General features: G+C 65.8%; 191 protein-coding genes (1 of these 191 running past the window's edge). 106 read left to right on the top strand and 85 right to left on the bottom strand.

The annotated features are described in order from the left end of the window. Positions 1-5,425: beta strand repeat-containing protein (locus DFR29_RS28910; RefSeq protein WP_166653802.1), on the top strand; the 5,425-nt coding region annotated here is incomplete at its 5' end. A 260-nt stretch (positions 5,426-5,685) separates the two neighbouring features. On the opposite strand, the gene DFR29_RS01350 is transcribed toward DFR29_RS28910, so the two are convergent. Genes DFR29_RS01350 through DFR29_RS01340 form a run of 3 tightly spaced genes read right to left on the bottom strand, consistent with a single transcriptional unit; the run spans position 5,686 to position 10,113 of the window. Next, positions 5,686-8,574 carry a TonB-dependent receptor gene (locus DFR29_RS01350; RefSeq protein ID WP_133816757.1) on the bottom strand — a complete coding sequence of 963 codons (2,889 nt, stop codon included), beginning with the start codon at positions 8,572-8,574 and terminating at the stop codon, positions 5,686-5,688. A 4-nt stretch (positions 8,575-8,578) separates the two neighbouring features. Next, on the bottom strand, positions 8,579-9,505 hold the full coding sequence (locus DFR29_RS01345) for a FecR family protein (RefSeq protein ID WP_166653801.1): 927 nt from the start codon (positions 9,503-9,505) through the stop codon (positions 8,579-8,581). A gap of 32 nt (positions 9,506-9,537) precedes the next feature. After that, positions 9,538-10,113 (bottom strand): RNA polymerase sigma factor, encoded by a 576-nt coding sequence (locus DFR29_RS01340; protein WP_243745921.1) that lies wholly within the window; start codon positions 10,111-10,113, stop codon positions 9,538-9,540. Positions 10,114-10,337: 224 nt separating this feature from the next. Between DFR29_RS01340 and DFR29_RS01335 the strand changes: the two genes are divergently transcribed. After that, complete coding sequence (locus DFR29_RS01335; protein WP_166653800.1) at positions 10,338-11,006, top strand: TetR/AcrR family transcriptional regulator; 669 nt, start codon at positions 10,338-10,340, stop codon at positions 11,004-11,006. Positions 11,007-11,180: 174 nt separating this feature from the next. Here the strand turns inward: DFR29_RS01335 and DFR29_RS01330 are convergent, their stop codons facing one another. Next, entirely contained in the window at positions 11,181-11,471 is a 291-nt protein-coding gene (locus tag DFR29_RS01330) for a hypothetical protein (RefSeq protein ID WP_133816754.1), read from the bottom strand. 5 nt (positions 11,472-11,476) lie between these two features. Next, positions 11,477-11,674: a hypothetical protein gene (locus tag DFR29_RS01325; protein WP_133816753.1), complete on the bottom strand. Its 198-nt coding sequence runs from the start codon at positions 11,672-11,674 to the stop codon at positions 11,477-11,479. A 489-nt stretch (positions 11,675-12,163) separates the two neighbouring features. On the opposite strand from DFR29_RS01325, the gene DFR29_RS01320 reads away from it, so the two are divergent. Further along, on the top strand, positions 12,164-12,364 hold the full coding sequence (locus DFR29_RS01320; protein ID WP_133816752.1) for a hypothetical protein: 201 nt from the start codon (positions 12,164-12,166) through the stop codon (positions 12,362-12,364). Here DFR29_RS01320 and rlmM read toward each other — a convergent pair. From rlmM to DFR29_RS01295, 5 genes are all read right to left on the bottom strand, one after another. Then, on the bottom strand, positions 12,339-13,421 hold the full coding sequence (gene rlmM / locus DFR29_RS01315) for a 23S rRNA (cytidine(2498)-2'-O)-methyltransferase RlmM (protein ID WP_133816751.1): 1,083 nt from the start codon (positions 13,419-13,421) through the stop codon (positions 12,339-12,341). The genes DFR29_RS01320 and rlmM overlap by 26 nt on opposite strands. Then, on the bottom strand, positions 13,421-13,981 hold the full coding sequence (locus DFR29_RS01310; RefSeq protein ID WP_133816750.1) for a nucleoside deaminase: 561 nt from the start codon (positions 13,979-13,981) through the stop codon (positions 13,421-13,423). Before DFR29_RS01310 ends, rlmM begins: the two co-directional genes overlap by 1 nt. An 81-nt stretch (positions 13,982-14,062) precedes the next feature. After that, a complete protein-coding gene (locus DFR29_RS01305; RefSeq protein ID WP_133816749.1) occupies positions 14,063-15,796 on the bottom strand; it encodes a glutamine--tRNA ligase/YqeY domain fusion protein in 1,734 nt (577 codons plus the stop codon). A gap of 75 nt (positions 15,797-15,871) precedes the next feature. Beyond that, positions 15,872-16,183, bottom strand: a complete 312-nt coding sequence (locus tag DFR29_RS01300) for a DUF3253 domain-containing protein (RefSeq protein WP_133816748.1) — start codon at positions 16,181-16,183, stop codon at positions 15,872-15,874. Between the two features lie 48 nt (positions 16,184-16,231). Further along, positions 16,232-16,753, bottom strand: coding sequence for a DinB family protein (locus DFR29_RS01295; RefSeq protein ID WP_133816747.1), 522 nt, complete (start codon positions 16,751-16,753; stop codon positions 16,232-16,234). Positions 16,754-16,978: 225 nt separating this feature from the next. Between DFR29_RS01295 and DFR29_RS01290 the strand changes: the two genes are divergently transcribed. From DFR29_RS01290 to pbpC, 10 genes are all read left to right on the top strand, one after another. After that, complete coding sequence (locus DFR29_RS01290; RefSeq protein ID WP_133816746.1) at positions 16,979-17,245, top strand: putative signal transducing protein; 267 nt, start codon at positions 16,979-16,981, stop codon at positions 17,243-17,245. Positions 17,246-17,469: 224 nt separating this feature from the next. Then, complete coding sequence (gene nadA, locus DFR29_RS01285) at positions 17,470-18,504, top strand: quinolinate synthase NadA (protein WP_133816745.1); 1,035 nt, start codon at positions 17,470-17,472, stop codon at positions 18,502-18,504. Continuing rightward, positions 18,504-18,866, top strand: a complete 363-nt coding sequence (locus tag DFR29_RS01280; RefSeq protein ID WP_133816744.1) for an ADP-ribosylation/crystallin J1 — start codon at positions 18,504-18,506, stop codon at positions 18,864-18,866. The genes nadA and DFR29_RS01280 overlap by 1 nt, the downstream gene beginning before the upstream one ends. Positions 18,867-18,868: 2 nt before the next feature. Then, the gene (locus DFR29_RS01275; RefSeq protein WP_243745920.1) at positions 18,869-20,365 is read left to right on the top strand and encodes an L-aspartate oxidase; all 1,497 of its coding nucleotides are present in this window, start codon (positions 18,869-18,871) and stop codon (positions 20,363-20,365) included. 96 nt (positions 20,366-20,461) lie between these two features. Then, a complete protein-coding gene (locus tag DFR29_RS01270) occupies positions 20,462-20,776 on the top strand; it encodes a hypothetical protein (RefSeq protein WP_133816743.1) in 315 nt (104 codons plus the stop codon). 121 nt (positions 20,777-20,897) lie between these two features. Continuing rightward, a complete protein-coding gene (locus DFR29_RS01265) occupies positions 20,898-21,554 on the top strand; it encodes a glutathione S-transferase family protein (protein WP_133816742.1) in 657 nt (218 codons plus the stop codon). After that, a complete protein-coding gene (locus DFR29_RS01260; RefSeq protein WP_133816741.1) occupies positions 21,551-22,456 on the top strand; it encodes a DMT family transporter in 906 nt (301 codons plus the stop codon). The genes DFR29_RS01265 and DFR29_RS01260 overlap by 4 nt, the downstream gene beginning before the upstream one ends. 97 nt (positions 22,457-22,553) lie before the next feature. Beyond that, the gene (gene msrA, locus DFR29_RS01255) at positions 22,554-23,213 is read left to right on the top strand and encodes a peptide-methionine (S)-S-oxide reductase MsrA (protein WP_133816740.1); all 660 of its coding nucleotides are present in this window, start codon (positions 22,554-22,556) and stop codon (positions 23,211-23,213) included. Between the two features lie 160 nt (positions 23,214-23,373). Continuing rightward, positions 23,374-29,385: an alpha-2-macroglobulin gene (locus tag DFR29_RS01250; protein ID WP_133816739.1), complete on the top strand. Its 6,012-nt coding sequence runs from the start codon at positions 23,374-23,376 to the stop codon at positions 29,383-29,385. Positions 29,386-29,599: 214 nt separating this feature from the next. Continuing rightward, complete coding sequence (gene pbpC, locus DFR29_RS01245; RefSeq protein WP_133816738.1) at positions 29,600-31,990, top strand: penicillin-binding protein 1C; 2,391 nt, start codon at positions 29,600-29,602, stop codon at positions 31,988-31,990. Between the two features lie 45 nt (positions 31,991-32,035). Here the strand turns inward: pbpC and oxyR are convergent, their stop codons facing one another. After that, positions 32,036-32,935 (bottom strand): DNA-binding transcriptional regulator OxyR, encoded by a 900-nt coding sequence (oxyR, locus tag DFR29_RS01240; RefSeq protein ID WP_133816737.1) that lies wholly within the window; start codon positions 32,933-32,935, stop codon positions 32,036-32,038. A 177-nt stretch (positions 32,936-33,112) separates the two neighbouring features. On the opposite strand from oxyR, the gene DFR29_RS01235 reads away from it, so the two are divergent. Together DFR29_RS01235 and ahpD are read left to right on the top strand one after the other, a co-directional pair. Then, on the top strand, positions 33,113-33,652 hold the full coding sequence (locus tag DFR29_RS01235) for a peroxiredoxin (protein ID WP_133816736.1): 540 nt from the start codon (positions 33,113-33,115) through the stop codon (positions 33,650-33,652). Positions 33,653-33,830: 178 nt separating this feature from the next. Further along, on the top strand, positions 33,831-34,361 hold the full coding sequence (gene ahpD, locus DFR29_RS01230) for an alkylhydroperoxidase, AhpD family (protein ID WP_133816735.1): 531 nt from the start codon (positions 33,831-33,833) through the stop codon (positions 34,359-34,361). A 131-nt stretch (positions 34,362-34,492) separates the two neighbouring features. Here the strand turns inward: ahpD and DFR29_RS01225 are convergent, their stop codons facing one another. From DFR29_RS01225 to DFR29_RS01205, 5 genes are all read right to left on the bottom strand, one after another. Beyond that, positions 34,493-34,852, bottom strand: a complete 360-nt coding sequence (locus DFR29_RS01225) for a roadblock/LC7 domain-containing protein (protein WP_133816734.1) — start codon at positions 34,850-34,852, stop codon at positions 34,493-34,495. Positions 34,853-34,910: 58 nt separating this feature from the next. Continuing rightward, on the bottom strand, positions 34,911-35,363 hold the full coding sequence (locus tag DFR29_RS01220; RefSeq protein WP_133816733.1) for a roadblock/LC7 domain-containing protein: 453 nt from the start codon (positions 35,361-35,363) through the stop codon (positions 34,911-34,913). Next, entirely contained in the window at positions 35,360-35,959 is a 600-nt protein-coding gene (locus DFR29_RS01215) for a GTP-binding protein (RefSeq protein ID WP_133816732.1), read from the bottom strand. The genes DFR29_RS01220 and DFR29_RS01215 overlap by 4 nt, the downstream gene beginning before the upstream one ends. Then, the gene (locus DFR29_RS01210) at positions 35,956-36,921 is read right to left on the bottom strand and encodes a hypothetical protein (protein ID WP_133816731.1); all 966 of its coding nucleotides are present in this window, start codon (positions 36,919-36,921) and stop codon (positions 35,956-35,958) included. Before DFR29_RS01210 ends, DFR29_RS01215 begins: the two co-directional genes overlap by 4 nt. Before the next feature lie 582 nt (positions 36,922-37,503). Next, positions 37,504-38,181, bottom strand: a complete 678-nt coding sequence (locus tag DFR29_RS01205) for a spermidine synthase (protein ID WP_133816730.1) — start codon at positions 38,179-38,181, stop codon at positions 37,504-37,506. 129 nt (positions 38,182-38,310) lie between these two features. On the opposite strand from DFR29_RS01205, the gene DFR29_RS01200 reads away from it, so the two are divergent. The 3 genes from DFR29_RS01200 to DFR29_RS01190 all read left to right on the top strand — a co-directional run bounded on the left by DFR29_RS01200 (position 38,311) and on the right by DFR29_RS01190 (position 42,533). Then, entirely contained in the window at positions 38,311-39,147 is an 837-nt protein-coding gene (locus DFR29_RS01200) for a DUF4097 family beta strand repeat-containing protein (protein ID WP_133816729.1), read from the top strand. Positions 39,148-39,241: 94 nt separating this feature from the next. Further along, on the top strand, positions 39,242-41,926 hold the full coding sequence (locus DFR29_RS01195) for a M1 family metallopeptidase (RefSeq protein ID WP_133816728.1): 2,685 nt from the start codon (positions 39,242-39,244) through the stop codon (positions 41,924-41,926). A 52-nt stretch (positions 41,927-41,978) separates the two neighbouring features. Continuing rightward, the gene (locus DFR29_RS01190) at positions 41,979-42,533 is read left to right on the top strand and encodes a Pycsar system effector family protein (RefSeq protein WP_133816727.1); all 555 of its coding nucleotides are present in this window, start codon (positions 41,979-41,981) and stop codon (positions 42,531-42,533) included. Positions 42,534-42,599: 66 nt separating this feature from the next. Here the strand turns inward: DFR29_RS01190 and DFR29_RS01185 are convergent, their stop codons facing one another. The 3 genes from DFR29_RS01185 to DFR29_RS01175 form a co-directional block, all read right to left on the bottom strand. Then, on the bottom strand, positions 42,600-43,064 hold the full coding sequence (locus DFR29_RS01185) for a hotdog fold domain-containing protein (protein WP_133816726.1): 465 nt from the start codon (positions 43,062-43,064) through the stop codon (positions 42,600-42,602). A 147-nt stretch (positions 43,065-43,211) separates the two neighbouring features. Beyond that, positions 43,212-45,680 (bottom strand): acyl-CoA dehydrogenase, encoded by a 2,469-nt coding sequence (locus DFR29_RS01180; RefSeq protein ID WP_133816725.1) that lies wholly within the window; start codon positions 45,678-45,680, stop codon positions 43,212-43,214. 17 nt (positions 45,681-45,697) lie between these two features. Beyond that, entirely contained in the window at positions 45,698-46,585 is an 888-nt protein-coding gene (locus tag DFR29_RS01175) for an alpha/beta fold hydrolase (protein WP_243745919.1), read from the bottom strand. A 148-nt stretch (positions 46,586-46,733) separates the two neighbouring features. Here DFR29_RS01175 and DFR29_RS01170 point away from each other — a divergent pair, with 148 nt between their 5' ends. The 6 genes from DFR29_RS01170 (at position 46,734) to DFR29_RS01145 (ending at position 52,259) form a co-directional block, all read left to right on the top strand. After that, the gene (locus tag DFR29_RS01170) at positions 46,734-47,336 is read left to right on the top strand and encodes a TetR/AcrR family transcriptional regulator (RefSeq protein ID WP_133816724.1); all 603 of its coding nucleotides are present in this window, start codon (positions 46,734-46,736) and stop codon (positions 47,334-47,336) included. A gap of 132 nt (positions 47,337-47,468) precedes the next feature. Next, the gene (locus tag DFR29_RS01165; protein ID WP_133816723.1) at positions 47,469-49,247 is read left to right on the top strand and encodes a phosphoenolpyruvate carboxykinase (GTP); all 1,779 of its coding nucleotides are present in this window, start codon (positions 47,469-47,471) and stop codon (positions 49,245-49,247) included. Between the two features lie 88 nt (positions 49,248-49,335). Next, positions 49,336-50,247 carry a histone deacetylase family protein gene (locus DFR29_RS01160; protein ID WP_133816722.1) on the top strand — a complete coding sequence of 304 codons (912 nt, stop codon included), beginning with the start codon at positions 49,336-49,338 and terminating at the stop codon, positions 50,245-50,247. A gap of 35 nt (positions 50,248-50,282) precedes the next feature. Beyond that, positions 50,283-50,864, top strand: a complete 582-nt coding sequence (locus tag DFR29_RS01155) for an RNA polymerase sigma factor (RefSeq protein WP_133816721.1) — start codon at positions 50,283-50,285, stop codon at positions 50,862-50,864. Then, entirely contained in the window at positions 50,861-51,334 is a 474-nt protein-coding gene (locus DFR29_RS01150; protein WP_133816720.1) for a hypothetical protein, read from the top strand. Before DFR29_RS01155 ends, DFR29_RS01150 begins: the two co-directional genes overlap by 4 nt. 19 nt (positions 51,335-51,353) lie before the next feature. Further along, positions 51,354-52,259: a DUF4097 family beta strand repeat-containing protein gene (locus DFR29_RS01145; RefSeq protein ID WP_133816719.1), complete on the top strand. Its 906-nt coding sequence runs from the start codon at positions 51,354-51,356 to the stop codon at positions 52,257-52,259. Between the two features lie 78 nt (positions 52,260-52,337). Here the strand turns inward: DFR29_RS01145 and DFR29_RS01140 are convergent, their stop codons facing one another. The 4 genes from DFR29_RS01140 to DFR29_RS01125 form a co-directional block, all read right to left on the bottom strand. Next, positions 52,338-54,149, bottom strand: a complete 1,812-nt coding sequence (locus DFR29_RS01140) for a sulfotransferase family protein (protein WP_133816718.1) — start codon at positions 54,147-54,149, stop codon at positions 52,338-52,340. Between the two features lie 87 nt (positions 54,150-54,236). Beyond that, the gene (locus DFR29_RS01135; protein WP_133816717.1) at positions 54,237-54,692 is read right to left on the bottom strand and encodes a hypothetical protein; all 456 of its coding nucleotides are present in this window, start codon (positions 54,690-54,692) and stop codon (positions 54,237-54,239) included. Between the two features lie 86 nt (positions 54,693-54,778). Continuing rightward, positions 54,779-55,186 carry a GNAT family N-acetyltransferase gene (locus DFR29_RS01130; protein WP_133816716.1) on the bottom strand — a complete coding sequence of 136 codons (408 nt, stop codon included), beginning with the start codon at positions 55,184-55,186 and terminating at the stop codon, positions 54,779-54,781. Continuing rightward, positions 55,183-55,836, bottom strand: coding sequence for a pyridoxamine 5'-phosphate oxidase family protein (locus DFR29_RS01125; RefSeq protein ID WP_133816715.1), 654 nt, complete (start codon positions 55,834-55,836; stop codon positions 55,183-55,185). Before DFR29_RS01125 ends, DFR29_RS01130 begins: the two co-directional genes overlap by 4 nt. Before the next feature lie 91 nt (positions 55,837-55,927). Between DFR29_RS01125 and pdxR the strand changes: the two genes are divergently transcribed. Continuing rightward, positions 55,928-57,382 (top strand): MocR-like pyridoxine biosynthesis transcription factor PdxR, encoded by a 1,455-nt coding sequence (gene pdxR / locus DFR29_RS01120; protein WP_133816714.1) that lies wholly within the window; start codon positions 55,928-55,930, stop codon positions 57,380-57,382. A 52-nt stretch (positions 57,383-57,434) separates the two neighbouring features. Next, positions 57,435-57,992 (top strand): putative Fe-S cluster assembly protein SufT, encoded by a 558-nt coding sequence (gene sufT / locus DFR29_RS01115; RefSeq protein ID WP_133816713.1) that lies wholly within the window; start codon positions 57,435-57,437, stop codon positions 57,990-57,992. A gap of 45 nt (positions 57,993-58,037) precedes the next feature. Here the strand turns inward: sufT and DFR29_RS01110 are convergent, their stop codons facing one another. The 3 genes from DFR29_RS01110 to DFR29_RS01100 all read right to left on the bottom strand — a co-directional run bounded on the left by DFR29_RS01110 (position 58,038) and on the right by DFR29_RS01100 (position 62,744). Next, a complete protein-coding gene (locus DFR29_RS01110; RefSeq protein ID WP_166653799.1) occupies positions 58,038-58,706 on the bottom strand; it encodes a hypothetical protein in 669 nt (222 codons plus the stop codon). A 128-nt stretch (positions 58,707-58,834) separates the two neighbouring features. Beyond that, positions 58,835-59,464 carry a hypothetical protein gene (locus DFR29_RS01105; RefSeq protein WP_133816711.1) on the bottom strand — a complete coding sequence of 210 codons (630 nt, stop codon included), beginning with the start codon at positions 59,462-59,464 and terminating at the stop codon, positions 58,835-58,837. A 574-nt stretch (positions 59,465-60,038) separates the two neighbouring features. Next, positions 60,039-62,744: an EAL domain-containing protein gene (locus DFR29_RS01100; protein WP_133816710.1), complete on the bottom strand. Its 2,706-nt coding sequence runs from the start codon at positions 62,742-62,744 to the stop codon at positions 60,039-60,041. 351 nt (positions 62,745-63,095) lie between these two features. Here DFR29_RS01100 and DFR29_RS01095 point away from each other — a divergent pair, with 351 nt between their 5' ends. The 3 genes from DFR29_RS01095 (at position 63,096) to DFR29_RS01085 (ending at position 67,646) form a co-directional block, all read left to right on the top strand. Further along, on the top strand, positions 63,096-63,515 hold the full coding sequence (locus DFR29_RS01095; protein WP_133816709.1) for a hypothetical protein: 420 nt from the start codon (positions 63,096-63,098) through the stop codon (positions 63,513-63,515). A 914-nt stretch (positions 63,516-64,429) separates the two neighbouring features. Then, complete coding sequence (locus DFR29_RS01090) at positions 64,430-66,589, top strand: S8 family serine peptidase (RefSeq protein ID WP_425598815.1); 2,160 nt, start codon at positions 64,430-64,432, stop codon at positions 66,587-66,589. A 571-nt stretch (positions 66,590-67,160) separates the two neighbouring features. Beyond that, positions 67,161-67,646, top strand: coding sequence for an asparaginase domain-containing protein (locus DFR29_RS01085; protein ID WP_133816707.1), 486 nt, complete (start codon positions 67,161-67,163; stop codon positions 67,644-67,646). Between the two features lie 123 nt (positions 67,647-67,769). On the opposite strand, the gene DFR29_RS01080 is transcribed toward DFR29_RS01085, so the two are convergent. From DFR29_RS01080 to wrbA, 4 genes are read right to left on the bottom strand one after another with little or no spacing between them, the layout of a single operon-like run. Beyond that, complete coding sequence (locus DFR29_RS01080) at positions 67,770-68,333, bottom strand: RNA 2'-phosphotransferase (protein WP_133816706.1); 564 nt, start codon at positions 68,331-68,333, stop codon at positions 67,770-67,772. 49 nt (positions 68,334-68,382) lie between these two features. After that, a complete protein-coding gene (locus tag DFR29_RS01075; RefSeq protein ID WP_133816705.1) occupies positions 68,383-70,047 on the bottom strand; it encodes an acyl-CoA dehydrogenase family protein in 1,665 nt (554 codons plus the stop codon). Positions 70,048-70,077: 30 nt separating this feature from the next. Beyond that, entirely contained in the window at positions 70,078-70,422 is a 345-nt protein-coding gene (locus DFR29_RS01070) for a DUF2069 domain-containing protein (protein WP_133816704.1), read from the bottom strand. Then, the gene (wrbA, locus tag DFR29_RS01065) at positions 70,419-71,018 is read right to left on the bottom strand and encodes an NAD(P)H:quinone oxidoreductase (RefSeq protein WP_133816703.1); all 600 of its coding nucleotides are present in this window, start codon (positions 71,016-71,018) and stop codon (positions 70,419-70,421) included. Before wrbA ends, DFR29_RS01070 begins: the two co-directional genes overlap by 4 nt. Positions 71,019-71,114: 96 nt before the next feature. On the opposite strand from wrbA, the gene DFR29_RS01060 reads away from it, so the two are divergent. From DFR29_RS01060 to DFR29_RS01050, 3 genes are read left to right on the top strand one after another with little or no spacing between them, the layout of a single operon-like run. Then, on the top strand, positions 71,115-72,386 hold the full coding sequence (locus DFR29_RS01060) for a YihY family inner membrane protein (RefSeq protein ID WP_133816702.1): 1,272 nt from the start codon (positions 71,115-71,117) through the stop codon (positions 72,384-72,386). Continuing rightward, positions 72,383-72,853, top strand: a complete 471-nt coding sequence (locus DFR29_RS01055) for a TlpA family protein disulfide reductase (protein WP_133816701.1) — start codon at positions 72,383-72,385, stop codon at positions 72,851-72,853. Before DFR29_RS01060 ends, DFR29_RS01055 begins: the two co-directional genes overlap by 4 nt. 1 nt (position 72,854) lies before the next feature. Then, positions 72,855-73,121 (top strand): acylphosphatase, encoded by a 267-nt coding sequence (locus DFR29_RS01050; RefSeq protein WP_133816700.1) that lies wholly within the window; start codon positions 72,855-72,857, stop codon positions 73,119-73,121. Positions 73,122-73,305: 184 nt separating this feature from the next. Here DFR29_RS01050 and ppk2 read toward each other — a convergent pair whose 3' ends face one another. The 8 genes from ppk2 to DFR29_RS01010 form a co-directional block, all read right to left on the bottom strand. Further along, positions 73,306-74,073, bottom strand: coding sequence for a polyphosphate kinase 2 (ppk2, locus tag DFR29_RS01045; protein ID WP_133816699.1), 768 nt, complete (start codon positions 74,071-74,073; stop codon positions 73,306-73,308). Between the two features lie 67 nt (positions 74,074-74,140). After that, positions 74,141-74,659 carry a molybdenum cofactor biosynthesis protein B gene (gene moaB / locus DFR29_RS01040; RefSeq protein ID WP_133816698.1) on the bottom strand — a complete coding sequence of 173 codons (519 nt, stop codon included), beginning with the start codon at positions 74,657-74,659 and terminating at the stop codon, positions 74,141-74,143. 38 nt (positions 74,660-74,697) lie between these two features. Continuing rightward, a complete protein-coding gene (locus DFR29_RS01035) occupies positions 74,698-77,829 on the bottom strand; it encodes an efflux RND transporter permease subunit (protein ID WP_133816697.1) in 3,132 nt (1,043 codons plus the stop codon). Then, complete coding sequence (locus DFR29_RS01030) at positions 77,826-80,960, bottom strand: efflux RND transporter permease subunit (RefSeq protein ID WP_133816696.1); 3,135 nt, start codon at positions 80,958-80,960, stop codon at positions 77,826-77,828. Before DFR29_RS01030 ends, DFR29_RS01035 begins: the two co-directional genes overlap by 4 nt. 159 nt (positions 80,961-81,119) lie before the next feature. Further along, on the bottom strand, positions 81,120-82,325 hold the full coding sequence (locus DFR29_RS01025) for an efflux RND transporter periplasmic adaptor subunit (RefSeq protein WP_133816695.1): 1,206 nt from the start codon (positions 82,323-82,325) through the stop codon (positions 81,120-81,122). 176 nt (positions 82,326-82,501) lie between these two features. Further along, the gene (locus tag DFR29_RS01020) at positions 82,502-83,056 is read right to left on the bottom strand and encodes a response regulator transcription factor (RefSeq protein WP_133816694.1); all 555 of its coding nucleotides are present in this window, start codon (positions 83,054-83,056) and stop codon (positions 82,502-82,504) included. Beyond that, positions 83,022-84,362: an ATP-binding protein gene (locus tag DFR29_RS01015; RefSeq protein WP_133816693.1), complete on the bottom strand. Its 1,341-nt coding sequence runs from the start codon at positions 84,360-84,362 to the stop codon at positions 83,022-83,024. The genes DFR29_RS01020 and DFR29_RS01015 overlap by 35 nt, the downstream gene beginning before the upstream one ends. 46 nt (positions 84,363-84,408) lie before the next feature. Continuing rightward, entirely contained in the window at positions 84,409-85,401 is a 993-nt protein-coding gene (locus DFR29_RS01010) for a TIGR00266 family protein (RefSeq protein ID WP_133816692.1), read from the bottom strand. Between the two features lie 148 nt (positions 85,402-85,549). Here DFR29_RS01010 and DFR29_RS01005 point away from each other — a divergent pair, with 148 nt between their 5' ends. Both DFR29_RS01005 and DFR29_RS01000 read left to right on the top strand, forming a co-directional pair. After that, positions 85,550-86,344: a thymidylate synthase gene (locus DFR29_RS01005; protein ID WP_133816691.1), complete on the top strand. Its 795-nt coding sequence runs from the start codon at positions 85,550-85,552 to the stop codon at positions 86,342-86,344. Beyond that, positions 86,341-86,847: a dihydrofolate reductase gene (locus tag DFR29_RS01000; protein WP_208113483.1), complete on the top strand. Its 507-nt coding sequence runs from the start codon at positions 86,341-86,343 to the stop codon at positions 86,845-86,847. Before DFR29_RS01005 ends, DFR29_RS01000 begins: the two co-directional genes overlap by 4 nt. 108 nt (positions 86,848-86,955) lie before the next feature. On the opposite strand, the gene DFR29_RS00995 is transcribed toward DFR29_RS01000, so the two are convergent. Further along, positions 86,956-87,804 carry a symmetrical bis(5'-nucleosyl)-tetraphosphatase gene (locus DFR29_RS00995; RefSeq protein ID WP_133816690.1) on the bottom strand — a complete coding sequence of 283 codons (849 nt, stop codon included), beginning with the start codon at positions 87,802-87,804 and terminating at the stop codon, positions 86,956-86,958. Beyond that, entirely contained in the window at positions 87,804-88,187 is a 384-nt protein-coding gene (apaG, locus tag DFR29_RS00990; RefSeq protein WP_133816689.1) for a Co2+/Mg2+ efflux protein ApaG, read from the bottom strand. Before apaG ends, DFR29_RS00995 begins: the two co-directional genes overlap by 1 nt. Positions 88,188-89,103: 916 nt before the next feature. Here apaG and DFR29_RS30270 point away from each other — a divergent pair. From DFR29_RS30270 to DFR29_RS00960, 6 genes are all read left to right on the top strand, one after another. Continuing rightward, positions 89,104-89,685 carry a type IV pilin protein gene (locus DFR29_RS30270; RefSeq protein ID WP_279571510.1) on the top strand — a complete coding sequence of 194 codons (582 nt, stop codon included), beginning with the start codon at positions 89,104-89,106 and terminating at the stop codon, positions 89,683-89,685. Next, the gene (locus DFR29_RS00980; protein WP_166653798.1) at positions 89,682-90,266 is read left to right on the top strand and encodes a GspH/FimT family pseudopilin; all 585 of its coding nucleotides are present in this window, start codon (positions 89,682-89,684) and stop codon (positions 90,264-90,266) included. The genes DFR29_RS30270 and DFR29_RS00980 overlap by 4 nt, the downstream gene beginning before the upstream one ends. Then, complete coding sequence (locus DFR29_RS00975) at positions 90,263-90,682, top strand: type IV pilus modification PilV family protein (protein ID WP_133816686.1); 420 nt, start codon at positions 90,263-90,265, stop codon at positions 90,680-90,682. The genes DFR29_RS00980 and DFR29_RS00975 overlap by 4 nt, the downstream gene beginning before the upstream one ends. A gap of 173 nt (positions 90,683-90,855) precedes the next feature. Continuing rightward, complete coding sequence (locus DFR29_RS00970; protein WP_166653797.1) at positions 90,856-92,052, top strand: PilW family protein; 1,197 nt, start codon at positions 90,856-90,858, stop codon at positions 92,050-92,052. An 80-nt stretch (positions 92,053-92,132) separates the two neighbouring features. Then, on the top strand, positions 92,133-92,654 hold the full coding sequence (locus tag DFR29_RS00965; RefSeq protein WP_133816684.1) for a hypothetical protein: 522 nt from the start codon (positions 92,133-92,135) through the stop codon (positions 92,652-92,654). 24 nt (positions 92,655-92,678) lie between these two features. Beyond that, entirely contained in the window at positions 92,679-96,575 is a 3,897-nt protein-coding gene (locus DFR29_RS00960; protein WP_133816683.1) for a pilus assembly protein, read from the top strand. Positions 96,576-96,781: 206 nt separating this feature from the next. Here DFR29_RS00960 and DFR29_RS00955 read toward each other — a convergent pair whose 3' ends face one another. Then, positions 96,782-97,105: a hypothetical protein gene (locus tag DFR29_RS00955; RefSeq protein WP_133816682.1), complete on the bottom strand. Its 324-nt coding sequence runs from the start codon at positions 97,103-97,105 to the stop codon at positions 96,782-96,784. A gap of 338 nt (positions 97,106-97,443) precedes the next feature. Here DFR29_RS00955 and DFR29_RS00950 point away from each other — a divergent pair, with 338 nt between their 5' ends. The 8 genes from DFR29_RS00950 to mazG all read left to right on the top strand — a co-directional run bounded on the left by DFR29_RS00950 (position 97,444) and on the right by mazG (position 106,649). Continuing rightward, entirely contained in the window at positions 97,444-97,998 is a 555-nt protein-coding gene (locus tag DFR29_RS00950; RefSeq protein WP_133816681.1) for a GspH/FimT family pseudopilin, read from the top strand. An 8-nt stretch (positions 97,999-98,006) separates the two neighbouring features. Then, positions 98,007-98,555, top strand: coding sequence for a type IV pilus modification protein PilV (pilV, locus tag DFR29_RS00945; protein WP_133816680.1), 549 nt, complete (start codon positions 98,007-98,009; stop codon positions 98,553-98,555). Then, positions 98,552-99,916: a PilW family protein gene (locus DFR29_RS00940; RefSeq protein WP_133816679.1), complete on the top strand. Its 1,365-nt coding sequence runs from the start codon at positions 98,552-98,554 to the stop codon at positions 99,914-99,916. Before pilV ends, DFR29_RS00940 begins: the two co-directional genes overlap by 4 nt. Positions 99,917-99,928: 12 nt before the next feature. Further along, on the top strand, positions 99,929-100,600 hold the full coding sequence (locus tag DFR29_RS00935) for a pilus assembly PilX family protein (protein WP_133816678.1): 672 nt from the start codon (positions 99,929-99,931) through the stop codon (positions 100,598-100,600). 16 nt (positions 100,601-100,616) lie between these two features. Beyond that, on the top strand, positions 100,617-104,255 hold the full coding sequence (locus tag DFR29_RS00930; protein ID WP_166653795.1) for a pilus assembly protein: 3,639 nt from the start codon (positions 100,617-100,619) through the stop codon (positions 104,253-104,255). A 242-nt stretch (positions 104,256-104,497) separates the two neighbouring features. Then, positions 104,498-105,058, top strand: a complete 561-nt coding sequence (gene nudE / locus DFR29_RS00925) for an ADP compounds hydrolase NudE (RefSeq protein WP_133816676.1) — start codon at positions 104,498-104,500, stop codon at positions 105,056-105,058. Continuing rightward, positions 105,055-105,858, top strand: a complete 804-nt coding sequence (gene cysQ, locus DFR29_RS00920) for a 3'(2'),5'-bisphosphate nucleotidase CysQ (protein WP_133816675.1) — start codon at positions 105,055-105,057, stop codon at positions 105,856-105,858. Before nudE ends, cysQ begins: the two co-directional genes overlap by 4 nt. Then, positions 105,858-106,649: a nucleoside triphosphate pyrophosphohydrolase gene (gene mazG, locus DFR29_RS00915; RefSeq protein ID WP_133816674.1), complete on the top strand. Its 792-nt coding sequence runs from the start codon at positions 105,858-105,860 to the stop codon at positions 106,647-106,649. Before cysQ ends, mazG begins: the two co-directional genes overlap by 1 nt. A 346-nt stretch (positions 106,650-106,995) precedes the next feature. Here mazG and DFR29_RS00910 read toward each other — a convergent pair whose 3' ends face one another. Next, a complete protein-coding gene (locus DFR29_RS00910) occupies positions 106,996-107,436 on the bottom strand; it encodes a hypothetical protein (protein ID WP_133816673.1) in 441 nt (146 codons plus the stop codon). 159 nt (positions 107,437-107,595) lie between these two features. Here DFR29_RS00910 and DFR29_RS00905 point away from each other — a divergent pair, with 159 nt between their 5' ends. Then, positions 107,596-107,925, top strand: a complete 330-nt coding sequence (locus DFR29_RS00905; protein ID WP_133816672.1) for an Mpo1-like protein — start codon at positions 107,596-107,598, stop codon at positions 107,923-107,925. Positions 107,926-108,092: 167 nt separating this feature from the next. Here the strand turns inward: DFR29_RS00905 and DFR29_RS00900 are convergent, their stop codons facing one another. Both DFR29_RS00900 and DFR29_RS00895 read right to left on the bottom strand, forming a co-directional pair. Next, on the bottom strand, positions 108,093-108,431 hold the full coding sequence (locus DFR29_RS00900; protein ID WP_133816671.1) for a DMT family protein: 339 nt from the start codon (positions 108,429-108,431) through the stop codon (positions 108,093-108,095). 9 nt (positions 108,432-108,440) lie between these two features. After that, positions 108,441-108,761 carry a PilZ domain-containing protein gene (locus DFR29_RS00895; protein ID WP_133816670.1) on the bottom strand — a complete coding sequence of 107 codons (321 nt, stop codon included), beginning with the start codon at positions 108,759-108,761 and terminating at the stop codon, positions 108,441-108,443. A 284-nt stretch (positions 108,762-109,045) separates the two neighbouring features. Between DFR29_RS00895 and DFR29_RS00890 the strand changes: the two genes are divergently transcribed. Then, entirely contained in the window at positions 109,046-109,675 is a 630-nt protein-coding gene (locus DFR29_RS00890) for a hypothetical protein (RefSeq protein WP_133816669.1), read from the top strand. Positions 109,676-109,734: 59 nt separating this feature from the next. Here DFR29_RS00890 and DFR29_RS00885 read toward each other — a convergent pair whose 3' ends face one another. Further along, on the bottom strand, positions 109,735-110,955 hold the full coding sequence (locus tag DFR29_RS00885) for a DUF418 domain-containing protein (protein ID WP_166653794.1): 1,221 nt from the start codon (positions 110,953-110,955) through the stop codon (positions 109,735-109,737). Between the two features lie 105 nt (positions 110,956-111,060). Then, on the bottom strand, positions 111,061-111,303 hold the full coding sequence (locus DFR29_RS00880) for a hypothetical protein (protein WP_133816667.1): 243 nt from the start codon (positions 111,301-111,303) through the stop codon (positions 111,061-111,063). A 594-nt stretch (positions 111,304-111,897) separates the two neighbouring features. Here DFR29_RS00880 and DFR29_RS00875 point away from each other — a divergent pair. From DFR29_RS00875 to DFR29_RS00855, 5 genes are all read left to right on the top strand, one after another. After that, the gene (locus DFR29_RS00875) at positions 111,898-112,854 is read left to right on the top strand and encodes a hypothetical protein (protein WP_133816666.1); all 957 of its coding nucleotides are present in this window, start codon (positions 111,898-111,900) and stop codon (positions 112,852-112,854) included. Positions 112,855-113,021: 167 nt separating this feature from the next. Then, positions 113,022-113,573 carry a GTP-binding protein gene (locus DFR29_RS00870; protein ID WP_133816665.1) on the top strand — a complete coding sequence of 184 codons (552 nt, stop codon included), beginning with the start codon at positions 113,022-113,024 and terminating at the stop codon, positions 113,571-113,573. Next, on the top strand, positions 113,570-113,974 hold the full coding sequence (locus DFR29_RS00865; protein WP_133816664.1) for a roadblock/LC7 domain-containing protein: 405 nt from the start codon (positions 113,570-113,572) through the stop codon (positions 113,972-113,974). The genes DFR29_RS00870 and DFR29_RS00865 overlap by 4 nt, the downstream gene beginning before the upstream one ends. Positions 113,975-114,085: 111 nt before the next feature. After that, positions 114,086-114,412, top strand: coding sequence for a hypothetical protein (locus DFR29_RS00860; protein ID WP_208113492.1), 327 nt, complete (start codon positions 114,086-114,088; stop codon positions 114,410-114,412). 114 nt (positions 114,413-114,526) lie between these two features. After that, a complete protein-coding gene (locus DFR29_RS00855; protein WP_133816662.1) occupies positions 114,527-115,174 on the top strand; it encodes a peroxiredoxin-like family protein in 648 nt (215 codons plus the stop codon). Positions 115,175-115,425: 251 nt separating this feature from the next. Here DFR29_RS00855 and DFR29_RS00850 read toward each other — a convergent pair whose 3' ends face one another. Continuing rightward, positions 115,426-115,680 carry a GlsB/YeaQ/YmgE family stress response membrane protein gene (locus DFR29_RS00850; RefSeq protein ID WP_133817056.1) on the bottom strand — a complete coding sequence of 85 codons (255 nt, stop codon included), beginning with the start codon at positions 115,678-115,680 and terminating at the stop codon, positions 115,426-115,428. A gap of 169 nt (positions 115,681-115,849) precedes the next feature. On the opposite strand from DFR29_RS00850, the gene DFR29_RS00845 reads away from it, so the two are divergent. Further along, positions 115,850-116,095 carry a hypothetical protein gene (locus DFR29_RS00845; RefSeq protein WP_133816661.1) on the top strand — a complete coding sequence of 82 codons (246 nt, stop codon included), beginning with the start codon at positions 115,850-115,852 and terminating at the stop codon, positions 116,093-116,095. Then, complete coding sequence (locus DFR29_RS00840) at positions 116,089-116,607, top strand: hypothetical protein (protein ID WP_133816660.1); 519 nt, start codon at positions 116,089-116,091, stop codon at positions 116,605-116,607. Before DFR29_RS00845 ends, DFR29_RS00840 begins: the two co-directional genes overlap by 7 nt. 92 nt (positions 116,608-116,699) lie before the next feature. Here the strand turns inward: DFR29_RS00840 and DFR29_RS00835 are convergent, their stop codons facing one another. Next, positions 116,700-117,860: an AAA family ATPase gene (locus tag DFR29_RS00835; protein ID WP_133816659.1), complete on the bottom strand. Its 1,161-nt coding sequence runs from the start codon at positions 117,858-117,860 to the stop codon at positions 116,700-116,702. A gap of 118 nt (positions 117,861-117,978) precedes the next feature. On the opposite strand from DFR29_RS00835, the gene DFR29_RS00830 reads away from it, so the two are divergent. After that, on the top strand, positions 117,979-118,326 hold the full coding sequence (locus DFR29_RS00830) for an ADP-ribosylglycohydrolase family protein (protein ID WP_166653793.1): 348 nt from the start codon (positions 117,979-117,981) through the stop codon (positions 118,324-118,326). Here DFR29_RS00830 and DFR29_RS00825 read toward each other — a convergent pair. Then, the gene (locus tag DFR29_RS00825; RefSeq protein ID WP_166653833.1) at positions 118,305-118,973 is read right to left on the bottom strand and encodes a response regulator transcription factor; all 669 of its coding nucleotides are present in this window, start codon (positions 118,971-118,973) and stop codon (positions 118,305-118,307) included. The two genes, DFR29_RS00830 and DFR29_RS00825, sit on opposite strands and share 22 nt — an antisense overlap. A gap of 628 nt (positions 118,974-119,601) precedes the next feature. On the opposite strand from DFR29_RS00825, the gene DFR29_RS00820 reads away from it, so the two are divergent. The 3 genes from DFR29_RS00820 (at position 119,602) to DFR29_RS00810 (ending at position 124,140) form a co-directional block, all read left to right on the top strand. Continuing rightward, positions 119,602-120,747 (top strand): Ig-like domain-containing protein, encoded by a 1,146-nt coding sequence (locus DFR29_RS00820; protein ID WP_133816656.1) that lies wholly within the window; start codon positions 119,602-119,604, stop codon positions 120,745-120,747. 150 nt (positions 120,748-120,897) lie between these two features. Then, the gene (locus DFR29_RS00815; RefSeq protein ID WP_133816655.1) at positions 120,898-122,553 is read left to right on the top strand and encodes an amidohydrolase; all 1,656 of its coding nucleotides are present in this window, start codon (positions 120,898-120,900) and stop codon (positions 122,551-122,553) included. Between the two features lie 453 nt (positions 122,554-123,006). After that, the gene (locus DFR29_RS00810) at positions 123,007-124,140 is read left to right on the top strand and encodes an Ig-like domain-containing protein (RefSeq protein WP_133816654.1); all 1,134 of its coding nucleotides are present in this window, start codon (positions 123,007-123,009) and stop codon (positions 124,138-124,140) included. 358 nt (positions 124,141-124,498) lie between these two features. On the opposite strand, the gene DFR29_RS00805 is transcribed toward DFR29_RS00810, so the two are convergent. Beyond that, positions 124,499-125,719 (bottom strand): M12 family metallo-peptidase, encoded by a 1,221-nt coding sequence (locus tag DFR29_RS00805; RefSeq protein WP_133816653.1) that lies wholly within the window; start codon positions 125,717-125,719, stop codon positions 124,499-124,501. 241 nt (positions 125,720-125,960) lie between these two features. On the opposite strand from DFR29_RS00805, the gene DFR29_RS00800 reads away from it, so the two are divergent. The 4 genes from DFR29_RS00800 (at position 125,961) to DFR29_RS00785 (ending at position 132,818) form a co-directional block, all read left to right on the top strand. Then, entirely contained in the window at positions 125,961-128,561 is a 2,601-nt protein-coding gene (locus DFR29_RS00800) for a bifunctional aspartate kinase/diaminopimelate decarboxylase (protein WP_243745918.1), read from the top strand. A 213-nt stretch (positions 128,562-128,774) separates the two neighbouring features. Next, positions 128,775-130,112 (top strand): UDP-N-acetyl-alpha-D-muramoyl-L-alanyl-L-glutamate epimerase, encoded by a 1,338-nt coding sequence (gene murL / locus DFR29_RS00795; RefSeq protein WP_425598812.1) that lies wholly within the window; start codon positions 128,775-128,777, stop codon positions 130,110-130,112. Further along, positions 130,099-131,466, top strand: coding sequence for a UDP-N-acetylmuramoyl-L-alanine--D-glutamate ligase (gene murD / locus DFR29_RS00790; RefSeq protein WP_133816651.1), 1,368 nt, complete (start codon positions 130,099-130,101; stop codon positions 131,464-131,466). Before murL ends, murD begins: the two co-directional genes overlap by 14 nt. 86 nt (positions 131,467-131,552) lie before the next feature. Then, positions 131,553-132,818: a hypothetical protein gene (locus DFR29_RS00785; RefSeq protein ID WP_133816650.1), complete on the top strand. Its 1,266-nt coding sequence runs from the start codon at positions 131,553-131,555 to the stop codon at positions 132,816-132,818. Here the strand turns inward: DFR29_RS00785 and DFR29_RS00780 are convergent. The 3 genes from DFR29_RS00780 to DFR29_RS00770 are packed head-to-tail and all read right to left on the bottom strand — an operon-like array spanning position 132,795 to position 134,349. Further along, the gene (locus DFR29_RS00780) at positions 132,795-133,352 is read right to left on the bottom strand and encodes a hypothetical protein (protein ID WP_133816649.1); all 558 of its coding nucleotides are present in this window, start codon (positions 133,350-133,352) and stop codon (positions 132,795-132,797) included. The genes DFR29_RS00785 and DFR29_RS00780 overlap by 24 nt on opposite strands. Then, complete coding sequence (locus DFR29_RS00775) at positions 133,349-133,930, bottom strand: hypothetical protein (protein ID WP_133816648.1); 582 nt, start codon at positions 133,928-133,930, stop codon at positions 133,349-133,351. The genes DFR29_RS00780 and DFR29_RS00775 overlap by 4 nt, the downstream gene beginning before the upstream one ends. Next, the gene (locus tag DFR29_RS00770) at positions 133,927-134,349 is read right to left on the bottom strand and encodes a hypothetical protein (protein WP_133816647.1); all 423 of its coding nucleotides are present in this window, start codon (positions 134,347-134,349) and stop codon (positions 133,927-133,929) included. The genes DFR29_RS00775 and DFR29_RS00770 overlap by 4 nt, the downstream gene beginning before the upstream one ends. Between DFR29_RS00770 and DFR29_RS00765 the strand changes: the two genes are divergently transcribed. After that, entirely contained in the window at positions 134,344-134,655 is a 312-nt protein-coding gene (locus DFR29_RS00765; RefSeq protein WP_133816646.1) for a hypothetical protein, read from the top strand. The two genes, DFR29_RS00770 and DFR29_RS00765, sit on opposite strands and share 6 nt — an antisense overlap. A gap of 17 nt (positions 134,656-134,672) precedes the next feature. Here the strand turns inward: DFR29_RS00765 and DFR29_RS00760 are convergent, their stop codons facing one another. From DFR29_RS00760 to rsxC, 12 genes are all read right to left on the bottom strand, one after another. Next, the gene (locus tag DFR29_RS00760) at positions 134,673-134,954 is read right to left on the bottom strand and encodes an FmdB family zinc ribbon protein (RefSeq protein ID WP_133816645.1); all 282 of its coding nucleotides are present in this window, start codon (positions 134,952-134,954) and stop codon (positions 134,673-134,675) included. 8 nt (positions 134,955-134,962) lie between these two features. After that, positions 134,963-135,661 carry a ribonuclease T gene (gene rnt / locus DFR29_RS00755; RefSeq protein ID WP_133816644.1) on the bottom strand — a complete coding sequence of 233 codons (699 nt, stop codon included), beginning with the start codon at positions 135,659-135,661 and terminating at the stop codon, positions 134,963-134,965. A gap of 54 nt (positions 135,662-135,715) precedes the next feature. Beyond that, positions 135,716-136,378 (bottom strand): HvfX family Cu-binding RiPP maturation protein, encoded by a 663-nt coding sequence (locus tag DFR29_RS00750; RefSeq protein ID WP_133816643.1) that lies wholly within the window; start codon positions 136,376-136,378, stop codon positions 135,716-135,718. Between the two features lie 195 nt (positions 136,379-136,573). Beyond that, entirely contained in the window at positions 136,574-137,335 is a 762-nt protein-coding gene (locus tag DFR29_RS00745) for an HvfC family RiPP maturation protein (protein WP_133816642.1), read from the bottom strand. Continuing rightward, positions 137,319-138,194, bottom strand: coding sequence for an HvfB family MNIO-type RiPP peptide maturase (locus tag DFR29_RS00740; protein WP_208113482.1), 876 nt, complete (start codon positions 138,192-138,194; stop codon positions 137,319-137,321). Before DFR29_RS00740 ends, DFR29_RS00745 begins: the two co-directional genes overlap by 17 nt. A gap of 22 nt (positions 138,195-138,216) precedes the next feature. Beyond that, positions 138,217-138,684 carry an HvfA family oxazolone/thioamide-modified RiPP metallophore gene (locus DFR29_RS00735; RefSeq protein WP_133816640.1) on the bottom strand — a complete coding sequence of 156 codons (468 nt, stop codon included), beginning with the start codon at positions 138,682-138,684 and terminating at the stop codon, positions 138,217-138,219. 1,148 nt (positions 138,685-139,832) lie between these two features. Next, on the bottom strand, positions 139,833-141,014 hold the full coding sequence (locus tag DFR29_RS00730; protein ID WP_133816639.1) for an OprO/OprP family phosphate-selective porin: 1,182 nt from the start codon (positions 141,012-141,014) through the stop codon (positions 139,833-139,835). 78 nt (positions 141,015-141,092) lie between these two features. Beyond that, positions 141,093-141,740 carry an endonuclease III gene (nth, locus tag DFR29_RS00725; protein ID WP_133816638.1) on the bottom strand — a complete coding sequence of 216 codons (648 nt, stop codon included), beginning with the start codon at positions 141,738-141,740 and terminating at the stop codon, positions 141,093-141,095. After that, complete coding sequence (locus tag DFR29_RS00720) at positions 141,737-142,336, bottom strand: hypothetical protein (RefSeq protein WP_133816637.1); 600 nt, start codon at positions 142,334-142,336, stop codon at positions 141,737-141,739. The genes nth and DFR29_RS00720 overlap by 4 nt, the downstream gene beginning before the upstream one ends. Further along, entirely contained in the window at positions 142,333-142,956 is a 624-nt protein-coding gene (locus tag DFR29_RS00715) for an RnfABCDGE type electron transport complex subunit G (protein WP_133816636.1), read from the bottom strand. Before DFR29_RS00715 ends, DFR29_RS00720 begins: the two co-directional genes overlap by 4 nt. Then, complete coding sequence (locus tag DFR29_RS00710; protein WP_133816635.1) at positions 142,940-143,956, bottom strand: RnfABCDGE type electron transport complex subunit D; 1,017 nt, start codon at positions 143,954-143,956, stop codon at positions 142,940-142,942. Before DFR29_RS00710 ends, DFR29_RS00715 begins: the two co-directional genes overlap by 17 nt. After that, on the bottom strand, positions 143,953-145,551 hold the full coding sequence (rsxC, locus tag DFR29_RS00705) for an electron transport complex subunit RsxC (RefSeq protein WP_166653791.1): 1,599 nt from the start codon (positions 145,549-145,551) through the stop codon (positions 143,953-143,955). The genes DFR29_RS00710 and rsxC overlap by 4 nt, the downstream gene beginning before the upstream one ends. 156 nt (positions 145,552-145,707) lie before the next feature. Between rsxC and yajC the strand changes: the two genes are divergently transcribed. The 6 genes from yajC to DFR29_RS00675 all read left to right on the top strand — a co-directional run bounded on the left by yajC (position 145,708) and on the right by DFR29_RS00675 (position 152,825). Further along, a complete protein-coding gene (gene yajC, locus DFR29_RS00700) occupies positions 145,708-146,040 on the top strand; it encodes a preprotein translocase subunit YajC (RefSeq protein ID WP_133816633.1) in 333 nt (110 codons plus the stop codon). A 90-nt stretch (positions 146,041-146,130) separates the two neighbouring features. After that, positions 146,131-147,990 carry a protein translocase subunit SecD gene (secD, locus tag DFR29_RS00695; RefSeq protein WP_133816632.1) on the top strand — a complete coding sequence of 620 codons (1,860 nt, stop codon included), beginning with the start codon at positions 146,131-146,133 and terminating at the stop codon, positions 147,988-147,990. A gap of 18 nt (positions 147,991-148,008) precedes the next feature. Further along, a complete protein-coding gene (gene secF, locus DFR29_RS00690) occupies positions 148,009-149,055 on the top strand; it encodes a protein translocase subunit SecF (protein ID WP_133816631.1) in 1,047 nt (348 codons plus the stop codon). 220 nt (positions 149,056-149,275) lie between these two features. Further along, complete coding sequence (locus tag DFR29_RS00685) at positions 149,276-149,878, top strand: flagellar hook-length control protein (protein WP_133816630.1); 603 nt, start codon at positions 149,276-149,278, stop codon at positions 149,876-149,878. Positions 149,879-150,148: 270 nt separating this feature from the next. Next, complete coding sequence (locus DFR29_RS00680) at positions 150,149-151,777, top strand: tetratricopeptide repeat-containing sulfotransferase family protein (protein WP_166653790.1); 1,629 nt, start codon at positions 150,149-150,151, stop codon at positions 151,775-151,777. 316 nt (positions 151,778-152,093) lie between these two features. After that, positions 152,094-152,825, top strand: coding sequence for a hypothetical protein (locus tag DFR29_RS00675; RefSeq protein ID WP_133816628.1), 732 nt, complete (start codon positions 152,094-152,096; stop codon positions 152,823-152,825). A 281-nt stretch (positions 152,826-153,106) separates the two neighbouring features. Here DFR29_RS00675 and DFR29_RS00670 read toward each other — a convergent pair whose 3' ends face one another. After that, on the bottom strand, positions 153,107-153,910 hold the full coding sequence (locus tag DFR29_RS00670; RefSeq protein ID WP_133816627.1) for an inositol monophosphatase family protein: 804 nt from the start codon (positions 153,908-153,910) through the stop codon (positions 153,107-153,109). Between the two features lie 354 nt (positions 153,911-154,264). Here DFR29_RS00670 and DFR29_RS00665 point away from each other — a divergent pair, with 354 nt between their 5' ends. Then, positions 154,265-155,023 (top strand): RNA methyltransferase, encoded by a 759-nt coding sequence (locus DFR29_RS00665; RefSeq protein ID WP_133816626.1) that lies wholly within the window; start codon positions 154,265-154,267, stop codon positions 155,021-155,023. Positions 155,024-155,865: 842 nt separating this feature from the next. Here the strand turns inward: DFR29_RS00665 and DFR29_RS00660 are convergent. Together DFR29_RS00660 and DFR29_RS00655 are read right to left on the bottom strand one after the other, a co-directional pair. Next, positions 155,866-156,471 (bottom strand): exopolysaccharide biosynthesis protein, encoded by a 606-nt coding sequence (locus DFR29_RS00660; RefSeq protein ID WP_133816625.1) that lies wholly within the window; start codon positions 156,469-156,471, stop codon positions 155,866-155,868. A gap of 23 nt (positions 156,472-156,494) precedes the next feature. Next, positions 156,495-157,799 carry a hemolysin family protein gene (locus tag DFR29_RS00655; protein ID WP_133816624.1) on the bottom strand — a complete coding sequence of 435 codons (1,305 nt, stop codon included), beginning with the start codon at positions 157,797-157,799 and terminating at the stop codon, positions 156,495-156,497. Between the two features lie 220 nt (positions 157,800-158,019). Here DFR29_RS00655 and DFR29_RS00650 point away from each other — a divergent pair, with 220 nt between their 5' ends. Both DFR29_RS00650 and DFR29_RS00645 read left to right on the top strand, forming a co-directional pair. Beyond that, complete coding sequence (locus DFR29_RS00650) at positions 158,020-158,649, top strand: DUF47 domain-containing protein (protein ID WP_133816623.1); 630 nt, start codon at positions 158,020-158,022, stop codon at positions 158,647-158,649. Between the two features lie 10 nt (positions 158,650-158,659). Further along, on the top strand, positions 158,660-159,793 hold the full coding sequence (locus tag DFR29_RS00645) for an inorganic phosphate transporter (RefSeq protein ID WP_425598811.1): 1,134 nt from the start codon (positions 158,660-158,662) through the stop codon (positions 159,791-159,793). A gap of 702 nt (positions 159,794-160,495) precedes the next feature. Here the strand turns inward: DFR29_RS00645 and DFR29_RS00635 are convergent. The 4 genes from DFR29_RS00635 to DFR29_RS00620 form a co-directional block, all read right to left on the bottom strand. Next, a complete protein-coding gene (locus tag DFR29_RS00635; protein WP_133816621.1) occupies positions 160,496-161,158 on the bottom strand; it encodes an ATP-binding cassette domain-containing protein in 663 nt (220 codons plus the stop codon). Next, the gene (gene modB / locus DFR29_RS00630) at positions 161,151-161,840 is read right to left on the bottom strand and encodes a molybdate ABC transporter permease subunit (RefSeq protein ID WP_133816620.1); all 690 of its coding nucleotides are present in this window, start codon (positions 161,838-161,840) and stop codon (positions 161,151-161,153) included. The genes DFR29_RS00635 and modB overlap by 8 nt, the downstream gene beginning before the upstream one ends. A 6-nt stretch (positions 161,841-161,846) precedes the next feature. Beyond that, entirely contained in the window at positions 161,847-162,614 is a 768-nt protein-coding gene (gene modA / locus DFR29_RS00625; protein WP_133816619.1) for a molybdate ABC transporter substrate-binding protein, read from the bottom strand. 65 nt (positions 162,615-162,679) lie between these two features. Continuing rightward, positions 162,680-163,441, bottom strand: a complete 762-nt coding sequence (locus DFR29_RS00620; protein ID WP_208113481.1) for an AraC family transcriptional regulator — start codon at positions 163,439-163,441, stop codon at positions 162,680-162,682. A gap of 237 nt (positions 163,442-163,678) precedes the next feature. On the opposite strand from DFR29_RS00620, the gene DFR29_RS00615 reads away from it, so the two are divergent. From DFR29_RS00615 to DFR29_RS00575, 9 genes are all read left to right on the top strand, one after another. Beyond that, positions 163,679-166,012, top strand: coding sequence for a M9 family metallopeptidase (locus DFR29_RS00615; RefSeq protein ID WP_166653789.1), 2,334 nt, complete (start codon positions 163,679-163,681; stop codon positions 166,010-166,012). 1,107 nt (positions 166,013-167,119) lie between these two features. Continuing rightward, positions 167,120-168,052, top strand: coding sequence for a proline racemase family protein (locus tag DFR29_RS00610; RefSeq protein ID WP_133816617.1), 933 nt, complete (start codon positions 167,120-167,122; stop codon positions 168,050-168,052). Beyond that, entirely contained in the window at positions 168,049-169,185 is a 1,137-nt protein-coding gene (locus DFR29_RS00605) for an NAD(P)/FAD-dependent oxidoreductase (protein ID WP_133816616.1), read from the top strand. Before DFR29_RS00610 ends, DFR29_RS00605 begins: the two co-directional genes overlap by 4 nt. Further along, entirely contained in the window at positions 169,175-169,420 is a 246-nt protein-coding gene (locus DFR29_RS00600) for a (2Fe-2S)-binding protein (RefSeq protein WP_133816615.1), read from the top strand. The genes DFR29_RS00605 and DFR29_RS00600 overlap by 11 nt, the downstream gene beginning before the upstream one ends. Beyond that, positions 169,413-170,693, top strand: coding sequence for an NAD(P)/FAD-dependent oxidoreductase (locus DFR29_RS00595; RefSeq protein WP_133816614.1), 1,281 nt, complete (start codon positions 169,413-169,415; stop codon positions 170,691-170,693). The genes DFR29_RS00600 and DFR29_RS00595 overlap by 8 nt, the downstream gene beginning before the upstream one ends. Continuing rightward, positions 170,690-171,589, top strand: coding sequence for a dihydrodipicolinate synthase family protein (locus tag DFR29_RS00590; RefSeq protein WP_133816613.1), 900 nt, complete (start codon positions 170,690-170,692; stop codon positions 171,587-171,589). The genes DFR29_RS00595 and DFR29_RS00590 overlap by 4 nt, the downstream gene beginning before the upstream one ends. A gap of 377 nt (positions 171,590-171,966) precedes the next feature. Continuing rightward, a complete protein-coding gene (locus DFR29_RS00585; protein ID WP_133816612.1) occupies positions 171,967-173,541 on the top strand; it encodes an aldehyde dehydrogenase (NADP(+)) in 1,575 nt (524 codons plus the stop codon). A gap of 211 nt (positions 173,542-173,752) precedes the next feature. After that, complete coding sequence (locus DFR29_RS00580; RefSeq protein WP_133816611.1) at positions 173,753-174,259, top strand: SMI1/KNR4 family protein; 507 nt, start codon at positions 173,753-173,755, stop codon at positions 174,257-174,259. Between the two features lie 48 nt (positions 174,260-174,307). After that, entirely contained in the window at positions 174,308-175,237 is a 930-nt protein-coding gene (locus DFR29_RS00575; RefSeq protein WP_133816610.1) for a hypothetical protein, read from the top strand. A gap of 407 nt (positions 175,238-175,644) precedes the next feature. Here the strand turns inward: DFR29_RS00575 and DFR29_RS00570 are convergent, their stop codons facing one another. After that, positions 175,645-176,976: an amidohydrolase family protein gene (locus DFR29_RS00570; RefSeq protein WP_133816609.1), complete on the bottom strand. Its 1,332-nt coding sequence runs from the start codon at positions 176,974-176,976 to the stop codon at positions 175,645-175,647. Positions 176,977-177,072: 96 nt separating this feature from the next. Further along, positions 177,073-177,480, bottom strand: a complete 408-nt coding sequence (locus DFR29_RS00565; protein WP_133816608.1) for a hypothetical protein — start codon at positions 177,478-177,480, stop codon at positions 177,073-177,075. 95 nt (positions 177,481-177,575) lie between these two features. Here DFR29_RS00565 and DFR29_RS00560 point away from each other — a divergent pair, with 95 nt between their 5' ends. From DFR29_RS00560 to DFR29_RS00525, 9 genes are all read left to right on the top strand, one after another. After that, positions 177,576-178,064 (top strand): MGMT family protein, encoded by a 489-nt coding sequence (locus DFR29_RS00560; protein ID WP_341829843.1) that lies wholly within the window; start codon positions 177,576-177,578, stop codon positions 178,062-178,064. Positions 178,065-178,298: 234 nt separating this feature from the next. After that, on the top strand, positions 178,299-180,074 hold the full coding sequence (locus tag DFR29_RS00555; protein WP_166653788.1) for a DUF1800 domain-containing protein: 1,776 nt from the start codon (positions 178,299-178,301) through the stop codon (positions 180,072-180,074). 10 nt (positions 180,075-180,084) lie between these two features. Beyond that, positions 180,085-181,473: a DUF1501 domain-containing protein gene (locus DFR29_RS00550; RefSeq protein ID WP_133816606.1), complete on the top strand. Its 1,389-nt coding sequence runs from the start codon at positions 180,085-180,087 to the stop codon at positions 181,471-181,473. A gap of 399 nt (positions 181,474-181,872) precedes the next feature. Then, positions 181,873-182,760 carry a methylisocitrate lyase gene (gene prpB / locus DFR29_RS00545; protein ID WP_133816605.1) on the top strand — a complete coding sequence of 296 codons (888 nt, stop codon included), beginning with the start codon at positions 181,873-181,875 and terminating at the stop codon, positions 182,758-182,760. Position 182,761: 1 nt separating this feature from the next. Beyond that, positions 182,762-183,328 (top strand): hypothetical protein, encoded by a 567-nt coding sequence (locus tag DFR29_RS00540; protein ID WP_133816604.1) that lies wholly within the window; start codon positions 182,762-182,764, stop codon positions 183,326-183,328. Further along, positions 183,325-183,891: a hypothetical protein gene (locus tag DFR29_RS00535; RefSeq protein WP_133816603.1), complete on the top strand. Its 567-nt coding sequence runs from the start codon at positions 183,325-183,327 to the stop codon at positions 183,889-183,891. The genes DFR29_RS00540 and DFR29_RS00535 overlap by 4 nt, the downstream gene beginning before the upstream one ends. A gap of 46 nt (positions 183,892-183,937) precedes the next feature. Then, positions 183,938-185,092: a bifunctional 2-methylcitrate synthase/citrate synthase gene (gene prpC, locus DFR29_RS00530; protein ID WP_133816602.1), complete on the top strand. Its 1,155-nt coding sequence runs from the start codon at positions 183,938-183,940 to the stop codon at positions 185,090-185,092. Between the two features lie 22 nt (positions 185,093-185,114). Continuing rightward, positions 185,115-185,279 carry a hypothetical protein gene (locus DFR29_RS28905; protein WP_166653787.1) on the top strand — a complete coding sequence of 55 codons (165 nt, stop codon included), beginning with the start codon at positions 185,115-185,117 and terminating at the stop codon, positions 185,277-185,279. Positions 185,280-185,699: 420 nt separating this feature from the next. Continuing rightward, positions 185,700-187,256 (top strand): hypothetical protein, encoded by a 1,557-nt coding sequence (locus DFR29_RS00525; protein ID WP_133816601.1) that lies wholly within the window; start codon positions 185,700-185,702, stop codon positions 187,254-187,256. A 249-nt stretch (positions 187,257-187,505) separates the two neighbouring features. Here DFR29_RS00525 and DFR29_RS00520 read toward each other — a convergent pair whose 3' ends face one another. From DFR29_RS00520 to DFR29_RS00510, 3 genes are all read right to left on the bottom strand, one after another. After that, positions 187,506-190,193 carry a M4 family metallopeptidase gene (locus tag DFR29_RS00520; protein WP_166653786.1) on the bottom strand — a complete coding sequence of 896 codons (2,688 nt, stop codon included), beginning with the start codon at positions 190,191-190,193 and terminating at the stop codon, positions 187,506-187,508. A gap of 769 nt (positions 190,194-190,962) precedes the next feature. After that, positions 190,963-191,550 (bottom strand): uracil-DNA glycosylase family protein, encoded by a 588-nt coding sequence (locus DFR29_RS00515; protein WP_133816599.1) that lies wholly within the window; start codon positions 191,548-191,550, stop codon positions 190,963-190,965. A 13-nt stretch (positions 191,551-191,563) separates the two neighbouring features. Continuing rightward, positions 191,564-191,983 carry a VOC family protein gene (locus tag DFR29_RS00510; RefSeq protein ID WP_208113480.1) on the bottom strand — a complete coding sequence of 140 codons (420 nt, stop codon included), beginning with the start codon at positions 191,981-191,983 and terminating at the stop codon, positions 191,564-191,566. 258 nt (positions 191,984-192,241) lie between these two features. On the opposite strand from DFR29_RS00510, the gene DFR29_RS00505 reads away from it, so the two are divergent. Continuing rightward, positions 192,242-192,679: a tetratricopeptide repeat protein gene (locus DFR29_RS00505; RefSeq protein WP_133816597.1), complete on the top strand. Its 438-nt coding sequence runs from the start codon at positions 192,242-192,244 to the stop codon at positions 192,677-192,679. 186 nt (positions 192,680-192,865) lie between these two features. Here the strand turns inward: DFR29_RS00505 and DFR29_RS00500 are convergent, their stop codons facing one another. Next, positions 192,866-194,053 carry a hypothetical protein gene (locus tag DFR29_RS00500; protein ID WP_133816596.1) on the bottom strand — a complete coding sequence of 396 codons (1,188 nt, stop codon included), beginning with the start codon at positions 194,051-194,053 and terminating at the stop codon, positions 192,866-192,868. Positions 194,054-194,248: 195 nt separating this feature from the next. After that, positions 194,249-194,764 (bottom strand): YqhG/Tai3 family protein, encoded by a 516-nt coding sequence (locus DFR29_RS00495; RefSeq protein WP_166653785.1) that lies wholly within the window; start codon positions 194,762-194,764, stop codon positions 194,249-194,251. Between the two features lie 398 nt (positions 194,765-195,162). On the opposite strand from DFR29_RS00495, the gene DFR29_RS00490 reads away from it, so the two are divergent. Further along, on the top strand, positions 195,163-195,849 hold the full coding sequence (locus DFR29_RS00490) for a hypothetical protein (RefSeq protein ID WP_133816594.1): 687 nt from the start codon (positions 195,163-195,165) through the stop codon (positions 195,847-195,849). A 10-nt stretch (positions 195,850-195,859) separates the two neighbouring features. Continuing rightward, positions 195,860-201,316, top strand: a complete 5,457-nt coding sequence (locus DFR29_RS00485) for a beta strand repeat-containing protein (RefSeq protein ID WP_133816593.1) — start codon at positions 195,860-195,862, stop codon at positions 201,314-201,316. A 102-nt stretch (positions 201,317-201,418) separates the two neighbouring features. Here the strand turns inward: DFR29_RS00485 and DFR29_RS30265 are convergent, their stop codons facing one another. The 4 genes from DFR29_RS30265 to DFR29_RS00470 all read right to left on the bottom strand — a co-directional run bounded on the left by DFR29_RS30265 (position 201,419) and on the right by DFR29_RS00470 (position 207,663). Further along, complete coding sequence (locus tag DFR29_RS30265) at positions 201,419-201,553, bottom strand: hypothetical protein (RefSeq protein ID WP_279571509.1); 135 nt, start codon at positions 201,551-201,553, stop codon at positions 201,419-201,421. A gap of 54 nt (positions 201,554-201,607) precedes the next feature. Further along, complete coding sequence (locus tag DFR29_RS00480) at positions 201,608-204,502, bottom strand: WD40/YVTN/BNR-like repeat-containing protein (protein WP_133816592.1); 2,895 nt, start codon at positions 204,500-204,502, stop codon at positions 201,608-201,610. A gap of 143 nt (positions 204,503-204,645) precedes the next feature. Continuing rightward, the gene (locus tag DFR29_RS00475) at positions 204,646-206,667 is read right to left on the bottom strand and encodes an NADPH-dependent 2,4-dienoyl-CoA reductase (protein WP_133816591.1); all 2,022 of its coding nucleotides are present in this window, start codon (positions 206,665-206,667) and stop codon (positions 204,646-204,648) included. Between the two features lie 279 nt (positions 206,668-206,946). Further along, positions 206,947-207,663, bottom strand: a complete 717-nt coding sequence (locus tag DFR29_RS00470) for a TerC family protein (RefSeq protein ID WP_133816590.1) — start codon at positions 207,661-207,663, stop codon at positions 206,947-206,949. A gap of 341 nt (positions 207,664-208,004) precedes the next feature. Here DFR29_RS00470 and DFR29_RS00465 point away from each other — a divergent pair, with 341 nt between their 5' ends. The 9 genes from DFR29_RS00465 (at position 208,005) to DFR29_RS00425 (ending at position 216,314) form a co-directional block, all read left to right on the top strand. Next, positions 208,005-209,453: a bifunctional 2-methylcitrate dehydratase/aconitate hydratase gene (locus DFR29_RS00465; protein ID WP_133816589.1), complete on the top strand. Its 1,449-nt coding sequence runs from the start codon at positions 208,005-208,007 to the stop codon at positions 209,451-209,453. A 214-nt stretch (positions 209,454-209,667) separates the two neighbouring features. Next, entirely contained in the window at positions 209,668-210,810 is a 1,143-nt protein-coding gene (locus tag DFR29_RS00460) for an OmpA family protein (protein ID WP_133816588.1), read from the top strand. 322 nt (positions 210,811-211,132) lie between these two features. Then, a complete protein-coding gene (locus tag DFR29_RS00455) occupies positions 211,133-211,558 on the top strand; it encodes a YjfI family protein (protein WP_243745917.1) in 426 nt (141 codons plus the stop codon). Positions 211,559-211,565: 7 nt separating this feature from the next. Next, a complete protein-coding gene (locus tag DFR29_RS00450; RefSeq protein WP_133816587.1) occupies positions 211,566-212,324 on the top strand; it encodes a PspA/IM30 family protein in 759 nt (252 codons plus the stop codon). A 138-nt stretch (positions 212,325-212,462) separates the two neighbouring features. Beyond that, positions 212,463-213,515, top strand: a complete 1,053-nt coding sequence (locus DFR29_RS00445) for a potassium channel family protein (protein ID WP_166653784.1) — start codon at positions 212,463-212,465, stop codon at positions 213,513-213,515. Continuing rightward, positions 213,512-214,165: a DUF2491 family protein gene (locus tag DFR29_RS00440; RefSeq protein ID WP_166653783.1), complete on the top strand. Its 654-nt coding sequence runs from the start codon at positions 213,512-213,514 to the stop codon at positions 214,163-214,165. The genes DFR29_RS00445 and DFR29_RS00440 overlap by 4 nt, the downstream gene beginning before the upstream one ends. A gap of 15 nt (positions 214,166-214,180) precedes the next feature. Then, complete coding sequence (locus tag DFR29_RS00435; protein WP_133816584.1) at positions 214,181-214,591, top strand: DUF350 domain-containing protein; 411 nt, start codon at positions 214,181-214,183, stop codon at positions 214,589-214,591. Between the two features lie 10 nt (positions 214,592-214,601). Then, the gene (locus DFR29_RS00430; RefSeq protein ID WP_133816583.1) at positions 214,602-215,147 is read left to right on the top strand and encodes a DUF1190 domain-containing protein; all 546 of its coding nucleotides are present in this window, start codon (positions 214,602-214,604) and stop codon (positions 215,145-215,147) included. 3 nt (positions 215,148-215,150) lie between these two features. After that, entirely contained in the window at positions 215,151-216,314 is a 1,164-nt protein-coding gene (locus DFR29_RS00425; protein WP_133816582.1) for a glutathionylspermidine synthase family protein, read from the top strand. A gap of 358 nt (positions 216,315-216,672) precedes the next feature. Here DFR29_RS00425 and DFR29_RS00420 read toward each other — a convergent pair whose 3' ends face one another. Further along, on the bottom strand, positions 216,673-218,727 hold the full coding sequence (locus DFR29_RS00420; protein ID WP_133816581.1) for a M13 family metallopeptidase: 2,055 nt from the start codon (positions 218,725-218,727) through the stop codon (positions 216,673-216,675). 88 nt (positions 218,728-218,815) lie between these two features. Continuing rightward, the gene (locus tag DFR29_RS00415) at positions 218,816-220,849 is read right to left on the bottom strand and encodes a M13 family metallopeptidase (RefSeq protein WP_133816580.1); all 2,034 of its coding nucleotides are present in this window, start codon (positions 220,847-220,849) and stop codon (positions 218,816-218,818) included. A gap of 134 nt (positions 220,850-220,983) precedes the next feature. Here DFR29_RS00415 and DFR29_RS00410 point away from each other — a divergent pair, with 134 nt between their 5' ends. Continuing rightward, positions 220,984-221,870, top strand: partial view of an MBL fold metallo-hydrolase RNA specificity domain-containing protein gene (locus tag DFR29_RS00410; protein ID WP_133816579.1) — the 5' portion only. It continues 493 nt past the right edge of the window; only the first 887 of its 1,380 coding nucleotides appear in the window; its start codon is at positions 220,984-220,986; its stop codon lies off the right edge, out of view.

Below are 221,870 nucleotides of genomic sequence, written 5' to 3'. Positions count from 1 at the left end.
CAGCTATTCGTTGCTGGTCAGCAACACCGGTCCGGATGCCGCGAACAACGCGAGCTATGCGGACAACGTACCCGCCGGCATCACCGGCGTTGCTGCGACGTGCACGCTGCCCACGGGCGGTGCGCTCTGCGCAGCGCCGACCGTTGCCGGCAATGCGGTCAGCGGCACGGTACCGACCCTGCCCAATGGCGGCAGCGTCACGATCACGATTACCGGCACTGCGCCTGCGAGTGCGACGACGCTGAACAACACGGCGACCGTAACGGCACCGCCAGGTACGACCGATCCGACGCCGGGCAACAACTCCAGTTCGACCACGACACCGGTCGTGCTGATCGTGGCCGACGACGACAGCTATGGTCCCATCAACGGCAACAGCGGCAACGCGAATGTCGGCAATGTGCTCGGCAATGACTCGCTCAATGGCGCTGCGGCAACCATCGGCAACGTGACAATTGGCATCGTCACGCCGGCCTCGAATGCAGGCGTGACGCTCGACCCGGCCACGGGCATCGTTGCGGTTGCGCCGGGCACGCCGGCCAACAGCTACACCATCGTCTACCGCATCTGCTCGCAGGCGAATCCGACCATCTGCGATAACGCGACGGTGACCGTCGTCGTCACGGCACCGAGTGCCGATGTGCGCATCGCGAAGACTGGTCCGGCCGTGATCGCGGCGAATGGCGCGATCAGCTATTCGTTGCTGGTCAGCAATGCCGGTGCGGATGCCGCGAACAATGCGAGCTATGCGGACAACGTACCGGCGGGCATCACCGGCGTTGCTGCGACGTGCACGCTGCCCACGGGCGGTGCGGTCTGCGCAGCGCCGACCGTTGCCGGCAATGCGGTCAGCGGCACGGTACCGACCCTGCCCAATGGCGGCAGCGTCACGATCACGATCACGGGCACTGCGCCTGCGGCCGCGACGACGCTGAACAACACCGCGACCGTGACGGCACCGCCAGGTACGACCGATCCGACGCCGGGCAACAACTCCAGCTCGACCACGACCCAGGTGAATGCGCTGAGCAGCCTGTCCATCAGCAAAACGGACAATGCAACAACGTATACGCCGGGCAGCACCGCAACCTACGTGCTGCTGGTGACCAATGCCGGGCCGTCGGCCGCGACGGCGGTAGCGCTGAGCGACACCCTGCCCAGCGGCGTCACCTTGTCCGGCACGCCGACCTGTACCAGCAGCGGCACGGCCAGCTGCGGCAGCCTGACCGGTGTGGTCGGCACGGGCAGCTTCAGCGTCAGCGGCGCCAGTGTCGGTGCGGCAGGGGGCGACAGCCTGAGCTACAGCCTGCCGGTGAGTTTCGATTCCGCCCTGGCCGCGGCCAGCCTCACCAACACCGCAACGGTACAGGCGCCCAGCGATCCGGCCGGCCCGCACAGCGCGTCGGATACCGACACCCTGGCAGCCGTGTCCGATCTCGCCGTGGTCAAGACCGACAACAGCGCGACCTATACGCCGGGCACCACGGCCAGCTACGTCATCACGGTGAGCAATGCCGGTCCTTCGGATGCGCACAATGTGGGCGTCAGCGACAGCCTGCCGGCCGGTGTCACGCTGACCGGTACGCCGACCTGCGTAGCCAACGGCATTGCCGCCTGCGGTAGCGTCAGCAGCACCGCCAGCAGTTTCAGCAGCAGCGGCGGCGCCATCGGTGCCGGCGCAGGCAACGCGCTGGTGTTCACCCTGCCGGTCGCGTTCGCGTCGAACCTCAGCACGAATCCGCTGCAGAACGTGGCCACGGCCACCGACCCGGCCGATCCGGACGGTGCCAGCGGCGTCGATATCGACACCCTGGTGGCGACCTCGGGCCTGTCCATCGCCAAGACCGACAGCAGCGCCACGTACGTACCGGGCGGCAGCGCGACCTATGTGGTCACGCTGCAGAACAGCGGCCCGTCGGATGCGAATGCAATCAGTGTCAGCGACACGCTGCCGGCCGGCGTCACGCTGAGCGGCACGCCGACCTGCGCCGTCAGCGGCACGGCCCTCTGCGGCAGCATTACCGGTGCCGCCGGCGGCAGCAGCTTCAGCGTGAGCGGTGCCCGCATCAGCGCGGGTGCCGGCAACAGCCTGGCCTATAGCCTGCCGGTCACGTTTGCCGCCAGCCTGGTCACCGATCCGCTCGTCAATACGGCGACCGCCAGCGACCCGCAGGATCCGACCGGCCCGCACAACGCAAGCGACAGCAACAACATCGCTGCGACCGTGGCGCTCAACGTCGCCAAGACCGACGGCATGCTCAGCTATACGCCGGGCACCAACGGCACTTATTCGGTGACGGTGACCAATGCCGGACCGTCCGATGCGCATGCGGTCGCGGTCAGCGACGGCCTGCCCGCGGGCGTCAGCCTGACTGCCCCGGCCAGTTGCTCGGCCACGGGCCTGGCCAGCTGCGGCACGCTCAGCAACACGGCAAGCTCGTTCAGCAGCAGCAACGGCAGCATCGCCGCCGGTGCCGGCAATGCGCTGGTGTTCACCTTGCCGGTCACGTTCGCGGCGAGTCTGTCCACCAATCCCCTGGTGAATGTTGCGACGGCGACCGACCCCAGCGACCCCGACGGCGCCAGTGGCAGCGATACCGACAGCCTTACCGCGCTGACCGGACTCAATGTCACCAAGACCGACGGTTCGGCCACGTATACGCCGGGCGGCAGCGCGACCTATACCGTCGTCGTGACCAATGCCGGCCCGAGCAACGCCAGCGGAGTCAGCCTCAGCGATCCGCTGCCGGCCGGGGTTACCTTGTCTGCTGCGGCGACCTGCGTTGCCAGCGGTGCCGCCAGCTGCGGCAGCCTGACCGGTGCGGCCGGTGCGGCCAGCGTGAGCCTCAGCGGCGCTGCCATCGCCGCCGGTGCGGGCAATGCGCTGACCTTGAGCCTGCCGGTGAACTTCGCCGCCGACCTTACCGCCAACCCGCTGGCGAATACGGTCAGCGTCAGCGACAGCGCCGATCCGACGCCGCGTACCGCCACCGACAACAACGCCGTGAATTTCGTCACCGCGCTGAGCATCGGCAAGGACGACGGCGCCAGCAGCTACACCCCGGGCGGCACGGCCACCTATGTGATCACGGTGCGCAATGCCGGTCCGTCGGATGCGACCGGTGTGAGCGTGGCCGACAGCCTGCCGGCCGGTGTCACCCTGGCCGCGCTGCCGACGTGCCAGCCCAGCGGTGCGGCGGTCTGCGGCACGGTCAACGGCACGGTCGGTGGCAGCAATGCCGGCCTCAGTGCAGCCACGCTTCCGGCCGGTGCGGCCAATGTGCTGCGCCTGAGCGTGCCGGTGCAGTTTGCTTCCAGCCTGACCGTGAATCCGCTCGTGAATACGGCCACTGCCAGCGACTCCAGCGGCGCGCCGCCGGTCAGCGGCAGCGACAGCAATACGCGCGTCGGTGCGGGCAGCCTCCAGGTGAGCAAGACCGACGGCAGCGCGACCTATGTGCCGGGCGGTACCGCGGTCTACACCATCGTGGTGAGCAATACCGGCCTGACCGATGCCAACGCCGTCAGCGTCAGCGATCCGCTGCCGCCCGGCGTGACGCTGGAAGCCACGCCCAGCTGCGTCGCCGCCGGCAGCGCCAGCTGCGGCACGATCAGCGGTGCGCTCGGCGGCACCAGCTTCAGCGTGGCCAATGCCAGCGTCGCCGCCGGCGCGGGCAACCAGCTCAGTTACTCGGTGCCGGTGCGTTTCGCGGCGAGTCTGGCCGCCAATCCGCTGGTCAACACGGTGACCGTGTCCGATCCCGCCAGCCCCAGCGCCAGTGCCAGCGACAGCAATACGCCGGCCGGCCAGGTCGGCCTGGTGCTGACCAAGACGGACAACAGCGCCACGTATACGCCGGGCGGCAGCGCGGTGTATGTGATCACGCTGGGCAACAGCGGTCCTTCGAATGCGAACGGCATTGCGCTGAGCGATCCGCTGCCGGCCGGTGTCACGCTGACGGCAGTACCCAGCTGCGTGGCCAGCGGTACGGCCAGCTGCGGCAGCATCGCCGGTGCTACGGGCGGCAGCAGCTTCAGCGTGGCCAACGCCAGCGTCGCCGCGGGTGCGGGCAATCTGCTGAGCTACTCCCTGCCGGTGGCGATTGCGGCCAATGTCACGGCAAATCCGCTGCTGAATACGGTCACCGCCACGGCACCGGGTTCCAACGGTGCGACGGCGAGCGACAGCAATACCTTGCTCGCCGCCACCGGCCTGACCGTGACCAAGGATGATGGCGCGACCACCTACGTGCCCGGTGGCAATGCCGTCTACGTGATCGAAGTGGCCAACGGCGGCCCGTCGAATGCCAATGCGATCGCGCTGAGCGATCCGCTGCCGGCCGGCGTGACCCTGACCGGCACGCCGACCTGCGTGGTCAGCGGCAGCGGCAGCTGCGGCAGCATCAGCGGCACGGCCGGCGGCAGCAGCTTCGGCGTGACGGCGGCCAGCCTCGCAGCCGGTGCGGCCAATCGCCTGAGCTACAGCGTGCCGGTGGCGTTTGCGGCGAACATGACGGCGAATCCGCTGGTCAACTCGGTTACCGCGACCGATCCGTCCGACCCGCTGCCGCATACGGCCATCGACAGCAATGTGCGCGATCCGCAGGCCGACATCGGCGTGGTTAAGGTCGGCCCGGCCACGGCCGAACGCGGCCAGCCTGTCGTCTACGACTTCACGGTGACCAATGCCGGTCCTTCGGATGCGGCCGATGTGCAGCTGATCGATCCGACACCGCCGGGGCTGAGCTATGTGTCCTCGACGGCGCCCTGTGCGGCAGGCTTCCCCTGCAGCCTGGGCACGCTGGCCAATGGCGCAACGGTGACATTTAGCGTCGTATACGCGGTCGATCCGGGCTTTGCCGGCAGCAGCATCGTCAACACTGTGACGGTGAGCAGCAGCACGCCGGATCCGAACGGTTCCAACTCCAGCAGCTCGGTGGCCACGCCCCTGGGCGATACCGCCGATGTGGCGGTAGGCAAGACCGGCCCGGCCACGGCAACGTCGCTGCAGTCGGTGGCCTACGTCGTCACGGTGCGCAACAACGGCCCGTCGGTCGCCCAGGCTGTGATGCTGGACGACCCGACGCCGGCTGGCCTGCAGTACGTGTCCGCCAGCGCGCCCTGCGCCGCTGGCTTCCCCTGCAGCCTGGGCAATCTGGCGGTGGGGCAGAGTGTTGCAGTGACGGTGAACTACACGGTGCGGGCAACCGCGACGGCGTTGCAGATCGTCAATACCGCCACGGCGACCAGCACCACGCCGGACCCGAACCCAGGCAACAACAGCGGCAGCCAGACCACCCAGGTTGCGGTGGTGCTGACGCCGCCGGTGCCGGTGCCGGCGAGCAACTGGTTCACCCTGTTGCTCATCCTGCTCGGCCTGGGCACGATCGGCCTGCAGCAGCGGCGCGTCGTGGCACGACGCTGACCGGCGCGTTCTGCGCATGAGGAAAAGGCCCGCTTTTGCGGGCCTTTTTCTTGCGGCGGCAGCCGCATTCCGGCAACGGCCGCTGGCGTGCCGTAGCAGTCATCGTGCTGCGTTGGTACGCGCTGCAGAACGTGACCGGTAGCCTGCACGGGCCAGGGAGCCTGTACCTATCCGCTTTTCCAATTAATGGAATAATGCTATCCAGCAAAAACAGCAGGCGCGCGTCCGGCCTGGCCGGGCGGTGTACTGCATGGCTGTTTTCAGAAGCGGTAGCTGAGGTCGACGCTGAAATAGCGTCCGACCGGATCGTCGAACGCGTCGTTATAATTTGCAGCATTTGCGCCGTAGTAAACGGGCTTGTGGTCCAGCGCGTTGATGATGCTCAGGCGCGCGTTCCAGCGCCGCGGGCTGGCATAGCCCAGCACCAGGTCGACCGTGGCGAACTGCGGCGTCGTGCAGTAGCGCGGGCGCGATTGCAGGTCTACGCACGACTCGGTATCGCCGGCAAAGGTCGCATTGCGATAAGACCCGACATAGTTCGCGTTTGCGCTGGCCGTCCAGGCTGCGCGCGTCCAGTCCAGTCCTGCGCGGCCGCGCAGGCGCGGGCTGGAGTCGTAGCCGGCGAATGCCGTCGTCGATGCTCCCGGGGCGACACGCACGTCGCGCCGCTCCAGGTAGGTCACGTCGACATGCGCCGACAGGCTGCCGGCCGCGCCGTCCCATACCGACCATTGCAGCGAGCCGTCGAGACTGCGCGTATGCGTGCGGCCGAGATTGACCAAGCCTACATTGAGTCCGCTGAGCTGGCCTTTGTCGTCGTACCGCAGCAGGTTGGGGAACTGCTCCGGGTTCTGCAGGGCGTAGGTGATCGGCAGTGGCGTGATTTCGTTGTCGCGGGCGATCTGTATCCAGTCCAGGCTCAGGCGCCAGCGCTCGCCGCCGGCGATGGTCGTGCCCAGGGCGAAGCTGCGCGAATTTTCCGCCCGCAGGGAAAGGTTGTTGCGGCTGATGATTTCCAGCGTGCAATTGCTGTCGTTGGTCGGCGAGGGCTGGCTGCAGGGCAGCAGGGCCTGCGGCACGTTCAGCGGGCGCAGTTCGCTCAGTTGCATGGGCTGCTGCAGTTCCAGTTCGCTCGGTGGACGGTGGCCGCGGGCGGCCGTGGCATGCAGCAGCCAGACGTCGCTGGCGCGCCAGCGCAGGCCGAGCTTGGGCGAGAAGGCCGAACCCGTTGCTGCACTGTGGTCCAGCCGCATGCCCAGTTCGGCGCTGAAGCGCTGGCTCAGCGGCAACTGCAGTTCGGCATAGCTGGCCAGTACATTGTTGCTGGTGCGCTGCACGTAGCTGCGTTCGCCGAACGGGCGGTCATCCGAACGCAGCAGCGGGTCGGGTACATCCAGTACGGCGAGGTGGCGCAGTTCCAGCCCCAGCGAGAGTTGCAGCGGACCGGACGGCCATTGCGCCAGCTGGCCGCTGCCGTCGGCGGCCAGGGCAAACTGCCGGGTGCGGCCCTGGCGGTGCAGTGGCGGCGAGATCGCGGCGATGGTCGCGGCCGGGTTCGGCCCGCCCAGGCGATAGCTGCCGTCGTTGATCCGGCGCAGCAGGTCGCTGGTATTGAGGAAGCCGTCGATGCGGTCGTCGACGGAATTGCCCTGTACGGAAAAGGCCAGGTTCCATTCGTAGCGGTCGTCACGCCCGCGCATGCCGAGGTTCAGCGCATGCGTGCGCGAGCGAGTGTTTTCCCGCACCGGGCCGACGTCGTTGAAGGAATAGAACAGCATCGCCGGCCCCGGTGCGGGATTGCCGGGAAAGCCCGCTGGCAGATTGAAGCCGAAGCCGATCGGTGCCGCCTGCTGCGCCTGGTCCAGGCGCGACAGGCGCAGGTCGGCATACAGCTCGGCCGTGTCGCCGGCCGGGCGGGTCAGGCGGGCGAGCAGGGAATTTCCCTTCTGCCGGGTCTGCAGCGTTGTATATTTTGCTTCATCGAGCAGGCACAGCCCGTCGTCGGCCAGTTCGGTGCAGCCCGGCATGGGGCGTATCTGCACCTGGCCTTTTTCGTCCAGATAGGCGTAGTTGCCGGGAAAGGAATACAGCGTACGCAGGTCGTACAGGCCCTTGTGGCTGAGGTCGCGGGTATACCAGTCGCGCTGGTTGCCCAGCAGCGGATCGCGCTGGAACGATTGCGCATGCAGGAAAACGCTGGCCGCGCCGACCTGGCCGCCCAGGGTTGCGGCAGTACCGACGCGGCGCGTGTCGCCGCGGCCGGAGACGCCATAGTTCAGCGCCAGCTGGCGTCCGTCGAAGGACTGGCGCAGCACGATGTTGATCACGCCGCCGATGGCGTCGGCGCCGTACATCGCCGAGGCGCCGTCGCGCAGGATTTCGATGCGCTCGACCAGGTCCAGCGGAATGTCGTTGACGTCGACCACCAGGCCGGAGCCCGACTGGGTCAGGCCGTAGCCGGCGATGCGGCGGCCGTCGAGCAGGATCAGGGTGGCGCGCGCACCGAGGCCGCGCATCCCCAGGGTGGCCGCGCCGGCAGCGCCGCCGTACAGATAGTTCACGATCGGCTGCGAGGCCATCAGTTCGGCGCGCGAGGTGACGTCGATGCTCGGCTGCACGCGCAGCAGGTCGAACAGGCTGCGCATGCCGCTGCGGTCGATCTGCTCGCGGGTGATCACGCTGATCGGCGCGGCGGTCTGCCAGTTGCCGCGGCGCATCAGCGAACCCAGCACCTGTACCGGCGGCAGATGCGAGGCGTCCGTGTCTTCCTCGGGCAATGCCTTGGTCGTTGCCGTCGCCGTCTTCGGCGGGGCGGCTTCGCGCTTGAGTACGTAGGTGGACGGGGCGACGGCCTCGGCATAGAAGCCGCTGCCGGCCAGCAGCCGGCGCAGAGCCTCTTCCGGTTCCAGCTGGGCAGAGATGGCCGTGCTGTGGCGGTTGGCCAGGACGTTGCTGTCGAACAGGATCTGCAGGCCGCTCTGGCGTGCGAACGCGGTCAGCGCCTGGTCCAGCGGTCCGGCCTCGATGCGCACGGTGAGCGTCGTTGCCGTCGTGGCGTCGGCCTTGGTGGTTGCCGCAGGCAGCAGCGCCCATAGCGCGCTCAGCGCTATTCCCATGCCGTAGCCGCGGCCGGGGCGTGGGCGCTTCATCAGCCTAGTGAAGTTGCGCGGCGTGCAGTACGACGTCGGTAGGGGTAACTCGCTCGGCCTTTAGCGACCAGCCGCTTTCCAGGGCCTTGATCAACGCTTCCTGGTCGCCGGCATGGAACAGCCCGCTGACGGCAATGGCCTCCAGGCGGCCTTCGCCCAGGCGCAGCTGGGTCGGCGAATAGCGGTTCATTTCGGCGATCAGCTCGCCCAGCGGTCGGTGCTTGAACACCAGCTCGCCGCGGGTCCAGCCCTGGGCCGCCTCGATGTCGGCGACGCCGCTGCGGATTTCACCGCTGGCGTCGTAGCGCGCGAGCATGCCGGGCTTGAGCACGGCGGGGGCAGTCGAGGCGGCAGTCTGTACCGATACCTCGCCTTCCAGCAGCAGCACCTCGACGCGATCGCCGTGGCGGGCCAGCTGGAAGCGCGTACCGATGTCGTGGATGGTGCCGTTGCCGGCGAAGGCGACGAAGGGTTGTTCGGCCTTGGCAATGTCCAGCTCGACCCGGCCGCGCTGCAGGCGCAGCTCGCGCTGCGCCCCCAGGCTGACGCTGATCTCGCTGTCGGTATCGAGCATCGCCCGGGTGCCGTCGCCGAGAACGATCTCGCGCTGCTCACCGACACGGGTGCCGAAGCGCTGTTCGCCGCGGGCATTCCACTGCCACAGGCCGACCAGGGCGACGGCGGCCAGGCTGGCGGCCATGGCCATCCAGCGCAGCTGGGCATGTACCGGATTGCGCCGCGCCGCGCGTGCCGCCGCGGCAATCAGCGGATCGGTGGCCAGCTCGCGCACGCGCTCGTGCAGCCGGTCGGCTTGCACGTAGGCCTGCAGGTGTTCATTGCTGCCGGCGCACCAGGCTTCGAATTCGACCCGGTCGCGCTGGTTGAAATCGGGCGAGGCCAGGCGCGCGACCCAGGCTTCGGCAGTGTCCATGGCCATCTCCTCGGCGTGCATCGATGACGACCTCATGTCGCCTCTCCTGTAGACATGTCGGCCCGGGCGACACGTTCGCGCAGGGTCACCAGTGCTTTAGCTATATGTTTTTCCACCGCTTTTACCGAGATACCGCAATGCCGGGCAATTTCGCTGTAGCTCATCCCTTCGATGCGATTGAGCAGGTAGACCTGCCGGCAGCGCTGGGGCAATTGCAAAATGGTATCGCGGATCAAGGCCAGCTCCTGCTGATCGGAAATACGCTTGTCATGCGGTACATCGGACGAAGGTACCTGTTCCGTACCAACTTCCTGCAGGCTCAGCCAGGTCAGATCCGACCGCGTATGCTGGCGCCGGCGACGGTCGTTCCAGGCATTCAGGGCGATACGGAACAGCAGCGGCCGCCAGGACTCTACCGGTTCCTGATCGCGGTAGCGCACCAGGCTCAGGAAGCTTTCCTGGGCAATGTCCTCGGCGTCGGCCTGGTTGGCATTGAGGCGGCCGAGAAAACCCAGCAAGGCCTGGCGCTGCTCCATCACGAAGCGATCGAACAACGCCGTTCTCGGCGTTGCTGAAAACAGCGCTAGGGTCGGCTCGTCGCGGGTCATGGGGCTAGTCTGGCGTCAACGGCGGAGGGTACGCGGGTTAGGCCGGTACGGTCCAATGCCAAGGCCGGAATCTACCGCCTGGCCGCAACCGGGCAAAGCATTCTTCCATACGCATACGTTTGTTTCTTTTATTGAAAACGAGGTAGGGGGGAAGGTGCCCGGCTGCGTTGAACCTGACATGGGCGCCGGCGGTGTAGCCGGTGCAAGTTCGGGGGATTCACGTCGTGAGTGCAAGCGAAAAGATTTCCGATCTGACCGGCAAGGCACGTATTCGCAATGCGGCCCTGCACCTGTTCGCCGTGCGCGGCTATGCCAACACCTCGCTGCGCCAGATTGCGGCGCGGGCACAGGTGTCGCTGTCGCTGGTTACCCATCATTTCAACAGCAAGGATCTGCTCAAGCGCGCGGTAGACCAGGCCGTACTGGCCAGCTTCGAGCAGGCCATCGATTCGGTACTGGCCACCACCATGCGCTCGGTCGACGAAGTGGCCGCGCGCATGGCCGCCGCGCTGGGCGAAGTCATCGCGACGCGGCCGGAAGTGCGCTCGTATATCCGCCGCGCGGTGTTCGACCAGGTCGCGATTACCGACCGCAGCCTGATGGAAAGGCTGCTGGAACTGATGGATGCCACGCTCGCACGCATGTACCGCGCCGGCATCCTGCGCCGCGATGCCGAACATCACTGGCGCCCGGCGCAGATGTTGCTGCTGACTTTCGGCCCGGTCGTATTCGACTGGCTGATCAAGCCGCATACGCCGGAAGTCGCCAATGGCGATGCGCTGCGCACGCGCTGCCATTCCGGCCTGCGCCTGCTCATGCAGGATCTCTCCACGCCGGCTGGCTCGCCGCATTACGGCAGCGACAGCAGCGGCGCGCGGGTCAATCCGTCCTGACAAAACAGCGACGGCGGCCTTGCCGGCCGCCGTCGCTGTTTTCCTCGTCTGGCCAGCAGCTCGTCGTGCCGCGCCTCGTGCATAACCCCCGCATCGGGCGCGACATCCCCAACGACCTCCTGTTCGCCGACCACGGGCCTTTCCGGCCCGTGTCTGCGTTTGCGGTTTTCCGCTTCAGAAATCTTCGTCGTATTCGATGGCTACGCCGCGGTCGCGGGTGAGCGCCTCGGCCACGCTGCGCACGCGTTCCTGCGCCAGCGGATTGGGCACGCGCACCTCGATATGGTGAAAGCCCGGCGCCGCATCGTCGGGCAGGCCGGCCGAGCTGGAATCGTCGTCGTCCATATGCGGCATCAGGTCGCCGATCTCTTCCACGTGTTCGACGCCTTCGATGGCCGACAGCAGGTTGATCAGTTCGTTGGCGACCTCGTCATTGCCGGTCAACTGCAGACGCAGCATGGTCATGGCGGTCAGCTCCAGCGCGGTTGGCGGTCATAGCCTTCGACGATCTGGCGGCTGCAGCCCCAGGCCGAAGCGCGTACCGGCGGTGGCTCGGTGACCGGCGGCGGTGCCTGTTCGGGTATCGGCGCGGGCTGGCCCGGCGGTTGCGGGGTGGGATCGCCCGGCGTGATGGGGCGGTGCAGCTCGATCGCGTAGTGGCTGAGCATGGATGGCTCCTTGGTAGCTGGACAATGCAGCGCAAGCGCTGTGCCAGCTGCCGAGGCGAGTCCTGGCGCGGATTGCGGTGGGCCGGGCCGGGCAAGTTGCTTGGCGGGCACGGCTGGGCAGGCGATCTGCACGGATCGGCCGGGCCTGGTCCGGGCCTGGTCCGGGGCGAAGGCATTCGTGGTGGCATGTCCTCTGCCTGCGGCGAATCGCGTGTCCCCCTCGTAGGCCAGTGACGGCCACCGACAGGAGTTGCCGATGAATGCCCTGACAGGATGGCTTTCGATCGTTGCGCTACGGGCAATCTCTGCGGCAGCGCCGGCGCAAGACTATCTGCCGGACTGGCGCTTCAACGCCGGGCAGTACTACGCAGTACTACGTGGACGCCTTTTCCGGCTCGTCGGCGAACTACTACCGCGGCGAAAGGCTGGTACGTCTGCCGGGCGGCGACGTGGTCGTGGCGGAACGGTCTGGTCCGCCTGCGCGGCGGTATGGCCGTTACTGACGGCAAGGTGGTGCTGGCGCAGCGACGCGAGCGCGGTCCGGCCGTCAGCGGTGGCGAAATCGTTTTCGACGCCCAGCTGACCGTGGTCGATGCGGCTGGCGGCGGGGTCGAGAGCAATGTCCTGCTGCCGTACCGGGACGGCGGCATACGCGTGCAGCCGTTCAGCGCTCCTGCGCGAAAACGGTGATCTCTTCGCGGTCGTGGTAGAGCTGCTTGGCGCGGATCTCGATCTCGCGGCCCTGCGCCGCGGCGCTGTCCTGCATCTGGGCGAAGGCCTGCTGTACTTCCGCATAGCGCTTCTTCATCGGCAGCTTGAGATTGAACACGCAGCGTTTGCACCAGCCCATGGCCAGCCATTCGGCCATGCGCTCGGCCACCCGGCGCGGCTGTTCCACCATGTCGCAGACCATCCATTCCACGCGTTGGCGCGGCTGGTAGCGGAAGCCGTCTTCGCGCTTGTGCACGACCAGGCCCGAGGCCATCAGGTGTTCTTCCATCGGGCCGTTGTCCACCGCGGTCACGTGCAGGCCGCGGCGCACCAGCTGCCAGGTCCAGCCGCCCGGCGCGGCGCCCAGGTCGACGGCGCTCATGCCGGGCTTGAACCAGCGTTCGCGTTCGCTCTTGCTCAGCAGCACCTGGAAGGCCTCGTCCAGCTTCAGGGTGGAGCGGCTGGGCGCTTCGCGGGGAAATTTCAGCCGAGGTATGCCCTGGTGCCAGGGCGCGGCGTGGTCGATCAGGGCCAGGCCGAGCAGGCAGCGTTCGCCCGAGGGAAACAGCGCATGCAGGCGCCAGGGGCTGCCTGGGTCCATGGCGCCGTCGCGCTTGAGCGCCTGTACGAAGGCATTGTTGAAACTGCGGCAAAATGCAGAAAGTGGCTTCGACGCGTCGCTGTCGGGCGTTTCCACCCAGACGTCGCCGACGCGGAAGCCGGCCGGCAGGGTTGCCAGCAGCGGGGTCAGGCGGTCTTCCCGCGGCAGGCCCTTGAACTGGCCGATCACCGCCAGCGACTGGCGCGCGAAGCTCAGGCGCGACCAGCCGAGCAGGCGCTGCAGCGCATCGGGCGCGCCCTGCTGTGCCAGCACGAATTCGGCGAAACCGGAATTGCGCTCGGTGCGGGCGAAGCCGATCACGCCGGCCTGGGCGGCGACGGCATCGAGTTCCTGTGCCGCTTCGGATTCGAAACCGGCCCGGCAATACACCACCACGCCACTGGCGAAAGGGGCGCTGGTGATGGGAGTGTTCATCAGTACATCAGTCCGCCGCGCGCGCTGTAGGCGGCCAGCACGGCGCGCGCTTCCTCGCGCAGGATGTCGCGGCGCACCTGCACGCCGCGGCGCTGCAGTTCGCCGACCCAGTCCGCCGGCAGCGGGCCTTCGTCGAATTCGGTCAGTTCTTCCACGTCTTCGCTGCGCGCACCGATCAGCAGTTCGTCGATGCCGGCCCAGACGCTCGCGCCGTAGCACTGGCAGCAGGGCTGCGCGCTGGTGGCCAGCGCATAGCGCTGACCGTCTTCGTTGAGGCGATAGCGCTGGGTGCGGGCCTGGGCAGTCATGAACGCCATCATCTCTGCATGTGCCACCGAGCAGTTGTGCTGCACCACACGGTTGACGCCCGCGGCGATCAGGCGGCCGTTGCCGTCGAACACCGCGGCGCCGAACGGGCCGCCGGTATCCAGCTCGACATTGCGCCGGGCCAGCTGGATGGCCAGGGCGACCCGCTGCTCGTCGGTTTCATAGCGCGCTTCCTGGTCGATTTCGCTGTGGATCCAGGCGGGCAGGGTCAGGTGGACTTGGGCGTACAGCATGCGGTGTCTCCGGCACGAACGGGTTGCAAAGGGCGCCTGCGTGTCACCGGCAGCGGTCGTTGCCGCTGCCGGTGGTGTCATTCAGGCCTTGCCGGCCTTGGCCCAGGAGTCGCGCAAGGTGACGGCGCGGTTGAAGACCGGCCTGTCGGCGGCGTGGTCGTGGCGGTCGGCGACGAAAAAGCCCAGGCGTTCGAACTGCAGCGCCGTTTCCGCCGGCACCGCGGCCGCGGCCGGCTCCAGCCAGCCCTGTACGACGCGTCGCGAAGCCCGGTTGAGGTGGTCCCGGTAGGTCTTGCCATCGCTGTCGTCGTCCGGGTCGGCCACGCTGAACAGGCGGTCGTACAGGCGGATTTCCGCCGCCACCGCATGCGTCGCGCTGACCCAGTGGATGGTGCCCTTGATCTTGCGCTCGGCGCCGGGCAGGCCCGGACGGGTGTCCAGGTCCAGCGTGCACTGCAGCGCGAGCACGTGGCCGTCGGCGTCTTTCTGCAGCGATTCGCACTTGACGATGCCAACGCCGCGCAGACGCACTTCGCCGCCGGGCACCAGGCGATGGAAGCCCTTGGGCGGCACTTCCATGAAATCTTCCCGCTCTATCCACAGCTCGCGCCCGAACGGCACCTGGCGCGTGCCGAAGGCTTCGTTCTTCGGGTGATTGGAAAACACCAGGGTTTCCGCATGCCCCTCGGGCAGGTTGGTCAGCACCAGCTTGAGCGGATCGATCACGGCGAGGCGGCGCGCGGCCGACGCATCCAGCTCTTCGCGTACGCAGCCTTCCAGCACGGAAAACTCGATCACGCTGTTCTGCTTGGTCACGCCGACGCGCTCGCACAGCTGGCGTATCGCTGCCGGCGGAAAGCCGCGGCGGCGCACGCCGGACAGGGTCGGCATGCGCGGATCGTCCCAGCCTTCGACCAGGTTTTCCTCGACCAGGGTCATCAGCTTGCGCTTGCTCATCACGGTGTAATCGAGGTTCAGGCGCGAGAACTCGATCTGCTGGGGCGTGCCCAGCGGCGCAGCCAGACCGCGTTCGGCCAGCGTCGCGGCCAGCTGCGGGTGGTTGGGCAGGTCGATCTCACGCAGGAACCACTCGTACAGCGGCCGGTGGTCTTCGAATTCCAGCGTGCACAGCGAATGAGTGATGCCCTCCACCGCGTCGGAAATGCAGTGGGCGTAGTCGTACATCGGATAGATACACCAGGCGCTGCCGGTGTTCTGGTGCTCGACGTGGCGGATGCGGTAGATGGCCGGGTCGCGCAGGTTGATATTTCCCGAGGCCATGTCGATCTTGACGCGCACGGTGCGTGCACCGTCGGCGAACTCGCCGGCACGCATGCGCCGCAGCAGGTCGAGGTTTTCTTCCACGCTGCGCTCGCGGAACGGCGAGTTGCGCCCGGCTTCGGTCAGGGTGCCGCGATAGGCGCGCACTTCCTCGGCCGAGAGATCGCAGACAAAGGCCTTGCCATCGCCGACCAGTTTTTCCGCGCACTGGTAGAACACCTCGAAATAGTCGGAGGCGTGGCGCAGCTCGTTCCATTCGAAGCCGAGCCAGCGCACGTCCTGCTGGATCGACTCGACGTATTCGACGTCTTCCTTGGTCGGGTTGGTGTCGTCGAAGCGCAGGTTGCAGCGCCCGCCGAACTCCTGGGCCATGCCGAAATTCAGGCAGATCGACTTGGCATGGCCAATATGCAGATAGCCGTTGGGCTCTGGCGGGAAGCGCGTCGCCACGCGACCGCCGTGTTTGCCGTTGGCGCGGTCGTCGATGACGATCTGGCGGATGAAGTGATTGTGCAGCGGGGTTTCGTTGGTCATGGAATCGGGGCCGCAGGGAGCCGGGTGCCAGGTTGGACCCTCAAGTCTACCCTGCCGCAGGCACGGTCGCGGTGCTCAGCGCTGGCGGAAGCGCAGGCGTACCGGGCCGCGCACGTCGAGAATATCGACACGTTTGCCGTCCTGCAGTATGTCCAGGTGGCCTTCGCGGGCGAGTTCCGCCGCCACCAGGCGCACCGGCCGCATCAGGTCGCGCCATTCCGTGTTCAGGCGGCTGGCCAGCGCGCGCGCCGCATCGCGCGGGCAGACGCCTTCGGCGCCCGGCTCGTTTTGCAGTAGTTGCAACAGGCATTCGCGCGTGCGCCGGGCCAGCGAATCGTCGAAGCGATAGCGCGAGGGAAACGGCGACCAGGCGCTGTCGATCACCATCAGCGCGGCGCCGGCTGCCGCGGCGGCGCGCCAGTGGCGGCGGCCGGCTCAGCCGCCATGCAATTGCTCCGGCGGCAAGTCGTTGAGGAAATACGGCAGGTCCATCACCGGCGCCGTGCGGCCCATCTGCACCAGGCCGATCGAGGCTTGGCCGCGATGGTGCGTGGCATGGTTGAACACATGCAGTACCAGCGAAGCGAACGGCAGCTTGAAGGCATCGCCCTGCATGCTGCGGTAGGCCAGATCGCCGGCCAGCTGCGCCGCGCTCATGCCGTCGACGAAGGGGCGCCAGCCCAGGGCAAATTCGCGCAGGCGCTGCTTGAGCCGGTCGCGATCGGGTTCCAGTTGCTGGTCCAGGCCGGCTGCGGGAAAAACCTCGTGCCTGAGCCGCGCCTGCCACAGGTGTTCCACCAGCAGCAGATGGTTGAGCGTGCCGTGGATGCTGCCGAAGAATTGACCGCAGTCGCGGAAATAGTCGCTGTCGTCGAGCGTATCGATCGGCTGATACAGGCGATCCAGTGCCCAGACGTGGTAATCGGCCATCAAACGCAGGTGCTGGTGCAGGTCCATGACAGGTTCCGGCAGGCAAGTCGTCGAGGATACGCGTTTTGACGCCTACGCGGCCGCAGGCTAGCGTCGATCACGCAGGCGAGATTGAACAACTATCGCAAAGCCGCGACGAAACGTGACAGCGCCCGGCGCAGGGCACTATGGTGCTGTCGCCATGCCCGAGCGGGCGCGCGCGACCAGGTAAACAATTCATTTATTGCACTGCAACACATTGGCGGAGCCGGCATGCGCATCATCTACCGGGCGGAAAACATCATCGACGCGCACCTGGTGCGCCATGTGCTGGAAGCGGCCGGTATCCACGCCCATGTCGGCGGCGAATACCTGACCGGCGCGATGGGCGACCTGCCGGCGCTGGGCCTGGTCAATGTGATGGTGGCCGAGCACGACATCACCCAGGCCGCACCGCTGGTGGCCGAGGTCGATGCAGAACTGGCCCAGCGCCGCCTGCATGCCGAATACGATCTGGACGGCCTGGCCGATCCGGCCTGAGCAAGCGCCGCGCGGCTTGTGCTGCGATTGCACCGCAGTGCCGGGCCAGAAACAGCGCCGTTTTTTACGGCTGAGCCTGTTATGCCGCCGGGGCCGCATTCTGTTGCCGCATATACCGATTGCGCCGTCAGCGCGGATTTCTACGCCATAGCTGTTGACGCTGCTTATGCTCATCCCTAGCATAAGGCCCTCAAATATGCTCATTCTGAGCATAAGGGACGAAGATGGCCACCCTCTCGCTGCTGCCCGGCGTCGTGCCGGAACTCACGCCAGCCCTGCTGGATCGCTACGCGCCACTGTATGCACGCGTACGCGAAGTCATCCCGGAGCTGGAATGGCAGGCCCACCTGCCCTGGATCGACGCGATCAACAGCCTGAAGAAGCAGCGCAACGCCGTCATCCTCGCCCACAACTACCAGCCGCCGGAAATTTTCCACACCGTCGCCGACATGACCGGCGACTCCCTCGCCCTGGCGCAGCAGGCGGCCCGTGCCGAGGCCAAGGTCATACTCCAGTGCGGCGTGCACTTCATGGCCGAGACCTCGAAGATCCTCTGCCCGGAAAAAACCGTGCTGATGCCCGACCTCGCCGCCGGATGCTCCCTGGCCGAATCGATCACCGCGCAGGATGTACGCCTGCTCAAGGCCAAATATCCCGGCGTGCCAGTGGTCACCTATGTCAACACCTCGGCCGACGTAAAAGCCGAATCCGACGTCTGCTGCACCTCGGCCAATGCGGTGCACATTGTCGAATCGCTAGGTGTGGACAAAGTTATTTTTCTGCCAGACAAGTACCTGGGCCAGTACGTCGCTTCCAAGACCGAGGTCAAGGTGATCCTGTGGGAAGGCGCCTGCGAAGTGCACGAGCGTTTCACCGGCGAGGAATTGCGCTCTTACCGCCGCGCCCATGGCAACGTGCGCATCCTGGCGCATCCGGAATGCCCGCCCGACGTGCTGCAGGAAGCCGATTTCGTCGGCTCCACCGCGGCCATGATCAGCCACCTGAGCGAGCGCCGGCCGCGCCGCGTGGTGATGATCACCGAGTGCTCCATGAGCGACAACGTGTCGGTGGAATTCCCCGACATCGAATTCACACGTCCCTGCAATCTCTGTCCGCATATGCGCCGCATCACCCTGCCGCGCATCCACGATGCCTTGCTGCATATGCGCCACGAGGTCCACGTCGACCCGGCGATAGCCCAGCGCGCCCGCCAGGCGGTCGAGCGCATGCTGGCGTTCGGGCGCAAGGAAGCGGCGTGATGAGCGAGGTCGACACCGTCATCTTGTATCGTCCTGCCGGTCCGCGGGAGTTGCAGCTGGTACGCGACAGCGGCTTTCGCCGCTGGCCGCCGCGCTTGCCGGACCAGCCCATCTTCTACCCGGTCACCAACGAGGACTACGCGATCCAGATCGCGCGCGACTGGAACGTGGCGGCCAGTGGCAGCGGCTATGTCACGCGCTTCCTCGTGCGTGCAGATTTCATGCGGCGCTATCCGCTGCAGACCGTCGGCGGCCGCCAGCACACCGAGTGGTGGATACCGGCCGAAGAACTGGAGCAGCTCAACGACAATATCGTCGGGTTGATCGAGGTCATCCACGAATTCGGCCCCGCGCAGGCATAGCCGTGTCGATTTTCACCGACAAGTCCGCTGCGCATTTCGACGTGATCGTGATCGGTTCGGGCATTGCCGGCCTGTCGGTCGCGCTGGCCGCGGCACCGCGGCGTGTCGCGCTGCTGACGCGTGGCGAAGCCGGCGCCGACGGCGCCAGCTGCTGGGCCCAGGGCGGTATCGCCGCCGCACTGGGAGCCGGCGACAGTGCCGCCGCGCATGCGCGCGATACGCTGGTCGCCGGCAGCCATATGAACGACGCGCGCGCGGTACAGGTGCTGACCGCCGCCGCTGCCGATGCCGTGCACTGGCTGCAGGCAAACGGTGTTGCCTTCGATCGGCACGGCGATGCGTTTGCCCTGGGCCGCGAAGCCGCGCATGGGCATGCGCGCATCGTACATGCCCAGGGCGATGCCACCGGCGCGGCGGTCATGCGTGCCCTGACGCAGCGGGCGCGCGAAGCAGCGCACATCCAGTGCCTGGAACAGTCCGTGGTCACAGAGTTGCTCTGCCACGGTGACACGGTCTACGGCGTCTGCGTCAGTGGCGCCGCCGGGACGCACTTCCTGCGTGCCGACAGCGTGGTACTCGCCACGGGCGGCATCGGTGCGCTGTACCGGCATAGCACCAACCCGGATACCGCCGATGCATCGGGGCTGGCGCTGGCTATCTGTGCCGGCGCTGAATTTTCCGATATGGAATTTGTTCAATTTCATCCAACTGCGCTGCGCACAGGCGGCAGCGGCCAGCTGCCCCTGCTGACCGAAGCGCTGCGTGGTGCCGGTGCAGTGCTGCTCAATGGCAGCGGACACCGCTTCATGCCGGCCATCGCGCGCGAAGCCGAACTGGCGCCGCGCGACGTGGTGGCGCGTGCGGTCTGGCAGGAACTGGAGCGCGGAGAAACCGTATGGCTGGATGCGACCCGCGCCGTCGGCGCGGATTTTCCGCAGCGCTTTCCCACGGTGTTCGCCAGTTGCCAGGCCGAAGGCATCGATCCGCGCGTGGCGCCGATGCCGGTCGTGCCGGCGCAGCATTACCACATGGGCGGCGTGCGCGTGGATGCCTATGCGCGCAGTAGTCTCGACGGCCTGTACGCCGTCGGCGAAGTGGCCTGCAGCGGCGTCCATGGCGCCAATCGCCTGGCCAGCAATTCGCTGCTCGAAGGCGTGGTGTTCGGCCGCGAGCTGGGCCGACGCCTGGCACTGCAGCCGTCGCCGAAGCTACCGGCGCCGCCGCTGTCTGCGTCGCGCCTGTGTAGCGACGCGCAGGTCAGCGAAGCGATAGCGACGCGCATTCGCGATCTGCTCTGGCGCCATGCCGGCCTGGTGCGTGAGCGCACCGGCCTGCAGCGCGCGCTGGAGGAGTTGAAAACCTTGGAGGCGCGGGCTCAAAGCACGGCCGAGTTCGGTCGCATTGCTGTAGCGCGCGCCATCGCGTTTGCAGCGATCCGCCGCCGCAACAGCATCGGTGCGCACTATCGCAGCGACGCGCCGCAGTCGCGGGTCGGCTGAACTGGCTGCAACCGCAGCGGCCGTCGGCGTCAACTCCTGCGTCGGCCCCCCGTTGTGTGTGGCCAGCCAGCAGACGCTGGCCTACGGAGCAACGACATGCAACGCACCCTGATCATTTCCGCCCTGCTGTGTGGCCTGCTGCTGGCCGGCGCCGCCTCCGCCGCCACGCCGACTATCGATGCGCGCCAGGCCAACCAGCGCGCCCGCATCCACCAGGGTGTCGCCAGCGGCGAACTCACGCAGCGCGAAGCCGCGCGCCTGCGCGCCCAGCAGGCGCATATCCGCCACGACGAACGCGTGGCCAAGTCCGACGGCGTCGTCACCCGGCGCGAACGCGCCCGCCTGCAAAACGAACTGAATCAGGCCGACCGCACCATCGCGCGGCAGAAGCACGATTGGCAGCAGCGCTAACCGTTACCGTTAGCGCGAGTCTGAGGCTCGCCGCGGCGGCCCGATGCTAGGCTAGACAGTCTCCGCGCCGCGGCAGTGACCTGCCGCGGCGTTTCCGTCTGCAGCCTGCGCGAGCCATTCCATGACGACTGTCCTGCCTCCGACCCTGGTCATCGGCAACAAGAACTACTCTTCCTGGTCGCTGCGCCCGTGGCTGCTGCTGCGCCACCACGGCGTGGCCTTCGACGAAGTGCGCCTGCCGCTGGACACGCCGGAGTTCTACGCCACCATCGGCAACTACTCGCCGACCGGCCGCGTGCCGGTGCTGCGCGAAGGCGAGCTGGTGGTCTGGGATTCGCTGGCCATCCTCGAATACAGCAACGAGCGCTGGCTGGACGGCAAAGGCTGGCCGGCCGACCTGGCCGCGCGCGCGCTGGCCCGCGCCGTCAGTGCCGAAATGCATTCGGGTTTCGCCGAGCTGCGCAAGCAGTGCCCGATGGACTGCGTCAAGCGCAGCACCGCGCCGGTCAGCGCCGAAGTGATGCGCGACATCGCGCGCATCGGCGTGCTCTGGCGCGATTGCCGTGCGCGCCAGGGCACCGGCGGGCCGTTCCTGTTCGGCGCATTCAGCATTGCCGACTGCATGTTCGCGCCGGTGGCGCTGCGCATCGTCAGCTATGGCATCGAGGTCGGCCCGGTCGAGCGCGACTACATCGATGCCTTGCTGGCCTTGCCGGCCCTGCAGGCGTGGCTGGGCGATGCCGAGGCCGAGCAGCGCGCCCGGCGCGAATCGCGATGACGGCACCGCCGCGCAGTGCCGTGCTGGCCATGGTCGCCGGCGCGGCGCTGATCTCCACCACCGGCATCTTCGTCAAATGGGCACAGGTGGCGCCCAGCGTATCGGCCTTCTACCGCATGGCCTTCGGCGGCGGCATGCTGCTGCTGATGCTGCTGGCGCAGCGGCGCTGGCAGGGGGTGAACCGGCGCGACGTGCTGTGGATGCTGTTTCCGGCGGTTGCCTTCGCCGTTGACCTGGTGCTGTGGCACCGCTGCATCCGCGACGTAGGCCCCGGACTGGCGACCTTGCTCGGCAATTTCCAGGTCTTCGTCATGGCCCTGGCCGGCGTCTGGTTCTACCGCGAGAAACTGGGCTGGCGTTTTGCCGCCGGCCTGGCACTGGCCTTTGCCGGCCTGTGGCTGCTGGTCGGGCGCAACTGGGGCGCGTTCGATGCGCAGTACCGGCTTGGGGTCTGGTTCGGCATTCTTACCGGCGTGGCGTATGCGATCTACATGCTGAGCTTCCGCCATGCGCAGAAGGAGAAGCTCCGGCGCGAACCGGCCGTGCTGCTGTGCCTGAACTCGCTGCTGTGTGCCGGCGTGCTGGCCCTGATCGTCGGCATCGAAGGCGGCAGCTTCGCCATTCCCGATTCGCAATCCCTGCTGGCCTTGCTCGGCCTGGCCTTTTTCGGCCAGGTACTGGGCTGGCTGCTGATCGTACGCGCGATGCCGCAATTGCCCGCTTCGCTGGTCGGTTTGCTGCTGTTGCTGCAACCCGGGCTTTCCTTCGTGCTCGACGTGATCCTGTTCGGCCGGCCGACAGTGGGCATGGACTGGCTGGGGCTGGTCGCGTCGCTGGCCGGCATCTTCCTGGCCGGCGCCTTCAGCAGCGTGCGCAAAAGCGACGAGGCGGTGGCGAAATAGTCTGGCCGTGGCGCCGGTCCACTGCCGTGGCGCGCGCTTGCAGGCTGGCGCGCCGCCCCCATCTGCCTGCGCACCACGAATCGACCGGGAGAAGACAATGCTGGGCATAGGCGCTTTCAAACAACGCATGGTCGATCCCGCTGCAGCACTGCCGGGACGCGATACGTCCATGCCCGTGCATAACCGCCACTACGTCAATGGCCAGCCGCTGCGCGGCGACTGGAGCGGGCTTGAGACCATCCAGTTCGGCATGGGCTGCTTCTGGGGTGCAGAAAGGAAATTCTGGACAATTCCCGGCGTCGTCGTGACCGCGGTCGGCTATGCCGGCGGCTATACGCCGAACCCGACCTACGACGAAACCTGTTCGGGCCAGACCGGCCACAGCGAAGTGGTGCTGGTTGTCTACGACCCGGCCGTCGTCGCGCTGGAAAGCCTGCTCAAGGTGTTCTGGGAAAGCCACGATCCCACCCAGGGCATGCGCCAGGGCAACGACCAGGGCTCGCAATACCGTTCTGCCATCTACGCCAGCACGCCGCGGCAGCTGGAGATTGCGCAGCAGTCGCGCGAGGCGTTCCAGCAGGCGCTGGCCGCGGCCGGCCATCGCGGCACGATCACCACCGAGATCGCCGCCGACCGGCCATTCTTCTATGCCGAGGACTACCACCAGCAGTACCTGGCCAAGAATCCGAACGGCTACTGCGGCCTGGGCGGCACCGGCGTGAGTTGCCCCATCGGCCTCGGGGCCGGCACGGATTGAACACAGGCTCGGCGTTTTGGCCGAGTCGCGCCCGAATTCCGTCATATCCGGGCGCCTAAATACGTACCCCAAGCCAGCAAGGCTTGCCTGCGGCAGGTGAAGCAGGAACCATTGCGGCCGGCGAAAGGTTTCGCCGCGGTTTCTACCATTGGGGAATCACATGGATTTGCTCCGCGCCTTGGCGCGTCTGCCGCTGCTGCTCGTACTGGGCCTGTGGCGCGCGCTGGCATTTGTGTTGCGCATGCTGGGTTTGCTGCTGGCCGTCCTGGTCGGCAAGGTGTCCTGGCAGGCGCCGGGCTGGATGCTCGCCGGCGAGCGTGCCGGCCTGGCTGGCTGGGGCGCCGTGCGGCGCAACCCGGGGCGTAGCGCGGGTATCGTCGGCACCTTGCTGGTGCTCGGTATCGGCGGCTGGTTCGGCTATACCGCCTGGCGCGACCGGCCGCGGCCGCCGGAGCCGGTGGCAGCAACCCTGCAGGTGAGTCCGCCCGCGCTGACCGACTACGAAGCCGAGCCGGTCACTGTCCACACGCTGGACCTCACCTTCAGCCAGTCGGTCGCACCGATCGACAAGGTCGGCAAGGAGATCAGCAGCGGCATCGCGCTGAAGCCCGCCGTGGCCGGCAGCTGGACCTGGGTCAGCGACCGCGTACTGCGCTTCACGCCCAAGGACGACTGGGCAGTGGGACAGAAATACGCCGGCAGCTTCGACAAGGCGCAGCTGTTCGCGCCGCAGATCGTGGTCAAGGAAGCCGGCTTCGATTTTGCCACGGCGGAATTCAAGGTCAGCCTGGTCAGCAGCGAGTTCTACCAGGATCCGCAGGATGCCGCGCTGAAAAAAGGCATCGCCAATTTCCGCTTCAGCCACCCGGTGGACACGGCGCAATTCGAGAAGCGCATCGCGCTGGCCCTGCTCGATCCGCGCGGCAAGAAGGAAGCGCAGAAGTTCGTCGTCAACTACGACAAGCTCAAGCTCAACGCCTGGGTGCATTCGGCACCGCTGGCCAGCCTGCCCAAGGACAGCACTTCGCTCGACTACCAGATCGACAAGGGCGTGGTCGCGGCGCGCGGCGGCAACGGCAGCGACGAGCCGGTGACGGCCAGCGTGTCGATACCCGGCATGTACAGCCTTAGCCTGGCCAGCCTGGAGCCGACCCTGGTCGACAACAGCCAGTTCGAGCCCGAGCAGGTCTTGCTGCTCAACCTGTCGCATGCAGTCGGCGAAAAGGAAATCGCCGGTGCGGCCAAGGCCTGGCTGATGCCCGTGACCAATCGCAATGCGCCCGAGGGCCAGCGCGAACAGGTGTGGAACTGGGCTGCCGACGGCATCGACGAGCGTGCGCTGAAAGACGCCCAGCCGCTGGCATTGGAGCCGGTCGCGGCCGAGCAGGACTACTCCGAGCTGCAGAGCTTCAAGTTCCGCGCCGATCCGGGCCGCTATCTGTACGTGCGGGTGAACAAGGGTCTGCGTTCGTTCGGCGGCTACCAGCTGCGCGAGAACAGCAACAACGTGGTGCAGGTGCCGGAATATCCGCGCATCCTGCGCTTCATGGCCGACGGCGCGCTGCTGTCGCTGTCGGGCGAGAAGCGCGTCGCCGTGGTCTCGCGCAATGTGCCGGGCATGAAGCTGGAAATCGCCCGCGTGCTGCCCGACCAACTGCAGCACCTGGTCAGCTTCAACCAGGGCAGCTTCGCCGCGCCGGAACTCGGCGCGCTGTCGCGCGACAAGATCACCGAGCGCTTCGAGCAGAAAGTCACCTTCCCCAGCGACGATCCGACCAAAGCGCATTATGAAGGTGTGGATCTTTCCCAATACCTGGCCAGCGGCAAGCGCGGCGTATTCCTGCTCAAGCTGCGCGACTACGATCCGGCCACGGAGGCCGAGGCCAAGAGCGAAGGCGAGGGCGACGATGCGGCGGTCAGCGCACCGGACGACTCGGTCGGCGAATACGCCGAGGAAGGCGGCGAGTACGAAGGCGAGTACGGCGACGGCGAGGAATATTCCGAACTGAGCGACTCGCGCTTCATCGTCGTCACCGACCTGGGCCTGGTGACGAAGAAATCGCTGGACGGCAGCCTCGACGTATTCGTGCAGTCCATCGCCAGCGGCGCGCCGGTGGAAGGCGCGACGGTGGAAATCCTGGGCCAGAACGGCCAGGAACTGGTACGCCAGAGCAGCGACGCGGGGGGCCACGTGCGCTTCGCCTCGGTCGATGCGTTCACGCGGGAAAAGAGCCCGGCCCTGTTCGTGGTGAAGAAAGGCGACGATCTTTCCTTCCTGCCCGTGGGCAAGTACGACCGCCGCCTGGATTTCTCGCGCTTCGATATCGGCGGCATCAAGAACGCGCGCAGTGCCGGCCAGCTCAGCGCTTACCTGTATTCCGACCGCGGTCTGTACCGGCCCGGCGATACCTTCCACATCGGCATGATCGTGCGCGCGGCCGACTGGTCGCGCGACCTCAGCGGCGTGCCGCTGGAAGCGGAAATCCTCGACGCGCGCGGCCTCAGCGTGGAGCGGCGCAAGATCCGCCTGGGCGAAGTCGGTTTCGAGGAGCTGGCCTTCACCACCCAGGAAACCTCGCCGACCGGCAGCTGGACGGTGAACCTGTCCCTGGTCAAGGACGACGAGCAGACCCAGCTGATCGGTTCCACAAGCGTACAGATCAAGGAATTCCTGCCCGACCGCATGAAGGCGACGGCGCACCTGTCGCAGGAAGTGATCGAAGGCTGGATCAAGCCGGACAACCTGTCGGCGCGGGTGAACCTGCAGAACCTGTTCGGCACGCCGGCGCAGAACCGCCGCGTCGAAGCCACGCTGACCCTGTCGCCGGTACTGCCGATGTTCCGCAGCTGGCCCGAGCATGTCTTCCACGATCCGCAGAAAGCCAAGGAAGGCTATAGCGAGCCGCTGGGCGAGCAGACCACCGACACCGAAGGCAATGCGGAATTTCCCCTCGACCTGGCCAAGTACGGCACGGCGACCTATCGCCTGCATTTCCTCGCCAAGGGCTACGAGGCCGAAGGCGGCCGCAGCGTCGCGGCCGAAACAGTCAGCCTGGTGTCGTCGCTGGACTACCTGGTTGGCGTGAAGACCGTCGACAACCTCGACTACGTCACGCGCAATGCCGAGCGCAAGATCAACCTCATCGCCATCGACAACCAGGCCAAGCGCCGTGCCGTCGACGGACTGAAGGCCGTGCTGGTCGAGCGCCGCTACGTGTCGGTGCTGACCAAGCAGGATTCCGGCGTCTACAAATACCAGTCGCGCATGAAGGAAATCGCGGTCAAAGAAGAACCGCTGCAGATTGCCGCCGGTGGCATCGACTATCGCCTGGCCACCGATGCGCCCGGCGACTACGCCCTGCTGATCAAAAACGCCGCGGGCGAAACCCTCAACCAGGTCAGCTATTCCGTGGCCGGCGAAGCCAACCTGGCGCGCTCGCTGGAGCGCAACGCGGAACTGCAATTGAACCTTTCCAAGCGCGACTACGCGCCGGGCGAAGAGATCGAGATTGCCGTGCGGGCGCCGTATGCGGGCTCGGGCCTGATCACCATCGAGCGCGACAAGGTGTATGCGCATGCCTGGTTCAAGGCCGCCACGACCGGCTCGGTGCAGAAGATCCGCGTACCGGCCGATTTCGAAGGCAACGGCTACGTCAACGTGCAGTACGTGCGCGATCCGTCTTCGGCGGAAATCTTCATGAGCCCCCTGAGCTACGGCATCGCGCCGTTCTCGGTCAACCGCGACGCACGGCGCAATGTGCTGGCAGTCAACACGCCGGCGCTGGTCAAGCCGGGCGAGACCCTGAAGATGAAGGTCAGCAGCGGCGGCCATTCTCGCGTGACCGTATTCGCGGTCGACGAAGGCATACTGCAGGTGGCGCGCTACAAGCTCGGCGATCCGCTCGATCACTTTTTCCAGAAGCGCATGCTGGAAGTGTCGACCAGTCAGATCCTCGACCTGATCCTGCCGGAATTCGCCAAGCTGGTCGGCATGGCCGCACCGGGCGGCGACGCCGACGGACTGCTCGGCAAGCATCTCAATCCGTTCAAGAAGAAGCGCAAGCCGCCGGTGGCCTGGTGGTCGGGCATCGTCGACGTCGATGGCGAGAAGGAATTGAGCTGGACCCTGCCGGACGATTTCAACGGCAAGCTGCGCGTGATGGCGGTATCGGTGTCCAGCGACCGCATTGGCCGCTTCGAGGGCTCGACCACGGTGCGCGGCGACTTTGTGCTGTCGCCGAACGTGCCGGCCATGGTCGCGCCGGGTGACGAATTCGAAGTCAGCGTCGGTGTGGCCAACAACCTCACCGGTCTCGGCGGCAAGGAATCGGAGATTGCGGTGAAGCTCAAGCCCTCGGCCCAGGTCGAGGCAGTGGAAGCCGGCACGCAGACGCTGAAGCTCGGCGAGATGCGCGAAGGCGTGGCGCTGTTCCGCCTGCGCGCCAAGGGCGAGCCCGGCGCGGCGACGCTGGAGTTCAGCGCCAGCAGCGGCGATAAGGCGGCGCGGCAGTCGGTCGATCTGTCGGTGCGTCCGGCGGTGCCCTACCGCACCGAGGTGGCGATCGGCAATCTCGGCCGCGGCGATGCCCAGGTCAAACCGCTGCGCAGCATGTACAACGCCTATGCCGAGCGCGAGGCCACTGCCTCGTATGTGCCGCTGGTACTGGGCAAGGGCCTGTCGGCCTACCTGGGCAGCTTTGCGCACAAGTGCACAGAGCAGCTTCTCAGCCAGGCCATACCGGCGCTGGTATTCGACGGCCGGCCGGAGTTCGGCAAGCTGCAGCGCGAGAAGGACGTGCGCAACAGTGCCGATGCTTTCCGCCAATTGCTTGCTGTACTGCGCTCGCGCCAGAACGACAGCGGCGGCTTCGGCCTGTGGACGGCGACGCCGGAATCGGTGCGCTATGTCTCGGTCTACGCCAGCCTGTACCTGCTCGAAGCCAAGGAGCGCCGTCTCGACGTTCCCGCCGACATGCTGAACAAGGCCAACAGCTATCTGCAAAGCCTGGCCAGCGACGAGAGCGACGGCAGCCTGCCGGGCCTGCGCGAGCGTGCGTTCGCCATCTACGTGCTGACGCGCCAGGGTGTGGTCACGACCAATGCACTGGCCTCGGTACGCCAGCGCCTGAAAGACCGCTACGCCGATGTCTGGGAAAAAGACATCGCGGCGGCTTACCTGGCGGCCAGCCTGCAACTGCTGAAGGAAGAGCGCGAAGCCCTGAAGCTGATCGTCGGGCCGGAAAAAGTGTTGGTCCGCACGGCTGAGGAAACCGGCTGGAAATACGAGCGCTACCACGATCCGCTGGTGCGCGACGGCACCACGCTGTATCTGCTCGCGCGGCATTTCCCCGAACGCGCCAAGGCATTGCCGGCGCAGGGCTTGCAGAACATCGTCAAGAGCCTGCAGCTGGGCCGCTTCAATACCTTGTCCGCGGCCACCATCATCCTGGCGCTGGACGCCTATGCCAGCCAGGTCGGCGACATCGCCAAGGGCAAGCTGAGCATCGCCGAGCTGGCCAAGGACGGCGCGGCCAAATCCATCGCGACCAACGACGGCCTGCTCGCCCGGGCCGAGTTCAGCGCCCAGGCGGCAGGCCTGCGCATCGGCAACGAGGCCGACCTGAATGCCTGGTACAGCGTCAACCAGACCGGTTTCGACGCGCAGTTGCCGACAGTGGAGCGCAAGGAAGGCCTGGAAGTCGTGCGCGAATTCACCAACGAAGCGGGCAAGGTGGTGAGCGAAGTCGAGCTGGGCGAGGAAATCCTCGTGCACCTGAAGATCCGCTCCACCCGCGCCGACGGCATCGGCGATACCGCCATCGTCGATCTGCTGCCCGGCGGCTTCGAAGTGGTGCAGGAAATTCCTGCAGCGCCGGCACCGCCCGAGGGCACTGAAGGCGAGGGCGAAAGCGCACCGGCGGCGACCGGCGGCTGGCAGGGCACGGTCGGATTGGCCAGCTCCAGCTGGATGCCCGACTACGCTGACGTACGCGACGACCGCGTCGTGATCTACGGCACGGCGACCACCGATGTGCGCGAGTTCGTCTATCGCATCAAGGCGACCAATGTCGGCAGCTTCGTGGTGCCACCGGCGTACGGCGAATCCATGTACGACCGCACGGTGCAGGCGCAGTCGCTGGGCGGAAAGATCGCGGTGGTGAAACCGAAGTAGATTCTGTTGTTGCGTAGAAAAAGGGTTGGCTCGGCAAACACCATCGCCTCCCAGCCCTTCCCGTGAGGGGAGGGTTTAAAGACCTCGCGAAAACCGCACATGGAACCGGAAAATTCATGGGATCTGGCGAGAACATGCCCTCCCCTTCACGGGGAGGGCTGGGTGGGGATGGTGTCGTCCTGTCCCCCGGCATGAGCTTGTCCAGCGACATGCAATGACCTTCGTTTCCTCGTTGCGCAATTTGTCTGGTTGCCTCTGGCGTTTGCTGGTGCGCTGGCAGAACGTGATCGCCGGGCTGCTGTTGCTCGCCCTGCTGTTGCTCGGCATCCGTCTTTATCCACACCCGCCGCTGTCGGCCCAGGCCAGCTCGTCCACTGCCGTCTACGGACGCAACGGCGAGTTGCTGCGCCTGACCCTGAGCGCGGACGACAAGTACCGCCAGTGGGTGCCGCTGGCGCAGATGCCGCCCACGCTGGTCGATGCGGTACTGCTGCACGAGGACGCCTGGTTCCGCTGGCATCCGGGCTTCAATCCGCTCAGCCTCGTGCGCGGTGCCTGGGTCAGTTACGTACAGGGCGGCAATCGCCAGGGCGGCTCCACCCTGACCATGCAGCTGGCGCGGCTGATGTACCGGCTGAATACGCGCAGCCCGGCTGGCAAGGCCGAACAGGTGCTGCGCGCGGTCTGGCTGGAATTGCGCTATTCCAAAAATGACATTCTGGAAGCGTATCTGAACTTCGCGCCCTACGGCCGCAATGTCGAAGGCGTAGGCGCGGCCAGCCTGGTGTATTTCGGCAAGCAGCCGCAGCAGCTGGCCCTGCCCGAGGCGCTGGCGCTGGCGGTATTACCGCAAGACCCGACCCGGCGTGCCCGTGATGCGGCGGCGGATACGCCCGACGGCCTCAATGCCGGCCTGCGCCAGGCACGCGAACGCCTGTACGCGCGCTGGCGCGAGCGGCATGCGCAGGACGCCGGCAGCGACGCGCTGATGCGCATGCCGCTGAACCTTCGCACGCCGGCGCAGCTGCCGTTCCTGGCGCCGCACGCGGTGGAGCAGGTACTGCGCGAGGCGCATATGGCTGGCGAACACAGGCCGCGGCTGGAGACGACCATAGACCCGGTGCTGCAGCGCACGCTGGAGCGGCAAGTGCGCGAAACCCTGCAGCGCGAACACGCCCGCGGTCTGGACAATGCCGCGGCACTGCTGGTCGATACGCGTGACATGAGCGTGCGCGCCCTGGTGGGTTCGGCCGACTATGCCGATGCGGCGATTGCCGGCCAGGTCAACGGCACGGCCGCCAAGCGTTCGCCCGGTTCGACGCTGAAGCCGTTCATCTACGCGCTGGGCCTGGACCAGGGCGTGCTGCATCCGCGCACGGTGCTGCGCGACGTGCCGTCCTCGTTCGGGCCGTTCACGCCGGAAAACTACGACGGCCGTTTTCTCGGCCCGGTCACCGCCACCGAGGCGCTGATCCGCAGCCGCAATATTCCCGCTGTATGGGTTGCCGCGCAGCTGGCCGAGCCGAACTTGTATACTTTTCTCAAGCGCGCCGGCATCGCGCGCATGGCCAGCGAGCGCCACTATGGCCTGGCCCTGGTGCTCGGCGGTGGCGAGGTGAGCCTGCAGGAACTCGCCACGCTTTACGCCATGCTGAGCAACCGCGGCGAACTCAAGCCCCTGCGCCTGCGCGCGGATGCGCCGCCGGCCGCCGGCGTGCGCCTGCTCAGCGAAGAAGCCAGTTTCATGACTCTCGACATGCTGCGGCAGAACCCGCGCCCGGACGAGGCCACCACGGCGACGCCGGCACGCCTGCCTATCTATTGGAAAACCGGCACTTCCTGGGGGTTTCGCGATGCCTGGACCGCGGGCAGCTTCGGCCCCTACGTGCTCGTGGTGTGGATGGGCAACTTCGACGGCGCCGGCAATCCGGCACTCATCGGCGTGGAAACGGCGGCGCCGCTGTTCTTCCGCATTGCCGATGCAATTTTGGCACAGGACCGGCAGCTGGCCGAGCCGGCCTGGACCATTCCTGCACATCTGCGCAAAGTGGAAGTGTGCCTGGCCAGCGGCGACCTGCCGAATGCCTGGTGTCCGCAGCGCGGCCTGACCTGGTTCATCCCGGGCAAATCGCCGATCCGTGTCAGCAGCGTGCATAGGCCGGTGAACATCGACATCGCCAGCGGCAAGGTAGCCTGCGCGCCGTTCGATGCGGCGGCCACGCGCACGGAGATCTACGAATACTGGCCATCGGACCTGGCCCGGGTGTTCGCCCAGGCCGGCATTCCCCGGCGCAAGCCGCCGGCCGGTGCCGATTGCGGCGGCAGTGGCAGCGGCGATGCGCCACGTATCGGCTCGCCGCTGCGCGGCGCGTCGTATACGCTGCGGGCGCGCGGCGGCCAGGCCGAACGCGTGGCCTTCAGCGCCACGGTCGACGCCAGCGTGCGCGAGCTGTACTGGTTCGTCGACGACGAATACATCGGCGCGGCGGCCAGCGGCGAAACCCTGTTCTGGCAGGCTGCGGTGGCGGGCCAGCATCGTGTGCGCGCGGTCGACGACCATGGCCGCAGCGACACGCGCGAGCTGCGCGTGATCGCGGTCGACTGAGTGCAGCGACCGGCGTTGCCGCGTCCGCCGCGGCAGTTGCGCTGCCTAGGGCAGCAGGTGGCGCGTCAGCAGTTTCAGTTCTTCCGCCAGCGTGGCCAGGAACGCCTTCATGGCCGAGGATTTGCGCCAGATCAGCGCAATGCGCCGGCTCGGCGCCTGGCCGCGGAACGGCAGCAGCTGGATGGCCTCGGACTGCACCACCGGCGGCAGCACGGCCAGCTGCGGTAGCAAGGTGATGCCGACATTGGCCGCGACCATCTGGCGCAGCGTTTCCAGGCTGGTGGCGCGGAAGCCGTCGCGTTCGTTCGCACCCGCCAGCTGGCAGACGTCCAGCGCCTGGTCGCGCAGGCAGTGACCGTCTTCCAGCAGCAGCAGGCTTTCGCTTTCGAGGTCGTCCATGCTCAGCGACTTGCGCTTGGCCAGGCGGTGCTGCTGCGGCACGGCCAGCAGGAAAGGCTCGTCGAACAGCACTTCCGCATGCAGCTGGTCGTCGTGCAGCGGCAAGGCCAGCACGGCGGTGTCCAGGCGGCCTTCGCGCAGGCGCTGCAGCAGGGTCTCGGTCTTTTCCTCGATCAGCAGCAGTTCCAGCCGCGGAAACCGCCGGCGCAGGCCGGCAATCACGTGCGGCAGCAGGTACGGGCCCAGGGTGGGGAAGATGCCCAGGCGCAGCGTGCCCGACTCTGGGTCTTTGGTGCGCCGTGCGATCGCCTTGATCTGGTCGACCTCGTCAAGCACATGCCGGGCGCGCGCCGCAATCTCGCGTCCGACCTCGGTCAGCAGTATCTTGCGCGGCGTGCGTTCGACCAGAGATACATCCAGCTCGTCTTCCAGTTTTTTGATCTGGGTGGACAAGGTGGGCTGGCTGACGAAGCTGGCATCGGCAGCACGGCCGAAATGCTTGTGCTCGGCAAGAGCGACGAGGTAACGCAGGTCTCGCAGGTTCATGGCGATGTCATAGCCCAGGTCTATCGTCGTGATGCTATCAATTGATTGGACCCATGGATACGCGGACCGTAATCTGCGCTCCGTTGCTTCACCGGACTGGCCCGGCAAGACCGGCCCCAGCCCCGCAATTTCCCCTTCTGCACGAAGGGATTCATTTTCAACCCCAAGGAGTGAACCATGCTCAGCGTTGGTGACAAGTTCCCGCAGTTCAACGTCAAGGCCACCGTTTCCACCGATCTCAAGAATGCCTTCGTCGACATCAACAACGACACCTACAAGGGCAAGTGGCTGGTCGTGTTCTTCTATCCGAAGGATTTCACCTTCGTCTGCCCGACCGAGATCACCGGCTTTGCCAAGCACAACCAGGCATTTCTCGACCGCGACGCGCAGCTGCTGACCGGCTCGACCGATTCGGAATTCGTGCATCACGCCTGGCGCACCCATCACAAGGACCTGAACGGCCTGCCGTTCCCGATGCTGGCTGACATCAAGCGCGAGCTGACCTCGGCCCTGGGCATCCTCGACAAGGAAGCGGGCGTTGCCCAGCGTGCGACCTTCATCGTCGATCCGACCGGCATCATCCGCTTCGTCTACGTGACCGACCTGTCGGTCGGCCGCAACCCGGAGGAAGTGCTGCGCGTGCTCGACGCGCTGCAGACCGACGAACTCTGCCCGTGCAACTGGCACCAGGGCGAAGAAGTCATCAAGGTTGCCTGATCGCTGTACTGGTCCCGCGGCGCAGGGCCGCGGGACCACCCGGCCGCCTTTCTGGCCGCGCATTGCGAATAGCCAGCAGGACCGCGCAGATCGCGCCGCCGTCCCGCGCTGTAATCCATTTTTAAAAATTGATACCTGTCCGGCACAAGCGTGGCCGGGCGGAACAAGGAGCGCCTCCATGAGTGTTGCCGAACTGAAATCGCAGATTCCCGACTACGCCAAGGACCTGCGCCTGAACCTCGATTCCGTGCTGAGCGAAGGCGGTGCGCCCGGCCTCAGCCGCAAGCAGATCGCGCTGGTCGCGCTGGCTTCGGCCATCGCCTCGCGGCATGAACCGCTGGTCGCTGCGCTGGCCGCCGAAGGCGCCGAGCATGCCAGCGAGGCCGAACTCAACGGCGCGCGTACCGCCGCCGCGATCATGGCCATGAACAACGTCTACTACCGCTTCACCCACCTGGTCAGCGATACCGAGTACGCCAGCCTGCGTGCCGGCCTGCGCATGAATGCCATGGCCAACCCGGGCTGCGACAAAGTGGATTTCGAGCTGTGCTCGCTCGCCGTATCGGCCATCAATGGCTGCGGCATGTGCATGGACTCGCACGAGAAGACCCTGCGCAAGCACGAACTGACCAGCCAGGCTGTGCAAAGCTCGGTGCGTATCGCCGCAGTGATCCACGCCGTAGCAGTGACGCTGGAACAGCGCGGCTGATCCGATCGTTCATTCCGAGAGACAAAAAACGCGCCCAGGGGCGCGTTTTTTGTGACTGCGGCAAATTGCTGCGGCAACCGTCGGCGCCGCCAGGCATTGCGCGGCCGCTACGGAGGCGCAATGCCGCTGGCTCAGTTGAAATCGAGGCTCTGCTCGAAGCTCTTCAGTTCGTGCCGCGACAACGCCAGGTTGGACTTGACGCGATCGAGCACGACATACAGGAACAGCTTTTCGTTGCGCTCCAGCGGGCGCAGCAGGTGGTATTGCTTGCCCAGTGTGATCAGGATGTCTTCGATGCCGTCGTTGAGCTTCAGCGAACCGGCGACGCGGCGCTTGGCCTTGACCACTTCGGCATTGCCGCTGGCGGCGAGGTCCAGGTCTACGCCGCCGCCGCCGAGCTTGGCCAGGGCCATGCCGGAGTCGGAGTCGACCAGGGCCGCGCCGACAAAGCCGTCGATTTGCGAAAGGGGGGTGAGATCGAGCTTAGCCATGAGGTTTCCTTGTGGATTTCCTGCTGCCCGCAACCGGCGGACGACGGTAGTGTGAGGTTCAGGCGCTGGCGGCTTCGGCACTGCGCGCCTGGTGCTGGTCCAGCCAGTCGTCGACGGCGCGGGCGATGACGTCGGCAGTGCTGCGCGTCTCGTGCAGCAGCATGCCGAGGTTGGTGGTCGGTCGTGCCAATGTGGAAACGACGAACAATTCCTTTCTGCTGGGCACGCGTTGCGTCAGCAGGGTGCCGTTGAGCGCATTGACGACCACGTACTGGGAGCGGTCTATGCGCACTTCGCGGCCTATGGTTTCGCCCAGGGCGACCATGGAACCGATCATCGCGGCGATGCGCTGCGGATCGGCCTCGTTGTCGACCACGTGCGATACCAGGCGTCCGTCTACGGTGGCGATGACGCAGCCGATGGCTGCGGGCACACGCTGGTGCAGGTCGCGCACGGCGGCGTCGATGGCGCCTTTCAGCGCCAGGGGAAGATTGCGGGAAATCTGCGTCATTGCACTCTCGCCTGATCTACGAAGCGCATCCATTCATCGCCTTCGTTGGCGCCCGGGCTGTCGCCCAGATCCAGCGCATTGAGTTGTTCGAACAGCACTTCCAGCACGCCGATGACGTCGTCGCGCTGGCGCACGTCGGCATCGACGACGGGCAGGAACTGGCCGCGCCGCGATACCGCGGCGACGTAGTCGTCGAGGCTGGGATGCGGATGGCTGTCAAGGCGGCCCACGGCGATGACCACGCGGCCGGCGCCGATCTGCGTATCGAACGCGGCGAGAAAGTCGTGCAGGTCGGCGAGCGGGTCGGTGCGCGAGTTGTCCAGCAGCACGACGACGCCGAGCGCACCCTCGGCCAGCAGCGGCCACATGAACTCGAAGCGCTTCTGGCCGGGCGAACCGTACAGGCGCAGCTTGTCGCCGGTGTCCAGCGTCAGTTCGCCGTAGTCCATTGCAACCGTGGTCTCGGCCTTGTTCGACTCGATCAGATCGGTATTGGCGACTTCGGTGCTGATCGGCTCGATTTCGCTGATGGCGCGGATGGCTGTGGTCTTGCCGGCGCCCATGGGGCCGGCAAACAGCAGCTTGATTTCGCTCATGGCCGGTCGACCTGCAGCGAACGGCGGATCGCCGAAATCACCGAGCGCTGCTGGCTGGCCGGAGCGACGCTAAGCGGCACCGCGCTGCCAGACTGCGGCGGCGAGTGCAGCAGCGCCGGGTTGTCGTGGAAAAACTCGCAGACGTAGCAGGCATTGAGAAAACCGTCGACCACGGCGCGCGGCGCCAGCGCCAGGCTCTGCAGGCTGCTGCGGTTGTTGGCGCCGCTGCGCAGTTGGGCGATGAGGTCGGCGAAGCTGCGCGCGCCGCCGGCGGCGAAGTAGGGCCAGCCCTTGAGCTTGAGCGCCGGCATGTGCAGCAGCGGCGGTAGCGCGCCCTGGCGGCCGGCGTGCAGGCCGAATTTCCACAGCATGGGTTTCAGCGGCGCGGCTGCCGGGGCGGACAGGACGGCAACCTGCGCCGTATTCAACGACCAGCCTTCGCGCGCCATGGCGTCGAGCAGCGCGTCGAATTCGGCCGGAGCCTGGCGATCCAGCGCATGCCAGGTGTAACGGATCGGATCGAGCAGGGCGACGACCCGCCCGCCGATGCGCAGCTCCAGCATGCGCGGCTGCGCATCGGCGACGTTGTCGCACCAGCGCCGCAGAAACAGCCAGGCTGCATCGGCGGCGTCGCTGCCCGCTTCGGCGCGCAGCATCTGGCCGATCCGCGTCAGCGCCAGCGCCATTGCGCCGGTACGCCAGGGCCCTTCGATATGCACGACGTCGATACCGCCGTCGCGGCGGCGTACTTCGGCGAGCAGGTTCGGCGAAATGGCCTGGCTGCCGTCGCCCATCAGGCGAACGGTGACGTCGGCGTTGGCGGCGTCGTTGAGATACCAGCGCAGGCCGTGCTCGTGCTGGTCGCGCAGAACGCCTTGCAGCATGCGTTCCACCAGCGATTTGAGATAAGTCGGTAAAGCCACCGCAATCGAGTACGGTGCGAATTCCTGAGTGTTCATCATTGTGAAAGCCACTGTTTGCGACAGCCCCTGTTTGTCGTCCGGGCGCGCACCTACAGCGGATCACCCAGCGGTGCCCGTGCCCGGTCTAGTGGTACAAAACCTGCCTTGCGGAAAAACGCAGAATCGCAGCGGTTTCCGCGGATATACAGCAATCGGCCAAGCCATCGGCTGGCCGATAGGACAGCAATCGACCAAACACTGTGCGGGCCGACCAGAGGGATTGTGTACTGCCCAGTACCGTAACGGCTCACGAAAACATGTAAACAAATGAGAATGTTGTATATCGCCTGTCCATCGGGACAAAGGCGAACGCAGTCGCGCGGCAGATCCCCCCTTGTACTTTGGTCTTATTGCGTAAAACGCGGGCTGCTGAACGCGGTGATCGCTGTATTGAGGGTTTTTCCGGGTGTCGGAAAAATTAAGGGAATTAAAATAAAATAGAAAAATGTAATATTTACATGTAGCGGCGGGCGAGCGTGCCGGGCATCAAGCGTGCTCAGCGTTGGAGCATTGCAGTAATGTTGCAGTATTTGCGGGCATATTTGTCGCATATGGCCGAAGCTACGTGGCTAAACGCCAAATTCAGCGCCGCGTCGCCAGCCAGACCAGGTGCCGCGCGCCCTTGTTGCCATGCGCACGCACGCCGACCTCTTCGACCGCGAAACCGCTGCCACGCAGGCGTTCGCTGAAACGCCGGTCGGGGCCGGCCGACCACACGGCGAGCACACCGCCCGGCCGCAGCGCCGCATGAATATGGCCGAGACCGCTTGAGCTGTAGATCCAGCCGTTGCTCGCATGGGTGAGTCCGTCCGGACCGTTGTCCACGTCGAGCAGGATGGCGTCGTAATGGTTGCGTTCGCTGCGCAACAGCCTGGCCACGTCGGCCTCGCGCACCAGTACGCGCGCGTCGCTGAGCGGGTATCCGGCATGCGCGCCGAGCGGTCCGCGATTCCAGGCCACCACGCCGGGCACCAGTTCGGCCACCACGACTTGTGCGGAAGCGCCAACCTGGCGCAGCGCCGCGGCCAGGGTAAAGCCCAGGCCCAGGCCGCCGACAAGGACGCGGGCATTTGCCTTGGCAGTGGCGTGGCGGCAGCCCAGTTCGGCAAGCTTGTCTTCCGAGCCATGCATGCGCGTTGACATGAGGTCGCCGCTGCCGGCGATCTTGATCGAATAGTGCTCGCCTTCCTGGAACAGACGCAGCTCGCCGCCGCCGGGAATGGCAGCGGTATCGATCAATTGCAGGCGCTTGGTGCTCATGGGCAGGAGTGCAGCGGCGGGCGGGCGGCGATGATACGCGCGGCCGGCTTAAACCTTGTACCGCGGTACTGCATCCGAATGCCCAGTGCGCGTATCTGCATCTCCATCCAGCCCAACCCCGAGGCCGTCATGAAACGAATTATCTTCGCCGCTGCAGTACTGCTCGTGGCCACTGGCGCATCCGCCGACTGCGAATTCACTGCAGCGCGCAACCTGGACATATCCGCCGAAAGCCTGGCCCAGTTCAAGTTGCAGACCCGTGCCGGCGACCTGCGTATCACCGGCGTACCCGGTGCCAAGCAGATCGAATTGCGCGGCAAGGCTTGCGCCAGCAGTGCCGACGCGCTGGCCCAGCTCACCCTGCAGCAGAATCGCGACGGCAGCATGCTGCATGTGGTTACCACTGCGCCGGAGGACAACGGCGGCTTCAAGCTGTTCGGCTCCAACTACGCCTATATCGATCTGGAAGTGCGCATGCCGCAGGCACTGGCGCTGGACCTGGAAGATTCTTCCGGCGATGTAGAAATCGAGAATGCCGGCGCGATGGAAGTGCGCGACAGCTCCGGCGACATCGAGATTCGCGGTGCCCGCGGCGACGTGTTCATCAGCGATTCCTCCGGCGATATCGAAGTCGACCAGTCCGAAGGCAATGTCACCGTGCGTAGCGACAGTTCCGGCGATATCCGCATCGAGGGGGCTCGCCGCGACGTACTGGTGGACGAGGACAGCTCCGGCGACATCCGCATCGACGACGTCAGCGGCAACGCCCGCGTCAACCACGACAGTTCCGGCGATATTCGCTTCCGTCGCATCGGCGGCAATGCGGAAGTCGGTTCGGATTCCAGCGGCAGCATCGTCGCCGACAAGGTCAAGGGCGATTTCAGCGTGCGCGACAAGTCCGGCGGCCGCAGCGGCATCGACTATTCCGACGTCGGCGGCAAGGTCAGCCTGCCCGAGCGCGACTGAGCCCAGCCAGCCCACAGCCCGGCGCGATTGCCACGGGCTGTGGGCGTCACGCAGCGCAGATGCTAGCCTCGCCCGGTTTTCCGGGAGACGGACTATGGGCAGGCTGCGTTATTTGCTTACTGCACTTTTCCTCGTGGCGGGGCTGGCCCAGGCCGAGCCCGCACCGTTGGGGCAATTACCCGACACGGCCCAGCCGCTGCACTACCACCTGCAGCTGCGCGTCGATCCCGCGGCCAAAGGGTTCAGCGGCACGGTCGAGATACGCCTGCGGCTCAACCAGGCGGCCGATCATCTGTGGCTGCACGCGCAATCGCTGCAGGTCGACAAGGTCGGCTTGCGCGATGCGCAGAAACGCAGCCATCCGGTACGTTTTGCGCCCCACGGCGACAGTGGCCTTGCCCGCATCGACTTCGGCAGCACGCTGCCGGCCCAGGAAGTGCTGCTGAGCCTGGAGTACAGGGCCGAGTACAACAGCCAGCTCGAAGGTCTGTACAAGACCGTGCGTGCGGGCAAGCCGTATATCGTCACGCAGATGGAGCCGATCAGCGCGCGGCGCGCGTTTCCGGGCTTCGACGAGCCGCGCTTCAAGACCAGCTTCGATCTGCAGCTGGATGTGCCGGCCGGTGCGCAGGCAGTGACCAATACGGCGCAGACCGAGGAAAAAACGCTGCCCGACGGCTGGCGCCGCCTGCGCTTCCGCACCACGCCGAAACTGCCGACCTATCTGATCGCGCTGGCGGTCGGCCCCTGGGACATCGTCGAGGGCAAGCCGATAGCGCCGACGCGCTGGCGCGAGCAGGCGATACCCTTGCGCGGCATAGCACCGGCTGGCGAAGGCGCCCGGCTCAAGGAGGCGCTGGAGGCAACGCCAGCCATCGTCACGGCACTGGAAGACTACTTCGGCTATCCGTATTCCTTCGGCAAGCTGGACCTGCTCGCCGCGCCGGATTTCAGTGCCGGCGCGATGGAAAACCCCGGCCTGGTGATATTCCGCGAAGCCCTGCTGCTGCTCGATGCGAACACGCCGGCCTACCTGCGCCAGGCCTCGTTCGAGGTGAATGCGCACGAGCTTGCCCACCAGTGGTTCGGCGACACCGTCACCATGCCCTGGTGGAACGACCTGTGGCTCAACGAAGCCTTTGCCAGCTGGATGGAAGGGCGTATCACGGAAAACCTGCGGCCGGCCCAGCGCGCCGACCTGCGGCGCATACAGGGTGCGCAGAAGGCGATGGCCGCCGATAGCCTGGCCAGTGCGCGCCGCGTGCGCCAGCCCATCGGCGACAACGGCGACATCGAAGGCGCTTTCGACAGCCTGACCTATGGCAAGGGCGCGGCGGTACTGGGCATGTTCGAGGCCTGGCTGGGCGAGAACGTGTTTCGCAATGGCATGCGCCAGTACATGAAAAAGCACGCCTTCGCCAGCGCGACCTCGGACGATCTGATCGACGCGCTGGCCGAGGCCGCCGACAAGGACCAGCGTCTGGGCAAGGCCATGCGCAGCTTCCTCGACCAGCCTGGCGTGCCGCTGGTCAGCAGCGAACTGCAGTGCAGCGACGGCAAGGCCACCTTGAAACTGAGCCAGCAGCGCTATTTTCCGGCCGGCTCGCAGGGTGATGCGCAGCAGCGCTGGGGCATTCCGTTCTGTGTGCGCACAAGCAAGGCCGGCGTGGCAGCGACGCAATGCCAACTGGTCGATGCGGCGACGAGCACGCTCGCACTCGATGGCGGCTGTCCCGACTGGTATCTGCCCAATGCGCAGGCCCGCGGCTACTACCGCGTCACGCTGGCGGCGCGAGACATGGCTGCCCTGACCCAGGCCGCCGCGACGCTGGACGATCGCGAACAGCTTGCCTTCGCCGACGCCGTCAAGTCCGGCTTCGAACGCGGCGACGTCGATGCTGCCACCCTGCTGGCGGCGCTGGGCCAGCTGGCGCGCTCGCCGACGCGCGAAGTCGCGCTGGCCCTGCAGGAAGAACTGGTCTGGATACGCCGCAACCTGGCCGGCGCTGCTGCGCGGCGGGCGATCGATGACTATGTAGCCCAGCTGTATCTGCCGCGGCTGGAACAGCTGGGCTATCTGCGCCGTACCGGCGAAAGCGAGGACGATGCGCTGACGCGCGCCGCCCTGGCCGAACTGCTGGGGCGCAAAGTGGACAATGTCAAAGTGCGCGCCGCCTTGCTGGAGCAGGGCAAGGCGGTGCTGGCGGTCGACGGCAACGGCCGCCTGCGCTTCGGCGCGGCCAACTACGACATGCTGGGTACGGTGCTGGCCGTCACGGTGCAGGAGCGCGGCGCCGCGGCGATCGATGCGCTGATCGCCGAGCTGGCCAGGAATAACGACGCCAGCCTGCGTACGACCATGATCATGGCCATGGGCGCGACGACCGATGCGCAGCAGGGCGAGCGCGTACGCGAATTCGCCATCAGCGATGCGGCCAAGATCAGCGAGACAGGGCGCCTGCTCGGCATCCAGCAGTACGAGCCGCGCAATCGTGCGGCGCTGTGGACCTGGTTCCAGCGGCGCTATGCGCAGGTTGTCGCGCACACGCCGGTTTTTCTCCACGGCAATCTGCCCGAGCTGGTCAGCGAGGGCTGGTGCGACGAAGGCCAGGCGAAAAAAGTGGCCGAGTTCTTCGGCCGCGATGCCGCCAAGGTCAGCGGCACAGCGCAGGGCTTGCAGCGTGCGGACGAAGCGATACGGCTGTGCGCGGCGCGCAAGCAGACGCAAGGCACGCAAAGTCTGCAGCGTTGGCTGCAGGCGCGGCCTGCGGCACCATGAAACGCGGCGGATTTGACGGATGATAGAGGCGGCGCAAGCAGGGGAGGGTGCGATGAACGATGCCAGCAGCCGGCGCAGCGCATTTGCGCAGGTGCCCGAGCGCAATACGTCGGACAATATCCTGCGCACGGCGCAGCAGCATCACGTGCAGTTGTCGGCCATGGCCGATACCAAGGCCAATATCATCATCACGGTGTCGTCGATCGTGCTGACCCTGTCGCTGGGCAAGCTCACCGATCCGAGCCTGCGCGTGGCGGTGCTGATCCTGACCGGCTTTACCTTGCTGGCCCTGCTGCTGGCGATCCTGGCCGTGCTGCCGAAGTACCGGCCGCTGCGCCTGCACAGCGAGGAGTTGCCGGCGCATTTCAATCTGCTGTTCTTCGGCCATTTCTCCGAGCTGTCGCGGGAGCGCTTCCTCGACGAGGTGGCGCGCGTGCTCAAGCCCGACGGTGCGATCTACGAAGCCCAGGCCAAGGATCTGTATTCGCTGGGCCTGTACCTGGCGCGGCACAAATACCGCTATCTGCGCCTGAGCTATCTGTTCTTCCTGGCGGGTTTCGTACTTGCCTGCAGCGAGCAGGCCCTGCGCCTGCTGCTGGGCTGGTAGGGCCGCTCGCGCCAGCGAACGGCGCAGCAGCGCAGTGGAAAACAGGAAGCTGCGTACGGTTCGGCGCTATTTGCGCGGCGATACCCACATCACGATGTCGGCGTCGAATACCACGTCGCCGGCGTCGTCACGCACTTCCACGCGGGCGTGCAGGTCTTGCGCCTGGCCAGGGTCGGCGATCAGCGGCACCAGTGCCGTCGCGGTCATGCGGCCGCTGGCTTTTTTCAGATAGCGCACACTCATGCCTTTGGGAATCCAGCGTGTGCTGGCCGGAATCGTCGCATCGGTGGCGAGGCCGCCGGCCATCTCGGCCATGTTGCACAGGGCGATGGCGTGCACCGTGCCAATATGATTCTGCACGCGGCGGCGCTGGCGGATGCGCACGATGCAGCGGCCCGTTTCCAGCAATTCCACGGTCGGTCCGATGCTGCCGAAATACGGTGCGCGCCAGCAGATCAGGCGCGAATAGAACCAGCGTCCTGCCGCTGATGTGCCGAACTTGCGAAACAGGCGCAGCGCTTCGGATGCCACAGCGATCTCCGTAGGCAGAAAGGTTCAAGTAGGGCGCGATGAGCGCAGCGAATTGCGCCGCGTCGTCGTCGTGGCCGAGGCGAAAAACCGCGCCGGCCCCGCGGCAAAGCGCGCCAATCACGGCGCGCTTCGGTTTTTCAGTACCGCTCAGGCCACCGAACGCAGCACGGTCTTGCCATGCTTGACCGCAGCTTCGAGATCGCGCGGATCGAAATCATCCACGCTGATGAATTCGAAGGTAGCCGCGCGCACGCGTTCGAGCAGCTTGCGTTCCTCGGCGGTGATGCCGCCGCCCGCTTCGACTTCGGCCAGCTGGCCGTTGTAGTCGTAGGCCTTGGCACCCAGCGTTTTCACCGCCTTGAGGAACTTGCGCTCCACCGGTTCGGCTGCAATCACATCGCCGAGCAGTGCATTCATGCGGCCGATGGGATTATTCGCATTCGGCGTAAGGTATACATCACCGGCGAGACGATCGCGGGTCTCGTTCGGCGTGCACAGGATGGCGGCGACACGGCGGCCGAGGCGGTCCGACGGCGGCACTTCGCGCCGTCCCAACGGAAACACCAGCGTGCGCAGCAGCCAGGCCACCGGACGTAGCGGGAAATTGCGCAGCACGCCATCCAGCGCCATCTGCATGCGCCAGACGCAGTCGTGGAAAGCCCAGGCCAGCATCGGCTGGTCGGCCACCGGGCGGCCCTGGTCTTCGTAGCGCTTGAGCATGGCCGAGGCGATATACAGGTTGGACAGCACGTCGCCGAGACGCGCCGACAGTTTTTCCTTGAACTTGAGCTTGCCGCCGAGGATCAGCATCGAAGTGTCTGCCAGCAGCGCCAGCGCGGCGGCATAGCGGTTGAGCTTGCGGTAGAAGCGGCGCGTGTATTTGTCGCCCGGCGCAGAGCCGATTCTGGCGTGGGTGAGGCCCAGCACGAAGCTGCGCACGGCGTTGGAGATGGCGAAGCCGATATGGCCGAACAGCGCGCTGTCGAACGCCTTCAGGCGCTCGGAGTAGTCGCTCATCTGCACTGCCTGCATTTCCTTGAGCACGAACGGATGGCAGCGGATGGCACCCTGGCCGAAGATCATCATGCTGCGCGTCAGGATGTTCGCGCCTTCCACCGTGATCGCGATTGGTGCGCCCTGCCAGGCGCGGCCGGCATAGTTGCGCGGGCCGAGGATGACGCCCTTGCCGCCGTGGATGTCCATCACGTCCTGGGCAATCTGCCGGCCCAGTTCGGTCGCATGGTATTTGCCGATGGCGGAAGGTACCGACGGCTTCTCGCCGCGGTCCACCGCTGCGGCGGTGGCGCGCGACAGCGCGCTGATCGCGTAGGTATAGCCGCCGATGCGGGCGAGCGCTTCCTCCACGCCTTCGAAGCGGCCGATGGCCATGCCGAACTGCTTGCGGATGCGGGCGTAGGCGCCGGTGGCAATGGAGCCGATGCGCGCCGCGCCGGTGGCGTTGGACGGCAGCGAAATGGCGCGGCCTACCGACAGGCATTCGACCAGCATGCGCCAGCCCTCGCCTGCCATCTCGGGACCGCCGATCAACTGCGCCAAGGGTACGAATACATCTTTTCCGCGCACCGGACCGTTCTGGAACGGGATGTTCAGCGGCATGTGGCGGCGGCCGATCTCCAGGCCCTTGGTGTCGCGCGGCAGCAGTGCCAGGGTTATGCCCAGGTCGTCGTTGTCGCCGAGCAGCTTGTCCGGGTCGTACATGCGGAAGGCCAGGCCGATCACCGTCGCGATCGGGGCCAGGGTGATGTAGCGCTTGTCGAAGGTCAGCCGCACGCCAAGCACGTTGGCGCCGTTCCACTCGCCCTTGCAGACCACGCCGTAGTCGGGAATCGAGGTCGCATCCGAGCCGGCGTAAGGGCCGGTCAGGGCGAAGCAGGGAATTTCGCGGCCATCGGCCAGGCGCGGCAGGTAGTAGTCCTTCTGTTCCTTGGTGCCGTAGTGCAGCAGCAGTTCGGCCGGGCCAAGCGAGTTGGGCACTGCGACGGTGGAGCCTACCGTGGTCGAAATGCTGGCCAGTTTCTGCAGCACCACCGAATGGGCCAGGGCAGAAAACTGCAGGCCGCCGTACTCGCGCGGGATGATCATGCCGAAGAACTTGTTCTTCTTGAGGAATTCCCACACGGGCGGCGGCAGGTCGGCCAGCTCGTGGGTGATTTCCCAGTCGTTGATCATGCGGCACAGCTCTTCCACCGGGCCGTCGAGGAAGGCGCGCTCATCGGCGGAAAGGGTCGGCACCGGTTCGCGCAGCAGCCGGTTCCAGTTCGGCTTGCCGCTGAACAGCTCGCCCTCGAAACCGACCGTGCCCGCTTCCAGGGCGATCTTCTCCGTTGGCGACAGCTGCGGCGCGATCTTCTGATAGATCTTGAGCAGCGGTGCGGTCAGTTTCCTGCGGCGGAAATCCTTGAGATTCAGCGGCAGGGCCAGCAGGGCGAAGACCAGCAAGGTCAGGCTGGTGGCGAGCCAGTGGGATTCGGCAACCAGGCCACCGGCGACGATGGCGACGGCGGTGACAATGCTCCAGGTTTGCAGGCCAGCCCGGCGGTACGAGCAGATCAGCGAAACCAGGAGCGCGGCCAGCAAGGGAATGGCGTGTTGCATGGAGAACTCCTCGAACATCATTCCCTGCCCGAGGGCAGGGTTCGGACAAAGGAAAGCACAGCGTTGGTGAAAAGGTCATTGCGGTCGCCGGCGACCATATGCGTGGCGCGGGGCACCACGACATGGCGCGCCTGCGGCACCAGGTGGAGGAATTCGGCGATGGTGGATTGCGATACGACGTCGCTGTCCGAGCCGGACAGCAGCAGCACCGGCACGCGGATCTGCCGCGCCGGGTCGATCAGATCGGCTTGGTAGCGCTCGCTGTTGTCGGCGATGCGCTCAAGCAGTGCCGGATCCCAGTGCCAGCGATAGCGGCCGTCTTCGCGTCGCACCAGCAAGCTCTGCAGACGCTCCGGCGAACGCTTCTCGCGCCGGTGCGGCAGATAGGCCGCAATGCTGGCGGCCGCTTGTTCCAGTGAGGCAAAACCGTTCGGATGAGCCCGCATGAAAGTGAGAATGCGCTCGACGCCGGCCGACTCCCAGCGCGGCGTGATGTCGACCAGTACCAGGGCACGAAACAGCTGAGGCTGTCTGGCCTGGGCGAGCAGCCCGACCAAGCCGCCGAAAGACGCGCCGACCAGGATGGCGGGACGCCCGGCGAAGTCGGCCAGGCGGGTCAGGTCGTTGACGAACTGATCAATTTGGTATTGACCGCCAGGCAACCAATCACTTCCACCGTGTCCGCGTGCGTCACAACAAAGGCTGAAAAATCCCAATTCGGCCAGGCGCGCAGCACTACTTTGCCAGGCCTGCAGGGTCTGGCCGAAGCCATGTGCGAATAGCAGAGCCGGGTTGCCGGCATTGCCGTGCATTTCGCACGAAATGATTAATCCGTTGTCGTCGACGAGACGGATCTCTGCCTTGGGCTTCAAGGGTTTAGTCGCGGTGGCCGGGCTTTCAAACATCTGTTTGAGTATTGCTACAGAACTAGAGTATTCAATCCGGGTTACCTCAGCTTTCGATCAAATCTTTCTGAATAGAGGTCACCATACGCGACTGCCAAGTAGGTTCTGGGCCAACCGCCGCGGCGGCGGTGCTGCAGGAAGATTAGCCATGACTCAAGCAACTGCTACTACTCAAGCAACAGTGACCCAACTCGAAACCCGCGGCCGTCTGTCGGCGGCTGACTGGGAGCAGGCTGCGCTCGATGCGATCGCCGAACAAGGCATCAACGGCGCAGCCGTCGAACCGTTGGCCCGCCGGCTCGGCGTGACCAAAGGGAGCTTCTACTGGCATTTCCCCACGCGTGAAGCACTGCTCAAGGCAGCGCTGGAACGCTGGGAGCGGGTCGACGAGGAAGAGTTCCTTGGCGTCGAACCGATCCGTGACCCGCGCGAACGCCTGCGCGCCCTGTTCCGGCGCACCAGCCGGGAAATGCAGTCGCACGTCATCTATTCCGCGTTGCTGCGGGCGCTGGATCACCCGGTGGTACAGCCGGTGATGTCGCGCGTATCGCAAAAGCGCATCGATTTTCTCACCATCGCCTACCGCCAGCTTGGACTCGACCGTCTGGCCGCAAGCTACCGCGCCCGCCTGGCCTACGCGGCCTATGCCGGATTCCTGCAGCTGTCCCTGCAACTGGGCCTGCCGCGGTTGTCGCACGCGGAATTCGACGAGTACATCGATCACACGATTTCCACGCTGATTCCGAACTGATTGCGGCGCTACTGCGCAAGTTGTTGATCCGTAGAAGGGCCGCCAGCTGCTTTGTTGCAATGCTGGCGGCCCGCCGCTAACGTGGCTCGCCTCACTTTCAGGCGGGGCCCTGGCGGGCCCAGGATCAAAGGTATGGCCAGCAAGCTCGACGCGTTGAACCGATGGGTGGATGAAGTCGCTCGTCTCACCCAGCCCGACCGCATTCACTGGTGCGACGGATCGGAAGCGGAATACCAGGCCCTGGTCGAACTGATGCTCGACACCGGCGACCTGAGCGAGCTGAATCCTGCCACCCATCCGAACTGCTATCTGCATCGCTCCAACCCCAGCGATGTTGCCCGCGTAGAGCACCTGACCTTCGTCTGCTCGCGCAACGCCGACGATGCCGGCCCGAACAACCACTGGATGGCGCCCGAGGAGGCCCACCAGAAGATCGATGCCCTGTTTGCCGGCTGCATGAAGGGCCGCACGCTGTACGTGATTCCCTATTGCATGGGGCCGATCGATTCGCCGCTGGCACGCTGCGGCGTGGAAATCAGTGACAGTCCTTACGTCGTCGCCAACATGCGCATCATGACGCGGATGGGCGAGGCGGCCCTGGCCCGCATCGAGCGCGAAGGCAGCTTCGTCAGGGGCCTGCATTCCACCGGCGACCTCGACCCGGCAAAGCGCTTCATCATGCATTTCCCCGAAGAACTGACCATCAAGTCGATCGGCTCGGGTTATGGCGGCAACGCCTTGCTCGGCAAGAAATGCCATGCCTTGCGCATTGCCTCGTGGCAGGCGCGCCAGGAAGGCTGGCTGGCCGAGCACATGCTCATCCTCGGCCTGGAAAGCCCGCAGGGCGAAACGCACTACGTCGCTGCGGCCTTTCCCTCGGCCTGCGGCAAGACCAATCTCGCCATGCTGATTCCGCCGGCGGCTTATCCCGGCTGGAAGGTCTGGACCATCGGCGACGACATCTGCTGGATGCAGCCCGGACCGGACGGTCGCCTCTGGGCGATCAATCCCGAGGCCGGTTTCTTCGGCGTGGCACCGGGCACCAGCCGCAGCACCAATCCGAACGCGCTGGCCATGCTCGACCGCGATGCCATCTTCACCAACGTGGCGGAAACCGCCGACCAGCAGCCCTGGTGGGAAGGCCTGCCCGAGGGCAAGCCGGCGACCGACTGGCAAGGCCGCGACTACGATCCGGCCAACGGCCCGGCGGCGCATCCGAATTCACGTTTCACGGTCAGCGCCAAGCAATGTCCGAGCTGGTCGCCGCGGGCGGAAGATCCGCAGGGCGTACCGATCTCGGCCATCATCTTCGGCGGCCGGCGCGAGTCGCTGGTGCCGCTGGTGTTCGAGGCGCGCGACTGGAAGCACGGCGTACTGGTGGGTGCGGCCATGGGGTCGGAAACCACGGCGGCGGCCACCGGCGCGGTCGGCGTGCTGCGGCGCGATTCGATGGCGATGAAGCCGTTCTGCGGCTACAACTTCGCCGACTATTTCAGCCACTGGCTGAGCCTGGACAAGGCCAATGCCAAGCTGCCCCGCATCTTCCACGTGAACTGGTTCCGCAAGGGCGCCAACGGCAAGTTCGTCTGGCCGGGCTTCGGCGACAACATGCGCGTGCTGGAGTGGATCGTGAACCGCTGCAAAGGCGGCGTCGGCGCGGTGGAAACGCCGATCGGACTGCTGCCGCGCAAGGAAGACCTAAAGCTTGCCGGCCTGGGCCTGGGCGAGGCCGAGCTGGAACTGCTGCTCGAGGTCGACCATGCCGGCTGGGCGCGCGAATACGCTGGCATCGGCGAATACCTGGAATCGTTCGGTGCACGCACGCCGGCATTGCTGCAGCAGGAACACGCGCGGGTCAGCGGCGAACTGGCCGCTTCGCTGGCGCCCAGCGCCAAGGTGGCGGTCGGCTGAAAGCCGCCGGCGCGGAAATGCCGGGCATAGGCAACGTGCAGCGGCCGCGCCGCGCGCGTTGCCTGCCAGCTGCCCTCGTCACACGCGCGTGAACGCCTACTACTGCCATCACTTCGTACTGCCGCTGCCGACGGAACACCGTTTTCCGATGGCGAAGTATGCGTTGCTGTACCAGCGCGTCGCGGCGGCGGCCGACAGCCTGGGTATCGCGCTGATCGAACCGCAGCCGGCCAGCGACGCGGCCTTGCAGCGCGCCCACGACTCCGCCTACGTGATGCGCGCCAGCCGCGGCGAACTCAGCGCGGCCGAGCTGCGCAAGATCGGTTTTCCCTGGTCGGCGTCGATGATCGAGCGTTCGCGCCGTTCTGCCGGCGGCACCATGGCTGCGCTGGAAACGGCGCTGCGCGGTGACGGCGTGGCGGTAAACCTGGCCGGTGGCACGCATCACGCGTTTGCCGACCAGGGCGCCGGCTATTGCGTCTTCAACGACTCTGTCATTGCCGCGCGCCATGTACAGGCACTGGGCCTGGCCCGGCGCCTGCTGGTGATCGACCTGGACGTACACCAGGGCAACGGCACCGCGGCGATCGTGCGTGACGACCCGAGCATCTTCACTTTCTCCCTGCACGGCGAGCGCAACTACCCGGCCGTGAAGGAATGCAGCGATCTGGACGTCGAGCTGGCAGACGGCTGCGACGACGCGCAGTACCTGGATGCGTTGGCCACCCACCTGCCGCGGGCGCTGAGCCGGGCCGGTGCCGACGCCGTCATCTACCTCGCCGGTGCCGATCCCTATGCGCAGGACCGGCTTGGCCGCCTGGCCCTGAGCAAGTCCGGCCTGGCCGCCCGCGACGACATGGTGCTGGATGCCTGCCTGCGGCATAGTCTGCCACTGGCGATCAGCATGGCAGGCGGTTATGCCCCGGACGTGGCGGACATCGTCGACATTCACTTCGCCACGGTATGTGCTGCGGCAGCGCATGCGCGCAGGCTGGCTTAAACCCTGCGCCGGAATGGCGCATCCAAGCTGGCACCATGAATACTGCCTGCCTGCCCATGAGTTATGCGATGCCTGAGTCGGCTCCGGTTCCCGCCGACGACAGTGCCCTGGTCCAGCGCTCCATCGGTGGCGATATACGCGCCTTCGAGCTGCTGTATCGCAAGCACGTGGGCCGCGTCCACGGCGCCATCCTGCGAATCGTCGGCATGAACCACGCCCGTGCCGAGGAGCTGACCCAGGACGCCTTCGTCCGCGCCTGGCAGAAGCTGGCCGGATTCCGCTTCGAAAGTGCATTCTCCACCTGGTTGTACCGGCTCGGCGTCAATGTCGCCCTGATGGACCTGCGTGGCGCCGGCAACGAACAGAACGTCGACGACGAAGTGCTGGAACTGGCGGCCGGCGGCGACGTGCCGTTCTGCGCCGGCGAACGCGCCGATCTGGAACAGGCTGTGGCGAAATTGCCGCCGCGCGCCCGCGCCGTACTGGTATTGCACGATGTGGAAGGGTGGAAACATGAAGAAATCGCAAGAGAGCTGGGCATGGCGGTAGGTTCGTCCAAGGCGCAGTTGCACCGCGCCCGCGGCCTGGTGCGCAAACTACTCGGAGCAGCGGCATGAGCGACAACGAATTCCAGTGGCGCCGGCAGATGCGCGACCTGGGCGGTGCGGTGCAGCCGCAGCGCGATCTCTGGCTCGACATTGCCACACGCATTGCCGCCGAACAGGCCGTCGCCGCACCGCCGGCCGCACCGCGCCGACGCTGGGCTTTGCCCTTCGCCGCCGCTGCCAGCGTGCTGCTGGGACTGCTGGTCACTGCGCTGTGGCAAGGGCAAAACCGCAATCCCGCCGACGAAGTCGCCGCGCAGAACACGCCGGCAGCGGCAATGGACCAGGTCAACAAGCAGTTCAGGCAGGTGCGTACGCAGGATCCGCGCCTGGTCGCCGCCGCGGTGGAACTCGACGCGGCGGCGGAACAGATCGAACAGATGCTGCAACAACAACCCGACGCGGTTTTCCTCGTCGGTCTGCTCAATCGCACCAACGAACGACGGCTGAAACTTGCGCGCATGGGGCTAGCGTCGAGCTGAATCCTGTTCCGGAGACGACATGAAGACGAAATTGCTAGTACTGGGCGTGCTGTTTGCCCCCGGCCTCGCGCTGGCCGGCACGCCAATCGACGAGACGCGCAAGGTCGATGCCGACGCCCGCATCGAAGTGAACAACGTAAAGGGCGCGGTGAACGTGGTGGCCTGGGACAAGAACGAGGTTTCCATCAGCGGCACCCTCGGCGACGGCGCCCGGCGCCTGGCGGTTGAGGGCGGCGAAAGCAGCCTGAACATCCGCGTCGAAGGGCCTGACAAGTCCAAGGGCTGGTTCAACTGGGGCTCGGATTCCTCGATGCAGGAAACCATCCTCAACATCAAGGTACCGCGCACGGTATCGCTGGAAGTGGGCGTCGTCAGCGCCACCGTCGCGATCAGCGAGCTTTCCGGCGGCGAGGTTGCAGTGGATTCCGTGTCCGGGCGCATACGCGTATCGGCCGTGACCACGCCGCGCCTGCGTCTGGAAAGCGTCAGCGGCGACGTCGAATTCGACGGCAAGTCCGCCGACACCTCGATCGAGTCGGTCAGCGGCGACATCGTGGCACGCGGCGTCGGCGGCAACAACCGCTACGAAACGGTTTCCGGCAATGTGCGCATCAGCGCCGCCACGCCGTTGAAGCAGGCCAATGCCAGTACTGTGTCGGGCGACATCGAAATCAGCGGCGCCCTGGACAAGGGCGCGCGCATCGAACTCGAAACCATGAGCGGCGATGTACGCCTCAACCTTCCCGCGAACCTGTCGGCACGCATCGAGGCAGAGAGCTTCAGCGGCACCTTGCGTTCCGACTTCGGCACGGTGGAAAAACCCGAGCACGGCCCCGGTTCCAGCCTCAAGGCCAAGGCCGGCGACGGCGACGGCGACATATCCATCGACAGCTTCAGCGGCAATGTGACCGTGCGGCGCGAATGACGCGGTACAGCCCGGGGCGTCAGTGCGCTGCCGGGCTGCTTTTTAGCTTTCTATTTTTTGTACCTTTTTTCTTGCCGCTTACCAGGCGTAGGCCCAGCGGTCCAGATAAGGCTGCAGCAGCGGCCTGGTCGGTTCCAGCCACTGCTGGTAAGGCCGCCAGCGCTCCACCGCGCGCGTATTCACCGGTTCGGTCACCTGGGTATAGCTGGGCGTGGAGATGTAGCCCCGCGAAGCGGCATGCGCATGCGGTGTCAGCAGCGCATCGTTCCAGGGCAGGCCGAGGAAATCGACCAGGCGGCGCGCCTGGCCCGGCAGGTCGCCGACCAGGGTTTCGTAGCGCGATTCGAACACATTCCCGCCGAGCACGTCGAACTGGTCGCACCAGAAATCCATCGCCGTGGCATAGCCGCGCGCCGTGCTTTCCGGTGTCTCGCACATGGCGACGAATACCGGCGAACGGAAGTTCTGCATGTAGTTGCTCAGCAGTACGTCGGCCGGATGGCGCAGCGCCAGGATGATGCGCGCGTTCGGATAGACGCGGCGGATCAGCGGCAGCTTGAGCAGGTTCAGCGGATTCTTGTCCACCAGCTGCACGCCGTCGCCCCAGCGCGTATGCCGCGCCACGCGTTCGCGATAGATCGCCCGCATCGCTGCGCACTGGCCGGGCGTGAGCTTGCCCAGGTCTTCCGGGTAGCGCAGGCCGCTGGTCTGCATGAAGGCGATCTGGTCCTGCAGGTACGCCCTTTCGTCCATGCAGACCAGCTGTGGATGCGCGTCGAGCATGGTTTCCAGCAAGGTCGTGCCCGAGCGCGGGAAGCCGACCACGAAAATCGGGCTGGCTTCGGCGTCCGGTGCATCGGGTTGGGTGGACCAGCCGGCGAACTGGGCCGGGCTGACGCGGTGCCTGGCGATGGTCAGCGGGCTGGCGCTGCTGTCGAACATATGTGGCGCGCGGCGGCGTAACTGTTCGGTCTTGGCCGCATGTGCCTTTTCCAGCGCGGCGATCGCTGCGGCGGCGTCGCCGTCGCGGTCGCAGACTCGTGCGTAGGAAAAATATATGTGCGGATTCTTTTCCAGCTGCTGGCGGTTCTGCATCAGGTCTTCGTGCAGGCGCCGGCTGGTGGCAACGTCGCTGCTGCGGGAGGCCAGGCCGGCCTGCAGCAGGGCCAGGTCTTCCCGCATGCCCGCATCGAGGTCGTCACGCAGCGACAGCGTTTCGGCAATGCGCATCGCCTGGTCCACGCGGTTGCAGCGTTCATGCAGACCGGCGCAGCGCAGCAGCACGCGCGCGTTCTCCGGATCGCTGCGCAGGGCCGCAACCAGCATCTGTTCGGCGGTGTCGATCTGGTCCAGGCGCATTACCAGCCAGGCGGCCTCGGCCAGCGACGCGGGCGAGATCTGCCACTGGCGCCAGTTCTGCAGCAACTGGTGGGTTTTTTCCGGCTCGCCGTTCTCGAACGCTGCCATCGCCGTATAGACGCGGATCTCGCCGTCCTGCGGTGCCAGCAGCAAGGCGCGCTCCAGCCAGCGGCCGGCACCGACGGCGTCACCCAGATCCAGCGAATTGAGGCCGAGGTTCATCAGCACACCCGGCTCGTTGGGGTTGCGGCGCAGCGCTTCGCGCAGGGCCCGCTCGGCTTCGGTATTGCGGCCGGCCTCGCGCAGGCAGTTGCCGAGGTTGTTCCAGTGCTCGTAGCTCGCACCCGGTGCTTCCGCCAGGCGCTGGAACAGTAAAGCGGCTTCGTCGCCGCGGCGTTGCGCCTGCAGGCTCAGCGCCAGCAGCATGCAGGCAGCCTCGTTGTTGCCGTCGTGGGCCAGAACGCTGCGCAGGATGGGTTCGGCTTCGCGGTAGCGGCCGGCTTCGAAATGATCGTAGGCAGTCTGCAGCATGGGCACTCGGCAATCGACAAGACAGTTCGCAAGTATCTGCGGACGGGAGCGGCGATGACAACGCGGCGGCGTTGCCGCACTGGTGGTTCAGCCGGCAGGAAATGCGGGCGGGCTGCGGCGCGGCGGCAGCGCGGCACAGGCGGTGCCCAGCAGCAATGCGGCGGCCAGGCAGGCCAGATCAAACATGTCCAACCTGGCCCAGGCAACGGAAAGAGCCATGTCGGTGCCGATGCGGTGCAAGGTGTCGGTCAGGCGCTGGCCCAGCAGCAGCGACACCTGGGCGGTCGCGATCAGGCCCAGTGCATAGGCACAGGCCAGCGTACTGAACAGCAGCGCCAGCAAGCCGCCGATGGCATTCACGCCGGGACCGGGCCGCCGCAGCAGCACGCCGATGAAGGCTGACAAGGGCAGGGCCAGAAAACACAGCTCGCTCTCATGCCACAGCGCGATCAGCGCCCACACCGCCCCGCCGGCAAGGGCGACCATCAGCGCGGTCGCCAGGCCCAGCCAATTCAGGCGCGGACGCCGGGGTTCAGGCGTCATGGCGCGGCAAGACAGGATTGGACGGTACGGGCATGGGCGCTGCGTGACGTGGAGGCCGCGCATGATACCCCGTGCTTTCCGCGTTGCTAGCGCAGCGGCGCGTCGCCGTCGAGCAGCCAGGCCTGGGGATGGTGGCTGAAACCGATGCGCGGGTAGTAGTCGACCGCGGCCGGCGCTGCCAGCAGCACGATCTTGGCCTGCGGCGCGGCGCGCTGGGTCTGGCGTACCAGTTCGCGTCCTATACCCAGGCGCTGATGGCTGTCGCGCACGGCCAGGTCGGCCAGATACGTGGTGAAGCCGAAATCGCTGAGGCTGCGCGCCAGGCCGACCAGGCGTTCGCCGTCCCAGGCCGTCACGATCAGGTTGGCATGCGACAGCATTGCGCCAAAACGCGTGTCGTCGCCGATCGGCCGGCGCACGCCGAGACTGCAGTCGCCATACAGATCGCGTGCGGCGGCCAGATCCGGCACTTCGCCCAGGCGGTAGTCGATCATGTGCCGTCCCCAACCGCCAACAGCCGTCGTACCGAGGCCGGCGGCGGCAGGGGGCAATCGCTGGCGGCGATGGGCGCGGCATAGCCCTGCTGCAGCGGCACGACGCCGGCCCACAACGGCAGGCCGCGGTCGGCCGGATCGTCCTTGGGTTCGCCCTGGCGCACCTTGGCGCTGGCATCTTCGATGGAAAAGCGCAGCAGCAGAGTGGCCGCCAGCTCGTTGCGGTCGGCTTCGCGCGACTCGGCCGCACGGCCGGGCAGGATGGCGTCGACGAAACGGGCCAGTGCAGCCACTTTCTGTGCGGCATCGTCCACCACGACGGCGCGGCCGAAGCAGACTACCGAGCGGTAATTGGCCGAGTGATGGAAATGCGAGCGCGCCAGTACCAGGCCGTCGACATGAGTCACGCTGACGCAGGCGGCGATGCCCTCGGCCAGGCTTTTCATCAGCCGGCTGGCGATGGAGCCGTGCAGCAGGATGTCTTCGCCGTCGCGAGCGTACATCATGGGAATCACGAACGGCTGGCCGTCGGAGCCGGCGAAGCCGACATGGGCGAGGAAACCTGCGTCGAGGATGGCATGCACCTGTTCGCGCTGATAACTCGCGCGTTCCTTGACGCGGCGGACCTGGTGGCGGGCGGTTTCGACCATGGTTGGCTCCCCTGGCTATTGACGCGGCCAGTATCTGGTCCAGAATTGGCACCACCAAGAACCGCAATCGCTGTGTGCGAAAGGGCCAATCGTGTATCTCGAACTCGACGGCAACGGCGCGCTGTACGCGCAACTCACGCGGGCATTGAAGTCCGCCATCCTGGCCGGCCGCGTCGCCGCCGGCGCACGCCTGCCGGCAACGCGTGTACTTTCAAGAGAAATGGATCTTTCCCGAAATACCGTGCTGGCCGCGTACGAGCAGCTGCATGCGGAAGGATTTCTCGTCGGCAAGGTCGGTTCCGGCTCGTACGTGGCCGAAATCGAGGCCGCACGCAAGCCGCGCAGCGCCCCGCGGGTGGTGCCGACCAGCCCGGTCGCACGCTACGCCCGGCGCGCGCGCGAAGTGTTCGATGAAGTCATTCCCGGGCGCCAGTACAAGGGCCTGCGCTACAACCTGCAATACGGCTCGCCGCTGACCAATCCGGCGCTGACCTCGGCCTGGCGCCGCGCCCTGGCCCAGGCCTCGGCGCATGCGGAGCTGGACTATCCCGATCCGCAAGGCCTGCGCGCCCTGCGCGAGCAGATCGTCGACTACCTCGCGCGCCGGCGCGGCATCGTTGCCGCTGCCGACGACATCCTGGTCGTGTCGGGCACGCAGCAGGCGTTTTTCCTCGCCGCAACGGTGCTGGTCGAACCTGCCGACGGCGTGATCCTGGAAGACCCCCACTACCGCGGCGCGCGCCAGGTGTTCCAGGCGCACGGTGCGCGCGTCGAAGCGGTGGCGGTGGATGCGGACGGTCTGCGCACCGACGAACTGCCCGAGCGCGGCGCGCGCCTGGTCGTGGTCACGCCGTCGCACCAGTTCCCCGCCGGGGCGGTGATGTCGCTGGCACGGCGTCTGGAGCTGATCGAATACGCTGCGCGCCAGCGCGCCTGGGTGATCGAGGACGACTACGACGGCGAGTTCCGCTACGACGCCCATCCGCTGGCGGCCATGCAGTCGCTGGACCGGCACGGCCGTGTGATCTACATCGGCAGCTTTTCCAAGACCTTGTTTCCTTCCTTGCGCCTGGGCTACATGGTGTTGCCGCCGGGGCTGAAGAAGGCGTTCGTTGCCGCCAAGTGGTTCTGCGACCGCGGCTGTCCGGCCATCGAGCAGGGTGCACTGGCCCGTTTCATGGCCGACGGCAGCTTCGAGCGCCACCTGCGCGATGCGGCCAAGACCCTGAAACAGCGGCGCAATGCCATGCTGGGTGGATTGCGCCGGCATGCGCCGGCGGTAGAGGTGGCCGATACTCATGCGGGCATGCATCTGGTCGCTTGGCTGCCCGGCATCAGCCGCAGCCAGTGCGAGCGCCTGATTGCGCTGGCTGCCGACCGCGGGCTTGGACTTTATGCGATCGAACCCTATTTCCTCGGACAGCCCAGCCGCAACGGCCTGCTGCTGGGCTATGCCAGTCTGCCGCCGGCAGACATCGAGGCGGCGATGAAAATCTTCGGCGCCTGCCTGGCAGAGCTGGGCCTGGGCCGGCGTCAGGCCGCATAATCAGCGTTTTTGCCGTATTGCCGGCCTGCGCCGGAAGGATTCGAACCCGCTCATGGCCGGATATAGCAACAGCTCCGAACCGATCAAGCTCGAACGCGACTGCGCCGCCGTGATGGTGCCGCAGGGCGAGAGCGTCACCTTGCCGGCCGGCCAGATCGGCTATATCACCCAGGCTCTGGGCGGCAGCTTCACCGTCTACATCGAAGGCAACCTGTTCCGCATCCGGGGCGAGGATGCCGACGCCATCGGCAAGGAGCCGCCCGCCACTATCGAGGTGGACGAAGGCGCCAGTGATGAAGAAGTGGAAAAATTGGTTTGGCAGCAATTGCGAACCTGCTTCGATCCGGAGATCCCGGTCAACATCGTCGACCTGGGCCTGGTCTACGAATGCGACCTGGTGCGTGGCGAATCGGGCGAACGCGAAGTGCGCGTGCGCATGACCCTGACCGCGCCCGGCTGCGGCATGGGCGACATCCTCGTCGACGACGTGCGCGCCAAGGTCGAGGCGATTCCGACCATTGCCGCCGCCGACGTGGAACTCACCTTCGATCCGCCCTGGACCCACGCCATGATGTCGGATGTGGCGAAGCTCGAAACGGGCATGATGTAGAGGCGATGCCGTGCTGGAAAAATTCTACATTTTATACCTGTTTAATTATGTTTCCGCCGGCCGTCGCCAGATCGACGGCGACAGGAAGGCGTAACTGAGCAACCCCCATAGCAACGGCAAAGCCGGCAGCGATAGAGCCAGCGCCAGGGACAAGACCAGGGTCATGCCTTTATCCGCGTCGGTGAAAGCCATGCCGAACAGGATCCGCGCCAGCAGTACTGCTTGCGTCAGCGTCAGCGCGAAGCAGGCGACCCAGACCCAGGAACTCAGCAGCGGTCTGCGCAGGCGCCAGCCGGCCAGGCCGGCGACTGCCCAAGCGTTCAGTGCCAGGCCTAGGCCTTCGGCCGCCGGCGCACCGCGTAGTACCCACTGCGCCATCACCACGAGTACGAGCAGGCCCAAGCCGCCGGTATAGAACCACCACAAGATCCTCGGCAGCGGCGACCGTGGCCGTGATGTGGCGCGCTCGACAGGGCCGGCGCGCGGCGACTGATACGGGTTTTGCGTGAACTGGTCTGCTGTGAATTCGAAATCGGGCGGTGGGGAGGCAGCTTCGTTCTCCACTGGCGACAGCACCAGACCGCGCTGCGTCATTTCCTGCAGCGCGATTTCGCGGGCGAGGTCGGTCAGATCGGTGGAGCGAAGGCGTTTCAGCAGCGCTGCGTCGGTCAGGTCGGCGTAGCGTTGCTGCAGGGATTCGCGGGTGATTTCCACGGGTGCGGCTTCTGGTCGGGGTGCGATGGGGACGATAACGCGGCGGCCGAAGACGGGCGAACATGCGATCAGGCACGGGACCTGCTGCCGGCGCGACGCCAAACGCGGCCAGAAGCGTAGCGGCGGTATTACCAGATCGATTTGTCGCAAGCGTAGCGGGAAAGCGCCCAGGCCAGTGGCAGCACCGCGGCGGTCATTGCCAGCGACAGCCACTCGGGCTGGTATCCCGCGATCGGCGCTGCTGTCCCATCGAGCATCACGATTGCCGATGCCAACCCCAATAACCCGGCCCACAGCCATGCCGTTACCGCTACACCGATCCAGACGACGCGCCAGAGGAAGCGCCTGCGCGTGCACCAACCGATCAGCCCCAGGCAGGTCAGGGCCATTATCGCGAGCATCACGACCACGCCAAAATTCAACAGTCTGCCCTGGCGCAGCGGCATGGAAACGGTGCGCAAGGCATACAAAGTATACAGTGCGGTATAGGTCCACCACAGCGTATTCCAGATTTGCGATGCACCGGATCGTTCTGGCGTATCCAGCATATCGGCGCGCGGCGTCTGGTAGGGGTTGGCGGAGAAACCGTCGGCGGTGAATTCCACGTCCCGGTGCAGTAGCGGCGGCGCAAACGTGCGCTGCGTTGGGGGTGGTGCCAGCGCCAGGCCGCGCGAGTGCAGTTCGGCCAGCGCTATTTCACGCGGTATTTCCGAGAGTTCGTCGCGCTCAAGGCGTCGGCGCAGTTCGGCATCGTTCAATTCGGCGTAGCGGCGGGCCAGGGATTGGCGGTAGGGATCCACGATTGGGGGCTTTGGTGGGGGTGGGCAGTTTTGCAGAAACAGGGGTGGGCAAGAGCGTTGTGGCGGTAAAGATTGGAGCGTGATGCTTGTGGTGTCGCGTGTTTTGGTTGTTGCTGGTTGGTGTGGGGTTCATCGAAAAGAACGCCGCAGACCATGCTGCCGGCATATATGAGGGCGGCGTAGAGATTGGGAACGCGATGCCGGTGGCATCGCGTGTCATGTTTTTTGCCGTTCGGCCTGGGGGCCTCACCGAAAAACCACCGCACACGATGCCCCCGGCATCGTGTGAGCGCGGCAGAGATTGGGAACGCGATGCCGGCGGCATCGCGTGTCATGTTTTTTGCCGTTCGGCCTGGGGGCCTCACCGAAAAACCACCGCACACGATGCCCCCGGCATCGTGTGAGCGCGGCAGAGATTGGGAACGCGATGCCGGTGGCATCGCGTGTCATGTTTTTTGCCGTTCGGCCTGGGGGCTTCACCGAAAAACCACCGCACACGATGCCCCCGGCATCGTGTGAGCGCGGTGGTTTTTCACCAAAGAGGTCTGGTGAAATCGAACTCTGGCGTGCCCGAAGGACGCGCAAACGCCGGCCCCACGCCGTAGTCCACGCCCAGCCGCAGCAGCAAGTGGGCACGGTTGATCGAATCCACTTCAGGGGCGATCACAGCGCAGCCGGCGGCATGTGCCTTGCGCACCAGGGCGAGCAAGGTGTCGCTCATGGACTTGGCCGTGCCCAGTTCCGATACCAGGCCGGCGGACAGGCGCACGAAATCGATGGTGAGGTTCTTCAGCGCATGCACGGCAGCCCAGTCGCGGCCGAAGTCGACCAGGCAGACGCGCACGCCGCTCTGGTGCAGGAACTTGAGGCGCTCGGAGGCGCGTGCGCCGGCGTCGATCAATTCGGAGCAGTTCAGTTCCAGCGTAAGCCCGGTGCCCGACAGGTGGCGCTCTTTCAGCTCGCGCGCCAGCCAGTAGGGAATGTCTGGATCGAGCAGGGTCGCCACCGACTGCGGCACGAACAGGCGCAGCTGGCGGCCGCGCTTGAGCTGTTCCTCGCGCACGCTGAGGCTGCGCTCCAGCAACCAGCGGTCCAGCGTGGTGAGCTGATTGCACTCCGCGGCGACCGGCGCCAGATCGGCATAGGCGACGGCAACGCCGGCCTGCTGCGTGCTCTTGACCTTGAAGCTCAGCTCGAACTGGCCGCTGAGCTTGCCCGCCAGGGCAACGATGGGCTGAAACTCGAACTGAGTCTGTTCCGGTGTCAGCGGACGGCTCAGCACGGCGCGCACGGCCAGCATCGGATCCGACGGCAGCAGCGCGGCTTCCTTGGCCTCGAACCAGAGCACGCGGTTGCCGCCCAGGTGGGCCGCGGCGATCTGCGCGGCCTCGGCATTGGTCACCACTTCGTCGACGCTGGCGTGTTCGCCGCCGAGCAGGGCCATGCCGATGCTCGTGGTCAGCGGATGGCTCTGGCCCTGGTAGATGAACGGATGCGTGGCAAGGGCGAAACGCAGGCGCTCGGCAATGTCGGTGATGTCGTTGCGCGAGCGCCGGTGCAGCATGACGAAATAGTGGAAATCAGTAAATTGTGCCGGAAGATCGACTTCGTCGAGCTGGGTGCGCAGCAGGTTGCCGACATGGGCGTCGATCGCGGCCAGGCCGGTGAGGCCGATCTTTTCCCGCAGCTCGCCGGCGCGGTCGATCGCCACCGTCAGCAGCGCCGCCGAGCGGTCGCCGAGTGCTGCGCTGAGTTTTTCGATGATCACCGTGCGCGAATACAGGCCGGTGCGGCTGTCGCGCCCGTCCGGATTGCCGATGACTTCGCGCAGCCAATGCGCGCGGCGCACGCGCGAGGTGACCGCACTGAGCAGGTGGCGCGTCTTCAGCGGCTTGACCAGGAACTCGTCGCCGCCGGCGGCGATCGCGTCGAAACGCAGGTTCACCGCCGAGGCGTCGGCGGCAAGAATGATCGGCACCGCGGCGTATTCGGGCTGCTGCCGGATCATCTGGGTCAGTTCGATACCGCCGACATCGGGCAGGTTGCAGTCGAGCACGACGACATCGGGGCGGAATTCGGCCAGCGCGGCCAGCGTCCCCTGGCCGTTGCCGACGATGCGGGCGGTCATGCCGCGCTCGGCCAGGGCGCGGGCGGCGTCGACCGCATTGTTGCGGTCGGGCGCGACCAGCAGCACGCGCCAGGCCGGTGCGGCGGTATGCGCCAGCAATTCGTCCAGCTTGGCCAGTACGCGCAGGCTGTCGACCGGCGACTGGAAAAATCCAGCGGCGCCGGCACGCATGGCCAGCAGCCGATGGCCGAGGTCCGCATCCGGCGACACCACGATCAGGCTGGGCAGCGCCTCGCCGTCGGCGGCCAGCTTGTCGTAGATGGCGCGCACGCGGCCGTAAACGCGCAGCTTGCGCGCATCGAGAATCAGCGCGCCGGGTACGGCATTGCCGAGGAAATCGATCAGGTCGTCCGCTTCGCTGGACACGCGCGTGTCGAAGCCGCGTTCGCGCAGGGCGCTGATCAGACCGGGTGCGATGCTGTCGTCGATGCCATGCAGCGCGATCAGCCGCGGTAGGCGCATCAGACCGTCGTTGCCGCTGGTCAGCGGTGGCGACGCGGTGGCGGTAGGCGGTGTTGGCCGCACCAGCGCCGCCGCGGCGGGGGGCGTGGCCAGCAGCGCGCTGAAATCGGTTGCTGGCGCGGGCGGCAGCACCGGCACAACGGCGGCGAGCGGCTCTGCCGCCGGTGTCGCCGCGCTGGCCTCGGCTTGCTGCGGCGGCTGTGCAATGTTTTCCACAATTTCTTTTTCTGCGACCCGCGCCGGCGGCAACGACGCAGTGCGCACCACCGGCATCTCGGCGCTGATGCGTGCGCTGGGCAGGGTATGTACGGCGGCCTTGGTCGTGGCGGAAAGGTCGGTCAGATCGGCGCCCAGTGCTTCGACCATCTGAGCCAGGCGGGCGAGGTCGCGGGTATTCGGCAGCAGGGCATCGTCGATGAACGAGCAGAGGTAGGCGGCCAGTTCCAGTGCATCGTTGTTGAGCTTGTCCAGGCCCAGGCGTTCGCTGGTATCGCCGATCTGGTCGAGTTCGTCGCCGAGCTGGCGCGCTGCATTGCGATCCCAGCCGCCCTGGGCCAGCGGTTGCCAGCGGCGTACCAGGGAAAGACAGCGCTGGCGCAGTTCGTCGCGCGCGGCGCCGTCGGTGCGGATATTGCCGTGGTTGCTCATGGGCAGGCCCTGGGGCCGGCGGCGACCGGCCAATGCCGACGGGAACGCGGCTGCTGCCGCGCCGTTGCTGCGCCCGTTTCGATGACCGCCTTAGCCATCCGATTGCCCTGTTTCGATCCTGCGGATGCGCCCTGTACGCAACCTTGCGCGCAGCATGCGCTGAGGCAGGGGGCGGCTTGCGTGCGTGCAATCACAGTTTGGTCCATGGGAAAAGGCCTTGCGCTGCTATCCCAGGACGCAAAACTGCAGCCGGTCCCCTCAGGCGGTCGCTGCAGTTGACCTGTTGTTTGCCTGGGCACAAGCTTGGCTGCGGCGCGAACCATGGCACTCGACAGTGTGGAGAAGGCGAGAATGAGAAAGTATGCACACCTGTTGCTGACGGCATTGTTCTTGTTGACGCTGCTCTGGCAGAGCGTGTTCTGGGGCGGCGCCACGGCACTGCCCGATCTGGGGCCCATCGTACGCCGCTCGGCCATGCGCGAAGCGCCGCTGGTGTCGGGTTTCATGGTGCTGGGCGAAACCCTGGGCAAGGCCGCACCGTTCCTGCGCGACCTGGGCCAGGGCTGGGCGGCAAAGGCGCTGGCGCCGGCAGCCGAGCGTCTGCTGGCAGACCCGGACGTGGCGATGGATTTCATCTTTGGCCAATCCCTGAACTCAACTCAGCGCATGGCCACCCGCGGCGTCTATGCGGTGCCGTTTCTGCTGGTTCTTGCTGTGATCGCGTACCTGCGCCGCCCGCGGCAGGTTCGCATGATGGGTGGGCGGCGCTGAGGCCGCTGGGCTGATCGCTCTCTCTTCGCCCTCTCTGCATCCGTCGTGCCTGCGCATGGTGGTTTTGCCAGCACAAAGTGTGAGGAGTTTCACTAATCCTGCAAGCTGAGCCTGGATCGGTCGCAAGGGCCGAGCCGTTTTTACCGGAATCGCCGCATTCGCGCACCGGGCTGCGCAATCGACTCCCCGGCAGCAGCCCTGACCCCGGTTGCAGTTGTTAACGATCGATTCATTGCCGCGTCGTTTTGTGACAAATTCGGTCACTCTTGCGCAATGCACCGACCGACCTACGGGCCAGTATTGGCGCGGGCCACAGCCAATCCGAACGCTTTCGTAGTTACCCTAATTTGTCCGGACATAAATATTGCATTGCAGCAATATTCGTGATGGATCAATCACTTAGCGGCGGTTTTTGGTTGACGGACGGCAATTTCCGCTGCTAGCTTGCCCCGCGTTTTCAGAGCCGGGGGGTTCTGGATGCACGCTCGCGATAATCGATGAACAGGGTCTGGCAGGCTCTGCGGTTAATCAGCACAGGTTGTTGGCCACGGCCGCCCACCGTTACGGAACGGCAGTCGTTGGGGGGGAAGTGCGCGGCGAGCGGACGGGAGCGATGCACGGGGTTGCCTGGTGGGACACCAACGCAGCCGTACATTCCTTTATCCGGTGGGGGTTCAATCGTGAAAGTAGTTTTGCACCGTGGTTTTCGTCGTAGCGCGCTGGCGCTGGCATTGTTTGGCGCAGCGTTTTCGGCGCAATCCGCAGGCTTGAGCGCAGCCGACCGCGCAGCATTTGCCGACAAGGTCAATTTTGCCGTGGCGGCGCCCGGCGAAAAAATCGACAGCTTCATCGTCTATTACAACGGCCAGGAACAATCGATCCAGCGCAGCGAAGCCCTCTCGGCCCAAGCGCAGATGCTGGCCGCCGGCGACGTGGAGCGGGTCAGCAAGGCCATGGGTTTCGACCTGAGCATCGAACGCGAACTGGCGACCGGAGGCATGCTGCTGCGGGTCGATACGGCTTCCCGGCGCGGCTTCGATGCCGACGCGATGATGGTCGAGATCGCCAAGAACCCGAGTGTCAGCAAGGTCGAGCCGAACAAGCGCGTGCGCGCTTTCCTGGTTCCCAACGACACCCGCTACAGCGAACAATGGGACATGTTCAACAGCGTCGGCGGCATGAACGTGCAGACCGCCTGGGACGTGGCCACCGGCAGCGGCATCGTGGTGGCGGTGATCGACACCGGCATCACCCCGCATAGCGATCTGGCCGGCCAGACCGTGGCGGGCTACGACTTCATTTCCAGCTCCACCACGGCGCGCGACGGCAACGGCCGCGACTCCAACCCGAACGACGAAGGCGACTGGTTTGCCACCAACGAATGCGGCGTGCCGTATTCCTCGGGTTCGAGCTGGCACGGTACCCACGTCGCCGGCACGGTTGCCGCCATCGCCAACAACAGCAAGGGTGTTGCCGGCGTGGCCTTCAATGCCAAGGTGCAGCCGGTACGCGTACTGGGCAAATGCGGCGGCTCCATCGCCGACATCGCCGACGCCATCATCTGGTCGTCCGGCGGCACTGTCTCCGGCGTGCCGGCCAACGCCACGCCGGCCAAGGTGATCAACCTCAGCCTCGGCGGCCAGGGCGCCTGCTCCTCGACCGAACAGAATGCGATCAACTCGGCGCGTTCGCGCGGCACTGTGCTGGCCATCGCCGCCGGCAATGACAACGCCAATGTATCGGGCTTCGACCCCGGCAACTGCAGCGGCGTGATCTCGATTGCCGCCACCACCAAGGCCGGCAGCCGTGCCAGCTACTCCAACTACGGCGCGCTGATCGACGTGTCCGCCCCAGGCGGCGACGGTAGTGGCGGTGCGGGCGACATCCTGTCGACGCTGAACTCCGGCACCAGTACCCAGAGCAGCGAAACCTACGCGTTCTACGCCGGCACCTCGATGGCGTCGCCGCACGTGGCCGGCCTGGCCGCGCTGATGCTGTCGAAGAACCCCAGCCTCACGCCGGACCAGATCGAAACCCTGATCAAGAACAACGCCAAGCCGCTGCCGGGCACCTGCTCCGGCGGTTGCGGCACCGGCATCATCGACGCGGCCAAGACCCTCGCCGCCGTCGGCGGCGGCGGTGGCGGCAACGTGGCGCCGACGGCCAACTTCAGCGCCAGTCCCAGCGGCCTGACGGTCAGCTTCACCGACACCTCCACCGACAGCGACGGCACGATTGCATCGCGCGCATGGAACTTCGGCGACGGCACCACCTCGACCGCGGCCAACCCGAGCAAGACCTACTCCGCCGCCGGCACCTACACGGTGACGCTGACGGTGACCGACAACGGCGGCGCAACCAATACCAAGACCTCGTCGGTGACGGTGTCCTCGGGCGGCGGTGGCGGCAACGTGCTGAGCAACGGCGTTGCCGTGACCGGCCTGTCCGGTGCGGCCAACGGCGAACTGACCTATACCCTGGCCGTGCCGGCCGGCGCGACGGGCCTGAAGTTTGAAATGTCCGGCGGCACCGGCGATGCCGATCTCTACGTCAAGTTCGGCTCGGCCCCGACCACCAGCAGCTACGACTGCCGTCCGTACCTCGGCGGCAATGCCGAAACCTGCACCATCGCCACGGCGCAGACCGGTACTTACTACGTCAAGGTACGCGGCTACTCGGCTTTCTCGGGCGTCAGCCTGAAGGGTAGCTACACCACGGGCGGTGGCGGCGGTGGTCTGTTCAGCAACACCACCGACTACAACATCCCCGACAGCGGCAATGTGTCCAGCCCGATCACGGTCAGCGGCCAGAGCGGCAACGGTTCGACCACGACCCAGGTCGCGGTCAACATCGTGCACACCTACCGCGGCGACCTGCAGATCGACCTGATTGCCCCGAACGGCACCAGCACCCGCCTGAAGAACGCCAGCTCCAGCGACAGCGCAGCCAATGTGATCGCGACTTATTCGGTCAACACGTCGGCTTCGCCGCGCAACGGCACCTGGCAGCTCAAGGTGACCGACGCCTATTCGGGCGATACCGGTTATATCAACCAGTGGTCGATCCAGTTCTGATCGCAATTACGAGTAGTAGATGACGGTGCCGCGCTGGACGTGCGGCACCGATTCCACAGGCGGGATGCCGGTGGAGGCGCAGGGACGCCCAACGGGACGCACCGTGGCTGCGGCAATGCCGCAGCCCCGGACTCGTACCCAGCGGTCCGGCAACGGGACCGTTGCATCAGCAGGGCCGGTGGCGATGGCGCCTTACGGCCGCACTACCGACGAATTCCCGAGCGTGGCGTGCGAACGCGCCGCCTCAAGCATCGCGGGTGCAGCAGGGCTGCCCCGCAAACCATCCTCGGAGGGGAGGAGCCCGGTCATCGCGCAGCCAACGTTGCGCGACTGCCGGACTGGCGTGGCGTTCGTTACAGCCATTGCCTGCAAGGGTCGCCAGCGCACGGGCTGGCGGCAGTAACGGGAGAACCCCTGACCCGCACTTGCGGGCAGGGGTTTCTTCTTGGCCAGGCGAGCGGCATTCCGCTCCGGCCTCTCTGCCGCGGTTGATTCACGCCGCTGCACCGATGGCCGCAAGCTTCATCGGCAGCCGCATAATGCCGGCCGGCATTCCGGCTAGGATTTCGCGATGCAGCACCTGACCATCGTCACCACCGGCGGCACCATCGACAAGGTGTATTTCGACGACAAGTCGGAATACCAGATTGGCGCGCCGTCGATCGGCGACATTCTGAATCAGCTCGGCGTCGCGTTTTCGTTCGAGCTGATCCCGATACTGCGCAAGGACAGCCTGCATATCACCGCCGACGACCGCGAACTGATTCGCCGTACCGTCGCGCAGCAGCCGCACCGGCACGTACTGGTGACCCATGGCACCGACACCATGGTGGAGACCGCGCTGGTGCTGACACAGATTCCGCAGCGTGTGATCGTGCTGACCGGCGCACTGAACCCGGCACGCTTCCAGGGTTCGGACGCGGTATTCAATGTCGGCTGTGCGGTCGGAGCCCTGCAGTCGCTGCCCGACGGCGTCTACGTGGCCATGAACGGGCGTATCTGGGATCCGCGCAGCGTGCGCAAGAATCGTGCGGCCAATCGCTTCGAGGCGGGCTAGGCCCCAGGCGGCCGTTGGCGGGCGCCAAACTGTGGCGCTGGCCGGGCGATGCGACTACAGCGCATTCGTCGCGCCAACGCGCAGCGAATGCATTGATGTTTTTGTTATTTGTGTACGTATCAATTAATTTCCAGCGGCCAGGCCGAGGAATTCCGCCGGCACATGATCGGTCAGCCAGACGCCGTTGTCGGCCTGGAAGAAGGTGTGGCCCTCGCGGCGCATGCCTTGCGTATCGATGCACAGTACGACGGGCTTGCCGTGACGCTGGCCGACGTTCCGCGCGGTATCGGCATCGGCGCTCAGATGTACCTGCTGGCGCGATTGAGGCCTGAGTCCCTGCGCCAGTATCGCCTTGAGAAAATGCGTCGCCGTGCCGTGGAACAGCTGCGCCGGCGGTTCCCTGGCGGCCAGGCCCAGGTCGACCGCCACCGAATGCCCCTGCGCCGCGCGGATACGCAGGCCGTCGGCGGAAATGCTGAAGCGCCTCTTGTCGTTCTGCGCCACGATCTGGTCCAGCATGGCGCGGTCTATCGGCTTGCCGGCCGCTGCGGCGCAGGCGAGCAGGCGATCGATGCTAGTCCAGCCCTGTTCGTCGAGGCCGAGCCCGATCGCCGCGGGATCGTGCCGCAACACCAGGCTGAGGAACTTGCTCAGCGAGACCAGCTGACTGGGAAGTGTGTCGGACATGGTGGCGGTGTTTTCCGGTCGACGGGGCGAATTCGCTGTGCGGCTTGGCTCAGCGTTCCAGTACCAGCAAGGCTGCATCGTCGTAGCGGTCCAGCATCGCTGCCCTACTTCTGCCGATAAAGCGTCTTGCCGCTGCCGCCGTGCGCGGATCGCCTTCGTGACGCAGCGACCAGTCGCCTTGGCGCAGCAGCAGTGCCGCAGCGAAATGGCGCGCGAGGGCCAGCGCGATTTCCCGCGCGGCGGCTTCGAGCCGCGCCGGTTCGGCGGCCAGCGCGGCAATCGCTGTGGGCAGGCTCATGGCTTGGGTGCGTACCGCTGCTGCAGCGTTCTTCAGTTCCGCTGCCCCGACCGCATCGAGCAGTCGGTCCAGTGCGCGGCGCCAGCTGTCCAGTGCCGCCGGCTGGCGCAGCACGCGCAGGACATCCAGCGACAGCACATTGGTCGTGCCTTCCCAGATCGGCAGCACCTGCGCATCGCGCAGCAGTTGCGGCAGGCCGCTGTCTTCGATATAGCCGGCGCCGCCGAAGCACTCGATCGCTTCGGAAGTGATGGCCACGGCGAGTTTGCCGGTCCACAGCTTGGCCAGCGGCGTGAGCAGGCGCAGCAGCAGGCGTTCGTCGTCGCTGGCCTGGTCGTGCTGGGCGCGGCCGAGCAGGCCGACCACTTCGAAGGTGAGCTGGAATGCCGCTTCGAAATCGGCCTGCAGGTCGGCCAGGGTGGCCTGGTGCAGCGGCTGTTCCGCCAGTAGCTTGCCGAAGGCGCGCCGGCGCGTGGCGTAGTCGCGCGCCAGCGCCAGGGCACGGCGCAGGGTGGCAATGGCGCAGACCGCGTTCCAGCTGCGCGTCACGTTGAGCATGGGCGCGATGCTGCGCACGCCATGGCCGATGCCGTTGACCGGCGTGCCGGCGATGCCGACCAGCTCGGTCTCGGCACTGGGTAGCTCGCGCGTGCCCAGCTTGGGCTTGAGACGATTGATCTGTACACCTTGCCAGCGGCCCTGGGCGTCGCGCGGTTCCAGGTAGAACAGGCTCAGCGATTCTGCGCCCGGGCCCGCGCCTGCGGGCCTGGCCAGGGCCAGGGCGGTGTCGGCCTGTACCGCCGAGGTGAACCATTTGCGTCCGTACAGGCGCCACTGGCCTGTGGCGTCCTGGCGCGCCTCGGTTTCGCTGTTGCCGACGTCGGAACCGCCGGGCGTTTCGGTCATCCATTGGCCGGAAATCCAGAACTGCTCCGGATCGCGGCTGAGCCAGCGCGGCCAGGCGCGGGCCAGCAATTCGGTATTTGCCGCAGCCTTGATGCAGGTGGCCGCGCCGTCGGTCATCGCCAGCGGGCAGGTGAAGAACGCGCTGGCCACATGGTGCAGGTAAACCAATGCAAATTGGTGGGTGCGGCCGTGCTGTGCATAGGTGTCTTCATGGCCGGCGGCGACCAGGCCCAGGCGCGCGGCCAGCCCGCGCGACTCGATCCAGGCCGGAGTCAGTTCGATGCGGTCGATGCGGTTGCCCTGGGAATCCCACGGGGTCAGCTGCGGTTCGCACGCGCTGCGCCCGCGTTCGCGCTGCCACGCCAGTGCCGCGTGCGCGCCGAGTTCGTCCAGTTCCGGCGCGATGCTGTCGCGCATCGGCGCCGGCAGGCAGCGCTGCAGGTGCGAGCGCAACACACGGTCGTCGCGGTATTGGTTGCCGAGTTCGGCAGCGGCCTGGACAAAGCTCATGCAGCGCTCCTCTTCGATGACGCGGTGGTTTCAGCGGCGCGGCTTGCGCCTGAAGCCGCGTGCGCCCCAGCCCAGGGCGAAGGTCAGCACCAGACACAGCACGATTTCGATCCAGGCCAGCCAGCGCGCCTGCGGTTCGCCCCAGGCGGCAACGACGCCATGGCAAAAGTAAAACAGACCCAGAATGCCCACCCACAGCAGCGCACGTCCCAGGCTGCGGCGCAGGGCCAGCAGCGGCAGCAGCAGCGGGCCTACGGTCAGCAGCAGCGCCAGCAGTACGGAGCCGTTGCGCGGCGGCGCCAGCCAGGCCAGCCAGAGCAGGTGCAGCAGTACCAGCGCGCCCCAGGCAAGTACTCCGAGCAGGCGCGGGTTCATGGGCTGGCTCCAAGGCGGCGCGCAATGTCGGCAACGCGGCGGCCCAGCGCGCGCGCCAGGTCGCGTTCCACTTCGCTGATGGGCAGATCGCCGCCCATGCCGGCGACATGACTGGCGCCGTACGGGGTGCCGCCTTCCCGCGTGCCGTTGAGGCCGCGCTCCGTAAATGGGATACCGACGACCAGCATGCCGTGGTGCAGCAGCGGCAATTGCATCGACAGCAGGGTCGACTCCTGCCCGCCGTGCTGGGTGCCGGTCGAGGTGAAGACGGCCGCCGGTTTGCCGACCAGGCTGCCGCTGGCCCATTCGGCACCGGTGCTGTCGAGGAAATATTTCAATGGCGCGGCCATATTGCCGAAGCGGGTGGGGCTGCCGAGGATCAGGCCGGCGCACTCGCGCAGATCGTCGCGGCTGACATACGGCGCGCCGGCCTCGGGCTCGGGCGGCGCGGCGGCTTCGGTGACCGGCGCCACTGGCGGCACCTGGCGCAGGCGCGCGCGCATGCCGGTGATTTCCTCCACGCCGCGGGCGATCAGGCGGGCGAGCTGGGCGGTGGCGCCGCTGCGGCTGTAGTACACAATCAGAATGTCGCTCATTGCACCGGCAGATACGGGGAAAACCTGGCGGAGGTTATCATCCGGCCCGTCCGGCTACTGCAGGCCTGCAGCCGTCATCAGGAGCTCCGCCCGCGCATGAGGATAGATCGCGACCAGTGGCAGGCCTTTGCCGTTTTCCTGTGGCAGCGCTTCCGCGACGACCGCTGCCCGCAGTCGGCGGGTGCGCTGGCTTTCACCACGCTGACCTCGCTGGTGCCGCTGACCGCCGCCATCCTCGGCGTACTGTCCTCGTTTCCGGTGTTTGCGCGCTGGCAGTCCGACCTGACCAATTTCGTCTTCGACAACTTCGTGCCGGCGGCCGGCCGCACCGTGCAAGGCTATCTGACCGAATTCGCCAACAACGCCAGCCAGGCCACAGCCATCGGCGTGGTGGTGCTGCTGGTCAGCGCGGTGCTGCTGATGGTCAGCATCGAAGACGCATTCAACCGCATCTGGCGCGTAGCCACGGCGCGCGGCGCTGCCTCGCGCTTTCTGATGTACTGGACGGCGCTGTCGTTCGGCCCGCTGCTGCTGGTGGCGGCGATGGCCTTGAGCTCCTACCTGTTCGCGCTGCCGCTGATCGCTGGCTACGAGCAGCAGCTGGGCCTGAAGGCGCGCCTGCTCAATCTGCTGCCCTTCCTGTTCGTCTGGGTGTCGCTGCTGGCGAGCTACCAGATCATTCCCAACCGCCATGTGCGCCTGCGCGATGCGGCCATCGGTTCGTTCGTCGCGGCCGGCCTGTTCGAGCTGGCCAAGCGCGGTTTCGCCTTCTATCTCGGCACCATCACGTCGTACGAGCAGGTCTACGGTGCGCTCGCGGTGATTCCGGTATTCATGCTGTGGATCTATCTGTCGTGGCTGATCGTGCTGCTCGGTGCCTCGGTCTGCGCGGCGATCAGCGCGTTCGAATACCGCGGCCTGCACGAACGCCTGGCGCCCGGTCACGAATTCGTCGGCCTGCTCTGCGTGGTCAGCCATTTCGCCGACGCCCAGCGCACCGGCCTGGGCCTGCGCACGGAGGACCTGCGCCAGCGCGAGCGCTTCCTGACCGACGACCTGCTGCAGCGCTATCTGTCCGACCTGCACCGCACCGGCATGGTGCAGCGCACGGATTTCGGCGAATGGGTACTGGCGCGCAATCTCGATTCGGTCACCCTGTTCGACCTGTACGAAAGCGGGCTGTACCGCCTGCCGCTGACCGTGGCCCCGACCGACGGGGCGCGCTGCCAGCTGCCCGACGCCCTGAACGCGCTGATCGCCCGCGTTGCCGGCAACCTGCAGGGCGCACTCGGCGTGCGCCTCAGCGAAATTTTCCTGCCTGCGCCCCGGTCCGATCTGGCGCAACCCCCTGCTGCGGAGAACGCATGAAAACCTTGTTTGCCTCGCTCGCCCTCGTATTTGCCGCCGCTGCACCGCTGCAGGCGGCCGAGCTGCCGGCCAAGCCCAGCCTCAGCATCAAGACCCTGGACGGCAAGACCTTCACCCTGGCCGAACACAAAGGCAATTGGGTAATCGTGAATTTCTGGGCAACCTGGTGCTCGCCCTGCATCAAGGAACTGCCCGAGCTGTCCAACTTCGTCAAGGCACACAGCAACGTGCGCGCGATCGGCCTGGCCTATGAAGACACCGAGGCGGCCGAGATCAAGGCCTTCCTGCAAAAGCATCCAGTCAGCTATCCGATTGCCCAGGTCGACACCTTCGAGCCGCCGGCCGATTTCGAAACCCCGCGCGGCCTGCCCATGACTGTGATCATTGCGCCTGACGGCAGCGTGGCGAAGAAATTCACCGGTCCGGTGGACGAAGCCGCATTGAAGCTGGCCACCGGCCTGAAGTGACATGCCGGCGGCCTTGTTCAAGGTAAGTGGCCGCGTACAGGGCGTGTTCTTTCGCGCCTCCACGCGCAGCGAGGCGCTGCGCCTGGGCTTGAGCGGATATGCACGCAATTTGGCCGATGGGCGTGTCGAGGTGCTGGCCCAGGGCCATGCCGATGCGATCGATGCATTGGCAGTGTGGCTGCGGCGAGGGCCGCCGCTGGCACGCGTGGCCGAGGTGCTGTGCGATGCGGTCGAGGAGCGGGACGTCGAGGGTTTTGTGGCCGGGTAGGTTGGGGCAAGCCGCCAGGCGTAGCGAAACATCGCGGTGTTACCGCGACAAAAAAACCCTGTCGAAGGAATGCTTTCTGCCGTGGCTATGGCGAGGCGAGCATTCCTTCGACAGGGGCTTTTTGCTGGTGCAATACCTCGATGCTGGGGTCCGCCTGCGGCTTACCCCAGCCTACGTTTGTTTTTTATCTTATCCATTTTTCGGCATTCGCCACTTTTTCTTTGCCCGCCTTGCCTTTCAGCTTCGGCAGCTTGAGCGGCTTCTCCGGTACCTGGCGGTCCGGCAGCCAGTCGAGCAGGTGCTTGATCAGCTTGAGCCGGCCGCTGCGCTGGTCGTTGAAATCGACCAGGAACCAGGGCGCCTCGGCCGTGTCGGTCGCGGCGATCATGGCGTCGCGGGCCTGGCCGTATTTGGCGTATTTTTCCCGCGCGGCAATGTCGATGGGCGAGATCTTCCACTGCTTGAACGGATCGGCAGCGCGTTCGGCGAAGCGTTCTTCCTGTTGTTCCTGGTCTACCGTCAGCCAGTATTTGATCAGCAGGGTGCCGGCGTCCGTCAGCAGTTTCTCGAAGGCCGGGCACTGCTGCAGGAACTGCCGGTATTCGGCATCGCTGCAGAAGCCCATGACTTTTTCCACGCCGGCGCGGTTGTACCAGCTGCGGTCGAACAGCACGATCTCGCCGGCGCTGGGCAGATGGCTGATATAGCGCTGGAAATACCACTGGGTCTTTTCCGCGTCGCTGGGTTTGGACAGGGCAACGATGCGGTAGCCGCGCGTATTGAGTACTTCGCTGATCGCCTTGATCGCGCCGCCCTTGCCGGCGGCGTCGCGGCCTTCGAATACTACGACCAGGCGGCGGCCTTCCTGCATCAGCCAGCGCTGCGCATCGATCAGCTCGCGCTGCAGCGGTTCCAGTGCGGCTTCGTAGTCCTTGCGTTTCATCTTGCCCATGGCGGCTACTCCGTATGCAGTGCAGATAGGCCGGCGCCTGTGTAGTGGGCACAGGCGCCGGCCGGGTTTATTCGCGCAGGCGCGGCATCAGCCCGGCCAGGTTGCACGGCCGTGTGCGGGCGTCTAGCTGGGCCTGGATGAGTTTTTCCCAGGCCGTGCGGCAGGCCGAAGTGGAGCCGGGCAAGCAGAACACGAAGGAATTGTTGGCCAGGCCGGCGAACGCGCGCGACTGCAGCGTGGACGTGCCGATTTCCTCGAAGCTCACGGCGCGGAACAGTTCGCCGAAGCCGGGCATGATCTTGTCCAGCAGCGGCTCTATCGCTTCGGGCGTGGTATCGCGGCCGGTGAAGCCGGTACCGCCGCTGACGATGATGCCGTGTACGCGTTCGTCGGCGATCCACTCGGCGACGATGGCGCGAATACGGTACTTGTTGTCTTTTACCAGCAGCCGCTGCTGCAGCTGGTGGCCGGCGTCGCGCAGCGCGGTGCAGAGATAGTCGCCGGAGCTGTCGTTTTCCAGCGTGCGTGTGTCCGAGACGGTCAGCACGCACAGGGTCAGGGCACGAAATTCGGATTGGGCAGTCATGCGCGCCACGCTACTCCATGCGGCTGCTGGCTGCCAAGCTAGGCCGAAGCGCGGCGCAACGCCCTGGCCGCCTTGCGCGCCGCCCTGCGTTCGCGCCGGCGCTGCGCCCAGCGTTCCAGCAGCAGGTAGATCGCCGGCGTGGTCAGCAGGGTCAGGGTCTGCGACACCAGCAGTCCGCCGATCATGGCGATGCCCAGCGGGCGGCGCATTTCCGCGCCGGCGCCGAAACCGATAGCCAGCGGCAAGGCGCTGAAGATCGCCACCAGGGAGGTCATCATGATCGGGCGGAAGCGCACCAGGCAGGCCTCGCGTATCGCCTGCAGCGGGCCCAGGCCGTGTTCGCGTTCGGCCACCAGGGCGAAGTCGATCATCATGATCGCGTTCTTCTTCGCAATGCCGATCAGCAGCACGATGGCAATGACGGAAATGATGGACAGCTCGGTATTCGTCACCAGCAAGGCCAGCACCGCGCCGACGCCGGCCGAGGGCAGGGTGGACAGAATGGTCAGCGGGTGAATCAGGCTTTCATACAGCATGCCCAGGATCAGGTAGACCGCGAGTATCGCCGCCAGCAGCAATAGCGGCGTATCGCCCTGCTGCTGCTGGAACCGGCGGAAGTCGCCGCCGAACTCGCCGCTGATGCCGCCGGGCATGCGCAGGTTGGCCATGGTCTGTTCGACCAGCCTGCCGGCTTCGCTCATCGGCACGTTGGGGGCCAGGCCGAAGGACACGTCCATCACGGCGAATTGCGCGCGGTGCTGGATCGAGGTCGGTGCAATGCCGTCGCGCATGCGCGTCAGCGCGGTGATCGGCACCATCGCGCCGCTGCTCGACTGCACATACAGCCGCTCCAGCGCCGCCGGCGTGGCCGCCTGGCCGGGGTCGGCGGTGACCACGACCTTGTACTGGTTGATGTCGGAATAGATGGTCGATACCTGGCGCTGGCCGAAGGCGTCGTACAGCGCGCTGTTGATCGCGGCAATGCTGACGCCCAGGCGTGCCGCGGTATCGCGGTCGATTTCCAGGTTCTGGCGCAGGCCGGCTTCCTGCAGGTCGGAACCGACGTCGCGCAGCTGCGGCAGTTTCTTCAGCGCTTCGACCAGTCTCGGCGTCCATTCCTGCAACTCGGCCAGGTCGCTGCCGCGCAGGGAGTAGTTGTACTGCGCACCACCGCCCCCGCCGCCGCCGCCCCCGCCCCCGCCGATGTCCTGTACCGGCCGCAGGCGCAGGCGGATGCCGGGTATCTGGCCGGCCTTTTCCGACAGGCGGTTCATGACAGAAAACGTAGATTCGTTGCGGCCTTCGCCCAGCGGCTTGAGGTTGATGAACAAGGTGCCCGAACCGCCGCCGCCACCGAAGCGGCCGCCGCCTACGCGCACGCCGACGCTTTCCACTGCCGCGTCGGCGCGCACAATATCCGTGATGCGCTGCTGCCGCTCGACCAGCACGTCGAAGGACACGTCCGAGCCCGCATTGGTCGAACCCTGCAGCTGGCCGGTGTCCTGCTGCGGGAAAAAACCCTTGGGCACGATGACCATCAGCCAGACGGTCAGTATCAGCAGCAGCAGCGGCAGGGTCGCCATCAGGCGTGGGTGGGCCAGCGACCAGTCCAGCGCGCCGCGGTAGACCTCGACGCTCCAGGCATGCATGGCGTCGATGCGCTGTTCCAGCCTGCTCGGCGGCTTGTCCGCATGTGCGTGCATGAACTGGGCGCACAGCGACGGCGTCACCGTCAGCGACACCACGGCCGAGATGGCGATGGCCGCGGCCAGGGTGATGGCGAATTCGCGGAACAGCAGGCCGAGGAAACCGCCCATGAAGAACAGGGGAATGAATACCGCCAGCAGCGACAGGGTGATCGACACGATGGTGAAGCCGATCTCCCGGGCCCCGAGCAGGGTCGCCTGCAGCCGCGGCAGGCCCTGGTCGAGGTGACGCGCGATGTTCTCGATCACCACGATGGCATCGTCGACGACGAAGCCGATCGCGATCACCAGCGCCATCAGCGACAGGTTGTTCAAGGTGAAGCCCAGGATGTACATGACGCCGAACGCGCCCGCCAGCGACAGCGGCACGGCCAGGCCGGCGATCAGCGTCGGCGCAAGCCGGCGCAGGAACAGCAGCATGGTCAGAATCACCAGGCCCAGGCTGATCAGCAGGGCGACCTGGACTTCCATCACCGAGGCGCGGATGGTCGGCGTGCGGTCGAGGAAGGGCGTGAGTACCGCATCGCTCGGCAGCCAGGCGCGCAGTTCCGGCAGCATCGCCTTGACCGCGTCGACCGTGGCGATCACGTTGGCGTCGGCCTGCTTGCGCACGAACAGCAGGATGGCACGCTGGCCGTCGAACCAGGCCGCCTGGTAGCGGTCTTCCTGGCCCTGGGCGACCTTGGCCACGTCGCGCAGGAACACCGGATTGCCGTTGCGCGTCGCTACGATAAGGTTGGCGAATTCCTCCGGCTTGCTCATCGAATTGTTCGAGGCGATGGCCATGGTGCTGCGGCCGTCGCTGAGAAAACCCTGTGCCGTCGTCACATTGGCAGCGACCAGGGCGCGGCGCACGTCGTCGGCGGAAATGCCGCGGGCATTCAGCGCGAGCAGGTTGAGATCGATGCGCACGGCGGGCGTGGCGCCGCCGGCAATATCCACGTCGGCTACGCCGGACAGCTGGCGCAGGCGCTGCGCCACCAGCGAGTCGGCGTAGTTGAACAGCTCGCCCAGCGGCCGCGACGGCGAGGTCAGCGCCAGAATGATGACGGGCGCGTTGTTCGGATTGGCCTTGCGGTAGGTCGGCGCCGTGCGCAGTCCGGACGGCAGGTCGGGCGAGGCGGCATTGATCGCGGCCTGTACGTCGCGCGCGGCGCTGTCGAGGTTGCGCCCGGCGTCGAACACGATATTCACCGAGGCGCTGCCTTCGCCGCTGTTGGAATCCATCTGGTCGATGCCGGCAATCTGGCCCAGGTGGCGTTCCAGCGGTGCCGCCACGGTCGTCGCCATGGTGCCCGCATCGGCGCCGGGTTGGCTGGCCGAGACGAAAATTGCCGGAAATTCCACATTGGGTAAAGGTGCCACGCCGAGCAGGGTGTAGCAGATCATGCCGCCGACGAACAGGCCGATGGCCAGCAGCGAGGTGCCGATGGGGCGTTTGATGAAGGGTGTGGAAATGCTCATGACGCGGTCGCCGGTTGATTGGCGTGGCTGGCCGCGCGGCGCCGCGCGATCCAGTCGTTGACTCTTTCCAGGTACAGGTAGATCACCGGTGTTGTATACAAGGTGACCAGCTGCGACAGCAGCAGGCCGCCGACGATGGACACGCCCAGCGGCCGGCGCAGTTCCGCGCCGATGCCGTTGCCCAGGGCCAGCGGCAGGGCGCCGAGCAGGGCCGCGGCGGTGGTCATCATGATCGGGCGGAAGCGCAGCAGGCAGGCGCGGTGGATCGCTTCGCGCGCCCGCAGGCCTTCGCGCTGCGCCTCGATGGCGAAGTCGATCATCATGATCGCGTTCTTCTTCACGATGCCGATCAGCAGGATGATGCCGACGATGCCGTCGATGGACAGGCTCATGCCACAGACGAACAGGGCCAGCAGCGCGCCGACGCCGGCGGGTGGCAGGGTGGACAGGATCGTCAGCGGGTGGATATAGCTTTCGTACAGCACGCCCAGCACGATGTAGATCACCAGCACCGCGGCCAGGATCAGCAGCAGCTCGTTGGCCTGCGAGGCGGAGAATTCCGCCGCCTTGCCGACAAAGCCGCCGCGCACCGAGGCCGGCAGCTGCATCTCGCGCTCGACCGCGTGGAAGGCTTCCACGGCCTGCGACAGGGAATAGCCGGCCGCGGTATTGAACGAGATCGTGATCGCCGGCAGCTGGTCCTGGTGCGCGATTACCAGCGGTGCATTGGTGACCGTGCCGCGCGCGACGCTGGACAAGGGCACCGTGCCGCTGCCGGCGACACTGCCGGCGACCGCGCCATTGCCGCTGGCGCGCACCGCCAGCTTGTCCAGCAGGTCGCCAGCGGTGCGGAATTCCGGCGCCACTTCCAGCACCACGCGGTACTGGTTCAATTCGGTGAAGATGGTCGATACCTGGCGCTGGCCGAACGCGCTGTACAAGGTGTCGTCGATGCTCTGTATCGCCACGCCGAGGCGGCTGGCCTGGTCGCGGTCGATGTGCAGCAGCAGCTGCAGTCCCTTGTTGGCGAGGTTGTTGTCCACGTCGGCCAGCTCTGGCCGCTGGCGCAGTGCCGCGGTCATGCGCGTGGCCGCCTCGCCGAGTTCCTTGGCGTCCACATCGGTCAAGGTGTACTGGTATTCGGTTGCGGCGACGCGGCTGTCCAGCGCCACGTCCTGCACCGGTTTCAGATACAGCGCAATCGCCGGAATGCGCGCGGCGGACTGCTGCAGCGCCGGCAGTACTTCATCGAGGCCGCGGCGTTCGCCGCGCGGTTTCAGCACGATGCTGAGCTGGCCCTGGTTCAAGGTGGGATTGATCGCGCCGGCGCCCACGAAGGCGGCCACGCCGGCCACGTCCGGCACGCTGCGCAATGCCTGGGCGGCCTGTTCCACGCGCTGCTGCATCAGCCCGAAGGCGATGTTCTCGTCCGCCTCGACCACGGCGGTGACCAGGCCGGTGTCCTGTTCCGGCAGCAGGCCCTTGGGTATGGCCACATACAGCACGCCGGTCAGCACTACCGATGCGGTAGCGACGGCCATGGTCAGGCGCGGATGGTCCAGCACCCAGTCCAGGCTGCGGTCGTAGGCGCCCAGCACGCGGCCGTAGAAACCGCGGCGGCTGGCCGGGTCGTCGGATTCGCTGTGCATCTCGCCGGGCTTGAGCAGGTAGGCGCACATCATCGGCGTGAGGGTCAGCGACACCAGCGCCGACAATGCCACCGCGATCGCCAGCACCCAGGCGAATTCGTGGAACAGCCGCCCGGTCACGCCGGGCATCAGCAGCAGCGGCAGGAATACCGCGATCAGCGACACCGTCAGCGAGATCACGGTGAAAGCGATTTCCTTGGCACCGATCTCCGCCGCCTCGCGTCCACTATGGCCTTTTTCCAGATAGCGCACGATGTTCTCGATCATCACGATCGCATCGTCGACGACGAAGCCGGTGGCCACGGTCAGCGCCATCAGGGAGAGGTTGTCCAGCGAGAAGCCGGCGAAGCTCATCACCGCGAACGTGCCCAGCAGCGACAGCGGTACTGCCACGCCCGGGATCAGCGTGGCCCAGAGCCGGCGCAGGAAGACGAAGATCACCGCGACGACCAGGATCACGGTGAGGATCAGGGTGAACTGCACGTCGTGCACCGAGGCGCGGATGGTCACGGTGCGGTCGGCGAAGATTTCCAGCTGCACGCCGGCCGGCAATACCGCGCGCAGCTGCGGCAATATCGCCTGCACCTGTTCCACCGTGCTGACGATGTTCGCGCCGGGTTGGCGGCGGATGTCCAGCAGCACGGCGGGCTTGCCGTTGGCCCAGGCCGACACCTGGTCGTTCTCCACGCCGTCGATCACCTGGGCGATGTCGCGCAGGCGGATGGCGGAGTTGTCGCGCCAGCTGATGATGGCGTCGCGGTAGGCGGCCGCATCGCTGAGCTGGTCGTTGGTGCCGATGCTGAACGACTGCACCGTACCGTTGAGCGAGCCCTTGGGCGCATTCACGTTGAGCTGGGTGAGTGCGCTGCGCACGTCTTCCAGGGTCAGGCCCAGGTTGGCCAGCTGGCCCGGGTTCACCTGTACGCGCACCGCCGGCCGCACGTTGCCGGCAATGCTGACCAGGCCGACGCCGCTGACCTGGGACAGCTTCTGCGCCAGGATGCTGTCGGCGTAATTGTTCACATCGCGCAAAGGCAGCGTCTGCGAAGACAGCATCAGGGTCATGATCGGCGCATCGGCCGGGTTGACCTTGTTGTAGACCGGCGGATACGGCAGCCCGCTCGGCAAGGTGCCGCGGGCGGCGTTGATGGCGGCCTGTACGTCCTGGGCGGCGGCGTCGATGTCGCGGTCGACATGGAACTGCAGGTTGATCGTCGACAGACCGGCCGAGCTGTCCGAGGTCATTGCCGTAAGGCCGGAGATCTGGCCGAACTGCCGCTCCAGCGGCGTGGTGACCAGGGCGGCGATGGTGCTGGGACTGGCGCCGGGGTAGTAGGTGCTGACCTGCAGGTTGGGTGCGTCGATATCCGGCAGGGCCGACACCGGCAGCTTGCGGTAGCCGAGCAGGCCCAGCAGCACCAGCGCCAGCATCAGCAGCGAGGTGGCGATCGGGCGGCGGATGAAAAGTGTGGAAAATGACATAAGTTTCCCGGCCGCGGTCTGGGGCGGATCTAGCCTGCCGTGCCGGCACTGGCCGGTACGGCAGGCTGGGTGAAGAAGTCAGGCGCCACCCTGTGCGCTGCACAGCAGGCAGGGGCCGGGGCGTGCGCAGGATTCATGGCGTTCGACAACGCCGGCCGCTCAGCCGCCGCCGCGCCGCCGGCGCGGCGCTTCGCCGGCCTTGCTGTCGCCGCTGGCCGGTGCTGCCAGTGGCGGCGGATTCTCGCCGGGCGCCAGCGCCAACACCTTGGCGCCGGGCTTGAGGCGGAACTGGCCTTCGCTGACCACTTTGTCGCCAGTCTTGATGCCTTCGAGGATGACAGTCTTGCCGCCCGGAGCCTCGGCACCGGCCTTCACCGGCTGCAGCGCGACGGTCGAGTCTTCCTTCACCAGGTAGACGTAGCTGCCGTCGGGGCCGCGCTGCAGCGCCTGGGTCGGCACGGTCAGCGCATTGGCCAGCGAACCGACTTCCAGCCGCACGTTGACGAACTGGCCCGGCCACAGCGTGTTTTCGCTGTTGGCGAATTCCGCCTTGAGCTTGAAGCTGCCGGTGGTGGCGTCGATCTGGTTATCGATCACGCTGAGCGTGCCGCTGGCGACGATGCGGTTGTCGGCACGGTCGCGGGCGCTCACCTTGAGCGACTGGCCCGCCGCGCGCACGCGCTCCAGGGTCTGTTCCGGCAGGTTGAACACCACGTTGATCGGGTGGATCTGGGTCAGCACGACGATGGCTTCGCTCTGGCCGCCCTGGACGATATTGCCGACGTCGACCTGGCGGATGCCGGCCAGTCCGGCGATGGGCGCGGTAATCGTCGTATAGCTCAGCTGCACACGCGCATTGGCGATGGCGGCTTCGTCGGAGGCGACCAGCGCTTCGAGCTGGCGCACGCTGTGGCGCTGGTTTTCCAGATCCTGCGCGGCGACGAAGTTTTTCTGGATCAGATCCTCGTAGCGCTTGAGCGTGGAGCGCGCGCCGCCGAGCTGGGCTTCGTCCTGTTTCTTCTTTGCCACGGCCTGGTCGAGCTGGGCCTGGTAGCTGCGTGCATCGATGCGCGCAATCAGCCCGTCCTTGGCGATTTCCTGGCCTTCCTTGAACGCGATGGATTCGATCTGTCCGCCGACCTGCGGCCGCACGCTCACCGTATTGAGCGCCTGCACCGTGCCCAAGGCATCGAGGTTCAGGGGTACGTCTTCGTTGCCGGCGGCAACGGCGGTAACCGGGATGGGCGCATCGGCATCGCTGCCGCCGCGGCGTTGCGTGTTGCTGCTGCCGCTGAAGCTGCGGTAGCCGATCAGCCCGGCCAGGGCTACAGCGATGAGAATGACAACGATCTTGCCGCGCGACATGCCTGCTTCCTTGGATGAGGGCGTTCCGGTTCGGTCTGCCACGAATCTCCCCGACCGCTCAACGAGCGCTCATCGATTCGGTTGACAGCGGATACGCGGGAATTTCGGCGAGGCCGGCGCTGTGGCGTGGCCGGTTTCGGACAGATGCAGTGCAGCGGACAACGGTCGCACGTTCATCAACTGCTCCGTTCGCGTACGGGGTGCTTGGCCAGCTTGCGCTGCAGGGTGCGGCGATGCAGGCCCAGGCGGCGGGCGGCTTCGGAGATATTGCCCTCGCTCTCGACCAGCACGCGCTGGATATGTTCCCACTCCAGCCGGCGCAGCGGGGGCGCATGTTCACCCGCGGTTGCGCCGGGATCGCCTTCGGCGCCCTCGTCGTCGCGCAGGGCGCGCACGATGGCATCGGCGTCGACCGGCTTGGCCAGGTAGTCGTGTGCGCCGCGCTTGATCGCTTCCACCGCCGTGGCGATGGAGGCATAGCCGGTCAGCAGCAGGATACGCAGGTTCGGCGCTATCGCCAGCAACTGCGGAATCAGTGCCAGCCCGTTGTCGGCACCGAGCTTGAGATCGAGCACGCAGTGCGTCGGGTGTTCGCGCCGCAGCAGGCCCAGGGCGCCGACTGCGTCGTGGGCGGTGCTGACGGCGAAACCGCGCGCGCCCAGTGCCCGGGCCAGCACGCGGGTGAAGGTTTCGTCGTCATCGATCAGCAGCAGGCGTTCGGTCTTTTCCATTTGGCACAGTCTCCACAATTTCGGGTGAAGCGGGCGCCACGGCATCGCGGCCGGGCTCCAGTAGCGGGCGCAGCGGCAGGGCCAGCACGGTTTCCACGCCGCTGCCGGCGTTGTCGCGCGCGTACAGCGTACCGCCCAGCCGTTCGGCCGTTGCGTCGGCCAGGGCCAGGCCCATGCCCAGGCCGGTGCTCTTGCTGCTGTGAAAGGGATTGCCCAGCGCGGCGTCCATGCCCGCGGCAAAGCCGGCGCCCTGGTCGCGCACGTGGAACTCCAGCGTGTCGCCGTCCAGCACGATCTGCAGCGCAATCCGGTCGGCTTGGTTGGCGACCGAGGCGTCCGCGGCGTTGTTGAGCAGGTTGAGCAGGGCGTGACGCAGGCCGGCAGGCACCAGGATGGCGAGCTGGGCTGCTGCATCGGGCAGATCGACCGCCAGCGCGACTTCCGGCCGCAGCAGGCCGTAGCGATGGCTGCATTCGGCGACGAAGTCGCCGAGCTGGCGCCGTTCGCTGGCCTGGGCCAGCTGCGCCTTGCCCACGGCGACCAGCTCGCGCAGGCTGTCGCGGCAGCGTTCGATCTGCGAATCGAGCAGGGCCAGGTCTTCCGCCAGCACGCCTTCGGTGTATTCGCGGCGCAGTTCGGTGATCAGTGTGCGCATGGTCGACAGCGGTGTGTTCAGCTCGTGCGCCGCGCCGGCAGCCTGGGTGGCGATGGCGAGAAAGCCCTCGTCGCGCAGCGCACGTTCGCGGATGCGCTGGGCCAGGGCCTGGTTGTCGCGCAGCACCAGCGACAGGCGCGAAATGAACCAGCCCAGCAGCGCTGCGCTGATCAGGAACGACATGGCCATGCCCAGCACATGCAGGTTGGCCCCCAGCGGCGGCAGCGGCTGGTTCCAGCGCAGCAATACCAGGTAAGTGCCCAGCGACATCAGCGCCACCGCAATCACGTGGCGCGGGCTCAGTGCCGTGGCGACCAGGGTGATCGGCATCAGCAGCAGCGCAGCAAACGGATTGGTGGCACCGCCAGTCTGGTACAGCAGCCAGCCCAGCACGATGGTGTCGATGGCCACGTGGGCCATCAGCTCGCCGGCGCTGACCGGCCAGTCCTGTCCCAGGCGCCAGGCCACCAGCATGGCGAATACGCCGAGCGTGGCGATGCCTGCGTACAGGTGCGGCTCGTCCAGCGGAACACCGAGGCCGCCGGCGACGAACAGCACCGTCGCAGTCTGGCCGATCACCGCGGAAAATCGCAGCCAGGCCAGCGTGCGCGCTACCGCCGGTACGCCGAATTCGGGGCGGCGCGCGTTCATGCGCGGCGCCAGGACGGCGCCCTGCCGCGCCGCGGTGGTATCTGGCTCAGCTGCGATCTCCGGAAATCAGATCGCCCAGCCCGCCGAGGATGGAACCTTCTTCCTTGCCGCCGCGGGCGCCGGCCAGCATGCGTCCGGCCATGCGCGAGAACGGCAGCGACTGCAGCCAGATCTTGCCCGGACCGGTCAGGGTGGCGAGGAACAGACCTTCGCCGCCGAACAGCATGCTCTTGATGCCGCCGACCGGCTTCACGTCGAAACCGACGCCATCGGTGAGAGCGACGACGCAGCCGGTGTCCACGTCGATGCGTTCGCCCGGTGCCAGCGTGCGTTCGACGATGGTGCCGCCGGCATGGATGAAGGCGAGGCCGTCGCCTTCGAGCTTCTGCATGATGAATCCCTCGCCGCCGAACAGGCCGGTGAGGATCTTGCGCTGGAAGAAGATACCGATCGACACGCCGCGCGCGGCACAGAGGAAGCTGTCTTTCTGGCAGATCAGGCGGCCGCCGAAGTCGGTCAGCTTCATCGGCACGATGGTGCCGGGGTAGGGCGCGGCGAAGGCGACCTTGCCCTTGCCGCTGCCGTTATGCGTGAACAGGGTGGTGAACAGGCTTTCGCCGGTGATCACGCGCTTGCCGGCCGAGAGCAGCTTGTTCATGAAGCCACCGCCGCCGCCGCTTTGCGAGCCGTCGCCGAAGATCGTGTCCAGCTGTACCGAGGAATCCTTGTACATCATCGCCCCGGCCTCGGCGATCGCGCTTTCGCCCGGGTCCAGCTCGATCTCGACGAACTGCATGTCCGAACCGAATACCTTGTAGTCGATGTCGTCGGAACGGCGCTGGCCGCCGGCCAGCGCGACCGGCGCCGACGGGGGCGCCAGGCCGTCGCGCAGCTCTGTCACCTGGGCGATCGGCTGCCATTCGGCAAAGCCCTGGCGCCAGCAATAGCCGTCGCTCTTGCGCTGCGCCTGCTCGCGGGCGGCGGCGTCTTCCAGGGGGCCGATCTGCTGGCCGTTGTAGTTGAAGAACCACTGCGCCATTGCCTGCTCCTTAGCCGAAAGGGGAAACAGGCGGCAGTGTAAGCGGGTGCGATGACGGCGTCAGGAGTGGCTTGTGGCACAGGCTTCGGCGGCGACGGCGGCCGCCCGCGATGTTCGCGGCCGCGACCTGGGCTAGCATAGCGGGCTTATGCGTGCCTACCTCGACCTGATCCAGGACATCCTCGACCACGGCCAGCGCAAGGACGACCGCACCGGCACCGGCACGCTCAGCGTGTTCGGCCGCCAGCTGCGCTTCGACCTGGCGCAGGGCTTTCCCCTGGTCACCACCAAGAAACTGTACCTGCGCGCGATCGTGCACGAGCTGCTGTGGTTCCTGCGCGGTGACACGAACATCGCCTACCTGCGCGCGAACAAGGTCTCGATCTGGGACGAATGGGCCGATGCGGACGGCAATCTCGGCCCGGTCTACGGCAAGCAGTGGCGTGCCTGGGAAGGCGCCGACGGCCGCACCATCGACCAGATCCGCTGGGTGGTGGAGGAAATCCGCCGCAATCCGGATTCGCGCCGCCTGGTCGTCAGCGCCTGGAACGTGGGCGAGCTCGACCGCATGGCGCTGATGCCCTGCCATGCCCTGTTCCAGTTCCATGTGGCGAACGGGCGCTTGTCCTGCCAGCTGTACCAGCGTTCCGCCGACGTATTCCTTGGCGTGCCGTTCAATATCGCCAGCTATGCACTGCTCACCCAGATGATGGCGCAGGTCTGCGACCTGCAGCCTGGCGACTTTGTCCACACCTTCGGCGATGCGCATATTTACCTCAACCATCTCGACCAGGTGCGCGAGCAGCTGCAGCGCACGCCGCGGGCATTGCCGCAGCTGCAGCTGAGCCCACAGGTGCGCTCTCTGTTCGACTTCCGCTACGAGGACATCCGCATCGAGGGCTACGCGCCGCATGCGGCGATCAAGGGCGACGTCGCCGTATGAGTGTCGCGGCTACCGTGCTGAGCCTGGTCGCAGCGTTGGACAGGAATCGCGCCATCGGCCGCGACGGCGACATGCCCTGGCACCTGCCCGACGACCTCGCCCGCTTCAAGCGGATCACCCTGGGCAAACCGCTGCTGATGGGACGCAAGACCGCGCTGGCCATAGGCCGCGCCTTGCCTGGCCGGCGCAACCTGGTGCTTAGCCGCAGCGGCGAAGCGCCGTTTGCCACGCAGGAGACCGTGTCTTCGCTGGATGCTGCGCTGGCGCTGGCTGCAGCACCGGAGCTGATGGTGATCGGCGGCGGCGAAATCTATGCCCTGGCCCTGCCGCTGGCGACGCGCCTGTATCTCACCGAGATCGATGCTGCCGTGGACGGCGCAGATACCTGGTTTCCCGAATTCGATCGCGGGCAGTGGCAGGAAACCCGCCGCATCGCGCATCCCGCCGACCAGCGGCATGCCTGTTCGTTCGAATTTGTGGATTATGAGAAAAAGCCGGCGTAGGCTGGGGCAAGCCGCAGGCGCACCCCAACCTTCGCCGCTCCGGATTTGCACCGCTCCGGATTTTCGCCGCGCGCATTTGCGCGGCGGGATTCGTTCCGCCCGGTTGCTTCAGTCCATCTCTCGCCCGGCCGGCGGTGTGCGGTCGGACTTGATCGTGACGAAGTAGGGATCTTCCGCATCCAGACGCAGCGCTGTGAGCGAGCCGCCCCAGACGCAGCCGGTATCGATGGCATAGATGCCCAGCCCGCTGAAACGGCCCAGCGTCGACCAGTGGCCGCAGACGATGCGCGTTTCGCGCTTGAGCATGCCGGGTACTTCGTACCAGGGATACAGGCCGGCCTGCTGCGTGCCGGGCACGCCTTTTTCGCCGAAGGCAATGCGGCCGCGCACATCGCAGTAACGCAGCCGGGTCAGCACGTTGATGCTGGCGCGCATGCGTTCCACGCCCTTGAGGCGGCTCGACCAGACCGCCGGCTTGTTGCCGAACATCGAGCGCAACAGCCGGCCATGCTGGGGGCTGCGCAGCTCGCGCTCGACTTCGCGCGCGGCGCGCTGCGCCTGGGCCAGGGTCCAGCGTGGCGCCATGCCCGCGTGGATCATGGTGAAGCGCAGGTTTTCGTCGTGATGCAGCAGCGACTGGTGGCGCAGCCAGTGCAGCAGTTCCTCGCGGTCGGGTGCGAACAGGATCGCGCCCAGCTCCGGATTCACCTTGGCCTGTTCCGCCTCATTGCGCTGGGCAATGGCCAGCAGGCTGAGGTCGTGGTTGCCCAGGGTGACCACGGTCTGGCTGCCCAGGGTGCGCAGCAGGCGCAGTACCTCCAGCGACTGGCCGCCGCGATTGACCAGGTCACCACAGAACCAAAGGGCATCGGAAGCGGGGTCGTAGTTGATTTTTTCGAGCAGGCGTTGGAGTTCGTCGAGGCAACCCTGCAGGTCGCCGATGGCCCAGGTGGCCATCAATGCAGCGTCCGCGGGATGGACAGGGTGAACTGGGGAATGGGCGCGTCGAACATGGTGCCGTCCTCCGCGACCAGGCGATAGCTGCCGCGCATGGTGCCGACGCTGGTCTCCAGGACGGCCCCGGAGGTGTACTGGAATTCCTCGCCAGGGCGCATATGCGGCTGTTCGCCGACTACGCCGTCGCCTTCCACTTCCTGCACCTTGCCGTTGCCGTCGGTGATGATCCAGTGGCGCGACAGCAGCTGCGCGCCGACTTCGCCGACATTCTGGATGGTGATGGTGTAGGCGAATACATAGCGGTTGTCGGACGGGCGTGACTGCTCGTCGATGAACCGTGCGGCGACCGAGATCGCGATGTCGTAAGGGTTTGGGTCGCTCATGTCCCGATTTTCGGCCAGCGGCCTCATCGCGCGCAACCGCAAGGCCCTGCCGGGCCCAGGTTGCGGCGCGCGCTTGACGCGGCTTTCACGCGGTTGCACACGCCGCTCGGCGCCAAACGGGCCGGATTCGGTCTTCGGACTCGCTCGCCGCACTGGGGGCCTTGTTGTCCAGTCCGGCGGCTGCGCGCCAGGCCGCGCAGCGGCGGCAGGCCATGACCGGTTGCGCGGCTGCTACCTGGCGCACATCCGGGCAGCAGGGCGGCGCTCTGTGTCCCACCGGCAGCGGTGCCGGTCGCCCAAGCGCCTGTCGGCCATGCCTGCGTCGCCGGGGAGCGAGCGCAGTCAGCCGTGGCGGCGCGTCGTCGCTCTCGCCGGGTGATGACCGTGGGCGGCGCGACTTCCTGGGCCATTGCGTCTGGCCCGAACACCGGCCGGTACCGCGGCGGAAAATCCCGGTGCCGAGCGCGGTGCTTGCAGTAGGCGCAAATGACTTGCGGTGAGCGCAAAGAATTTCACCGTCACCGCATTCATGAGCATTGCTCGACAGGAAATTCGTGACTGCAAAAGTATTCGATGGCACGGCGCGAAAATAGTTGGCGTAAATGCAAACAAACAACCAAGAAACTATTCAATGACTTTCGCAGTTCCGCCACTTACGCCGGTTGCGACTACAAATTCGCCACGGCGATTGCTCCATACGCATGCGGTATACGCTGCCGTTGGTCGCAGACTAGCGGTATCCGCGAAATCCGAGGAAAACGCGGGAATTTCCTTCAGATATGCCAGGGCTCAATCGAAACCCTTGTCGACAAAGGCACTTGGCGATTCCTCGGCAGTGCATGGCCGTTACGAAAAGCGACACACAGTTTTGCTGAGATGAAAAGGAGCCACGATTTTTAAAATAGCATTCGGTTGCGTGTGGAAAAAAAGCACTGCTAGCGTTGCGGCAAGTTCTGTCAGCCGTCGTGCTGCTGGAGCCTGGTCGGCAGCCGCCGGCCCGCCGGTCCAACGCCGAACAGGGGCAGCCATGTTGCGAGCAACGCAAATTCCGAAGGTCCGCGCCGGTGGTTTTACGCTGATCGAATTGCTCATCGTGATCGGGATCATCGCCATCCTGGCCGCGATCGCCATTCCCTCGTACACGCAATACATCACGCGCAGCAAGCTGACCGAGGCGCAATACGCGCTGCAGGACTATCGCGTACGCATGGAGCAGTTTTTCCAGGACAACCGCAATTACGGCGCGGGTGCCAATTGCGGTGTGGCCATGACCACCAGTACCGGCGCGGCGCGGTTCTTCGATTTTTCCTGTACCCGCAGCGCCGGGCCGCCGGAGGCATATACCGCGACGGCGACCGGGCGTGCAGCCCAGGGTGTCGGCGGATTCGTCTTCACCATCACCGCCGACAATACGCGGCGCACGACAGCCGTGCCGCGGGGCTGGGGTACCGCACCGCTGGCATGCTGGGTGGTGCGCAAGGGCGGGGGCTGTACATGAAACGCCGCTCCCGGCCGCAGGGCTTTACCCTGATCGAACTGATGATTGCGCTGGCCATCCTCTGCCTGCTGCTGATGCTGGGCATGCCGATCTACTCCACCTGGATAACCAACACGCGCATTCGCAATGCGGCGGAATCCATCCAGAACGGCTTGCGGCTGGCGCGGGTGGAGGCGGTGCAGAGCGGCAGGCCAGCCCGTTTCGAGATGCAGGGCACGCAGGCCGGCTGGACCGTCTGCTCGCCAGCACCGACGACGCCAGGCAGTTGCGCCGCACCGCGCAGTACCAAGCAAACCTTCAACGCCAATGACGCGACGGGCAACGTGCTCGTCGGCGGTACGACCAGCCGTACAGTCGCTCTGAACGACGATGTCAGTACCCAGTCCATCACCGGCCGGGGCATTACCTTCGACTCGAACGGGCGTGTACTGGCGGGTACCGTCGCACTGGCCAAGATCGATGTCGCCGCCGCGCGTAGCGATTCGCGACGGCTGGTGACGGTGATTTCCGCGGCGGGCAGCGTGCGCCTGTGCGATCCGCAGCTGAGTCAGAGCGAGCACGCCCAGGGGTGCATGCCATGAGCCTGCGTATACGGCCCGTTGCAGCACAGCGGGGCTCGACACTGCTCGATGCCATGATCGCAATCCTGATCTTTTCCATCGGCATTCTTGGCGTGGTGCGTCTGCAGTCGGTTGCCGTCAACCTGTCCAGCGACGCCAAGTACCGTTCCGACGCGGCCATGCTCAGCGATCGCGTCATCGCACAAATGTGGACAGCGGCGCCGGCGACGCTGGCGACCGACTACACCGGCGCCGGCGGCAGCGGCGGCAGCCGCTACGTGGCCTGGAACAACCAGGTGGCGCAGCTGCCCAACGGCGCCGGCGCCATTGCCGTGGCGGCCGACGGCAACGTGACCGTGCGAGTGCAATGGCGTCAGCCGTCGGAAGCAGTCGCCAACGTACACACCTACGTTACCGCCACGCAGATAGCACGCTAGTGTCCCGTCTCGTCAATACGTTGGAGAAATTCCGGATGGATTTCGCCGGGAGACCAGGCGCGATGAGGAGGCGTAGCAGCGCTACGGCGACGAATCGCAACGACGTATCGCGGCAAAAGACGACGGAATTATTCAATGGTATTTGCGAGACGGGACACCAGGGGGAAATGGCGATGAATCTTGCCAATAGTCGTACGCCTGCGCAGGTTCGCGGCGTATCGTCCGCGGTTGGCCGGCAGCGCGGTTTTTCTCTGGTCGAGCTACTGGTTGCGACTGTGATTGGCCTGATCGGCACCATTGCCATGATGGCCGCATTTGCGCGCTTCGAAGGAACCAAACGCACCACGACCAGTGGCGACGATGCGCAGCAGGCCGGCGTGTTCTCGCTGTACGAGCTGGAACGGCAGGTGCGCAGCGCCGGTTCCGCCATCGTGCAGGGCAAGAGCCCCGCGCGCAGCATCTGGGCCTGTGCGATTTCCGCGCGCACGAATGCAGTTGCCGTGCTGCCGCTACCCGCACCGCTGGCGGCACCATTCGCGGGCGTGCCGGTAACCGTGCGGGCAATCCCGTTGCTGGTCTATGCCGGCGGCAGCGCTACCGGCAACGGCCTGGGCTCCGGCGGCCAGGCCGTGCCCGATGTGGTGGCTGTCATTTCGGGCAATCCGGCAGTGCGCACCGTCGGTGCCAGCATCGACCTGGCAGCCGCCGGCAACGTGCGCATGCAGGACAGCACGTTCGGCTTCTACGCCAATGAGTATCTGCTGGCCGGCAAATCCACCGGGCAATGCGAACTCGGCGTGATCGACGCAGCGCCCGACCACGCCAATCGCCAGTTCGCCCTGCGCACCGCCGCCAGCCCCGCTGCCGGATTCCAGACCCAGCAATACCTGTTCGACCTTGGCGTGGCGCCGGTATTCAGCCTGTTCGGTGTCGATGTGCCGAACAGCCGCCTGGTGGCGTTCGACCTGCTTCGTCGCGGCGGCAGCGACGTACCGGCGGAGATCGCCGACGGCATCGTCATGCTGAAAGCGCTGTACGGCGTCGACGACGGCGTCGGCGGCACCATCGACGACGGCGTGATCGACGAATGGGTATTGCCCACCGGGGCTACCTGGGGCGCTGCGGCACTTAGCGACGGCTCGGTCGCGGCCAACCGGTCGATAGGACGCATCCGTGCCGTGCGCCTGGCGCTGGTAGCGCGCAGCCAACTGGGCGAACGCGCCGCCGACTACAGTGGTGCGACCAGCCTGACCCTGTTTGCCGACGTGCCGGCTGCCGCTCTGCAGGTCGGCATCGAGGCGCGCTACCGCTACAAGGTCTACGACACGACCATTCCTATGCATAACTCCGCGATCACGCGCATCTTCTGAACAAGGGGAATATCGTGCGCAAGAGACAAAATACATTTGCACTATATGGCGCACCGCGGCGCCAGCGTGGCATCGTTGCCATGCTCATCGCCGTCATCGTGCTGATGGCAACCCTGCTCGCTGTGGCCAGCCTGATGCGTTCGGTCGATACGAACAGCCTGATCATGGGCACGATAGGTTTCAAGCAGGGCGTGCTGCAGGAAGCCGAGCGAGCCTATGTGGTTGCGCGGGCGGGCATACCGCGTACCGTCGCGGCCCAGGTCGATGCTGCGCCGGCGTACTTCGCTTCGGTGCAGCCCGCCGACTCGCGCCGCCGCGACCTTCCCGCGGCACTCGTCGCCGATACGCCGACCATCGGCACCGAACTGCCCGCCGGCGCGACCGGCAATCGCGTGCGCTACGTGGTGGAGCGCCTGTGCAACGTCAGCGGTGTCGCTGACCGCGGCCAATGCCTGGTACCGGGCGCCTATACCACCGGCGGCACCCACGACGAGACTTCATCGATATTCACGGGCAGCGGTGCCAGGGCCGCCTATCGCCTCACCGTACGTGTCGATGGCCCGCGCAATGCGCAGGCCTTCGTGCAGACCACCATCCGCTGACTGCAGACAGATCCGGAGATTCGCATGCGCCTCTTCAACCGGTTAGCGCTTCGCGCCAAGACCGCCGCTCTGGTCCTGCTGGCCGTCGTTCCCGCCACTGTACCGGCCGCGCCGACACAGCTGTCGGATGTGCCGGTCTTCAGCGCGAGCACGGTTCCCGCCAACCTGATGCTGGCGCTGTCGGTGGAATTTCCGACGGGGCAGACGCCTGCCTACCAGGGAGCGTTCTCGGCGAGCAGCAAATACCTCGGCTACTTCGACAATACGAAGTGCTACGACTACCTGAGCGGTCCCAATTCGACCGACAACTATTTCAGCCCGGTAGGTACGGCCGCTTCCGGCCTGTGCCCCGGCCGCTGGAGCGGCAACCTGCTCAACTGGGCCACCATGACCGGGCTTGACGCGTTCCGCCAGGCCCTGACCGGCGGCAATCGCCTCGTCGACAGCAACGGCGTGACGATTCTGCAGCGCTCGCGTCTCGCGATCGGCACAGCACCGGTGAAATCCGCGGCCAGCCTCACCGGCCTTTTCCCGCCTACGCTTTTTCCCGGTGCCACGACCCTGTATTTCCGCGGCAGCAACGGCGCCACCCAGCTGAGCAACGGCGCCGACAGCGGTGTTTTTGTACAAATAGCGAGCAACGCGAATTTCACGGGAGCGCTGCAGCTGTATGTGCGGGTGCGTGCCTGCGAGGCGGCCGGCGGGCGCGAAAGCAACTGCATCCAGTATCCCAACGGTAACTGGAAGCCCGTAGGCCTGATCCAGCGCTATGCGGACCGGGTCCGTGTCGGTGCTGCCGGCTATCTGTTCCGCGACGGTGCCGGCAAACCGAACGGAGCACTGCGCGCCGTGGTGCGCGATGTCGGCCCGACGCGCTACAACGGCCTGGCCCCGCGTAGCAGCAACCCGAATGCCGAGTGGAACGAAAACACGGGCATCTTCGTCGTCAACCCCGATGCCGCCAGCGCCAGCGCCTATGGCGACGGCGTGTCGGCCAACAGCGGCTCCATCAACTACCTCAACAAGTTCGGCTACAGCGGCGGCTACAACAGCAAGGACACCTTGGCCGGCGTCTACTGGACCGGACTGGCGCACCTGATGCAGGTGCCGCTGGACGCGCGCTACGCCCCGAACAACGCCAACGTGGTCAACGGCAAGAAGGTCGAGTACGACGGCTTTCCCGTCATCCCGACCACCGCATCGGATCCGATGCAGTACACCTGCCAGGGCAATGCCATCGTCATGATCGGCGACTCGCATACCTGGTGCGATTCGGCGATACCGAGCAGCGGATTCAGCAGCAACGGTCTCGGCGGATGCAGCGGCCAGGCGCCGCTGGCGCCGGTCGGAAGCCTCGACGCCGCTGTTTTCGCCAAGGCGGCGGGACAGCTGCCGCTGCTGGAGGCGAACTCCGGCAATTCGCTTAGTCCGACGGCCGCCATGTATCTGCCGGCGCCGTACCTGAACAATCTGGGCGGGGTAGCGGCCAGCACGGGACATAGTTCCGGCTATGGTGTCGTCGGCATGGCCTACTACGCCCACACGCAGGATATCCGGGCCAATGTCGCCGACAAGCAGCTGGTAGATACCTTTTCGGTCGACGTTCTGGAGGCGGGGCCTGCGGACGGCTCGTCGACCGCACAGGCGCATTTCAACCCGGCCGGCATGCCCTCGGGCCCCGGCCCGTCGCAATACTGGCTGGCGGCCAAGTACGGCGGTTTCGATGACATCAACGACAACGGCATTCCGGCCAACTACCGCACCTGGCACACCAACAGTTCCAACAGCTACGACACGGTGCCGGACAACTGGTTTGCCGGCAATCGCCCCGACCTGGTGCAGTCCGGCCTGTCGACCATCTTCAATCGCGTCGCTTCGCGCAAGGTGCTCAGCGCGGCAGGGCCGGGTGCTCCCTCGTCGCGCAGCCTGAGCAATATGGACCCGGCGATCTTTCGCAATCCCGCCCCCGGTTTTGCCCTGTATACGACGGCCTATAAGCCAGGCGACTGGAGCGGCAACGTAACGGGCGCAGTCGCCAGCGTCGCCGCCAACGGCAATACCGTGCCCGTGACCGCCGGCACGCCGCCGCTGCCCGTGCAATGGAACGCGCAGGCGTTGCTGGACACGATGAGCCAGCTTTCCAACGGCGCCAATCCGCCCGTGCTGGGCTGGAATACCACGCGGCGCATCGTGACCATCGGCAGCGCCGGCGGCATACCGTTCCGCTATGCGAACCTGACTACCGCGCAGAAGGCCGCGCTCAACAATGACGCGACCCTGCTTGACTTCCTGCGCGGCGACCGCAGCCGCGAAAGCACGAGTTTCCGCCTGCGCAAATCAGTGCTGGGCGACATCGTCAACTCCAAGGCCGTGCTGGTGCAGGCGGCGCAGTCGCCCGGCTATAGCGAAACGGCCAACCCAGGCTATCCGGCGTTCCGCCTGCGCGTCGCCAGCCGCGCGCCTGTCGCCTACGTTGCCGCCAACGACGGCATGCTGCATGCGTTCGGCGCCGGCTTCGCCGCGCCGGCTGCCAACGGGCTTGGTGGCGGCGGCAGCGAACTGTTTGCCTATGTACCCGGCCTGGTCTTCCAGGGCCCCGACGGTACGCCGCAGGTCAGCGGCCTGGCCGCGCTGGGCAATCTCGCCGGCGTCACGGCCAATACCTTCTCGCATCGCTTCTACGTCGACCAGTCGCCCGCCGTTGCCGATGCGGATTTCAACCGCGTCGCCGGCAATGCGGGCGGCAGCGGGCTGCCGGACTGGCGCACCCTGTTGGTTGGTGCGCTGGGCAAGGGCGGCAAGGGCGTCTACGCGCTCGATGTGACCGATGTCCCCGCGGCGCCGGCGCTGAACGACAGCGCAGCGCAGGAAGCCGTGATCAAGAACAAGGTGCTGTGGGAGTTCAGCGATCCCGACATGGGCTTCCTGTATGGCAAGCCTCTTATCGCCAAGACCTACAAATACGGCTGGGTGGTGCTGGTGGCGTCCGGCTACAACAACAGCTCCGGCGTCGGCAAGCTGTTCGTGCTGAATGCCAGGACCGGCGCGCTGCTGGAAACACTGGCGACTACCGGCGGCAGCGCTGCTTCGCCGTCCGGGCTGTCGCGGCCGTCGGCCTATACGAAGAACTTCTCCGACAATACAATTGAACAGGTATACGCTGGCGATCTGAACGGAAAACTCTGGCGTTTCGACCTGTCCGCGCCGACCGGCGCCTATCCGCCGCCGCAGGTGCTGGCGACGCTGACGGCACCGGACGGCTCGGCGCAGCCGATCACCACCGCGCCGCGCATCGAGCTCGATGTCGATTCGACCGGCTTGAGCACGCGCCGCTGGGTTTTTGTCGGCACGGGTCAGTTCCTCGACGCGACAGATCTGCTGACGGCGCAGCGGCAGAGCTTGTACGCACTGCGCGACGGCAATCAGGAACAGCCGGCCTGCCACGGTTCGGGTACCTGTCCGTCGCTGTCGCGTGGACAGCTGATTGCGAACACCGATCTGCTCGCCGGTGTGTCGATAACCGATGCGAGCAACGGCTGGTACTACGACCTGACCGGCCAGGCCAGTGCGGGCGGCGCTACCGAACGCATCGTGGTCGATCTGGATACACAGGCCGGCCTGCCGGTCGTGGCCTGGGCGACGCTGCTGCCCGGAACCGACCCGTGCAACTTCCAGGGCAAGGTGTATGCGGCCAACTTCGCCACGGGTATCACGGCGCTGATCGGCGCCGGCGGCAGCCCTGTCGCGAACTTCGTTCCGGCCACGGGCGCGCCGACCGAAGCCACGATCTACGAATTGCCCGGTGGCGGGTTGGGATTGCTGATCGGCTCGCTGGTGGGCAACCCCATCACCCAGTTGCTGAATCCCAATAGCGCAGCCGATGCAATGGTTCGCATCAACTGGCGCGAGGTGCTCGACTGACCGATGTCGGTATCTGGCACAAAGCGCCTTGCCGGGCGCTTTGCGCTGCAAGTCTGTCCGCTACCGGCCAAGAAAATGGGGGGGGCTGCCGTCCGGGGCCAGCGGAAACAGCGTTGCGATCGGGACGGGCCATTGCTGCCTGCGCGAAGCAAGGCCCTGAGACATCCCTGGCTGTGCGTGGCGAAACAATAAAGCCCGATTCAAACCTATGCATGGTTTGCACAATGTATATCGTTGGCTTCGTTGCATTGAGCAAGTCGGCAGTGGTTGCGGCGCGCTGACCCGCCAAGCCCTTGAATGCTGCCGGCGGAGCTTCGCAGCGGGGCATCGGCATAGTCGTCGGACCTCCGCGGTGCGCCGTGTTGCACGTCGAAATCCGCAATCGGCGATCTTTTCCGATCAACCGCTGAACCGCCGAACCGCCGTTCCGGCGAGAAACAGTTGATGAAATATCCAATAACGCCTGATTGGTTATTTAGTGCTTCGCGCAGTGCGGCAGTTTTCTCTGCTTGCGACCAGGAAACCTTCATCACGCTTGCTGTCATTGCCGTTTTTGAATGCCGCCATCCGTCGCAGACCAACGGTATTCGCGTGTTGCCGCCGCACAAGGCGGGCCTGCGCCGACGATGCACGGGCTCGCGCAGAAATCATTGTCTATAAAGATATTTAGCGCTATGAAATCAATTATTCACGTTTTCCGGAAGGCGAGTGATTTAAAAAAATTGGCGATAACTTCCATGGGATTCCAAAAAATACCGTTGCGTTCGGAAAAATTTCATTGCTAGTTTCCTCGTCGCTATGCCGGCGATCGCCGCGCAGATCGGGTCAGGAGCGCTGGCCCGCAGAGTGACAGCCGGGCGGGGAACCTATGCTTCAACTATCGCCATATCCAGCACGCATACGGTCGACGGGATTCACACTGATGGAATTGCTGGCCACGGTCGCGATCGTCGCCATCGGCGTGGCACTGGCCTTGCCCTGGCTGCGCGAAAGCCTGACCAGCGGCAACATCAAAAACCTCAGCAACGATCTGGTCGTCGCCCTGAACCAGGCGCGCAGCGAGGCGGTAAAACGCGGTACCCGCGTCGCCGTGTTCAGCCTCTCGGGCAGCGACAGCTGGAACAGCGGCTGGCAGATCCGCGCCGATGCCGCGCGCGACGCCACCTTCAGTACCGTAATCCAGACCCGCAGCAGTCTGCCGCAGGATGTCGGCATCCGTAACAGCACGCTGGACCAGCGGCCGGAGCGCATCGTCTTCAGCGTCGACGGCGGCCTGTTCAGCGCCAATCCCGATCTCGTCAACGCGGTCGAGCTGAGCGTCTGCCGGCCCGATGCCGACGCCGCCAAGGAGCGCCGCGTGATCGTGCGCGGCAGCGGCGAGGTCAGCATGCGCCGCAACAGCACCAATGAATCGGGCTGCTGAGAACGATCATGCATAGAAGTATAAAAAATGGTGGTTTCAGCCTGCTCGAAGTGCTGGTCGCCTTGCTGATCATGTCTTTCGGCCTGATCGGCATGGCCGGGCTGCTGGTGGTTTCGGTCAAGATCAATCATGGCGCCTACCAGCGCACCCAGGCTACGGCGATTGCCGAATCCATGGCCAACCGCATGCGCGCGAACGTGCGCGGCGTGTGGTCCGGCGCTTATGCCGGCAGCTATCCGCGGGCCGGCAGCGTCAGCGCCTGCACCCGTGGCGCCACCTGCAATTTCAGCGCAATCGCGGCGCGCGACGGCGCCGCCTGGAGCCGGGAGCTGAACAATTTCCTGGCGCAGCCGCAGGCCAGCATTGCCTGCGTACGCAACTCGGGCTGGACCAACTCGCTGGCGACCGTCGCCGGCAGACCGACCGATCCGCCTTACGACGGCCTTTGCACCATCACCCTGAACTGGGCCGAGTCCACTCTGGATAGCGGTAGCCCTGGCGCGGCGTCCAGCAGCGCTCCCGTCACGCAGACTTTTGCCTGGGTATTCCAGCCATGAGCCGCCGCCAGCTATCTCACTGCCACGCTGCCGCGGGTTTTAGCCTGGTCGAGGTGATGGTCGCCGTCGTGCTGGGGCTGCTGCTGACCGCTGGCATCGTCAGCATCTTCCAGGCCACGTCCAGTACCAACCAGTTGCAGCATGCGCTGGCGCGGGTACAGGAAAATGGGCGCTACGCCGTCACGCGCATGAACACCGACCTGCGTGCGGCCGGCGGCCAGTACTGCAGCAACGCCGGCAGTGTCGCGAATGCCACATTCGATCGTGCCGATCCGCAGTTTTCCCAGGAAAGCGCCTGGCGCGAACCGCGCCTGCTCGACAGCGCGTTCCGCCTGCCCGACTGGGGCACGCCGGGGCCGACGTTCACGGTACCACCGCCGCCGCTGGATCTGAGCGCGCGCTTCTATATCCAGGGCTACGACTGTGCCAATGGCAACTGCCTGCCGGCGCAGCCGGTACTGCCGGCAAACCTGCCCGCCATCGGCGATGCCGCCGGCAATCGTGTGCGTGGCAGCGACGTACTGGTATTGCGCCAGCTGCGCAGTTCGGGCTGGGACGTTGTCGACTGCGTGCTGACACCGACACCGCTGCTGCGCGTCAAGCCTGCCCCGGCATCGACGATGCCACCCGCACCGGCGGACCCGCCGTTCGACATCCAGGCGCAGCAGGTTGTGATGCTCAACGATTGCGAGAAGCCGCAGATCTTCCGTGCCGGCAGCGTCGGCGCCAGCGCGGCCCTGCCCGGCGGCTTCGACCTTGCGCCTTCGGTAGAGGCAGCAAACAGTGGCTTCGTCTGTCCGGCCAATACGCCTGGGCGCGAAGTGCGCGTGTTCAACATGAGCGACGACTTCGTCACCATCACCTACTACCTGCGGCTGCGCGCCGACGAGAATCCCGATGCCAGCGGACGCCTGATTCCGGTGCTGGTGCGGCGCGAGGCGCGCACCGGGCAGCCCGGCAATACCGACCAGGTTGTCGAGCACGAGCTGGTACAGGGTGTGGAGCGGCTGGATTTTCTCTACGGCATACACCGCGGCAATGACCAGATCACTTACCTGACGGCGCGCGAAGTCGATGCCGCTGGCGGATGCGGCGGCCAGCCCGGCTCGGCGACGGCGCAAGCCGGCTGCGGCTGGCGCACGGTGCATAGTATTGAAGTCCACTTGTTGCTGGACACGGTCGACAATCATTTCGGCCTGGTGCAATCCGACAGTGCCTATCGCTACAGCATCGACGGGCCGGGCTTCGTGTTGCCGCCGGTCGATCCGGCCGCGCCGATGCCGGTAACCCGGATCGCAGCCGGCGTGATGATGCGGCGCGAATTCGTCAGCCTGGTCGCCAACCGCAATTTCAGTCCTTGACGAGGCCTTGCCATGCATAGCGGAACTGCGCGTGACTTTTCGCTGCCGCAACCGCGGCGCCAGCGCGGCGCGGTGTTGTTCGTCGCGCTTATGTTTCTCATCGTCATCACCTTGCTGGCCCTGTCCTCATCCGGTACGGCGGTGCTGCAGGAACGCATGACCGGCGGCATGCGCAACAACCAGCTTGGCCTGATGGGCGGCGACAGCGCGCTGCGCGGCGCCGAGTTCGATCTCTACACCATGGCCGAGGCGAACGACCGATCCGGATCGCTGAGCTTCAGCTGCGGCTACGAAGGCGTGCTGGGCGGCTGCTTCAGGAAGACCTACGGCGAAATCAATCCGCTGGTGCAGCGCTTCCGCAACTCGCCGCCGGGCTATCTGCCGCCCCTGGGCAGGGATGTACGGGTGTATGCGCCGGTACTGACCAATCTTCCTGCCGACCGGGCGACGGCATCGCTGGCGCAGCAGCCGCGGCAACTGATCGAAGACCTGGGCGAAGCCTTCCCGTCCCGGCACGGCCGCATGGCTGGCGCCGCCAGCCGCCTTGCCCAGGGCAGCGCCAGCGACCCCGAGGCACTGCACCACTATCGCATCACGGCGCGCTCCACCGGTGGCAGCGATGCGGTCAACCGCATTGCGGAAAGCACTTTCCTCGCCCTGGTTCCGAAGAGCTACAACCCGTGAGTGCAGGAGTAGCAAAATGAATTCCTCCACGAAAAGTCGCCTGTGGCTGTATTGCGTCCTGCTGACAGCCGCTGCCGCCAGTCCGGCACTGGCCGACCCGGTCGACCTCGATGCGGAACCGCCTGAACTGAGCGTCAGCGCCGAGCCTAACGTCGTCGTGACGCTGGACGATTCGGGTTCGATGGTGCACACCCATATGCCCGACAGCGCCTTGAACTTTCGCGGCACTCCGCGCTATCACTACTTCGCCGACAACAGCATCTACTACAACCCGGCCACGACGTATCAGCCGCCACTGATGCCCGACGGCGTAACGCGGTTTCCTCCGGCGGTCTATACCAATGCCTGGCGCGACGGCGTCTGCGCCAACCTGCCCTCGGACGGCTCTTACGGCCCGCGCTGCACACCGGTCAACACCGTCAACCTGTCGACGGCGTTTTTCAGCGGCTACGAAAACTACGGCTGCATGGCCACCAATGCGGCCGGGCAGTGCGAGACACTAGCCAGCAACCAGTCGCTGTACAGCAACAGCAACGAGCGTTCCTGGACCACGATTCCCGACGGCGCCCGCACGCGCAGCGACAACTCGCTGGTCACAGGCGGTTTCTACTACGTGATGGCCGCCGACGGCACGCTCGCACTGGTCGAAGTCAACGGCCTGGACACTGCGCAAAAGCAGAATTTCGCCAACTGGTTTTCCTACTACCGTTCGCGCCGCATGATGTCGCTGGCCAGTCTTTCTTCTGCGTTTGCCGCGGTAGCCAGCCCGATACGCATCGCCTGGCAGAACATCAACCAGAACCCGATTGGCGCTGATACGACCATCCTGCCGTTTACGGCGGCACAGCGAAACGGTTTCTTCCGCTGGCTGTACGCAACACCGGGCCGCAACGGTACGCCGAACCGCTCGGCCATGATCCGCGCTGGCGAGTTTCTGGCCGGGCGCCTTCAGAACGGCAGTGCCCGCGGCGCGACCAATCCCTACTGGCAGCCGATTGCGGGCGTACCCAGCGGCGGCATGGAACTGTCCTGCCGGCAGAACTTCCATCTGCTGGTTACCGATGGCTTCTGGAATGCTGATGTGCCGACGACCACTGCACTCAAGACCAGCCTTGCGGCCACGCTGCCCGACGCAAAGGCGTATACGCCCGGCACCGCGGACACCCGCGTCTACAGCGCGCAGACCACCGCCGCAGCCACGGGCTCCAGCGGTACCGGCAATGCCAATCCCAGCCTGGGCGATATCGGCTTCACCTACTGGGCCACCGACCTCAAGCCGAACCTGGCCAACAAGGTGCCGCGCTATCTGGCCGACAGCACCATCCGCGTTACCAATACCGTGCAGCGGCCGGTGCCGCTGGATCCTTTCAGCGACGACGAGATCTACTTCAATCCGGCCAACGATCCTGCCAACTGGCAGCACGTGGTGCAGTACACGGTCGGACTCGGCGTTCCCGGCGTGCTGCCTGGCGGCAACGAAGCGATCATGGCCCTGACCATCCGCGCGCTGCGCCAGGGTTCGCTGCAATGGTTCCTGCCCCGGACCGACAGCGACGACAACCGCAAGCTCGACGATACCTGGCGCGCTGCGGTGAACAGCCGCGGCAACTTCTTCAGCGTGACCAATCCGCAGCAGCTCATCGACAGCATATCCAAGGTGCTGCGCACGGCCACGGCCAACCGTGCCGGGCGTTCGGCAACGCCGACCCTGGGCGCTGCCGTACTGTCCAGCCGCGGCGTCGCGTTCAGCACCACGTTCTCCACGACAGGCTGGACCGGATCCTTGCTGCGCTTTGCCGTCAATGCCCAGGGCGCGGTCGGTACGCAGCCCCTGTGGAATGCCGGCAGCCTGCTGACCGGCATGCCGGCCAGTGCGCGCAAGATCGTCACCTCGCGCGGCGGTCCGGGCAGCGGCCAGCCGTTCCAGCCGGCCAATCTCAGCCCGGAACAAAGAACTGTTCTCAACAAGTATCCGTATACCCAAAGCGGCAGCATCGCGCAGGTGGAAAACCCGGCCAACTGGCCCGTGGACGGCCTGGCAGACCAGCGCGTCAACTACCTGCGCGGCGACCGCTCCGGCGAAACCGCGGCACCGAACTTCCGCCAGCGCCAGTCGCTGCTGGGCTCGATCATCTATTCGCAGCCGCTGTACGTGTCTTCGCCCGGCGGCCTGTCCGACGACTTTCCGCCAGGGTCGCCGGAACAGCTGGCAGGCCGCGCCGCCTATGAGTCGTTCGTCAGCGGCAATAGCAATCCATCGACCCGGCCGCCGACGGTCTATGTCGGTTCCAACGACGGCATGCTGCACGCCTTCGATGCCGCCAGCGGCGCCGAACGCTGGGCCTATGTACCGAATACGCTGATCCTCAATGGCCGCATTGCGCGTACGACGATTTCCCAGCCCAACCTCGTGCCAGGCGCGGACGACACGCCGATCTCCGCTGACGTGTTCATCGGCAATAGCTGGAAAACCGTGCTGGTGGGCTCGTTGCGCCTGGGCGGCCGGGCGGTCTATGCGCTGGACATCACCACGCCGCTGGCGAACAACGAAACCCAGGTCGCGCAGAAGGTGCTGTGGGAGTTCAGCAACAGATCACAGGGCGGCGCCAACCTCGGCTATACCTATTCCTCGGCGAACATCGCGCGACTGAACCACGGCGCCTGGGCCGTGCTCGTCGCCGGCGGCTATTTCCCCAAGGAAGGTCTCGATGCCGACGACCCGGCCGCGGCAAGAAAGCAAAGCTCCCTGTTCGTGCTGGATATGGCCACCGGCGCCGTCATTCGGGAAATCCAGACACCGGCCAGTGTCGTCAGCTACGGCCTTTCCACGCCGGCCGCCTTCGACAGCGATCTGAACCGCACCACCGACGTGGTGATGGCCGGCGACCTGGCCGGCAATCTCTGGCGCTATGACCTGTCCTCGGCCAATCCGGCGCAATGGAAGGTGGAGCAGTTCTTCGCCACGTATGCCACGGCGGCCGACATCGGCAAGCAGCCGGTCACGGTGATGCCGGTCGCGATGGAAGACCGCGCCAGCCGCATTGCCAGCGACGGTCGCGTCAATCGGCCGATCTGGGTGTTCGGTACCGGCAAATACCTCGGCAACGAGGACCGCACGACGAATATCCCGCGCCAGTACTTCTACGGCGTGCGCGACTACGGCAGCGGTTATTCGGGCTATCCGCTGCTGCCGGCCGGGCTGGTGGCGCAGACCTTCCTGGATAACGGTGCATTGCGCGAAGGCGGCGTGCCGGCAAACGTTCCGCCGTCGGCCAGCGGCTGGAGAATGGAACTGACCCCGGGCGAGCGCAACGTGGTCACGGCGACGCCGCTGTATGTCAGCAATATTGCCTGGCTATCCACCTTCATGCCCGACGCACTGGCCGATCCCTGCGAAGCCAGCAACCGCGGTGCGCTGATGGCGGTGAAAGGCGATGCAGGCAGCTCGACCGGTCAGGTCGAAGGTGCAGGGACTACGCCGAATACCGTCGGCCGTTTCACGGCAACCCCGCCGCAGCCCGGCTCTATCGTGCAGCTGGCGACACAGCTGGGGGGCGGCCAGACCATGGCTCCGGGCCAGGACTTTGCCGTCCGCGCACAGTATTGGCGGCGCGAGTCCTGGCGCGAAATCTTCAATGCGGAGAACGCCCAGTAGTGAGATGGCCGGCATGTGTGCGTGACGCTTGCCGCTGCCGCACCAGCCGTCGCTGGCTGAGTTGCTTGTACCCGGCAAGAGTTCCGCTGGACGGCAGAGACAAGCCGGCACGGGCGCGAGGCGTGCCTGTTACGCCAGCGGGGCTGGCCAGAGAGCGTCTGTCGACGAAATCCGCCGGCGCGCGGTAACTCCGCCGCATATTGTCTACGCAGGCGCACGGTGACTCGGTAGAATCGCCCCTCATGCGCGAACGCCCTAAGATCCACGCCACCCGCCTGGCCGATGCCAGCGGCTTTCTCCACGTCGAGGAAGTCGACCTCGAATTTTCCAACGGGCAGCGCCGCACCTACGAGCGGCTCAAGGGCTCCGGCCTCGGTGCCGTGATCATCGTGCCCATGCGCGACGACGACACGGTACTGCTGGTGCGCGAATACGGCGTCGGCGTCGACCGTTACGAGCTGGGTCTGCCGAAGGGCCGTCTGGATCGCGACGAGACGGTCGAGCAGGGAGCCAATCGCGAGCTGAAGGAAGAAATCGGCTTCGGCGCGCGCCAGCTGCGCATCCTGACCACGCTGTCGCTGTCGCCGGCCTACATGACCAGCATGACCCACGTGGTGCTGGCGCAGGAACTGTATCCCGAACGGCTGGAAGGCGACGAGCCGGAAGAGCTCGAAGTGGTACCGTGGAAATTGTCGGAATTGCACAAATTGCTCGGGCACGAGGAAGTCAGCGAAGGCCGTTCGATCGCCGCATTGTTCATCGCGCGCGAATACCTCGCCGGCCGCTTCAGGCCCGGCGCATGAGGCCGTTGCCGCTGGAACAGCTCTGCCTGGATGCCTGCGCGCTGGCGCAGCAGGCAGGGCAGGCCATCCTTGAGGTCTACGACAGCGACTTCGCGGTCGAGCACAAGGAAGACCGTTCGCCGCTGACCGCCGCTGACATCGCCTCACACCGGGTCATCCTGGCCGGACTGGCCGCATTGACGCCTGACCTGCCGGTGCTGTCGGAAGAGTCCGCGGAAATTCCCTATCTGGAACGCGCGCACTGGACCCGCTACTGGCTGGTCGACCCGCTCGATGGCACGCGCGAATTCGTCAAGCGCAACGGCGAGTTCACCGTGAACATCGCGCTGATCGAACACCAGCGCCCGGTGCTGGGCGTGGTGCAGGCGCCGGTGACCGGCGAGCTGTGGTTCGCCTGGGACAGCGGCGGCGCCTTCGGCCAGCCAGGGCACGGCCGGGAAGCCGCGCGTCTGCGCACGCGCCCGCGCGCCGTTCCGCTGGTCGTGCCGGGCAGCCGCTCGCACGGGCTGGAGCGCGAGGCGGAACTGCTGTCCCGGGTTGGCCCGGTCGAACGCAGGCCGCTGGGCTCGTCGCTGAAGTTCTGCCGCATCGCCGAAGGCGCGGCCGATCTCTACCTGCGCCTGGGCCCTACCTCGGAATGGGATACCGCGGCGGCCCAGTGCGTACTGGAGCAGGCCGGCGGCGGCGTGATCGATTTCGCCGGACTGCCCTTGCGCTGCAATGCACGCGAATCCCTGCTCAACGGCGACTTCATCGCCTTCGGCGATCCGGCTACCGACTGGGCAAGGCTGTTTGCCTGATGGCGCGTATCGACGAACTGCTCGCGATCATGGCGGCGCTGCGCAATCCCCAGGGCGGCTGTCCCTGGGATCTGCAGCAGGATTTCGCCAGCATTGCACCGTATACAATTGAAGAATCGTACGAAGTTGCCGATGCGATCGATCGCAACGACATGGGCGCGCTCTGCGACGAACTGGGCGACCTGCTGTTCCAGGTGGTGTTCCATGCACAGATGGCGACAGAAGCCGGGCATTTCGGCTTCGACGATGTCGTGGCCGCGATCTGCGCCAAGATGCGCCGGCGCCATCCGCACGTATTCGGCGACAGCAGCGTGGCCGACGCGCAGGCGCAGACCCAGGCCTGGGAAGAACACAAGCGCGCCGAGCGCAGCGCCCGGGGCGAAGACGACCGCAGTGCGCTGGCCGGCATTTCCCGCGGCATGCCCGAATGGCAGCGCGCGCTGAAGCTGCAGAAGCGCGCCGCCAGCGTGGGTTTCGACTGGCCCGATGTTGCTCCGGTATTCGACAAGCTGCACGAAGAGATCGACGAAGTGCGCGCCGAATTCGATACCGGCGGCAGTGCGGAGCGCCTCGGCGACGAGATCGGCGATCTGCTGTTTGTCTGCGTCAATCTCGCGCGGCATGCCCGCGTTGACGTATCCGCTGCCCTGCGCCAGGCCAATGCCAAGTTCGAACGGCGCTTCCGCCGCATGGAACAGCTGGCCCCCGCCGAAGGTGGCATGGCGGCGCTGGATCTTGCCGCCCAGGACGCGTTGTGGAACCAGGCCAAGGCCGAGGAACGACAAAAGTAGGGCGCGATGGCCGGGCGCGATGAGCGCAGCGAATTGCGCCGCCGCGGCCAGGTCCGGGCTGTACTGTCCGATACTTCGCGGTGCATTGCGTCGGTCGCGTTGTATTTGCCGCTTATTGAACCAATGGTTTTTTCGTCTTGTGCATTTTCGCAAACGTGCGGGCGCCCGGCGAAGAACGGGCGCCTTGCGGCGCCCGTTGGGGAGTCGGAAAGCCGATGGGGGCGGCTTTCCGGCGGGTTGGTCGACGGTAGGAGATCCGTCTTCCGGTTCCTAAGATGCGCGCCGGGCGTATCGGGTTGCAGTGCCGCAGCGTGCAATTTTGCGCAACTGGAACGGCGGCTGCGGGCTACTGCGGCAGGCGCTTGAGGTTTTCGTCCAGGCTCTGGCGCAAGGTCGTGATGGCTTTGCCGGCATCGGCCGGCTTGAGCTCGTTGCGGGCGATGCGGCCGTAGGCGAACTGGCGGATGGCCGGGTTCTGCGTCCTGGCCAGTACGTCGCGATACAAGCCTTCGATGTCCTTGCCGCGGCCATCGAGCAGATACAGGCGTTCCAGGGCACGCAGGTCGCGCATGGCCATGGCGACGGGGCCACCGCCCTGGCGGCCGGCGAAATTGCCGCGGCCGTGACGCTGACCACGGTGCGGGGCGGCTTGCGGTCCGTCCTGGGCGGCGGCCATGTCAGCCGGCGCATTGCTGGCGGCCTGGGCCGTAGTCGTGGTGGCGAGAAAGGCACTGCCGCCGGCGGCGAACAGGGCGGCGAGGGCAAGGGCAAGTACGGGACGGCGCATGAGCTGACTCCAGTGGAGGGGCGGGATGTGACTGCCCACAACGCCCCTGGCTGGCGCGGGTTGACGCCTGGCGCCCGCGCGACGGGCGCAGTATCGTCGGCCTTGGCTTTCCATTCAGCCTTGCCGTCCTTCATGCCATTGCGTAGCGGAGACCGCGCCATGTCCCAGTCCGAAACCCCGTCCCCGGCGCGCTCGTTTGCCAGCTTCGGCGAGTTCTATCCTTACTATCTTGCCGAGCACAGCAATATTGTCTGCCGCCGCCTGCACTATGCCGGCAGCTCGCTCGCGCTGGTTTTTCTGGCAACGGCTCTGATCAGCGGCAATGCGCTATGGGCGCTGGGCGCCTTGTTCAGCGGCTATGGCTTTGCCTGGATCGGTCATTTCTTCTTCGAGAAAAACCGTCCGGCCACTTTCAAGCATCCGCTCTACAGCTTTGCCGGCGACTGGGTGATGCTGCGCGACATGCTGACCGGGCGAATCCGCTTCTGATCTTCCGCGCTGCCGCCGCAGTTGAATAATTCCGCTGTCTTTCAATGCGCTACGCCGTCGCGGCAACTCACTATGCTGCTGCCGCGCGTGCTCGCACTGCGGCTTGGACGGCAAGACCACCGGGAATCTGTTCGATGCGGCGACACGTGGCGGCCGTGACCGCGCCTTCAGTCGAGAAAGATGAAGAAGCTCGCCACCACGATCAGGCCAAAGCCGACCAGGTGGTTCCACTTGATCGGCGCATCGAGATAGAACACCGAGAAGGCCACGAACACGACCAGGGTGATGATTTCCTGCAGCGTCTTGAGCTGCGCCGGGTTGAACACGGCGATGCCGTAGCGATTTGCCGGCACCTGCAGGCAGTATTCGAAGAAGGCGATGCCCCAGCTGACCCCGATCACGATCCACAGCGGCCGGTCGGTGAACTTCAGGTGGCCGTACCAGGCGAAGGTCATGAACACGTTCGACGCCAGCAGCAACAGAATGGGCGTGAGATAGCTGCTCATGGGGGCGTGCTACTCCTGCTCGATGAAGCGCGATTCGTACAGCACGGCGGCAACCCGCTCTTCCTGGTCCGGCATGAATTCCAGGCCCAGGTCGTCGCTGCCGACGCGCACCACGCGCACGCGCAGACCGATCACGGTTTCCTGATCGAAGATCAGAAACAGCTGGCACTGCGTGGCGATGGGCAGGTTCCAGTTGCGCGGCAGTGCCACGCGCGCGCCGCCCTGGGACAGATCCTTCACCTCGCTGAGGAAGCCTTCGTCCTGCAGTACCAGCATCGCGGCCGAGAATATCGACAGGCGCGGATGGCGACGTTTTTCCGCGTAACTCATGCAGCCTCCTTGGCCAGCCCGGGTCGGGAAGATCGGAAACGGTAGGTAGCGACCGCGTTCGCGCCGGGCCACAGGCCGCCGTGACTGGCGAATACCCGGACCGTGCGCGTCCTGCTGCCGGTGCCCGCTGGTTGCGGGCTGCCCGCCAAAGCCAATGCTGTGATCTTCAACGCTTTCCTCGTGCGCAGACGCCGGCCTGCAACGCAGCAACGACGATAGAAGCCCGGCGGGTGCTTGGCAAGGCCAGGCCGTACAATCATGCGTCCTCCATCACGAACACGCCCATGCGCCTCTATTCCTGCATTCGTGTACTTCTGCTTGGCGCCGGCCTGCTGCTGGCCAACGCAGCCACCGCCGGCGGTTATGTTCTGGACATCGGCGGCAAGCAGACCGAACTGGACCTGGACCAGGATACCCAGATCACGCTCGACGACGGCCGCCAGGTGAAGGTGCGTCTGGCCCGCAAGGCCGAACAGACCTTCCGCGATCGCGGCATGGCCTTCGACCATCCGGCTGCCGTGCAGCCCACTGCCAGCGACGTGGACAAGCGCGTGCGCCAGATCATGATGGTGTCGGCCAACGGCAACGGCGTGCTGGTGCAGCGTTATGAAGGCGTCGACCCGACCGCGCTGGTCGACCTCATGGTCAGCGAGATGACCGACGAAGAAGTCGCTGCGGGCTACCAGCGCAAGATCAGTGCGGCCAGCCGCACGCTGGCCGATGGCAGCGAGCTCAAGGGCAAGCTTGCGCGTACCGAGTCTGCGGGCGAGTCCTGGGACCGCTATGTACTCGCCACGGGCAGCAGCAAGGGCGGCTATCTGGTCATCAGCATGATGGAAGACGACCGCGAGCCCGCCGACGTGGCCATGCTGCAGAAATTCTGGAAAAGCCTGAAGCTGGAATTGCCGAAGTAACGCCAGGGCCGTTCCGCCATTTGAAAATTCTTGCAGGGATTCAACGGCCTGGCGAATCGTCAGGCCGCGGCAAGCCTGCGCATCGGCTGCAGCCGGCCGTAGGTGGCGCTGCGCCATAGCCATTCGGCCGGGCCGAAGCGGAAGCGGCGCAGCCAGAGCCGGCTCAGCCAGACCTGCGTGCTGTAGATCAGCAGCGTCGCCAGCACGATGCCGCTGAGTCCCAGTCGCGGGCCCAGGCCCAGGCCTATTCCGTAGAACAGCAGGATGCCGAGCAGGCTCTGGCCCAGATAATTGCTCAGGGCCATGCGTCCCACCGGTGCAAACCACAACAGCAGCCGGCGCCAGCGCGCCTGCTGGAACAGCAGCACCAGCGCAGCCATGTAAGCCAGCGCCATGGCGATGGAGCTGGCACTGCGCAGCACGCTGGAAACGCTGCGCGCCGCAGTCGATGTCCACCAGCCGTCGGCAAACAGCAGGCCGTGATCGCGCAGCAGCACGAAGGCGGTCAGCGCCACTCCCGCGCCCGCGCCGGCCTGCAGCAGGCGGCGCCAGAAATGCAGATGCTGTTGCGGCTGCTGCAGCACGCCGGCAAAACCCAGTGCAGCGCCCAGCAGCAGGCGGCCCAGCACGAAGAACGCCAGGCTCCAGTTGGCCAGGCGCATACGCAGGTCGTAGTCGAGATTGGCCGCGAGCGCATCGCCGACCTGGTCGCCGCTGAACGCGGCGAAGGCCGCGGCGGCAGCCTGGTCGGCAGGCATCAGGCCGGGCAGCAGCGGCACTATCCACGGCCGCAGCAGAGGCAGGGCGAACAGCGCGACAACGGCGCCGGCGATGGCGAGCTGGCGCGCAGTACAGCGTCCCAGCGGCACCAGCAGCAAGCCCAGCATGGCGTAGTAGCGCAGGATGTCGCCCCACCACAGCAGCCAGGCATGGGCAATGCCGATCAGCAGCAGCAACAGCAAGCGACGCAGGTAGCGCGTGGTCGCGTCGCCGTCCGTGCCGGCGCGCTGCATCTGCAGCGCGAAGCCGACGCCGAACAGCAGCGAGAACAAGGTTGCCGCCTTGATGTCGATCAGTGCGGCCATGACGACGTCGAGGGCACGGTCCAGCGCTGCCGTCGGCAGTGCCTCGCGCGCCTCGGCCGTCAGCAGGCCATACAGCGAGAAATCGCGGAGGTTGACCAGCAGCACGCCGAACAGGGCGACGCCGCGCAGGCTGTCGAGTACGTCGTGGCGCTGTTTTTCCGCCACGGGTGCGGCAGTCGGTGCAGGGTCGGTCATTCGTTCGGCTCTTGCATGCGGCTGCGCGGTGATTGCAGCCGGGCTTTGTCCCGATTGCAGCTGGCGGGCCATTGTTGTCCCCAGGCGCCAGATTAGCGCATCGCACTACAGCTTCGACAGGGCGGCGAAGCGCGCCTGATCGCCCGTCGAGGCCCGCTGCGGCAGGCCCAAGTGATTGATTCCGTACAAACACCAACTGGCAGGTATGAAGGTATAGAAACCAGTCGCCTTGGTTATGATGTTGCAGTGGCGCAGAGATTTGCGCGTCGAGAAAAAAAACGCAAAAAAGCCTTGAAAAAAGGCCGGAAAAAGATTTTCATTGGCTTCGCCGGGGGGCAACAAATTCATTCCTAATCTTGTTGCGGATAGCGCTTCCCGGTGCATTTTTCGAAAGCTCCACGAACGCCCGCTCCGATTCGCTCCATCGTCTTTCGCAAGGGCCCGCGCGGTGCGCCGGCCAACCGATGCCGCGCGGTTTCGTGGCAGCCTCATTTCAGGGAGAGGCGCAAATGGCAATGATTCCGCTGGCACGTTTCCGTGCAGCTCATCCTTCCCGCCTGGCTGTTCGCGCGGCCGCCGCCCTCCGGCGGCTCCCCCCGTCCGCCGACCTGCATAGACGAACGTAGCGGCCGCGCCGGCCTCGCATTTGCACGTAGGGCACTAGCCCGGACCGTTCCTGGCCGGCATCGCCGCGCTGCAGCCAATGCGGACGAAAATGCCACATTTCTGGCATAAATGGTGCTTTCGTCCGCTTGTGCGTACCCGTGTAGATATAAGTAAACCTGTACAAAGTTTTTTTTACGATGATAAACTGAGACCGCACGCAGCAGAAAAGACCCCGTTGACCGGCTTTTTTGTCGCATTTCACATTGCGGCAGAATCGATTTCGGCGTGTTGCAGGGATTGCTGGCGTACCGGCCTCGGATTTCGGGGGGGATGCGGATGAGAAAGCGCAAAATAGCTGTCGTCGGGCTCGCCGACGATGCAAGTCACGCCTTTCGCTCGATGCTCAGGATCGTCGATGGCCGCGGTGGTATCAGCTGGACACTGGCAGCGCCGGATGAGGCCGACGTATTGCTGGCCGGCGTGCATTCCGGCGAGGAAGTTGTAAAGCCGTGGGCGCGTACCAACAAGCCGCTGATAGCCGTCTACGAAGGCGCTGCCACGCGGCCGCTGACGCCCTACACCTTGCACCACCCGTTTCGTGTGATGCAGCTGCTCGGCGTGCTCGATGATGTCGACCTGGCCTTGGCCGGTGCGGCGCCCAATGAGCCGGCACGTCCAACGCATCGCATCGGCGATGCGAGCTGGGGATTTGCCGAGTCGCTGCGTCTGCTTGCGCGCAGTTCGTCCTCGGGCCAGTTCTATGTCGCCGGCCATGGCCATGAACGTCTGTTCGTGCGCGACGACCTGTCCGCCTACTACGCCAGCACGGATATGGCGCAGCGGCTGGCCCACACCGCGCTGGACCTGCCGGCCCTCGTGCTCAGCAGCCAGACACCGCCGGCGCAGTTCGAATGCCGGCCGGTGTTCGAACTGGCCTGGTTCACCGGGCTGCACGGACCGGAAACGCCGGCGCCCTGGCTGGACAGGCAGGCTGCGCACCGCCTGCGGCGCTGGCCCGATTTCGGCCGCCTGCGCGGCACGCGCGACCAGCTCGCCCTGGCGGCGCTGCTCACTCACGGCAGCTACAGCCGCACGCGGCTGATCGAAACCTCGCGCCAGTCTGCCGGTCGCGTCGACCGGTTTCTCAATGCCTGCGCACTCTCCGGCGTACTGCATTCGAGCAACGAAGCAATCGCCGCCAACGATGCTACGAATACCTTTGTAGCAAATTCTGCGGCACGCCTGGGCGGCCTGATCCGCGGCCTGCGCTCGCGCCTGGGCCTGACGGGCTAGTGGTCTGTAACGGACAAATCGCTAGCAGCTCGCTCCTCCTGGCCACGCAGGACTTGCTGCTCGCTCGGCCAATAGCAGGGGCTATTGGCGTCGCTCCGCAGCGGCGTCCTGCACGGCCAGTCCTTCGCGATCTCACTACCCATTTGTCCGGTACAGGCTACTAGGGCATGAGCGAGCATGAGTTCAAAATTGTCTTCACCGGTCCCATGGGCGCGGGCAAGACCACTGCGATCGCCGCGATCAGCGACGAGGCACCGGTATCCACCGATGTGATCAACACCGATCACGACGCGCACGACAAGGCCTTGACCACGGCCGGCCTGGACTACGGCCGCATCGCCATCGACGAGAACACCGGCGTGCGTCTGTACGGCACGCCGGGACAACTGCGCTTCCGCTTCATGTGGGAAATTCTCGGCACCAATGCCGCTGGCGTGATCGTGCTGGTCGATGCGGCGCAGGCCGATGCGCTGGTGCAGCTGGATGCCTTCGTCGATGCCTTCGGCGCCGGCCGGCGCATGCCCATCGTGATCGGTGTAGGCCGCAGCGGCGAGGCTGGCGCGCATCCGCTGGATGCGTTCGTGCAGCGCCTGGAAAGCCGTGGCCTGACCTTGCCGACTTTCGGTGTCGACGTGCGCCGCCGCGACGACGTGCTGCTGCTGATCGACACCTTGCTATGCCTGCTGGAAATGGCTGACCCCACGAGGATGAATGCATGACGGCGAACCCGCGGTTCGGACGCGTGGCGACAGGTGTCGCGCAGAAGCTGCTGGATACCTTCGCCAACGCCACGCCCGGCGTCGCCTCGGCGGTGCTGCTCAGCGCCGACGGTTTCGAGGTGGCGTCGCTGCAGGCCGGCAAAGGCAGCGCCGCTCGCCTGGCTGCGATGGGCAGCTCGCTGTCGGCGATCGGCTCGGCCATTGCCAAGGAAGCCGGCATCGTCGACTGCAACCGCATGATCATCGAATCGGACAGCGGCACCGTGGTGATCATGAACATTCACGATTCCAAGCCGCCGATGTCGCTGGCCGTGGTGGCCAATGAACACTCCACCCTGGGACAGCTGCTGTGGGCGGCGAAGAACCTCTGTGGCGCGGTTGCGCGCGCTTTCCGCGAATGAGTGAAACGTCCAGGCGCCGCACCGCGCCAGGGCTGCTTGCAGGTACCGATCGGTGCACCGTTCACCAAGGAGAACACCGTGGCGAATATCAATGAAAGTCTGGCGACCTTGATGCAGTCCGACGGCGCCATGTGCGCCGCGCTGGTCGATGCGAACAGCGGCATGACCTTGGGGCGAACAGGCACCGGCCTGGATCTGGATCTGGCTGCGGCCGGCAATACCGAAGTCGTGCGCGCCAAGATGAAGACCATGAAGAGCCTGGGCCTCAACGACGCCATCGAAGACATCCTCATCACGCTGGGCAAGCAGTACCACATCATCCGGCCGGTGGCGTCAAAGCCCGGTTTGTTTATTTATCTCGTTCTGGACAAATCAAAATCAAACCTGGCGCTGGCGCGGCGCAACTGCCAGGAAGCCGAGCAGGCGCTTTCGCTCTAGGCAGCAGAGCGCAGGCCCGGTAATCGCGCAAGCGCGGTTCCGGGCCCGCGCGGCGGCCTGAAAGAAAACTGCATCGCCGCGGGTCTGTCTTGGCGACCACCAAGAGGATTCCGCATGTTTCGCAAGCTATTCGCTGTTGTGTTTCTTGCCCTGACGTTCGCGGCCGGCGCCGACGCTGCGCCGCTGGCCGACCAGCCTGAAGGCGTCACGCCGCTGCTGATCGGCGGGCGCGTGCCCGATGCGTCACTGCAGACCCTGGACGGCAACGGCGTATCGCTGCGCACGGTGCTGGACGGCAAGCCCAGCATCGTGGTGTTCTACCGCGGTGGCTGGTGCCCCTTCTGCAACCTGCAGCTGGGCCAGATCAACCAGGCCAAGCCGGCGCTGGCGGCGCTGGGCTACCAGATTATCGCCCTGACGCCCGATCCGCCCGAAGCGGTCAAGCGCACGCTGGGCGACGACAAGCTTGACTACGCCATCTATTCCGACCGGCAGATCGAGGCGCTAAAGGCGTTCGGTGTCGGCTACCGCGTCAAGGAATCGCAGATGGATCTCTATCGCAAGCACAAAATCGATCTGGCTGGCGTGCCCGGCGCAGAGGCCGATCATGCACTGCCGGTGCCGGCGATCTTCATCGTCGATGGCAAAGGCATCATCCAGTTCGTCTACGTCAATCCCGACTATCGCATCCGCCTGTCGCCAGATCTGCTGCTGGCTGCGGCGAAAGCGAGCCTGAACGTGCAGGCGCTGAAACCGAACTGACTGCGCCCGAGGTAGCTGGCGTAGGGCGCCGATGAGCGCAGCGAATTGCGCCGAGGGAGTTTGCGACAGAGGCCGGCCGCAGACCTCGCGGTGCAGTCCGCGTCGCTCGTCGCGCCCTACGAAAACCACGCGCGGCATCGCGCCGATGTAGGGCGAGTGGCCATGGCGGATACGCAGCAACGGCGCGACTTAAAAAAAGGGCCGCATGCGCGGCCCTTTTTCTGGAAAACGTTCGCAACGAAAAACTATTGCTAAGTTGCCCTTTTCAGCAGGCCGATGATGACCAGCAGGATGACCGCTCCGATTGCCGCATAGATGATGCTGCCGGCGATACCGCCTATACCCAGTCCCAGGCGTGGCAGCAGAAAGCCCGCCAGGAACGCGCCGACGATGCCGACGACGATATTGCCGACCAGGCCAAAGCCGTGCCCCTTCACGATCTGCCCCGCCAGCCAGCCCGCAACGGCGCCGACAATCAACCAGATAATCAGTGCTTCGACAGTCATATCTGCCTCCTCCCGTCGCGAGATGCGACCCGGCGATTCTGCGCCATCTGGGCGCAACCGCAATGCTTGTGGGCGGACTAGGGCGTATGTAGTTTTTTCCAGTGCTGCGACGCCGCCGGCGGAGCGGCCGTCCTGTGCCTCGGTTGTCCGGCACGGCACAGGAGGAATCATGCAAATTTCACTACGCGTACGTCGTTGCCACGCCGTGGCCCGGCTGGCGTCGCTGCTCGTGTTCGGCGCTGCCTGTGCCGGTGTGGCCCAGGCTGGTTCCGAAGCGGACAGCAGCTACGAATTTGCCCGCGTGACCTATGCCAGCGACTACTGTACGCAGCTGCGCTGGCAGCGGCCCGAGGCAGACGATGGCGCCGAAGACGACAGTGACAGGACGCTACCGCGCCGGCAACGGCCGTGCTGACGGCCGCCGACACGCCCGGCGCAAGCGCAACACCCGCGGCACCCGCTCAGGGCGGCAGCGCCGACGCGGGGCAAGGCCGCAGCGCCGATATCGATGCCGATGCCGATGCCCCTGAGCTGCTGCTCAGTTCGCGCTTCAATCACGAGTCCTGCGAAGGCAACCAGGCCGGTGCGGTTGTGGACGACACGGCGCAGTTGCCGCTGCTGATCGCCGGGCTGCAGGCGGTGCACGAAGCGCTGGCGGTGCAGCCGGACTGGATCGACGATGGCAACCTGCCATTGGACTGGCAGGGCTGCTGGCGCCGAAACGCGCGCCTGGGCAGTGCGCTGGTGGAGAGCACAGACGGCCGTATTGCTCTTTATCTCGATGTGCAGGATTGCGCCGGCGAGCCCCAGCGCGTGAAGCTGGAGCTGCGGCCGGCGAGCGAGGAACAGCCGCACGGCTATCGCAGCCCGGGCGGCATCCTGGCTACACTTGCACCTATTTTAATTTGTGGATCTTTTATCGAATGAGGCCTGCGCCGGCATCGGGGCCCTGAAGCTGTGGAGCCAGCCGGCAGAGCGCCTGCAGCCGCCAGGCGCGGTGCTGCCGCGCAGCGCTGAACTCAGGGCCAGACCGGCTCGTCCAGCAAGCCCTGTCCGGCAATGCGCGTTTCGCCGGACTGCCGCGTCAGTTCCACCGCGACGATATTTGCCACGTCTTCGATCGCGGCGACCAACTTGGGCGCGTGGCTGATCACCCAGACTTGCGACTGGCGCGAGGCCCGTACGATCTGCCGCGCCAGCGGCCGCAGCAGATCGGGATGCAGGCTTTGCTCGGGTTCGTTCAGCACCAGCAGCTCGGGCGGGCGTGGGCTCAGCAGCGCTGCCAGCAGGCACAGATAGCGCAGGGTGCCGTCGGACAGCTCGGCGGCACGCAGGGTGCGCAGCAGGCCATGCGTGTCCAGGCCGATTTCCAGGCGGGCCTCGTCGCCGAGTATGGCCAGGCGCGAACCAGGAAACGCGTCGTCGATGGCGCTGTGCAGCGCTTCCTCGTCGCCGATTTCCACGATGGTCTGCAAGGCGGCGGCGACATCGCGGCCGTCATGGGCCAATGCGCCGGTCTGCACGCTGGTACGCGGCTGGCGTAGCGGGCTGTCGGCGTCGGTGCGGAAGCCGTCGTAGAAACGCCAGCCGCGCAGGCGTTCGCGCAGGGCGAACACTTCTGGATAGCGTTGTGGCTCGGCCAGCTCGGACAGGATGGAGCGGCTGGGCGAGAGGGCGAAGCCCAGGCGCTGCCATTCGCCGTCGGCGTCGCGCAGCAGGGCGACGCTGTTGTCGCGTTCCAGCCAGGTATTCGCCTTGCGCTGCGGCGGCGCCTGCCAGACGCATTCGGATTTGATTTCCGGATCGAGGCGGAAACGCGACTGCGCCACGGGATTGCCGCCGGCTGGCAGGCCCAGCGCGATCTGATAGGCCACGTCGTCGGCGGCAAAGCCGAAACTGATGCGCAAGGCCGTACTGCTGCGGGTGCCCTGCGGCCGCAGACCGCGCTTTTGCTGGCTGCGGGTATCGGCGGGGCCGGCCCATTGCAGCGAAGGAATGCCGCCTTCCTGCGCGACCGCCTCGGCGAGGCGTCCGTCGGCGGCCTGTTGCAGCAGGCGCAGTGCGCGGTACAGGTTGGACTTGCCGCTGCCGTTCGCGCCGGTGACCAGGGTCAGCGGCTCGAGTTTCAGCTTGAGGTCGCGCAGCGAGCGGTAGTTGGATACGGCGAAGGTATGCAGCATGGGCGCGATTGTGCCTCGCGGACGGGCCGGCCTGCAGCTGCCGTCGCCCGGCAGGCGGGCAAGGAACGCCGCGCCTTGGCGCTGGTCCGAGCCGCGACGTCACGCGAGGAATACCGTAGTGAGCCAGCCGGTGATGTTACGTGCCTGTCTGTTCGGCGCTGCCGTCGGCGATTCCATCGGCCGGCGCTACGAAGGGGTGTCGGCGCGGCGGGTGTGGCGCTGGCTGCGGCCGCCTTTGCGCCAGCGCCTCGCCGGCGGCCGTGGCATGGTCAGCGACGATACCGACCACGGCATCTTTGTTGCACAGAATATTTTGCGCAGTAAGGGTGATGTGGAAAAGTTTCGTCCCCGCCTGGCCTGGCGCCTGCGCCTGTGGTTGCTGTGTTTTCCCGCCGGCATAGGCTGGGCCGAGGCAATGCCGGGCCGGCGCCGGCCGTGCCGCTTTCAGGATGCGGCCAGGCGATAGCCGATGCCGTGTACGCCGAGGATCAGGCTATGTGCGAACGGCTTGTCCACCAGCTTGCGCAGTTCATAGACATGGGTGTGCAGCGCCGCGCTGTCGCCGCCGTCGCTGCCCCAGACCGCCGCGGCGAGTGCTGCATGGCTGACCACGTTGGGCGACTGCTGCATGAGCAGTTGCAGGATGCTGGCCTGGGCCCGGGTCAGGGCGATGGAGCGGCCCTGGCGCTGGGCCAGCATCGAGGCCGGGTCGTAGTTCAGCTCGCCGACGCTGAGGCTTTGCATGCCGCTGCCGCGGCGGCGCCGGTGCAGCACACGCAGGCGCGCTTCCAGTTCCTTCATCGCGAACGGCTTGACCAGATAGTCGTCGGCACCTTCGGCGAAGCCGCGCAGCTTGTCGTCCAGGGTGTCTCGCGCCGTCAGCATGAGAATGGGCGTGTCACGGCCGCTGCTGCGCAACTGCCGGCATAGCGCCAGGCCGTCCAGCCGCGGCAGGCCCAGGTCGAGCACGATCAGGTCGAACACGTCGCCCAGCGCGCGGGCCAGGCCGGACACGCCGTCGGCGGCGTGGTCGACGCGGTAGTCGCGCCGTTCCAGGTAGTCCCAGATATTCGCGGCAATGTCGTACTGGTCTTCGATGATCAGCACGCGCAAACCTGCATTCGTGTGCGGGTCTTTCGCGCTGCGCGAGGTGGCGAGTTCGTTGAGCATGTTTCCGGCGGGATAGGCGATGAGGCGGGTCAGCGTCGATCAGTGTGTCGTTCGGCGAGCTTGCCACAATACGGGCGCCGGGCCGTTAACGCGGGCCTGAGATTTGCCGCATGCGGTTGCGCCGCCGCATTTTTTGCTCCGGCTTGCGGCCCTGCCGGAGTCGGCCTGCAGCCGTCCAGGCATCGGCTGTACACGCGCGAAAGTGCCGCGCAAGGGCGGGAATTTTGCTCCGCCTTGCGGCTTTTGCACCGACTTTAGCGCACTGCCGGCCACTGCCGCCGCTGCGCATTTTTGCACCGTGGACAGGGAAGAAATCCCGGCGCTACGTGAAATGCTTGTGCAGGGATAACGGCAGGGCATGAGCCGGGCAGAGGCATCTCGCATTGTTATCTATTGTAAAGGTGAATTTTCGAGCCTAGCGTCCGGCTCGCAGTGCAGCGCCGTATGAGGCACTGCCGCTGCGACCAGGCGCACTCGATGAGCGAATGCGCCGCACCAGGCGAATCATCCACGGGCGAGCCGCGGCAGGGAAGCAGGGCTGCCGCTGTCCGCCCAAGCCGGAGACAGACTCATGTCCATTTCGCTCGATTCCGTTGCCCAGTCCCAGGTGTTGCTCAAGCTGCGTCGCGCGGCTTGTATGCGCCAGCTGTCTGCGCTGGTTCTCGTGCTGGGCTGTACTGCCACGCTGCCGGCGGCTGCCGGTCTGTTGAATGTCCCCAACGGCGACTTCTCCGCGCCGTCCGATGCCGGCACGGTCGGCGGCGGTGTGCTCGGCAGCTCCGGCACGAATGTGCTGATCGGGGCGGGGCCGTGGATGGCCAGCTACCGCGGCGTGATCGGCCTGCTGGCACCGCCGCTGATGCAGATCGATTCGGTCACGCGCTCGGCCTCGATTTCCGACGTGCTGGGCATACAGGCCTTGTCGATTCTCAACAACGGCGGCTATTTCAGCCAGATCGTGCCGGCCAGCTACCAGCCGAACAAGCGCTATACCCTGGTCACCGAAATTCGCCAGGGCGTGGACCTCGACTTGCCGGTGATGGCGGTGTCCGGTGTCGGCTCGGCGTTCCGCGCCGGCAATACCGTGCTTGGCCGCAGCGGTACCGCGGCGGCCGACCATGTGCGCGCCGACAAGATCGATGCGACCACCCAACGCCTGGCCTACAGCTACGACACCGGCCCGGCGGCGTCCGGCCCCATCGGCATCGAGATGTACGACGAGCCGCAGGGCCTGCTCCATGCGCAGCTGCAAGAGAGCGCCGAGTTCTCTCGGGTGAAACTGGCGGAAAGCACGATTCCGCCGGCCAATTCCACCTTGACGGTCAGCGGCGGCGGTTCCCAGTCTGCCCTGATCGGCACGCCTTACGGCGCGCCCATGATTGCCACTGTGCGTGACGGCAACGGCAATCCGCTGTCCGACGTGCTGGTCACCCTGGCCGCGCCGGCCGACTTTGCCAGTGCCGTGATCAGCACCGATAGCGAGACCGGCACGGTGATAGCGGGCTTTACCGATGCGAACGGCCAGGTACGCCTGACCGCCGTGGCCAACCCGGTAGCCGGCTGCTTCAAGATCACGGCGAGCGTGCTCGGCATCAACGGCACGGGCGCATTCAACCTGCGCAATTACACCCAGCAGCAGGCGCTGGCCTACAAGCGCGCCAACCCCGACGTCATCGATGCTTTCCAGGATTCGGTCTACTGCAACGGTTTCGAATAAGTACGGCATGCAGCGCTAGCAACTACGCTGCATGGCGGCGGTGCACGGCGAACTTCGGCCGCCTTGCACCGCCGCGTTTTGATGGGCTGGCGCCGTGCTTGCGAACCGTCGCTCCAGTTGCCAGAGTCGGTCGCCCCTAGGAGCGTACTTATGCGCCGATCGACGCTGGCAATTTTGCTTTCCCTGGCCTGCAGCCCGGCCCTGGCAACGACGCTGCTGCTCAACGCCCGGGTGCACACCCTGGCCAGGCCCGCGCAGGCGCAGGCCGTGGCCTGGGACGAATCCGGCCGCATCGTCGCCGTCGGCAGCAATTCCGAACTGCGCCAGCGCTACCCGCAGGCCAAGGCACTGGACGCCGCTGGCGCCACCGTGCTGCCCGGTCTGATCGACGCGCACGGCCATGTACTCGGCCTGGGGCTTTCGCTGCTGAATGCCGACCTGCGCGGCACTCGCTCCAAGGACGACGTGCTGCAGCGCCTGCGCCTGCATGCGGCCTCGCTGCCGCCCGGAGCCTGGCTGGTCGGACGGGGCTGGGACCAGAACGACTGGCCGCAGAAGACCTTTCCCAGCGCGGCCGACCTGGATGCCGCCTTTCCTGACCGGCCGGTCTATCTGCGCCGCGTCGACGGCCATGCGGCCTGGGCCAACTCGGCGGCGCTACGGCTGGTCAGCCGCGATCTCGCCGGCGACTGGCAGCCCGACGGCGGCCGTATCGAACGCCGCGACGGCAAGGCCACGGGTGTGTTCGTCGATGCGGCGATGGACCTGGTCGATACGGTGATGCCGCAGCCGGATGCTGCGCTGAAGCGGCGCGCCTACAAACTCGCGTTCGAGCGCCTGCTCGCCGCCGGCCTCACCGGTGTGCACGACGCCGGCGTCAGCGCCGACGACTTCGCCGTGCTGCGCCAGCTGGCCGATGCGGGCGAGCTGCCGCTACGCATCTACGCCATGGCCGATGCCGACGGCGCCGCGCTGGATGCGCTCTGCCGCGACGGCCTCTACGCCCATGCGGGCGGGCGGCTGCAGATGCGCGCGGTGAAGCTCTACATCGACGGCGCCCTGGGCAGCCGCGGTGCGGCCCTCAAGGCGGACTACAGCGACGACGCGGGCAATCGAGGCATCCTGGTGACCGCGCCGGAGGAGTTCCGCCGTATCGTGGCCAAGGCCAGGACGTGCGGCGTGCAGGTGGCGACGCATGCGATCGGCGACCGTGGCAACCGGGTCGTGCTGGATACCTATGCCGACGTGCTGGGCGAGGCTGCGGCTGGCAATCATCGCTGGCGCATCGAACACGCGCAGATCGTCGACGTGGCCGACATCGCCGACTTCGCCAAGTTCAAGCTGATTGCCTCGATGCAGCCTACCCATGCCACCAGCGACATGCCCTGGGCCGAGGCCCGCCTGGGCAGGTCTCGCCTGGCCGGTGCCTATGCCTGGCGCCGCTTTGTGGATGCCGGCGTGCCGCTGGCGCTGGGCTCGGATTTCCCGGTGGAGCAGGTCAGTCCGTTGCTCGGGCTGTACGCCAGCGTCACCCGGCAGGACCTTTCCGGCAAGCCGGCCAAGGGCTGGCTGCCGCAGCAGCGCCTGAGCCTGATCGAGGCTACGCGCGGTTTCAGCGCGGGTGCGGCCTTTGCCCAGTTCGGCGAGGACGATCTCGGCAGTGTTTCCCCGGGTAAGTTCGCGGATTTCACGCTGTTACAGAAAGATCTATTCCTCATGCCGGCACGGGAAATACCTTCAGATGGTGTTTCTGTGACCATTGTCTCGGGACAGGTCGTTTATGGGCGCTTGTCCGAGGCGCAATGACACCGCTGCCCAGCGTGTTGGCCAGGCGGCCATGCGCATAGGAAGGTAAACGATTGATTCGGTAGCGCTGCCGTCGCGGCGCGCCGTTTTTTTGCCCGTGCCTGCCATCGGTGGTCGGCTGCGCCAGCGAGAGTTCCCGCGCAAAAGAGCAACATTTCCTCTTGGCCGGATGAGGGTTTTCCCGGCCGTTTCCTGCGCTTTTTTCAGGGGCTCGATAAAGCCAGCTTATCGTCTCGGCGTTCGATTCTACCGACCGTTATATATTGTAAATTTTCAATTCCGCGAATAATTTCACACCACAGCATGCCGTGCCGTACGGCAACGCTGGCGCCGGAAGCCGACAGTTTTGTCGAAGGGTCGCGAAGGGCTTCTGTCGAACCCATATGTCTGCATGCAGCGCGAATCCTTTCACCGGGGTCGGTGGCCGCCGCATGCCTCTCGCCGGAGGAAATCATGAATACCGTACGCGTTTCCGCACCCTTTCTGTCTTCTTTCTCGCGTATTTCCCTGCGCCGCATGACGCTGGCGCTCGCTGCCGGCATCGGTTTTTCCTGCGCCGCCCAGGCCGGCTTCCTCACAGTTCCGAATGGCGATTTCTCGGCGCCGGCCAACGCCGGCACAGTCGGCGGCGGCGTACTCGGTGGCTCGGGTACGAATGTGCTGATCGGTAGCGGTCCCTGGACGGCGACTTACAACGGCGTGCTGGGCCTGCTGGCTCCGCCCGTCCTGGAAATCAGCTCGGCCAGCGGTACCGGCAGCATCACCGGCTTGCTCGGCATCAATGCCCTGGGCATCGTGAACAACGGCGGTCACTTCGGTCAGACGCTCAGCAACACCTGGCAGTCGAACAAACGCTATACCGTGCTTGCGCACCTGAATACGGGGGCGGAGCTGGATCTGCCCCTGCTCGCGGCTGCCGGTACCGGCATTTCGCTACATGCGGCTGGCTCGCTGGTCGCCAGCAGCACCGGCATCGCCACGCATGTTCGTGCCGACGCGGTCGACATCACCACGCTGCGCATTGCATTGACGCACGACACCGCTGTTGTGGCGCCCGGCGTGGCCATCGGCCTGCAGCTGTTCGACCGTCCTTCCGGCCTGCTGACCGCCAGCCTGGTCGATACCGCGGAATACTCCGCCATCCGCATGGCCGAGAGCACGATCCCGCCGGCCGGCTCGACCTTGAGCATCAGCGGTGGCGGTTCGCAATCGGGGGCCGTCGGCATGCCGTATCCCTCGGCGATGAAAGCCATCGTGCGCGACCAGGACGGTAACCCGATACCGGACGTGCTGGTGACGCTGACCGCGCCCCAAGATGGCGCCAGCGCCAACTTGTTCGCTTCCGGGGGCGAAAGCGGACGCACCATCGTCACGTTTACCGACGGCAACGGCGAAGTCACCCTGAGCGGTACGGCCAACGAAATTTCTGGCTGCTTCAGGGTCAACGCCGATGTGGTCGGCGTTTCCGGACAGGCTTCGTTCCAATTGCGCAACTACAGCGAAGCGCAGATCGCGGCGTACATGAACGCCAACCCCGGCGCCATGGGCACGCCGCAGGATTCGGTCTACTGCAACGGTTTCGAATGAGTACGGCGCCCGTCGCTCCTGTGGGAGCGGCGGGCGGCGGCGATGCATGGCGAAACTTCGGCCGCTATGCATCGCCGCGTTTTACTCGCCGTCGAAGCGCTACAGAAACCGCCTGCGGGCGGTTTCTGCATGCCTGCCGCCAGCGCGCAACCTCTGAACAACGTCGAATGTGCTGCTTTTCATCGGGAGCCCGCTGAGGCAAGAGGGCTGCCAATCCCCTGCGATGCAAGGGACCGGCGGGAGTGTGGAGACAAGCCTCCGGCTGCGGCAGTTACCGGCGGGCAATGGCCGGTAATTTCTTGTGTTGTGGAGAAATGGCGCCGTATGCCGGGGTGCCAGATACAGCTGGCGTCGCTCCTTACGGCTGGGCCGGCTGCAAACCGTCCTGGAAGATGATCTGGCTGGCGCGGAAATTGGCCACGATGTCGGCAGTAAGGTTGCCGGTGCGGTGATTGTCCCGTGTGTCGGCGATGCCGGTCGGCTGACCGCTGAAATTCACCGCCGGGTTCGAGAAGTACGGCTTGCGCGGACAGCCGCCGACGCAGTTGGTGTCGTACGACATCACCGTGCGGAACGAGCCGTTGACGAAATGGCCGTTCGACCAGGCATGCGCGCCGTTGCCGTTGCCCGGGTCGTGGCCCATGCCCATGTTGTGGCCGTGCTCGTGCGCGTAGCTCAGGTTGCCCACGGCGCAGCCGCGCGTGGTGACCTGGAAGGCCGAACCGGCGAAGCCCGGCCCCGGCGAACTTTGCAGGTAGCCGACGCCGCAGGCATTCAGATTGCGGGTGATCAGCGACACCATGTCGGCACCGGTCTGATTGCGCCAGCTGGCCACTTCCGCGTCATCGCGCAACCAGGGCAGGTCGGTGCCGGTGTTGCCGGTTTCGGCACGCGCGGTCAGGCGCACGCCGGCCAGGCGGAAGCGCGTGGTCATGTCGCTGTTGCGGAAGGCGAGGTTGGAACTGTCCACCGCCGACTGGGCGAAGGCCGTGGCCTGGGCCAGGTTGCCGCCGACGTCGATCAGCGCTTCGGGCGACAGCACGATCAGCACATCGGTGCGGTTGGCCGGATCGGCATCGGGCGCCAGCGCCGCTGCCGGCGCCGTGTCGCCAGCGACGGCGTGTTCGCTGTAGCGCGTGGCGCATTCGGGAAACTCGTCCTGGTCCAGCAGCAGCACGGCCTGGTGGCCGTCGGCCAGGGTGGTGATTTCGTAATTGCCTTCTGGCGCGCTGATCAGCCCGCCGAGAATGCCGTTGCTCAGGCTGAGGCTGACGAGGGCGTCGGTTTCGCCGGCAAAGCGGCCGATGATCCAGCTATCGCCGCCGCCGCGCGGTTCGCGCCGCACGACCTCGATACGCTGGCTGCGGCCGCCCGGCAGGGCCAGGTCCAGGCTGTCGGCCTGCTGCAAGGCGTGCAGGTCGATGCGAATGCGCAGGGCCGCGACGCTGCCGCGTTGGCGCTGCAACTCCGGGCGCGACAGCGCGCCGTCTACGGTCCAGGCCGGCTGGCTCGCGGCGGCAGCGGGCGGGGTGCCACCGAGGCCGGCGGCAAGAGCAAGGGGCAGGATGGACAGGCGCATGGCGGAAACCTCGTCGTTTTGTGCCGTGATGGTAGCGGGCCAGACGCCAGCGCACAGTGGTACGCACCACGGCGAATGTGCGGCAACGCCCGCAAAACGCCCTTATTCCGCCTCGCCATGGCAGTTCGATTGCGTTCTGCTGCAGCCACGGAAAGAATCGACGATGCTGCAGCTCTGCGGCCGCCGGGCCGGACATCGCCCGCCCGCGCTTCCCTGGTCAACCTGTCAGAAAAGGAACGGTGTGAATTCCCTCGAAACTGCGCCTGGCGCGCATGCCGGCTGGATTGTCGTCAAGTTCGGCGGCACCAGCGTCTCCACGCGTCCCCGCTGGGACACCATCTGCCGCATCGCCCGTGACTGGCATGCGCAGGGCAAACGCGTGCTGATCGTCGTATCGGCACTTTCGGGAATCACCGACAAACTCAAAACCATCGCCGAAGCCCGCGGCGACCGCGACAAACGCGAGGCGGTCCGCGCCGAAATCCTCGATCGCCACGAGGCCATGTTCGCCGAGCTGGGCCTGAGCGACCGCGCTACCCTGCAGTACTGGCTGGACCGCCTGACGGCCCTGAGCCAGGACAGCCGCGCCGAGAACGCCGAACTGCCCTGGCAGGCGGAAGTGCTGGCCCTGGGCGAACAGCTGTCCTCGACCCTGGGCGTGGCGTATCTGAATACGCTGGGCCTGCCGGCGCACTGGCTGGATGCGCGCCGCCACCTGCTGGCCCAGGCCCTGCCGAACCAGACCGCCTGGGGTACGTATCTGTCGGCGTCGGTACCGACGGCGCCCGATCTTGCCCTGGCGGCGAAGCTGGCCGGCGAGGGCGAGGTCTTCATCAGCCAGGGGTTCATGGCGCGCAATGCAGGCGGCGAAACCGTGATCCTCGGCCGTGGCGGCTCGGACACTTCGGCCGCCTATTTCGGTGCCCTGCTCAAGGCGGAAAAAGTCGAAATCTGGACCGACGTCGCCGGCATGTTCTCGGCCAATCCGCGCATCGTGCCGTCGGCACGTCTGCTGTCGCGGCTGGACTACGAAGAAGCGCAGGAAATCGCCACCACCGGCGCCAAGGTATTGCACCCACGCTGCCTCAACCCGGTGCGTGAAGCGCAGGTACCTCTGGTCGTACGCGATACCAATCGTCCGGAACTGGCCGGTACCGAAATCGGTGCTTCCATCCTGGCGGCGGCGCCCAGCGTGAAGGCCGTCAGCGAGCGTCGCGGCATCACCCTCATCTCGATGGAGTCCATCGGCATGTGGCAGCAGGTCGGCTTCCTGGCCGATGTGTTTGCCCGCTTCAAGCATCATGGTTTGTCGATTGATCTCATCAGTTCGGCCGAGACCAATGTCACGGTCTCGCTGGACCCTTCGGAAAACCTGGTCAATTCCGATGTGCTGTCGGCACTGGCGGCAGACCTGGCCGAGGTCTGCCGGGTGAAGGTGATTGCGCCGTGTACCGCGGTCACCCTGGTCGGCCGCGGCATGCGCTCGCTGCTGCCGCGGCTGGCCAGCGTGCTGGCCGAGTTCGACCTGCTGCGCGTCCACCTGGTGTCGCAGTCGTCGAACAATCTGAATCTCACCATCGTTGTCGACGAAGCAGCAGCCGACGGCCTGGTGCCTACCCTGCACGCGGCCTTGATCAAGGCTGAGGCCTTGCGCGCGGAAGACCCGGCCGTATTCGGCCCGGCCTGGAGCGAGCTGTATGCCGACCGCCTGGCGCCACCGGCGCCGCCCTGGTGGCGCCAGCGCCGCGAGGAACTGCTGCAGCTGGCGCAGCAGCAGGGGCCTTGCTACGTCTACGACCTGGCCAGCGTGCGCGCCCGCGCCCGCGCGTTGCGCGGCCTGCTCGCGCCGGACCGCTGGTTCTATGCGCTCAAGGCGAACAGCCACGACGAGGTACTGCGCTGCATCGCGGCGGAAGGACTGGGCCTGGAATGCGTCTCCCTGGCCGAACTGGAACGCGCCGCGCAATTCGTCGACAGCAGCCGTCTGCTGTTCACGCCGAACTTCGCTCCGCGCGACGAATACGCTGCGGCCTTCGCCCGTGGCGCGCGCGTAACCCTGGACAACCTGCATCCGCTGCAGCACTGGGGCGAGACCTTCCGCGGCCGCGACATCATCTTGCGCGTCGACCTGGGCAGCGGCCGCGGCCACCACGACAAGGTGCGCACCGGCGGCGCCGGCTCCAAGTTCGGCCTGAGCCTGGACCAGCTCGACGAATTCCACGCCCTGGCGCGCGGCCTGGACCTGGCCGTGGTCGGCCTGCATGCGCACCTGGGCTCGGGCATTCTCGACGCCGGCCACTGGCGCGAGGTATATGCCCAGCTGGCCGCCCTGGCGCAGCGCTTCGGCCGCATCGAGGCGATCAATATCGGCGGCGGCCTGGGCGTGCCGGCGCGGCCCGGCGACGCGCCGCTGGACCTGGCGGCGCTGGATGCGTTCCTCTGCGAAATCAAGACCGCCTATCCACAATTCCAGTTGTGGCTGGAGCCCGGGCGCTACCTGGTGGCCGAAGCCGGCGTGCTGCTGGCCCGCGTGACCCAGACCAAGCGCAAGGGCGAGTACCGCTATGTCGGCGTGGATACGGGCATGAACTCGCTGATCCGGCCGGCCCTGTACGAGGCCTGGCACGAGATCGTCAACCTGAGCCGCTGCGACGAGCCGGCCACGACGCTGTACCAGGTGGTCGGCCCGATCTGCGAATCCGGCGACGTGCTGGGCACGAACCGGCGCCTGCCGGCATGCCAGGACGGCGACGTGCTGCTGATCGCCCAGGCCGGCGCCTACGGCGCGACCATGGCGTCGCACTACAACCTGCGTGCGCCGGCGACCGAGTGCGTGGTGTGAGCCTGCTGCGCCGCATGCCGCCCGCGCTACAATCCGCGCCCGCCGCGCTTGCCGGGCGGCGGTCCGGGCTCGCCCCGATGCCGCTGCGCCAGCGTTCGCGGCCATGCTCTGCCTGCCACTGATTTCCGCGCAGGGCGCCGCCTGGTCTGCTGCGCCGGCCTGCGCGGTGCCGGTCCATCTGCATTCGTCGCCTGCGTCGCAAGGAGCCCTACCGTGCCGCTGTCTGATCCGCGCCAGTCCTCCGCCTTCCGCTTTGTGCGCGCCGACTACGCCGAGGGCGAAGCGCGCCTGGTGTACGCCTTCGACCATGGCCCCGAGCTGGTGGAACGCATCGTTTTCCCGGATGCGCCGGAACTGCCGTTGGAGCGCCGGCAGGCGTTTGCCCAGGCGCTGAAACTGCTGCACCTGATCGCCGGCGTGAGCTACTACAAGGCCGGCGTGCCGGCACAGATCCTGGTGGAAAACGGCCCGCTGGACGCCACCACGGCGCAATTGCTGCAGGCGCTCTACCTGCATGGCCTGGGCGAGTTCGCCTACCAGAACAAGCTCGACCTGCGCGAACACATCCATTTCCCCCATGCCGGCCTGCACGAGCCCGTGCCCGCCCTGGGGCTGCCGGCACGCAGCCTGGTACCGATCGGCGGGGGCAAGGATTCGCTGGTCACGGTGGAATTGCTCAAGCAGGCGGGCGAAAGCGCGACGGCGGCCTGGGTCGGCAATTCGCCGCTGATCGCCGCCTGCGTAGTGCAGACCGGCCTGCCGGGGCTGAACATCTCGCGCCAGCTGGCGCCGGAACTGTTCGAATACAACAAGGCCGGCGCCTGGAACGGGCATATTCCGGTCACGGCGATCAACTCGGCCATCCTCGCCGTTGCCGCCGTGCTGTACGGCTACGACAGCATCGTGTTTTCCAACGAACGCTCGGCCTCCAGCGCCACGCTGGAATACGCCGGCTTCGCCGTCAATCACCAATGGAGCAAGGGCTGGGAGTTCGAGCAAAGCCTGGCTGCCTGGCTGCGCAGCCATGTCGCGGCCGACCTGAACTACTGCTCGCTGTTGCGGCCGCTGTCGGAACTGGCGGTGACTCGCCTGTTCGCGCGCGAATCTCGCTATGACGGTGTGTTCTCCAGCTGCAACCGCAATTTCCGCATCCTCGGGCCGCGTCCGGCCGATCGCTGGTGTGGACAATGCCCAAAGTGTCATTTTGTATTCCTGGCCCTGGCGCCGTTCCTGCCCAAGCCGCGCCTGCTCGGCATCTTCGGACGCAACCTGCTCGACGACGAAAGCCAGATGCAGGGCTTCGACGCGCTGATGGAGTTCCGCGAGCACAAGCCGTTCGAATGCGTCGGCGAGGGCCGCGAATCGCGCGCCGCCATGTTTGCCTTGAGCCAGCGGCCGGAATGGCGCGAAGACGCCGTGGTCGCGCGCTTCGTCGCCACGGTGCTGCCGCAGCTGGAGCGTGCCGAACTGGCGCTGGAACCGCTGCTGCAGCCTTCGGCCGTTCACGGTCTGCCGCCGCGCTTGGGCGCCATCGCCGATGCGTTTCGCTGAGCTGGCCGGCAAGCGCGTCGCGGTCTGGGGCTATGGACGCGAAGGCCGTGCCACCCTGGCCGCGCTGCGCCGGCGCCTGCCGGGCCAGCGCGTCAGCCTGATCTGCAGCGAAGCCGAAGCCGAGCAGGCGCGAGCCTTCCACCAGGATGCGCTCGACTACGTCACCGGCGAGCCCTATGCCGGACTGCTGTGGAGCTTCGACATCGTGGTCAAGTCGCCCGGTGTCAGCGTCTACCTGCCGGCCATCGTCGAAGCCAAGGCCGCGGGCGTGTGCTTCACTTCGTCGACAGCCTTGTGGTTCGGCGAAAACCCGCTGGCCAGCGTGGCCGGCGTCACCGGCACCAAAGGCAAAAGCACCACCAGCGCGCTGATCGCGCATCTGCTGCGCAGCCTGGGCAAGCGGGTCGCCCTGGCCGGCAATATCGGCATGCCGCTACTGGAGCTGCTCGACACGCAAGCCCTGGTAGATTGCTGGGTAGTGGAATTATCCAGTTTCCAGACGGCCGAGGTCGCGCGCCTGGACGTCGGCCTGATCAACAACGTCTACGAGGAACACCTGGACTGGCACGGCACGCGCGAGCGCTACGTGGCGGACAAGCTGGCCCTGGCCAGGCACAGCGCCTGCCTGGTGGTGAACGGGCTGCAGCAGGAACTGCTGGCGCGCACCCTGGCGCATCCGCGCCGGCGCGCCTTCGGCACGGTTGCCGGCTGGCATGTGCAGGACGGCTGGATTGCGCATGGCCATGAGTTGCTGCTGCCGCTGGCCGAGCTGCCGCTGCGGGGCGAACACAACGGCCTGAACCTGTGCGCGGCGCTCAGCGCAGTCGATGCACTGGGTTTCGATGCGCACGCCGCGCTGCCGGCAGCGCGCAGTTTCGTGCCCTTGCCGCACCGGCTGCAGACCCTGGGCGAACGCGGCGGCCTGGTCTGGGTCAACGACAGCATTTCCACTACACCGCAGGCCAGCATCGAAGCACTGCGCAGTTTCGACGGCCGCGCGGTGAGCATTCTCGTCGGCGGTTTCGACCGTGGCGTGGACTGGAGCGATTTCCACCAGCATGTGCAGCGGCATCCGCCGCAGGCCGTGATCTGCCTGGGTAGCAACGGTTTGCGCATCTTCCAGTTGCTGGACTCGGCGCCGCGCGCGTTTGCGCTGGAACAGCGCGCCTCGCTGGCCGATGCGACCGCATTGGCGCGGGAACTCACGCCCGTAGGCGGCGTCGTGCTGCTGAGCCCCGGCGCACCGAGCTTCGACCAGTTCCGCGACTATGCCGACCGCGGCCGCGCGTTCACCCAGCTGGCCGGTTTCGATCCGCAGTCGATCGCGGCGATCGAAGGACTGGGTATCTGCTGAGGGACCTGCGAATCGCGTAGCGGCGCAACATCGCTGCAGCGCCGAAGCGCTATCCGGTCGCTGGATTGGCGCTTCGCACGCATGACATGCTCGCTCCCATGCATTCGATACCGCTGCAACTCATCCGTACGACTCTGCGCCTGTGGTGGCGGCATTGGCCGCCGCTGGTGCTGCTGGTGTTGCTGGGCTACCTGTTCAATGACTGGCTGCTGCGTATCGTTGTGGAAATCGGCCTGCGCAATCACGTGCTCGGCCTGTCGCTGCTGTCGCCGCTGGTGGTGATCGAACTCGCCGTGGTGATTGCGATGTTTCATGTGCTGCGGCCATCGCTGCCGGCGCTGACGCAGGCACCGCCTGGCCACACCACCGGCACCGCGCGCGGCGAACGCCTGGCCACGGCGCTGGCGCTCGCGCTGGTGCCGTTCTTCGCCTATTACGCCGGCTGGGGCCTGCTTGGCGATACCGTGCGCGAATATTCGCTGGCCGGTCTTGCGCGCGATCCGTTCGGCAAATACGGGCCCTTGCTCGATGCCCTGAAATCGCACGGCCTGGTGATCTCGGTCGCGGCTTCCTGGATGCTGCGCCGCTATGCCAAGGCACGCGAAGCGCGCAAGCATTCGACCGGCTGGCAGGCGCTGATCGTGCTGTGCGAAGCGAACTGGGTTTTCATCGGCCTGTTCGTGATCACGCGCGGCAAGGATCTGCTGATGAAATGGCTGGAGTCGCGCGTGGTATGGCAGTACTTCGGCGGCGCCGATGCGGATGTCGCCGCGCCGGTACTGGCGCCAACGCTGTTCGACAGCCTCGGCAGCGCCGCGCAGGGCATGTTCTTCGCTGCGCTGCTGCCGCTGGTCTGGCTGGCGATCACGGCGCTGATTTTCGGCCGCGACCTGGGCGAACAGTCGCTGCTGGCGACGAACAAGCGCCTGGAGAAAATCGTCGGCAGCTATGACAGGTTGCCGGCCTTGCTGCGCCAGTTCGGCGACGATTTCGTCAAGGGCTATCGCACGCGCTACGTGCCGGTGGCCAACAGCGTGCGCCTGACCCTGCATGCGGGGCTGACCCTGTTGCTGTGCTTCTGCGTCGGCTACCGTGCCTTGGAATGGCTGTCGGCACAGGCCTGGATTGGCGCGACCCAGCTGATCGGTCCGCACGCGATGGATTTCTGGCGTCCGGTCGGCGGCGCGCTGGCCTTGCTGCTCGGCGATCCGCTCGGCAGCACGCCCGGCATCGTCTTCGAGCCGCTGCGCATCTGCCTGCTGGCGGCGACACTGGAACTCGCGGTTGCTGCCTGGCGGCAGCGGCGCGACGAGCAGCCCGCAGCGGTTTCAACGCCACTGCAGGCGCAGTAGGCGCGGATTTTCCGCGGCGAGGCGAATCACCGCATCGACGTCGCCGGCGGCATCGGCCGGCAGCAGGAAGTCCTGCTCGAAACGGAATTCCTGCGCGATCTGCGGTGTCTTGCCATGACTGCCGTTGCAGCGCGTGGCGACGTCGCGCCGCGCCGGCGACAGGGCAGCGGCAGTCCAGCGCCGGCCGCGGCGGTCGACCAGTTCCAGCTGGCAGCGATCGAGCTTTTGTATCGACTCGATGTCGCCCGCTCTCAGGGCCATGCGCACGCGCAGCAGGCGCGTGCCGGCGGGCAGGCTGGCTGGGGCGATGACACTGCCCGGCGTCGCCGGCGGCGCATCGAAAGTTTCGATGCGGTCGATCTGCCAGCGGCTGCCGCCGAATTCCGCGCTGGCGCCGGGCGCGACGACGGTTTCCGGCACGGCACGATGCCGCTGGTAGGCGAGGTAGTCCTCGCCGCTGGCGGTCCATAGCGCAAGCGGAACGACGACGATCAGTGCGGCCAGGCTGCGCCAGTAGACGCGCCCCGCGTTCATGGCCGCACCAGGTCATAGAACTCGCGCGGCAGCGGCGGTGCCGCGAGCGCCAGGTCGATCTGCAATTCCGAGTCGAGCGGATCGATCCGGTTCGCCGCCAATGCCAGCCAGGCGCCGGCCAGCGCATCGACCGGCAGTTCGAAGATCAGCACCCCCGCGCTGGCGACGCCGGCCTGCAGCTCCCGCGCTGCCAGCGTTGCGGGTGCGTTGTACAGACGTCCACTTTGTTCGTAGCGCCGGCCGTCGCGCGTGAGTATGGCGGCGCTGCCGATCAGGGTCGGTTCCTGCACCGCCATGGCGCTGGCCTGCACGATCAGCCAGACGCCGCTGCTGTCGCGCTGCTCTACGCTGTCGGGCGTGCCCGAGTGGGCGAAGCGCAGCATGCGAGCGGTTTCCACGGCTGTTACACGCGCGGCGAAGCGGCGTCCGTGCACGTATTCGCCGGGCGCGCCGCGTTCGACGATGGGCGCCATGCGGGCGTTGTAGTTCGGCATCGACTCGCGCATCGCCAGCAGCAGCGCCAGCGTCGCGGCGCTGGCCAGCAGCGCGCTCCAGCGAAATCGGCGCGGCGTGCTCATGGCAGCGTTGCCGGCGCATCCGGCGTAGTGACGTGCAGGCGCACTTCCGCCATGGGCTTGGGATCGAACCAGCCCGCGCCGCCGGACAGGTTGTCGCGCTGTTTATGGATCTTGCTCATGACCACGACGGGCAGCGGGTCGGGAATGGGCGTGGCGAGCGGAATATCCCAGGCCAGGGCGATGCGCTCGCTCATCTTCGGATGCAGCGACGACAGCACGCTGTTGTCGCGCAGCAGCAGTTGCGATGTCGGTGGCGTCTTCGCCGCGATGGCGGGCAGCGCAATGCGCAGCAGGGTGGCGAAGTCGTTGCTGCTGCTGCGCGTGCGGTTGGTCAATTCCAGCTCGATCGCGAGGTTGGCCTTGCCACGCGCGGCCGGACGGCCGTCCGGCCGTCTGGCGCTGAGCGTGGCTGCATGCACGACAACATGCCATTGGCCGGTATCGACGCCTTTGCCCGCATCCAGTTGCGGCAATGGCGGCGGCTTGGCCGGGGCGAATCCGCCCAGCAGCCACGTGCTCGATACGGCGACGGCGGCCAGTCCTGCGGCGGCAATCCAGACAGGCGCGTGTTTTCCGGCACCGGCCAGCCAGCCGGCTTGAGGCAGACGCAGTTTCAGGGCAGCACTCTCGCGCGACGCAAACGCGCGGATTCTTGCATGCGAACGATGCCGGCGTTGCCGCTTGCGTCACCGAATCGACAGCGCCGCAACAGGCTTGCGCAGTAACGCGAATGCGGCTGGTTTCAGTCGCCGCTGATGAAATCCGGGCCTTTGCCGGCCGTCTTTTCGTAGACCCCGCCGCCGGCGCGGCGGTACTGGGTGAAGCCGTGCTTGCCGGCGTGGGCTTCGCTGGTCAGGTGGCTGTTGCCGATGGCCATGTTCGGTGCGGAAATCTTGCGCTTTAGCGCCGCGCCGCAGCGCGGGCATTGGCCCAGCTCTGCTTCGCTGAGCTTCTGCAGGTGATCGAAGCCGCTGCTGCAGTAGTCGCAGCCGGTGCCGCTGGCAATGTATTCGTAGATGGGCATGGCAATGCCTAAGTGGATACCGGCAGATGCGGGCCAGGTACCGCGGCTTCAAGCGGCCAGGCCGGCAGCGCTATCTCGCGGGAGCGATAGGCGTCGTCCATCGCCTTCCAGCGGTTGACGATGCCGCAGAACAGCTTGGCGGTCTGTTCCGTGTCGTAGACAGCCGAGTGCGCTTCGGCGCTGTTCCAGTCCATGCCGGCGGCGGCGACGGCCTTGGAAAGTACCGTCTGGCCGTAGGCCAGGCCGGCCAGCGTGGCCGTGTCGAAACAACTGAACAAGTGGAAGGGGCTGCGCTTGTGCCCGGTGCGGCGGATGGCCGCGTTGAGAAAGCCCAGATCGAAAGAGGCATTGTGGCCGACCAGTATGGCGCGCTGGCAGTCGGCTTCGCGCATGGCTTTGCGCACGGGCCGGAAGATATGGTCCAGCGCTTCCTTTTCGTCCAGTGCAGCGCGGAACGGATGGGTCGGATCGATACCGGTGATTTCCAGTGCGCGCGGATCGATGTTCGCACCAGGAAACGGCACTACGTGCGTGGACACGGCAGGCTCGGGATGGACCCAGCCTTCGTTATCCATGCGAATGACGACGGCGGCGATTTCCAGCAAGGCATCGCGATCGGAATCGAAGCCGCCGGTTTCCACATCCACGACAACAGGCAGGAAACCGCGGAAACGCTGCGCGTAATTGAGACTGGGGGGCTGGGACATGCGGGCAGGATACCGGATGCCGGCGGCCGCGCGCATGTCCAGCTGTACGGCGATTCAGTTGCGTACCCAGCGTGCGGCCGCCGCCGCGATGCCGGCAAGCGCCAGCAGGGCAAGGCCGAGCTTGGGAATCAGCAGCAGGAACGGCAGCCCCAGCACAGCCAGGGCCAGCGCCATGCTGTACAGGTCGGACACGGGCTGCGGCGAGGCCAGGCGTAGCACGCGCGCCAGCAGGTGGTCGAGGCTGAGCTTGCCGGCGCCGGAAAAGATCAGCGGCAGCAGCATCACCACGAACAGCAGCGGCAACTTGAAATTGCCCTGGCCGGCATTACTGATGGCATAGCCCTTGAGCAGATCGCTCCACATGCTCCACATGTCCGGCCAATGCACGGCCGCGGTTGCGACAAAGGTGAGGATCATCAGCGAGAAGGCGAAGAACCGCGTGCCCAGGCCCAGCCACAGCATCACGCCGCCGATCAGCTCGAACCAGGTCGCCGTGGCCCAGGACACATCGGCGGGAATCACCGAGAACGGCCAGGGAAACTTGTCCTGGATGTCGGCGAACCAGTTTTCGCCGTGCAGTTTTTCCAGCCCCGATTCCCAGAACTCCCAGCCCATGACCAGGCGCAGCACCGCCGGCGGAATGACTTCGCCGGCGCCGTGCAGGCGCGCGGTCAGTTGTTCCCAGAGCGGGAGAATGCGGGCGACGGGCGAGGCCATGGCGATTTCCGTGCGGTTGGAATAGTGGCGCAGAAGACCGGCAACGGCGCGGGATTCTTTCGCGGAGGCAACACGTAGGGCGCGATGAGCGCCAGCGAATTGCGCCCCAGGGTGTTGGCTGTGGCGGCAGGGGTGAAGATTGCGACGGTGCAATTCGCTGCGCTCATCGCACCCTGCGGTTGGCGCATCCCACAGTCAGCGGATGCCGAGTATTGCCTCGCGCTGCTGCAAATTGCGCAAAATCCCACATCCCGCATCGTATAAGGTGTCTGCGCTGGCAGGCGCGATTTCCTGCAGCAGCGCGGCCAGCACTGCGCCGCCGCTTTGCTCGCTGTTGCCGCGCAGGCGCTCGATCAGCGCAGCGGTCAGGCCGTTGATTTCCAGGAAGCTGACCTGGTCGTCACGGCCGCGGACCAGCAGCAGCCAGGTCGGCTCGGCAGGCGGCGCGGACGGCTGGTAGTCGCGCCGTATGCGCTGTACCGGGAAGTTGTAGCCCAGCACCCAGGCCAGCGGCGATACGACCGGAATGCCGGCGATAACGTCGCCGCCGCTCTGGTGCGGCGTGGCGCTGATTTCCTGCTCGTCCAGCGACAGGGCCAGCTCGGCCCATTCGTAATGCGCCAGCTCCAGCAGGAACGGCGGGTCGTCGCGACCGTCTTCGGCGCGCTGCTCCAGCCAGCGCATCAGCTCGCGCCCGATTTCGGGAAACAGCGGTGTCTGCGCGCGGTGGTCGCGCAGGAATTCGGTTATCAGCCCATGCCAGTCTGCAGTGTCGTAGAGCGAGCGGATGACGGGAAAATTGTTCGACAGCAAACCTTCCACATTGTTGTAAAACAGATCGCGATAGACCTGCATGCGGCGCGGGTCCACGCCGGGCGGCAGGTCTTGCCGCTGCGGCTGGCGGATGCAGTCGGCGAAATCGCGCTGCAGCGCGTGCAGTTCAGCCGGCGAGGACATGGCGCTGCGGCAGTGCCGGCTGGTGCTGCTTCTGCTGCAATGTGCGGATCTGGGCCAGTTCGTCCAGCAGCTCGGCCAGTGGCGGAAAATTGAAATCGCGTTCCAGCAGGGTAGGGCGCACGCCCAGCTGCGCATAGGCACGCTGCAGCAGCGCCCAGACCGGCGCAATCACCGGCGCTCCGTGGGTGTCCACTTTCAGGCCGGGATCTTCGTCATAGTGGCCGGCCACGTGGTAGTAGGCGATGCGGTCTGCCGGCATGGCGTCGAGGAACGCAGCGGCGTCGTAGCCATGGTTGACGCTGTTGACCAGGATGTTGTTCACGTCCAGCAGCAGATCGCAATCGGCTGCAGCGACGATTTCATGCAGGAAATCGACTTCGTCCATCTCGCGCCCTGGCGCGGCGTAATACGACACATTTTCTACCGCAATGCGCCGGCCCAGCGCGTCCTGCGTGCGCCGGATGCGCGCCGCCACCCAGTCGACCGCGGCGCGGGTGAACGGTATCGGCATCAGATCGTACAGGTGGCCGTCGTCGGAACAGTAGGACAGGTGCTCGCTGTAGACAGCGATGCCATGGGTGTCGAGCAGCCGGCGGATCTTGGCCAGCAGGGTTTCGTCCAGCGGTTCGGGCCCGCCCAGGTTCAGCGACAGCCCGTGGCAGGCGAAGGCGTGGCGCTCGGTATAGGCACGCAGCTGCCGGCCCAGTGCGCCACCGACGTTGATCCAGTTTTCCGGGGCAATCTCGAAGAAATCGATCGCCGCCGCGGGCGACTCGGCGCCCGCGGCGGGATAGCCGTGCTCGGCGAGCGGGGCCAGCAGGCCCCGCCGCAGGCCAAGGCCCGCGCCCGATAGTGTCATGCGCGGGCCCATGGCCGATGCCTCAGGACTGGTGGCCGCCGCAGGAGCCTTCCTTGCCCTTTTCCTTCTTCGCGGCATCGCCGCCGCAGGAACCTTCCTTGCCCTTCTTGGCAGCATCGCCGCCACAGGAGCCTTCCTTGGCGCCCTTCTTGTCGGCGCCGCAGGAACCTTCCTTGCCCTTGTGGCCGGCGGCCAGTTCGGCTTCGCTCAGCGAGCCGTTCTTGTCGGTGTCGAGCTTGTCGAAATGCTGGCCCTTGGCGGCGTCGAACTCGGCCTTGGAAACCGAGCCGTCCTTGTTGGCATCCATCTTGGACATGCCGCACTTGCCTTCACCGCACTTGCCTTCGCCAAAGCCCGTGGTCATGTAGCCGGTCGTCAGCTGGTTCAGCTGGAACGCCGTGTCGGCACTGGCGATCTGGGCCAGCGACATGCTGCCGATAAAAGCGGTACCGAGGGCGAGCGTCAGCGGTTTCGCGATCTTGATGGTCATTGCAAGTTCTCCGTGGATGAACGGGCCAGGGCCCGCAGGGGTAACCAGCTGCGATTGCAGCGATAACACGCTGGGCGGCGGAGAACCTGCTTTCGAGGCGGGGTTCTGCCCTCCGTACGCACAGCGCGTGGACGGTAAGCCGGATGCTGAATTCGCAACAAGTAGATTTCATGTTGCGATGCAGCGTACGGGCTCCAGGCTAAAGACCGGTGCTTCCTTCAAATCCTTTCATACCGATATGACGGTTAAGAAGTTGAGAGGGGCGAATGGTGGAGCGACGCGGGCCTGCGTGGTTGTCGGGGGTGGGGAGTCGATGGGATTTGCAACGTGGCGGGGTGGGGGATTCGGTCTGGCTTATGAGTGCGGCGGTTGGGCGGGTTGGTTGCGCGGTGGGGGGCTGGGTTGGGCGGCGCGAGTTTTGCTCTCTCTCCCAAGCTCGCTTGGGCGTTCGGAGTCGGTGCGCCTGGCGGTGCGTTGGTCGCATGCACCGTGCTCTGCTCCCGCTTCCCCGACAGCTGTCGGAGCGAGGGTTGGAGTGAGGGGCGGTGCAGGACTCTGCTTCGTTTCCCGGTTTTCGCGAAGGAGTCCGCCGGTGGCGGACGTGTTTGTTTAGCGCCGTGCGGCGCGTTTCGCGCGCCTTGGGCGCGCGGCCAGAGGACATTTGCTTGTCCAAATGCCCTCTGGACTCCCAAAGGGCACCCCGGATGCCGCGGTTTTGGGTCATCCCTGGCCCTAAACTTCGTGAGGCCGCTACGGCGGTCGACGCACGGGACATCCTGTCCCCCGCGCCGACTCGCGGCCATCCCTGGCCGCGACCCTTCGGGCTTTTCCCTGCACGGCCTCACCGCGGCATACGGGGCCCCGGGACAAGCGCGCGCTTCCTGCGCGCAGAAGCAACGGCAATAGCTACGGCCACAGAAAAATCACGGGCAACGGCAACGGCAACCACTAAAAATGAGCGGAACGTAGGTTGGCTGTGAGCCGCAGGCGAATCCCACCATCGTGGCGTATCGCCAACAAAGAATCCCTGCCGAAGGAAAAGCCGGCGCCTGCGATGCACACTGGCCTCAGCGACGGATTCCCCGGCTCCAAAAAGAACGAAGCCCGCCATGAATCGACGGGCTTCGTTCTGAACAATGATGCGTGGTTTAGAAGTGTACCTGTGCGCGAACTTCGGTGATCTTCGGGTCGAGGGCCAGGTTGCCTTTGTCGCTGAAGGCGCGGATGTAGTTGGCCTGGAGTTTGAAATGCTGCCCCAGGTACCAGTTCACGCCGAGCGTCCAGTCGTGCTGCTTGCCGCCGTAGATGATGCCGTCGTTGAGGTCGAGCGTGGAATAGCGCAGGCCCAGTTCGACGGCGCCGTAGTCGTTCTTGGGTTTGACGTTGGCGAATGCGCCGCTTTTGTAGGGACGGGTTTCGCCAGTGAGTATCCAGCTGGCGTAGAGGTAGGCGCCTTCGGCGGTGTAGTCGCGGGCGGTACGGCGGCTGGCGTCGATGGTGAGGAACTCGCCCTGCAGCGAGAACGGACCCTCCGACCAGGCACCTTCGATGCCGACGCGCTTGATCTGGTCGGCACCGCTCAGGTTGCCGGTGTCGATCAGGCGGATGGTGGTGAGGTTGGCCTCGGGCCGGGCGCGGATGCGCGCGATTTCGTCGTCGCGCTCTTCGATGGAACCGGCAAAGCCGATATGTACCACCGAGGTGTCGGTCTTGACCGGGTTGTAGACGGCACGCGCGGCCCAGGTGGTGCCGTCGTTGTCGCCGTTCAGGTCGCCGCCGTTGAAGACGGCCGCATTGAGCAGCCAGCCGGGGACGTTTTCGTAGGTCCAGTCCAGGCCGATGCGGCGGCCCTGGTTGACTGCCTGTACCGGCAGCGAGCGTTCCAGGAACGTGGTGGAGCCGGAACCGATCGCGCCCTCTTCGAAACCGACCGGCGTCTTGATCTGGCCGAGGCGGAAATCGCCGGCGGTCTTGTTGATCAGCTTGAAATAGGCGTCGACCCAGACATGCGCCTGGAAATCGTAACCGGCGGCCAGTTCCCATTGGCCGGTGCGGCGCGCATAGAGGTAGACCTCCTTGCGCCGCCAGGTTTCCAGGTCGTCGAAACGCGCATTGCCGTTGGGCAGGCTGTCGTCGGAAAAATGGTTGATGTCGTACTGGATGGTGCCGCGCACACCATATTCGGTGCCGGATGCGGTTTTGAACTTGGTCGGCCAATCGCCCAGCAGTTCATAGGCCTGGGCCGGTGCGCCAATGCCGGCGGCAACGGCGGCGGTCAGTGCCAGCAAGGGCAGTCGGTGGGTGGCGGTAAAACGGTATCGAGACTTCATGAAACATCCTGTCGGTAATCGGTGTTGCGATTGCAGCACCGTCGCCCCGGGCATCCGAAGTTGCATACGGTACTGTGCTTATGCCGTTTTGGTCGCGGCGGTCTTGTCTTTGTACTCACACAAGTCGCGAATTACACATACGGGACAGTCCGGTTTTCTGGCTTTGCACACGTAGCGGCCGTGCAAAATCAGCCAGTGGTGTGCGTCCTGTTTGAATTCCGCGGGCGTGGTTTTTTCCAGTTTATCTTCGACCGCGCGCACCGTGCTGCCCTTGGCGAGTCCCGTACGGTTTGCAACGCGGTAAATATGTGTGTCGACTGCAATGGTGGGCTGTCCGAACGCCGTATTCAGCACGACGTTGGCGGTTTTCCGTCCTACGCCGGGCAGCGACTCCAGGGCTTCGCGCGTCTGCGGAACTTCGCCGCCGTAGTGTTCCAGCAGCAGGCGGCAGGTGGCGATGATGTTCTTTGCCTTTGCGTTGAAAAGTCCAATGGTGGAAATGTATTTCTTCAGGCTCTCTTCGCCGAGATCGAGTATGGCCTGCGGCGTATTGGCCACGGGAAACAGCCGCCGCGTGGCCTTGTTCACGCCGACGTCGGTGGCCTGGGCCGACAGGGTCACTGCGACCAGCAGTTCGAATGGCGTGGAATATTCGAGTTCGGTTTTCGGATGCGGGTTGATTTCGCGCAGGCGGCGGTAGATTTCGACGCGCTGGGTATTGTTCATGCGTCTTCGGGTCCGGGGCGTGCGGCGGCAGTCGGTTCTTGGAGTACGGATTTCAGCAGCGCGAGCAGGCAGGCGGCACCGATAAACAGCAGCGCCGGCGGCGCTGTTGCCGCATCTGTCGGCAGTTCCCCACCGGATAGCACAGCCAACCCCGCAAACAATGCCGCGATCTGCCGGCCCAGGCCAACGAATACGGGGGCGCCGCACAGCACGGTCAGGATAAGCAACTGGCGTGCCAGCGGCTGGGGCGTTGCGCCCTGCCACCATGCGGCATTGGCCACGGCCAGCGGTGCCAGCACGGCCAGCGCCGGCCAGCTGGCCGGCGCCAGCGCGGCCCAGCACCAGCCGGCACAGGCGACTGCGGTGGCTGCGATCAGGGCCAGCGCTGCCGGATGCTGGCGGGCGGCCGGCGGCACCAGCCGCTGCAAGGCCAGGCAGCCGCCCAGTACCAGGCCAATCAGCAGCGACAGATTCTGTCCGTGGCTGACACTGTCGGCGGCAAGCAGCAGCGGCGCCATTCCAAGCAGTGCGGCCAGCAACGACTGGCGCAGGGCGCTGGCGGTTTCGCCGTCATGGCGTGGGGGTATCGGCGTCATGGCTGTGCGTCTGCCGCAAACCACGCATCGCCCTGTTGCGCATAGGCGGCCAGTACGCGCCGGACGCGCGCAAGGATTGCGCGCGGAGTCACCGTGGCCGAGGCGATCTGGTCGAAGTCGCCGCCGTCGCGCCGCGGCGCCCAGGCACGCATGGCGGGATTGCCCAGCGAGCGGCCCTGCAGCTGTCGCAGCCAGTCTTCGGCCGCATAGGCATCGCCCCAGCCGCGGGTTTCGCTGTGCTCGATCACGCGCACTCCGATCAGGCGGCCGTCGCGATCTATGCCGATGCGCAGGCGGATAGGGCCGCCATAGCCCGCTTCCGCCACGGCGTCGACCACCAGCGCCGAGGGCTGGCCCTGGCGCCGTGCCCGCAGCACCGGCAATGCTTCGGTACTGCCCAGGGCCTCGCTGTCGCGGAGCTGGATACGGTCGCCGAGCGGGTCGTTGTCGTAATAGCGCGGCGGCAGAACGCCGGCCAGCTGCGCCAGTTCGGCCGCGCGGGCGCCGTGCTGGATACGCGCATGCGTCAGCAGCGCCACGCCGGCCAGCACGGCGAGGCAGAGCGCGGCCGTTGCCAGCAGCGCGGCGCGACGGCTGCGCTGCTCAGCGTGCATGGCCATGCACGCGCGGCCGGGTAAAGCGATCGATCAGCGGGGCCGCTGCATTCATCAGCAGCACGGCGAAGGCGACACCGTCGGGATGGCTGCCCCAGCGCCGTATCGCCAGGCTGAGTACAGCGACGCCGATACCGAACAGCAGGCGCCCCCGTGGCGAGGTGCAGCCGGTGACGGGGTCGGCGGCGACGAACCAGGCGGCGAGCATCAGCCCGCCACCGGCAAGATGCTGCAGTGGTGCCGGATGCCGCTCCGCATCGATCAGCCAGGCCAGACCGCCGAGCAGCAGCGTTGCGCCGATCACGCCGGCCGGTACCTGCCAGGCGACGATGCGGCGCCAGACCAGATAGCAGCCGCCGGCTGCATAGGCCAGGGCTATCCATTCCCAGCCGGCGGCGCCGTAGTGGCCGAACAGCGGCAGTTCGCGGATCTGCGGCATGCGCCAGGCTTCGCCGGCCAGCTGGCGCAGGCTGGACAGCGGTGTGGCCGAGGCCAGGGTGTCCCAGCTGGCGGGCAGCTGGCCGAGGAAGATCGCCTGCAGCGACTGGCCCAGGTCCAGGTCGGCCAGCGGCGCGGTCCACAGCGACAGCTGGCGCGGATAGAGCAGCAGCACCAGGGCATAGGCAGCCATGGCCGGGTTGAACAGGTTCAGGCCCAGGCCGCCGTAGGCATGCTTGACCAGGCCCAGGCCGAACAGCAGGCCTATGGCACTTATCCACCAGGGGCAAATGGGCGGAATGCACAAGGCAAAAAGTACTGCGGTCAGCGCGGCCGACAGATCGGCCAGCCCGGCCTGCGGCTGCTGGCCGCGCAGGTGCAGTGCGGTCGACTCGATCGCAGCCGCCAGCAGCAGGCCCAGGGCAATCTGCACCAGCAGGCCCGGGCCGAACAGCCAGGCCTGCACGGCAATCGCCGGCAACAGGGCCAGCAGCACCTCCGCCATGACCTGGCGCACGCTGCTGCGCGGCGGCAGGTGCGGCGCAGCTGCCGTGGCGAAGGTCTTCATGATTCGGTTTCCGGCGGCGGGGCCGGCGGCGGTGCGGCGGCACGCTTGGCCTTGCCGCGCGCGATCGCGGCAAGGACGGCGGATTTATCCATGCTGCGCGGCGCGGCTTCTGCGGTTTCGGCCGGGGCCGGTTCGGGCGCTGTGGCGGCGTTTGCCGTGGCGGTCTGCGCCTGCGCGATCTCCTCGCGCCGCGATGCAACGCGGGCGACTTTTGCCGCCTGTTCCCGCGCCAGCCGCTGGTTGCGCGCGTCGTGGCGCTGGCGCGCATGGTCGGCGCGGCGGCGCTGTTCGGCGGCTATGGCCAGTGCCGACTTGGCGGCGCGGTATTCGTCGACCAGGCCGATCTGCGCCGGGCAGACAAAGGCGCAGCAGCCGCATTCGATGCAGTCGCGCAGTCCCAGGGCCGCGGCCTGGCCGGTTTCGCCCTGGCGCAGCAGGCGCCAGAGTTCCTGCGGCTGCAGTTGTACCGGACAGGCGCGGGCGCATTCGCCGCAGCGTATGCATTCGGTCTGGGCAGCCTGCGCACGTACGTCGTCGGCGCCCAGTACCAGTACCGAATTGGCGCCGCGGCCCAGGGCAATACGGTCATGCGGCAGTGCCAGGCCCATCAGCGGCCCGCCCAGGACCAGGCGCGCTGCCTGTTCGGTATAGCCGCCGCTGCTGTCGATCAGGTGTTCGATCAGCGTACCCGTGCGTACCTCGAACACGCCGGGCTGGCGTACGCCGCGGCCGCCGACGCTGACCAGGCGGCTGGTCAATGCCTCGCCCAGCACCACCGCGCGCCAGGCTGCCGCCGCGGTCGCGACGTTGTGCACCAGTACGCCGATGTCGGCCGGATAGGCGCCGCTGGGCACTTCCCGGGCGCACAAGGTCTGTACGAGCTGGCGCTCTCCGCCCTGGGGATAGACCGTGGGCACGCGCTGCAGACGAATCTGCGTCTGCCCGGCCAGCACGGCCTGCAATGCCGCCGCGGCCTCGGTCATGCGCTCTTCCAGCGCAATGACTACGTCCTCGGCGGCAACGATGTGACCGAGGATGGCCGCACCGGCGACGACTTCGGCGGCGCGGCTGCGCATCAGCGTCTCGTCGCAGGCGATATACGGCTCGCACTCGGCGCCGTTGAGCACCAGCAGGGAAACCGCCCGGCCGAGCTTGGCTGCGGCCGGATAGGCCGCGCCCCCCAGGCCGACGACGCCGGCCTGGGCCAGGCGCCGGCGCAATTCCTGCGGCGGACGCTGTGCCCAGTCCGGCAGGGGCGGCAGCAGCGCGGTCTCGTCGCGGCCGTCGGCCTGCAAAACCAGGGTCGGCACCTCCAGCGCCGAGGCATGCGCCAGCGTCAGCGGTTCGATTGCGACGATCCGGCCTGAGGTTGGTGCCGGCACTACGGTTGCCTCGGTATCGCCGTCGTGGGCCAGCGGCTCGCCGCGGCGCACGGTCTGGCCGACCTGGACCCGGCAATGCAGCGCCTGGCCACGCTCCTGCACCAGCGGCAGGTACAGCCGGGCCGGCAGCGGACAGTGGCGTACGGCGTCGCTGGGGGCTGCAGCCGCGGGCACGGCCAGCACCAGGCCGCCGGGAATTCGAAGCAGGGACATGGGCCGATTGTAGGCGGCCTGGGCGCGGGCTTGAATCCGGCCGCGCCTGCCACCACGCCTTTTCGCGGTGCGCAGGTGCAGACTGCATGGCATACTGCGCGACTTTGCCAGCCTGGGCGTTGTGCGCCCCAGGTCTTCCACCAGCGAGAAAAAACCATGGACTTTCTGATTTCCTCTGCGCACGCGCAGGCCGCGGGTGCCCCGGCGGCGGGCGGCGGCATCAGCACCCTCGTCATGATGGGCGTGATGATCGCGTTCTTCTATTTCATGCTGATCCGGCCGCAGATGAAGCGTGCCAAGGAACAGCGCACCATGCTGGCGGCACTGGCCAAGGGCGACGAAGTCGCCACCACCACCGGCATGCTCGGCACCATTGTCGAGATCAGCGAAACCTATACCAGCGTCGAAGTGGCGCCGAATGTCGTGGTCAAGCTGCAGAAACAGGCTATTACCGCCGTGCTGCCCAAGGGCACGCTGAAGTCGGCCTGATCCACTTCGCAACATCCTCTTTTTATTTGTAGCGGTACCTAGCGTGCGCGACATCGCCGATGCGCGCCGGATCAACCTGGGATTCAAGGTATGAACGAGTTTCCCCGCTGGAAGTACGTGCTGGTCGTGGTGGCACTGATCCTTGGCGTGTTGTATGCGCTGCCGAACATCTACCCCAAGGAACCGGCGGTGCAGGTTTCGCCAGGCCGTGGCGTCGTCATCGACACCGCACTGAAGGAAAAGACCCAGGGCCTCCTGGAAACGCAGAAAATCGCGTTCAAGTCCATCGAGATCGAGGGCGAGCGCCTGCTGATCCGCCTCAGCAGCGGCGAGCAGCAGACCCTTGCCGCCGACGCCCTGCGTGATGGGCTCGGCGACAAGTACACCGTCGCCCTGAACCTGGCCTCGACCGTGCCGCATTGGCTGAACGTCATCTATGCCAAGTCGATGCCGCTGGGCCTGGACCTGCAGGGCGGCGTGCACTTCCTCATGGAAGTCGACCAGAAGGCCGTGCTGGAAGCGAAGGAAATCCAGTACGTCGAGGAAATCCGCGCGATTGCCAAGGACAAGAAGATTCCGGGCATCAATGCCAGCCGCAGCGCCCAGGGCGGCCTGAGCGTGATTACCCGCTCGGCAGACAATCGTGACCAGCTCGCTGCGGAAATCCGCCGTCTGCTGCCGGAACTGCTGGTCAGCAACGCCGCCGCTACCGGCGAAGCGTTTGCCCTCGGCGTGCGTATCAGCGAGACCAAGTTGCGCGAAATCGCGACCGAAACGATCCGTCAGAACGTCGCCACCCTGCGCAGCCGCATCAGCGCGCTGGGCGAGCCGGTGATCACCCAGCAGGGCACCTCGCGCATCGTGGTCGAACTGCCCGGCGTGCAGGACACGGCACAAGCCAAGATCCTGCTCGGCGCCACCGCTTCGCTGGAATGGCATGCGGTAGACCAGAGCATCGACCCGAACGTGGCCGTCAGCAGCGGCAACATCCCGCCCGATTCACGCATCGTGCTGTGGCGCGACACCAATGCCCCGGTACTGATCAAGAAGAAGATCATCGTGCAGGGCGACGACCTGGTCAGCGCAGCGGCGATCCCTGATCAACAGAGCGGCACGCCGGCCGTATCGATGAAGCTCAATCCCAAGGGTGGCCAGCGCATGCTGGACTTCACCATACAGAGCGTCGGCAAGCCGATGGCCGTGCTCTATACCGAGCACATTCCCGAGCTGAAGATCGTCGACGGCAAGGAAGTGCGCTCGTCGCGGGTGAAGGAAGAGGTCATCAGCGTGGCGAACATCCAGGGCGTGTTCGGCCCGCAGTTCCAGACCACGGGCCTGGGCAGCATGAAGGAAGCCTCGCAGCTGGCCATGCTGCTCAGCGCCGGTTCGCTCGCTGCGCCGATGCAGATCGTCGAGGAGCGCGTGATCGGCCCCAGCCTCGGTGCCGACAACATCGGCAAGGGCGTCTGGGCGGTGATTCTCGCCGTGATCCTGGTGGTGCTGTTCGTCGGGCTGTACTACAAGCTGTTCGGCCTGATTGCCGACGTTGGCCTGCTGCTCAACCTGGTGCTGCTGGTTGCCATCCTGTCCATCTTCGGCGCCACGCTCACCTTGCCCGGCATTGCCGGCATCGTGCTGACACTGGGCATGGCGATCGACGCGAACGTGCTGATCTGCGAACGCATCCGCGAGGAACTGCGCAACGGCTCGACCCCGATGGCGGCGATCAGCCGCGGCTACGACCGCGCCTGGGCCACCATTCTCGATGCCAACGTCACCCACCTGATCGCTGCCTTCGGCCTCATGGCCTTCGGTTCGGGCGCCATCAAGGGCTTTGCCATCACCCTGGCCATCGGCATCGTCACCTCGATGTTCACCTCGGTCATGGTCACCCATGTCCTGGTCGGTCTGGTCTTCGGCAATCGCCGCGTCAAGAGCCTTTCGGTCTGATCTCCGGAGTCGGAAACAATGGAACTTTTTAAATCCAGTACGAATTTCGACTTCATGGCCTGGCGCGTGCCAAGCCTGATCATCTCGGCGATCCTGTGCGTTGCCTCGCTGGGCATTGTCTTCATCCACGGCCTGGACTACGGCCTGGACTTCGAAGGCGGCGCCCTGGTCGAAGTGAAGTACAAGGAAAGCGCCGAAATCGCCGATATTCGCGCCTCGCTGGAAGGCGCCGGCTTCAAGAATGCCGTAGTGCAGGCCCTGGGCACGACGACCGAATACGCTATCCGTATCAAGCCGCATGACGGCGAGGGGGCCGCACCCGCACCGGCAGCAGACGCCGGCAAGGCTGCGCAGAGCAAGGAAGGTGAGGCGGCGGCGAAAGAAAGCGAGGCAGCGGCCAGCGAAAGCGTGGCCAAGGCCGCGACCGACAAGATCGCCAAGGAAGTGCTGGCTGCCCTGCAGAAAAACCGCGCCGACGTCAGCATCAAGCGCAGCGAATTCGTCGGCGCCAGCGTCGGCGAGGAACTGCGCAGCCAGGGCCTGGTTGCCGTGCTGTTCGTGATCCTCGGCATCATGGTCTATCTGTGGATACGCTTCGAATGGCGTTTCGCCGTGGCGGCCGTGGCCAGCGAAATCCACGACACGCTGATCACCGTCGGCATCTTCGCCCTGACCGGGCGCGAGTTCGACCTGCCCGCGCTGGCTGCGGTGCTGTCGGTAGTCGGCTACTCGATCAACGACAAGGTCGTCGTGTTCGACCGCGTACGCGAAATCTTCCGCGCCTCGCGCAAGGACGTGCCGTACGACGTGCTCAACCGCTCGATCAACTCGACCATGTCGCGCACCATCATGACCGGCCTGACCACCGGCCTTGCTGTCGGCACGCTGTACTTCGTCGGCGGTCCGGCGCTGGAGAACTTCGGCCTGATCATGCTGATCGGTATCGCCGTCGGTACCTTGTCCTCGGTGTTCTTCGCCAACCCCATCCTGCTCTACCTGGGCGTGTCCAAGCAGGACCTGATGGCCATGACCAAGGAAGATCCGGAGCTGGCGCGCCGGCCGTAACCGACTGCGCGATCGCTGAACAAAAAGCCCGGGAAACCGGGCTTTTTGTTGTGTGCCGGCAGCACTGGCCGTGCCGGCGCTGCCGATTCCATCGCTATGCCGGGACGTGGCCACCGATAGTGCGGGTATTCCCAATCGTCATAGCAGCAAGCGCAGATTCACGACCCCGCGTCTGCGGCACTGGCGTTGGCTGTGTTCCCGTCACTGCCCTGGACTTGCCATGCCGCGTCAACTGCTGGCCGTACTCCTGTCATTCCTTCCCGCCATCGCCGCTCAGGCCCAGGAAGCGCGCGGCATGAGCTGGGGCAGTTCCAGTAACGACGCCACCGGCAGCGGCGTTGTGTTCGTCGGTTGCCACGGCCTGCCACGCAGCGCACAAGGCGGCTGCGATGCCTACCAGGGCGATACCGACTGCCGGCTGGCTTTGCCGCTGTTGTGCATCAGCGTAGACGGCCGGCCACGTCCCGGCGGCCTGATCACGGCCGGCAAGGGCCATGCAATGCCGGCGGATTTCTACGCCGGCTGGGCCGCAGGCGAGGTACGCGCGGGCTGGCGCGTTGCTGGCCTGCGATTGCGCAGCCGCGCTGCCGCCGACGCCTTGTGCGCAACCCAGTTCGGTAACGGCTGGCGGCTGGCGGAGTTCCATGACGGCGTGCGCGAAGGCAGCGGCGAAAACGGCGTGCCGGCCAGCCATGGCGGCTGGGCCTTCTATGCGAACGGAGCGCTGGCGCAGGACACGCGCTACTGGGTCGCCAATTTCGACACGGCGGCAAATTGCTGGGACAAATCTGCAGTGCAGCAAATGCCGCAAATTTCACGCTAGCGTCCGGTCTCGTCAATACGGCCAAGGAAATTCCGGCTGGATTTCGCCGCCAGACCCGGCGCAACCAGGAAGCGTAGCAGCGCCACAGCGACGAGTCGCAATGAGGTAGGCGCTGAAAGACACCGGAATTATTCAATGGGATTTGCGAGGCAGGGCGCAGTGCAGCGCTGCCGCAGCGTCCGCAGGCAGAACCTGGCCGGCGTGAAAAGCGCCACCGCCTGCGCTAAGGTGCCCGGTCCCGGCCCTCGGCCATCGCCTGCAGCACTCTCCATGGCTACTCGACCAGGGGCTTATGCGCCCGCGACCGATGCGTCGGGAAAGGCATCGGCTTTGCGCTATGCCGATCTGCCCGCGAACCTGCGCAAGCAGATGGCGGCGGCGGCGGAACATCTGGCCGCAGAACGATTGGGCGATGCCATCGCGCAGCTGACACCGGTACTGGGCAGCCGTCCCGAACACCCCGAAGCGCTGCGTCTGCTCGGCATCGTGCTGCACAAGAGCGGCCAGCCGGGCGATGCGATCGACGCTTACCGTCGTGCGCTGCAGGTTGCGCCGGACGACGCGTTGCTATGGAACAACCTCGGCAGCGCACAGCGGGCGAACGGCGACGGCGAAGCCGCGGCCGAGGCATTCCGCCGCGCCGTCGAGCTGGCGCCGCAGCTTGCGGCGGCCTGGTTCAACCTGGGCAAGATGTACAAGACGCAAGGCCGCCTGGAGCTGGCCCGGCCGGCGCTGGAGCGCGCCCTGGAGCGCGAGCCGGCCCATGTGCCGGCGCGGGTGACGCTGGGCGAGACGCTGCGTTCGCTGGGTGAAGTCGATGCGGCAATTGCTGCCTACGAGCGCGCGCTGCGTGACGATCCTGCCGCAGCGGGGGCCTGGTACGGCCTTGCCGACCTGAAGACCTATCGTTTCGACGCAGCACAGGCGCAGCACCTGCGCGGTCTGCTCGGGGCAGCCGACGTGCCGGCCGAGCCGCGCATCTTCCTCGGCTTTGCCCTGGCCAAGGCGCTGGACGATCTGGGCGACTATGCGCAGGCCTACGAAGCCCTGGCCGAGGCCAACCGGCGCAAGCGCGCCACGTTCAGCGACTGGAACCCGGCAGCACTGGCGCAGCATTACGAACGCATAGCGACGGCATTCGCGGCGGCGGGACCGCCGCCGCTGGATGCGCAACTCGGCGCCGAGGCGATCCTGGTGGTCAGCCTGCCGCGTTCCGGTTCGACCCTGACCGAGCAGATCCTCGCTGCGCATAGCCAGGTCGACGCCGCCGGCGAACTGCCTGATCTCGCCCAGGTCATCGATGCCGAGTCGGCGCGCCGCGGCCAGCCCTTCCCGCACTGGGTGGCCGAGGCTTCGGCGCAGGACTGGGACCGGCTGGGCCGCGACTACCTGCAGCGTGCGCAGCGCTGGCGCGGCAGCGCTGCACGCTTTACCGACAAAGGGCTGGCCAACTGGGCCCTGGTCGGCGCGGCCCGGCGCATGCTGCCGGCGGCACGCATCGTCAATTGCCGGCGCGACCCGGTAGAGAACTGCCTGTCCTGTTTCAGGCAGCTTTTTGCACAAAGTCATGAGTATACTTATGACTTGAGCGACATGGCGCAGCAGTGGCGCAGCTACGACCGCCTGAGCCGGCAGTGGAGCGTCTTGCATCCCGGCTATTTCCTCGACAGCAGCTACGAAGCGCTGGTGCGCGAACCCGAGGCGCAGATCCGCGCCCTGCTCGATTTTTGCGGCCTGCCGTTCGAGGCCGCCTGCCTGGAGCCGCATCGCGTCCAGCGCAGCGTGCGCACGGCCAGTGCGGCCCAGGTGCGTCAGCCCATAGGCGCAGCCGGTGCGCGGGCGGTGCGCTATCCGCTGGCAGAACAGGTTTTGCGCGCTGCGCTAGCCCTGAACAGCTGAAGAAATTTTCATACTCGCCCATGGTGGCGCAGGTAGTGCGGCGGCGGCATCGCCAAATCGTTGTGTGGCGCGCCTTCGGCTGCGGTCGTCACGCCAACGGCGCTGAAAATGTTTCGTAGTGGCCGCGTAAATTGCACCTGACGCAAGCCATAAGCCTATGGCAATCCCGCCCGTTCTGTGACTTGATCAAACATTCGTCAGCGCAAGATCCGAATCATCGAGCGGTCGCGCGCGCTGGCGATTTTTTCCGACTTTGGTTGGAACAGGGGCTCGGCACAACGACGGGCGCAAATCAGTGCAAGTAAGGAATTCGTAGATGAAATCGACAGCAATGCTTCTGGCGGCCGCCGCTGCCGCAGTAGGCGTAGTGGCGACGCAGGACGCCGCCGCCGCCTCCCACCGGGAGTCTGGACGCCGGGCCACCCAATCTCGCCCGCTGCAGCCGCCGGCACCGCACGGCTCCACCGTCGTGCTGTACGACCAGATCGCGAATGCCACCACCAGCGGAGCGCTGGTGGCGCAGTATTCGTCCAGCAGCGGCGCGCCGTACGACTCGGAAGGCGCCGACGATTTCGTCGTGCCCGCTGCCGGTTGGCGCATCACCACGGTCCAGTTCGGGGCCTTCGCCGGCCAGAACACCACCGGTGCCTATCCGACTGCGGCAAATGTACGTATTTACACTAATGATGGCCCGGCGCCGTCGAGCAACACGGCCTGCAACTACAGCGCCGCAACCGTTGCCTACGATACGACCACGCAGATTGCGACCGTTGCGCTGCCCGGAGTCTGCGAACTGGCCGCTGGCACATACTGGATTTCGTACCAGCCCATGTACGATTTCGGCGCATCGGGCGGCGACTATTTCTGGAATCTGGCGGCGCCCCAGGTAGGTGCGATCGGGCAGTGGCGCAATCCGGGCGATGGCTTTGCCAGCGGCTGTACCGCCTGGAGCGCAACCACGTCCTGCGACTTCACCCAGCCCGACTTTGCTTTCCGCCTGTCCGGCGTGGTGCTGCCGGTCAGCCTGCAGTCCTTCAGCATCGACTGATACCGGCGCATTTGCCGGCGCGCTGTCGCCGGTGCGCTGAAAAACAAACGCGGCCCTCGGGCCGCGTTTGCGTTTCTGATCCGGCGTTGGCATCGCGCGAACGCCGTGCCCCTGCGGGGGAGGAGTCAGCAGAGGACGAGTAGCGTGGCGTGTATCGGGGGGAGGGGTGCCAACGGACTGGCTGCGTTCGCGCGATGCCCTGTCGAAGACGAGCCATCGGCACAAATCCCTACCTCATTCCCGCGAAATCGTTTTTCCTGCCTGATTGGGCGGGAAACGGATCAGCCGGCGAGCAATTCCGGTGTCAACACCGGCTGGATCGCACTGACGATGCCGAAGGCCACCTTGTGGCCGCCGGCGATCAGGTTGCCGGATTGCGGCACGCCGTCGCGGCCGGCGAGGTCGCAATAGCGGCCACCCGCTTCGCGTACCAGCAGGCAGCCGGCCGCCATATCCCAGATCTTCAGGCCGGTCTCGTAGTAGCCATCGAGACGGCCGCAGGCGACATAAGCCAGGTCCAGCGCGGCCGAACCGGTGCGGCGAATGTCTTCGGCGCTGGCGAGCAGAGCCTTGGTCATGTCGATCTGGGCATCGAGGTGGCGGCGCTGGCGATACGGAAAGCCGGTGGCCAGCAGTGCACCGGCGACGCCTTCGCGGCCGCTGGCACGGATGCGGCGATCATTGAGGAAAGCGCCGTCGCCTTTGCTGGCGGTAAACGTTTCGTCGCGCAGCGGATCGTAGATCACGCCGTAGACCGGTTCGCCGGCTTCCAGCATGGCGATGGAGACGCAGAAGTGGGGAAAGCCGCGCAGGAAATTGTGCGTTCCGTCGAGCGGGTCGATCACCCAGGTATAGCGCGAGCGGCCGCTTTCACCGGTTTCCTCGCCGACAAAGGCGTGGCTGGGATAGGCGCGCTTGAGGTCGCGGATGATCAGCTGCTCGGCCATGCGATCGACTTCGGAGACGAAGTCCATGCGCTCTTTTTCCATCACCGCCAGGCCTTCGACGCGGTTCATGTTGCGCACGATCAGGTTACCGGCGGTACGCGCGGCGCGGACCGCGACATTGATGGCGGGTCTGGGCATGGAAACTCCGATCTATGGCAAGGCGAAAAAGAGCGACGCCGGCATCGGGGCTGGCGCGAGGGCGCGAAGGGTAGCAGAACTGGCCCAGCGGACGAAGCTCGGCGTGACCTGCGGTCGCTGCCGTCCCGCTGTATTGCTGGGGCTGGCATTGCCAGCCACGATGGGACAGTTGATCGCGCCGCCAGCCGTAGCCAAAGCCGCTGCCGGCTGCGGCGGAAGGACGCGGCGGCCGGCGTGGCACGGCAGGCGGTGCTGTCGTCGACGCTTATGCCGGCGAAGTGGGGGCGTGACCATCACCTGGCGGCGGTATTGACCGTATGCTTGCCTACTGATTCCGTCCTGCCAGTGCTGCCCATGAGCGATATTTCCGCCGTTGCCACCCGTATCCGTTTCGTACTGGTGCGCACTTCCCAACCCGGCAATATCGGTGCCGCTGCGCGGGCCATCCGCACCATGGGCTTCGCACGCCTGGTGCTGGTAGCACCGCAGCGCTATCCCGATGCGGAAGCAACCGCCTTCGCTGCCGGTGCCGATGCGGTACTGGACGATGCGGTAGTAGTGCCGGACCTGAAGCGCGCGATTGCCGACTGCCATGCGGTCTACGGCGCCACGGCACGGCAGCGCAATGTGGCACTGACCGAGTACACGCCGCGGGAAATCGCCCCTCGCGTACAGGCCGACGCCCTGGCCGGCGCCGAAGTCGCGCTGGTGTTCGGCAACGAGCGTACCGGTCTGGAAAACGACGAACTCGCCCTCTGTCATGGCGCCGTGCATATACCGACCGCCGCCGACTACAGCTCGCTCAACCTGGCCCAGGCCGTACAGGTGCTGGCCTACGAACTGCGCATACGCCTGCTCGACAACCCGGCCGCACCGCCGCCGCACCGCACCGATCCGCCGGCATCGGCCGGCGCGATGGAAGGCTTCTTCGAGCATCTGTATACGACACTGAATGATATTGAGTTCCACAAAGGCAGATCTCCCGAGACCATCATGCTGAGGCTGCGCAAGCTGTTCCTGCGTGCGGCGCCGGATGAGCGGGAGTTGAGGGTGTTGCGGGGGATATTGGCGGATGCGCAGAGGATGGCGCGATTGGCGCGAGGGGGGAGTTGAGGTTTCGCTTTTTGTCTTTCGTCTTGAGATTGAGCCTTGAGCGAAAGCAACGGCGTATCGCGTGCCTGCGGCGTGCTCGTTGCTTCATCTGGGATGGGGAGTCAGGCAGAAGCGTATCGCGCGCCTGCGGCGCGCTCGTTACTTCTCTTTGTGTGGAGGCAAGGAGAAGTAACCAAGAGAAAACCACCCCAGATGCCGCGGTTTTGGGCCATGAATGACCCAAAACCGCGTGAGGCTGCCACGGCGGTCCACGCACAGAACATCCCTGTTCTGTGCGCGGACTCGCGGCCATCCCTGGCCGCGACCCTTCGGGCTTTTCCCTCCGCGACCTCACCGCGGCATAGGGTGCCCCGGTAAGGCGCGCTCCTGCGCGCAGAAGCAACAGCCAGAGCCCAATCACGGGCAACAGCAACGGTTCACGGCAACGGCGCGATGTGTGGCGGGCGGTGCGGCGGTCGGCTCGGCTTTTGGCTCCTCTCCTCCAAGCTTGCTTGGGAGGTGAGGAGGCGACAGAGCCATTGGCTCTGTCGCCTCCGAACGCCCAACGGGCTGGAGGCTGGGTGGGGATGGTGTTGTCTTTCGGCGATACAGTCAGCTGTTTCGGCAACCCTTTGATGCGGTTTGCGCTTGTGTTTGTTCGAGGCCACAAATCGCGCAAAAAAGCCGGGGAAACATCAGGGGTGAGGGGCCGGCGGTCACGCTGGCGACAGCGCCAGGTATAGCGGCATCAACGCTCAGCACCTCCGCCAGGAAGAAGCTCGCGCCGTCGGTATCGCTACCTGTCGGCGCTAGTCAGCAACGCCGTCCACGCAACGCGTCGTCGTCGCGAAACCCCAGCGCACCTACCCAAAGAAATGCTTCACCAAGGTCACCATCGCCTTGCTCAAGCTCGCCACGCTGGCCGACGAGATCAGGGTCAATACCCAGCACACAGCGAGCAGGCCGCCGTCGCGCTCGACCAGGGCGACGCCGAACATCAGGATCAGCACGCCGAACGGGTAGTTGGTGAATGGAATCGGCAGGGCGAGCAGAACGCCCAGCAGGATCAGGATAAAGCCGCTGAAGCGGCTGTACGGCATGTGGGTGAGCTGTTCCCAGCGCGGCCGGCTGAATTTTTCCAGGCGCGCGAACATCGGTGTCATGCGGTGGACGAAGGCTTCGACCGAGCTGCGGCCGAAGCCATGCTGGCGGGCGAAGCGCGGCAGCCAGGGACGCGGCATGCCCCAGAGCAACTGCGCGCCGATCACTACCAGCAAGGTGCCGCAGACGCCGCCTACGCCCATCGGGATCGGGATGAAGTTCGGCAGCGACAGCAGCACGATCAGAAAGCCGAAGGCACGCGTCTCCAGCGGCGCGATGAACTGCTCCAGCGAAATGGTTTCGCCGGTGTTCTGCTCCAATGCCTGCTGGAACAACTCGGTCGTGCGTGGATCGTGCGGAACGGTCATCCCTGGCTCTCGCAGTCCATGGTCTACGGGGTTGTTTCGTTGGTGATGCGGGCGATCAGCAGTTTGTCAATGCGCGGACCGTCCAGGTCGACGACTTCGAAACGCAGGTCGCGCCAGCGGAAGGCCTCGCCGACCTGCGGAATGCGCCCGAACTGGGCCATGACCATGCCGGCGGCGGTGCGGAAGTCGTGGTCTTCCTCGTTCGGCAGCTGGCTCAGGCTCAGCAGTTCGCGCAGGTCGTCGGTGCCCAGCGCGCCGTCGACCAGGTAACTGCCGTCCTCGCGCTGCACGATCGGCGCGCTGAGGGCTTCGACATTCAGGCTGGCGGTCTTGCCCAGCACGGCACCGAGCACGTCGTTGAGGCTGACCATGCCTTCGATGTCGCCGTATTCGTCCACCACCAGGGCGACCGTGGCCTCGGATTCGCGCAGCTCTTCCAGCAGGTCCAGCGCGCGGGCGGCCGAAGGCACGAACAGCACCTTGTTGAGCCTGCGGAACAGGTCGATGTTGGGCGTGCCCAGCGAATCGAGCAGGGATTTGGTTTCCAGGATGCCGACCACGTCCTGCTCGTTGCCGGCGCGATACACCGGATAGCGCGAATACGGCGTGGAATGCATGACGGCGAGGTTTTCCGCCAGCGGTGCGGCTATGTCCAGCCAGGCGATGCGCGTGCGCGGCGTCATCAGGCTGGCGATCTGGCGGTCGCCCAGGCGCAGCACGCGATTGACCATGTTGTGTTCGTCGCTGTCGATAACGCCCTGTTCGGCGCTCTCGGCTACGAGCAGGCGGATTTCTTCTTCCGTCACCGGGTCGCGGGTGCCACGGTCCAGGCGCAGCACCTTGAGCAGAATGCGCGTGCTGTGCGAGAGCAGCCAGACGAACGGCGTGGCGGCGATGGCGAAGATGCGCATCGGATAGGCGATCCACACCGCAAAGCGTTCCGGCGCGACCAGGGCCAGGCGCTTGGGCAGCAGCTCCCCGACGATGATCGATACATAAGTGATGGCCCCGACACTGAGCGCCAGGCCGACGCCGTTGGCCAGGTCGATTTCCACACCGCGGGCCTGCAGTGCCTGGCTGATGCGTGCGCCGATGGCGGCGCCGCCGTAGACGCCGGTGAGCACACCGATCAGTGTGATGCCGACCTGTACCGTAGAGAGAAAGCGTTCCGGCGCTTCGGTCAGGCGCAGTGCGTTCTGGGCCCGTGTGCTGGTCGCTGCCATCTGCTTGAGCCGCGACTTGCGTGCGGTGACAACGGACATCTCCGACAGGGCGAAGAACCCGTTGAGCAGAATCAGGATCAGGACAACCAGTATCTCGGTCAGCATCGACGGGGGTGAAGGCCAAGGCAGGTCAGTGTAGCAGCCCTGCGTGACGGACCTGTGGGTATGGCTGACCTGGCTGCCGTGCGCCGCGACGGAGCCGTGCTGTAACATGACTGTCATGCAACCGACATATTTTTGCCGCCGAGACGCCGGCAGCACGCGTTGCCGCGCAACATAATTCTTTTCAAATCATCCAATTGCGTACCCTGGGGCGGAACCGACCATGTTTTCTCTACAGACCATCTTCGGCAAGGGCGACAAGTTCTACGGGCTGTTGGAATCCAGCGCCGCGGCGGCAAAGAAAAGCGCCACCGCCCTGACCGGCTTCCTGCAACAGGGCACTGCGGCGGCCCGGTCGCTGGACGAGTTCCGCCTGGCGCGCCAGCGCGAGAAAGAACTGGCTGCCGAGATCAGCCAGGCCCTGGTCAACACCTTCGTCACCGCGCTGGAGCGCGAAGACATCGAAGCCCTGTCCAGCGCGCTGTACAAGATTCCCAAGGTGATCGAGAAATTCGCCGAACGCTATTCGCTGATCGGCGACCGCCTGGGCGACGTGGATTTCGTCTCCCGCGCACACATGCTGGAAAAAGCCTGCGAAGTACTGGAACAGATGGTGCTGCAGCTGCGCGCGATGAAGCTGGAGCAGATGAAGGATCTGAACGACCGCCTGCAGGCGATCGAGAACGAAGCCGACCGGCTGATCCTCGACCTGTACCGCGACATGTACCGCAACGAGAACGATCCCGTGCGCTTCCTGCTGCGCAAGGATCTGTTCGAAATCCTCGAAAAGGCCATCGACCGCTGCCGCGACGCGGGCAACGTGGTCTACGCGATCGTGCTGAAGAACTCCTGAGGCGACGCCCGTGGAATTGACCCTGGTCTTCAGCGTGATCGTGATCGCGCTCGTGTTCGAATACATCAACGGCTTCCACGACACGGCCAACTCCATCGCCACCGTGGTAGCGACCAAGGTGCTCAGCCCCGGCCAGGCCGTGATGCTGGCGGCGGGCATGAACCTGATCGGCGCCCTGATGGGCACGGCCGTCGCCAAGACCATTGCCTCGGGCCTGATCGATACCGGCATCGTCAATGTCACCTCGATGGTGCTGATCTGCGCACTGCTCGGCGGCGTGATCTGGAACCTGATCACCTGGTGGTGGGGCTTGCCGTCGTCGTCCTCGCACGCGCTGGTCGGCGGCCTGTGCGGCGCGGCGTTCGCTGCCGCCGGCGACAACTGGCATGCAATATTGTGGAATGTTCCTGGCGGCGAGCACTGGTGGCAGGGCAAGGGGCTGCTGCCCAAGGTGGTGATACCGATGATCATCTCGCCGCTGGCGGGTTTCATCCTCGGCATCACCATCATGGGGCTGCTGTTCGCCTTGTTCTCCTTCCTGGCCGACCGCAAGGGCACGCTGCAGAAGATAGGCCGGCCGCGTTTTGCCAACGCGCTGTTCGGCAAGCTGCAGATCGTTTCCGCCAGCGCCATGGGCTGGGCGCACGGCTCCAACGATGCACAGAAGACCATGGGCATCATCGCGCTGGCGCTGGCCTCGGCCACGCTCGCCGGCCAGCTCGACGGACTGCCGCAATGGCTGCACTGGCTGCGCGTGGATACCGATCCGAAGAACGTCGAGATCGCGCTATGGATCAAGATCACCTGCGCCCTGGTGATGGCCGCAGGCACCGCCGCCGGCGGCTGGCGCATCATCAAGACCCTGGGCCACAAGATGGTCAAGCTGCATCCGGTACATGGCTTCGCGGCGGAAACCGCCTCGGCGACGATGATCCTGACCGCGTCCAGCATGGGCATTCCGGTCTCCACCACGCACAACATTTCCGCGGCCATCATGGGGGTGGGGACGGCCAAGCGTTTGAATGCGATCAAGTGGACTGTGGTGGAGAGGATGATCTGGGCGTGGATTCTTACGTTGCCGATTGCGGCGGGGTTGGCGTATTTGTTTGTGAAGTTGTCGCATTGGGTGGGGTTGCCGATTTGATGTTTTGATTTTCGATCGCTGGATCGCTGGATCGCTGGATCGCTGGATCGCTGGATCGCTGGATCGCTGGATCGCTGGATCGCTGGATCGCTGAATCGTGGGTGGCGGTGCGTTGGAGGGCTTGAAGTCAAAGGCGTATCGCGCGCCTGCGGCGGGCTCGCTACTTCTCTTTTTCTGAGTAGAGAAGGAACCAAGAGAAAACCGCCCCAGATGCCGCAGTTTTGGGCCATCCATGGCCCAAAACTGCGTGAGGCCGCTACGGCGGTCCGCAGACAGAACATCCGTGTTCTGTGTGCGGAGTCGCGGCCATCCCTGGCCGCGACCCTTTGGGCTTTTCCCTACGCGACCTCACCGCGGCATATGGGGCCCCGTTACAAGCGCGCGCTTCCTGCGCGCAGAAGCAACTGCCACGGCCAAGGCCAAGCACAATCACGAGCAACGGCAACGGCAACGGCAACGGCAACGGCAACGGCAACGGCAACGGCAACGGCAACGGCAACGGCAACGGTCGCTGCGCGGCAACTACAAAAAATGGGCGGACATAGGTTGGCGATGAGCCGCAGGCGAATCCCAACATCGAGGGGCCTCCGCCACGAAGAACCGCTGGCGAAGGAGAGGCGAATCTCAACATCGCCGTGCCTCAGTACAAGGTTTCAGCCGTTGAGCTGAGCCCTGCCACCACCTTCGCACCGCGTCGGCAAACTACCCCGCAAATTCCCCAATCCCCACCTGCCCAACCACCCGCCCGTCATCCAGCAACACCACTTCCTGCGACAGGTGCTGCACTTCGTCCGGCTGGTGGCTGACCAGGATGGTCGGCAGGCCGACTTCGTCGCGCAGGCGGCGCAGGTAGTGCAGTACCTGGCCGCGGGCTTCGCGGTGCAGGCCGACCAGGGGTTCGTCCAGCAGCAGCGCGCGCGGCTGGCTCAGGATGGCACGGCCTACGGCAACGCGGCGGGCTTCGCCGCCCGACAGCGAGGCAGGCCAGCGTGCCAGCAGTTCGGTCAGGCCCAGCAGCTCTACCGCGGTATCGAAGCCGATAGCGCTGCCGTCGGGTTTGCGGCGGTTTCCATAAAGCAAATTATCCTTTACGCGCAAATGCGGAAACAGGCGGCCGTCCTGGAACACCACGCCGAGTCCGCGCCGCGCTGCGGCGACGTCGATATGCCGTTCGCTGTCGAACAGCAGTTCGCCATCGAGCACGATGCGTCCCGCATGCGGCCGGCGCAGGCCGGCCATGGCCAGCAGCAGGCTGGTCTTGCCGCTGCCGGAAGGGCCGAACAGGGCCAGGTTGCGGGCTGTCGAGACGAAGGCGACCTGCAGGTCGAAGTCGCGCGGCTGCCAGCGCAGGCTCAGCTCAATCATGCGCAGCGGCTTCCTGTTGCGCGCGCCGGCCGAGCAGCGCGGCCACAAACGACGCGGCGATGCCGACGGCCAGGGCCACCCATACCAGCCGCAGCAGACTGCCTTCGCCGCCGGGCTGGTTCAGCAATTCCCAGATCGCGATGGACAAGGTGCGCGTCTCGCCTGGAATGCTGCCGACGAAACTGATGGTGGCGCCGAATTCGCCGAATGCACGCGCGAATGCGAGTACGCAGCCGGCAATCAGATGACGTCGCGACAAGGGCAGGGTGACCGTGACGAAGCGCCTCCACGGTCCGGCCCCCAGCGATTCGGCCGCGGCTTCCAGGCGCCGGTCCACGCCGTCGAAGCCTGCGCGTATGGAAATGACCAGCAACGGGAAACTCATCACCACCGCCGCGACGACGGCGCCGCTCCAATGGAAGGCGAAGCGGATGCCGATCATGTCGAGGTAGTGGCCGACAGCGCCGTTGCGTCCCAGCAGTACCAATAGCGCATAGCCGGTGACCACGGGCGGCAGCACCAGCGGCAGGGTGAGCAGCGCTTCGATCACGCTCTTGCCGGGAAAGCGCAGCCGTGACAGCGCCAGGCCCAGGCCCAGTGCAAACGGCAGGGCCACGACGATGCTGAGCAGGGCCACCTTGAGGCTGATGCCCAGGGCGTCGATTTCCGCCGCACTCAGCACGGCGCTTCAGTCGGCCTTTGCGGTGCGGAATCCCCAGCGCAGCAGGATGGCCTGTGCCTGGTCGGAGCGCAGCAATTGCAGCAATTGCCGTGTTGTCGCATTGTCATGGCCGGCCGGCGCCGCGGCCGGATAGACAATGGGCGGATGCGAGTCGGCCGGGAACGTGCTGATCACGCGCACCGACGTTTCGGACACCGCATCCGAGCGGTACACCGCCGCCAGCGGCACTTCGCCCCGCGCGGCCAATGCCAATGCGGCGCGCACGTTTTCCGCGGCGACGTACTTGTCTTGCACGTGTGTCCACAGGCCGAGCTTTTCGAGTGCGGCCTTGGCGTACTTGCCCGCCGGCACGCTGCCCGGCTCGGCCAGGGCGATGCGCGAATCGCCCAGCGCGGCGCGCAGGTCGGTCTTGTCGTCCAGCGTGAACTGAAGCCTCGACGCCTGCGGCGCGACCAGTACCAGTTCGTTGCGTACCAGTTCGAAGCGCGTCGCCGCGACGATCTTGCCGCGTTCGGCCAGCCAGTCCATCCATTCCTGATCGGCCGAGATGAAGATATCGGCCGGTGCGCCGGCCTCGATCTGCCGTGCCAGCGCCGAACTCGCCGCGTAGCTGGCATTGATCTCGCCGATGGCCTTGGCTTCGGGCAGGGCGCTGATCTCTTCCAGCGCCGGCTTCAGGCTGGCGGCGGCGAACAGCAGCACGTCCGTCGCGCTGGCCGGCACAGCCATCGCGCCGGACACCAGCAGCAGGCACAGCAATCGATGTCCGAGCATGGCAGTTCCTTCGCAGATGAGCGGCCGCGAGTGTAGCGCGGCCGCTCATGCCGCAGCTTCGCGGCTTATTCCATGCCCTCGGGCCGCATCAGCTGGCGGTACTGCCGCGGTGCGAAGCCGGTGACCTGGCGGAACTGCCGCGACAGTGCGCTCTGGTCGGAAAAGCCTGCGTGCTGGGCGATGTCGGCAATCGGCAGCGCGGTGGAAGCGAGCAGGCGCGCCGCGTGGTCGATGCGTGCCTTGATCAGGTACTGCCCGGCCGACAAGTGGAAGATTTTCTTCATGCGCCGCTCGAACTGCGCCTGCGACAGGCCGGCACGGCGCGCCAGGTCTTCCATGCGCAGCGGCTGGTCGTAGTTCTCCAGCATGTAGTCGACGGTATCGGCAAAGCCGGTGTCGATCAGGCCGGCGCGGCTGGGCTCGATCAGATCCTTGGAGATGCAGGCCAGGCCGACGACGCGGCCCTGGTTGTCGTACAGCGGCTCCTTGGTGGTGAGGCACCAGCCGGCGCTGCCGTCGCGGTAGACGGTGAGGTCGAGGTTGTCGACGATGGGCTTGCCGGTATTGAACAGGCGCTCGTCCTGGCGCACATAACGTTCGGCCATGGGGCGCGGAAACAGTTCGAACGCCGTCTTGCCGATCGCATCCTGCTTGCGCTTCAGGCCGCAGCGAACGACGGCGGCCTCGCTCATGGAGACATAGCGGCCCTGCTTGTCCTTGACCGAAAACACGATGTCCGGCAGTCGATCGAACAGCGTCTCCACGTACCACGGCGAGGCTACGCGAGCCATGAAAGCCTCGCGCCAGCGTGCCAGTTCATTGTTCATAGTGCCCCCTGTCGCTCCTGCACAAACGCGATTTTTCGCGCATTTGCGCTGCAAAACCGCTTTGTGCGGATTGTTTCGTGCGTGTGCGGATAATCGGCTAGACCCTGGTCGTGGACCAAACCTAGCATCCTGACCTGCAGGAGTCAGGTGGAGGCGAACGCGTTGCAGCGCGTCCGCCTCCGGAACACCGGGCTCGTGCAGTGTCATCCACACAAGACGATGTTCGGGGAGAAAGCAATGTATTCGTTTGATCGGCTTTTGCAAGCCGGCGCTGGCCTGGCTGCGTGTCTGGCTTTTGCTGCCTTGCCGCTGGACGCCGCTGCGCGTCCGCAGGATCCACGGCCAGGACCGGCCGCCGCCACCGCTTCGCTGTCAGAAGCGTCCGACCATATCCAGACCCGGCGCATCGACTGGGACCGCCGCGCGCCGCTGCCTTCTTCCCGCGATCACCTCTATCAGGACTATGACGCACCGCGCAGTTTGCGCAGTGCGGCGCGGGGAACCTGCAACATCGCCGGCTTCGCCAGCGCCAGCGGCAGCGCCCTCGTCGCCGCGGTTCGCGCAGCGGACGAAACCTGCTTCTATTCAGGCGGCCTGTTCGACGTGACCGGCACAACGGCGGGGCAGATCTTCGCCGAAAGCAAGATGGTCACCATCGCTAACGCGATGCAGGCCGATGCCGCCAGCTATCCGGGCAATAACAGCAACAACATGCTGGAGCTGGTGCTATTCCTGCGCGCTGGCCTGTACGTGCAGTACTACAACGAGCCCGACGTGGGCAGCTACGGCAATGCCTTCACCAATGCGATCCGCCCCGCATTGAATGCCTTCGTCGCCAACAGCCACTTTGCCGACGTCAACAACGACCACGGTGAAGTGCTGTCCGAATTCGTCATCCTCATCGACAGTGCCGGCGAGAACGCGCAGCAGCTCGCCACGGTGCGTGGCATTCTCGACCGCTACGGCCCGAGCTGGGCCAACCTGTCCTACATGAAGTCGTCCACCAACGGCGTCTTCACCGTGCTGTTCCGCGGCCACTACGACCCGGCTTTCCAGGCCCTGGTACAGGGCAGCGGCAGCGGCGTGCTCGATACCCTGGTGAACTTCATCAACAACAACCGCGCCGCCGACGTAGGCTCCAACCGCGAATACATGCTGCAGAACGCCGCGGGCGAACTCGGCCGCTTCAGCCAGTACAGCGCGACAAGCTTCCACAGCCTGGTGCATCCGAAGATCAAGTCGGTGCTGGATTCCTTCAGCATCGGCGGCGCGGGCGGCGGCATCTTCGTGCGCATCGCCAGCGTCACCGACTACTATGACCACGCCCATTGCAGCTACTACGGCCTGTGCAGCTTTGCGCAGGATCTGGAAGCACAGGTACTGCCCGCCGCGAATGCGCGTGACTGCAGCGCTACCTTGCGCGTACGCAGCCAGTCGCTGACCGCGGCCCAACTCGACACGGTATGCAGTGTGGTCGGTGCGGAAGAAGGCTATTTCCACACCCAGAGCCAGACCAACAACACGCCGGTGGCGAACGATTTCAATGCGCGCCTGGAAATGGTGATCTTCCATTCCAGCACCGACTACGAAACCTATTCGGGCATCATCTTCGGCAACGACACCAACAATGGCGGCATCTATCTCGAAGGTGATCCGTCCGACCCTTCCAACCAGGCGCGCTTCCTTGCCTACGAGGCCGAGTGGCTGCGCCCGGATTTCCAGGTGTGGAACCTCACCCACGAATACATCCACTACCTCGACGGCCGCTTCAACTGGTACGGCGGCTTCGGCGCCCTGCCGATGGACGCGCCTTACTCGACCATCTGGTACATCGAAGGCTTTGCCGAATACATGTCGTATTCGTACCGCAGCCTGCGCTACGACGACGCCATCGACGAGGCGGGCACGCCGGACAAGTTTACTTTGGCGCAATTGTTCGATACCGAATATAGCACCGACTATACGCGCACCTACCAGTGGGGCTACCTGGCCTCACGCTTCATGTTCGAGCGGCATCGCGACAAGATCGCCAGCCTGTATGCAGTATCGCGTCCGGGCAACTACGCCAGCGGCTACAGCGCCTGGCTCGATCCCATCCGCAGCAGCTACAACACCGAGTTCCGCGCCTGGCTAGTCTGCTTTGCAGCCAACAACGGCGATACCACCGTCTGCAACGGTGGCCAGCCGGATGCGATCTTCGCCGACAACTTCGGCAACGGCCCCACCGTGATACCCGAATGCACCTCGACCAACGCCGGCCAGCTGGACAACGGCTGCAAGCGCAGCGGCCTGTCGGCGGCCAATTCGAGCGCGCGTGTCTATCTCACGGTGCTGCTGCCGGCAGGGCGCAGCAACCTGAAATTCATCATGGGCGGCGGAACCGGCGATGCGGACATCTACGTGAAAGCCGGCGGATGGCCCAGCGACACCGTATACGACTTCGCGCCGCAGCTGGTGGGCAACGATGAGACAGTGACGGTGGCTGCGCCGGTCAGTGGCTGGTACTACGTGATGCTCAAGCCGCGGACGGCTTCGTTTGCGGGGGTGGAGGTGGCTACCTCCTGGCAGTGAATTTTGGTTTTTGTCGAATTTGTTGAATTTTTGTGATTTGGGCCGCGGCGCGGGATGCGCCGCGGCTTTTTTTGTTTTGTTCTTGCCGGGGCTGCGGGTTTGCTTTTTTCGTGGCTCCCTCTCCCCCAAGCTCGCTTGGGGGAGAGGGCTGGGGTGAGGGGCGGTGCTGGACTCTGCCTCGCTGCTGGGTTTTTTGCGAAGGAGTCCGCCGTTGGCGGACGTGGTTGTTTGTGCGCCTGGCGACGGGTTGGTCGCATGGGCTGCGCTTTGCTCCCTCTCCCCCGACAGCTGTCGGGGGACAGGGTTGGGGTGAGGGGGCGGTGCTGGACTTTGCTCCGTCTTGTGGTTTTTTGCGAAGGAGTCCGCCGTTGGCGGACGTGGTTGCTTGTGCGCCTGGCGGCGCGTTTCGCGCGCCCACGGCGCGCGACCAAGGAGGGGATGCTTGTCCATCCCCTCCTTGGATTCTCCCAGGACACCCCGGATGCCGCGGTTTTGGGCCATCCATGGCCCAAAACTGCGTGAGTCCGCTACGGCGGTCGACGCACGGGACGTCCTGTCCCCTGCGCCGACTCGCGGCCATCCCTGGCCGCGACCCTGCGGGCTTTTCCCTGCGCGGCCTCACCGCGGCATACGGGGCCCCGGGGCAAGCGCGCGCTTCCTGCGCGCAGAAGCTACGGCAACAGCCACAAGCCACAGCCACAGCCACAGCCACAAGCTACGGCTACGGCTACGGCTACGGCTACGGCCAAAGCCGCAGCGCGGTCGTGCGCGACAGTAGCGGCAGTGCGGCTCGCTGCGCTTGCATGGGATGACGCAAGTCGGTGTGGACCCGTGGTCGTTTTGGATAGCTCGTACCCGCGCGCAGCCGAGTGATACCCGCATCGGTAGTGTTCCGACCGGGAACCTGGGCTAATGATTTGCTCGCTACCACAATTTCGTGACCTGCGGTCCGGTTTATCTTTGTCAATTTCCCGCTTATGACTTTGGTCTAACCTACGCCTGAGTACTGGTTTCTTTGCGATTCGTCCTGCCCTGACAGGGTGATGAGCCAATCGCGCCGGGGGCGGGTTGGTTAGCATTTCGTGACTGTCCAAGGCCGATTCCTGCATGAGCGCAACACGTGTTATCGATTCGCATACCGGCGGAGAGCCGACTCGCGTTGTCGTGGCGGGCGGGCCGGATTTTGCGGGGCGGACGCCAGCGGCTGCGCGGGAATGGCTGCAGCGGGAGCAGGATGCCTGGCGCCGCGCGATCGCCTGCGAACCGCGCGGCAATGACGTGGTAGTGGGGGCTTACCTGCTGCCGCCGACGCGCAGCGACTGTGTCGCCGGTGTGGTGTTTTTCAACAATGTCGGCTACCTGGGCATGTGCGGCCACGGCACCATGGGTGTGGCGCAGACGCTGCATCATCTGGGGCGTATACAAGCGGGCAAGTTCCAATTGGAAACGCCGGTCGGCGTCGTCGAAGTGGAATTGGCGCAGGATGGCCGCGTCACCATTGCCAATGTCGCCAGCTATCGCCAAGCGCGCCGGGTGGCGCTGGACGTGACGGGCCTGGGGCGCGTGAACGGCGATATTGCCTGGGGCGGCAACTGGTTCTTTCTGGTCGACGACCACGGCCTGGCCATTGCGCCGGACAATATCGAAGCGTTGATGGGTGCTGCCTCGGCGATCCGCCGTGCACTGGACGAGGCCGGCATCGGCGGGCGCGACGGCGGCGTCATCGACCATGTGGAACTGCTGGCGGCCGACGCGCGGGCGGATTCGCGCAATTTTGTACTTTGTCCTGGTTTTGCCTATGACCGTTCGCCCTGCGGCACTGGTACCAGCGCCAAGCTGGCCTGCCTGGCGGCCGAAGGAAAGCTGGCTGAGGGCGCGGTATGGCGCCAGCGCAGCGTGATCGGCAGCGAGTTCCAGGCCTGGTATCGGCGCCTGGATGACGAAACCATCCTGCCTTACATCGCCGGCCGTGCCCATGTCGTGGCCGAGGCCGTGCTGCATTTCGACCCGGCCGATCCGTTTGCCTGGGGTCTTGCTTGAGCACGGTCGCAAGCGTCGACGTGCTGATCGTCGGTGGCGGCATCGTCGGCTGTGCCATTGCTGAGCGGCTGGCGCGGGCCGGGCTGTCGGTCTGTCTGGTCGAGCGCGATGTGCTCGGTGGCGCCGCGACGGCGGCATCGATGGGGCATCTGGTAGTGCTGGACGACGATGCGGCCGAACTCGCGTTGTCGGCCTATTCCTGTGCGCGCTGGCAAGCGCTGGCGCCGTCCTTGCCAGCGACGGCGGAATACCGGCGCAATGGAACTTTGTGGATTGCGCGAAATGTGGAAGAAATGGCCGAGGCACAGCGCAAGCAATGGCGCCTGGCGCAGGCGGGCATCGACAGCGAGCTGCTGACGGCCGCCGCCCTGGCCGAGCAGGAACCCGCCCTGGCCGCCGGCCTGGCCGGCGGCCTGCGCGTAGCCAGCGACGGCATGTTGTATCCGCCGGTGGCGGCGGCCTGGCTGGCGCGCCAGGCGGCGGCGCAGGGCGCGCAGATCCGCTGCGGCGTCGGCGTGCGGAACCTGGTCGAAGGCGCCGTGCTGCTGGACGACGGCAGCGAACTGCGGGCGCCGCATATCATCGTGGCCAACGGCTGTGCTGCGCCGGAACTGCTTTACGGCGCGCCGATCCGCAAGCGCAAGGGACATCTGCTCATCACCACGCGTTCGGCGCCGCGGGTGCGCCATCAGCTGGTGGAGCTGGGCTATATGCAAAGCGCGCACGGCGGCGATGGCGAATCGGTTGCGTTCAATGTGCAGCCGCGGCCCAGCGGCCAGCTGCTGCTGGGCTCTACGCGCCAGTTCGACGACGTCAGCAGCACGGTCACGCCGCGGCTGATCCAGCGCCTGATCCTGCGCGCGCAGGAATTTCTGCCGGGCCTTGCCACTGCCACGGCGCTGCGCGCCTGGACCGGTTTTCGCCCGACCACGCCCGACCATAGACCGCTGATCGGCCCCTGGCCGGCCCGCGCTGGCGTGTGGCTGGCCTGTGGCCACGAAGGCCTGGGCGTGACCACCGCACTGGGCACGGCCGACCTGCTCGCCGCGCAGCTGCTGGGGCTGGAACTGCCTTTCGACGCGCGCCCGTTCGCTCCGGCGCGGTTCGCCGCCCAGGTCAGCCATGCCGCCTGAAATCAGCGTGCGGATCGACGGCGAAGATGTGCGTGTGCGCGGCGACTGCTCGGTGGCCGCGGCCTTGCGCCAGGCCGGCTATGCCGCGACGCGGCTGGCCCATGACGGCAGCCGCCGCGCTGCCTGTTGCGGCATGGGCATCTGCTTCGAATGCCGCGTACAGATCGACGGGCGCGAACGCCTGGCCTGTCTCACCCCTGTAGCGGCCGGCATGGAGATCTGGCGCGATGCGTGAACTGCGCAGCGAAGTTCTGGTTCTCGGCGCCGGTCCGGCCGGTATCGCGGCAGCAGTCAGTGCCGAGCGTGCCGGCGCGCGTGCGCTGCTGGTCGACATGCAGGCCGAGCCAGGTGGCCAGATCTGGCGTGGACAATGGAACAAGGCAACCGATTCCACCGCGCGGCGCTGGCTGTCGGCGCTGCGGGCATCGCCGGTGGAAGGCCGCTATGGCCTGCGCCTGGTCGATGTGCCGGCGCCCGGCGAGTTCGTTTTCGACGGTGCCGACGGTCCGTTGCGCGTGCACTGCGAACGCGCCGTGATCGCTGCCGGCGCACGCGAACGCCTGCTGCCGTTTCCAGGCTGGACCTTGCCCGGCGTATTCGGCGCCGGCGGCCTGCAGGTGCTGGCCAAGAATGGCTGGCCGGTTGCCGGCAAGCGCATCGTGGTGGCCGGCAGCGGTCCCTTGCTGCTGGCGGCGGCAGCCAGTCTGCGTAGCCTCGGCGCGCAGATCGTGCTGATCGCCGAGCAAAGCGGCTGGCGCGACCTGGCTGCCTTCGGCAGCGGCCTGCTCGGGACGCCGCACAAAGTGGTGCAGGCCGCCGGCCTGTGGCGCAAGCTGATCGGCGTGCCGTACCGCACCGGCAGCTGGGTGACGCAGGCGCTGGGTGACAACGAAGTGCGCAGCGTCATCGTGCGCCGCGGCAGGCAGATCGTGCAGCTGGACTGCGATGCGCTCGCCGTCGGCTACGGCCTGGTGCCGAATACCGAGATTGCCCGCGCGCTGGGCTGCGAACTGCGTGACGGTGCGGTCTGGGTCGATATGCACCAGCACACCAGCGTGCCCGGTGTGTACTGCGCTGGCGAAGGCACCGGCATCGGCGGCATCGACCAGGCCCTGGTGCAGGGCGAAATTGCCGGCTGCGCCGCCGCCGGCCGGGCCGAACTGGCGGCGACGGCGCAGCGCCGCCGCCGCGGCAGCGAGCGTTTTGCCGCGCACCTGCGCCGGCACTTCGGCTTGCGCGCGGAACTGCGCAGCCTGGCGCAGGACGACACCGTGCTGTGCCGCTGCGAAAACGTCGCCTTCGGCGCGGCCAAAGCCTGCAGCAGCATGCGCGACGCGCGACTGCAGACGCGCCTGGGCATGGGCCATTGCCAGGCCCGGGTCTGCGGCGCGGCCTGCGAATTCCTGTTCGGCTGGGGCGCAGCGACGCCGCGGCCACCGCTGGCTCCGGCTGGCCTGAGTTGTTTCAACCTTTCCACTTCCGCTGAAAATCCACAGGAACCGACATGAGCACCATCTGGCAAGGCGTGTTGCCCGCCATCACCACGCCGTTCGACGCCAACCTGGGCATCGACCACGATTTCGTTACGCGTCACGTCGACTGGCTGATCGGGCATGGTTGCCGCGGCATCATTCCCTGCGGCTCGCTGGGCGAAGGGGCGACGCTGACCTACGACGAGAAAGTCGCGCTGATCAAGACCTGCGTCGCGGCCGCGGCCGGCCGCGTGCCGGTGATTCCCGGCATTGCCGCGCTGTCCACCGACGAAGCGGTAAAGCTGGCCCAGGCCAGCGCCGATGCCGGTTGCGGCGGGCTGATGGTATTGCCGCCCTACGTCTATTCCAGCGACTGGCGCGAAATGAAAGCGCATGTGGCCGCTGTCATCGGCGCCACCGCCTTGCCGTGCATGCTCTACAACAACCCGCCGGCCTACAAGACCGACTTCAGTGCCGCGCAGGTGGCCGAACTCGCGGCGGAATTTGCCAACCTCGAAGCGGTGAAGGAATCCAGCGGCGACTCGCGCCGTGTCACCGCGCTGGTGGCCTTGCTCGGCGAGCGCCTGCGCGTCGGCGTGGGCCTGGACGACATGGTCTGCGAAGGCGTTGCCGCCGGCGCCGAGTTCTGGGTGGCGGGTACGGTCAATGCGCTGCCCAAGGAATCGGTCGCGCAGTTCGAACTGGCCAAGGCCGGTCGCTGGGACGAAGCGCGCGCCCTCTACCACTGGCACCTGCCGCTGCTGCGGCTGGATACGGTGGTGAAGTTCGTGCAGCTGATCAAGCTGATCCAGCAGGAGGTCGGCATGGGTCACGAACGTGTGCGCCCGCCGCGGCTGGAACTGGTCGGCAACGAACGCGACGATGCGCTGGCGATCATCCGCAAGGCTTTGCGCGAGCGGCCGGTGCTTTGAAGGTCGATGCTGTGAGTTCGATACGGCAAGTTCGATGCTGTAAATTCGATGCGGCAAGGTCCGATGTCCTGCTGCGCGTATCGAGCGTGGTTGCCTGAACTCCCTCTCCCCCCACCGACCTGTCGCTGGGGGAGAGGGTTGCGGTGAGGGGGCGGAATGCCTGTACACCTCAGCCAGTGGTTTTCGGCGTTGGCTGGCGCGATGGCAATCGCGACAGTCGTTAGGCCGAGGCGGCTGACACGGCGCCCGCTCACCCAACCCTCTCCTCCAAGCGCAGCTTGGGGGAGGGGGCTTCTGGTGCGTGGTGCCTCGCCCCCCCCATCGACCGAAACCCATCGCTGCAAGTCTGCTCACCGGTAAATAGGTAAATAATGTCAATGTACACACTGAAGGGCGTTTCCTTGATCGGCGAAGACCCCGCGAGCACCAGCGGCAGCGAATTCCACGCTGTCGATCCGGGCAGCGGCGAAGCGCTCGCTCCGGTCTACCGCAGTGCGACGGCCGCGGACATCGAACGCGCCGTGCAACTGGCCGCCGGCGCCAGTGCGGCATTGGCGCAGACCAGCGGTGCCGAACGCGCCGCGCTGCTGCGTGCGATCGCCGACGAACTGGAAGCCGCCCGCGCCGATTTCGAAGCATTGGTGCCGCGGGAAACCGCATTGCCGCAGGCGCGCGCCAGCGGCGAGCTGGGGCGTACCACCGGCCAGCTGCGACTGTTTGCGAATCTGGTGGAAGAGGGCAGCTGGGTCGACGCGCGTATCGACAGGGCCGATCCCGCACGCCAGCCGCTGCCCAGGCCCGACCTGCGCTCGCAGCGCATCGCGCTGGGGCCGGTCGTCGTCTTCGGTGCCAGCAATTTCCCGCTCGCGTTTTCCGTTGCCGGCGGCGATACGGCCAGCGCACTGGCAGCCGGTTGCCCGGTCATCGTCAAGGCGCATCCGGCGCATCCGGCCACGAGCGAGCGGGCCGGCGCGGCCATTGCTGCGGCCGTGCAGCGCTGCGGTCTGCCGCCAGGCACGTTCTCGCTGCTGTTCGACGCTGGCCACGCCGTCGGCGCCGCGCTGGTGCAGCATGCGCAGGTATCTGCGGTCGCGTTTACCGGCTCCACGGCCGGCGGCCGCGCGCTGATGGACCTGGCAGCGGCCCGGCCGCAACCCATTCCGGTCTATGCCGAAATGGGCAGCATCAATCCGGTATTCGTACTGCCCGCGGCCGCCCAGGTTCGCGCCGAGGCAATCGCGACCCAGCTGCATGCATCGGTACTGCAGGGCGTAGGCCAGTTCTGCACCAGCCCTGGCGTGTTCGTTATTCCCGCCGGTGGCGACGGCGATGCGCTGCGCGACGCGCTGCGCGCGCGCTTTGCCGATTCGGCAGCGGCCGTCATGCTGACCGCGGCCATCGCCCAGCGTCACGCCCAGGGCGCGGCGCAACTCGGCGCCCATGCCGATGTGGCCGCGCTGGTCGCTCCGGTACAAAAAGCCGGTTGTGCACAAGCGAACCTGTTCGAAGTCTCGGCAGATGCGTTCCTGCGCGACCCTCACCTGCAGGAGGAAGTGTTTGGCCCGACCAGCCTGATCGTACGCACCCGCGACGCGGCGCAGATGCTGCAGCTGGCTGCCGCCCTGCCAGGCCAGCTGACCGTGACCTTGCTGGCCGACGAAGCCGACTACGCCGCGGCGGCGCCGCTGCTGCTGCAGCTGCCGCGCAATGCGGGCCGCGTGCTGATGAACGGCGTGCCGACCGGCGTGGAAGTCTGCGCGGCCATGGTGCACGGCGGCCCGTATCCGGCCAGCTCCGATGCGCGCTCGACCTCGGTCGGCACGGCGGCGATCGAGCGCTTCGCCCGCCGCGTGTGCTACCAGAATGTGCCGGATGCGCTGCTGCCGCCGGCCTTGCAGGAGGCCAATCCGCTGAAGATTGCGCGGCTGGTCGATGGGGTGATGCAGCGCTGACAGTGGCGGCGCCGAGCGGCCTGGCCATATCCGCGAAGCGCCGACCTCGGGGCAAGGCTGGCAGCGGACAGAGCGGCGCACGTACACTGGCTGCGCACTGGCGCCTGTCGACTCGAGGTCGCATCTGTTGAATACCGCAACCGACTGGAGCGCGTATCTGGCCGCCTGGCAGGACCAGGCGCAGCTTGTCGTTTCGCTGATCCCCGAGGAGTTGCTCGCCGCGGACGAGCGCGACGCGACATTTTCCACTCGGCTGCAGCGGCCCGGCGCGACGCAGGGACAGCTCGACGCCGCGGAGCATCGCCTGGGATTCGCGCTGCCGCCGGACATGGCGGCTTTCTACCGCGCGTCGAACGGATGGCACCAGGTCGGGTTCGACGAAACCGATACCGATCTTCTTGCGGTCGGCGATCTGCATTTCCTGCGCGACGCGTCCGAGCCGTTGCGTGCGGTGCTGTCCGGTTACGCCGGTGTCGGCGAAGCGGAGGCCAGCGACCCGGCCGTGCCGTTCATGTATTCGGACGTTGCCGACCTGCTGGTGCTGTCGGCGCCATGTCCCAACGGACTGTATCTGTTCAACCCACTGAAGCGCTCGGGCAAACCGGCGTTCTTGTTGATCCGCTATAAATTCGCACCGCAGCGCTTCGCAACGTTCAGCGGGCTTATGCAATTCGAACAGCAGCGCTGTTTACAGGCGCTGCGGAGCATGCTCGGATAGCTGGCGCTGGCTGCGCCAAGAAAACAGCGATTTGCCGGCAAACGGTCGATGCAGGAACGGCACGGCAATGCCAAACTCGAGCATGACTATTTACCTGGACGCAAGGACGCAAGCGCCATGACCGACTTCTGTTGCGACGGCATGAAGCACCAGGCCGAGCGTTGGGGGCAGGCCGGCTTCTCGGTGGAGGTGACGCAGTCCGAGCAGATGCTGCGGCAGTATTCCATCAACTTCCGCAGCTATGCGCAGGCGGATGACAAAATCTTTCAGCGTTATTTCGCCGAGCATCCGACGCTGCCGGCATTCAAGATCGGCGCCTGGTTGCCGCTCCACTATTGTCCCTGGTGCGGCGCAGTGCTCGATACGGTTGTCGGGAAGTCGCCCGGGGAATCGTGGAGCCGACTCTGGCAGCGCTGGACAACCAAGCCAGCGCGCGCCGTTTTTCCGGCGGCGCAGTTGGCCGTAAATGCCAGGAGTGCGAACCGACTCGGTGAAGCCGCGAGCGAATTTCCGCGCAACTGGATCGCCGACCCACGGCTGGCGTCGCTGCGTCTACCCGACGCGTTGCTCGCGATGATTCATGAAGGGCGCTGGGCCCGGTGGCATGACGACGGCCATTTTGAACCCGCCAGTCTACCGATCGAAACACCGCGGTTGCAGGCTATGGTTCCTGACGAAGACGGTCTGGATCTACTTGCGCCACCTTTCCGCAGCGCCCTGCAGGAGATCGAGGTGCGCCATGCCGGCTGGCTGCAACGTTGGTCGAGAGTCGAGCTGATCAACCCTGCGCGAACGGTGATAGTGGCCGATTTCCCTCTCGGCAGCGATTCGCTGCTGGCTCTGGACTATCGCGATAGCGATGCGGAGCCGCGCGTGATCCGGCTGCAATGGGTGTTGCCGCAGCCTGAGCGCAACAATCGCTGGGTTGTTGTTTCGCCGACCTTTGCGCAGTTTGCTCAGGCCCTGGGCTGGAATTGAGCCTGTGATTGCGGTGACGGATGTACTTCATCGTCTATCGATGCCGATGCGGCACGACAGGGGTTCCTGTGCCCTTGCCTGGTAGATCCCGCAGAATCGCCACGTCGCCCGTCCGCCGTATTGCGTCTTTCCGGCTTGGTTTCCCGCGTGCTGCTGCCGGTCTTTGCCTGGCACCAGCGGTATCGGCTGCGCAGCTGCCGCGCGCGAATATCGTCGATGTCGATGCCGGCGTTGAGCAGGGTTTTCCTGTGTGCTGAGTACACATTGAACCCTGCAGGCAACAGTGCGGCGCTTTGGCAGCGCGCGATGAGCGCCAGCGAACTGCGCCGGACGATCTTCGCGCTGCGGCACGTTCGCCGCACCTTGCTGTGCAATTTGCTTTGGTCGCCGCCGCCTGCGCGTTGTGGCTATTTCACCCGCTTGCCGTGCTTCACCACGATGTCGACATTCTGCAGCAGGGCGATATGCCGCAAGGCGTCGCCACGCACGGCGATGATGTCGGCATATTTGCCCTCGGCAACGGTGCCGTAGTCCTTGTCGGCCTTCATGGCCACGGCAGGCCAGTAGGTTGCCGCGCGGATTGCATCGATGGCGGGAACGTTGAGGCGGTTTACCCACACTTCCAGTTCGTGCCAGGTGCTGTCGCTGTGGAATTTCATCGGGATGCCGGAATCGGTGCCGATCAGCAGCAGGGCGCCGTTTTCCCGCAGCTGGTTGAACTTGGTGGTCAACGTGGGCCAGCGCTGCGGCGTCTGCTGGAAATAGCTGATGCGTTCGGGATGGCTCAGGCTTTGCCGGATGTCGGCGACGATGTCGTCGGGCAGGCCTTCGTGCCAGCGCTTGTCGTCGATGTGTTCGTGATGTTTTACCACATAGGGAAAGTTGTACAGGCCTTCGATGGTCGGCGTCCAGAACAGCGGACCCAGCGACATGTTGGCGGTGCGTTCGCGCAGGGCGTCGATGACGTCGTCGGGATAGCTGGGCGCGGCGGCAAGGCCGGTGTGTTCCAGGCAGTCGGCGCCGTGCTTGAGCGCCAGACGGATTTCCTCGGGCCGGTGCGCATGCGCGACGACGGGTTTGCCGTGTTTGTGGGCTTCGTCGATGATCGCGGCGATCTCGGCCTCGGACATCTGGTCCTGGTCGATCAGCTTGATCACGTCCACGCCCGCATCGGCCAGGCGCTTGACCTTGGCGCGGGCGTCGGCCGGCGAGTCCACGCCCCAGCGGAAGGCTTCGGTGCCGGGGTAGGGTTTCTTCTGGATGAACGGGCCGGACACGAACAGGGTGGGGCCGGGGATTTCGCCGCGGCGTATCGCGTCGCGGACGTCGATCGATTCCTTCAGCGGCGCGCCGAGATCGCGCGCGCCGGTGACGCCGGCCAGCAGCAGCTGCTTGGCCGAGGCGGGCATGATGACGTCACGCATCTTGCCGAGGTAGGTCTTGTCCCAGTGGGCGTAGTCGGCATGGCCGTTGATCATCAGATGCACATGCATGTCCCACAGGCCGGGCATGACGGTCATGCCTTCGGTGGAAATGATCTCCGTGCCCGCGGGAATGCGTACTTCGCCTTCGCGCCCGACGGCGACGATGCGTTCGTTCTCGACCAGTACCACGCTGTTGTCGATCGGGTCGCGCAGGCTGCCGTCGACCAGGGTGCCGCCGACCAGGGCCAGCGTGGCAGCGCCGGCGTTGCCGGCGATCAGTGCAAGAGCGAGGGCCAGCGTGAGTCTGTGTCGCATCGGAACTCCCCTGGGCGCCGACCGGAATGTCGCGCCGCGTTCGTCAAAACACCGGTGTGGCGGGCACGCCGCCGAAATGAGGGCGCAGCGGCGCGATCAGAATGCGTCGCCGCCAGCGGAAATGGCCTGTTCCATGCGGTCGCCCAGCGGGCCCATCTCGGCGATCAGCAGGTCGATTTCCTCGACCACGAGGTTGTCGTAGGGGCGGTTTTCGCACAGTTGCAGGTAAGGCGAGCCGTCCAGATCGCTGACGGCGAGATAGCCCATGCGCTGTTCCCAGTTGAAGCGCAGGCAGCGCTTGGCATCCATGCCGGTGAGCGGGCCTATCGGTGTGGAAATGCGCAGGAATTTGCGCCCTTCCTCGTGATCGAGTTCGGACAGGTAAATGCCCTGGTGGCGGCTGCCGCCGTTGAGCAGCAGATCGAAGCTGATCAGATACGGATCGTTGATGCGCAGCTGGTGTTTCGCGCTGATGTGCGAGCGGATCTGCTCGAAGCTGTGCATGGGGGTGACTCTCCGGGGTAGGGAATGGCACGTATGCTACCGTGACGGCAGCGACTGATGCGGCCTATGGGGTGCGGGGCGTGGCGAAACAAGACTTGACAGCCGGGGCCGCCAAGGCCATTGCGGCGCCAGTTGGAGACGAGGCCGCAGCGGCTATCTGGGCCACGATACAGCGCATTCCCCGCGGCAATGTCTGCAGTTATGGCGAGATTGCGACGCGTGCCGGCCTGCCTGGCCGGGCTCGCCTGGTCGGCAAGGTGCTGGGCCAGGTGCCCGATGGCATGGCCGTGCCCTGGTTCCGTGTGTTGCGGTCCGATGGTCGTATTGCGTTTCCGCCCCAGTCCAAGGCGTACCGCGAGCAGCGGGCGCGCCTGCTCGAAGAAGGCGTGCGCGTGGAGCGTGGCAAGGTGAAGCTGCAGGACTTCGGCTGGGGCCGCAATCTCGATCGCGACATCTGGGCGCCCCCGCCCGAGCCCGTGCGCACGGTGGCCAAGACCGCGAAGAAACGCGTGGATGCGCCGGCTGACCGCGCGGCTAAAACCACCGGGACCACGCCCGCTAAATCCGCCAGGGCCAGGCGCTGATCCACTGATCCCACCGTTGCCGCCGGCTGTCGCCGCCGGGCGGGCGACTGTGCGCGGCGTCAACACAGCGCAGCACGGGCGCGGCTAGCTTTCGCAGCGAATGGCCGGCCAGGCAGCGCCGGCTGTCGGGGCAGTCGATGGAATTGTGACGGGCCATGCATTCGGGCTGTTCGGTCCTTCGCAGGTGCTGCGTTGTATCGGCTGGCAGGCAATCGCGCAAAGAGGATGGGGACAATGGCGGTATCGACAGCTGTGCGCGCCGTGTTGCGCGTCTTGTGCTGCGGCGTGCTCGCGGCGGCAGGCACGGCGGTGCTGGCGCAGAGCACCAGCCACAGCCCCGATCAGATGTTGCGCAGCGGTTTCGAAGGACCGGCCGCTGGGCCGTTCACCGATGCGGAAGCGGCGCGCTTTCTCAACCAGGCCACCTACGGCGCCACGCTGAGCGAGATTGCGCATCTGCGCGCAGTCGGCTACGAGGCCTGGTTCACCGAGCAGTTCAACGAGACGCCGTCCTACCAGCAGCCGTACCTGGACTGGGTGTCGGCGCTGCCCGGCGGCGTGTATCAGCAGCAGCGCCTGGAGGCCTGGCTGATCAATTCGATCGGCCTGTACGACCCGAGCAATCCGCCGCGTGTGCACAAGGACCAACTGCGCCAGCGCATGGCCCTGGCGCTGTCGGAAATCTTCGTCGTATCCGACCAGAACGCCGGCCTGCTGCTGCAGGCCTGGTCCACCGCCAGCTGGTACGACATGCTGGCGCGCAACGCCTTCGGCAGCTATCGCGTGCTGCTGCAGGACGTGACCCTGCATCCGGCCATGGGTGTATACCTTTCCATGGTGGGAAATCGCAAACCGGATGCGGCGCTGAACATCCGCCCCGACGAAAACTTCGCGCGGGAAATCCTGCAGCTGTTTTCCATCGGCCTGAAGCAGCTCAACCTCGATGGCTCGCCGGTGCTGAATGCCGGCCAGCCCGTGCCCACCTACAACCAGAACACCGTGCGCGGCTTCGCCCACGTGTTCACCGGCTGGAACTTCAACGACTGCTCTGCGGCGGAATATCCGGATTGCGTCGGCGAATACCACAACCCCGATTCGGCTGCGGTGCGCGAAGCGATGCTGCCGTTCGAGGCCTATCACGACAACACCGGCAACAAGCAGCTGCTGGTGTACGCGAACGTGGCTTTGCCCGGCGGCGTGCTGACCGCCGGCGGCAATGCCCAGGCCGAGCTGGCCGCGGCGCTGGACAATATCGCCGCGCATCCCAACGTCGCGCCGTTCATTTCGCGCCAGCTGATCCAGCGCCTGGTCACCAGCAATCCCAGTCCGGGCTATATCGCCCGCGTCGCCGCCGTGTTCAATGACAACGGTGCCGGCGTGCGCGGCGATCTGCGCGCCGTGGTCAAGGCGATCCTGCTCGACGGCGAGGCGCGCTTCGGCCACTGGGGCGCGAATGCAGACCGCTACGGCAAGCTGCGCGAGCCGATGCTCAAGCTGACCCAGCTCTGGCGCATCACCGCGCCGCGTTCGGCCAACGGCCGCATCAACCTGCATATCGATCCGGCACTGTGGTATGGCCAGGCACCGCTGCGTTCGCCCAGCGTGTTCAATTTCTTCCGTCCCACTTTCCAGCAGCCCGGCGAGATCCGCGACCTGGGCCTGCTCAGTCCCGAATTCCAGATCGCCACCGACACCATGCTGGTGGCGACGCCGAACGACCTGGACTGGCGCATTTTCTATTTTTATATCGGCAGCACGTATTCGTACGCGCAGGAAACCGATGCGATGCTGATGGACTACGGTGCCACGCTGAATCCGCTCGCGGCGCAGCCGGGCCAGTTGATCGACCGGCTCAACCTGCTGCTGATGTCGGGCCAGATGTCGCCGTTCATGCGCGAGGTGATCCTGACCCGCCTCAACGCCCTGCCCAACGACAACGGCGGACGCGACCGCGTACAGCATGCGCTGTACCTGGTGCTGAACTCGCCCGAATACGCCATCCAGAAATGAGGCCGCGCGCATGAAACCGAATCGACGAGATTTCCTGCGTGGCTGCGTGCACGCGGCGCTGGGTGGGGTGAGCGCCTATTCGGCCCTGGGCAGCCTGGGTCTGCTCAACGCCGCCATGGCCGCCGGCACGGGTACGATATTTCCCGACTACAAGGCGCTGGTCTGCGTATTCCTGCACGGCGGCAACGACAGCTTCAATACCGTCGTGCCGCGCGACAGCAGCCATCACGCCGTCTACGCCGCCTCGCGCGGCGCGCTGGCGCTGCCGCGGCAGGATCTGATTGCGATCGACCCGCTGCCCGATGGCCTGCCCGGCGATACGGCGCAATACGGCCTGCATCCGCAGATGAGCGCCTTGGCCGGGCTGTTCAACGGCGGCCAGGCCGGCATCGTGGCGAATGTCGGAACCCTGGTGTATCCGACCACGCAGCAGCAGTACCAGCAGGGCACCGTGGCCTTGCCGCCGCAGCTGTTTTCCCATGAAGACCAGGCAAATATCTGGCAGACCTCGCGCCCGGACAATGCCAATGCCGCTGGCTGGGGCGGGCGCATTGCCGACCTGCTGCACAGCGGCAATCCGAACCAGGCGCAGTCCATGCTGGTATCGCTGGAAAGCCAGGCGCTGTTCCAGCGCGGCGACGTGGTGAACCAGTACGTGATGAGTTCCTACGGCGTGGAGGAAATCGGCTATCTGGATTCCTGGGGCAACGACGCTGGCGTCACGGCCTTCAATGCGCTGCGCCAGGGCGGCACGCAGCGGCACGTGTTCGAGCGCGCCTATGCGACGGCGCTGAACAGTTCGATCACCAACTACGAAGCGATAGGCGCGGCGCTGAACACCGCCGGCGACGTGGGCACGGCGTTCCCGAACAGCCGCCTGGGCAACCAGCTGCACATGGTGGCGCGTCTGATCAAGGCGCGGAATGTGCTGAACCTGCGCCGGCAGATCTTCTTCGTCAGCCTGGGCGGCTTCGACACCCACGGCAGCCAGCAGGCTGTGCATCCGGGCCTGCTGGGCGACCTGTCGCAAAGCCTCAAGGCGTTCTACGACGCGACGGTGGAACTGAACCTGGGCAACAGTGTTACCGCGTTCACCGCGTCGGATTTCGGCCGCACCGTGTCGATCAATGGCGACGGCACCGACCATGGCTGGGGCGGTCATCATTTCGTTGTCGGCGGTGCCGTGCGCGGCCGGCGTTTCTACGGCCGCATGCCGTCGCTGGCCCAGGCCGGCAATCCTGACGATGCGGGCTACGGCCAGCTGATTCCGACGATTGCCGTAGACCAGTATGCGGCGACGCTGGCGCGCTGGTTCGGGCTGGGCGAATCCGGGATCGACGACGTCCTGCCGAATCTGGGGCATTTTGCGAGTCGGGATATTGGATTTGTCACTATTTAGCTAAATGTATTGGCGTCCGTGTGCGGGCTCTATGGGGACCGGCGGCAGGGCGAGTGGCGTATAGCTGCCTCACCCCCAAGCGAGGCTTGGCGGTGAGGGCTTTACAGCGTCGCGGCGTGCGATGACTCGCTCCACACAGGCTTTGCAGCCCTCGTTCGCCCGCTCAGCCGCCTGCTCGGCTCCCTCAGCCGCACCATCAACGGAACCATCGGCACCGCGACGGTGCTGGCGCCGACCCCATCTCTCTGCGCATTCCCGCAGCTCGCCCCTAGCATGGCCTGCCACACCTAAGTCCCTGAAAACCCTCCGCTCCCTGCCGGCGATTTGACGCCTTTCCACGCCCCGGCTGCCGAAATCGCCGAACTGGCTTAAAATCGCGCCCTTTGCGCGGAGATATTCATGAGCCAGACCCTCAGTGCCGGCGCGCGTTTCCGCGCGGCCGTCGCCGCCGAACAGCCGCTGCAAGTGGTTGGTGCCATTACTGCCTATGCCGCGCGCATGGCCGAGCGCGTCGGCTACAAGGCGATCTATCTGTCCGGCGGCGGCGTGGCGGCGAACTCGCTGGGCATGCCGGACCTGGGCATCAGCACGATGGAAGACGTGCTGACCGACATCCGCCGCATCACCGATGTCTGCAGCCTGCCGCTGCTGGTCGACGTGGATACGGGCTGGGGCGGTGCATTCAATATCGCGCGCACGGTGCGTTCGCTGATCAAGGCCGGCGCTGGCGCCATGCATATCGAAGACCAGGTCGCGGCCAAGCGCTGCGGCCACCGGCCGGGCAAGGCGATCGTGCCCAAGGACGAGATGGTCGACCGCATCAAGTCCGCGGTGGATGCGCGCAGCGATGCGGGCTTCGTCATCATGGCGCGTACCGACGCCATTGCGGTGGAAGGGCTGGAGTCGGCGATCGAGCGGGCCCAGGCCTGCGTCGAGGCCGGTGCTGACATGATCTTCCCCGAGGCCATCTATACGCTGGACCAGTACCGCACCTTCCGCGATGCGGTGAAGGTGCCGATCCTGGCCAATATCACCGAGTTCGGCCAGACCCCGCTGTTCACCACCACCGAACTTGGCGGTGCCGGTGTCGACATCGTGCTGTACTGCTGCGGCGCCTACCGCGCCATGAACCAGGCGGCGCTGAATTTCTACGAGACGGTACGCCGCGACGGCACGCAGAAGGCCGCCGTGCCGACCATGCAGACGCGCGATGCGCTGTATGACTTCCTCGGCTACCACGAGTACGAGCGCAAGCTCGACGAACTGTTCGCGAAATCCGCCGAATAAGATGAGCGACGCGGCGCCCGAGGCGAACCTGCAGGCGCGCCGCCGGCGCGACTGGAACGGCGTGTCTGCGGTGATCGCGGCGTTGATCGGCCTGTTGGCGCTGTGCGTGTCGGGCTATACCGCCTGGCTGCAACGCCAGCAGGTGCGCGCGCAGGTCTGGCCGTATATCGAAAGCGGCTGGTCCCAGTCCGGCCGCTACGTGCTGCTGGCGAACAAGGGCGTGGGTCCGGCGCGCATCGAGACCATACAGATGTTCGTCGACGGCAAGCCGTACAAGGACTGGAGCAGCATCTTTGCCGCGCTGGGCCTGAAGTTCGATCCGATGCCGCCGTATTCCACTGTGCACGGCATCGTCATTTCGCCCGGAACGCTGGTGCAGCAACTGGCCTTCCGCGACGAGGAACAGTTCCGCCAGTTCGATCCGCTGTATCCGCGCATCGACGTCGCCGTCTGCTACTGCTCCAGCCTGGGCGAATGCTGGCAGCTGGACGAACGCGAGACCGAACCGGCGCGGCTGCGGCGCAGCGTCGAGATCTGCCCGCTTAGTCCCGAGGACTTCACCCAATGAACGAGTCGCCGCCCGAGACTGTGCCGCCGCCCGAGCCGCGCAAGCGTGACTGGGCTTCGTATTCGGCCCTGATCGCGACCCTGGTCGGCCTGCTCGCGCTGTGCGTATCGGCCTATACGGCGATGCTGCAGCAGCAGCAGGTACGCGCCCAGGTGTGGCCGCGGCTGCAGCTGATGAGTTCGGGCAGCCTGCAGGAAGTGCTGGTGATGAACAAGGGCGTAGGCCCGGCGGTGATCGAGAGCGTGCGTGTGACGGTGGACGGTGTGCCACAGCGCGACTGGAAGATGCTGGAGCAGACCCTGGGGGTGACCCCGGCCGAGTACGTGCAGTCCACCGTCAACGGCACCGTGATCAGCGGCGGCGAGCGCTATGTGATGGCGAACTTCCCGGACCGGCTGGTGTGGGAGCGCATACGGCCCAAGCTGCGGCAGCTGCAGCGGCGGTTCTGCTACTGCTCGACGCTGGACGAATGCTGGGTCGTCGAGACCACGCAGGCCGGCGCCAACGAGTACCAGTCCGCCGCCCGCTGCGAACGCAGCGCGACGGACGAATTCAACGATTGAGAACCCAGGCCGCCGGATGTGCCGCCGGCCAATGACGGAGTCAGCAATGAGCGAAGCGCCACAGCAAGTTCTTCCCAAGGCCAAGAAATCCGTCGCCCTGTCCGGCGTCGCCGCCGGCAATACCGCGGTCTGCACCGTCGGCCGCAGCGGCAACGACCTGCACTATCGCGGCTACGACATCGCCGACCTGGCAGAAAAGGCTACCTTTGAAGAAGTGGCCTATCTGCTGGTGCACGAACACCTGCCGACGGCATCCGAGCTGAAGGCCTATCGCACCAAGCTCAAGCGCCTGCGCGGCCTGCCGCAGCCGGTCAAGGCCGCGCTGGAGCTGCTGCCCGCGGCCACCCACCCGATGGACGTGATGCGCACCGGCGCCTCGGTACTGGGCACGGTGCTGCCGGAAAAGGATTCGCATCCGCTGTCCGAGGCGCGCGACATCGCCGACCGGCTGATGGCCTGCTTCGGTTCGGTGCTGCTGTACTGGTACCACTTCAGCCACAACGGCCGCCGCATCGACACCGAGACCGACGACGACTCCATCGCCGGCCACTTCCTGCACCTGCTGCACGGCAAGCCCGCCAGCAGCCTGCACGTGCGTGCGCTGGACCAGTCGCTGATCCTCTACGCCGAGCACGAGTTCAACGCGTCCACGTTCACGGCCCGCGTGATCGCCGGCACCAACAGCGATTTCTATTCCGCCATCACCGGCGCTATCGGCGCGCTGCGCGGACCCAAGCACGGCGGCGCCAACGAAGTGGCGATGGACATCATCTCGCGCTACCGCAGCGCTGACGAAGCCGATGTGGATATCCGTGCGCGCATGGAGAAAAAGGAAATCATCATCGGCTTCGGCCATCCGGTGTATACGATCGGCGATCCGCGCAATCCCATCATCAAGAACATCAGCCGCGCGCTGTGCGAGGACGGCGGCAACAGGAACCTGTTCGAGGTGTCCGAGCGCATCGAGACGCTGATGTGGGATCTGAAGAAGATGTTCCCCAACCTCGACTGGTTCAGCGCGTCGAGCTACCACATGATGGGCGTGCCCACGGCGATGTTCACGCCGCTGTTCGTGATCTCGCGCACGTCGGGCTGGAGTGCCCACATCATCGAGCAGCGCATCGACAACAAGATCATCCGCCCCAGCGCCAACTACATCGGTCCGGACGACCGCGAGTATGTCGCGATAGAACATCGCTGAGCGCCGCCATCGGCAGAAGGCGGTGCGTCCGCCTTCGCCGGGCGGCTTTGCCGCGCTGTCGCCGATGCGCAAAAAACCGGAGCAGCGATGCTCCGGTTTTTTCATGCGCGGCGGCGACGGATCGATGGATCGGAAGCGGATGCTGCCGCCGTCGATCCTGCCGATGTCGCCGGGCCGCTGTCATTGACGCGCAGCGCTCCCCGCGCCGCGGAGCGCTTCGCGGGACAGGCTCAGGAAGGTTGTCGTGTCCGATGGGGCCGATGCGGCTGCGGAGGTCGTACAGCGTGCCGCCCGGGGCGCCGGCTTCACCTTCAGATCACCTGGCAGCTGCGCACGATCAGTACCTGTCACCGGGTTTGAAAAACCCCGTGGCGGCGGTTCGACTCCGGGCTCTCCCTACTTCAAGCACTGGCGTGTGTCTGCAAACGCTACCCGCTCGCACGGCGGGCTCGGCGGCCGCCATAGCGAGATTGACAGCGTACGTTTGCGTACGTGAGGCTGTGATTTCCGGGCCATTTTCAGCGGGCCGCAAAAGCCGGATCGCACAGCGTCGCCGATCCTCCAGTCGCCGAGCCTCCAGTCGCCAATCCACCAGGGGAAAATATCCATGAAGTATCTGTTGCCGTTACTGTTGCTGTTGGGCGCGCCAGCCATGGCTGCCGCAGAGAGGGACGCTCCGCAGCAAATCTATTGGGTGCACCCGGGCCTGACCGCCCATGTCGCCGGCGCCGAGCAACTCCGCAACGTGCAAGGTTCCGACATTCTGGTGTTCGATTCGTTTACGGGCGCCACCAGTTACACGACGACGACCGGTGTTCCCAGAACCTACATGGGCATGCCGATCGATCTCGACGCTGCAGCCGGCAGCAACCCGTCGATCACCAGCATGGTCGTCTACCTGGCCTACAGCGGGACGACGGCGCAGGTCTACAACAGTCTGCGCGTGCGGGTGCAGCTATGGGATGCCTGGTCGAGTACCGGCAGTCCCGTGTTTTCCACCCCGGCGGGGTCGGTGATCGAGGCGGATGTGGCGGGTCCTGTCACGTTGAATCCCAACACGTTTTCCCCCATCACAGTGACGCTTGCCACGCCGGTGCCCCTTTCCGGGCTGACCGGGCATGGCTTCGCCATCAACTTCCAGGGCGACACGGGCTCGGGGCTGGCCAGCGCCGATGTCCTCACCTCGCTCCTGCGCTACGGCACCAGTCCGGTTGCCGTGGGCGCGAACGGCCTGCCTGCCAGTTACGGTTATCGCAATGCCAGCGCCAGAACCGATTTCAATTTCCTGTCCACCGACTCGCGCTCGTTCGGACAGACGAACGAGGCAACGGTCGTGCAGCTCTATGCGGCGGCCGTCACGCTGATCAGCCAGAGCATCACGGGTTTCGCCGCCACTCCGGCCAACCCGGTGGTGGGCGGCGGCAGCTTCACCGTCTCCGCCACGGGCGGCGCTTCGGGTAACCCGGTGGTTTTTACGGTCGATCCTGCAAGCGCGGCCGTGTGCTCGGCGGGCGGCACGAACGGTGCGACGATCGCGATCCTTGCGGCCGGAACCTGCACCGTACTCGCCAACCAGGCCGGCAACGCCACCTACAGCGCAGCGCCACAGCAATCGCTGCCGGTGACCATCGGCGCCGGCGGCGGCCCTGCACTGGTACAGGATGGCGGGTTTGAAGCCGGTTTTGTCCCGACGTACTGGACGCAGACCTCCACGTCCTTCGGCACGCCGCTCTGCGATGCGTCCTGCGGTGGTGTCGGTCCGCGCACCGGCACTTACTGGGCCTGGCTCGGCGGCGCCGGTACGGCGGCCGAAGCGGGTTCCCTGCAGCAGGCTGGCGTGATTGCGACAGGCCCGAAGACCTTGAACTTCTATGTCTGGTGGTCGTCCAGCGTTGCTGCGCCGCCCGATCCGGCTGCGTTCTTCAACGTCAAGATCGACGGCACCACGGTCTTCACCCTGACGCCGGCAACGGCTGCTGCGTACAGCACCGCGTACACGCAGGCCTCGGTGGATATTTCGGCCTATGCCGACGGCAATAGCCACACCTTGCGCTTCGAGTCGAACAACGCCGCCGCTTCCGGCTCCACCAATATCCACCTGGATGACATCGAGATTGTCAGCGGCCCCAGCGACGTCATCTTCGCCGACGATTTCGAGCTGTAGACCGCTCGATACCCCCGGTTTCGTGCCGTCGCCGCCATGGCGTCGGCACGGCTGATGGCATCGACGCAGTTATGTGCCGCATGCGCGGTCGGCAGGCCAGAGAGCGTTACGGCAACGGCACATTCGAACCATCGAGCCGCAGGGAAATCCTCGTCGGTGCGTAAACAGGGAACCACGCCGCGGCAAGGCTGAAACAAAAAAAAACCGGAGCATCGCTGCTCCGGTTTTTTCATGCGCGGGTGCCGCGTATCAGAACTTGATGCTCCAGCTGTCGATCTTGCCCGTGTCGCCCGGGCCGTTGTCGTTCACGCGCAGTTTCCAGGTGCCGTTCAGCGTTTCGCTGGACAGGTTCAGGGTCACCGTCTTGTTGATGTTGTCGGTGCCTGCGCCGGTGCGGTTGTGGATGTTGTACAGCGTGCCGTCCGGAGCGACCAAGTCAACCTTCAGATCGCCCTGGTAGGTGTGCACGATGGCCACGGTGACTGAGGCATTGGCCGGTGCGTTGCCGCTACGGCCGGATACGGTGATCGGGCTGTCCACCGTGGTGTTGTCGCTGATGGTGAAGTCGGCGGTGTTGCTGTAGGTCTGCACGCCGCCGCCGCCGCTGCCGCCGGTGGTGTAGCTGCCCTTGAGGCTGACGCCGGAGAACGCGGTGTAGGCCTTCAGCAGTACGTAGTAGGTACCGGCCTGGGCGGTCGCGATCGAGCAGGACTCGGTCGAGGTCGAGCCTTCCGAACGGCAGTCGTAGGACGACGTCGTCGGCGCGGAACCGAACTTCACGTACAGATCGGCATCGCCGCTGCCGGCCGTGCTGTCGAACTTCAGGCCGGTGGCGCCGGCCGGAACGACCAGGGTATAGGTCAGCGAACCGCCGGCAGCCGCCGACAGGCCGGTCACCGCCACGCCGTTGGTCAGCACGCTACCGCCGCTGCCGCCCGAGGTCACCGTGACCGACGCGGTCTTGGTGTTGGTCGCGCCGGCGTTGTCGGTCACCGTCAGGGTTACGGTATAGGTGCCGGCTGCAGCGTAGGTCTTGCTCGGGCTGGTTGCGGTCGAGGTGGTGCCGTCACCGAAGTTCCAGGCGCGCGAGGCGATGCTGCCGTCGCTGTCGGTGGAGCTGTCGGTGAAGGTCGCCGTCAGTCCCGAGGTGGTCGATGAGAAGCCGGCTACCGGTGGAACATTGGTGCCGCCACCGCCGCAGGCATTCGCATCCTGCGGCGCAAGGCCGGTGACTTCCACCGCGGCCCAGGCCTGGGAGATACGTACTTCGTCGCAGAGGCCGCCGTTGGCCGAATTGGCGCGGGCGCGTGCCTGCATGGCGTCGCGCATCTTGCTGAACGTGGCCGAGGTGGACAGCGAAGCCGAGGTATGTGCTTCATAAATATACTTCGCCGCTTTTGCGATGCCGATCGGCGTGACGTTGATGGTGGTCGCACCGCGCGGATGCGTGCCGCCCTGGGACATCAGGTAGAACGCCAGGTTGGCGATGCCGCTGGAGCTGTGCACGCCGCAATAGTCGTTGTTGCCGCTCGGCGTACAGGTGCCCCAGCGCGAGGTGTAGTCGGAATACTCGTCGGCGCTGGAGCCGTCCTTGGCCGGATCGTTCATCCAGCGCAGCGGGTTGTTGTTGCTGACATACAGGCCGTCGCCGATGGTCCAGGTGGCCGCATTCGGCGCATAGGTGATTGGCGTGGCCGAGGTCGGATCGCCGCTGAAGGTGTTGGTCCAGGCTTCGATGGCGGCGCCGTAGATATCCGAGGTCGCTTCGTTCAGGCCGCCCGGTTCCTTCTGGTAGATCAGGCCCGAGGTGTATTCGGTGACGCCGTGGCCGATCTCGTGGAAGGTCACGTCCTTGGCCGAGGTCAGGTCTTTCAGGGTGGAGCCACCCGAGCCCATCACCATCTTGTTGTCGGCCCAGAACGCGTTCTGGCCGGAGCCGCAGCCTTCGGACTGGAACTTCGAACGCACATAGCCGCTGAGCGCGCCGCCGGCGTTGTCGTAGCTGTCGCGGCCGAAGTTGTTCTTGAAGTAGTAGTAGACGTCGCCGAGCATGAAGTAGGCGTCGGCCACCTGCTGGATCTGGCCGGCGGTGCTGCCACCTTCGCTGATCTTCAGCGTGGTGCCGGACGGAAAGGTCGGCGGATCGTTGTCGACCACGCAGCCGTTGGCCACGTCGTAGATCTTGCGGTTGATGGCGTGGGTGATCAGGGTGACGTTGTTGAGCAGCGCGCCCGAGGACGCGTCGGCGAAGATGCGCGAGTGGAACGCTTCGCTGCCGCCGATGAAGCGCACGGTCGCTTCCCAGGCCAGCGTCGGCGCATGGCCGTCCAGGGCGTAGACGACCAGGTGCGGCTGCACTTCCATGACCAGCGAGTTGCGGCCGCTGGCGAAGTTGCCGTCGGCCTGCAAGGCCGCATTGGTCGCGGCGCGGATCGCCTCGGCGCCGTTGTTGCGCGGCGTGGTATCCAGATTGCCGACGGGGATGCCGGCGCCGAACACGGCCTGTACCACGCCGTTGCTGTCGGTCTGCACGGTGACGCTGTCGCCGAATACCGGGATGCCCTGGTAGGTCTGGGTCATGCGGTAGTAGTTGCTGCCGTCTGACAAGGTGTTGAACTTGTCCAGGGTGACGCCACTGCCCGACAGGCCGACCAGCGCACCGAGCTCGCCCTGCAGCAGCGCGGTGACCTGATCCAGGTTCTGCGCCCGCAGCGCCGCGCTGGCGTTGCGCACCGCGCCGGCGGCGCGGGTGTCAACGATCATCGTGTTCTGTCGGCCATCGGGGCCGAAGGTCACCTGGTCGAAACCGAGACTGCGCGCCTGCGCAGTGACCGCGGCAGCACGCGATCCGGTATCGACGGAGTTCTGTGCCGCTTGCGCGGTCGACAGGCCAAGGAAAGCTACGGCAACGGCCGCACTCAAACTACTAAGACGCATGTGAATCCTCGTCAGTGCTTGAACAGCGAGATACGCGACATCGCACATGTCGGTGGGATAAAAAAGTTGTGCGGATCCATCGCCATCGATGTGCGACCGCAGCTAGCGGTATCGATGTCGAGCCCTGAACGCATGGAGTCAGGGTTCAGCCCCCCCCCGGGAGCGGAACGGACCGTAGCGGGCACGTATGGTCTAAGCACGCTGCATTGCATCAGTACGCGTCAGTACTTCGGGGGTTTCGGGCGCTCACGCGGCACCCGCGTGGCCCGCCGGAAAATTCGTCCGGCCCGGGCTCTGGCGGCAATTGATTGATTCAGTTGCGGATTGCCCGCGGACACCAAATTTCCGCGTTGGAACAAAACGATGCGGTTGTTCAGCGCAGGCCCTGCTTATGGGTTCTGGCTATTTTGATACGCCAATTTGACTAACAGAGACCTTGGTCACGTTGTACCGCCGCGCAGCCATGGAAATCGCGCAATTTTTTTCTTCTTTGTGCTGCGGCGGCAGGATTGCGTCGTCTCCGAAAATAAATTTTTTATATTTAGTAAATTTGTTGTCTTGTCGGTAATGCGTCAGGGTTTTCCAAATCCGTCCCTTGGATTATTCCGGTATGGAATCAGACCTTCTGCAGACTTAGGCATATTTGCTCCTGTGGCGGGAAGGGCGGCGGCACCGGACGTAGGCGGGGCGGCCGGGTTTGCGCAATGCAGCGAACCACTCCGGTGGACGCTGGTCCGCCGCCAGGCCGGCGGGCGCTGCGCCGGCTTGCTCAGGTGCTGCCGACGAACAGCTCAGCCACCCGCTGCTGCAGCACGGGCAGCAGTTCGCGTTCGAACCAGGGGTTGTGTTTGAGCCAGCGGTTATTGCGCGGGCTGGGGTGTGGCAGCGGTACCTGCGTCGGCCAGCCTTCGCGCCAGGCCGAAACCTGTTCGGTCACCGATGCTGCGCTGCCGGGAAAATGATAGGCCTGTGCGTACTGGCCAATGACCAGGCTGAGGCGAACCTGTGTCAGCTGTGCCAGCAGTGCGGCGCGCCAGGCGGCGGCACATTCCGGCCGTGGCGGCAGATCGCCGGACTTGCCGCTGCCGGGATAGCAGAACCCCATGGGCAGGATGGCAACCTTGCCCGCGTCGTAGAACTGTTCGCGCGAGAGGCCCAGCCAGCTGCGCAGGCGATCGCCGCTGGCGTCGTCGAAAGGAATGCCGCTGGCATGCACTTTCCTGCCGGGCGCCTGGCCGGCGATCAGCAGGCGTGCGGCAGGATGTGCCTGCAGCACCGGTCGTGGCCCCAGCGGCAGATGCGCAACGCAGCGCACGCAGGCGCGTACCTCGGTCAGCAAGGCAGACAGCGTGGCCATGTCTGCGCGGTCGCTAGGCCGGGCGCACTACCACCGAATCGGCGCTGCGCCGGTTGGGCCCGTGATAGACCGCCTCGATATTGTTGCCGTCCGGATCGCGCACGAACGCGCCGTAGTAGCCGGGATGATAGTCGCGCTCGCCCGGTGCGCCGTTGTCGATCGCGCCAGCGGCGAGTGCGGCTTTGTGGAATTCGTCCACCGCGGCGCGCGACGAGGTCTGGAACGCGATATGCACGGCAGCCGTCGGCGGATCGTCGCCGGCAGGGCTGACGAACAATTCGTCGCAGGCGAAATAGTGCGGCGTGTCGGGACTCAGGGTGAAACCCAATATCGCCAGCACGGTCTGGTAGAAATCATGCGAACGCTGCAGATCCTTCACGCGCAGATGCACGTGATCGAGCAGCCGGCCTCGGTGGAATTCCATGGGCATCATCCTGTCGGGTTTTTGCCGATGGTCGGCAGCGGCATTGGGGTGGTCAAGCAGGCTGTAGCTTGGCCCGCGCCGAAAGGAGGGTGCTTCGCCGCAAGGGCTTGCACAATGTGTCTGCGCGGCCTATGCCGGCTGCTTGCAGTGTGGCGGAGCCAGCCTGGTGCGTCGTTTGACGTCTTGCGGGCGGAAACACCCCGGTGTTGGGGTTCGCTTCGCTCACCCCAACCTACGGCAAGGCGATAGGGAAAGGATGGGCAATCGATGAAAGACGAAATGCGGCTGTTGCAGGGAAAGGCCTCGCGCGGCTCGGGCGCTGCGCAACTGGAACTCGGCCATGGCTATATGAGCGGACGATTGCTCAGTGGCGAATCGATCGAATGCGATTACGCCCAGGCACGCTACTGGCTGCAGCAGGCCCATGCGCAAGGTGTTGCCACTGCCAGCCTGCTGCTGGGCATGATGAACGAGGAAGGCCTGGGCGGCGAAGCCGATCCGGTTGCGGCGATTGCCTTGTACGAAGTGGCCGCGCAGCACGGCGATGTGATTTCCTGCCTGCGCCTGGCGCGCCTTCACGCCGCGAGCGATTCCCGGGCCTTGGCCGAAGACTGGTATCGCAAGGTGCTGCAGCTGGGCACAGCGGAAGCCGATGCGGACGAGATCGCCGAGGCGAAGGCGTATCTGGCTGACGTGCAGTCCTAGGCGGCATGCACTTGATTGGTGGGTGCCGGTCATGACGTGCGAAGCGGAATCTGCGGTACTCCAGCCGACGTCTTTACGCCGCCGCCGGCAAGGGCCGCCGGGCAGGGCATGAAGCCCAGGCGAAGCGTCGGGTTGTTCGGCATCGGCAGATTCGGGTCAGCCGGCTGTGTGAGCCGCTCGCCCCCGCTATGGTTCGAAGCGGCCCAGGAGTATGCGGTCGCGATCGAGCAGAAAGACGTCGTTGTCGCCTACCCCAGCGGGTTCGGTGCAGGCGAAATTGGTGGCCTGGCTGTTGAACAGGACAGCCGAGCCGCCGTCGGCAATGGAGCATTGCGTCGAGCCCATGTTGGCTTCGATGCCTGTGTTGTTGACCGATGCGCGAAAGAGTGCCGCATCGCTGAGCCGGCGGAAGTAGATGTCGGCGGTGTTGTTCATGTCGTTGAAACCGGGATACGCAATCGGCGTCGACCAGCAGAGCCACTTTCCGTCGCGGGAAAAGCCGAAGCCGATATTGTCGTTGCTGAGCTGGTTGGTTTCGACAAAGTCGATGCGTGTCGAGACGCCGGAGGCGATGTCGACGCGATAGGCGGACCGAGGGAAGTTGCGGGTGAGGAAATACGACTGGCCGTCGGCTGATATCTCGCCGTCGCCGCAGGCGGGGATTTCCCGCACGATCTCGCCGCTGGGGTTTCTGACGATGAAGCAGCTTGCGTTTGTCATCGGCTGCCCGGTGACAAGGCTGATGCGCGACTCGAATACATACAGGCTGCCATCGGGCGTGATGCTCAGGGCATAGCTGTCATCGGTCAACTGGCCGCCACCGACCCGCTCGCTGACGCGTTTGATGGCTCCAGTCAGCATGTCCTTCAGAAACACATCGTGACGGTTGTTGGTGTCGTTGGCGACAAGATTGTTCGAGGTCGCATTGAACAGCACGTAGCGTGCGCCGCTGGAAACGAAGAATGACGCGCCCAGCGTTCCGTTCGCCAGGTTTCCCGCGGCATCGGTGCTTGCCGGCAGGTCCACGCCGGAGGCGATGTTCTTGACGCGGATCGTCGACGGACTGCTGGCGAGGTAGACGTAGGTGGTGCCGCTTACGTCGACCAGGTTCGCACTGGAGTTGGGCAGCAGCTTGGTGCGCGTACGCTGGCGATGGTCATACAGGATCAGGCCCGTGGACGAACCGCCACCGACAATGGGCAGGTTGCTGGCATTGGTGGTGAACAACGAATACCGCCCGTCCGGTGTGATCATTTTCGCCGTGGAATTGCCGGCGCCGCAGTTGCCGACGGCATCTACCGACAGCGCAAACTGTTGGGCACCGGCGGGCAGCGCGAAGCAAAGCGGCAGTAGCGCAAGAGTCCGGATCGTCATCTTCTGTACCCCGTGGTCTGTCTGCCGGTGCGTGCTTGCACCGGCAGTTCGCGGGCTAGGTGATGTTCCGGAAAAAAAAATCTCAGCAAAAACTATCTGGCTTCGCCGATAGTTGCAGTATCGCTGGTGTGTTGGCTGCCGATATGGCAACGGCGTGACGACGCAAGGCGTAGTGCGAGCAACGGAGTACGCAGATTACTGCGCCTCGTACCCATACGCCGACAGCTGGCGCTTGAACGAATCCTTGTCGTGCCGGATGTCGTCGAGCAGCCAGCAGCCTTTCTTCGCATCGGCGCGGACGAGGTTCAGCGTGACGGTGGTCGGTTTGTTTTCCTGCGGCTGGTCTTCCCAGCCGAACACGGCCGACAGTTCCACGCTGGCGCTCTGCGCCGTTTCCGCCGTGATGCGGTAGGTCACGGGCTTGAGCAGCGAACCGTCCTGGGCATTGGTCCACGGATCGGCCTCGATGGCGCAAAGTTCGCCGGGTTCCTGGCATTTCCAGTCGCGCTTGAGCAGCTTGTAGAGTTCCGGCGAGAGGTATCTGGGCGATCCCTCGTTGTGGACGTAGAACTGGCTGGCGTGTTCGAACACCCATTGGACCGTGCCGGCGGGGTCCTTGGCGACGCAGCCGCCCGCCTGGGAAGCAACGGGCAAAAGGGAAAACAGCGCAAAAGCGACAAGGCGACAGCTTGCGGCGAAATGGCGGGTCATGGTCGGGCTCCAGGCCAGGTACGGGTTGGGTAGCGCTGCGCAGCGAATCGATACGGCGCGGAAGCGGTCGGCATGGGCCTGAGCTTGCCTGGTCTTGCGGTAGCGCGGCGAGCACCTTGCCGTGGCGGTTGCCGTGTTGGCAAGTGGCATGCAGGCGCAGACCAATCTGACCTCTAGCGTAAAAACGGGGACATGCCTGTCAGAAAGTCGCAATGCTCGGGCAAATCTGCCCAGCAGGCCAATCGGCCGGCGATTTCCGCCAAAAACCTCCTCTGTTTTGCGTTAGCCCACAGTAGACTGCGGCGTATTACATACGCGGGCGTGCGGGTTTCCGCGCGGCCGATTCAGTTACAGGGGAAAACTCAATGTCTTGTCCGTCTCGCTCACGCGGTGGCGCCATGCTGTCCGCTGTCCGCAAGAATGCCTGGCTCGGTGCCGCGGCCACGCTGCTTGCGATTGGCCTTGCCCCATCGCTGCAGGCCCAGACCATCGTGCCCAATCCGTATCTGCATACCCAGCTGGTGCCTTGGGCGCCCTTCGTATCGGTGGCACCGGACCCGCTCGGCAGCGGTATCGCGCCGGCCTGGGCGGCGAGCCCGGACGTGGACAACAGCCCGACCTCGGGCTCTGCTCTGGTACATCTCAATGCGAGCGGATCGACGGCGAATGCGGCCTCAGGCATTGCCCAGTGTGTCGATTTCGCCAGCGCCACCAGCGTGACGTTCTTCAACTACGCCATGGCGTTCCGCGTACCACCGGCCACAGCCGCGGACGGCAGCATGAGTGCGAACGTCGAAGTACGCCTGTTCTCGGGTATCGGCTGCAACGGATTCATCAGCGGCGGCGCGCAGGGGCAGGTGCTTACGGCGGCCGCGGTCACCGGTGGCAGCTGGTACACGCTCAAGGACAGTGGCTTCGTGCCCATGGACAACCCGGTGATGGCGGCCAGCGCGCAGGTGCGCGGCTATCTGCGCCAGACCGGCACCGCCCCGACCCAGTCGGACTATCCGATCAATTTCGACCATTTCGTGCTGGTGCTCAACAGCACGACGCCGGTCGAACTGATCCATTTCGACGTGAACTGAGGGGACCGCCGTGATCCATAGCTTCCTGCGAATCGCGACCTTGGCCCTGCTGGCAGCGACAGGCCTGAGTGCCCAGGCCGCGCCATGCCCGGCGACGTCGGTCGCGCCGACCACGACCTTGCCGGCGGCTACGGTAGGGGTGGCTTACAGCCAGACGTTTACCGCCAGCAACAGCAATGCGCTGCCGTTCGCGTATGCCATCACCAGTGGCCTGCCGGCCGGTTCGGGACTGGGCCTGGTGCCCGACGGCCCCATGGCCAGCCTGAGCGGAGCGCCGACCCAGGTCGGCAACTACCTGATCACCGTGACCGCGACCGACAGCTCGGGCTGCAGCGGCGGCCGTGTCTATGCGCTGAGCATCGGCCAAGGCAGCCAGAGCATCGGCTTTACCTCGCCCGCACCGGCTGGCGCCGCCATCGGCGGCACGCCGTACAGCGTCACCGCGACGGCGTCGTCGGGACTTCCGGTCAGCTTCGCCATCGATGCGAGCGCCAGCAGCGTGTGTTCCATCGCCGGATCCAGCGTGAGCTTCCAGAGCGCCGGCACCTGCACCATCAATGCGAACCAGGCCGGCAATGCCAACTACGCCGCCGCGCCGCAGGCACAGCAGTCCTTCGGTGTTGGCCTGGCCAGCCAGACGATCAGCTTCACCTCGACTGCGCCGGCTGCGGCCAGCGTCGGCGGTGCGGTGTATAGCGTTGCCGCGAGCGCGACCTCGGGCCTGGCCGTCACCTTCAGCGTGGATGCGAGCGCGAGCAGCGTCTGCAGTGTCGCCGGCAGCAGCGTGAGCTTCCTGGCCGCGGGTACGTGCGTCGTCAATGCCAACCAGAACGGCAATGCCTCGTTCAATGCCGCGCCGCAAGTGCAGCAGTCGTTCGCGGTCGGTGCTGGCAGCCAGAGCATCAGCTTCACCTCGACGGCGCCGGCGGCGGCCGTGGTTGCGGGCTCGGCCTATAGCGTTGCTGCGACGGCGACTTCGGGCCTGCCGGTCAGTTTCAGCGTCGATGCCGGCGCCAGCAGCATCTGCGCGATTGCCGGCTCCAGCGTGACCTTCCAGAGCGTTGGCACCTGCGTGCTGAATGCCAACCAGGCCGGCAATGCCAACTACACCGCCGCGCCTCAGGTACAGCAGAGTTTCGCCGTCGGTATCGGCAGCCAGAGCATCAGCTTCAGCTCGACCGCGCCGGCCGCTGCGGTGGTCGGCGGCGCGGCGTATACGGTCAGCGCGACGGCGACCTCGGGGCTGGCCGTTGCCTTCAGCATCGATGCGAGTGCCAGCAGCGTCTGTTCGGTCACGGGCAGCACGGTGATCTTCCAGGCGGCCGGCAGCTGCGTCATCAATGCCAACCAGGCCGGCAATGCGAACTATGCGGCCGCGCCGCAGGCGCAGCAGACCTTCGCGGTCGGTGCCGGTTCGCAGTCGATCTTCTATTCCTCGACCGCGCCGGCAGCGGCGACGGTCGCCGGTGCGGCCTATACCGTCACCGCGACGGCTTCGTCCGGCCTGCCGGTGAGCTTCAGCATCGATGCGAGCGCGAGCGGCGTCTGCGCGATCGCGGGTTCCAGCGTCAGCTTCACGGGCGCCGGTACCTGCACGATCAACGCGAACCAGGCCGGCAACGCGAGCTACAACCCCGCACCGCAGGTACAGCAGTCCTTCGCGGTCGGCCGCGGCAACCAGAGCATCAGCTTCAGTTCGACCGCACCGGCCGCCGCCACGGTCGCCGGCACCGCCTATACGGTCAGCGCGACGGCGACGTCGGGCTTGCCCGTGAGCTTCAGCATCGATGCGTCTGCCAGCGCTGTCTGCACGATCAGCGGCGCCAGCGTGAGCTTTACCGGCGCCGGTACCTGCGTGATCAACGCCAACCAGGCCGGCAACGCGAATTACAACGCGGCGCCCCAGGTGCAGCAGAGTTTCAGCGTCGGCCGCGGCAGCCAGAGCATCAGCTTCAGCTCGACCGCGCCGGCTGCCGCCACGGTCGCCGGTGCGGCCTATACGGTCAGCGCGACGGCTAGCTCGGGCCTGCCGGTCAGCTTCAGCATCGATGCGAGTGCCAGCGCCGTCTGCACGATCGCCGGGGCCAGCGTCAGCTTCAGCACGGTCGGCACCTGTGTGATCAATGCCAACCAGGCCGGCAATGCGAACTACAACGCGGCAGCCCAGCTGCAGCAGTCGTTCGCTGTCGGCAAGGGCAGCCAGACCTTGAGCTTCACCTCGACCGCACCGACGGCAGCCGTGGTCGGCGGCGCGGCCTATACGGTCACGGCCAGCGCGACCTCGGGCCTGACGGCCAGCTTCAGCATCGATGCCAGCGCCAGCAGCGTGTGCTCCATTGCCGGTGCCAGCGTGAGCTTCCAGAGCGCCGGCAGCTGCGTGATCAATGCCAACCAGGCCGGCAATGCCAACTACAACGCCGCAACCCAGGTGCAGCAGACCTTCGTCGTCGGCAAGGGCAGCCAGACCCTCAGCTACACCTCGACGGCGCCTGCTGGCGCTGTCGTCGGCGGCGCGGTCTATACGGTCACGGCCAGCGCGACCTCGGGCCTGGCGGCCAGCTTCAGCATCGACGCCAGCGCCGGCAGCGTGTGTTCCATCGCCGGCGCCAGCGTGAGCTTTACCGGCGCGGGTACTTGCGTGATCAACGCCAACCAGGCCGGCAATGCCAACTACAACGCCGCGCCCCAGGTGCAGCAGTCGTTTACCGTCGGCAAGGGCAGCCAGGCCATCAGCTACACCTCGACGGCGCCGGTCGGCGCTGTCGTCGGCGGTGCGGCGTATACGGTGACGGCGACCTCGTCGGCCGGCCTGACGGTCGCCTTCAGCATCGATGCCAGCGCCAGCGGCGTGTGCTCCATTGCTGGCGCCAGCGTGAGTTTCCACGGCGTCGGTACCTGCGTAGTCAATGCCAACCAGGCCGGCAACGCCAACTACAACGCCGCGCCCCAGGTGCAGCAGTCGTTCGCCGTGGGCAAGGGCAACCAGTCCATCGCCTATACGTCGACGGCACCGGCGACGGCCGTTGTCGGTGGCCCGGCGTATACCGTCGCAGCAACGTCGACGGCGGGCCTGGCGGTCGCCTTCGGCATCGATGCCAGTGCCAGTTCTGTCTGCACGATTGCCGGTTCCAGTGTCAGCTTCATCGGCGTCGGTACCTGTGTGATCAATGCCAACCAGGCCGGCAATGCCAACTACAACGCGGCGCCGCAGGTGCAGCAGTCGTTCGCCGTGGGCAAGGGCAGCCAGAGCATCAGCTATACCTCGCCAGCGCCGACCACGGCGGTGGTCGCCGGTCCGGCGTATACGGTGACGGCGACCTCGTCGGCTGGTCTGCCGGTGGTCTTCAGCATCGACGCCAGCGCCAGCAGCGTGTGTTCCATCACCGGCGCCAGCGTGAGTTTCCAGTCGGCAGGCACCTGCGTGATCAATGCCGACCAGGCGGGCAATGCCAGCTACAACGCCGCGCCCACGGCGCAGCAGAGTTTCAGCGTCGGCCGCGGCAGCCAGATCATCAGCTTCACCTCGACCGCACCGACGGCAGCACGCGTCGGCGGGCCGACCTATACGGTCAGCGCAACCGCGACCTCGGGCCTGGCCGTGAGCTTCAGCATCGATGCCAGTGCCAGCGCAGTCTGTTCGATCAGCGGTTCCACGGTGTCCTTCCTGGGCAGTGGTACCTGCATGATCAACGCCGGCCAGGCTGGCGACAGCAATTGGAATGCAGCGCCCCAGGTACAGCAGAGTTTCGCCGTATCGGCCTGTCTCGACCTGGCTGTCGGCGAGGTCGTCGTGCAGTCCATGCCGGGCGGTGCGGATTTCTGCCTGGCCAACAGCTCCGGCGGCCCTGCCGAATACACCTACCTGCCGATCAATACCGGCGTAGCCGCCGATTCCACGCTGAGCCTGGTGGCCAACAATATCCAGGCCGTGACCGGCCCGCCGAGCCCGCGTCCCGCGGCCAGCCCGCTTGCGCCGCTGGACCAGGCCGTGCCGGCAGCCGAGGCACACGAACATGCCGCGCTGTCGCCGCTGCCCGGCGGCCGTGAGATTCGTGCCACCGACCTGATCGCGCCGCGTGCCGGCGAAGTGGGACCGCTCACGGTCGGCCAGCTGATCGACATCAATGCCTCGATCGGCGGCTGCGGCATCGCGCCCAGCATCCGCAAGGGCCGTGTCGAGGCGATAGGCACTTCGCCGACCGCCGGCCAGCAGGTGCTGTATGCGGTGCAGGAAGTCGTGGAGACCACGCCCGGCGCTGCTGACTGGCATCCGCCCGTGGTGGGCGGTTTCGCCAGCCAGGATTTCCAGAACATCGCCGATGCGTTCACCCTGCCGCCGCCGGGTGTCACGGCGGCCGCCAGCTTCTCCGGCACGACTACCCTGCTGAAGACCGGCGCGATGGACCTGACCAGCACCAATCTTGGCGCGCTCACCGATGTCGACGCCAATGGCGGCGTGATCGTCTTCTATACCCGGGCGCTCAACGAAACCCTGGCGCCGGCCAGTTCGCAGAGCCTGCCGGGCCTGTTCCAGCCGCGCGACCTGTTCAGCAGTGCCAGCTGTGCCGGCAGCAACCAGGGCGAGATCATCTACATGCTGGTGCCGGACCCGACCGGTTCGGTCAACAGCAACGTGCGTACGGTGAGTTCCGTCTACGGCTTCGCCGGGCCGGCCCTGGTACACCAGGCCGCCCATCTGGCCAATGCCGGGCGCCGCCTCTACGTCGCCGGCGCGGTCGCGCTGGAAGACTCGTGGCTGGGCGAGGCCCTGGCCTGGCAGATGCAGGAAATGGTGTTCCTCAGTACGTCGGTAGGCCTGACGCCGCGCGCCAATATCCAGCTGTCGACCCTGACCACTGGGCCGAACGCAAGCGTGCGCGTGGCGGCTTTCAACACCTATCAAAACAGCATGTACGGCACCGCGCGCACCTACTTCTACCAGATGTCGAATTCAGGTGGCCGGCGCCTGGGCCCGATGCGCCCCGCCGCCTACTCGACCGGCAATCACGATGCGCAGGCAGCGAACTTCGCCCATTCCTACATGTTCCTGCGCTATGCGATGGATCGCCTGAACAGCGGTGACGCAGCCTTGCTGACGGCGCTGTCCACCAGCAGCCTGAACGGAGCAGCCAACTTCCAGGCGGTGTTCGGCGTCCATCCGAATGCCTGGCTGCCGGACTTCCTGCTTGGCGCCTACATCGACGACAGCGGCGTCGCTGGCGTGGCGGCGCAGTACAGCCTGCTGACCTGGAATTACCGCTCGGTCTACGGCGGCCTGGGCGGCTTCCCGCTGGTGGTCGACCAGCTGACCAACGGCGTGCCGCTGAACTTTGGCCTCAGTACCGGCGGCGGCGCGCGCTATACGCGCTTCGGCATTGCGGCAGGGCTGACCGCGACGGTGAATCTGACCGAAGGTGGCGTATCGCCGACGTCGCCGACGCAGACGGCGATCGTGCGGACGAAGTAGTTTCCGGAGTCCGGCACAACGGGCGAAGCATCGATGACGATGCTTCGCTCGTCCGGCCGCATCGCCGCGGCTGCCTGTGCGCAGCGCGGTGGAAATCTGCCATCAGAGATAGCTGCAGTCACCGAGCTGGCCTGCTTCGACCTGAATGCCCGCGAATTGCAGGTGGGATGAGAAGGCTTGCAGCAGATCGGCATCGCTGGCGAAGTATTCCCAGAACGCGCCATCGACGGCGAGCAAGACCATTTCGCAGTGAGCGAAGCCTCGCCGCCATGGCCGCCTGTACTGGCCGGCCTACTGCAGCCCGTCCGAGAAAAGCAGGTCGGCGGATTGCGCCGGCCCGCCGACGAACAGGATGTCGTTGGCATCGTCGCGGTAGTTGCCCTGGCGCAGCGCGTCGAGGCGCAACTCCCAGGTCTGTGCGTCGATCAGGCGTGCCCCGGCAAAGCGGTACCAGCCGAAGGTATCGGCATTGCCGGGCACGCGCGGGCCGTAGTTGCGCCAGCTCCAGTCGGCGCCGAAGCTGGCGCCGTGGAAGGTGACGCGCACGCTCGCGCCAGCACAGGCCGGTAGCGAGAAGCTGGCCAGGCCCCAGGCATCGTGGCTGCCGGTGCCGGCAATGTTGTCGGGCGGATAGAGCGCGGCGGCCAGGCTGGTGGAATCGTTCAATTGTGTACAGGTTCCCGGCTGGATGGCGACGGTGACCGCACCGCCGCCCTGGGCAGTCCTGGCCAACAGGCCGCTGCCGTTGAGCGAGGCGACGCGGGCCTGGGTCGAGTCCTGGATGCCGTCGCCGTTGCCGTCGCCGCCGACCAGGGCGTTTTCCACCGCCGAGGGAGAGCCGTCGGCATCGTCGTCGCTGGGCGAGGTGTAGTCCCATACGCCGGCCGTGGTGCCGGCGAGGATGCGCGGCGCCGCACCGGCGGCGCGGCGCGGCATCGCCAGGGCAGTGGCGGAATCCGCCGGCAGGCCCAGACTGATGGAATTCCAGCTGCTGCCGCCGTTGGTGGTGCGGTAGACGCCGCCGGGGTTGGCGCCGTTGCCGCCGGTACCGGCGTAGACGGTGTCGCCGGTAGGATCGTTCGGATCGATGAACAGGGCGCGTACATCCTGTCCGGCGATGCCGGTGGAGGCGAGGCTCCAGCTGGTTCCGCCGTTTGTGGTTTTATATACATTGCCGGTTGGTACGCCGGCAAACAGGTTCGACGTGCCGGCGTAGAGAATCTGCGGATTGGCCGGGTTGATGGCCAGGGCCAGCACGTCCCAGTTCGAGCTGGCGGCGCCGGCATAGCGCGGCAGGCCGTTGCTGGCATGTAGCCAGCTGGCGCCGCCGTCGGTGGATTTGAAAACGCCGTTGGCGAGGGTGGGATCGACCGCGCCGGCCTGGCCCTGCGGCCAGTTGATAAATGTTCCTATGTACAGGGTTTGCGTGTTGCCCGGGTCGAACACCAGCGGCACGACACCGCCCATGCTGGCGTAGTTGAAGCTGCCCGGCGGGCCCAGGTCCTGCGGCAGCGGCAGGCCGCTGTCCGAAGCGGTCCAGCTGGCGCCAGCATCGGCCGAGCGGTAGATGCGGGCCGACTGATACGGCAGGCCCGGTGCGGTGAGATTGGCGCGGCCGCCGCCGGTGACGAAGATCTTGCGCAGGCCGCCGCTGCCGATGACGCAGGGGCCGCTGGCTGGCGGCGTGAGGCAGGAACGCGGGTCCAGGGCGATGGTTCTGGCGGTGCCCATGTCGGGGCGGCCGTTGACGACGGCGATGCCGCTGTCGATGGTGCTCCAGCTGGCGCCGGCGTTGCTGCTCTTGTAGATGCCGCCGTCCTTGGCCGCGGCATCGGGAATGCGCTCCGAGCGGCCGGCGGCATAGACGGTGAAATTTTCTGCGGTCAGCGGATCGCTGTCGACCGTGGTGGGGTCGATGGCGATGCTGCGGATCTGCTCGGCATTGAGGCCGTTGTTGGACGGATTCCAGCTGCCGCCGCTGTCGGCCGATTTGTAGAGGGCGCGGATCGTCGTGGTGGAATCGCCGTAGCCGGCGAGGAATACGGCGCCATTGCCGGTATCGACCGGATGCGTGGCCAGGGCGCGGATATTGGTCGACTGGAAGCCGTTGTTGATGGCGCTCCAGCAGCTGCCGCCGGTCGTGGTCGCAAGCAGGCCGCCGTCGCCGGCGCCGGCCCAGATCGATGGCGTCGTGGCGAAGTTCGCATGCACGGCGATGGCGCTGAGCTGAGGTGGCTGTGTGCCGTTGGCGGTAAATCCGTTGCTGGCGTCGTAGGTCTGCCAGACCGGGCTGGCTACTGTCGCGTCGGCGGTGACGAGCAGCCCGCGCGCCGAGCAGCCGACGATGAGGCCGCTGGCGACGCTGGGATTGGCCGCAATCTGGTTGATGACACCGCAGGCGGTGCCGGCCTCGGGCAGGGCGATGCCGCTCCAGCTGCTGCCGCCGTTGCTGCTGGTTACCAGGTTGACGCCGTCGCTGGCGAACAGGCGCAGCGGCGTGCCGGGCGAGCTGACGATGTGGTCGATGCCGCCCAGGCCGCCGGGCTGGGCCGGCGTTGGCGCCCAGCTGGCGCCGCCGGTGGTGCTGCGCAACACAATGGCGCCGCTGAAGGTCGCCGCGTCGCTGTAGGCCAGTCCGGCATACAAGGTGCCGTCGGCGGCATAGTCGACGGCGGTGTACTGATTGCTGCCCAGCACTGCACCGGGCGCACTCCAGCTGCCGCCGCCGTCGCTGGATACGAACAAGCTGTTGTAGCTCGCGGCCAGCAGCGCATTGCTGCCAGCACGGCGCAGCGACAGGTGGTTGATGAAATCGACGGCGGACGGCGGCGTGACCGGTACCCACAGGTCGCCGCCATTGCCGGAGCGATAGATCTGGCGGCCGGCTGCCAGATAGACCACCGGCGACGAGGTGGCGGCGACCAGGTCGGTACTGAACAGGGCTTCGGGCAGGCCGATTTCGATGCGTGTCCACGAGGTGCCGCCGCTGGTCGAGCGGAACACGCCGCCGCGGCCGGCCGCCCATAGCGTGGTCGGCGAGGCTTCATAGCTGACCAGGGCGACGACGTTGCCGCCAGCCGGGCCGCTGGTACTCCAGCTGCCCAGGGCAGCGAACAGCGCCGGGCTCGTCGTGCAGAGCAGCGTGGCGACCAGTAGTGGTCGCAGGCAGAAGGTTTCGGGTTTCATGGCGCCAGTTCCGTTGCAGTTCTTGCGAGGCTAATACGCAGAACGGCGCCTTTTGGTGAAGCGCGGACGGGTTGCGCTGTGATCTGTGTCGGCGTTTGCAAGGCTTGCCGCACCGGCCCCGCGGGCCGGCGCGGCGCCGGGCCTCAGATCGTGGCGGCGAGGCGGGTGCCCTGGGCGATCGCGCGTTTTGCGTCGAGTTCGGCCGCGACATCGGCACCGCCGATCACGTGTGCCTTGAGGCCGGCGGCCAGGGCGGCATCGAAATCGGCGCGGTTAGATTCCTGCCCGGCGCACAGCACCACGGTATCGATGGGCAGCAGTTCGTGCTTGTCGCCGATGCGGATATGCAGGCCGGCATCGTCAATGCGCTCGTAGGTAACGCCGGACAGCATGGTGACCTTCTTCGCCTTGAGGGCGGCGCGGTGTACCCAGCCGGTGGTCTTGTTGAGCTTGTCGCCGGGTTTGCCCGGCGTGCGCTGCAGCAGCCATACCTCGCGCTCGGCTGCTTCCGGGGCGGGCTTGGCCAGGGCGCCGCGTTCGGCGTACTGCATGTCGACGCCCCATTCGGCCGACCAGCGCCGAATATCGGTGGTGGGCGAGGGATGTGCCTGAGTGAGGAATTCGGCCATGTCGAAACCGATGCCGCCGGCACCGATCAGGGCGACGCGCTGACCTACCGGCTTGTTGCGCGTGAGTACGTCGTAATAGCTGACCACCTTGCGGTGATCCAGCCCGGCAATGGACGGGCGGCGCGGTGTCACGCCGGTGGCGAAGATCACCTCGTCATAGCCGCCTTGCTGCAGAGTGGCAGTTTCCACTTTGCTGTTCAGGCGCAGGTCGACGCCGGTTTCGGCGATGCGTGTGCGGAAATAACGCAGGGTTTCGAAGAATTCTTCCTTGCCCGGAATGCGCTTGGCCATGTTGAACTGGCCGCCGATCTCGCCGGCCTGGTCGTACAGCACCACGCTGTGGCCGCGCTCGGCCAGCGTTGTCGCGCAGGCCAGCCCGGCGGGGCCGGCGCCGATCACGGCGACGCGTTTCTTCTGCTGCGCCGGCGCGATCACCAGCTCGGTTTCGAAGCAGGCGCGCGGGTTGACCATGCAGCTGGCGCGCTTGTTTTCGAATACGTGGTCCAGGCAGGCCTGGTTGCAGGCGATGCAGGTGTTGATCGAGGCGGCTTTTCCGGCGCGTGCCTTGTTTACCCAGTGCGGATCGGCCAGCAACGGCCGCGCCATCGACACCATGTCGGCCTCGCCGCGGGCGAGGATAGCCTCGGCCACATCGGGCATATTGATGCGGTTGGTGGTGATCAGCGGAATCCTCACCTCGTTGCGCATCTTGTGCGTCACCCAGGTGAAGGCACCGCGCGGCACGCTGGTGACGATGGTCGGTACGCGCGCTTCGTGCCAGCCGATGCCGGTGTTGATCAAGGTGGCGCCGGCGGCTTCGACGGCTTTCGCCAGGGCGACGACTTCGTCCCAGCTTTGGCCTTTCTCCACCAGGTCGAGCATGGAGACGCGGTAGATGATGATGAAGTTCGGCCCGACCGCAGCACGCGTGCGGCGTACGATTTCCAGCGGGAAGCGGCGGCGTTTCTCGGCGCTGCCGCCCCAGTCGTCCTGGCGCTGATTGGTGCGCTCGACCAGGAACTGATTGATCAGGTAACCCTCGGAACCCATGATTTCGACGCCGTCGTAGCCGGCGTCCTGGGCCAGCCTGGCCGAGTTGACGAAATCGTCGATGGTTGATTCGACACCACGCGCGGAAAGCGCGCTGGGGGTGAATGGCGTGATCGGCGATTTGATCTTGCTGGGTGCTACCGATAGCGGGTGATAGGCGTAGCGCCCGGCATGCAGGATCTGCACGCAGACCTTGCCGCCTTCGGCGTGTACTGCACCGCTGATCTTCTTGTGCCGCGCTACATGCCAGGGCATGGACAGGCGCCCGGAAAAGGGTTTGAGCCAGCCGCGGATGCTGGGTGCGATGCCGCCGGTGACGATCAGGCCGACGCCGCCGCGGGCGCGTTCGGCGAAATAGGCTGCCAGTTTGTCGAAGTCGCCGGCCTTGTCTTCCAGCCCGGTATGCATCGATCCCATCAGGACGCGGTTGGTCAGCGTGGTGAAGCCCAGGTCCAGCGGGGCGAGCAGGTGCGGGTAGTCGCTCATGGCGGTCTGCCGTGCGTAGGGTCGGCGCACCTTGCATGGAATGGCTTGAGAGGACAACTCATAACGCGCCGCACAGTCGTCAGATGTACTGCTTGGTGTGCCGGGACGCCAGTTCCGCGCCGGGCGGATCGGCCGCTGCGCCGCAAGAGCCTGGCCGTTCGTCGAGACGGCAGGCTGTCGACGCCGGGAGAATTCCGACTTGTGCAGAGTTTGCCTGGTCGTGCAAAAAGAAACGGGCCGGCATGGCCGGCCCGTTTCGGTAACGCGTTTGCCGCTGTTTCAGACCGGGTCGGTTGGCAGGGCCGCTTTTCTGGCCAGGCGCTTTTCCTTGCGCTGCTTTTCGCGCACGAAGCCGAAACCCAGGCCGCCGAAGATGATCACGGCGTAGACGGCCAGCTCGATGGCCAGATTGCCGCCGGTCCAGTTGGCGACGAACTTCTCGTGCATGATCATCTTGCCGGCAGTCCACAGCAGCGCGCCGGCGCCGATATAGATCACGACCGGATAGCGATCGACCAGCTTGAGAATGATGGTGCTGCCCCAGACCACGATCGGTATCGAGATCAGCAGGCCGATCACCACCAGCACGAAATTGCCATGGGCCGCGCCGGCCACGCCGAGCACGTTGTCCAGACCCATCAGCGCGTCGGCGATGATGATGGTGCGCATGGCGCCCCAGAAGCCGCTGACCTTGCTGATTTCGTGTTCGTCGTCGTGCTTGTCTTCGCTGAGCAGCTTCAATGCGATGGGAATCAGCAGCAGGCCGCCGGCCAGCATCAGGCCAGGGAAGTGCAGCAGCCAGACTACCGCCAGGGTCATCAAGGTGCGTACGCCGATGGCGCCGACCGTGCCCCAGAAGATCGCTTTTTTCTGCAGGTCCTTGGGCAGGCTGCGGGCGGCCAGCGCGATCACGATCGCGTTGTCGCCGGCCAGAACCAGGTCGATGAGTACGATGGCGAACAGCGCAGTGAAGAAGTCTGGCGACAGAAATTCCATGAAAACCCCGGGTTGTAGTGTCTGGCTGGGCACACGGACACGCGCAGAAAATGCAGGCAAGACTTCGCCGTGTCCGGCGAAGGTCTTGCTCACTGCGTCACCGGAATAACAGGTTACGTCAGCCGCGCGACCGGGGCGTGAAGCCCGTGATGACGATCTGCGCGCGAGGAGCTACTCCCCTTCGATTCGCGATAAGTAGCGGTTGGCGCGCACAAGGTCAAGCGTCGTAGAGGGAATTTGACACTTGACCACCAAGCGGATGCGTATTGTCTGGTGCCGGTCCGGTGCATGCTTGCGGCGCAGTAAGGTGGGTTCCCTGCCGTTTCCCGAAGGGGTATTGCATGACTCAGCCCGACCTCCGCTCGGCCCAGAGGCCCGAGCCCGACCAGGCTATGGTCGACATCGCCGACTATGTGGCCGACTACATCGTCGACTCGAAAGAGGCCTACGACACCGCGCGCCTGATGCTGCTGGACTCGCTGGCCTGCGCCATGCTGGCGCTGAAATTCCCCGAATGCGTCAAGCACATGGGGCCGCTGGTGCCGGGCGCGGTGCTGCACGGGGGAAGCCGCGTACCGGGTACGGGCCACGAGCTGGATCCGGCCCAGGCCGCGTACAACATCGGCGTACAAGTACGCTGGCTGGATTTCAACGACACCTGGCTGGCGGCCGAATGGGGCCACCCCTCGGACAATCTCGGCGCCATCCTCGGCGTGGCCGACTGGCTCAGTCGGACGCGCGCGGCCGATGGCAAGGCGCCACTGACGATCCGGGACGTGCTGACCGCCGCGATCAAGGCCCACGAGATCCAGGGCTGTTATGCGCTGAAGAATGCATTCAACCGCGTCGGCCTGGACCACGTGATCCTGGTACGCCTGGCCTCGACAGCTGTCGTCACGCACATGCTGGGTGGCAGCAAGCGCGACATTGTCGCGGCAGTCAGCCACAGCTGGATCGACAACGGCGCGCTGCGCACCTACCGGCATGCGCCGAATACCGGCCCGCGCAAGAGCTGGGCAGCCGGCGATGCCTGTCGCCGCGCGGTCATCCATGCACTGAATGCCGTAAAAGGTTGTGTCGGCTACCCCTCGGCGCTGAGCGCGCCGACCTGGGGTTTCTACGACGTCGCCTTCGGCGGAAAGCCGTTCGAATTCGAGCGCCCGTTCGGTACGTACGTGATGGAAAACGTGTTGTTCAAGATCAGCTTCCCGGCCGAATTCCATGCCCAGACTGCCGTCGAAGCCGCGCTGCAGCTGCATTCCGTGGTTGCCGGCAAACTGGATCAGATCGAGCACGTCGCGCTGGAAACCCAGCAGGCCGGCCTGCGCATCATCGACAAGACCGGACCGCTGGCGAACTACGCCGATCGCGATCACTGCCTGCAGTACATGGTTGCGATACCGCTGATCTTCGGCCGCCTAGAGGCGGCCGACTACAGCGATGCCATAGCCGCCGACCCGCGCATCGATGCGCTACGTAACTTGATGATCGTCAAGGAAAATCCGGACTTCACCCGTGACTATTCCGATGCGCAGAAGCGCTACATCGGCAATTCGGTACAAGTGTTTTTCAAGGATGGCAGCTGCACTGCCAAGGTCTCGGTCGACTATCCCATCGGGCATCGCAAGCGCCGTGCCGAAGGCATTCCTGTCCTGTGGGAAAAGTTCGGGGACGCGATTGCCGGGCAGCTGCCGGCGCGCCGCTGCGAGCAGATTCTGGCGCTAAGCCGCGACACGCCTCGCTTCGAGGCAAGCCCGGTTCACGCCGTCATGACTTTGTTTGCGCAATAAAGCGGGAATTGTTAAGGCCGTACTGAGCGCAAGATGAATGACCGGGCGTAGCGGTAGTTACAGGTCGTTGATTTTGCTAGACTGCCGGCCGCCCGAGGACTGGGCCGAAATGTTAAGCCACGCCATCGACACTTTTACTTGTTAAAGTAAACGAGCTTTGCGTCCGTGCGGGGTGGAGTGGACGCGCGCGATAACACCAATGAGGAGATCCCGAATGAAACGTAATGGCTTGTTTGCCCTGATTGCCCTGGCCCTGAGCGGCATTGGCGCGGCCCAGGCGCAGGACTACAGCAACTGGTACATCGCTCCGCGCGTAGGCGCCGTCATTCCTGACAGCGATCGCGAAACCGATACCTCCCTGTTTACTGGCCTTGGCTTCGGCTTCTGGACCAGCCCGAACTTCGCGGTCGATTTCGAAGTCACCCATAACAATGCCGAGTTCGAAAAGGATTCGGTCCGCAACAACCACGAATTCGAAAACGTCGGCGTCGGCGTGGCCGGCCGTTACTTCTTCGGCGATGCTGGCAGCTCCTGGCGCCCGTACGTGATGGGTGGCGTAGGCTTCCTGCGTCATGCAGCCATCTCCGGCAACCAGCTGGGCGACACCAAGGTCAATGGCTGGGATCCGATGCTCACCGTCGGCGGCGGCGTGCAGCACAGCTTCAGCGACCGTCTGGCGTTCCGCGCCGAACTCGCTGGCCGCTATGACCGCGACAACAACTCCCGCGTTCACTACACCACCGACGACAGCACCGGCTTCTTCGATGCGATCGCCAGCGTGGCGCTGCTGGTCAACTTCGGTGGCGGCGACGTAGCCCCGACGGAAGTCACCCGCACCACCACCCCGCCGTCCAAGCCGGCCGAAACCTCCTGCCGTGATCTCGATGACGACAAGGACGGCGTGAACAACTGCGACGACCGCTGCCCGAACACGGCTGCCGGCACGACGGTTGGTCCGGACGGCTGCCCGCTGGCCAACGTCAACATCGATCTGCGCGGCGTGAACTTCAAGTTCGATCGTCCCAAGAAGGGCGAGAAGAACATCGGCCCGACCCTGCAGGAACCGACCACCGAGTCGATCGCCATCCTCGACCAGGCTGTCGATACCCTGCAGCGCAACCCGAGCCTGCGCGTCGAAGTCGTCGGCCATACCGACGCCGTCGGTACCGATGAGTACAACCAGGGTCTGTCCGAGCGCCGCGCGCGCATCGTGTACGACTACCTGACCTCGCACGGCATCGACGCCAGCCGCCTGTCCGGCCCGACCGGCTACGGCGAATCGCGTCCGATCGACTCGAACGAGACCAAGGAAGGCCGTGCGCGCAACCGCCGCACCGAGCTGGGCGAACAGCGCTAAGCTCAAGCGTTCCTAGCTGCACCCGAAAGCCCGGCGCAAGCCGGGCTTTCTTTTTGTGCGTTGCAGGCCAGGCCAGGGCGCAGCGCGCGCCCCGCGCTACGGCATGCGCCGGTGCCACAGGCAGATCGGCTCCAGAGACCGATGATTGCCCCGCCGCAAGTCCCATCGAGGGGACTTGTACCGATTCCGGATTGGCCTCAGATTAGCCGCCGCGCCGGCAGGGTCGCTGCGCGGGCGTTGCATTTCGTTCGCTACTGCGACCGCAATACGTTGCTTAAGAGCGCGTCAACATCACGATCTAGCACAGGAGGCTTGGACCGTCGTGAACACCCCCTGGACCACCGAATCGCTGTACGAGGCATTGCGCTCCGACAGCACTGCCGATCTCGAAGGCGTAGAGCTGAACCTGGTCGGCGGCGTCGATGCCACCGTCAGCATCGTCATGCGAGAGCAAGGCGATCTTGCCATGCAGCTGGCCGTTTCCGGCGAGCAGATCTTCGTCTCGTCGCCGTTGTGCCTGGCCAGCCAGGTCAAGGACCGCAACGCCTTCAACGAAGCGTGCCTGCGGCTCAACCCGATCAATCCGCTGTCCAATCTCGGTCTGCAGCGAGTCGGCGACGAAGACCTCTACATCGTCTTCGGCGAACTCTCCAGCCGTTCGCCGCTGCAGGCCGTGGTCGAAGAAATCCACGTACTGGCCGACAATACCCTGCAGGCCGCCGAGGCCTTCGCCGACCAATTGAAGTGAGTGCCCCATGGCTATCTGGACCAAGATAATCACCCTGTTCCGCGGCGCCGCCCACGAGGCGGGCACTGCCGTCGTCGACGCCAATGCCATGCGCATCCTCGATCAGGAAGTGCGCGATGCCCAGACCGCCCTGCTGCGTGCGCGCGACGATCTGGCCAAGATCATGGCGCAGCGCAAGATGGCCAACGACAAGCTGGCCGACAAGAAGGCCAAGCAGCTCGAATACAGCAACTACATCCGCGAAGCGTTGGCGCGCGACAACCGCGGCCTGGCCCAGGAAGTCGCGACCAAGCTCGCCACGATCGAAGCCGATATCGCCACCGAAACGAAGATCATCGGCGAGTTCGATGCCAGCATCGGCAAGCTGCAGACGTCTTCGCGCCAGGCCGAAACGGTCATACAGCGCCTGAAGCAGCAGATCGATACGGTCAAGGCGACCGAAAGCGTGCAGCGCGCCCAGGCCGCATTGGCCGCGCAGCATGCGGGTACCGGTGCCAAGCTGGGTACCGCGCTCGATTCGCTCGAACGCATCAAGCAGCGCCAGACCGAGCGTGCGGCGCAGTTGTCCGTGGCCGAGGAAATGGCCGCGCATACCGGCGAAGACGGCGATCTGCAGCGGCGGCTGGCGCAGGCCGGTATCGTGCCGGGCGAGTCCTCGGCCGATTCCATTCTGGCTCGATTCGAGACGCCGGCGCCCAAGGCGCTGGGCCATGACAGTGTCGCCCAGCTGGGGCATGCAGACAGCGTGGCGAACAAGAACGGCTGAAAACCGGCCCCGCCGCCTCGTACCGGCGGCGGGGTTTCTTTGGAAACTGGTGCGCTAGTGGATTTTGCAGATACGTAGAAATCGATGCCGCGCGCGGCATTGGCAACGCCACGCAAGACCTCGGCAGGGGGAGGGCCTATGCCGGTACTGACACGGCTGATGCGCACATTCCAGCGCCATCTCGCGCTGATGAGCTGGGGCGTGCTGTTCGGCGTGGTCGTGCTGCATTGCCTGGTCACCTGGGAGCTGATGACCCTCGCCGGTGAGGAAAAGCTGGTCGAGCCCACCGTCTGGTTCTACTACTACACCGTAACCGCGACGACGATAGGCTATGGCGACTTCTCTCCGCAGACCGCGCTCGGCCGCTGGGTCGCCATACTCTGGCTGCTGCCCGGGGCGGTGACCCTGTTCGCCATGTTCATCGGCAAGGCGACGACCGGATTGATCGATACCTGGAGGCGCAGGGCCATGGGCAAGCACAGCTATCCCGGCATGAGCGGACACACCGTCGTAGTGGGCTGGATGGGACGCGATACCTTGCGCATCGTCGATCTGCTCAGCCAGGACAGCTGCACCGACGACGAAGGCATCGTGCTGGTCGCCGTAGAAGAAATGGAGAATCCGCGGCCGGAGCAGATGCGTTTCGTGCGGCTGGACTCGCTGGCCGATCCCAGTGGCTACGCGCGCGCCTCGGTCGCTGCCGCGGCACGCATCATCGTCAATACCCTCAGCGACGAGCACACCCTGGCCGCTGCATTCGCGGTACTGGCCAACAAACCGCGGGGACATGTCGTCGCCACGTTCGAGCGCAGCGATACCGCATCCGTACTGAAAGCGCATTATCCCCAAGTGGAATGTGTGCTACCGCTGCACGTGGAAGTGATGGTGCGCGCGGCCCAGGATGCGGGCAGCGCTGCCGTCGCGGCCGAGCTGCTGTCGGTCGCCGGCGGTGCCACCCAGTTCAGCCTGCGCGTGCCGGCCGAATCGCAGGGACTGGCCTACGGCAAGCTGTTCAACACCTTCAAGCACGAACTCGGTGCGACCCTGCTCGGCTACATGCCCGGGCTGGGCGCGGAACCGCGCCTGAATCCGCCCGATACCGACCGCGTCGCCGGCAGCGCGACGCTCTATTACATTGCCGACCATCGCGTCGATCCGACGCAGGTGAAATGGGGAGCTTGCACGCCATGAGCTGGCTGGGAAAAATTTTTGGTTCCAAGGAAGAAGAGACGCCGCAGAGCGCGCCGCCCGGACCGCTGGGCCTGCGTCTCAAGGGCGCGGTGGGCGTGGACAGCCTGCCTTTCCGCGTCGCTGGCGACCGCCTGGTATTCGCTGCGCCTGAAGGCAACCAGCTGATCGAGGCCTGGGGCGAAGTGGAACTCGGCGGCGGTTCGCGCCTGCATCGCTACTACCTCACTGACGATGCCTTCCTCCAGGTCAGCACTACCGCCGGGCAGATCGACGACGTCAAGCTCTTCGTCTTCCACGAGACGCGCAATCCGTCCAACCAGACCGCGTTTAACGAATGGGTCAAGCGCGGTTCGCAGATCGGTGCGCCGTACATCGATCTCGGCGGCCAGCGCTACGACCGCGTCTGGGGCGACAAGGATGCGGCCGAGTGGGCGCCGCCCATCGTCTTCGATGAAAAGGTATACAACAAGAGTTTTACCGAACCCGACTACGACCTGACCCACTACGCCATGCTGTATCAGCGCCTGGTACCTGGCCTGGATCGCTACGAATACGTGATCGTCAGCGCCGAAGACTACGGTCCGGATGAATACTGCATCACCTTCTCGGTCGGCGTGGACGTCAGCCAGGCCGATCTCACCATTACCTGAAGCAAGGAGCCTGTCATGGATTTGATCGTCAGCTACCTCAATGGCGTGCCCGCCTTCCTGTCGTACTTCGGTATCGGCATAGGCCTGACCTTGCTGTTCTGTCTGGTCTATGTGCGCCTCACGCCGCACGCGGAATTCGCCCTGATCAAGGAAAACAAGCCGGCCGCGGCCATCGCCTTTGGCGGTGCACTGATCGGCTTCGCCCTGCCGTTGCATTCGGCCATCGCGCATGCGGTCAGCCTGGCCGACTGCGTGCTGTGGGGCGTGGTCGCGCTGTTCGTGCAGCTGCTGGCCTTCTTCGCAGTGCGCGCATTGATTTCCGATCTGCCCGGCCGCATTGCTCGTGACGAACGCGCTGCCGGCATCTTTGCTGCCGCGGTGTCGATCACGGTCGGCCTGCTCAATGCGGCCAGCATGAGCTACTGAGGACCGCACCATGAAACGTTCCCAGACCGTAAGACTGCTGATGATGAGCGCGGCGCCCGTGCTGCTCACCGCCTGCGAATCGCAGGAAGACGCCGTGCTCTACAAGGACGTGACCGAGTGCGTCGCCAGTGCGCGCCTGACCGAAGACCAGTGCAAGGCCGCGTTCGACCATGCCAAGTCCGAGCACGAACGCGTCGCGCCGCGCTATACCAGCGGTAGCGACTGCGAAACCGACTTCGGCAGCGGCAAATGCCAGCAGGTGAACCAGGGCGCCGGCATCCAGTGGATTCCCGTCATGGCCGCCTATGCGCTGGGCTACTACGCGGGTCGGCCGAATTATTACCAATCGCAACCTTTGTACTATTCACGAACCAGCTACGGCAATTCCGGCGGCTATATCAATTCCGGCGGCCAGCCGGTGGCGCAGTCGACCGGCGCGACCAAGGTTTCGCGCAGCGCCATCGCTGCGCCGACGCGGGCCGTAACCGTGTCGCGTTCGGGTTTTGGCTCGTCGTCCAGCGCCCGCGGCGGCTGGGGCGGCGGCGGAGGTTCCTGAGCAATGCAACGCATAGTCCTGCCGGAACGGCCCGACTGGCGCGACAGCGCACGGCGCCTGGGTTTCCAGTTCCACACCATCGATGGCGAACCCTATTGGGACGAAAGCGCCTATTACGCCTTCAGCATGGCCCAGGTCGAGCAGGACATCGAAGACCCCACCGTCGAGCTGCACCTGATGGCGATGGACCTGATCGACGACATCGTCGGCAACGAGGAAACGCTGGACCAGCTCGCGGTGCCCGAGGCCTATCGCGACTGGATTGCCGAATCCTGGCGCCGGCGCGATCCGCACCTCTACGGCCGCATGGACCTCGCCTACGCCGGCAACGGCCCGGCCAAGCTGTTCGAGCTCAACTACGACACGCCGACCGCGTTGTACGAAGCGGCTTTTTTCCAATGGGTATGGCTGGACGAGCAGAAGCAGCGCGGACTGCTGCCCGACAATGCCGACCAGTACAACCTGATCCAGGACCTGCTGGTCGAGACCCTGGGCACGATCGCGCCGGAGCTGCCCAAGCCGCTGTACTTCTCCGCCGTGCGCGATTCGCTCGAAGACCAGGGCACCATCGCCTACCTGCGCGACTGCGCCGAGCAGGCCGGCATCACGACCAGGACCATCGCCATCGAAGACATAGGCCTGTCCTCGGACGGCCGATTCACCGATATGGACAGCTACGTCATCGAGGCACTGTTCAAGCTCTATCCGCTGGAATTTCTCTTCGCCGACCGCTATGGTCCGTCGCTGCCGCGTTCCGGTATCCGGCTGATCGAACCGCCGTGGAAGACGCTGCTGAGCAACAAGGGGATTTTGCCGCTGTTGTGGCAAAAGCATCGCGGCCACCCGAATCTGCTCGAAGCGCATTTCGAAACCGGAGACAGTGGCGTGCTGGCGCCGGGCTGGGTCAGAAAGCCGCTGTACTCGCGCGAAGGTGCCAACGTCACCGTGCTGCTGGCCGACGGCACCCAGCATGTGGCTTCCGGCCCTTACGACGACGCGCCCTGGGTTCGCCAGGCCGCGCATCCTCTGCCGCAGTTCGACGGCAACTATGCCGTTATTGGCAGCTGGGTCGTCGCTGACCGCGCCGCAGGCATGGGCATACGCGAGGACACTACGCTGATCACGCGAGATACGTCGCGCTTTATCCCGCACGCGATAGTCGACTGAAGTTTCCGCAGGGGCGCGCATGCGCCCCTTCCGTTACTGCTGTCAGGTAAAGCCGACGCATATCCGCCCGGCAAGGATCTCGCCCCGTACTTGGCTGCCTCGACGCTCCGCGTAGGGCGTAGGGCGTAGGGCGCGATGAGCGCAGCGAATTGAGCCGCACGGTGCTTGCCAGTAGAGGTAGGCCCGACACCGCGCCGGTGCAATTCGCGTTGTTCATCCCACCGCGCAAAAGCCCGCCATCATCCGTTTTGCGTATTGCCCTGCTGCCCGCCTCGATCCAAGCCGGCACCGCGACACGTGGCGCACAAAAAAGGGCGCCGCGAGGCGCCCTTTTTTCATTTCTGCAACAAAGTCACACTTACCAGATCTTCACCTGCTTGTCGCCGTCGCGCACCATGCGGTCGCCGCTCTTGCATTCGAAGGCTTCGGCGAAGGCCGGCATGTTCGATGGCGTGGCGATGGCGCGGAACTGTGCCGGCGCATGCGGATCGATATTGAGGCGGCGCTTGAGTTCGGCGTCGCGGAAGGCGCGGCGCCAGACCTGGGCGAAGTTGATGAACAGGCGCTGGTCCGGCGTCAGGCCGTCGATCTTTTCCTTGGGGTTCTGGTTGTTGCGTGCCTGGGCCAGCTTGAACGCGTCGTAGGAGACGTTGAGTCCACCGAGGTCGGCGATGTTCTCGCCCAGGGTCAGCTTGCCCTTGACGTGCAGGCCGTCGATCGCGACGTAGTCGTCGAACTGCTTGACCAGTTTGTCCGTGCGCGCCTCGAATTTCTCGCGGTCTTCCTTGGTCCACCAGTCGGACAGGTTGCCCTTGGCGTCGAACTTGCTGCCTTCGTCGTCGTAGCCGTGGAGGATTTCATGGCCGATCACTGCGCCGATGCCGCCGTAGTTGAGCGCGTCGTCGGCCTTGGGATCGAAGAACGGCGGCTGCAGGATGGCTGCAGGGAAGGTGATTTCGTTCTGCAGCGGATTGTAGGAGGCATTCACCATCTGCGGCGGCATGCCCCATTCCTTGCGGTCGACCGGCTTGTTGATCTTGGACATGTCCCAGTCGTGGTTGAACTTCGCCGTTGCCGCGACATTGCCGAAATAGCTGTCGGGCTTGATGCTCAGTCCGTCCCATTTGCGCCATTCGTCCGGATAGCCGATCTTGGGCGTGAACGCAGCCCACTTTTCCAGCGCTTTTTTCTTGGTTTCCGCGCTCATCCAGTCGAGTTTTTCCAGGCGCGCCTTGGTGGCAAAACGCAGATTGTCGACCAGCTCCTGCGCGCGCTGCTTGGCTTCCGGCGGGAAGTTCTTGGCCACGTAGAGCTGGCCCAGGGCCATGCTCATGGTGTCGTCGATGGTTTCCATCACGCGCTTCCAGCGCGGCTTGTTTTCCTGCTGGCCGCGTAGGGTCTTGCCGTGGAAACCGTAGTGTGCCTGGGCCAGAGCATCATTCAGATACGGTGCGGCGCCGTCGATCATGTGGAAGCGCAGATAGGCCTGCCAGTCGGCGACCGGTACCTTTTCCAGCATGCTGTCGACTTCGGCGAAGAATTTCGGCTGCGACAGCGAGAAGCCCTTGCTGTCGGACAAATTCTGGCTGGCGAAGAATTTGTTCCAGCCGAAATGCGGATTCTGCTTTTGCGCGGTTTCCAGGCTGATGAAGTTGTACTGGTTTTCCGGCGTGCGCAGCTCTACCGGCGCGAGCGAGGCCGTGGCCAGCCGCTTTTCGAACGCGAGCACAGCCTGTGCCTGCTTGGCCGCGGCGGCTTTGTCGACGCCGGTCAGTTCCAGCACCTGGGCGACATAGGCCACGTACGCATCGCGGATCTTCTTGTAGCTGCCGTCCTTGCCGTCTTCCAGGTAATAGGCGCGCTCGGGCAGGCCCAGGCCGCCCTGGAACGCATAGGCGATGACCATGGAGGAATTCTTGAAATCGGCTTCGCCGCCAAAGTTGAACAGCAGGCCCATGCCCTGGCTATGGCTGTCGTGCAGCAGCGTGACGATTTCTTCCGGTGTGTGCAGGCCGTCGATACGCTTGAGCCAGTCGCCGATCGGCGTTACGCCGGCCTTGTTCACGGCGGCTTCGTCCATGCCGCTCTGGTAGAACGCACCGATCTTGTATTCGATCGATTTGCTGTCGAGCTTGGCCAGGTTGCCTGCATTGGCCTGGGCGATGTCGTGGGTCGCGGCGATGGAGGCTTCGTCCAGCTGCTCGAAACTGCCCCAGGTCGAGCGGTCGCCCGGAATTGCATTGGCCTTGAGCCAGTTGGCATTGACGTAGCCGAACAGGTCGTCGCAGATCTTGACCTTGGTGTCGAACTGCTTGGTATCGATGCCACGCGTCAGTTCGACCTTGGCCATGGCCAGTCCTGCGCAGGCGATGCCGACGGCGAGGGCCAGGGGTTTGAGCAAGCGGTAATTCATGGAATGCCTCATTGGCGCTGTTCCCGCACAGGCGGGTTGGTTGGAAATGGGAAACGGTGGATTTTGTTGAATCGGCGGCGACAGGAAGTCACCAGATCTCGACGCGGCCCTCGGGCGGCCGCGCCATCGCGTCGCCGGCCTTGCACGAAAACGCCGTGGCAAAGTCGGGCAGGTTGGACACCGGTCCGAGCACCCGCCATTTCGCCGGCGCATGTTCGTTCGACTGCACTTGCAGGCGCAGCGCCTCGGGCCGCTGCGCCGTGCGCCAGGCCTGGGCGAAGGCGAGGAAGAAGCGCTGGTCTGCATCGAGGCCGTCGATCTTTTCCCCGGGCTTGCCGGCGCGCGCGATCTGCAGCGCGTCCCAGGCGACCTGCAGGCCGCCAAGGTCGGCGATATTCTCGCCCAGGGTCAGCTTGCCCTGGATATGCAGACCGTCCACGGCGACGTAGTCGTCGTACTGCTTGACCAGCTTGCCGGTGCGCGCCTCGAACTGCTTGCGGTCCTTTTCGCTCCACCAGTCGGCCAGGTTGCCCTTGGCGTCGAAGCGGCTGCCCTGGTCGTCGAAGCCATGCAGCATTTCATGGCCGATCACCGAGCCTATGCCGCCGTAGTTGACCGCGTCGTCCATCTTCGCGTCGAAATACGGCGGCAGCAGCTGTGCGGCAGGGAAGACGATTTCGTTCTGCAGCGGGTTGTAGTACGCATTCACTGTCTGCGGCGTCATTTCCCATTCGTTGCGGTCGACCGGCTTGCCGATCTTGGCGTAGCGGCGCTTTGCCTCGAAGGCCGATGCGGCCTGCGCGTTGGCGTAGTAGCTGCCGCGCTGGATTTTCAGCGTGGAATAGTCACGCCAGCGGTCCGGGTAGCCGATCTTGCTCACCAGGGTGTCGAGCTTGGCGTAGGCAGCCTGCTTGGTGGTCGCATCCATCCAGTCCAGTCTGCCGATGCGTATACGTAGCGCCTTTTTCAAGTTTTCCACCAGTTGCTCGGCACCGGCCTTGGCCGCGGGCGGAAAAACCTTGGCCACATACCTTTCGCCGACGGCCTCGCCGAGGGCATCGTTGGTCGCGTCGATCGCACGTTTCCAGCGCGGTTTCAGTACCTGTGCGCCGCGCAAGGTCTTGCTGTGGAAGTCGAACGACGCATCGACGAAGGCCTTGGACAGGTAGGGTGCTGCGCCATCGGCCAGGTGGAAGCGCAGATAGGCCTGCCATTGCTGCAGCGGCAGTTCGGTCAGCAAGGTGTCCACGGCCTGGAAGAACGCCGGCTGGGCCAGGGAAAAGCGGCGGATATCCGGCCGGCCCAGTGCCGCGAAATAGTCGCCCCAGGAAAAATGCGGAGTCTTCTTGTCGGCTTCGGCAACACTGTGAATATGGTAGAAATTGCTCGGATCGCGCAGCGCCAGCGCGTCCAGCGAATCTTTGGCCAGGCGTGTTTCCAGCGCCAGCACGCGTTCGGCATTGGCGGCGGCCTGGGTGTCGCCGCTCAGGGCGAGGACGGTGGCGATGTAGTCGCGATACTGCTTCAGCAGTGTCTTCGACTTTGCATCGTCGCGAAAATAATAGTCGCGGTCGGGCAGGCCGAGTCCGCCCTGGGTCGCATAGGCAATGACCTGGGTCGCATTCTTGAAGTCGGCCTCGGGGCCGAAGTCGAACAGCAGTTGGTCGCCGCGTGCATGCAGCTTGCGCAGCAGCGGCACTATCTCGGCGTTGCTCTTCAGCGCCGCAATCTCGGCGAGGTCGGCGGCCAGCGGCGTCAGCCCGGCTTTTTCGATTGCCGCTTCGTCCATCGCGCTGGCGAAGAAGTCGCCGATCTTCTGCTGATTGCTGCCAGCCGGTTCGGGCTTGGCCGCAGCGGTTTGCAGCAGTGCCAGCAGCACGTCTTCGTTGCGCTGCTGGATTTCGTTGTCGAGGCTCCACTGGCTGTATTCCGGCGGAATCGGATTGCCCGCCAGCCAGGCACCGTTGGCGTACTGGAAGAAATCGCTGCAGGCGCTGGTTTTTTCGTCGAAGTTGCGCCGGTCCAGGCCGTGCTCGTTGGTATGGGCGGCGGCCGGCACGGCGAGCGCGGCGGTAATCGCCAGTGCCGCCAGGCGCGGGCGGAAAAACGGGCGGATATTCATGGGCAGTCTCGGCAGCTCGACACGGCAGGCTAGGCGCGGAACTGTCCAGTTTACAGTGTCAAAGGTTTGGTCGCCGCGCGGCCGGCGTGGGCATTTGGCACAATCGGCCGCACCCGTGCAGCGAGGATGTGGCCATGCAAGTGCAATTTTGCGGCGCCAACGGCGAAGTGACCGGTTCCAGCCATCTGCTTACGATCGGTGCGCGGCATATCCTGCTCGACTGCGGCATGATCCAGGGCGACGAGGAAATCGAACGGCGCAATGCCGAACCGTTTCCGTTCGATCCGCAGCGGCTGGATGCGCTGATCCTCAGCCACGCGCATATCGACCATATCGGCCGCGTGCCGCTGCTGGTCAAGCGCGGCTTCCGCGGCCCCATCTACGCCCAGGCGGCGACGGCCGATCTCAGCCGCATCATGCTCGAAGATTCGGCGGCCATCGCCGAGAGCGATATTGTGCGTGACAACCTCAAACGCCTGCAGCAGGGGCTCAAGCCCGAGCAGCCTTTGTATACGCGCAAGGACGCGCAGGCCGCGCTGGAGCAGGTCCGGCCGCTCGCGTACGACACGGCATTGGAGATTTTTCCGCAGGTATACCTGCGCCTGCGCGATGCGGGCCATATCCTCGGTTCGTCCGTGGTGGAGATCTGGCAGGACAAGGGCAGCAAGCTGGTGTTCTCCGGCGACATAGGCCCCCGCGGCACGCCGATACTGCGCGATCCGGCCGCGATCGACGGCGCCGACGCGGTACTGATGGAAAGCACTTACGGCAACCGCCTGCATCGTTCGCGCAGCGATACCGTGGCCGAACTCGGCGGCATCTTCGCCGCGGCGCGCAACAGCGGCGGCAACGTGGTCATTCCCGCCTTTGCGGTAGGACGCAGCCAGGAACTGCTGTACTGGATGGCCGAGCATTTCGATGACTGGCAGCTGGGCGATTTCCGCATCTTTCTCGACAGCCCCATGGCCGGCAAGGTGCTGGCGGTATACGAGCGCCACGAGGAACTGTTCGACACGCAAGC

It is taken from the genome of Tahibacter aquaticus (assembly GCF_004363655.1).
GTDB lineage: Bacteria > Pseudomonadota > Gammaproteobacteria > Xanthomonadales > Rhodanobacteraceae > Tahibacter > Tahibacter aquaticus.
Note: the sequence above shows the minus strand (reverse complement) of the source record. Positions and strands in the feature narration are given on the sequence as shown.

Coding starts and splice junctions, on each gene's coding strand:
- DFR29_RS01035 (WP_133816697.1), bottom strand. CDS start 77,829: ATGAGCATTTCCACACCCTTCATCAAACGCCCCATCGGCACCTCGCTG.
- cysQ (WP_133816675.1), top strand. CDS start 105,055: ATGAGGCCGTTGCCGCTGGAACAGCTCTGCCTGGATGCCTGCGCGCTG.
- DFR29_RS01350 (WP_133816757.1), bottom strand. CDS start 8,574: ATGAAGCGCCCACGCCCCGGCCGCGGCTACGGCATGGGAATAGCGCTG.
- DFR29_RS00955 (WP_133816682.1), bottom strand. CDS start 97,105: ATGAAGGTTTCCTGGTCGCAAGCAGAGAAAACTGCCGCACTGCGCGAA.
- DFR29_RS01135 (WP_133816717.1), bottom strand. CDS start 54,692: ATGACGCCTGAACCCCGGCGTCCGCGCCTGAATTGGCTGGGCCTGGCG.
- DFR29_RS00940 (WP_133816679.1), top strand. CDS start 98,552: ATGAGCCGCCGCCAGCTATCTCACTGCCACGCTGCCGCGGGTTTTAGC.
- DFR29_RS01310 (WP_133816750.1), bottom strand. CDS start 13,981: ATGCTGTACGCCCAAGTCCACCTGACCCTGCCCGCCTGGATCCACAGC.
- DFR29_RS01180 (WP_133816725.1), bottom strand. CDS start 45,680: ATGCAACACGCCATTCCCTTGCTGGCCGCGCTCCTGGTTTCGCTGATC.
- DFR29_RS01025 (WP_133816695.1), bottom strand. CDS start 82,325: ATGTCGCGCGGCAAGATCGTTGTCATTCTCATCGCTGTAGCCCTGGCC.
- DFR29_RS00415 (WP_133816580.1), bottom strand. CDS start 220,849: ATGAATATCCGCCCGTTTTTCCGCCCGCGCCTGGCGGCACTGGCGATT.
- DFR29_RS01095 (WP_133816709.1), top strand. CDS start 63,096: ATGAGAAAGTATGCACACCTGTTGCTGACGGCATTGTTCTTGTTGACG.
- DFR29_RS00710 (WP_133816635.1), bottom strand. CDS start 143,956: ATGAAGACCTTCGCCACGGCAGCTGCGCCGCACCTGCCGCCGCGCAGC.
- prpB (WP_133816605.1), top strand. CDS start 181,873: ATGAGCCAGACCCTCAGTGCCGGCGCGCGTTTCCGCGCGGCCGTCGCC.
- DFR29_RS01340 (WP_243745921.1), bottom strand. CDS start 10,113: ATGACCCGCGACGAGCCGACCCTAGCGCTGTTTTCAGCAACGCCGAGA.
- mazG (WP_133816674.1), top strand. CDS start 105,858: ATGGCGCGTATCGACGAACTGCTCGCGATCATGGCGGCGCTGCGCAAT.
- secD (WP_133816632.1), top strand. CDS start 146,131: ATGAACGAGTTTCCCCGCTGGAAGTACGTGCTGGTCGTGGTGGCACTG.
- DFR29_RS00970 (WP_166653797.1), top strand. CDS start 90,856: ATGAATCTTGCCAATAGTCGTACGCCTGCGCAGGTTCGCGGCGTATCG.
- prpC (WP_133816602.1), top strand. CDS start 183,938: ATGAGCGAAGCGCCACAGCAAGTTCTTCCCAAGGCCAAGAAATCCGTC.
- DFR29_RS01060 (WP_133816702.1), top strand. CDS start 71,115: ATGAGGATAGATCGCGACCAGTGGCAGGCCTTTGCCGTTTTCCTGTGG.
- DFR29_RS00595 (WP_133816614.1), top strand. CDS start 169,413: ATGCGTGAACTGCGCAGCGAAGTTCTGGTTCTCGGCGCCGGTCCGGCC.
- DFR29_RS00875 (WP_133816666.1), top strand. CDS start 111,898: ATGAGAAAGCGCAAAATAGCTGTCGTCGGGCTCGCCGACGATGCAAGT.
- DFR29_RS00870 (WP_133816665.1), top strand. CDS start 113,022: ATGAGCGAGCATGAGTTCAAAATTGTCTTCACCGGTCCCATGGGCGCG.
- DFR29_RS00900 (WP_133816671.1), bottom strand. CDS start 108,431: ATGAGCAGCTATCTCACGCCCATTCTGTTGCTGCTGGCGTCGAACGTG.
- DFR29_RS01190 (WP_133816727.1), top strand. CDS start 41,979: ATGAACGATGCCAGCAGCCGGCGCAGCGCATTTGCGCAGGTGCCCGAG.
- DFR29_RS00780 (WP_133816649.1), bottom strand. CDS start 133,352: ATGAACGCGGGGCGCGTCTACTGGCGCAGCCTGGCCGCACTGATCGTC.
- DFR29_RS00655 (WP_133816624.1), bottom strand. CDS start 157,799: ATGCTGACCGAGATACTGGTTGTCCTGATCCTGATTCTGCTCAACGGG.
- DFR29_RS00850 (WP_133817056.1), bottom strand. CDS start 115,680: ATGACTGTCGAAGCACTGATTATCTGGTTGATTGTCGGCGCCGTTGCG.
- DFR29_RS00665 (WP_133816626.1), top strand. CDS start 154,265: ATGAGCGATATTTCCGCCGTTGCCACCCGTATCCGTTTCGTACTGGTG.
- DFR29_RS01265 (WP_133816742.1), top strand. CDS start 20,898: ATGACGACTGTCCTGCCTCCGACCCTGGTCATCGGCAACAAGAACTAC.
- wrbA (WP_133816703.1), bottom strand. CDS start 71,018: ATGAGCGACATTCTGATTGTGTACTACAGCCGCAGCGGCGCCACCGCC.
- DFR29_RS01085 (WP_133816707.1), top strand. CDS start 67,161: ATGCAGCACCTGACCATCGTCACCACCGGCGGCACCATCGACAAGGTG.
- DFR29_RS01050 (WP_133816700.1), top strand. CDS start 72,855: ATGCCGGCGGCCTTGTTCAAGGTAAGTGGCCGCGTACAGGGCGTGTTC.
- DFR29_RS01210 (WP_133816731.1), bottom strand. CDS start 36,921: ATGATGAACACTCAGGAATTCGCACCGTACTCGATTGCGGTGGCTTTA.
- DFR29_RS01345 (WP_166653801.1), bottom strand. CDS start 9,505: ATGGACACTGCCGAAGCCTGGGTCGCGCGCCTGGCCTCGCCCGATTTC.
- DFR29_RS00525 (WP_133816601.1), top strand. CDS start 185,700: ATGAAGTATCTGTTGCCGTTACTGTTGCTGTTGGGCGCGCCAGCCATG.
- yajC (WP_133816633.1), top strand. CDS start 145,708: ATGGACTTTCTGATTTCCTCTGCGCACGCGCAGGCCGCGGGTGCCCCG.
- DFR29_RS01260 (WP_133816741.1), top strand. CDS start 21,551: ATGACGGCACCGCCGCGCAGTGCCGTGCTGGCCATGGTCGCCGGCGCG.
- DFR29_RS01070 (WP_133816704.1), bottom strand. CDS start 70,422: ATGAACCCGCGCCTGCTCGGAGTACTTGCCTGGGGCGCGCTGGTACTG.
- pilV (WP_133816680.1), top strand. CDS start 98,007: ATGCATAGAAGTATAAAAAATGGTGGTTTCAGCCTGCTCGAAGTGCTG.
- DFR29_RS01100 (WP_133816710.1), bottom strand. CDS start 62,744: ATGAGCAACCACGGCAATATCCGCACCGACGGCGCCGCGCGCGACGAA.
- DFR29_RS01140 (WP_133816718.1), bottom strand. CDS start 54,149: ATGCTGCAGACTGCCTACGATCATTTCGAAGCCGGCCGCTACCGCGAA.
- DFR29_RS01020 (WP_133816694.1), bottom strand. CDS start 83,056: ATGGAAAAGACCGAACGCCTGCTGCTGATCGATGACGACGAAACCTTC.
- DFR29_RS00750 (WP_133816643.1), bottom strand. CDS start 136,378: ATGGCCTCGCCCGTCGCCCGCATTCTCCCGCTCTGGGAACAACTGACC.
- DFR29_RS00885 (WP_166653794.1), bottom strand. CDS start 110,955: ATGACCGACCCTGCACCGACTGCCGCACCCGTGGCGGAAAAACAGCGC.
- DFR29_RS01225 (WP_133816734.1), bottom strand. CDS start 34,852: ATGGCTAAGCTCGATCTCACCCCCCTTTCGCAAATCGACGGCTTTGTC.
- DFR29_RS00785 (WP_133816650.1), top strand. CDS start 131,553: ATGCTCGCTCCCATGCATTCGATACCGCTGCAACTCATCCGTACGACT.
- apaG (WP_133816689.1), bottom strand. CDS start 88,187: ATGAGCGACCCAAACCCTTACGACATCGCGATCTCGGTCGCCGCACGG.
- DFR29_RS00535 (WP_133816603.1), top strand. CDS start 183,325: ATGAACGAGTCGCCGCCCGAGACTGTGCCGCCGCCCGAGCCGCGCAAG.
- DFR29_RS00740 (WP_208113482.1), bottom strand. CDS start 138,194: ATGACACTATCGGGCGCGGGCCTTGGCCTGCGGCGGGGCCTGCTGGCC.
- DFR29_RS01200 (WP_133816729.1), top strand. CDS start 38,311: ATGAAACGAATTATCTTCGCCGCTGCAGTACTGCTCGTGGCCACTGGC.
- DFR29_RS01010 (WP_133816692.1), bottom strand. CDS start 85,401: ATGGCGCAGTGGTTCTTCAACTACAACGGCCAGCAGATCGGCCCCCTG.
- DFR29_RS00975 (WP_133816686.1), top strand. CDS start 90,263: ATGAGCCTGCGTATACGGCCCGTTGCAGCACAGCGGGGCTCGACACTG.
- DFR29_RS01005 (WP_133816691.1), top strand. CDS start 85,550: ATGCGTGCCTACCTCGACCTGATCCAGGACATCCTCGACCACGGCCAG.
- DFR29_RS00810 (WP_133816654.1), top strand. CDS start 123,007: ATGAATACCGTACGCGTTTCCGCACCCTTTCTGTCTTCTTTCTCGCGT.
- murD (WP_133816651.1), top strand. CDS start 130,099: ATGCGTTTCGCTGAGCTGGCCGGCAAGCGCGTCGCGGTCTGGGGCTAT.
- DFR29_RS01280 (WP_133816744.1), top strand. CDS start 18,504: ATGAGCGAGGTCGACACCGTCATCTTGTATCGTCCTGCCGGTCCGCGG.
- DFR29_RS01145 (WP_133816719.1), top strand. CDS start 51,354: ATGAAGACGAAATTGCTAGTACTGGGCGTGCTGTTTGCCCCCGGCCTC.
- DFR29_RS00570 (WP_133816609.1), bottom strand. CDS start 176,976: ATGCGACACAGACTCACGCTGGCCCTCGCTCTTGCACTGATCGCCGGC.
- DFR29_RS00445 (WP_166653784.1), top strand. CDS start 212,463: ATGCCGGTACTGACACGGCTGATGCGCACATTCCAGCGCCATCTCGCG.
- DFR29_RS00470 (WP_133816590.1), bottom strand. CDS start 207,663: ATGGAATTTCTGTCGCCAGACTTCTTCACTGCGCTGTTCGCCATCGTA.
- ahpD (WP_133816735.1), top strand. CDS start 33,831: ATGAGTGTTGCCGAACTGAAATCGCAGATTCCCGACTACGCCAAGGAC.
- DFR29_RS00930 (WP_166653795.1), top strand. CDS start 100,617: ATGAATTCCTCCACGAAAAGTCGCCTGTGGCTGTATTGCGTCCTGCTG.
- DFR29_RS01130 (WP_133816716.1), bottom strand. CDS start 55,186: ATGATCGACTACCGCCTGGGCGAAGTGCCGGATCTGGCCGCCGCACGC.
- DFR29_RS00680 (WP_166653790.1), top strand. CDS start 150,149: ATGGCTACTCGACCAGGGGCTTATGCGCCCGCGACCGATGCGTCGGGA.
- DFR29_RS01055 (WP_133816701.1), top strand. CDS start 72,383: ATGAAAACCTTGTTTGCCTCGCTCGCCCTCGTATTTGCCGCCGCTGCA.
- rsxC (WP_166653791.1), bottom strand. CDS start 145,551: ATGTCCCTGCTTCGAATTCCCGGCGGCCTGGTGCTGGCCGTGCCCGCG.
- nth (WP_133816638.1), bottom strand. CDS start 141,740: ATGAACAATACCCAGCGCGTCGAAATCTACCGCCGCCTGCGCGAAATC.
- DFR29_RS01300 (WP_133816748.1), bottom strand. CDS start 16,183: ATGGTGATCGACAGCGCCTGGTCGCCGTTTCCCTCGCGCTATCGCTTC.
- DFR29_RS00480 (WP_133816592.1), bottom strand. CDS start 204,502: ATGAAACCCGAAACCTTCTGCCTGCGACCACTACTGGTCGCCACGCTG.
- DFR29_RS00635 (WP_133816621.1), bottom strand. CDS start 161,158: ATGATTGAGCTGAGCCTGCGCTGGCAGCCGCGCGACTTCGACCTGCAG.
- DFR29_RS00675 (WP_133816628.1), top strand. CDS start 152,094: ATGAAATCGACAGCAATGCTTCTGGCGGCCGCCGCTGCCGCAGTAGGC.
- modA (WP_133816619.1), bottom strand. CDS start 162,614: ATGCTCGGACATCGATTGCTGTGCCTGCTGCTGGTGTCCGGCGCGATG.
- DFR29_RS01205 (WP_133816730.1), bottom strand. CDS start 38,181: ATGAGCACCAAGCGCCTGCAATTGATCGATACCGCTGCCATTCCCGGC.
- DFR29_RS00670 (WP_133816627.1), bottom strand. CDS start 153,910: ATGCCCAGACCCGCCATCAATGTCGCGGTCCGCGCCGCGCGTACCGCC.
- DFR29_RS01170 (WP_133816724.1), top strand. CDS start 46,734: ATGACTCAAGCAACTGCTACTACTCAAGCAACAGTGACCCAACTCGAA.
- DFR29_RS00440 (WP_166653783.1), top strand. CDS start 213,512: ATGAGCTGGCTGGGAAAAATTTTTGGTTCCAAGGAAGAAGAGACGCCG.
- DFR29_RS00890 (WP_133816669.1), top strand. CDS start 109,046: ATGCGCCTCTATTCCTGCATTCGTGTACTTCTGCTTGGCGCCGGCCTG.
- DFR29_RS00620 (WP_208113481.1), bottom strand. CDS start 163,441: ATGAACAATGAACTGGCACGCTGGCGCGAGGCTTTCATGGCTCGCGTA.
- DFR29_RS00910 (WP_133816673.1), bottom strand. CDS start 107,436: ATGCGCCGTCCCGTACTTGCCCTTGCCCTCGCCGCCCTGTTCGCCGCC.
- DFR29_RS01150 (WP_133816720.1), top strand. CDS start 50,861: ATGAGCGACAACGAATTCCAGTGGCGCCGGCAGATGCGCGACCTGGGC.
- DFR29_RS00845 (WP_133816661.1), top strand. CDS start 115,850: ATGCAAATTTCACTACGCGTACGTCGTTGCCACGCCGTGGCCCGGCTG.
- DFR29_RS01305 (WP_133816749.1), bottom strand. CDS start 15,796: ATGACCAACGAAACCCCGCTGCACAATCACTTCATCCGCCAGATCGTC.
- DFR29_RS00980 (WP_166653798.1), top strand. CDS start 89,682: ATGAAACGCCGCTCCCGGCCGCAGGGCTTTACCCTGATCGAACTGATG.
- DFR29_RS00495 (WP_166653785.1), bottom strand. CDS start 194,764: ATGACCCGCCATTTCGCCGCAAGCTGTCGCCTTGTCGCTTTTGCGCTG.
- DFR29_RS00965 (WP_133816684.1), top strand. CDS start 92,133: ATGCTCATCGCCGTCATCGTGCTGATGGCAACCCTGCTCGCTGTGGCC.
- msrA (WP_133816740.1), top strand. CDS start 22,554: ATGCTGGGCATAGGCGCTTTCAAACAACGCATGGTCGATCCCGCTGCA.
- DFR29_RS01175 (WP_243745919.1), bottom strand. CDS start 46,585: ATGTTTGAAAGCCCGGCCACCGCGACTAAACCCTTGAAGCCCAAGGCA.
- DFR29_RS00730 (WP_133816639.1), bottom strand. CDS start 141,014: ATGAAGTCTCGATACCGTTTTACCGCCACCCACCGACTGCCCTTGCTG.
- DFR29_RS01215 (WP_133816732.1), bottom strand. CDS start 35,959: ATGAGCGAAATCAAGCTGCTGTTTGCCGGCCCCATGGGCGCCGGCAAG.
- DFR29_RS01195 (WP_133816728.1), top strand. CDS start 39,242: ATGGGCAGGCTGCGTTATTTGCTTACTGCACTTTTCCTCGTGGCGGGG.
- DFR29_RS00880 (WP_133816667.1), bottom strand. CDS start 111,303: ATGAATTTGTTGCCCCCCGGCGAAGCCAATGAAAATCTTTTTCCGGCC.
- nudE (WP_133816676.1), top strand. CDS start 104,498: ATGCGCGAACGCCCTAAGATCCACGCCACCCGCCTGGCCGATGCCAGC.
- DFR29_RS00865 (WP_133816664.1), top strand. CDS start 113,570: ATGACGGCGAACCCGCGGTTCGGACGCGTGGCGACAGGTGTCGCGCAG.
- DFR29_RS00465 (WP_133816589.1), top strand. CDS start 208,005: ATGACTCAGCCCGACCTCCGCTCGGCCCAGAGGCCCGAGCCCGACCAG.
- DFR29_RS01165 (WP_133816723.1), top strand. CDS start 47,469: ATGGCCAGCAAGCTCGACGCGTTGAACCGATGGGTGGATGAAGTCGCT.
- DFR29_RS00510 (WP_208113480.1), bottom strand. CDS start 191,983: ATGATGCCCATGGAATTCCACCGAGGCCGGCTGCTCGATCACGTGCAT.
- DFR29_RS01155 (WP_133816721.1), top strand. CDS start 50,283: ATGAATACTGCCTGCCTGCCCATGAGTTATGCGATGCCTGAGTCGGCT.
- DFR29_RS01075 (WP_133816705.1), bottom strand. CDS start 70,047: ATGAGCTTTGTCCAGGCCGCTGCCGAACTCGGCAACCAATACCGCGAC.
- DFR29_RS00500 (WP_133816596.1), bottom strand. CDS start 194,053: ATGACGATCCGGACTCTTGCGCTACTGCCGCTTTGCTTCGCGCTGCCC.
- oxyR (WP_133816737.1), bottom strand. CDS start 32,935: ATGAACCTGCGAGACCTGCGTTACCTCGTCGCTCTTGCCGAGCACAAG.
- DFR29_RS01030 (WP_133816696.1), bottom strand. CDS start 80,960: ATGTCATTTTCCACACTTTTCATCCGCCGCCCGATCGCCACCTCGCTG.
- DFR29_RS01220 (WP_133816733.1), bottom strand. CDS start 35,363: ATGACGCAGATTTCCCGCAATCTTCCCCTGGCGCTGAAAGGCGCCATC.
- DFR29_RS01090 (WP_425598815.1), top strand. CDS start 64,430: ATGCTGGCCGCCGGCGACGTGGAGCGGGTCAGCAAGGCCATGGGTTTC.
- DFR29_RS00895 (WP_133816670.1), bottom strand. CDS start 108,761: ATGAGTTACGCGGAAAAACGTCGCCATCCGCGCCTGTCGATATTCTCG.
- DFR29_RS01295 (WP_133816747.1), bottom strand. CDS start 16,753: ATGGACCTGCACCAGCACCTGCGTTTGATGGCCGATTACCACGTCTGG.
- DFR29_RS00585 (WP_133816612.1), top strand. CDS start 171,967: ATGTACACACTGAAGGGCGTTTCCTTGATCGGCGAAGACCCCGCGAGC.
- DFR29_RS00995 (WP_133816690.1), bottom strand. CDS start 87,804: ATGGCCACCTGGGCCATCGGCGACCTGCAGGGTTGCCTCGACGAACTC.
- pbpC (WP_133816738.1), top strand. CDS start 29,600: ATGACCTTCGTTTCCTCGTTGCGCAATTTGTCTGGTTGCCTCTGGCGT.
- DFR29_RS00565 (WP_133816608.1), bottom strand. CDS start 177,480: ATGCACAGCTTCGAGCAGATCCGCTCGCACATCAGCGCGAAACACCAG.
- DFR29_RS01290 (WP_133816746.1), top strand. CDS start 16,979: ATGCGCATCATCTACCGGGCGGAAAACATCATCGACGCGCACCTGGTG.
- rlmM (WP_133816751.1), bottom strand. CDS start 13,421: ATGAACACTCCCATCACCAGCGCCCCTTTCGCCAGTGGCGTGGTGGTG.
- DFR29_RS00615 (WP_166653789.1), top strand. CDS start 163,679: ATGTATTCGTTTGATCGGCTTTTGCAAGCCGGCGCTGGCCTGGCTGCG.
- DFR29_RS00435 (WP_133816584.1), top strand. CDS start 214,181: ATGGATTTGATCGTCAGCTACCTCAATGGCGTGCCCGCCTTCCTGTCG.
- ppk2 (WP_133816699.1), bottom strand. CDS start 74,073: ATGGGCAAGATGAAACGCAAGGACTACGAAGCCGCACTGGAACCGCTG.
- DFR29_RS00610 (WP_133816617.1), top strand. CDS start 167,120: ATGAGCGCAACACGTGTTATCGATTCGCATACCGGCGGAGAGCCGACT.
- DFR29_RS01270 (WP_133816743.1), top strand. CDS start 20,462: ATGCAACGCACCCTGATCATTTCCGCCCTGCTGTGTGGCCTGCTGCTG.
- DFR29_RS00935 (WP_133816678.1), top strand. CDS start 99,929: ATGCATAGCGGAACTGCGCGTGACTTTTCGCTGCCGCAACCGCGGCGC.
- DFR29_RS00805 (WP_133816653.1), bottom strand. CDS start 125,719: ATGCGCCTGTCCATCCTGCCCCTTGCTCTTGCCGCCGGCCTCGGTGGC.
- DFR29_RS00650 (WP_133816623.1), top strand. CDS start 158,020: ATGTTTTCTCTACAGACCATCTTCGGCAAGGGCGACAAGTTCTACGGG.
- DFR29_RS00775 (WP_133816648.1), bottom strand. CDS start 133,930: ATGAGCACGCCGCGCCGATTTCGCTGGAGCGCGCTGCTGGCCAGCGCC.
- DFR29_RS00450 (WP_133816587.1), top strand. CDS start 211,566: ATGGCTATCTGGACCAAGATAATCACCCTGTTCCGCGGCGCCGCCCAC.
- DFR29_RS01330 (WP_133816754.1), bottom strand. CDS start 11,471: ATGACCATGCTGCGTCTGCAGTTGACCGGCAATGACGAGGTCGCCAAC.
- DFR29_RS00760 (WP_133816645.1), bottom strand. CDS start 134,954: ATGCCCATCTACGAATACATTGCCAGCGGCACCGGCTGCGACTACTGC.
- DFR29_RS00960 (WP_133816683.1), top strand. CDS start 92,679: ATGCGCCTCTTCAACCGGTTAGCGCTTCGCGCCAAGACCGCCGCTCTG.
- DFR29_RS00815 (WP_133816655.1), top strand. CDS start 120,898: ATGCGCCGATCGACGCTGGCAATTTTGCTTTCCCTGGCCTGCAGCCCG.
- DFR29_RS00520 (WP_166653786.1), bottom strand. CDS start 190,193: ATGCGTCTTAGTAGTTTGAGTGCGGCCGTTGCCGTAGCTTTCCTTGGC.
- DFR29_RS01080 (WP_133816706.1), bottom strand. CDS start 68,333: ATGTCCGACACACTTCCCAGTCAGCTGGTCTCGCTGAGCAAGTTCCTC.
- secF (WP_133816631.1), top strand. CDS start 148,009: ATGGAACTTTTTAAATCCAGTACGAATTTCGACTTCATGGCCTGGCGC.
- DFR29_RS00515 (WP_133816599.1), bottom strand. CDS start 191,550: ATGGCCACGCTGTCTGCCTTGCTGACCGAGGTACGCGCCTGCGTGCGC.
- DFR29_RS00460 (WP_133816588.1), top strand. CDS start 209,668: ATGAAACGTAATGGCTTGTTTGCCCTGATTGCCCTGGCCCTGAGCGGC.
- nadA (WP_133816745.1), top strand. CDS start 17,470: ATGGCCACCCTCTCGCTGCTGCCCGGCGTCGTGCCGGAACTCACGCCA.
- DFR29_RS01125 (WP_133816715.1), bottom strand. CDS start 55,836: ATGGTCGAAACCGCCCGCCACCAGGTCCGCCGCGTCAAGGAACGCGCG.
- DFR29_RS00430 (WP_133816583.1), top strand. CDS start 214,602: ATGAAACGTTCCCAGACCGTAAGACTGCTGATGATGAGCGCGGCGCCC.
- DFR29_RS01325 (WP_133816753.1), bottom strand. CDS start 11,674: ATGCTCAGCCACTACGCGATCGAGCTGCACCGCCCCATCACGCCGGGC.
- DFR29_RS00475 (WP_133816591.1), bottom strand. CDS start 206,667: ATGAGCGACTACCCGCACCTGCTCGCCCCGCTGGACCTGGGCTTCACC.
- DFR29_RS01000 (WP_208113483.1), top strand. CDS start 86,341: ATGAGTGTCGCGGCTACCGTGCTGAGCCTGGTCGCAGCGTTGGACAGG.
- DFR29_RS00715 (WP_133816636.1), bottom strand. CDS start 142,956: ATGGCCATGCACGCTGAGCAGCGCAGCCGTCGCGCCGCGCTGCTGGCA.
- DFR29_RS00425 (WP_133816582.1), top strand. CDS start 215,151: ATGCAACGCATAGTCCTGCCGGAACGGCCCGACTGGCGCGACAGCGCA.
- DFR29_RS00575 (WP_133816610.1), top strand. CDS start 174,308: ATGCAGGAACGGCACGGCAATGCCAAACTCGAGCATGACTATTTACCT.
- DFR29_RS01235 (WP_133816736.1), top strand. CDS start 33,113: ATGCTCAGCGTTGGTGACAAGTTCCCGCAGTTCAACGTCAAGGCCACC.
- sufT (WP_133816713.1), top strand. CDS start 57,435: ATGGCCGGATATAGCAACAGCTCCGAACCGATCAAGCTCGAACGCGAC.
- DFR29_RS00490 (WP_133816594.1), top strand. CDS start 195,163: ATGCTGTCCGCTGTCCGCAAGAATGCCTGGCTCGGTGCCGCGGCCACG.
- DFR29_RS00555 (WP_166653788.1), top strand. CDS start 178,299: ATGGCGGTATCGACAGCTGTGCGCGCCGTGTTGCGCGTCTTGTGCTGC.
- DFR29_RS00590 (WP_133816613.1), top strand. CDS start 170,690: ATGAGCACCATCTGGCAAGGCGTGTTGCCCGCCATCACCACGCCGTTC.
- DFR29_RS01250 (WP_133816739.1), top strand. CDS start 23,374: ATGGATTTGCTCCGCGCCTTGGCGCGTCTGCCGCTGCTGCTCGTACTG.
- DFR29_RS00905 (WP_133816672.1), top strand. CDS start 107,596: ATGTCCCAGTCCGAAACCCCGTCCCCGGCGCGCTCGTTTGCCAGCTTC.
- DFR29_RS00855 (WP_133816662.1), top strand. CDS start 114,527: ATGTTTCGCAAGCTATTCGCTGTTGTGTTTCTTGCCCTGACGTTCGCG.
- DFR29_RS01015 (WP_133816693.1), bottom strand. CDS start 84,362: ATGAACGCGCGCCGCCCCGAATTCGGCGTACCGGCGGTAGCGCGCACG.
- DFR29_RS00420 (WP_133816581.1), bottom strand. CDS start 218,727: ATGAATTACCGCTTGCTCAAACCCCTGGCCCTCGCCGTCGGCATCGCC.
- DFR29_RS01320 (WP_133816752.1), top strand. CDS start 12,164: ATGGCCGTTACTGACGGCAAGGTGGTGCTGGCGCAGCGACGCGAGCGC.
- DFR29_RS00600 (WP_133816615.1), top strand. CDS start 169,175: ATGCCGCCTGAAATCAGCGTGCGGATCGACGGCGAAGATGTGCGTGTG.
- DFR29_RS00550 (WP_133816606.1), top strand. CDS start 180,085: ATGAAACCGAATCGACGAGATTTCCTGCGTGGCTGCGTGCACGCGGCG.
- moaB (WP_133816698.1), bottom strand. CDS start 74,659: ATGACTGCCCAATCCGAATTTCGTGCCCTGACCCTGTGCGTGCTGACC.
- DFR29_RS00735 (WP_133816640.1), bottom strand. CDS start 138,684: ATGACCATCAAGATCGCGAAACCGCTGACGCTCGCCCTCGGTACCGCT.
- DFR29_RS00835 (WP_133816659.1), bottom strand. CDS start 117,860: ATGCTGCATACCTTCGCCGTATCCAACTACCGCTCGCTGCGCGACCTC.
- DFR29_RS00720 (WP_133816637.1), bottom strand. CDS start 142,336: ATGACGCCGATACCCCCACGCCATGACGGCGAAACCGCCAGCGCCCTG.
- DFR29_RS00950 (WP_133816681.1), top strand. CDS start 97,444: ATGCTTCAACTATCGCCATATCCAGCACGCATACGGTCGACGGGATTC.
- DFR29_RS00860 (WP_208113492.1), top strand. CDS start 114,086: ATGCAGTCCGACGGCGCCATGTGCGCCGCGCTGGTCGATGCGAACAGC.
- DFR29_RS00765 (WP_133816646.1), top strand. CDS start 134,344: ATGCACGACAACATGCCATTGGCCGGTATCGACGCCTTTGCCCGCATC.
- DFR29_RS00685 (WP_133816630.1), top strand. CDS start 149,276: ATGCCGCGTCAACTGCTGGCCGTACTCCTGTCATTCCTTCCCGCCATC.
- DFR29_RS00820 (WP_133816656.1), top strand. CDS start 119,602: ATGTCCATTTCGCTCGATTCCGTTGCCCAGTCCCAGGTGTTGCTCAAG.
- rnt (WP_133816644.1), bottom strand. CDS start 135,661: ATGTCCCAGCCCCCCAGTCTCAATTACGCGCAGCGTTTCCGCGGTTTC.
- DFR29_RS00745 (WP_133816642.1), bottom strand. CDS start 137,335: ATGTCCTCGCCGGCTGAACTGCACGCGCTGCAGCGCGATTTCGCCGAC.
- DFR29_RS00540 (WP_133816604.1), top strand. CDS start 182,762: ATGAGCGACGCGGCGCCCGAGGCGAACCTGCAGGCGCGCCGCCGGCGC.
- DFR29_RS00505 (WP_133816597.1), top strand. CDS start 192,242: ATGAAAGACGAAATGCGGCTGTTGCAGGGAAAGGCCTCGCGCGGCTCG.
- DFR29_RS00660 (WP_133816625.1), bottom strand. CDS start 156,471: ATGACCGTTCCGCACGATCCACGCACGACCGAGTTGTTCCAGCAGGCA.